At 73.6% G+C, this 230,686-nt stretch carries 201 protein-coding genes and 1 tRNA gene (1 of these 202 running past the window's edge); 118 read left to right on the top strand and 84 right to left on the bottom strand.

The window, feature by feature from the left end:
* Positions 1-137 carry the 3' end of a thiamine pyrophosphate-binding protein gene (locus OF117_RS08165; RefSeq protein ID WP_263552324.1) on the top strand. It extends 1,495 nt beyond the left edge of the window, so 137 of the gene's 1,632 nt are visible here — the last part of the coding sequence; its start codon lies beyond the left edge, outside the window; the stop codon is at positions 135-137.
* A gap of 46 nt (positions 138-183) precedes the next feature.
* On the opposite strand, the gene dhaM is transcribed toward OF117_RS08165, so the two are convergent.
* The 4 genes from dhaM to OF117_RS08145 form a co-directional block, all read right to left on the bottom strand.
* On the bottom strand, positions 184-597 hold the full coding sequence (dhaM, locus tag OF117_RS08160) for a dihydroxyacetone kinase phosphoryl donor subunit DhaM (RefSeq protein ID WP_263552323.1): 414 nt from the start codon (positions 595-597) through the stop codon (positions 184-186).
* Between the two features lie 3 nt (positions 598-600).
* Positions 601-1,236: a dihydroxyacetone kinase subunit DhaL gene (dhaL, locus tag OF117_RS08155; RefSeq protein ID WP_263552322.1), complete on the bottom strand. Its 636-nt coding sequence runs from the start codon at positions 1,234-1,236 to the stop codon at positions 601-603.
* A gap of 2 nt (positions 1,237-1,238) precedes the next feature.
* Positions 1,239-2,240: a dihydroxyacetone kinase subunit DhaK gene (gene dhaK / locus OF117_RS08150; RefSeq protein WP_263552321.1), complete on the bottom strand. Its 1,002-nt coding sequence runs from the start codon at positions 2,238-2,240 to the stop codon at positions 1,239-1,241.
* Positions 2,241-2,413: 173 nt separating this feature from the next.
* Complete coding sequence (locus OF117_RS08145; protein WP_263552320.1) at positions 2,414-2,557, bottom strand: hypothetical protein; 144 nt, start codon at positions 2,555-2,557, stop codon at positions 2,414-2,416.
* 299 nt (positions 2,558-2,856) lie between these two features.
* Here OF117_RS08145 and OF117_RS08140 point away from each other — a divergent pair, with 299 nt between their 5' ends.
* Complete coding sequence (locus OF117_RS08140) at positions 2,857-3,591, top strand: SIMPL domain-containing protein (protein WP_263552319.1); 735 nt, start codon at positions 2,857-2,859, stop codon at positions 3,589-3,591.
* A gap of 113 nt (positions 3,592-3,704) precedes the next feature.
* Complete coding sequence (locus tag OF117_RS08135; RefSeq protein ID WP_263552318.1) at positions 3,705-5,153, top strand: lipase maturation factor family protein; 1,449 nt, start codon at positions 3,705-3,707, stop codon at positions 5,151-5,153.
* A 43-nt stretch (positions 5,154-5,196) separates the two neighbouring features.
* Here OF117_RS08135 and pgi read toward each other — a convergent pair whose 3' ends face one another.
* A complete protein-coding gene (gene pgi / locus OF117_RS08130) occupies positions 5,197-6,843 on the bottom strand; it encodes a glucose-6-phosphate isomerase (RefSeq protein ID WP_263552317.1) in 1,647 nt (548 codons plus the stop codon).
* Between the two features lie 57 nt (positions 6,844-6,900).
* Positions 6,901-8,097 (bottom strand): GAF domain-containing protein, encoded by a 1,197-nt coding sequence (locus tag OF117_RS08125; protein WP_263552316.1) that lies wholly within the window; start codon positions 8,095-8,097, stop codon positions 6,901-6,903.
* Positions 8,098-8,240: 143 nt separating this feature from the next.
* Here OF117_RS08125 and OF117_RS08120 point away from each other — a divergent pair, with 143 nt between their 5' ends.
* From OF117_RS08120 to OF117_RS08110, 3 genes are all read left to right on the top strand, one after another.
* On the top strand, positions 8,241-10,064 hold the full coding sequence (locus tag OF117_RS08120; protein ID WP_263552315.1) for a flavin-containing monooxygenase: 1,824 nt from the start codon (positions 8,241-8,243) through the stop codon (positions 10,062-10,064).
* Positions 10,065-10,178: 114 nt separating this feature from the next.
* On the top strand, positions 10,179-11,234 hold the full coding sequence (locus tag OF117_RS08115; protein WP_263552314.1) for a 2,3-butanediol dehydrogenase: 1,056 nt from the start codon (positions 10,179-10,181) through the stop codon (positions 11,232-11,234).
* 25 nt (positions 11,235-11,259) lie between these two features.
* Positions 11,260-12,432, top strand: a complete 1,173-nt coding sequence (locus tag OF117_RS08110; protein WP_263552313.1) for an MFS transporter — start codon at positions 11,260-11,262, stop codon at positions 12,430-12,432.
* A gap of 20 nt (positions 12,433-12,452) precedes the next feature.
* Here OF117_RS08110 and OF117_RS08105 read toward each other — a convergent pair whose 3' ends face one another.
* From OF117_RS08105 to OF117_RS08085, 5 genes are read right to left on the bottom strand one after another with little or no spacing between them, the layout of a single operon-like run.
* Positions 12,453-13,700 (bottom strand): FAD-dependent oxidoreductase, encoded by a 1,248-nt coding sequence (locus OF117_RS08105; RefSeq protein ID WP_263552312.1) that lies wholly within the window; start codon positions 13,698-13,700, stop codon positions 12,453-12,455.
* 17 nt (positions 13,701-13,717) lie between these two features.
* Positions 13,718-14,422 (bottom strand): maleylpyruvate isomerase family mycothiol-dependent enzyme, encoded by a 705-nt coding sequence (locus OF117_RS08100; protein WP_263552311.1) that lies wholly within the window; start codon positions 14,420-14,422, stop codon positions 13,718-13,720.
* Positions 14,423-14,427: 5 nt separating this feature from the next.
* A complete protein-coding gene (locus tag OF117_RS08095; protein WP_263552310.1) occupies positions 14,428-15,270 on the bottom strand; it encodes a fumarylacetoacetate hydrolase family protein in 843 nt (280 codons plus the stop codon).
* A complete protein-coding gene (locus OF117_RS08090) occupies positions 15,267-16,412 on the bottom strand; it encodes a cupin domain-containing protein (protein ID WP_263552309.1) in 1,146 nt (381 codons plus the stop codon). Before OF117_RS08090 ends, OF117_RS08095 begins: the two co-directional genes overlap by 4 nt.
* A 34-nt stretch (positions 16,413-16,446) precedes the next feature.
* Positions 16,447-17,766 (bottom strand): MFS transporter, encoded by a 1,320-nt coding sequence (locus tag OF117_RS08085; protein ID WP_263552308.1) that lies wholly within the window; start codon positions 17,764-17,766, stop codon positions 16,447-16,449.
* Between the two features lie 49 nt (positions 17,767-17,815).
* Between OF117_RS08085 and OF117_RS08080 the strand changes: the two genes are divergently transcribed.
* The 3 genes from OF117_RS08080 to OF117_RS08070 all read left to right on the top strand — a co-directional run bounded on the left by OF117_RS08080 (position 17,816) and on the right by OF117_RS08070 (position 20,543).
* A complete protein-coding gene (locus OF117_RS08080; RefSeq protein ID WP_263552307.1) occupies positions 17,816-18,592 on the top strand; it encodes an IclR family transcriptional regulator in 777 nt (258 codons plus the stop codon).
* 295 nt (positions 18,593-18,887) lie between these two features.
* Entirely contained in the window at positions 18,888-19,799 is a 912-nt protein-coding gene (locus tag OF117_RS08075; protein WP_263552306.1) for a hypothetical protein, read from the top strand.
* Positions 19,800-19,907: 108 nt separating this feature from the next.
* Positions 19,908-20,543, top strand: a complete 636-nt coding sequence (locus tag OF117_RS08070; RefSeq protein ID WP_263552305.1) for a DNA-directed RNA polymerase subunit alpha C-terminal domain-containing protein — start codon at positions 19,908-19,910, stop codon at positions 20,541-20,543.
* 322 nt (positions 20,544-20,865) lie between these two features.
* On the opposite strand, the gene OF117_RS08065 is transcribed toward OF117_RS08070, so the two are convergent.
* Both OF117_RS08065 and OF117_RS08060 read right to left on the bottom strand, forming a co-directional pair.
* Positions 20,866-24,111, bottom strand: a complete 3,246-nt coding sequence (locus OF117_RS08065) for a bifunctional cytochrome P450/NADPH--P450 reductase (RefSeq protein ID WP_263552304.1) — start codon at positions 24,109-24,111, stop codon at positions 20,866-20,868.
* Positions 24,112-24,353: 242 nt separating this feature from the next.
* Positions 24,354-24,743: a YdhR family protein gene (locus OF117_RS08060; RefSeq protein ID WP_263552303.1), complete on the bottom strand. Its 390-nt coding sequence runs from the start codon at positions 24,741-24,743 to the stop codon at positions 24,354-24,356.
* Positions 24,744-24,908: 165 nt separating this feature from the next.
* Between OF117_RS08060 and OF117_RS08055 the strand changes: the two genes are divergently transcribed.
* The gene (locus OF117_RS08055; RefSeq protein WP_263552302.1) at positions 24,909-26,102 is read left to right on the top strand and encodes an acyl-CoA dehydrogenase family protein; all 1,194 of its coding nucleotides are present in this window, start codon (positions 24,909-24,911) and stop codon (positions 26,100-26,102) included.
* 3 nt (positions 26,103-26,105) lie between these two features.
* Here OF117_RS08055 and OF117_RS08050 read toward each other — a convergent pair whose 3' ends face one another.
* Entirely contained in the window at positions 26,106-28,040 is a 1,935-nt protein-coding gene (locus OF117_RS08050) for a helix-turn-helix domain-containing protein (protein WP_263552301.1), read from the bottom strand.
* A gap of 173 nt (positions 28,041-28,213) precedes the next feature.
* Here OF117_RS08050 and OF117_RS08045 point away from each other — a divergent pair, with 173 nt between their 5' ends.
* Both OF117_RS08045 and OF117_RS08040 read left to right on the top strand, forming a co-directional pair.
* Entirely contained in the window at positions 28,214-28,558 is a 345-nt protein-coding gene (locus OF117_RS08045; protein WP_263552300.1) for a YciI family protein, read from the top strand.
* Between the two features lie 20 nt (positions 28,559-28,578).
* Positions 28,579-29,850 carry an RNA polymerase sigma factor gene (locus OF117_RS08040; protein WP_263552299.1) on the top strand — a complete coding sequence of 424 codons (1,272 nt, stop codon included), beginning with the start codon at positions 28,579-28,581 and terminating at the stop codon, positions 29,848-29,850.
* A 62-nt stretch (positions 29,851-29,912) separates the two neighbouring features.
* Here the strand turns inward: OF117_RS08040 and OF117_RS08035 are convergent, their stop codons facing one another.
* The 5 genes from OF117_RS08035 to OF117_RS08015 form a co-directional block, all read right to left on the bottom strand.
* The gene (locus OF117_RS08035) at positions 29,913-30,857 is read right to left on the bottom strand and encodes an NAD-dependent epimerase/dehydratase family protein (RefSeq protein ID WP_263552298.1); all 945 of its coding nucleotides are present in this window, start codon (positions 30,855-30,857) and stop codon (positions 29,913-29,915) included.
* Positions 30,858-30,866: 9 nt separating this feature from the next.
* Positions 30,867-31,706, bottom strand: coding sequence for an alpha/beta hydrolase (locus OF117_RS08030; RefSeq protein WP_263552297.1), 840 nt, complete (start codon positions 31,704-31,706; stop codon positions 30,867-30,869).
* Positions 31,707-31,786: 80 nt separating this feature from the next.
* Positions 31,787-32,788 carry an NAD(P)H-dependent glycerol-3-phosphate dehydrogenase gene (locus OF117_RS08025; RefSeq protein WP_263552296.1) on the bottom strand — a complete coding sequence of 334 codons (1,002 nt, stop codon included), beginning with the start codon at positions 32,786-32,788 and terminating at the stop codon, positions 31,787-31,789.
* Positions 32,789-32,946: 158 nt separating this feature from the next.
* Complete coding sequence (locus tag OF117_RS08020) at positions 32,947-33,990, bottom strand: Hsp20/alpha crystallin family protein (RefSeq protein WP_263552295.1); 1,044 nt, start codon at positions 33,988-33,990, stop codon at positions 32,947-32,949.
* Between the two features lie 159 nt (positions 33,991-34,149).
* A complete protein-coding gene (locus tag OF117_RS08015; protein ID WP_263552294.1) occupies positions 34,150-35,034 on the bottom strand; it encodes an alpha/beta fold hydrolase in 885 nt (294 codons plus the stop codon).
* A gap of 1,228 nt (positions 35,035-36,262) precedes the next feature.
* On the opposite strand from OF117_RS08015, the gene OF117_RS08010 reads away from it, so the two are divergent.
* Complete coding sequence (locus OF117_RS08010) at positions 36,263-37,876, top strand: aldo/keto reductase (protein ID WP_263552293.1); 1,614 nt, start codon at positions 36,263-36,265, stop codon at positions 37,874-37,876.
* Positions 37,873-38,865 (top strand): Gfo/Idh/MocA family protein, encoded by a 993-nt coding sequence (locus tag OF117_RS08005; RefSeq protein ID WP_263552292.1) that lies wholly within the window; start codon positions 37,873-37,875, stop codon positions 38,863-38,865. Before OF117_RS08010 ends, OF117_RS08005 begins: the two co-directional genes overlap by 4 nt.
* Positions 38,866-38,899: 34 nt before the next feature.
* Here OF117_RS08005 and OF117_RS08000 read toward each other — a convergent pair whose 3' ends face one another.
* Together OF117_RS08000 and OF117_RS07995 are read right to left on the bottom strand one after the other, a co-directional pair.
* Positions 38,900-40,210 (bottom strand): hypothetical protein, encoded by a 1,311-nt coding sequence (locus OF117_RS08000; protein ID WP_263552291.1) that lies wholly within the window; start codon positions 40,208-40,210, stop codon positions 38,900-38,902.
* A gap of 81 nt (positions 40,211-40,291) precedes the next feature.
* The gene (locus OF117_RS07995; RefSeq protein ID WP_318014227.1) at positions 40,292-41,467 is read right to left on the bottom strand and encodes an enolase C-terminal domain-like protein; all 1,176 of its coding nucleotides are present in this window, start codon (positions 41,465-41,467) and stop codon (positions 40,292-40,294) included.
* A 281-nt stretch (positions 41,468-41,748) separates the two neighbouring features.
* Here OF117_RS07995 and OF117_RS07990 point away from each other — a divergent pair, with 281 nt between their 5' ends.
* The 18 genes from OF117_RS07990 (at position 41,749) to OF117_RS07905 (ending at position 61,185) form a co-directional block, all read left to right on the top strand.
* Entirely contained in the window at positions 41,749-43,215 is a 1,467-nt protein-coding gene (locus OF117_RS07990) for an FAD-dependent oxidoreductase (protein ID WP_263552290.1), read from the top strand.
* A gap of 92 nt (positions 43,216-43,307) precedes the next feature.
* Positions 43,308-44,417, top strand: coding sequence for a LacI family DNA-binding transcriptional regulator (locus OF117_RS07985; RefSeq protein ID WP_263552289.1), 1,110 nt, complete (start codon positions 43,308-43,310; stop codon positions 44,415-44,417).
* A 357-nt stretch (positions 44,418-44,774) separates the two neighbouring features.
* Positions 44,775-45,701: a dihydrodipicolinate synthase family protein gene (locus OF117_RS07980; protein WP_263552288.1), complete on the top strand. Its 927-nt coding sequence runs from the start codon at positions 44,775-44,777 to the stop codon at positions 45,699-45,701.
* Positions 45,702-45,708: 7 nt separating this feature from the next.
* Positions 45,709-46,215: a MaoC family dehydratase N-terminal domain-containing protein gene (locus tag OF117_RS07975; RefSeq protein WP_263552287.1), complete on the top strand. Its 507-nt coding sequence runs from the start codon at positions 45,709-45,711 to the stop codon at positions 46,213-46,215.
* Positions 46,212-47,153 (top strand): MaoC family dehydratase N-terminal domain-containing protein, encoded by a 942-nt coding sequence (locus OF117_RS07970; protein WP_263552286.1) that lies wholly within the window; start codon positions 46,212-46,214, stop codon positions 47,151-47,153. Before OF117_RS07975 ends, OF117_RS07970 begins: the two co-directional genes overlap by 4 nt.
* Positions 47,150-47,623: a MaoC/PaaZ C-terminal domain-containing protein gene (locus tag OF117_RS07965; RefSeq protein WP_263552285.1), complete on the top strand. Its 474-nt coding sequence runs from the start codon at positions 47,150-47,152 to the stop codon at positions 47,621-47,623. Before OF117_RS07970 ends, OF117_RS07965 begins: the two co-directional genes overlap by 4 nt.
* On the top strand, positions 47,620-48,732 hold the full coding sequence (locus tag OF117_RS07960; RefSeq protein ID WP_263552284.1) for a tartrate dehydrogenase: 1,113 nt from the start codon (positions 47,620-47,622) through the stop codon (positions 48,730-48,732). The genes OF117_RS07965 and OF117_RS07960 overlap by 4 nt, the downstream gene beginning before the upstream one ends.
* A gap of 76 nt (positions 48,733-48,808) precedes the next feature.
* Positions 48,809-49,594: an SDR family NAD(P)-dependent oxidoreductase gene (locus OF117_RS07955; protein WP_263552283.1), complete on the top strand. Its 786-nt coding sequence runs from the start codon at positions 48,809-48,811 to the stop codon at positions 49,592-49,594.
* A 28-nt stretch (positions 49,595-49,622) separates the two neighbouring features.
* Complete coding sequence (locus OF117_RS07950; RefSeq protein ID WP_263552282.1) at positions 49,623-50,534, top strand: ABC transporter permease; 912 nt, start codon at positions 49,623-49,625, stop codon at positions 50,532-50,534.
* A gap of 58 nt (positions 50,535-50,592) precedes the next feature.
* Entirely contained in the window at positions 50,593-52,032 is a 1,440-nt protein-coding gene (locus OF117_RS07945; protein ID WP_263552281.1) for an aldehyde dehydrogenase family protein, read from the top strand.
* 37 nt (positions 52,033-52,069) lie between these two features.
* A complete protein-coding gene (locus tag OF117_RS07940) occupies positions 52,070-53,278 on the top strand; it encodes a CaiB/BaiF CoA transferase family protein (protein ID WP_263552280.1) in 1,209 nt (402 codons plus the stop codon).
* Positions 53,279-53,334: 56 nt separating this feature from the next.
* Positions 53,335-54,342: an ABC transporter ATP-binding protein gene (locus OF117_RS07935; RefSeq protein WP_263552279.1), complete on the top strand. Its 1,008-nt coding sequence runs from the start codon at positions 53,335-53,337 to the stop codon at positions 54,340-54,342.
* Entirely contained in the window at positions 54,339-55,280 is a 942-nt protein-coding gene (locus OF117_RS07930; RefSeq protein WP_263552278.1) for an ATP-binding cassette domain-containing protein, read from the top strand. The genes OF117_RS07935 and OF117_RS07930 overlap by 4 nt, the downstream gene beginning before the upstream one ends.
* The gene (locus OF117_RS07925; RefSeq protein ID WP_263552277.1) at positions 55,280-56,089 is read left to right on the top strand and encodes an enoyl-CoA hydratase/isomerase family protein; all 810 of its coding nucleotides are present in this window, start codon (positions 55,280-55,282) and stop codon (positions 56,087-56,089) included. Before OF117_RS07930 ends, OF117_RS07925 begins: the two co-directional genes overlap by 1 nt.
* Before the next feature lie 128 nt (positions 56,090-56,217).
* Positions 56,218-57,813, top strand: coding sequence for an ABC transporter substrate-binding protein (locus OF117_RS07920; RefSeq protein WP_263552276.1), 1,596 nt, complete (start codon positions 56,218-56,220; stop codon positions 57,811-57,813).
* 116 nt (positions 57,814-57,929) lie between these two features.
* Entirely contained in the window at positions 57,930-58,733 is an 804-nt protein-coding gene (locus tag OF117_RS07915; RefSeq protein ID WP_263552275.1) for an HpcH/HpaI aldolase family protein, read from the top strand.
* Between the two features lie 58 nt (positions 58,734-58,791).
* Complete coding sequence (locus OF117_RS07910) at positions 58,792-59,757, top strand: ABC transporter permease (protein ID WP_263552274.1); 966 nt, start codon at positions 58,792-58,794, stop codon at positions 59,755-59,757.
* Between the two features lie 195 nt (positions 59,758-59,952).
* A complete protein-coding gene (locus OF117_RS07905; RefSeq protein ID WP_263552273.1) occupies positions 59,953-61,185 on the top strand; it encodes a CaiB/BaiF CoA transferase family protein in 1,233 nt (410 codons plus the stop codon).
* 55 nt (positions 61,186-61,240) lie between these two features.
* On the opposite strand, the gene OF117_RS07900 is transcribed toward OF117_RS07905, so the two are convergent.
* Both OF117_RS07900 and OF117_RS07895 read right to left on the bottom strand, forming a co-directional pair.
* Complete coding sequence (locus OF117_RS07900) at positions 61,241-61,567, bottom strand: GYD domain-containing protein (RefSeq protein ID WP_263552272.1); 327 nt, start codon at positions 61,565-61,567, stop codon at positions 61,241-61,243.
* 79 nt (positions 61,568-61,646) lie between these two features.
* Entirely contained in the window at positions 61,647-63,083 is a 1,437-nt protein-coding gene (locus OF117_RS07895) for a selenium-binding family protein (protein ID WP_263552271.1), read from the bottom strand.
* A 189-nt stretch (positions 63,084-63,272) separates the two neighbouring features.
* On the opposite strand from OF117_RS07895, the gene OF117_RS07890 reads away from it, so the two are divergent.
* Positions 63,273-65,498 carry a 6-phosphofructokinase gene (locus OF117_RS07890; protein WP_263552270.1) on the top strand — a complete coding sequence of 742 codons (2,226 nt, stop codon included), beginning with the start codon at positions 63,273-63,275 and terminating at the stop codon, positions 65,496-65,498.
* Between the two features lie 30 nt (positions 65,499-65,528).
* Here OF117_RS07890 and OF117_RS07885 read toward each other — a convergent pair whose 3' ends face one another.
* Genes OF117_RS07885 through OF117_RS07855 form a run of 7 tightly spaced genes read right to left on the bottom strand, consistent with a single transcriptional unit; the run spans position 65,529 to position 71,437 of the window.
* Positions 65,529-66,158 (bottom strand): GTP cyclohydrolase II, encoded by a 630-nt coding sequence (locus OF117_RS07885; protein ID WP_263552269.1) that lies wholly within the window; start codon positions 66,156-66,158, stop codon positions 65,529-65,531.
* Between the two features lie 26 nt (positions 66,159-66,184).
* Positions 66,185-66,895: a RibD family protein gene (locus OF117_RS07880; RefSeq protein WP_263552268.1), complete on the bottom strand. Its 711-nt coding sequence runs from the start codon at positions 66,893-66,895 to the stop codon at positions 66,185-66,187.
* Complete coding sequence (locus OF117_RS07875) at positions 66,888-68,084, bottom strand: glycosyltransferase family 4 protein (protein WP_263552267.1); 1,197 nt, start codon at positions 68,082-68,084, stop codon at positions 66,888-66,890. The genes OF117_RS07880 and OF117_RS07875 overlap by 8 nt, the downstream gene beginning before the upstream one ends.
* Complete coding sequence (locus OF117_RS07870; protein WP_263552266.1) at positions 68,081-68,479, bottom strand: 6-pyruvoyl trahydropterin synthase family protein; 399 nt, start codon at positions 68,477-68,479, stop codon at positions 68,081-68,083. The genes OF117_RS07875 and OF117_RS07870 overlap by 4 nt, the downstream gene beginning before the upstream one ends.
* Positions 68,467-69,465, bottom strand: a complete 999-nt coding sequence (locus OF117_RS07865) for a zinc-dependent alcohol dehydrogenase (protein ID WP_263552265.1) — start codon at positions 69,463-69,465, stop codon at positions 68,467-68,469. The genes OF117_RS07870 and OF117_RS07865 overlap by 13 nt, the downstream gene beginning before the upstream one ends.
* An 11-nt stretch (positions 69,466-69,476) precedes the next feature.
* Complete coding sequence (locus OF117_RS07860; RefSeq protein WP_263552264.1) at positions 69,477-70,436, bottom strand: FkbM family methyltransferase; 960 nt, start codon at positions 70,434-70,436, stop codon at positions 69,477-69,479.
* Positions 70,433-71,437: a YbhN family protein gene (locus OF117_RS07855; protein WP_263552263.1), complete on the bottom strand. Its 1,005-nt coding sequence runs from the start codon at positions 71,435-71,437 to the stop codon at positions 70,433-70,435. The genes OF117_RS07860 and OF117_RS07855 overlap by 4 nt, the downstream gene beginning before the upstream one ends.
* 277 nt (positions 71,438-71,714) lie before the next feature.
* On the opposite strand from OF117_RS07855, the gene OF117_RS07850 reads away from it, so the two are divergent.
* The 4 genes from OF117_RS07850 (at position 71,715) to OF117_RS07835 (ending at position 82,176) form a co-directional block, all read left to right on the top strand.
* Complete coding sequence (locus OF117_RS07850; RefSeq protein ID WP_263552262.1) at positions 71,715-73,409, top strand: hypothetical protein; 1,695 nt, start codon at positions 71,715-71,717, stop codon at positions 73,407-73,409.
* A gap of 354 nt (positions 73,410-73,763) precedes the next feature.
* On the top strand, positions 73,764-79,292 hold the full coding sequence (locus tag OF117_RS07845; RefSeq protein ID WP_263552261.1) for a carboxyl transferase domain-containing protein: 5,529 nt from the start codon (positions 73,764-73,766) through the stop codon (positions 79,290-79,292).
* Entirely contained in the window at positions 79,289-81,247 is a 1,959-nt protein-coding gene (locus OF117_RS07840) for a 3-oxoacyl-ACP synthase III family protein (protein WP_263552260.1), read from the top strand. Before OF117_RS07845 ends, OF117_RS07840 begins: the two co-directional genes overlap by 4 nt.
* 68 nt (positions 81,248-81,315) lie before the next feature.
* Positions 81,316-82,176, top strand: a complete 861-nt coding sequence (locus tag OF117_RS07835) for an alpha/beta fold hydrolase (protein ID WP_263552259.1) — start codon at positions 81,316-81,318, stop codon at positions 82,174-82,176.
* 8 nt (positions 82,177-82,184) lie between these two features.
* Here OF117_RS07835 and OF117_RS07830 read toward each other — a convergent pair whose 3' ends face one another.
* On the bottom strand, positions 82,185-83,966 hold the full coding sequence (locus OF117_RS07830; protein WP_263552258.1) for a PHA/PHB synthase family protein: 1,782 nt from the start codon (positions 83,964-83,966) through the stop codon (positions 82,185-82,187).
* A 193-nt stretch (positions 83,967-84,159) separates the two neighbouring features.
* Between OF117_RS07830 and OF117_RS07825 the strand changes: the two genes are divergently transcribed.
* Both OF117_RS07825 and OF117_RS07820 read left to right on the top strand, forming a co-directional pair.
* The gene (locus OF117_RS07825; protein ID WP_263552257.1) at positions 84,160-84,471 is read left to right on the top strand and encodes an antibiotic biosynthesis monooxygenase family protein; all 312 of its coding nucleotides are present in this window, start codon (positions 84,160-84,162) and stop codon (positions 84,469-84,471) included.
* A 98-nt stretch (positions 84,472-84,569) separates the two neighbouring features.
* On the top strand, positions 84,570-86,015 hold the full coding sequence (locus OF117_RS07820) for a carotenoid oxygenase family protein (protein ID WP_263552256.1): 1,446 nt from the start codon (positions 84,570-84,572) through the stop codon (positions 86,013-86,015).
* Between the two features lie 66 nt (positions 86,016-86,081).
* Here the strand turns inward: OF117_RS07820 and OF117_RS07815 are convergent, their stop codons facing one another.
* Together OF117_RS07815 and OF117_RS07810 are read right to left on the bottom strand one after the other, a co-directional pair.
* Positions 86,082-86,612, bottom strand: coding sequence for a hypothetical protein (locus OF117_RS07815; RefSeq protein WP_263552255.1), 531 nt, complete (start codon positions 86,610-86,612; stop codon positions 86,082-86,084).
* 140 nt (positions 86,613-86,752) lie between these two features.
* Positions 86,753-87,097 (bottom strand): WhiB family transcriptional regulator, encoded by a 345-nt coding sequence (locus OF117_RS07810; protein WP_263552254.1) that lies wholly within the window; start codon positions 87,095-87,097, stop codon positions 86,753-86,755.
* 336 nt (positions 87,098-87,433) lie between these two features.
* Between OF117_RS07810 and OF117_RS07805 the strand changes: the two genes are divergently transcribed.
* Positions 87,434-88,180 carry an HpcH/HpaI aldolase family protein gene (locus OF117_RS07805; protein ID WP_263552253.1) on the top strand — a complete coding sequence of 249 codons (747 nt, stop codon included), beginning with the start codon at positions 87,434-87,436 and terminating at the stop codon, positions 88,178-88,180.
* A 205-nt stretch (positions 88,181-88,385) separates the two neighbouring features.
* Positions 88,386-88,925 (top strand): SgcJ/EcaC family oxidoreductase, encoded by a 540-nt coding sequence (locus OF117_RS07800; protein ID WP_263552252.1) that lies wholly within the window; start codon positions 88,386-88,388, stop codon positions 88,923-88,925.
* Here OF117_RS07800 and OF117_RS07795 read toward each other — a convergent pair.
* Positions 88,903-89,550 carry a VOC family protein gene (locus tag OF117_RS07795; protein WP_263552251.1) on the bottom strand — a complete coding sequence of 216 codons (648 nt, stop codon included), beginning with the start codon at positions 89,548-89,550 and terminating at the stop codon, positions 88,903-88,905. The two genes, OF117_RS07800 and OF117_RS07795, sit on opposite strands and share 23 nt — an antisense overlap.
* A 1,361-nt stretch (positions 89,551-90,911) precedes the next feature.
* Here OF117_RS07795 and OF117_RS07790 point away from each other — a divergent pair.
* Positions 90,912-91,958: a GNAT family N-acetyltransferase gene (locus OF117_RS07790; protein ID WP_263552250.1), complete on the top strand. Its 1,047-nt coding sequence runs from the start codon at positions 90,912-90,914 to the stop codon at positions 91,956-91,958.
* A 45-nt stretch (positions 91,959-92,003) separates the two neighbouring features.
* Here OF117_RS07790 and OF117_RS07785 read toward each other — a convergent pair whose 3' ends face one another.
* The 6 genes from OF117_RS07785 to OF117_RS07760 all read right to left on the bottom strand — a co-directional run bounded on the left by OF117_RS07785 (position 92,004) and on the right by OF117_RS07760 (position 98,858).
* Positions 92,004-92,759: a succinate dehydrogenase/fumarate reductase iron-sulfur subunit gene (locus tag OF117_RS07785; RefSeq protein ID WP_263552249.1), complete on the bottom strand. Its 756-nt coding sequence runs from the start codon at positions 92,757-92,759 to the stop codon at positions 92,004-92,006.
* Complete coding sequence (locus tag OF117_RS07780; protein ID WP_263552248.1) at positions 92,756-94,582, bottom strand: fumarate reductase/succinate dehydrogenase flavoprotein subunit; 1,827 nt, start codon at positions 94,580-94,582, stop codon at positions 92,756-92,758. The genes OF117_RS07785 and OF117_RS07780 overlap by 4 nt, the downstream gene beginning before the upstream one ends.
* A complete protein-coding gene (locus OF117_RS07775; RefSeq protein ID WP_263552247.1) occupies positions 94,582-95,316 on the bottom strand; it encodes a hypothetical protein in 735 nt (244 codons plus the stop codon). Before OF117_RS07775 ends, OF117_RS07780 begins: the two co-directional genes overlap by 1 nt.
* An 89-nt stretch (positions 95,317-95,405) precedes the next feature.
* Complete coding sequence (locus OF117_RS07770) at positions 95,406-95,663, bottom strand: hypothetical protein (protein WP_263552246.1); 258 nt, start codon at positions 95,661-95,663, stop codon at positions 95,406-95,408.
* A 191-nt stretch (positions 95,664-95,854) separates the two neighbouring features.
* Positions 95,855-97,282 (bottom strand): DUF2252 domain-containing protein, encoded by a 1,428-nt coding sequence (locus OF117_RS07765; protein WP_263552245.1) that lies wholly within the window; start codon positions 97,280-97,282, stop codon positions 95,855-95,857.
* Positions 97,283-97,421: 139 nt separating this feature from the next.
* Positions 97,422-98,858 carry a DNA-binding protein gene (locus tag OF117_RS07760; protein ID WP_263552244.1) on the bottom strand — a complete coding sequence of 479 codons (1,437 nt, stop codon included), beginning with the start codon at positions 98,856-98,858 and terminating at the stop codon, positions 97,422-97,424.
* A 325-nt stretch (positions 98,859-99,183) separates the two neighbouring features.
* On the opposite strand from OF117_RS07760, the gene OF117_RS07755 reads away from it, so the two are divergent.
* The 9 genes from OF117_RS07755 to OF117_RS07715 all read left to right on the top strand — a co-directional run bounded on the left by OF117_RS07755 (position 99,184) and on the right by OF117_RS07715 (position 106,254).
* Entirely contained in the window at positions 99,184-99,648 is a 465-nt protein-coding gene (locus OF117_RS07755; protein ID WP_263552243.1) for an MSMEG_3727 family PQQ-associated protein, read from the top strand.
* Between the two features lie 13 nt (positions 99,649-99,661).
* Positions 99,662-101,377, top strand: a complete 1,716-nt coding sequence (locus OF117_RS07750) for a PQQ-dependent dehydrogenase, methanol/ethanol family (protein ID WP_263552242.1) — start codon at positions 99,662-99,664, stop codon at positions 101,375-101,377.
* A gap of 5 nt (positions 101,378-101,382) precedes the next feature.
* Positions 101,383-101,505 carry a pyrroloquinoline quinone precursor peptide PqqA gene (pqqA, locus tag OF117_RS07745; protein ID WP_263552241.1) on the top strand — a complete coding sequence of 41 codons (123 nt, stop codon included), beginning with the start codon at positions 101,383-101,385 and terminating at the stop codon, positions 101,503-101,505.
* Positions 101,506-101,615: 110 nt separating this feature from the next.
* A complete protein-coding gene (gene pqqB, locus OF117_RS07740) occupies positions 101,616-102,512 on the top strand; it encodes a pyrroloquinoline quinone biosynthesis protein PqqB (RefSeq protein ID WP_263552355.1) in 897 nt (298 codons plus the stop codon).
* Positions 102,513-102,516: 4 nt separating this feature from the next.
* A complete protein-coding gene (pqqC, locus tag OF117_RS07735) occupies positions 102,517-103,245 on the top strand; it encodes a pyrroloquinoline-quinone synthase PqqC (protein ID WP_263552240.1) in 729 nt (242 codons plus the stop codon).
* Positions 103,214-103,510: a pyrroloquinoline quinone biosynthesis peptide chaperone PqqD gene (pqqD, locus tag OF117_RS07730; RefSeq protein ID WP_263552239.1), complete on the top strand. Its 297-nt coding sequence runs from the start codon at positions 103,214-103,216 to the stop codon at positions 103,508-103,510. Before pqqC ends, pqqD begins: the two co-directional genes overlap by 32 nt.
* Positions 103,503-104,624, top strand: a complete 1,122-nt coding sequence (gene pqqE, locus OF117_RS07725; protein WP_263552238.1) for a pyrroloquinoline quinone biosynthesis protein PqqE — start codon at positions 103,503-103,505, stop codon at positions 104,622-104,624. Before pqqD ends, pqqE begins: the two co-directional genes overlap by 8 nt.
* A complete protein-coding gene (locus tag OF117_RS07720) occupies positions 104,621-105,703 on the top strand; it encodes a sodium:calcium antiporter (protein ID WP_263552237.1) in 1,083 nt (360 codons plus the stop codon). Before pqqE ends, OF117_RS07720 begins: the two co-directional genes overlap by 4 nt.
* A gap of 143 nt (positions 105,704-105,846) precedes the next feature.
* On the top strand, positions 105,847-106,254 hold the full coding sequence (locus OF117_RS07715) for a YkvA family protein (RefSeq protein ID WP_263552236.1): 408 nt from the start codon (positions 105,847-105,849) through the stop codon (positions 106,252-106,254).
* 102 nt (positions 106,255-106,356) lie between these two features.
* Here OF117_RS07715 and OF117_RS07710 read toward each other — a convergent pair whose 3' ends face one another.
* Entirely contained in the window at positions 106,357-106,626 is a 270-nt protein-coding gene (locus tag OF117_RS07710; RefSeq protein WP_263552235.1) for a DUF1876 domain-containing protein, read from the bottom strand.
* Positions 106,627-106,850: 224 nt separating this feature from the next.
* Between OF117_RS07710 and OF117_RS07705 the strand changes: the two genes are divergently transcribed.
* A complete protein-coding gene (locus OF117_RS07705) occupies positions 106,851-107,549 on the top strand; it encodes a M15 family metallopeptidase (protein WP_263552234.1) in 699 nt (232 codons plus the stop codon).
* Positions 107,550-107,656: 107 nt separating this feature from the next.
* Here the strand turns inward: OF117_RS07705 and OF117_RS07700 are convergent, their stop codons facing one another.
* A complete protein-coding gene (locus tag OF117_RS07700) occupies positions 107,657-108,886 on the bottom strand; it encodes a LacI family DNA-binding transcriptional regulator (RefSeq protein ID WP_263552233.1) in 1,230 nt (409 codons plus the stop codon).
* Between the two features lie 73 nt (positions 108,887-108,959).
* Between OF117_RS07700 and OF117_RS07695 the strand changes: the two genes are divergently transcribed.
* The 3 genes from OF117_RS07695 to OF117_RS07685 all read left to right on the top strand — a co-directional run bounded on the left by OF117_RS07695 (position 108,960) and on the right by OF117_RS07685 (position 116,322).
* Positions 108,960-109,880: a dihydrodipicolinate synthase family protein gene (locus OF117_RS07695; protein WP_263552232.1), complete on the top strand. Its 921-nt coding sequence runs from the start codon at positions 108,960-108,962 to the stop codon at positions 109,878-109,880.
* Positions 109,881-109,931: 51 nt separating this feature from the next.
* Complete coding sequence (locus tag OF117_RS07690) at positions 109,932-111,296, top strand: Nramp family divalent metal transporter (RefSeq protein WP_263552231.1); 1,365 nt, start codon at positions 109,932-109,934, stop codon at positions 111,294-111,296.
* 178 nt (positions 111,297-111,474) lie between these two features.
* The gene (locus tag OF117_RS07685; protein WP_263552230.1) at positions 111,475-116,322 is read left to right on the top strand and encodes an NAD-glutamate dehydrogenase; all 4,848 of its coding nucleotides are present in this window, start codon (positions 111,475-111,477) and stop codon (positions 116,320-116,322) included.
* 73 nt (positions 116,323-116,395) lie between these two features.
* Here OF117_RS07685 and OF117_RS07680 read toward each other — a convergent pair whose 3' ends face one another.
* Entirely contained in the window at positions 116,396-117,430 is a 1,035-nt protein-coding gene (locus OF117_RS07680; RefSeq protein WP_263552229.1) for an alpha/beta fold hydrolase, read from the bottom strand.
* A 245-nt stretch (positions 117,431-117,675) separates the two neighbouring features.
* Entirely contained in the window at positions 117,676-118,176 is a 501-nt protein-coding gene (locus tag OF117_RS07675) for a single-stranded DNA-binding protein (protein ID WP_263552228.1), read from the bottom strand.
* Positions 118,177-118,387: 211 nt separating this feature from the next.
* On the opposite strand from OF117_RS07675, the gene OF117_RS07670 reads away from it, so the two are divergent.
* Positions 118,388-120,673, top strand: coding sequence for an ATP-dependent RecD-like DNA helicase (locus OF117_RS07670; protein ID WP_263552227.1), 2,286 nt, complete (start codon positions 118,388-118,390; stop codon positions 120,671-120,673).
* A 42-nt stretch (positions 120,674-120,715) separates the two neighbouring features.
* Here OF117_RS07670 and OF117_RS07665 read toward each other — a convergent pair whose 3' ends face one another.
* Positions 120,716-122,275, bottom strand: a complete 1,560-nt coding sequence (locus OF117_RS07665) for an HNH endonuclease signature motif containing protein (RefSeq protein ID WP_263552226.1) — start codon at positions 122,273-122,275, stop codon at positions 120,716-120,718.
* 295 nt (positions 122,276-122,570) lie between these two features.
* Between OF117_RS07665 and OF117_RS07660 the strand changes: the two genes are divergently transcribed.
* The 3 genes from OF117_RS07660 to OF117_RS07650 all read left to right on the top strand — a co-directional run bounded on the left by OF117_RS07660 (position 122,571) and on the right by OF117_RS07650 (position 125,726).
* Complete coding sequence (locus OF117_RS07660; protein WP_263552225.1) at positions 122,571-124,007, top strand: ATP-binding protein; 1,437 nt, start codon at positions 122,571-122,573, stop codon at positions 124,005-124,007.
* Between the two features lie 67 nt (positions 124,008-124,074).
* Positions 124,075-125,124 (top strand): PD-(D/E)XK nuclease family protein, encoded by a 1,050-nt coding sequence (locus OF117_RS07655; protein ID WP_263552224.1) that lies wholly within the window; start codon positions 124,075-124,077, stop codon positions 125,122-125,124.
* Between the two features lie 182 nt (positions 125,125-125,306).
* On the top strand, positions 125,307-125,726 hold the full coding sequence (locus OF117_RS07650) for a hypothetical protein (protein WP_263552223.1): 420 nt from the start codon (positions 125,307-125,309) through the stop codon (positions 125,724-125,726).
* Positions 125,727-125,870: 144 nt separating this feature from the next.
* Here OF117_RS07650 and rox read toward each other — a convergent pair whose 3' ends face one another.
* Both rox and OF117_RS07640 read right to left on the bottom strand, forming a co-directional pair.
* Entirely contained in the window at positions 125,871-127,334 is a 1,464-nt protein-coding gene (rox, locus tag OF117_RS07645) for a rifampin monooxygenase (RefSeq protein ID WP_263552222.1), read from the bottom strand.
* 45 nt (positions 127,335-127,379) lie between these two features.
* Positions 127,380-127,856 carry a DoxX family protein gene (locus OF117_RS07640; protein ID WP_263552221.1) on the bottom strand — a complete coding sequence of 159 codons (477 nt, stop codon included), beginning with the start codon at positions 127,854-127,856 and terminating at the stop codon, positions 127,380-127,382.
* A 445-nt stretch (positions 127,857-128,301) separates the two neighbouring features.
* Here OF117_RS07640 and OF117_RS07635 point away from each other — a divergent pair, with 445 nt between their 5' ends.
* From OF117_RS07635 to OF117_RS07615, 5 genes are all read left to right on the top strand, one after another.
* Positions 128,302-128,529: a hypothetical protein gene (locus OF117_RS07635; protein WP_263552220.1), complete on the top strand. Its 228-nt coding sequence runs from the start codon at positions 128,302-128,304 to the stop codon at positions 128,527-128,529.
* Positions 128,522-130,276 carry a fumarate reductase (quinol) flavoprotein subunit gene (frdA, locus tag OF117_RS07630; protein WP_263552219.1) on the top strand — a complete coding sequence of 585 codons (1,755 nt, stop codon included), beginning with the start codon at positions 128,522-128,524 and terminating at the stop codon, positions 130,274-130,276. Before OF117_RS07635 ends, frdA begins: the two co-directional genes overlap by 8 nt.
* A 2-nt stretch (positions 130,277-130,278) precedes the next feature.
* Positions 130,279-131,028: a succinate dehydrogenase/fumarate reductase iron-sulfur subunit gene (locus OF117_RS07625; protein WP_263552218.1), complete on the top strand. Its 750-nt coding sequence runs from the start codon at positions 130,279-130,281 to the stop codon at positions 131,026-131,028.
* Positions 131,029-131,096: 68 nt separating this feature from the next.
* Positions 131,097-131,477: a hypothetical protein gene (locus OF117_RS07620; protein ID WP_263552217.1), complete on the top strand. Its 381-nt coding sequence runs from the start codon at positions 131,097-131,099 to the stop codon at positions 131,475-131,477.
* Positions 131,474-131,824, top strand: a complete 351-nt coding sequence (locus tag OF117_RS07615) for a fumarate reductase subunit D (protein ID WP_263552216.1) — start codon at positions 131,474-131,476, stop codon at positions 131,822-131,824. Before OF117_RS07620 ends, OF117_RS07615 begins: the two co-directional genes overlap by 4 nt.
* Here the strand turns inward: OF117_RS07615 and OF117_RS07610 are convergent.
* On the bottom strand, positions 131,733-132,533 hold the full coding sequence (locus tag OF117_RS07610) for a winged helix-turn-helix transcriptional regulator (RefSeq protein WP_263552215.1): 801 nt from the start codon (positions 132,531-132,533) through the stop codon (positions 131,733-131,735). The genes OF117_RS07615 and OF117_RS07610 overlap by 92 nt on opposite strands.
* A 100-nt stretch (positions 132,534-132,633) precedes the next feature.
* Between OF117_RS07610 and OF117_RS07605 the strand changes: the two genes are divergently transcribed.
* Positions 132,634-133,824 (top strand): FAD-binding oxidoreductase, encoded by a 1,191-nt coding sequence (locus tag OF117_RS07605; RefSeq protein WP_263552214.1) that lies wholly within the window; start codon positions 132,634-132,636, stop codon positions 133,822-133,824.
* Positions 133,825-133,954: 130 nt separating this feature from the next.
* Here OF117_RS07605 and OF117_RS07600 read toward each other — a convergent pair whose 3' ends face one another.
* Both OF117_RS07600 and OF117_RS07595 read right to left on the bottom strand, forming a co-directional pair.
* Entirely contained in the window at positions 133,955-134,674 is a 720-nt protein-coding gene (locus OF117_RS07600; RefSeq protein ID WP_263552213.1) for an alpha/beta fold hydrolase, read from the bottom strand.
* A gap of 137 nt (positions 134,675-134,811) precedes the next feature.
* Entirely contained in the window at positions 134,812-135,387 is a 576-nt protein-coding gene (locus tag OF117_RS07595; RefSeq protein ID WP_263552212.1) for a TetR/AcrR family transcriptional regulator, read from the bottom strand.
* Between the two features lie 75 nt (positions 135,388-135,462).
* Between OF117_RS07595 and OF117_RS07590 the strand changes: the two genes are divergently transcribed.
* From OF117_RS07590 to OF117_RS07570, 5 genes are all read left to right on the top strand, one after another.
* Positions 135,463-137,859: a PEP/pyruvate-binding domain-containing protein gene (locus OF117_RS07590; RefSeq protein WP_263552211.1), complete on the top strand. Its 2,397-nt coding sequence runs from the start codon at positions 135,463-135,465 to the stop codon at positions 137,857-137,859.
* 590 nt (positions 137,860-138,449) lie between these two features.
* Positions 138,450-139,751: a hypothetical protein gene (locus OF117_RS07585; protein WP_263552210.1), complete on the top strand. Its 1,302-nt coding sequence runs from the start codon at positions 138,450-138,452 to the stop codon at positions 139,749-139,751.
* On the top strand, positions 139,748-140,260 hold the full coding sequence (locus OF117_RS07580) for a hypothetical protein (protein ID WP_263552209.1): 513 nt from the start codon (positions 139,748-139,750) through the stop codon (positions 140,258-140,260). Before OF117_RS07585 ends, OF117_RS07580 begins: the two co-directional genes overlap by 4 nt.
* Positions 140,261-140,299: 39 nt before the next feature.
* Positions 140,300-142,615 (top strand): hypothetical protein, encoded by a 2,316-nt coding sequence (locus OF117_RS07575; RefSeq protein WP_263552208.1) that lies wholly within the window; start codon positions 140,300-140,302, stop codon positions 142,613-142,615.
* A gap of 185 nt (positions 142,616-142,800) precedes the next feature.
* Entirely contained in the window at positions 142,801-144,378 is a 1,578-nt protein-coding gene (locus OF117_RS07570; RefSeq protein ID WP_263552207.1) for a phospholipase D-like domain-containing protein, read from the top strand.
* A 33-nt stretch (positions 144,379-144,411) separates the two neighbouring features.
* On the opposite strand, the gene OF117_RS07565 is transcribed toward OF117_RS07570, so the two are convergent.
* From OF117_RS07565 to OF117_RS07555, 3 genes are all read right to left on the bottom strand, one after another.
* The gene (locus OF117_RS07565; protein ID WP_263552206.1) at positions 144,412-144,840 is read right to left on the bottom strand and encodes an ester cyclase; all 429 of its coding nucleotides are present in this window, start codon (positions 144,838-144,840) and stop codon (positions 144,412-144,414) included.
* A 53-nt stretch (positions 144,841-144,893) separates the two neighbouring features.
* Positions 144,894-145,325, bottom strand: coding sequence for an ester cyclase (locus OF117_RS07560; protein ID WP_263552205.1), 432 nt, complete (start codon positions 145,323-145,325; stop codon positions 144,894-144,896).
* Between the two features lie 74 nt (positions 145,326-145,399).
* The gene (locus OF117_RS07555; RefSeq protein ID WP_263552204.1) at positions 145,400-146,983 is read right to left on the bottom strand and encodes an HD domain-containing phosphohydrolase; all 1,584 of its coding nucleotides are present in this window, start codon (positions 146,981-146,983) and stop codon (positions 145,400-145,402) included.
* A gap of 463 nt (positions 146,984-147,446) precedes the next feature.
* Between OF117_RS07555 and OF117_RS07550 the strand changes: the two genes are divergently transcribed.
* On the top strand, positions 147,447-149,627 hold the full coding sequence (locus tag OF117_RS07550; RefSeq protein WP_263552203.1) for a DEAD/DEAH box helicase: 2,181 nt from the start codon (positions 147,447-147,449) through the stop codon (positions 149,625-149,627).
* Between the two features lie 105 nt (positions 149,628-149,732).
* Here OF117_RS07550 and OF117_RS07545 read toward each other — a convergent pair whose 3' ends face one another.
* Positions 149,733-150,128 (bottom strand): VOC family protein, encoded by a 396-nt coding sequence (locus tag OF117_RS07545; RefSeq protein WP_263552202.1) that lies wholly within the window; start codon positions 150,126-150,128, stop codon positions 149,733-149,735.
* Between the two features lie 549 nt (positions 150,129-150,677).
* Here OF117_RS07545 and OF117_RS07540 point away from each other — a divergent pair.
* Positions 150,678-151,325: a DUF5602 domain-containing protein gene (locus OF117_RS07540; protein ID WP_263552201.1), complete on the top strand. Its 648-nt coding sequence runs from the start codon at positions 150,678-150,680 to the stop codon at positions 151,323-151,325.
* 150 nt (positions 151,326-151,475) lie between these two features.
* Here the strand turns inward: OF117_RS07540 and OF117_RS07535 are convergent, their stop codons facing one another.
* Together OF117_RS07535 and OF117_RS07530 are read right to left on the bottom strand one after the other, a co-directional pair.
* Positions 151,476-152,486: a hypothetical protein gene (locus tag OF117_RS07535; protein WP_263552200.1), complete on the bottom strand. Its 1,011-nt coding sequence runs from the start codon at positions 152,484-152,486 to the stop codon at positions 151,476-151,478.
* A gap of 175 nt (positions 152,487-152,661) precedes the next feature.
* Entirely contained in the window at positions 152,662-153,342 is a 681-nt protein-coding gene (locus tag OF117_RS07530; RefSeq protein WP_263552199.1) for an SDR family NAD(P)-dependent oxidoreductase, read from the bottom strand.
* 106 nt (positions 153,343-153,448) lie between these two features.
* On the opposite strand from OF117_RS07530, the gene OF117_RS07525 reads away from it, so the two are divergent.
* From OF117_RS07525 to OF117_RS07495, 7 genes are all read left to right on the top strand, one after another.
* Entirely contained in the window at positions 153,449-154,345 is an 897-nt protein-coding gene (locus OF117_RS07525) for a LysR family transcriptional regulator (protein ID WP_318014226.1), read from the top strand.
* A gap of 150 nt (positions 154,346-154,495) precedes the next feature.
* Positions 154,496-155,821: an MFS transporter gene (locus OF117_RS07520; RefSeq protein ID WP_263552197.1), complete on the top strand. Its 1,326-nt coding sequence runs from the start codon at positions 154,496-154,498 to the stop codon at positions 155,819-155,821.
* 150 nt (positions 155,822-155,971) lie between these two features.
* Positions 155,972-157,921: an FAD-dependent oxidoreductase gene (locus OF117_RS07515; RefSeq protein ID WP_263552196.1), complete on the top strand. Its 1,950-nt coding sequence runs from the start codon at positions 155,972-155,974 to the stop codon at positions 157,919-157,921.
* Positions 157,918-158,115, top strand: coding sequence for a hypothetical protein (locus tag OF117_RS07510; RefSeq protein WP_263552195.1), 198 nt, complete (start codon positions 157,918-157,920; stop codon positions 158,113-158,115). Before OF117_RS07515 ends, OF117_RS07510 begins: the two co-directional genes overlap by 4 nt.
* Complete coding sequence (locus OF117_RS07505) at positions 158,115-159,194, top strand: Gfo/Idh/MocA family protein (RefSeq protein ID WP_263552194.1); 1,080 nt, start codon at positions 158,115-158,117, stop codon at positions 159,192-159,194. The genes OF117_RS07510 and OF117_RS07505 overlap by 1 nt, the downstream gene beginning before the upstream one ends.
* Positions 159,191-160,906 carry an FAD-dependent oxidoreductase gene (locus OF117_RS07500; RefSeq protein ID WP_263552193.1) on the top strand — a complete coding sequence of 572 codons (1,716 nt, stop codon included), beginning with the start codon at positions 159,191-159,193 and terminating at the stop codon, positions 160,904-160,906. The genes OF117_RS07505 and OF117_RS07500 overlap by 4 nt, the downstream gene beginning before the upstream one ends.
* Entirely contained in the window at positions 160,903-161,730 is an 828-nt protein-coding gene (locus tag OF117_RS07495) for a sugar phosphate isomerase/epimerase family protein (protein WP_263552192.1), read from the top strand. The genes OF117_RS07500 and OF117_RS07495 overlap by 4 nt, the downstream gene beginning before the upstream one ends.
* A gap of 72 nt (positions 161,731-161,802) precedes the next feature.
* Here the strand turns inward: OF117_RS07495 and OF117_RS07490 are convergent, their stop codons facing one another.
* The 3 genes from OF117_RS07490 to OF117_RS07480 all read right to left on the bottom strand — a co-directional run bounded on the left by OF117_RS07490 (position 161,803) and on the right by OF117_RS07480 (position 166,592).
* The gene (locus OF117_RS07490; RefSeq protein ID WP_263552191.1) at positions 161,803-162,993 is read right to left on the bottom strand and encodes a cation:proton antiporter; all 1,191 of its coding nucleotides are present in this window, start codon (positions 162,991-162,993) and stop codon (positions 161,803-161,805) included.
* Positions 162,994-163,281: 288 nt separating this feature from the next.
* Positions 163,282-164,781 carry a hypothetical protein gene (locus OF117_RS07485; protein WP_263552190.1) on the bottom strand — a complete coding sequence of 500 codons (1,500 nt, stop codon included), beginning with the start codon at positions 164,779-164,781 and terminating at the stop codon, positions 163,282-163,284.
* Positions 164,667-166,592, bottom strand: coding sequence for an AAA family ATPase (locus OF117_RS07480; protein WP_263552189.1), 1,926 nt, complete (start codon positions 166,590-166,592; stop codon positions 164,667-164,669). Before OF117_RS07480 ends, OF117_RS07485 begins: the two co-directional genes overlap by 115 nt.
* A 162-nt stretch (positions 166,593-166,754) precedes the next feature.
* On the opposite strand from OF117_RS07480, the gene OF117_RS07475 reads away from it, so the two are divergent.
* The 3 genes from OF117_RS07475 to sigJ all read left to right on the top strand — a co-directional run bounded on the left by OF117_RS07475 (position 166,755) and on the right by sigJ (position 170,300).
* Positions 166,755-168,038, top strand: coding sequence for a vanadium-dependent haloperoxidase (locus OF117_RS07475; RefSeq protein ID WP_263552188.1), 1,284 nt, complete (start codon positions 166,755-166,757; stop codon positions 168,036-168,038).
* 358 nt (positions 168,039-168,396) lie between these two features.
* Positions 168,397-169,332, top strand: a complete 936-nt coding sequence (locus OF117_RS07470; protein ID WP_263552187.1) for an NAD-dependent epimerase/dehydratase family protein — start codon at positions 168,397-168,399, stop codon at positions 169,330-169,332.
* Complete coding sequence (gene sigJ / locus OF117_RS07465; protein ID WP_263552186.1) at positions 169,329-170,300, top strand: RNA polymerase sigma factor SigJ; 972 nt, start codon at positions 169,329-169,331, stop codon at positions 170,298-170,300. The genes OF117_RS07470 and sigJ overlap by 4 nt, the downstream gene beginning before the upstream one ends.
* Before the next feature lie 268 nt (positions 170,301-170,568).
* Here the strand turns inward: sigJ and OF117_RS07460 are convergent, their stop codons facing one another.
* A complete protein-coding gene (locus OF117_RS07460; RefSeq protein WP_263552185.1) occupies positions 170,569-170,970 on the bottom strand; it encodes a type II toxin-antitoxin system VapC family toxin in 402 nt (133 codons plus the stop codon).
* 282 nt (positions 170,971-171,252) lie between these two features.
* Positions 171,253-172,140: a helix-turn-helix transcriptional regulator gene (locus tag OF117_RS07455; RefSeq protein WP_263552184.1), complete on the bottom strand. Its 888-nt coding sequence runs from the start codon at positions 172,138-172,140 to the stop codon at positions 171,253-171,255.
* Between the two features lie 209 nt (positions 172,141-172,349).
* Here OF117_RS07455 and OF117_RS07450 point away from each other — a divergent pair, with 209 nt between their 5' ends.
* The gene (locus OF117_RS07450) at positions 172,350-173,345 is read left to right on the top strand and encodes an SDR family oxidoreductase (RefSeq protein ID WP_263552183.1); all 996 of its coding nucleotides are present in this window, start codon (positions 172,350-172,352) and stop codon (positions 173,343-173,345) included.
* Positions 173,346-173,522: 177 nt separating this feature from the next.
* On the opposite strand, the gene OF117_RS07445 is transcribed toward OF117_RS07450, so the two are convergent.
* A complete protein-coding gene (locus OF117_RS07445) occupies positions 173,523-173,681 on the bottom strand; it encodes a type II toxin-antitoxin system RelE/ParE family toxin (protein WP_263552182.1) in 159 nt (52 codons plus the stop codon).
* 108 nt (positions 173,682-173,789) lie between these two features.
* Here OF117_RS07445 and OF117_RS07440 point away from each other — a divergent pair, with 108 nt between their 5' ends.
* Positions 173,790-173,942 (top strand): hypothetical protein, encoded by a 153-nt coding sequence (locus tag OF117_RS07440; protein ID WP_263552181.1) that lies wholly within the window; start codon positions 173,790-173,792, stop codon positions 173,940-173,942.
* 586 nt (positions 173,943-174,528) lie between these two features.
* Here the strand turns inward: OF117_RS07440 and OF117_RS07435 are convergent.
* Positions 174,529-175,470, bottom strand: coding sequence for a hypothetical protein (locus tag OF117_RS07435; RefSeq protein ID WP_263552180.1), 942 nt, complete (start codon positions 175,468-175,470; stop codon positions 174,529-174,531).
* 469 nt (positions 175,471-175,939) lie between these two features.
* Entirely contained in the window at positions 175,940-176,254 is a 315-nt protein-coding gene (locus OF117_RS07430) for a transposase (RefSeq protein WP_263552179.1), read from the bottom strand.
* A gap of 23 nt (positions 176,255-176,277) precedes the next feature.
* Here OF117_RS07430 and OF117_RS07425 point away from each other — a divergent pair, with 23 nt between their 5' ends.
* From OF117_RS07425 to OF117_RS07390, 8 genes are all read left to right on the top strand, one after another.
* The gene (locus OF117_RS07425) at positions 176,278-176,508 is read left to right on the top strand and encodes a tripartite tricarboxylate transporter permease (protein ID WP_263552178.1); all 231 of its coding nucleotides are present in this window, start codon (positions 176,278-176,280) and stop codon (positions 176,506-176,508) included.
* Entirely contained in the window at positions 176,505-176,951 is a 447-nt protein-coding gene (locus tag OF117_RS07420) for a hypothetical protein (RefSeq protein ID WP_263552177.1), read from the top strand. The genes OF117_RS07425 and OF117_RS07420 overlap by 4 nt, the downstream gene beginning before the upstream one ends.
* 74 nt (positions 176,952-177,025) lie before the next feature.
* The gene (locus OF117_RS07415; protein WP_263552176.1) at positions 177,026-177,682 is read left to right on the top strand and encodes a bacterial transcriptional activator domain-containing protein; all 657 of its coding nucleotides are present in this window, start codon (positions 177,026-177,028) and stop codon (positions 177,680-177,682) included.
* A 1,975-nt stretch (positions 177,683-179,657) separates the two neighbouring features.
* A complete protein-coding gene (locus tag OF117_RS07410; RefSeq protein ID WP_263552175.1) occupies positions 179,658-181,901 on the top strand; it encodes an alpha-amylase family glycosyl hydrolase in 2,244 nt (747 codons plus the stop codon).
* A gap of 658 nt (positions 181,902-182,559) precedes the next feature.
* The gene (locus tag OF117_RS07405) at positions 182,560-183,705 is read left to right on the top strand and encodes a M14 family metallopeptidase (RefSeq protein ID WP_263552174.1); all 1,146 of its coding nucleotides are present in this window, start codon (positions 182,560-182,562) and stop codon (positions 183,703-183,705) included.
* 70 nt (positions 183,706-183,775) lie between these two features.
* Positions 183,776-184,024 carry a hypothetical protein gene (locus OF117_RS07400; RefSeq protein WP_263552173.1) on the top strand — a complete coding sequence of 83 codons (249 nt, stop codon included), beginning with the start codon at positions 183,776-183,778 and terminating at the stop codon, positions 184,022-184,024.
* Between the two features lie 354 nt (positions 184,025-184,378).
* The gene (locus tag OF117_RS07395; protein WP_263552172.1) at positions 184,379-186,280 is read left to right on the top strand and encodes a M20/M25/M40 family metallo-hydrolase; all 1,902 of its coding nucleotides are present in this window, start codon (positions 184,379-184,381) and stop codon (positions 186,278-186,280) included.
* A gap of 448 nt (positions 186,281-186,728) precedes the next feature.
* Positions 186,729-188,414, top strand: coding sequence for an esterase/lipase family protein (locus OF117_RS07390; protein WP_263552171.1), 1,686 nt, complete (start codon positions 186,729-186,731; stop codon positions 188,412-188,414).
* 3 nt (positions 188,415-188,417) lie between these two features.
* Here the strand turns inward: OF117_RS07390 and OF117_RS07385 are convergent, their stop codons facing one another.
* Positions 188,418-188,744, bottom strand: a complete 327-nt coding sequence (locus tag OF117_RS07385) for a protealysin inhibitor emfourin (protein ID WP_263552170.1) — start codon at positions 188,742-188,744, stop codon at positions 188,418-188,420.
* Positions 188,728-189,822, bottom strand: a complete 1,095-nt coding sequence (locus tag OF117_RS07380; protein ID WP_263552169.1) for a M4 family metallopeptidase — start codon at positions 189,820-189,822, stop codon at positions 188,728-188,730. The genes OF117_RS07385 and OF117_RS07380 overlap by 17 nt, the downstream gene beginning before the upstream one ends.
* A gap of 384 nt (positions 189,823-190,206) precedes the next feature.
* Here OF117_RS07380 and OF117_RS07375 point away from each other — a divergent pair, with 384 nt between their 5' ends.
* Together OF117_RS07375 and OF117_RS07370 are read left to right on the top strand one after the other, a co-directional pair.
* Positions 190,207-190,545, top strand: a complete 339-nt coding sequence (locus OF117_RS07375) for a LysM peptidoglycan-binding domain-containing protein (protein WP_263552168.1) — start codon at positions 190,207-190,209, stop codon at positions 190,543-190,545.
* Positions 190,546-190,576: 31 nt separating this feature from the next.
* Positions 190,577-192,022, top strand: coding sequence for a S8 family peptidase (locus tag OF117_RS07370; RefSeq protein ID WP_263552167.1), 1,446 nt, complete (start codon positions 190,577-190,579; stop codon positions 192,020-192,022).
* An 18-nt stretch (positions 192,023-192,040) separates the two neighbouring features.
* On the opposite strand, the gene OF117_RS07365 is transcribed toward OF117_RS07370, so the two are convergent.
* Positions 192,041-192,409 carry a hypothetical protein gene (locus tag OF117_RS07365; protein WP_263552166.1) on the bottom strand — a complete coding sequence of 123 codons (369 nt, stop codon included), beginning with the start codon at positions 192,407-192,409 and terminating at the stop codon, positions 192,041-192,043.
* Between the two features lie 102 nt (positions 192,410-192,511).
* On the opposite strand from OF117_RS07365, the gene OF117_RS07360 reads away from it, so the two are divergent.
* The gene (locus OF117_RS07360; RefSeq protein WP_263552165.1) at positions 192,512-194,137 is read left to right on the top strand and encodes a ferritin-like protein; all 1,626 of its coding nucleotides are present in this window, start codon (positions 192,512-192,514) and stop codon (positions 194,135-194,137) included.
* Here OF117_RS07360 and OF117_RS07355 read toward each other — a convergent pair.
* The 3 genes from OF117_RS07355 to OF117_RS07345 all read right to left on the bottom strand — a co-directional run bounded on the left by OF117_RS07355 (position 194,052) and on the right by OF117_RS07345 (position 196,992).
* A complete protein-coding gene (locus OF117_RS07355; RefSeq protein ID WP_263552164.1) occupies positions 194,052-195,257 on the bottom strand; it encodes an NAD(P)/FAD-dependent oxidoreductase in 1,206 nt (401 codons plus the stop codon). The two genes, OF117_RS07360 and OF117_RS07355, sit on opposite strands and share 86 nt — an antisense overlap.
* Positions 195,254-196,714 (bottom strand): LodA/GoxA family CTQ-dependent oxidase, encoded by a 1,461-nt coding sequence (locus OF117_RS07350; RefSeq protein ID WP_263552163.1) that lies wholly within the window; start codon positions 196,712-196,714, stop codon positions 195,254-195,256. Before OF117_RS07350 ends, OF117_RS07355 begins: the two co-directional genes overlap by 4 nt.
* Positions 196,715-196,800: 86 nt before the next feature.
* Entirely contained in the window at positions 196,801-196,992 is a 192-nt protein-coding gene (locus tag OF117_RS07345; RefSeq protein WP_263552162.1) for a hypothetical protein, read from the bottom strand.
* A 488-nt stretch (positions 196,993-197,480) separates the two neighbouring features.
* On the opposite strand from OF117_RS07345, the gene OF117_RS07340 reads away from it, so the two are divergent.
* The 5 genes from OF117_RS07340 to OF117_RS07320 all read left to right on the top strand — a co-directional run bounded on the left by OF117_RS07340 (position 197,481) and on the right by OF117_RS07320 (position 201,398).
* Positions 197,481-197,699, top strand: coding sequence for a hypothetical protein (locus OF117_RS07340; RefSeq protein ID WP_263552161.1), 219 nt, complete (start codon positions 197,481-197,483; stop codon positions 197,697-197,699).
* Positions 197,677-197,949, top strand: coding sequence for a hypothetical protein (locus OF117_RS07335; RefSeq protein WP_263552160.1), 273 nt, complete (start codon positions 197,677-197,679; stop codon positions 197,947-197,949). Before OF117_RS07340 ends, OF117_RS07335 begins: the two co-directional genes overlap by 23 nt.
* A 318-nt stretch (positions 197,950-198,267) precedes the next feature.
* The gene (locus tag OF117_RS07330) at positions 198,268-199,182 is read left to right on the top strand and encodes an NAD-dependent epimerase/dehydratase family protein (RefSeq protein ID WP_263552159.1); all 915 of its coding nucleotides are present in this window, start codon (positions 198,268-198,270) and stop codon (positions 199,180-199,182) included.
* A 17-nt stretch (positions 199,183-199,199) separates the two neighbouring features.
* On the top strand, positions 199,200-200,117 hold the full coding sequence (locus OF117_RS07325) for an RNA polymerase sigma-70 factor (RefSeq protein ID WP_263552158.1): 918 nt from the start codon (positions 199,200-199,202) through the stop codon (positions 200,115-200,117).
* A 117-nt stretch (positions 200,118-200,234) separates the two neighbouring features.
* The gene (locus OF117_RS07320; protein ID WP_263552157.1) at positions 200,235-201,398 is read left to right on the top strand and encodes a glycosyltransferase; all 1,164 of its coding nucleotides are present in this window, start codon (positions 200,235-200,237) and stop codon (positions 201,396-201,398) included.
* Positions 201,399-201,457: 59 nt separating this feature from the next.
* Here OF117_RS07320 and OF117_RS07315 read toward each other — a convergent pair whose 3' ends face one another.
* On the bottom strand, positions 201,458-201,841 hold the full coding sequence (locus tag OF117_RS07315) for a DoxX family protein (protein WP_263552156.1): 384 nt from the start codon (positions 201,839-201,841) through the stop codon (positions 201,458-201,460).
* A 436-nt stretch (positions 201,842-202,277) separates the two neighbouring features.
* Here OF117_RS07315 and OF117_RS07310 point away from each other — a divergent pair, with 436 nt between their 5' ends.
* Both OF117_RS07310 and OF117_RS07305 read left to right on the top strand, forming a co-directional pair.
* A complete protein-coding gene (locus OF117_RS07310) occupies positions 202,278-203,099 on the top strand; it encodes an SDR family oxidoreductase (protein ID WP_263552155.1) in 822 nt (273 codons plus the stop codon).
* A gap of 106 nt (positions 203,100-203,205) precedes the next feature.
* Positions 203,206-203,742: a hypothetical protein gene (locus OF117_RS07305; protein WP_263552154.1), complete on the top strand. Its 537-nt coding sequence runs from the start codon at positions 203,206-203,208 to the stop codon at positions 203,740-203,742.
* Positions 203,743-204,035: 293 nt separating this feature from the next.
* On the opposite strand, the gene OF117_RS07300 is transcribed toward OF117_RS07305, so the two are convergent.
* Together OF117_RS07300 and OF117_RS07295 are read right to left on the bottom strand one after the other, a co-directional pair.
* Complete coding sequence (locus OF117_RS07300) at positions 204,036-205,001, bottom strand: sugar kinase (RefSeq protein ID WP_263552153.1); 966 nt, start codon at positions 204,999-205,001, stop codon at positions 204,036-204,038.
* Entirely contained in the window at positions 204,998-205,837 is an 840-nt protein-coding gene (locus tag OF117_RS07295) for an IclR family transcriptional regulator (protein WP_263552152.1), read from the bottom strand. Before OF117_RS07295 ends, OF117_RS07300 begins: the two co-directional genes overlap by 4 nt.
* 143 nt (positions 205,838-205,980) lie before the next feature.
* Between OF117_RS07295 and eda the strand changes: the two genes are divergently transcribed.
* The 6 genes from eda (at position 205,981) to OF117_RS07265 (ending at position 212,257) form a co-directional block, all read left to right on the top strand.
* Positions 205,981-206,625, top strand: a complete 645-nt coding sequence (eda, locus tag OF117_RS07290) for a bifunctional 4-hydroxy-2-oxoglutarate aldolase/2-dehydro-3-deoxy-phosphogluconate aldolase (RefSeq protein WP_263552151.1) — start codon at positions 205,981-205,983, stop codon at positions 206,623-206,625.
* 98 nt (positions 206,626-206,723) lie between these two features.
* On the top strand, positions 206,724-208,103 hold the full coding sequence (locus OF117_RS07285; RefSeq protein WP_263552150.1) for an MFS transporter: 1,380 nt from the start codon (positions 206,724-206,726) through the stop codon (positions 208,101-208,103).
* Between the two features lie 125 nt (positions 208,104-208,228).
* The gene (locus tag OF117_RS07280) at positions 208,229-209,389 is read left to right on the top strand and encodes a glycoside hydrolase family 105 protein (protein ID WP_263552149.1); all 1,161 of its coding nucleotides are present in this window, start codon (positions 208,229-208,231) and stop codon (positions 209,387-209,389) included.
* Positions 209,390-209,459: 70 nt separating this feature from the next.
* On the top strand, positions 209,460-210,224 hold the full coding sequence (kduD, locus tag OF117_RS07275; protein ID WP_263552148.1) for a 2-dehydro-3-deoxy-D-gluconate 5-dehydrogenase KduD: 765 nt from the start codon (positions 209,460-209,462) through the stop codon (positions 210,222-210,224).
* Positions 210,225-210,273: 49 nt separating this feature from the next.
* The gene (kduI, locus tag OF117_RS07270; protein ID WP_263552147.1) at positions 210,274-211,125 is read left to right on the top strand and encodes a 5-dehydro-4-deoxy-D-glucuronate isomerase; all 852 of its coding nucleotides are present in this window, start codon (positions 210,274-210,276) and stop codon (positions 211,123-211,125) included.
* Positions 211,126-211,633: 508 nt separating this feature from the next.
* A complete protein-coding gene (locus OF117_RS07265) occupies positions 211,634-212,257 on the top strand; it encodes a site-specific integrase (RefSeq protein WP_263552146.1) in 624 nt (207 codons plus the stop codon).
* Between the two features lie 99 nt (positions 212,258-212,356).
* On the opposite strand, the gene OF117_RS07260 is transcribed toward OF117_RS07265, so the two are convergent.
* A tRNA-Leu gene (locus OF117_RS07260) sits at positions 212,357-212,440 on the bottom strand.
* Between the two features lie 86 nt (positions 212,441-212,526).
* Here OF117_RS07260 and OF117_RS07255 point away from each other — a divergent pair.
* The 4 genes from OF117_RS07255 (at position 212,527) to OF117_RS07240 (ending at position 217,059) form a co-directional block, all read left to right on the top strand.
* On the top strand, positions 212,527-213,876 hold the full coding sequence (locus OF117_RS07255; RefSeq protein ID WP_263552145.1) for a M20/M25/M40 family metallo-hydrolase: 1,350 nt from the start codon (positions 212,527-212,529) through the stop codon (positions 213,874-213,876).
* Positions 213,877-213,940: 64 nt separating this feature from the next.
* On the top strand, positions 213,941-214,735 hold the full coding sequence (locus OF117_RS07250; RefSeq protein ID WP_263552144.1) for an SDR family oxidoreductase: 795 nt from the start codon (positions 213,941-213,943) through the stop codon (positions 214,733-214,735).
* A 76-nt stretch (positions 214,736-214,811) separates the two neighbouring features.
* On the top strand, positions 214,812-216,068 hold the full coding sequence (locus OF117_RS07245; RefSeq protein WP_263552143.1) for a low temperature requirement protein A: 1,257 nt from the start codon (positions 214,812-214,814) through the stop codon (positions 216,066-216,068).
* 34 nt (positions 216,069-216,102) lie between these two features.
* Positions 216,103-217,059, top strand: a complete 957-nt coding sequence (locus OF117_RS07240; protein WP_263552142.1) for an NADPH:quinone oxidoreductase family protein — start codon at positions 216,103-216,105, stop codon at positions 217,057-217,059.
* A gap of 45 nt (positions 217,060-217,104) precedes the next feature.
* Here OF117_RS07240 and OF117_RS07235 read toward each other — a convergent pair whose 3' ends face one another.
* Positions 217,105-218,376, bottom strand: coding sequence for a nucleotide disphospho-sugar-binding domain-containing protein (locus OF117_RS07235; protein WP_263552141.1), 1,272 nt, complete (start codon positions 218,374-218,376; stop codon positions 217,105-217,107).
* 11 nt (positions 218,377-218,387) lie between these two features.
* Complete coding sequence (locus OF117_RS07230; protein WP_263552140.1) at positions 218,388-218,981, bottom strand: TetR/AcrR family transcriptional regulator; 594 nt, start codon at positions 218,979-218,981, stop codon at positions 218,388-218,390.
* A gap of 227 nt (positions 218,982-219,208) precedes the next feature.
* Here OF117_RS07230 and OF117_RS07225 point away from each other — a divergent pair, with 227 nt between their 5' ends.
* Positions 219,209-219,775: a hypothetical protein gene (locus tag OF117_RS07225; RefSeq protein ID WP_263552139.1), complete on the top strand. Its 567-nt coding sequence runs from the start codon at positions 219,209-219,211 to the stop codon at positions 219,773-219,775.
* A 121-nt stretch (positions 219,776-219,896) separates the two neighbouring features.
* Positions 219,897-220,730 carry a pentapeptide repeat-containing protein gene (locus OF117_RS07220; protein WP_263552138.1) on the top strand — a complete coding sequence of 278 codons (834 nt, stop codon included), beginning with the start codon at positions 219,897-219,899 and terminating at the stop codon, positions 220,728-220,730.
* A 43-nt stretch (positions 220,731-220,773) separates the two neighbouring features.
* Here OF117_RS07220 and OF117_RS07215 read toward each other — a convergent pair whose 3' ends face one another.
* The 4 genes from OF117_RS07215 to OF117_RS07200 all read right to left on the bottom strand — a co-directional run bounded on the left by OF117_RS07215 (position 220,774) and on the right by OF117_RS07200 (position 223,228).
* Entirely contained in the window at positions 220,774-221,784 is a 1,011-nt protein-coding gene (locus OF117_RS07215; RefSeq protein ID WP_263552137.1) for an amidohydrolase family protein, read from the bottom strand.
* Positions 221,781-222,164 (bottom strand): metal-sulfur cluster assembly factor, encoded by a 384-nt coding sequence (locus OF117_RS07210; RefSeq protein ID WP_263552136.1) that lies wholly within the window; start codon positions 222,162-222,164, stop codon positions 221,781-221,783. The genes OF117_RS07215 and OF117_RS07210 overlap by 4 nt, the downstream gene beginning before the upstream one ends.
* Before the next feature lie 46 nt (positions 222,165-222,210).
* A complete protein-coding gene (locus OF117_RS07205; protein WP_263552135.1) occupies positions 222,211-222,963 on the bottom strand; it encodes an IclR family transcriptional regulator in 753 nt (250 codons plus the stop codon).
* Positions 222,964-223,024: 61 nt separating this feature from the next.
* Positions 223,025-223,228, bottom strand: coding sequence for a DUF5703 family protein (locus tag OF117_RS07200; protein ID WP_263552134.1), 204 nt, complete (start codon positions 223,226-223,228; stop codon positions 223,025-223,027).
* A 117-nt stretch (positions 223,229-223,345) separates the two neighbouring features.
* Here OF117_RS07200 and OF117_RS07195 point away from each other — a divergent pair, with 117 nt between their 5' ends.
* Together OF117_RS07195 and OF117_RS07190 are read left to right on the top strand one after the other, a co-directional pair.
* A complete protein-coding gene (locus tag OF117_RS07195) occupies positions 223,346-223,618 on the top strand; it encodes a hypothetical protein (RefSeq protein ID WP_263552133.1) in 273 nt (90 codons plus the stop codon).
* A gap of 34 nt (positions 223,619-223,652) precedes the next feature.
* The gene (locus OF117_RS07190) at positions 223,653-223,832 is read left to right on the top strand and encodes a hypothetical protein (RefSeq protein ID WP_263552132.1); all 180 of its coding nucleotides are present in this window, start codon (positions 223,653-223,655) and stop codon (positions 223,830-223,832) included.
* A gap of 61 nt (positions 223,833-223,893) precedes the next feature.
* Here OF117_RS07190 and surE read toward each other — a convergent pair whose 3' ends face one another.
* From surE to OF117_RS07170, 4 genes are all read right to left on the bottom strand, one after another.
* Entirely contained in the window at positions 223,894-224,652 is a 759-nt protein-coding gene (gene surE, locus OF117_RS07185) for a 5'/3'-nucleotidase SurE (RefSeq protein WP_263552131.1), read from the bottom strand.
* Positions 224,649-225,629: a PfkB family carbohydrate kinase gene (locus OF117_RS07180; RefSeq protein WP_263552130.1), complete on the bottom strand. Its 981-nt coding sequence runs from the start codon at positions 225,627-225,629 to the stop codon at positions 224,649-224,651. The genes surE and OF117_RS07180 overlap by 4 nt, the downstream gene beginning before the upstream one ends.
* Positions 225,630-225,801: 172 nt before the next feature.
* Positions 225,802-227,742 (bottom strand): AAA family ATPase, encoded by a 1,941-nt coding sequence (locus OF117_RS07175; protein ID WP_263552129.1) that lies wholly within the window; start codon positions 227,740-227,742, stop codon positions 225,802-225,804.
* A 52-nt stretch (positions 227,743-227,794) separates the two neighbouring features.
* The gene (locus OF117_RS07170; protein ID WP_263552128.1) at positions 227,795-228,775 is read right to left on the bottom strand and encodes an aldo/keto reductase; all 981 of its coding nucleotides are present in this window, start codon (positions 228,773-228,775) and stop codon (positions 227,795-227,797) included.
* A gap of 215 nt (positions 228,776-228,990) precedes the next feature.
* Here OF117_RS07170 and OF117_RS07165 point away from each other — a divergent pair, with 215 nt between their 5' ends.
* Together OF117_RS07165 and OF117_RS07160 are read left to right on the top strand one after the other, a co-directional pair.
* Positions 228,991-229,827 (top strand): undecaprenyl-diphosphate phosphatase, encoded by an 837-nt coding sequence (locus tag OF117_RS07165; protein WP_263552127.1) that lies wholly within the window; start codon positions 228,991-228,993, stop codon positions 229,825-229,827.
* Positions 229,828-229,939: 112 nt separating this feature from the next.
* Entirely contained in the window at positions 229,940-230,635 is a 696-nt protein-coding gene (locus OF117_RS07160) for a histidine phosphatase family protein (RefSeq protein WP_263552126.1), read from the top strand.
* Positions 230,636-230,686 lie beyond the last annotated feature (51 nt).

Below are 230,686 nucleotides of genomic sequence, written 5' to 3'. Positions count from 1 at the left end.
CCGTCCGCGACGGGCGCGACCTCGACGGGGTGGCCACGTGGCTGGCCGGTCCCCGCTCGGCGCCGCTGCTGGTCGACGCGAAGGTGGCCCGCGACGAGCCGTCGTGGTGGCTGGAGGAGGCCTTCCGGGGCCACTGACCGTGACGCCCGGTCCGCCGACCCCCGGCCCGCGCGGCCGACCGGGTCAGCCGCCGGTCAGGTGGGCCTGCTTGGGCGCCAGGCCGCGCAGCGCCTCGGCCGCCACCCGGTCCCGCCCGGCGCCGGCGGCCGCGGTGACCGCGGCGCCGACGAGCCCCTCCACCAGCGGCGCGGGGGAGAGGACCACCCGCTCGCGGACGGCGTCGTCGAGCAGCTCCAGCGCTGTCTCCGCCGACAGCACCGCGCTGCCGAGGTCCATGAGGACGACGACGCCGTCCCCGCTGTCGGCCGCCGTGATGGCGTCGGCGATCGCCGTGGCGTCGGTGCCCAGCCCGCCGTCGACGTCACCGGCGGCGACCTCGACGGCGAGTTCGCGGCCGGGCAGCATGCCCCGGGCGAGGTGGACGGCGGCGTCGGCGAGCGGGCGGCTGTGCGACACGACCACCAGCCCGACGGGCACGGCTCAGCCCCGGCCGGTCAGCGCGGTCGCGGCAGCTTGGAGCATCAGCGCCGCCGACGTGGCACCGGGGTCCTGGTGTCCGGCGCTGCGCTCGCCGAGGTAGCTGGCCCGGCCCTTGCGGGCGACCATCGGCACGGTCGCGTCCCGGCCGCCCGCGGCCGCCTCCGCGGCGGCCCGCAGCGCCTCGTCGAGCGGCCGGCCGTCGGCGAGCGCCTCGTCGAGCGCGTCGCAGGCCGGCGCCAGCGCGTCGAGCATCGTCTTGTCACCCGGTCCGGCCTTGCCGCGGGCCGCGACGCCGTCGAGCCCGGCCCGCAGCGCGGCGGCCAGGGCGGCGCCGTCACCGCCGCCGAGGGTCCCCGAGGCGCGCAGGAAGAAGGTCCCGTACAGCGGACCGCTCGCGCCGCCGACCGTGCGGATCAGCGTCGTGGCGACCGTCTTCAGGACGGCGGCGGGATCGGCCGCCGGGTCGGCGTCGAGCGCGGACACCACCGCGGTCAGGCCGCGGTCGAGGTTGGCGCCGTGGTCGGCGTCGCCGATCGCCGCGTCGAGCTCGGTGAGCACGTCGCGCTGCTCGCGCACGAGCCGGGCGAACTCCTGCACCCAGGCGGTCAGGCCGGCGGCGTCGACCGCGTCGGCCACGGTCAGGCGCCCCAGCGCAGGGCGGGGGTGCGCACCGGGGCGTCCCAGAGCCGCAGCAGCTCGTCGTCGGCCCGGACGAGGGTCACCGAGCAGCCGGCCATGTCGAGGCTGGTCATGTAGGAGCCGACGAGGTTGCGGGCGATGCCGATGCCGGCCTTGTCCAGGACGGCGGCCACTTCGGCGTACATGAGGTAGAGCTCGAGCAGCGGGGTGCCGCCCATGCCGTTGACGAAGGCGATGACCCCGTCGCCGCCGGTGAAGTCGAGGTCGGCGAGCACCGGTTCGACCAGCATCTCGGCGATCTCCCGGGCCGGGGCCAGCGGCACGCGGCGCCGGCCGGGCTCGCCGTGGATGCCGATGCCGACCTCCATCTCGTCGTCGGGCAGGTCGAACGTCGGCCGGCCGGCGGCGGGCACCGTGCAGGAGGTCAGCGCGAGGCCCATGCTGCGCCCGTTGCCGTTGACCCGGCGGGCGATCTCGGCGACCTCGGCCAGCGGCCTGCCCTCCTCGGCCGCGGCGCCGGCGAGCTTCTCCACGAGGACGGTGACGCCGACACCGCGCCGGCCGGCGGTGTACAGGCTGTCCTGGACGGCGACGTCGTCGTCGGTGACGACGGCGACCACCTCGGTGTCGGACTCCGCGGCCACCAGCTCGGCGGCCATCTCGAAGTTCATGACATCGCCGGTGTAGTTCTTCACGACGTGCAGCACCCCGGCGCCGCCGTCGACGCCCCGGGTCGCGGCCACCACCTGGTCGGGGACCGGCGAGGTGAACACCTCGCCCGCGCAGGCCGCGTCGAGCATGCCCCGCCCGACGAACCCCGCGTGCATCGGCTCGTGCCCGGAGCCGCCGCCGGAGACCAGGCCCACCTTGCCCCGCACCGGGGCCTCGGCGCGGAACACCACCCGGTCGGCGTGGGCGACGCGCAGCTCCCGGTGGGCCGCGGCCAGCCCGCGCAGCGCGTCGGCGACGACGTCGGCGGGATCGTTGACGAGCTTCTTCATCGCGAGCCTCAGGCGTTCCCGTGCGCGGGGCGGGGGGACGGCAGGAGGCTATGGGCGGCCACCGCGGCGCACAAGCGGCCCCCGGCTGCCAGGACGTGCGGGCGGGTGCGGTCGGGGCGCCGGCCGCGTCGCACCGGTGGGATGGGCGGGGCCGGTCGCGGGTGGCCGCCCGCTCAGGCGGTGGCCAGGATGAGCTGCAGCGCCTCCTCGAGGTACTGGTCGCTCAACTCCTCGACCCGGTCCATCCGGTCCTCGGCGACGGCCTCGTTGACGGCGTGCACGTAGTGCTCGTGGAGCTCGATCATCAGCGTGTCCATGGGTTCCTCCTTTCTCCCTCTCCAGTCTCCCGCCGACGCCGGCACCGGGTCGGCAACCCGAGTGGTGTCTTGGTCACAGGGCGGTGGTCCTGGTCACGGGGGCGTGCGGTCGCCCCCGGCGGAGGGTCGGCCGGGGCGATCGGGAGCGCGGCCCGATCTCGGCCGGGGCTCTACGTCCTCGACGGCCGCTGACCGCATCCCCGCTGCGCGAGGCGTCCGTGGCCGAGTCGTGACCCGGGACCGGAACCCGGCCCGCCGACCAGGCGTTTCCCAGCACACGCCGTCGGACGGAGGCCCCCGTGCCCGCTCGCCGCTCCCTTCCGCCGTTGCTGGCCGCGGTCACCGTCGTGGGTGCGGTCCTGGTCTACACGCTCGCCGACGCGCCGGGACCGGTGCGCGCGGCGCCCGCCGAGCCCGCGGCCGCCGCGAGCGTGCAGGTCGAGGGCGTCGGCACGGCCACGGGCACGCCGGACCTCCTCCGGGTCACCCTCGGCGTCGAGACGACGGCCGGCACCGTCGACGAGGCACTCGCGACGGCGGACGACGCCGCCCGCCGCCTGCTGGAGGCGCTGCGGACGGAGGACGTGCCCGACCGCGACGTCCGCACGGTGAACGTCTCCGTCCACCCCACCTACGGGGGCGACGGGCAGAGCGTCACCGGGTACACCGCGCGGCACGACCTCGACGTCACGCTGCGCGACCTGAGCGGGGCCGGCGGGACGATCACCGCGGTGGTGGAGGCCGGGGGCGACGCCGCCCGCGTGCACGGCCTCACCTACGCGCTCGAGGATTCCGCGGCTCTTCGGGAGCAGGCGCGGGCGGAGGCGTTCGCGGCCGCCCGGCGGACGGCCGAGCAGTACGCGGCCCTGGCCGGCCGGGAGCTCGGTGACGTCCTGGAGGTGCGCGAGCGGCGCTCGCCGTCCGGCCCCGAGCCCCTGCCCGCCGGGGACGCCGCCGGCGGCGAGGCGCTGCCGCTCGCCCCCGGGTCGGCGACGGTGACGGTGACCGCCGAGGTGCGCTGGTCGCTGCGCTGACCACGAGCAGGCCGGCCCGTCGGTACGCCTGGCGGTCGGCCGGGTAGTCCAGGGGGTCCGGCGGACGTCGCCGTGCCGGGGCCCGGTGCCCCGGACCGCCCCGGGAGGGGGACGTGGACTGGCTCTCCGACCCTGGCTACTGGGCGAGCCGGCTGGTGTTCACCCGCGGTCTGGCGCTGACCTACCTCATCGCGTTCGTGGTCGCGCTGCGCCAGTTCCGGCCGCTGGTCGGTACGGCCGGGATGCTGCCCGTGCCGGACCACCTGGCCCGGACGCCGTTCCGCAGGGCGCCGAGCCTGTTCCACCTGCACTGGTCGGACCGGTTCTTCGCCGGCGTCTGCTGGGTGGGCATCGCCGGTTCGGCGGCCGCTCTCGCCGGCCTGGTCGACCGGGCGCCGCTGGAGGCCTGGATCGCGGTCTGGGCCCTGTTGTGGGCGCTGTACCTGTCGATCGTGAACGTGGGGCAGACCTGGTACGGCTTCGGCTGGGAGTCGCTGCTGCTCGAGGCGGGCTTCCTGGCCATCTGGCTGGGGCCGGCCGACGTCGCCCCGCCCGTCCTGGTGCTGTGGCTGCTGCGCTGGTTGCTGTTCCGGCTGGAGTTCGGCGCCGGCCTGATCAAGCTGCGCGGCGACCGGTGCTGGCGCGACCTCACCTGCCTGCGCTACCACCACGAGACCCAGCCGATGCCCAACCCGGCCAGCTGGTGGTTCCACCACCTGCCGCCGCGGTGGCACACCGTGGAGACGCTGGGCAACCACGCCACCCAGCTGGTCGTGGTGTGGGGCCTGCTGCTGCCGCAGCCGGTGGCGACGGTCGCGGCGCTCGTCGTGATCGCGACGCAGGCCTACCTGGTGCTCAGCGGCAACTTCTCCTGGCTCAACTGGCTCGCCCTCGTCCTCGCGACGTCGGCCGTCGACGGCCGGGTGTGGGCCGCGGTGCTGCCGGTCGACCCGCCGGCGGATCTGGCGGCGCCGCCGACCTGGCACGCCGTGCTCGTGGTCGTGGTGACCGCCGGGCTGCTCGCGCTGAGCTGGCGGCCCGCGCGGAACCTCGTGTCGCGGAACCAGCTGATGAACGCCAGCTTCGACCCCTTGCACCTGGTGAACACCTACGGCGCCTTCGGCTCGGTGACCCGCACCCGATACGAGGTGGTCGTCGAGGGCACCGACGACCCGGCCGCCGGGCCGGAGGCCGTCTGGCAGGAGTACGAATTCCGCGGCAAGCCGGGCGACGTGCGCCGCCGGCCGCCCCAGGTCGCGCCGTACCACCTGCGTCTGGACTGGCTCATGTGGTTCGTCGCGATCGACCCCGGCTACGGCGGCCGCTGGCTGCCGGCCTTCCTCCGGCTGCTGCTGGAGGGCGACCCGGCGACGCTGCGGCTGCTGCGCCGCTCGCCGTTCCCGCCGGGGTCGCCGCCGGCGTTCGTGCGGCTGCGGCTGTTCCGCTACCGGTTCACGACGAGGCAGGAGCGCCGGGCGACGGGGGCGTGGTGGTCGCGCGCGCCGGTCGCCGTCCTGGTGGACCCGGTGTCGCTCGACCGGCTGCGCACCCCGTCCCGCTGAGCGACGGGGCGGCCGTCGATCGCGGACGGCCCGACCGCGGCGATCAGGCCGGACGGCCGCGTCCCTCGCGCAGGAGGCGGACCAACGCGTTGGTGGAGGGATCGGAGTCGTACGCGGGCGCCGAGTCGCTCTGCAGCTTCGGGGCGAGCTGGTTGGCCATGACCTTGCCGAGCTCGACGCCCCACTGGTCGAAGGAGTTGATGCCCCACACCACGCCCTGGGTGAAGACCCGGTGCTCGTAGGCGGCGACCAGCTGGCCCAGCACGGACGGCGTCAGCTTCGGGGCGACGATCGCGTTCGAGGGGCGGTTGCCCGGCATCACCTTGTGCGGGACGACGTCCCGCGGTGTGCCGTCCGCGGCGACCTCCTCGGCGGTCCGGCCGAAGGCCAGGGCGCGGGGCTGGGCCAGGAAGTTCGACAGGAACAGGTCGTGCATGCCGTCGAGGTCGTGGTTGGGCTGCGCGAAGGCGATGAAGTCGGCCGGCACGAGCACCCTGCCCTGGTGCAGCAGCTGGTAGAAGGCGTGCTGGCCGTTGGTGCCCGGCTCGCCCCAGACGATCTCGCCGGTGGCGACGTCGACCGGTGAGCCGTCGAGCCTGACCGACTTGCCGTTGGACTCCATGCACAGCTGCTGCAGATAGGCCGGGAAGCGGGCCAGGTACTGCGAGTAGGGCAGCACCGCCTGGCTCTGGGCGCCGAAGAAGTCGACGTACCAGACGGAGATCAGGCCGAGCAGCGCCGGGAGGTTCTGCTCGTACGGCGCGCTGCGGAAGTGCTCGTCGATCGTGTGGAACCCGTCGAGCAGCTCCCGGTAGTGCGCCGGCCCGATCGCCACCATCAGCGCCAGGCCGACCGCCGAGGTGAAGGAGTAGCGCCCGCCCACCCAGTCCCAGAAACCGAACATGTTGGCGGTGTCGATGCCGAACTCGGCCACCTTCTCGGCGTTCGTCGACACGGCGACGAAGTGCTTCGCCACGGCCTTCTCGTCGCCGCCCCGCCCGCCGGATGCCAGGCCCTCGACCAGCCAGCGGCGGGCCTGCGTCGCGTTGGTCAGCGTCTCCTGCGTGGTGAACGTCTTGGAGGCGACGACGAACAGGGTGGTTGCGGGGTCGAGGTCGCGGGTGGCCTCGGCAAGGTCGGTCGGGTCGATGTTGGAGACGAACCGGAAGGTCAGCGACCGGTCGGAGTAGTCCCGCAGGGCCAGGTAGGCCATCGCCGGGCCGAGGTCCGAGCCCCCGATGCCGATGTTCACCACCGCCCGGATCCGCTCGCCGGTGTGCCCGGTCCACTCCCCGCTGCGCACCCGCTCGGCGAAGTCGGCCATCCGGCGCAGGACCTCCTGGACGTCGCGCCGCACGTCCTGGCCGTCGACGTCCAGCCCGCCGGTGCCCGGGTCGCGCAGGGCGACGTGCAGGACGGCGCGGTCCTCGGTGGTGTTGATGTGCTGCCCGCGGAACATCGCCTCGGTCCGCTCGCGCAGGCCGGCCCGCTCGGCCAGCGCGGCGAGCAGCCGGACGGTCTGCCGGGTCAGCCGGTTCTTCGAGTAGTCCAGGTACAGGTCGCCGGCCCGGCAGGTCAGCTCCGCCGCGCGCGCCGGGTCCTCGGCGAACAGGTCGCGGAGGTGCCGGTCGCGCACCTGCCGGTGGTGCTCCGCCAGCGCCTCCCACTCCGCGCTCCCGCTGATGCCCACGGACCCTCCTCCTCGCCGGTGACGCGCTCGACCCTCGCGCGCAGCATCTCGCAGACGTCAGGGGCCGGCGGACCCGACCACGGTGAGCGTGACGCCGTCGGCGAGCCGGTAGGGGCTGGCGGTCAGCAGGGCGCCGACCAGCCGGCGCAGCCGGGAGATCTCCGCGCGCACCGTCACGCAGTGCTCCTCGTCGCCGAACAGGGCGGTGCTGAGCTGGGGAGCGCTCACGCCGGCCCGGCCGGCCCGCTGGAGCAGCTCCAGGATCTGCGCGTGCCGCCGGGTCAGCGTCGTCCGCCACGGTTCGGCGTCCGACCGCACGTGCAGCACCGGCACGTCGCCGACGTGCAGCTCCGCGGTGACGGTCGACCGGGCCGCGCGGGGGCGGACCAGCCACCCCTCGTCCAGCCGCTCGGGGATGCACAGGCCCAGGCCCGGGACGGACATGACCCGGTCGGCGCGCGGGGCCGCGACCCGGGTGCGCACGTCGACGCCGGATCGGTGGGCCACCCAGCCGTCGTCGTCGACGAGCAGCAGCGGCCCCCGGGCCGCGGCGAGCACGGGCCGGGCCCGGTCCCGGAGCCGCGCCAGGTGCCGCTCGTGCGCGCGCCGCAGCCGGTCCTCGGCCAGCCGGACCGCGGCCTCGACGAGTGTGCCGATGACCGGGTGGAGGGTCAGCGCCGGGCCGCTCACGTCGACGATGCCGAGCAGCTCGCCGGTGACCGGGTGGTGGACCGGGGCGGCCGTGCAGTACCAGGGGTGCTGGGCCTGCTCGAAGTGCTCGGCCGAGAACAGCTGCACCGGCGCGGCCTCGGCCAGCGCCGTCCCGATGGCGTTGGTGCCGACCGCGGCCTCGGTCCACAGCGCGCCCTCGGTGAAGCCCAGCCGGTCGGCCCGCAGCCGCACGGCCGCCGACCCCTCGCGCCAGAGGATGACCCCGTCGGCGTCGGTGACCACGACGAGGAACTGCGCGGCGTCGGCCGCGCTGACCAGCACCTGCCGCAGTTCGTCGACGACCAGCGACAGCGCCGACCGCTGCCGCCGCTGTTCCACCTCGACGAACGGCAGCGGGTCCCGGGGGCCGCGTCGCGAGGCGTCCAGCCCGAGCCCGAGCACGCGGGACCACGACCGCTGGACCACCCGCCGCGGGGGAACGGGGGGACGAGCTCCCCCCAGGACGGCGTCGTGCACCCGCAGGAGCACGCGCGCGTGCTGCGAGAGGTCGGTCCCGGGCGCGATCGCGGAGAAACCGGCCACGTCCACCCCTTCCGGCGACCCGGCGTGCAACACGCTGCAACGCTTCCGCGCCCGGCACCGCTGCGCTGTGCTCCCCATCACACCACGACATCCCGGCACTCCGACATCCCGCCGTGGCGACGCGGCGGGGCGGGAGGAACACCATGACGCAGACGCTGGACGCCCCCGCGACCACGCCCGCACAGCGGGCCGAGAACTGGCTGTCCGACTTCGAGGAGGCCCTGCGCGGCCGGGACGTCGAGCGGGCGGCCGGCATGTTCGCCGCGACGAGCTTCTGGCGCGACCTGATCGCCTTCAGCTGGAACATCTCCACGGTCGAGGACCGGCACGGCGTCACCGAGCTGCTGACCGCCACCCTCGACCGCACCGACCCCTCCGGGTTCGCCGTCGAGGAGCCGCCCGAGGAGGCCGACGGGGTCACCACCGTCTGGTTCACCTTCGAGACCGCCGTCGGCCGCGGCCGCGGCCTGGCCCGGCTGGTCGAGGAGGACGGCGACACGCGTGCCTGGACCTTCCTCACCACGCTCCACGAGCTGAAGGGCCACGAGGAGCCGCGCGGCCCCGCGCGACCGATGGGCGCCGAGCACGGCGCCAACCGGGACCGCCTGACCTGGCTGGAGCGGCGGGAGAAGGAGGAGGCCGAGCTGGGCACCGCGGTGCAGCCCTACGTGCTCGTCATCGGTGGGGGGCAGGGCGGCATCGCGCTCGGTGCGCGGCTGCGGCAGCTCGGCGTGCCCAGCCTCGTCATCGACAAGCACCCGCGGCCCGGCGACCAGTGGCGCGGCCGGTACAAGTCGCTGTGCCTGCACGACCCGGTCTGGTACGACCACCTGCCCTACCTCAAGTTCCCGGACAACTGGCCGGTGTTCTCGCCCAAGGACAAGATCGGCGACTGGCTCGAGTCGTACGTGAAGGTCATGGAGGTGCCCTACTGGGGCAGCACCGTGGCGACCAGCGCGTCCTACGACCCGGCGACCGCCGAGTGGACCGTGCAGCTCGAGCGCGAGGGGGCACCGCTCACCCTGCGCCCGAAGCACGTCGTCCTCGCCACCGGCATGTCGGGCAAGCCGAACGTGCCGGTCATCCCCGGGCAGGACGTCTTCCGCGGCGACCAGCACCACTCCTCGGCCCACCCGGGTCCGGACGCCTACGCCGGCAAGCGGGCCGTGGTGATCGGCAGCAACAACTCCGCCTTCGACATCTGCGGCGCGCTGTGGGAGAGCGGCGCCGACGTGACGATGGTGCAGCGGTCGTCGACGCACATCGTCAAGAGCGACAGCCTCATGGAGATCGGGCTCGGCGCCCTCTACAGCGAGCAGGCGCTGGCGGCGGGGGTGACCACGGAGAAGGCCGATCTGATCTTCGCGTCGCTGCCGTACCGGATCCTGCACGAGTTCCAGATCCCGCTCTACGAGCAGATGAAGCAGCGCGACGCCGACTTCTACGACCGCATGGAGAAGGCCGGCTTCTGGCTCGACTGGGGCGACGACGGCTCCGGGCTCTTCATGAAGTACCTGCGCCGCGGATCGGGCTACTACATCGACGTGGGCGCCGCTGACCTCGTGGCCGAGGGCGACGTGGGGCTCGCCCACGGCCGGGTCGACCACCTCACCGAGGACGCCGTCGTCCTGGAGGACGGCACCGTGCTGCCGGCCGACCTCGTCGTCTACGCCACGGGCTACGGGTCGATGAACGGCTGGGCCGCCGACCTGATCAGCCAGGAAGTCGCGGACAAGGTCGGCAAGTGCTGGGGCCTGGGGTCCGACACCACCAAGGACCCGGGTCCGTGGGAGGGCGAGCAGCGCAACATGTGGAAGCCGACCCAGCAGGAGGCGCTGTGGTTCCACGGCGGCAACCTGCACCAGTCGCGGCACTATTCGCTGTACCTCGCCCTGCAGCTCAAGGCCCGGCACGAGGGGATCCCGACCCCGGTCCACGGCCTGCAGGAGGTGCACCACCGCAGCTGAGCCCCGGGCGCGGGGGCCGGGCCGGTGAGCCGGTCCCCACGCCCGGCACCACACCCACCCGCCGGCAGCGCCGGCTCCCGCCCGCCAGGGCGGTCGGCACGAGGAGTTGACGTCGTGAAGGCAGCACGCTTCCACGGCCGCGGCGACGTCCGCGTCGAGGAGGTCCCCGAGCCGGCGGTGCGCCCGGGGACCGTGGCCGTCGAGGTCGAGTGGTGCGGCATCTGCGGCACCGACCTGCACGAGTACCTGGAGGGACCGATCTTCGCGCCGCCGGCGGGGACGCCGCACCCGTTGACCGGGGAGACCGTGCCGGTCGTCCTCGGCCACGAGTTCGCCGGCGTGGTCGCCGAGACCGGGAACGGGGTGGACGGCCTGTCGGTCGGCGACCGGGTGGCGGTGGAGCCCTACATCGTGTGCGGCCGCTGCGACGCCTGCAGCCAGGGCCGCTACAACGTCTGCGCCACCCTGGGCTTCGTCGGGTTGTCCGGCGGTGGCGGCGGCTTCTCCCGGTACGTCGTGGCCGAGCGCCGGTGGGTGCACCCGCTGGGCGATCTGGGCACCGACGTGGGGGCGCTGGTCGAGCCGCTCGCGGTGGCATACCACGCCGTCCGGCTGTCCGGTGCCCGGCCGGAGCACTCGGCGGTCGTCTTCGGTGCCGGCCCGATCGGGCTGGTCACGACCGCGGCGCTCAAGGCGGCCGGTGTGGAGCAGGTGCTCGTCGTCGAACCGGCCGGGGCGCGCAAGGCCAAGGCGGCCACCGCCGGCGCCGACGTCGTGCTCGACCCGCGGGAGACCGACGTCCTCCCCGCCGTCGCCGAGCTGACCAAGGGGCGGGGGGCCGACGTCACCTTCGAGTGCGCGGGCGTCGACGCCGTGCTGGGCACGGCCATCCGCGCCACCCGGGCGGGCGGTACCTGCGTGAACGTCGCCATCTGGGGGCACGACGCCTCGGTCAGCATGAACGACCTGGTCTTCCGCGAGGTGTCGGTGCTCGGCAGCCTGGCGTACGCGCACGACCACCCGGCGACGATCGCGATGGTGGCCGACGGGCGGGTCGACCCCTTCCAGTTCATCACCGGGCGCATCGGCCTCGACGACATCGTCGAGCGGGGCTTCCGCGAGCTGGTCGACAACAAGGAGGAGAACGTCAAGATCCTCGTCCGGCCGTGATGCCCCCGGTGACCGCGGCCCCGCCGTGACGCGGCCGCCCGCTGCCGCCGCGGGCCGCCCCGTCCTGGCCGGCGCCGTCGCCAACCTCGCGGTGGGCACGCTCTTCGCGTGGAGCCTGGTGGCCCGCGAGGCGGCGGCCGCGGTGGGGACGACGCCGCGCGTCGCCGGTGCGGTGTTCGCCACCGCGGTCGCCGTCTTCGCCGGCGTGCTGCTGTGGGTCGGCCGCGCGCTGCGGCGGTGGGGCACCCGGCCGCTGCTGCGGGCAGCCGCGGTCCTCGGCGGCGGGGGACTGCTGCTCGCGGCGACCGGCGGCGGGCCCCTGGCGCTGTGGGCCGGGGTCGCCCTGCTGTTCGGCACCGCCAACGGGCTGGCCTACGGCGTCGCCGCCGCGCTGGCCGCCCGGGTGCCCGCCCGCCGCCGGGGCGCCGCGACCGGCGCCGTGGTGGCCGCCTACGCCGCCGGACCGGTGGCGCTCGGCGCGGTCGCGCCACCGGCGCTGCGGACGGCGGGGTGGCAGGTGTGCCTCGCGGTGCTGGGCGCGGTCGTGGCCGGGCTGCTGCTGGTGGCGGCGCAGCTCGCGCCCCCGGACGGGGCCCCGGGCCGCCCCCGCGCGGGCCGGGGGGCCCTCCGCCGGGTGCGGCGGCCCGTCGTCCTGCTGTGGCTGGTCTTCGCCGGGGGGACAGCGCCCGCCCTGGCGGTGTTCGCGTACGCCGTGCCGCTGGCGGCCGGCCGGGGCCTCGACGCGGCGGCCGCGGGGCTGGCCCTGTCCGCGCTGGCCGCCGGCAACCTGGCCGGGCGGGTGGCCGGCGGGACGTGGTCGGACCGGACCGGCCGGCCGGTGGCGCTGGCCACCGCGCTGGGCGCCGGTGCCGCGTCGCTCGGCTGCCTGGCCGGCCCGGCCGCGCCCGGCCTGGTCGTGGCCGGCTTCCTCGGCACGGGGCTGGCCTACGGCGCCGTGTCGTCGCTGGTCCCGGCGGCCACGGCCGACGCGGTCGGCCCCGACGCCTTCCCCACGGCGTACGGCTGGGTGTTCACCGGCTGGGGCGCGGCCGGGCTGCTGGCCCCGGTCGCCGGCGGGTCCCTGCTCGGGGCCGGCCGGGACGCGACCTGGCTGCTGCTCCTCCTGGGTGTCGCGTTCGTCCCGGCGGCGTGCGCGCTGTGGGCACTGCGGGGCGGCGGGGACCGGGGCCGGCCCTGACGTGGGCGGCCCGGCGTCGGTCAGGCGCCCACCGGCAGCGCGAGCCGTTGCGGGGTGAACATCGCCGGCTCCTGACCGGGGGTGAGCGCGGTCGGCCCGTAGAGCCAGTCGACGAAGCCGTAGTCCCGCACGTCGCGCTGCCGCAGGAAGGCGTTGCGCGCCTCCCGCTCCGCGCCCGTGAGGTGCCAGAGCTCCCCCCACGAGCGCGCCGTCGTCACCACCCGCCGGCAGTGCTCCGGCCGCACGGCGTCGTACGCCGCGAGGGCTGCGTCCCAGTCGAGCCGGCCGGCGGCCAGTCCCGCCCGGACGTGCTCGGCCAGCACCCAGGCGTCCTCGAGGGCCATGACCGCCCCCTGCGCCAGGTACTGCAGCGGCGGGTGGGCGGCGTCCCCGGTCAGCGCGAGGCGGCCCTGCACCCAGCTGGGGATCGGGTCGCGGTCGTACATCCGCCACCAGCGGTCGCGCCACATCAGCGGCAGGCCGGCCCGGACCTGCTCGCTGCACCCGGCGAAGGCCGCGTCCAGCTCGTCGGGGGTGCCCCAGCCCTCCTCGCCGGCGAGCGCCCGGGGCGAGCGGAACACCGCCACCTGGTTGAACATCTCGCCCGAGCGCAGCGGGTACTGCACGAAGTGGCTGTGCGGCCCGACGTGCACCACGACGTCCGACATCGACACGTCCATGTTCGCGACCGTCGCGGCGGGGATCGCGCCGCGGTAGGCCACGTAGGCCGAGCTGACCGGCTCGTCGTCGCTGATCAGGCGGCGGGCGACCGAGTACAGGCCGTCGGCGGCCACGACGACGGGAGCCACCTCGGCGCCGCCGGCGTGGAGCACGGCAACGCCCTGCGGCAGGTGCTCGTACCCGGTCACCTGCACGCCGTTGACCAGGTCCACGCCGCCGCGGCGGCAGGCCCGCAGCAGGATGCCGTGCAGGTCGCTGCGGTGGATGACGACGTAGGGGGAGCCGTAGCGCCGCCGGACGTCGGCGAGGTCGAGGCGGGTGAGGACGGTGCCGTCGACGCCGTCCCGCATGACCAGGTTGCCCGGCTGCACGCCCAGGGAGAGGACCTCGGGCAGCAGCCCCCAGGCGTCCAGGATCCGGGTGGCGTTGGGGGCGATCTGCATGCCGGCGCCGACCTCGCCGAACTCGGGTGCGCGCTCGAGCAGGCGCACCCGCAGGCCCGTGCGGGTGAGGGCGAGCGCGGTGGCCAGCCCGCCGATGCCGCCGCCGACGACCAGGACGTCGGTGTCGCTGTGGATCGTGCTCACGGGAGTTCCTCCGGGTTCTACAGCCAGGGCGGGAGATCGGGAACCGCGCCGGACGGCGACGTCACGTCGCCTCCGGGACGGCCGGTGAGATAGGCGGCCACGCCGGCGAGGGAGCCGTGCACCGCGGTGGGGTCGCCGTGGCCGGTGACCTCCCAGGAGCGCCGGCCGTCGGCGGTCAGGACGAGCGCCGGTTGGTCGCCGCCCGAGCGCCGGGTGACGACGTCGTCGACCAGGGCGAGCAGGAAGGCCCCGGGCAGGCCGGCGAAGCCCAGCCGCGGGTCGAGGTCGACCGCGTGCACGAGGACCTCGCGCGCCCGCAGCCACGGGATGCCGGTCGCCGGCACCGGCCGGCCCTGCGCGGTGCGGACCGGCCGGCACCACTGTTCGCCGGTGAGCGCGTCCAGGGCGCCGGCGAGCCGGGCGGCCGACTCCGCCACCCACCGGCGCAGCTCGACCGGAGTCCGCCGGGCGCCGGCCTCGATGTCGGCCGCGCGCTGCGCGGGGGAGGAGTACATCGGCGTCTCCTGACCGGTGGCGGCCCAGCGCGCCAGGTTGAGCAGCGCCTCGGCGTTGCCCGCCACGTGGGCCACGAGGTGCGCGCCGGTCCAGCCCGGCAGGGCGGTCGGGCCGGCGAGGGCGTCGTCTCCGGTCCGGGCCAGGGCGGCGAGGAAGAGGGCGGTGCCCTCGTCGGCCCAGGTCCGGGCGGCGGCGAGCTCGTGCACCGCGGTCACGCTCCGGGCCCGGCGACGACCGGGTTCTCGCACCGGCCCAGGCCGCTGACCTCGGTGGTCAGGTGCTGCCCGACCTCCAGGTAGCGGGGCGGCCTGCGGGCGTGGCCGACGCCACCGGGTGTGCCGGTGGCGATCACGTCACCGGGCCGCAGGGTGCCCATCGTGGAGACGTACTCGACCAGCGCGACGGGGTCGAACAGCAGGTCGGCGGTGCTGTCCTCCTGCACGGTCTCGCCGTCGACCTTCGTGCTGATCTCCAGGGCCGGCCGGACGCCGCCGGGCAGCTCGTCGGGGGTGACCAGGTACGGGCCGAGGGGGGTGGTGGCCTCCCAGTTCTTGCCCTGCAGCCACTCGCGGGTGCGGAACTGCCAGTCGCGGCAGGTCACGTCGTTGAGCACGGCGAAGCCGGCGATGGCGCGCTCGGCGTCCGCGCCGCGGGCGCGGCGGACCGGGGCGCCGATGACCACGGCCAGCTCGCACTCCCAGTCGAGCGCGTCGGTCTCCGGCGGCTTGACGATGCCGTCGGCGGCGCCGACCAGGGTGTCGGCGTACTTGCTGAACAGCGTCGGGTGGGCGGGGAGGTCCCGGCCCATCTCGAGGATGTGGGTCCGGTAGTTGAGGCCGACGCAGACGATCTTGCCGGGGCGGGGGACGACGGGCGCGAACGCCGCGCTCCCGACCTCCGCCACCGGGCCGGTCGCGGCGGCGGCACGCTCGGCCCAGGCCGGGTCGGCGAGGAGGACGCCGAGGTCGTCGGCGCCGAGGTCGACCAGCAGGTCGTCCTCGACGCGGACGGCGCGCGTCCCGCCGTCCAGGGTGCGGATGGTCGCCAGCTTCACCGGGTCGCCTCCACGGCCGTGCGGTCGAGGCGCAGCGCCTCGAGGATCGGGGTGTCGCTGAACCGGAAGAGGTCCAGCGCGCCGGAGTCGGAGTCGGACGGGCCGGCCTCGGAGCGGACCGACAGCGGCTCCCAGGAGGGGACGACGAACAGGTCGCCGCGCTCCACCCGCCAGGAGGCGTCGCCGACGGTCACGGTGCCGCTCCCGTCGAACACCTGGAACACCGAGGAGCCGGCCTCGCGGCGCGGCGCGGTCTCGACGCCGCGGCGGACGCGGTGCATCTCGGCGCGGATGGTCGGCAGCACGTCGCCGCCGGTGGTCGGGTTGGTGTAGCGGACGGCGGCGTGGCCGGGCTCCACGGTGCCGGCGGACCCGTCGTCCTCCAGCTCCAGCTGGTCGGCCAGCGCGGCGTCGGTGTCGACCCAGCGGTAGTTCAGCAGCGGCGTGGCGGAGGTCGTGCCCGGCGCCGACACCGGCCGCAGCCCCGGGTGGCCCCACAGCCGCTGGGACCGGGAGCGCTCCGGCGTGGTCCGCTCCTCGTCGCTGATCGAGTCGCGGCCGAACTCGAAGAACTGCGACTCGGTGCCGTACTGGAACGGGATGTCCAGCCCGTCGAGCCAGGCCATCGGCCGGTCCGCGGCGTTGTGGTGGGCGTGCCAGTTCCACCCGGCCTGCGGGAGGAAGTCGCCGCGGTTCATCGGCACCGGGTCCCGCCCGACGACGGTCCACACGCCCTCGCCCTCGACGACGAAGCGGAAGGCGTGCTGGGTGTGCCGGTGCTCGGGCGCGTCCTCGCCCGGCATCAGGTACTGGATGGCCGCCCACAGCGTCGGCGTGGCGAACGGCCGGCCGCCCAGCGCCGGGTTGGCCAGCGCGATCGCGCGGCGCTCACCGCCGCGGCCGACGGGGACCAGCGAGCCGGCCCGGTCGGCCAGGCCCAGCAGGTTCTGCCAGCGCCACACGTGGGGCACGGCCCGCGACCGCGGGTGCGCCGGCATGAGGTCACCGATCTCGGTCCACAGCGGCACGAGCAGCTCCCGCTCGAAGCCCCGGTAGAGCTCCTCGAGCGCGGGCGTCGGTGAGGGTTGGTCGGGGGCGTCGACGGTGGTCAGCGAGATCGGTGAGGTCAGGTGCTGGGTCACTGCGGTGCTCCTTTCGGGGGGCAGGGCGGGGTGGTCAGTGGGCGAGGACCTCGACCCGGTCGCGGGGGACCGGCCGGGTGGTGGTCGTGGTGGCGAACAGCAGGACGGCGGCCGTCGCGGCGGCCAGCGAGAAGGCGAGGAAGTTGCTGCCGACCCCGAGCCGGGCGTCCAGCAGCCAGCCGCCGACCTGGGGGGCCAGCACGGCGCCGATCCGGCCGGTGCCGAGCGCGAAGCCCAGGGCGGTGCCGCGCAGCCGGGGCGGGTAGTGGCTCGCGACGGCGGCGATGACCAGGCACTGCGCGCCGTGGGTGCCGACGCCGGCGAGGACGAGCGCCGCGTAGATCGGCAGGGTGCTCGACGGGTAGGTGAGCAGGAAGGCCAGGCCGGCCGCGGCGGCGGCGGCCGCTCCGACCGCGCTGCGCAGGGGGCCGTAGCGCACGCCCGCCCAGGCGGTGACGAACGAGCCGAGGACGGCGCCCAGGTTGAGGGCGAGCAGGAACGACAGCGGGGCGCCCATGTCGAAGCGGGCGTCGGAGGCCATCAGCTTGGGCAGCCAGGTGCCCAGGCCGTACCAGGCGAAGAGGGTGAACACCGTGGCCAGCGCGAACAGCGCGGTCGCGAGGGCCCACCGCGGGGCGAACAGGGCGCGCAGCCCGGCCGCGGAGTCCGCGTCGTGCCCGTCCCCGGCCGGGTCGAGCCCGTAGGCGACCTCGATCCGCCGGGCCTCCGCCGCGCGGCCCCGGGAGCGCAGCCACACCGGTGACTCCGGCAGCACCGCCACGCACACCGGCAGCAGCACGACCACGGCCAGGAAGGCCACGGCGTACATGGCGCGCCAGCCGAAGGCGGGCAGCAGCCACAGGCCGAGCAGAGCGGCGGCCGAGCCGCCGATCGGCACCCCGGACATCATGAACGTGGCGACCGCGGACCGGGTGCGGACGCGGACGAACTCCGCGGTCAACGCGTTGGCCGACGGCACCAGCCCGCCCAGGCCCAGCCCGGCGAGCAGGCGGAACAGCCCGAAGACCTCCGGCCCGGGTGCGAACGCGCACAGGCCCGTGAACAGCGAGAACCAGAGCGTCGACCAGAGGATCGTGCGGCGCCGGCCCAGCCGGTCGGCCAGGTGCCCGGCCCCGAGGGCGCCCAGCAGCATCCCGGCGAAGGCGAGGCTGCCGACGAAGCCCGCAGCGGAGGCGCTGAGGTCCCAGCCGGGCTCCTCCTGCAGCAGCGGGATCGTCGTCCCGTAGACGATCAGGTCGTAGCCGTCGAAGACGACGATCAGCCAGCACAGCGCCGGCACCAGCCAGGCCCCGCGGGTGCCGACGGGCCGGGCGCGGGGGGCGGTGGACGTCATGCGTCACAGCGTGGGTTGTGTTCTGCAGATCGGTCCATAAGATTCTGCTGTGAAGAACCCACCGCCGTACGCGATTTCCAGCGTCGACCACGCGCTGCAGCTGGCCACCGCGCTCCAGGTCGAGGGGTCGCTCAGCGTCAGCGAGGCGGCCACCCGGCTCGGCGTGGCCCGGTCGACGGCGCACCGGCTGCTGGCGATGCTGGTCTACCGCGACTTCGCCGTCCGGGACGGCGACCGGCGGTACGCCGCCGGCCCCGTGCTCTCCCTCGGCGCCTCGTCCCAGTCGCGGACGGCGCTGCTGCGCACCGTCGCGATGCCCCACCTGCACGCGCTCGTCGAGCGGGTCGACGAGACGGTGAACCTGCAGATCCTCGCGGGCGACCACGTGCGTTTCATCGCGTCGGTGGAGTGCAACCGGGCGCTGCGGGTCAGCGACCGCGAGGGGATGGTCTTCCCGGCGCACCTGGTGTCCGGCGGCAAGACGATGCTCGCCGACCTGCCCGACACCCAGGTCGAGACCTTCTACGCCGAGGAGAAGTGGACCGACCGCCCCGGTCAGCGCCCCGACCTGGCGGCTCTGCGGAGGGAGCTGCGCACGGTCCGGGAACGGGGCTTCGCCATCAACGCCGGCCGTACCGAGGACGGGCTCACCGCGATCGGCCGGGCGGTGCGGCTCGACGGGAGGCGGGCCGAGGCGGCGGTCTCGGTGTCGATGCCGAGCGTCCGGTTCTCCGAGGAGGACCTCCCGCGGATCGTCGCCGCGCTGGCGCTGACCACGCGGGACATCGAGCAGGAGTTCGCCCGCGCGCTCGACCGGCCGGCCTGAGCGCGAGGGATCCCGGGCCGGCCGGGGCGGAGCACCATCCCGGCCCCGGGGCGGTGCCCCCGCGGCGCGTGCCACCGACGAAACTCCGCCTCCGGATTGTCACGACTGCATAACGGCGCGTACGGTGGCCCGGTCCGGTCGGTCGCCAGGCCCCCGTTCGGGAGGCCGAGCGGACGCCGCCGCGTCACCCTCCGGGTCACGGCCCGTCCCGACCGCCGCAGACCTCGTCGCCCGCACTCCCGTCGCAGCCTGCCCTGCCCGGCTGCGCCCGTCCTGCTCGGAGCCCTCCCTCCCCATGGATCCCCGCACCACCTCGTCCGGTCGCGCCGCCGACCGCCGCAGCCGGACGGGTCGTCCCCGCCGCCGTCCGCTCGCCGCCGTCCGCCGTCCCGGCCTGTACCTCGGGATGGTCACGGCCGGCGCGGTCGTCGCGAACGTGCTCCTCGGTGGCGACCCCGCGGCCCAGGCCGAGGCCGGGGTGCCGCAGTCGGTCAGCGTCGCCCGGCAGCTCGGGCTGACGGGCGAGGGCGCGCCCCCCGCCGCGCCGGTCGAGCCCGACGCGCAGCAGATCGTCGAGCCGCTGCACGACCTGGCGGCCAGCCGCGACACCCGGGAGGCCGAGCAGACCGCGGCCGCGCAGGCGCAGGCCGCCGCCGACCAGGCCGAGCTCGACCGGCAGACGGCCGAGGCCGAGGCGGCGCGCGCGGCCGAGGAGGCCGCGGCTGCGGCGGCGGCCGAGGAGGCCGCCGCCCGGGCCGCCGAGGAGGCCGCGGACGACGCCCCGGCCGGGGCGCCCGCCTCCCGGCAGGCCGCCGCACCCGCGCCGTCCGGTTCGGTGGCGGCCACCGCGGTCGCGCGCATCTCCAACAGCGCGGGGAAGGTCAAGGCCCCGGCGCAGGCCGCGGCCGACGCGGTGGTCAGCAACGTGCCCGGCGCCGACGGCATCACCATCGGGGGCACCCGCCCGAGCGCGGCCGACCCCGGCGGCCACCCGTCCGGGCTGGCGCTGGACTACATGGTCGCGCCCGCCCTGGGGGACGCGATCGCCGAGTACCACATCGCCCACTGGGACGAGCTCGGCGTGGAGTACGTCATCTGGCAGCAGCGGATGCTCAGCTCGCCGGGCGGCGCCTGGAAGCCGATGAGCGACCGCGGCAGCGCGACGGCCAACCACATGGACCACGTCCACGTGAACTACCGGGGCTGAGCCCGGCGCCGGGCCGCACGAGTCGCCGTAGGAGTCCGATCCCGCGCCGCGTCGTCCGGACCCGTGGGCACCCGATCCGTCCAGCGCGCGCGCCGATACGGTGGGGCCATGCCGACCAGGTCACCCGGGCCCGCCGGGAGCATCCGGGACCTGCAGCTGCCCGGGCGGGCGGTGACCGCGCTGACCCGCGCGGGGATCACCGACGTCGCGGGCCTCGCGACGCTCACCCGCGAGGACCTGGAGGCGATCGGCGGGCTGGGTCCGGCCATGATCACCGCGATCCGGCGCGTCGTGCCGGAGCCGGGCGCGTCCCGTGCCGGGTCGCCGCGGGCAGCCGGCGCCCGGGTGCGCACCGGCCCGGCCGGCCCCGGTGCCGACGAACCGGATGAGCCGCGCGAGTCGCCGGTGATCCCGTCGGTGGAGTCGCTGCGGGGTCCGCGGCGCCGCAGCGCCGTCGACCTGCTGGTGCCCGGGCCGCCGACCGGTCCCGCCGCTCCGGTGACCGAGCCCGCTCCGGCGACCGGGCCCGCCACCTCGGCGGCCGGGCCCCGCACCACCGGTCCCACCGCCGGCGGTCCTCGCCCCGCGGAGTGGTCGGATCTGGCGCACCTGGGCGCCCGCGGCGCTCGCGCCCTGCTGGGCGCTCCCGTGCGACTGGCGCTGTGGTCGGTCCGCGCGCCGGCGCGTTGCGTGCGGCGGCGCGGCGACCCGGCCGACGGTGCCGGGACCGACGGCGCGGCCTGAGCCTCGGCCGCCGGTCGCTGGCGGAGGCCCACGCCCCAGGGGAGACGTCCTGGACATCTGTTGCGGAGCCGTTCCGCGAGCCGCGGGCGGGGCCCTGGGGCGCTCCTCGGGTGCGCCCCCGCCCGCCAGCGTGCGCCGCTCGATGTTTGCCCTCGCCCGGTTGCGGGAAGCGCCGGGCGACCGGCCCCGGCGTGGTCGTCGAACCCGCGCCGGGGCCGTGACACGTCCTCCGCTCTCCACCGTCGACCCAGCGGGCCCTGGGACGGCGGCCGAGCGGGGGCCGACGCCGCGGACGGCGCAGCTCCGGCGGACGGTGCGGGCGTCAACCTCCCCAGATGTCCTCGACGAACCGGTCGGCCGCGCGCAGCCCCGCCAACCACGCCGCGGCGTCCGCCTCCGACGTCGCGGTGCGATCTCGGAAGATCCGCACGAGCGAGCTACGCACGCCCGGCGCGATCGTCGATGCGTTCCCGCACACCAGCACGACCGCGTCGCGCTGCAGGACCGACCAGACCTCGTCGGCGCAGTCCAGCATCGCGTCCTGGACGTACCGGCAGGGCCGGCCGGGCTCGCGGGAGAACGCGTTCTCGACCCGCACCAGGCCGTCCCGCTGGTAGCCGAGGAGCTCCTCGGCGTACAGCAGGTCGGCCTGCGGCTCACGGCAGCCGAAGAACAGCAGCGACGCGGCCACCTGCACCCCCTGCCCGCGCAACGCGGCACGCTCCTGCAGGAACCCGCGGAACGGTGCCAGACCCGTTCCGGCCCCGACCATGAGCATCGGCACGGTGGGGTCCTCCGGCGGCCGGAACGCGATGGTCGGCTCGCGGACGAAGACGAACGCGGTGCCGTTCTCCGGCAGCTCCTCCAGGTGGGTGGAGGCCACGCCGGAGAACGTGCCCGTGCCGGACCGGGCCGGTGCCCGCAGCACGCCCGCCGTGATGCTGCAGACGTCCGGGCTGACCAGCGGTGACGAGGAGATGGAGTAGTAGCGCGGACGCAGCGGCGGGAGCATGTCGAGGTAGACCTCGAAGGGCAGCCGGCACGCCGGGAACTGCTCGAGCAGGTCGAGCACCGACCGGTTCGGGGCGAACACCCGCTCCCGGTACCGGGCCTGCGCGTCCTCGTCCTCACCGGTCCACGAGCCGAGCTCGGCCTGCTGCCCCGGGTCGTCGGTGTGGTCGGCGAGCACCTCGACGTCGGCCCGGGTGGCGACGTCCTGCAGCTCCACGCAGCTGGCCAGGACGCCGACGAGCGGGGTCGGCTCGTCGATCGGCAGGTGGGTGTGCCCGTCGGGGGTGGTCGGGATGATGGTGATGTACTGCCCCGGGTCGAGCCCGAACCGGACCAGCACCCGCCGCAGCACGTCGATGCGGTTGCGGGGGAGCACCCCGAGGTGGTCGCCGGCCCGGTAGCGCGTCTCCGGCGGCAGGGTGATCTCGATGTGCCGGGTGGACCGTCCGGGCGTCCCGGCCGACGGGCTCACCCCGAGCAGCTCCCGGTTGGCCCGGACCCGGGCGGGCCGGGCGCGGTAGGACATGATCACCGGGTTGGTGAGCTGCCGGTTGGTCAGGGTGATCGACAGGCGAGGACCGGCCGGCGCGGGAGCGGCCACCTCCGGCGGCAGGTCGAGGGCGGTGGCGACGTCGGTCCACAGGCCGCCGTGCCAGGAGCGGTACTCGGCGTCGAAGTCCGCGGCCGCGTTCCCCTCGCCCCGGTCGCGCAGGCGCCGTCCTCCGTGCGCCGCGAGCTCGGTGTCGAGCAGCGTGGGCACGGCCTGGTAGGTGGCCCGCCACTCGGTGTTGCCGCAGCCGAACACCGAGTACGCCACGCCGGTGGCCGCATCGGCGTCGGCGCCGGCGATCCAGCGGCAGAACGCGGTCGCGTTGTCCGGGGGGATCCCGTTGTAGGAGGCGCAGACGACGAGCAGCGCGCCGCCCGCCGGCAGGTCGCCGACGTGGTCGTCCAGCGGCCCGAGCGTGACGTCGAAGCCGCGGTCGGTGCCCTCCCGGGCGAGGCGGGTGGCCAGGGCCTCCGCGGTGCCCAGGTTCGAGCCGAACAGCACCGACAACCGCGTCCCGTGCCGCGCGACCTGCGGGATCGCCGGCTCGGGCAGCGGAGCCGCGGGACCGGTCCGTGCCGCTGCGCGTGCCGCGGCCGGGCCGGTCGGCTCGATCACCACGTCGGTCCGCGGCCGCACCTGCAGGCGGAAGTCGGCGGGCTTGATGGTGAGCGTGCTCTTCACCTGCAGCTGGTAGTCGAGGTGGTCGACCAGCTCGAAGCGCTGGAGCAGCATGCCCAGGACGAGCGTGGCCTCCTGCAGCGCGAACTGCCGGCCGATGCAGGCCCGCAGGCCGGTCCCGAACGGCTTGTAGGCGTGCGGCGGGACGGCGGCGAGGCGCTCGGGTGCCATGTGGTCGGGATCGAAGTCCCGGGCGTCCTCGCCCCACACGGACGTGTCCCGGTGCAGCGCCGCCGCCATCACGCTCGTGGCCGTGCCCTTCGGGATGGCGTAGCGGCCGCCGATGACGGTGTCGGCGCGAGGGGCGCGGTTGAACCCCGGTGCGGTGGGCCACAGCCGCAGCGACTCGTCGAGCACCTGCCGCACGTAGCGCAGCCGCTGCAGCTGCTCGTACGTCGGCGCCGCGCTGCTGCCCAGCACCTCGTCGACCTCGGCCCGGGCCCGCTCCATGAACCGGGGGTTCTTCACGAGGAAGTAGGTGGCGAAGGACAACAGGCCGGAGGTCGTCTCGTGCCCGGCCACGAGGAAGGTGACGCACTGCGCCCGGATGTTGGCGTCCGGCAGCCGCTCACCGGCCGAGTCCACCCCGGTGAGCATCCGGCCGAGCAGGTCGGAGTTGTCGGCCGCGTCGCCCTGTGCCCGGCGCTCGACGACCAGCCGGCCGACCAGGTCGTCCATGAAGGCCTGGTCCTCGTCCAGCTGGCGCTGCGCGCGGACCCGGAGCCGGGTCTGGAGGGGCAGCTGGGTGGTCCGCGCCTGCGACTCGCCGAGCGTGCGGAACATCGCCTGGACGAACGGGTGGTCGGTCTCCCGGTAGAAGGAGTTGAACCGGTAGCCGAAGCCGCACAGCGCGATCGTGTCGAGGGTGAGCCGGGTCATGTCGGCCGGGACGTCGACGTCCTCGCCGGGGTTGAGCCTGCTCCACTTGTCCATCAGCTGGTCGGCGACGTCCAGCATCCGGGGCAGGTAGTCGCGCATCGCCTGCTGGCTGAACGGGGCCAGGAGGATGTCGTGCGCGCGGCGCCACAGCGGGTCGTCGGTGTCGGCGGTGAACAGGCCCGCGCCGATGGCGCCCTCGCGGAGCCGGTGGAGCGCGGCGCCGACGAGCTTGTCGAAGCGGGTGTCGTCGCAGACCTCCGCGACCAGGTCCGGCGAGGAGACCACGACGGTGACCCCGGCGGGCGTCACCAGCTTGTAGATGGGCCCGTGCTCCTCGGCCAGGTGGAGCAGGCTCAGGATCGGGCCGGCGGGGTCCAGGTCCAGGATGTTGCCCAGCAGCGGCACGCCGCGGGGACCGGGGATCTGGTCGAGGCCGATGGTGGCGGTCATGGCGGGGCTCCGGTGGCCGGCGGGCCGGCGCGCGTCGCCCCCGTCAGCACGCGGCCGGAACACGAGCGGGATGGTCGGACGGATCGATCGACCGCCGGGGGACGTCGCGAGGGCCGTGCCCCGTGGTCGTGCCGGTCCTCGCCGGCACGTCCCCGGCGGCCCGTGCCCGGGAGCCGGGTGCACGACCACGGGGTCCCGGGCGGCGCGAGCGGCCGTTGTTCTACACCCGGGCCCGGACCCGGTCAACGAACCCCGGCGTCCCTGCCCGCCCTGTCTGCCCGTCCCTCACGCCCCGAGGCGGCGCCGCTCCCCTGGGGCAGCCCTCCGACCGCCCGTGCCGGGGCGGTCACCGCGGTCGGCCCGTCGAGCACGTCGTACTCCCGGACGGTGACCTCCCGCAGCGCCGGGTCGGCGCACATGCCCCGGAACAGGTCGGTGTCCCGGGACCGGTCGGCGTCCTCCCGCGACGCGAACAGGTACACGCCCCCGTACGTCCCGGTGCCCGCGTCCCCGAGCCACCACTTGGCGAGCAGGCCGGGCCACGAGGTGAACGCCGGGGCCACCCCCGTGGCGAGGTCGAGGTAGTCCTCGGCGGGGACGTCGAGGCCGAAGGTGACGATGCGGATGCGCATGGCGGTTCCTCCCTGAGCGGATCGCCTGTGCGGAGCTGGCAACCGCCGACGCTAGGAGCACCGCTCGACGCCGCTCATCGGCCGAACGCTCCATCGCCGGATGGAGCGCGGGATGGAGCGTTCGACCGAGGAGCGGGCACCCCGGCCGTTCCTAGCGTCGCCGCCATGGACACCTCGACCCTCCCCAGGATCCTCCCCAGGACCCGCTCCCTGCCCGAGGAGTTGCTCCTCCGGTTCCGGGAGCGCGCCGCCGACCACGACGCCGCCGGCGTCGTCGCCGCCGACGACCTCGCCGAGCTCCGCGCCGCCGGCTGGTTCCGGGCGGCGCTGCCGGACGACCTCGGCGGCTCCGGCCTCGACCTGGCCGGGCTCGGCGCCGAGCAGCGCCGCATGGCGCGCTACTCGCCGGCCACGGCGCTGTCGACCTGCATGCACCACTACTGGGTCGGCCTGGCCGCCGACCTCCGCCGGATGGGCCGGCCCGAAGCCGACCTGGTCACCGGCTACGTCACCGACGGCGACGTCCTCGCGTCGGGGCACGCGGAGGTCGGCAACGACGTCCCGATCGCGCTGTCCACCACGTCGGCGACGCGGGTCGACGGCGGGTGGCGGATCACCGGCCGGAAGATGTTCGGCTCGCTCGGTGAGCACTGGGACCGGCTCGGGTTCCACGCCATGGACGCCGGCGACCCGGCCGCGCCCGTCGTCGTGCACGGTTTCGTGCCCCGCGGCGCGCCCGGGCTCACGACGGTCCGCAACTGGGACGCCCAGGGCATGCGGGCGACCGAGAGCCACGACACGGTGCTCGACGGGGTGGTCGTGCCGGATGCCGACGTGCTGTGCGTCGTCCCGGCCGGCCCGCCGAGCCACCCGGCGGTCGCGGTCATGCAGGTGTGGGCGCTGACCCTGATCGCCAACGTGTACGTCGGCATCGCCGAGCGGGCGCTGGAGATCGCCGTCGCGCAGGCGAACCGGCGCACGTCCATCGCCGTTCCGCGGAGCACGTTCGCGCACCACCCGCTGGTGCAGCACCAGGTCGCGGACATGTACCTGGCCCTCGACGCTGCCCGCGCCTGCGTCGACGCCGTCGCCCGGGACTGGGGAGCCGGGGTCGACCACGGGCCGATGTGGGGACCGAAGGTGCTGGCCGCCAAGTGGCAGGCCACGATGGCCGCGAACCGGGTGGGGGACCTGGCCTTCGAGGTCGTCGGCGGGTCGGCCTACCGCCGCGGGACCGAGCTCGAGCGGCTGTCGCGGGACGTGCGCGCCGCGCGCTTCCACCCGGGCACCGACGCGTTCACCCACGAGACGGTCGGCAAGGCGCTGCTCGGCGTGGATCGGACCGGACCACGCTGGTGAGGCTCAGCCGGACAGGCCCGCGGCCACCGCGACCCGGGCCGCCTGGGTCCGGTTGTGCACACCGAGCTTCGTGAAGATGTTGCTGACGTGCCGGTTGGCGGTGCGCTCGCTGATGAACAGGGTCCCGGCCAGCTCGGCGTTGGTCATCCCCTCGGCGAGCAGCGCCAGCACCTCCTGCTCCCGGGCGGTCAGCGTCAGCAGGGCGGGCCGTCGGCCTCCCGGTGCCGCGGCTCCGGGCACCGGGGTGCCGGCGGTCCCGCCGTCCCGGCCGCCCGTGGCGGGGGAGGGGGTCGCCTGTTCGGACAGGACGTGCCGACCGATCCACGCGTCCACGCCGCCCGGGCCGAAGTCCAGGCACACCAGGACGTACCGCCGCTCGCCGACGACGACCTCCTCGAGCGCGTCGAAGCCCATCACCCGCAACACCGGAGCCGCTGCGCGCCAGTCGGCGACCGCGGTGTACACCCGGCGCAGCGTCGCCCGCAGCTCCAGGTACGTGCGCTTGAGGTCGACGACCAGGGTGGCCACCTCCGGCGTGGTCCGCTCGCCGAACCGGCAGCCCAGCGCCCAGCGGAACAGCAGCGCCTGCGCGCCGGGCGGTAGCGGATCGGTGCGCAGCCGGGCCGCGACGCCCCGGACCACGGGGTCCTCGCCCAGCCCGTCGCAGCCGTCGACCGCCGTGGTGGCCGAGAACGCGACGACGTCGCCGTCGCCCCCGCGCACCACGGAGAAGGCGTCCCGCCGGGCCCGCCACCAGCGCTCGGCGAGCCGGGCGGACCCCGGTCCGGCGAAGCGCCGGGTGATGGCGAGGATCCGGTCGCGGTCCTCGGCGCGGACCCGTTCGGCCGGGTGCTGCAGCCTTCCCGGCGGCGCGTACGCGTTGCGGATCAGCGGGTTCTGCACGAGGTGCAGCAGGTCGGCGGTGGTCTCCCAGTCCGGGCCGTGCGGAGCGTGCCCGAGGACGGCGCGCGCGGCGCGGGCGCGCAGCTCCCGCACCCGGGACGGGTCGCGCAGCTCCAGGGCCTCGAGCAGGACCGGCGCCGCCACCCCGGACAGCTCCACCCCGGCCGAGGTGGTGGTCGTGAAGGGCAGCGCCCGCAGGGTCCGCCAGGCCTGCTCGGTGTCCGGCTCGTCGACGACGGCGGTCAGCAGCGGCAGGGTCACCCGGCGGAGCACCGACGCGGCCTCCACGGTGGCCCGCTCCCGTGGCGCGAGGTCGTCGAGCATCACCGCGAACAACTCCTCGACCACGTCGGCCGGCGCGCCGGACCCGAGCGGCCGCCCGGGACGGCGGGCCAGCGCCTCGGCGGCGACCACCGCGGCCAGCGGGTGGCCCCGGGCGAAAGCCACCATCCGCTCGGCGTCGGGGCCCCCGACGCCGAGGGCGGCGAGCAGCTCGTCGACGTCCTCGGCGGTCATCGGGCCGACGACCAGCTCGGCCAGCAGGGCGCGCCAGCCGGGTGCGGTGCGCCAGGCGACGTTCGGTCCGCGCCGGCCGACCAGCAGCGTGGTGACGGAGGCGGGGAGCGCGCTGGTCAGCTCGTTCCGGATCCAGCCGTCGAGCAGGTTGAGCCGCTCGAAAGCGTCGACGACCAGGACGTCGGTCCGGGCGTCGGCGATCCTGTCGGCCGCCGCGGCGGCCGACGGGGGGGCCGGCACGCCGAGCGCGGCGCCCAGCGCGGCGAGCGCTCCGGGGACGGTCGGCTCGGTGCGGCGCCCGTCGAGCCAGGTCGTGCGGAGGGGGAGCGATGCCAGCGTCCCGGTGACCAGGCTGGTCTTGCCGATCCCGCCGGGGCCGTGCACGAACACGGCGGCAGGCCCGTCCGGTGCCAGCAGCGCGGTGAGCCGCGCGCGCTCCTCCGCCCGGCCGACCAGCGCGCCGGCCGCCGCGGCCGCGAGCCGGTCGGATACGGAACCCCGTGGTCGGGGCTGGCCCATGCCCGCATGCTAGGGAGCGGATGCGCCGGTGGGAACGCCGTCGCCCGCCCGGCGGAACCTGCCGGACCGGTCGCCGTGGGCCACTCCTCCCGGGTGGACCTGTCGATCCCGGCCGGGTGCGCGTGTCGAACAGGTGGAGGCCCGATCGGCGGGCCTCGAACCAGGAGGACGAGATGGCCCAGTACGTGATCCTGATCTACGAGGACGAGGCCGCGTACGCGAACGCGTCGCCCGAGGTGCTCGGCGAGGTCATGAAGGCGCACGACGACTTCACCGCCCAGGTGCCTCAGCACGGCGCGAAGCTGCTCGGTGGCGAGGCGCTGGAGCCGACGGGCACGGCGACGAGCGTGCGCAGCGGCTCGGAGGTGACCGACGGTCCGTTCGTGGAGACGAAGAAGGCGCTGGGCGGCTACTACCTCATCGAGGCTCCCGACCTCGACACGGCACTGCGGATCGGCCGGCTGTGCCCTGCCCGGTTCGGCGGGGTCGAGGTCCGCCCGGTCATGACCTTCGACTGAGCGGCGCCGGGCCGAGGCCGATGACCGCCGCCGACACGGCCGCCGTCGCCGCCGCGGTCGCTGACGCGCACCGTCGCGAGTGGGCATTCGTGCTCGCCGCGACGGTGCGCGTCACGCGGGACCTCGACGTCGCCGAGGAGTGCGTGCAGGACGCGTTCGCGGCGGCGCTCACCGACTGGCACGCCCGCGGCGTGCCGGCCCGGCCCGGGGCCTGGCTGACCACGACGGCGAAGCGCCGGGCGCTCAACGTCCTGCGCCACCGGGGCGTCGAGCACCAGTACCTGCCGCTGCTGGTCGAGGACGCGACCGTGCCCGGCCCAGGCGACCTGCTCGACGACCGGTCCGGCGGGGCGGAGCTGCCCGACGACCGGCTGCGGCTGGTCGTCACCTGCTGCCACCCCGCGTTGGACCGGTCGGCCCAGGTCGCGCTGACGTTGCGGCTGGTGTGCGGGCTGTCCACCGCCGAGGTGGCCCGTGCCTTCCTGGTGAGCGAGCCCACCATGGCCGCCCGCATCACCCGGGCGAAGAAGAAGATCGCGGTGGCCCGCATCCCGTACCGGGTGCCGTCCGCGGCGGAGCTGCCCGAGCGGGTGGACGCCGTCCTCTCGGTCGTGCACCTGCTGTTCACCACCGGGCACACGACGCCGGCGGGGGAGGAGCTGGTGCGCCGCGACCTGGTCGAGCGGTCGGTGCAGCTGTGCCGGATGCTGCGCGGCCTGCTGCCGCAGGACCCCGCCGTGGCCGGCCTGCTGGCACTGCTGCTGCTCACCGATGCCCGGCGCGCGACCCGCACGGACGCCGACGGCCGGCTCCTCCTGCTCGAGGACCAGGACCGGGCGCGGTGGGACCACCGCGCCATCGCCGAAGGCGCGGCCCTGGTCCGGGAGGCCCTGCGGGCCCGTCCGCCGAACCGCTACGCGTTGCAGGCCGCCATCGCCGCCGTCCACGCCGAGTCCCCGACGTGGGACGACACCGACTGGCACGAGATCGTGGCGCTGTACGACGTCCTCGTCGACGTGTGGCCGTCGCCGGTCGTGGCGCTCAACCGCGCCGTCGCGGCCGGCTTCGCGCACGGAGCCGCCACCGGGCTCGCCGCCCTCGACGCGCTCGCCGCCGAACCGCAGCTGGCCGGCTACGGTTACCTGCCGGCGGCGCGGGCGGACTTCCTCCGGCGGTTGGGCCGGGTGGACGAGGCCCGGCTGGCCTACCGAGAGGCACTGCTGCTCACCGAGAACTCCGTGGAGCGGGACTTCCTCGCGGGGCGGTTGCGCGAGCTCGGGCGGCCGGACTGACGCCGCGTCCGGGCCGTAGGCCCTCGGCGCACCGACTCGGCGCACCGACTCGGCCCGCCGGCTCAGCACAGCGGTGACGACGGGTCGGCCCGGCGGGTCAGCCGTCGCAACCCGTCCCTGGCCGATGGCACCCGTGGCCCCCAGCCGGTGGCCTCCCGGAACGACCGGTTCGAGACGCGCTGGCTGCGCAGGAAGAAGTCCAGCCGGCGGCCCAGCACCAGCCGCGCCAGCGCGGTCGGCGGACGGCGGACCGCGCGCCGACCCACGGCGTCCGCCAAGGCACGCGCCAGCTGGGCCCGGGTGAGCGGTTCGTCGTCGGCCACGTCGTACGTCCCGTGCAGGTCCGGGGACTCGGCGGCGGCGACCACCGCGGCCGCGGCGTCCTCGTCCCACACCAGCGGCTGGTACGCATCGGCGGGGCCGACGAAGCCAGAGACGCCCCGGCGCGCCAGGGCGAGCAGGTCGCGCGTCGCCGCCGAGTGCGGGCCGTAGATGCCTGCCATCCGCAGGGTCACGCCGCGACCGCCCGTGGCCGCGTAGCGCTCGACCTGGTCCTCGGCGACGATCGTGGACTCGAGGATGTCCGTGGGTGCGATCGGCGAGCCGTAGGACAGCCAGGTCGCCCCGCCGTCGGCGTAAACGGGGGCGAAGCTCGGGTAGACCACCGCCCCGATCCCTGCCCCGGCGGCGAGCGCCGCGTCGATGAGCAGTCTGGTGCCCTCGGCCCGGAGGCGGTCGTTGTCCGTCCACGCCGAACGGCGCCGCGCCGACGACAGCGGGGCGATCCGGGTGGCCAGGTGGAGGACGACGTCGACGTCGGCGAGGGCGGACCGGACGAGGTCCGGGTCGAACAGCGAGCCCTGCACCGGAGTTGCCCCCGCGGCGCGGAGCCTCTCCGCCGATGCCGGTCCGGTCGCCAGGGCCCGCACCTCGTGCCCCCGGGTCCGCAGCAGCGCGACGGTCGGGCTGCCCAGCGCGCCGGTTCCTCCGGTCACGAAGGCGAGCACGCCGCCACGCTAGCGGCGCGCCCGGCCGCCCGGGGCGGCACGGCCCACCCGGTCGCGCACGAACGCGGTGACCTCCGCGATGACCTCCTCGGCGTTCAGTTCGTTGAACAGCTCGTGCCGGGCCTGGGGGTAGGTCCGTTCGACGTGGTCGGGTCCGCGCAGGTGCGCGATACCGACGCGGGTGCCCTCGATCGGCACCAGCTGGTCGTCCTCGCCGTGGATCCACAACAGCGGCAGGTCGCCGAGGGCGGGACCGGAGGCGACCGCCTGCAGGCCGCGCTGCACCGCCTCCAGGGTCGGTCGCTTGAAGGGGCCGTGCCAGACGAGCGGGTCGGCGGCGTACACCTCGCCGACGGCCGGGTCGCGTGACAGCGTGGTGACGTCGAGCGGCACGTCCGGGATCTCCTCCAGGGCCAGCAGCTGCCCGGCCGCCGTCCACGTCCCCACCAGCGGGCTGGAGAGCACGAGCGCGGTCAGCTCCGCGCCGTGGCGCTGGGCGTAGCGGGCCGCGATCAGGCCGCCCATCGAGTGGCCGAGCAGCGCCACCGGCAGCCCGGGGTGCTCGCCGCGGGCGGTCCGCACGAGGGCGTGCAGGTCGGTGACGACATCCTCGAAGTCCGCTACGAGGACCCGCTCGCCCTCGCTCTTGCCGTGGCCGACGTGGTCGACGGCGTGCACGACCGCGCCGTCGGCCACGAAGGCGTCGGCGACGTGCTCGTAGCGGCCGACGTGCTCGCCGTAGCCGTGGGCGATGACGACGACGTGCGTCGGCTCGCCGGTCCCGCTCCAGGTCCGGGCCACGAGCCGGCCGTGCACCCCGTCGTACTGCCACTCCCGGGACCGCGCCACGACGCCTCCACCTGATCCGTCCGACCATCCGGCGGGGCCGCTACCCGCCCCGCCGGGGTTCGATGCGGCAACCCGACGGCTCACCCGGGCTGGGACTCGTGCCCCGCGGGAACCGCCCGGCTCAGGCCCCGGTAGGCGTCGGCGGCGCGGATCCGGCCGGTGACGACGTCGTGGATGGTGCGCGCGATCGGCATGTGCAGCCCGTGCCGGTCGGCCAGCTCCACCACCGTGGACACCGTCTTCACGCCCTCGGCGACCATGCGCATCTCGCCCAGCACCTCGTCGAGCGACCGGCCCAGGCCGAGCTGCTCGCCGACGTGCCGGTTGCGGCTCTGCGGGCTCATGCAGGTGGCGACGAGGTCGCCCATGCCGGCCAGCCCGGCGAGGGTGGCCGGCTCGCCGCCCATCGCCACGGCGAGCGTGGTGAGCTCGGCCAACCCGCGGGACATCACCGCGGCCCGCGTGTTGTCACCCACGCCCAGGCCCTGTGCCATGCCCGTGGCGATGGCGATGACGTTCTTGAGCGCGCCGCCGACCTCGCAGCCGACGACGTCGTGGTGGGTGTAGACCCGGAACACCCCGCGGCGCACCTCGCGCTGCAGCGCCGCCGCGACGCTCAGGTCCTCCGTGGCGATCACGCTGGCCGCCGCCTGGCCGGTCATGATCTCCCGGGCCAGGTTGGGCCCGGTGAGCGCCGCCGCCGGCCGCCCGGGCAGCACCTCCTTGATCACCTCGGTCATGCGCAGGTGGGTGCCGCGCTCGAGGCCCTTGCTCAGGCTGACCACCGGGATCCACGGCGCCAGGTGCGGCCGGACGCGCTCGAGGGTCTCCCGGAAGGCGCCGGTCGGCACGCCCACCACCAGCAGCTCGGCGTGCCTGGCGGCCCGCTCGAGGTCGGCGGTCGCGCGCAGCCGGGCGGGCAGCCGGGCGCCGGGCAGGTAGGCGGCGTTGCTCCGCTGCTCGTCGACCTCGGCGGCAACCTCCGGCTTGCGGGCCCACAGCAGCACCTCGTGGTCGCGGCGGCACAGCAGCGCGGCGACCGTCGTCCCCCACGAGCCGGCCCCGAGCACGGTCACCCTCATCCACGCACCTCCCGACGACCGCGCCCGCGGGCGACGGCAGGGCCGGCACCCGGTCACCGGCCCGGGCACGATCATGTCCGACGAGCGGGGGCGGCCGCTGCGCGCCGGCGGGTCGCGACGGACGCCGGCCATGCTTCCCGGACGCGATCGGGGGATGCCTAGCCGGTCGCGCCGGAGCCGACGGCGGTCTCGTGCCTCCCGTGCGAGGCGGTGTCACGGCGATGGCCGACGCGGCCCTCCACGATGCAGGTCCCGCCGGCGGCCCGGGTCCACGCCTCCCGCACGTGCCGGCGCGCGTGCGCGAGCAGTTCACCGTCGTGTCGAGGCACGCAGACGACGACCGGGCGGTGCTCCCGGACCGCCGGGAGGGAGAAGGCCCGGTCGACCAGGTCGGCACACAGGTCGCCCGGCCAGTTCCGGCCATCGGTCCAGAACTCCACGACCACCGTCTCGTCGTGTTGCGACACGAGGGCCTCGGCGACGGTCCCGGCCGCCGCGGCGGCGGTGACGCCGGTCGGCTGTGTGACCAGTTCCCAGAGCCGCCCGTCCGCGCTGCGGACGCGGGTCCGGTGCGGTGGGCCGTCCTGGACGTGAGGTGCGGGGACCGGCGCCGGGGACGCCGGGGGGGCCGGGGACGCCGGGTGCCCCGGGTGTGCGGTCCTCGTCGCGCCGGTCACGCCCGGGTCGGACGCGGCGCGGGGGGCGGGGATGCGCCAGGACCGGTGGGGCGGACGTCGCCGTGCGGGCGCGGAGGCTGCGACCTCCGCGGGTCCGGCCGCGGCCGAGGGGCGGGACACCGGGACCCGGATCTCGAGGACGCCGTCCGCGTAGGTGGTCGTCATGCCCTCCCCGGTCGCTCCCGGTGGGAGCGGCAGCGTGCGGGTGCGGCTGCCGTAGCGCGTCTCACGGCGGACGAGGCGTTCGTGCTCGCCGGGCTCGACGCGGCGCCGGGCATCGATCCGGAGTGCACCGCTCCGGACGGTGAGGTCGACGTCCTCGTCCGGATGCAGCCCCGGGAGGTCGGCGCGGATCACCTCGGCGTCGTCGTCGCGGTACTCGTCCACGCGGATGGGCGGCCGGCCGGGCGTCCCGCCGCCGAGCAGGCGGCGCACCGGGGATCGCCGGAGTTCGCCGAGGAGGCGGTCGAACCGGGTCCACGGGAGCCCGTGAGCACGCGCGGCAGGAACCTGCTGGTCGGGCATCGGTGCTGTCCTCGATGCGAGGAGTAGTGGTGCGCCTCCCACGGTCCTCGGGACGGCCGGGCCGAGGCAGGGTCCTTCGTCCTCGTCCGGGGCGCGCCTTCGCCCGTGTCCGGGGCGTGCCTGCGCCGCCGGACCGGACGAGAGGCCTCGCCCTCCCGGCTACACCCGGGCGGTGAGGACCTCCCCCAGGCGGGCCGCGAACGCCTCCGGAGCGCCCGTCTGGCCGTACTCGCCGCCGAGGAAACCGCCGTGGCCGCCCGGGAAGGTCACCGGCTCGGTGCCGAGCCGCTCGGCGACGGCGCACGCGCCGCGATGGGCCAGCTCTCCCTCGGACTCCACGCCCGCCGCCAGGACGATGCGGGTCGGCGCCGCCCGCAGCGCCTCGACGTCGGGTTCGAAGTGCGTGCAGGTCACGATGTTCTGGCCGACCAGCGGGTCGTCCCGGGAGCCGTCGTCCTGGGTCGGCAGCCCGAACACCGCCGGGTCCGGGACCGGTCGCCGGAGGTGGTCGGCGGGGACCGGTCCCTTGTGGGTGACGAGCACGAGGAACTCGGCCATCGCCGGGCCGAGCCCGTCGCGCCGGTAGGTCTCGTGGATGTCCCGCGCGACGGCCAGCGCGGCCTCCCGGTCCGGCAGCAGCGCCGCCGCCGGCGGTTCGTGGGCGACCAGCGTCCGCACCTGCTCGGGATGACGCGCGACCAGGGCGAGGGCGTTGATCGCGCCCCCGCTGCTCGCGAACAGGTCGACCGGCCCGCCACCCAGGGCGGTGATGAGCCGGTGCAGGTCGTCGGCGTGCTCCTCGGGCGTCGTCGTCGCTGCGCCGTCGGTGCGCCGGCTGCGTTCCACACCGCGCGGGTCGTAGGTCGCGACGGTGCGGTCGGCGAAGTGCCGGGCGAGCGTGCCGAAGCCGGCGGCGCCCATCGGCGATCCGATCAGCAGCAGGACCGGCGCACCGGCGGTCCCGCCGGTGCGGACGTCGTAGGTCAGCACCGCCCCCGGGACCTCCAGCGTGCGCGTCGTCGGTTCGATCAGGGTCCGGTCCATTCCGCCTCTTCTCGTCGGGTTCCAGCGGGGGCGCTGCTCACGGATGGGACTCCGTGCTCGCGCCGAACTCGTCGGTACGGCGCGAGGTGCACGGTCGCGTCCGCTGCGCAGCGCGAACAGGCACCGCGGTCTGCACCGGCCACCGGCGACGGAGGACGGCGCAGCGCCACGATCACGCACCCGCGGTGCCATGCTGGCGCGACCCCCCCCGCGTCGGGCTTCGGCGACCCGGCCCCTCCGGTGACGCACGCGACCCGGCTCCACCCGGGGATGGTGATGTCCGCCCCGCTGCTGGCGAGCCAGCTCCACGCCCCCCGGCGGTCCCGCGGCCTGGTCGCGCGTCCGAGGCTGGCCGAGCGCCTCGACCGTGCGGCGGACGCGGCCGTGATCCTGGTGTCGGTGCCGGCCGGGTTCGGCAGAACGACGCTGCTGGCGGAGTGGTTGGTCGCCGCCCCGGCCGGCGCGCCGTCCGTTGCGTGGCTCTCGCTCGACCAGCGGGACGACGACCCGACGACGTTCTGGCGGTGCGTCATCGCCGCGCTGCAGGTGGCCCGGCGGGGACGGCGGCACGGCCGTGCTGGCGGCGGACCTCGTCGAGCGGGCGCTCCCGGCACTGCACCGGGACCGGCAGGAGGCGACGCTGCGCCGCTGGCTCGACGCGCTCCCGGACGAGCTGCTCCGGGTCCGGCTGGTGCTCGGCGTCGGGTACGTCGGAGCGCTCATGGCCCGGGGCGAGCTCGAGGGCGTCGAGCAACGCCTGCGGGACGCCGAGCGGTGGCTGGACCCCGCCCGGCGAACGCAGGGGAGCGGGTCCGGCGGCGGGGGTGGTCGTCGTGGACGACGAGACGTTCCGTCGTCTCCCCGGTGCGGTCGCCATGTACCGCGCCGGGCAGACCCTGGTCCTCGGCGACGTCTCCGGCACCACGACGCTCGCCCGGCGCCCTCGACCTCGCCGAGCAGGACGACCACCTCGGCCGCGGAGCACCGGTCGCGCTCCGGGGACTCGCGTCGTGGACGTCCGGCGACCTCGCCGCAGGGCACCGCTGGTACGCCGAAGCCATGGCAGACCTGGAGCCGGCCGGGCACCTCTCCGACGCGTTCCTGGTCCCCGTCCTGAGCGACCCTCGGGACGTCGTCGGCCCGGGCGCGGACACCCAGGTCCTCGTCGGCGGTCTCCTGACGTGGTCGACGCCTTCGCCTGCATCGGTACCGCCGTCGTGCTGTCCCCGTGGCCAAGCGACAGGACGAGTCGCTGGCGCTCGGCTTCGTCACCTCCCGCGTCCTCGAGGCGGCGATCATCCTCATCGGCGTCCTGAGCCTCTTCGCGGTCGTGACCCTGCGGCAGGAGCTGGCCGGGGCGCCCGGCACGGACGACGCCTCGCTCGTCCCCGTCGGGGCGGTGCTCGTCGCCGTCCGGGACTGGACCTTCCTGCTCGGGCCCGGCGTCATGCCGGCCGTGAACGCGCTGCTGCTGGGCACCCTCGTGTACCGCTCCGGCCTCGTCCCCCGGGTTCTCCCGCTCATGGGACTCGTCGGAGCCCCCCTGCTGCTCGCCGCCCAGGTCGTGACGGTGTTCGGCGTCATCGACGACACCAGCCCGTGGTCCACGCTCGCCGTCGCACCGATCTTTTCTGGGAGCTGTCGCTCGGCGTCTGGCTGGTCGCCAAGGGCTTCCGGCCCTCGCCCATCACCCCCGGCAGCGCGCCCTCGACCGGACGGGACGCCGCACCGTCCCGCGCGTGAGGGATGCCCCCGCGGACCCGGTGCGGTGCACATGCGCTTGCCGAACCGCCGCTCGGCGGGATCGACCAGCCGGACGGGCATGATGTGGCCGTTCCTCCTGGTCGAGGAGAGAGGAGAGCGCAGCGTGGAGTCCTCGCCGACGCGAACGCTCGGCAGCAGTGGGATCCGGGTCGGTGCCGTCGGCCTGGGGTGCTGGGCCATCGGCGGCCCGGCGTACCGCGACGGCAGGCCGATCGGATGGGGGAAGGTCGACGACCGGGAGTCCATCGCCGCGATCCACGCCGCGGTCGACGCGGGCGTGACCTTGTTCGACACCGCGAGCATCTACGGTGCCGGGCACAGCGAGCGGATCCTCGGTCACGCGCTGCGGGGTGTGCCGGACACGGTCGTCGTGGCCACCAAGTTCGGGCATCTCTTCGACGAGGAGACGCGCACGGCCACCGGCCGGGACGCATCGCCCGCGTCGGTCCGCGAGCAGTGCGAGGCGAGTCTGCGCCGGTTGGGACGTGAGGTCATCGACGTCTACCAGCTCCACCTCGGCGACTACGACCCGGACGGCGCCGAGCACGTGGTCGCCGTGCTCGAGGAGCTTGTCGCGGAGGGCAAGGTTCGGTCGTACGGATGGAGCACCGATGACCCCGCGCGGGCCGCGGTCTTCGCCAGGGGCGGGCACTGCTCGGCCATCCAGTTCGCCTTCAACGTGCTGCACGGCGACTCGCCCGTCCTCGACGTGTGCGAGACGCGCCGGGTAGCAGGGCTCGCCCGGAGTCCGCTCGCCATGGGGGCGCTGAGCGGCAAGTTCTCGCGCGAGAGCACGTTCGGCGGCGACGACGTCCGGAGCACGAGATTCGACTTCACAGGCGCGGATGCCGAGATCATCAGCGCCGTCGACCGGGTGCGCGATGTCCTCTGCTCAGGCGGGCGGACCATGGCCCAAGGTGCCCTGTGCTGGCTCCTGGCCCGCAGCGACGTCCTCGTGCCCATCCCGGGATTCCGGACCATCGCCCAGGCACGCGAGAACGCCGGCGCGCTGGCCCACGGGCCGCTCGACGACGACGAGCTGCAGCAGATCGACGCGGCGCTGGAGCGGGCCCGATGACCGTCCGCTGGGGCATGATCGGCTGCGGCGACGTGGCCGAGGTCAAGAGCGGGCCCGCCCTCTACCGGGCCAGAGGGTCGACCCTCGTGGCGGTCATGCGGCGCAACGGTGCGCTGGCAGAGGAGTACGCGCGCCGCCACGGGATCGCCCGGTGGCACGACGACGCGGACGAGGTCATCCAGGCCGACGACATCGACGCCGTGTACGTCGCCACACCGACGAGCACACACCGCGAGTACGTGCTGCGTTGCGCCGCTGCGGGCAAGGCCGTGTACGTCGAGAAGCCGATGGGGATGTCGCACGACGAGTGCGTGGACATGGTGCGGACGTGCCGGGCGGCCGGCGTCCCCCTGTGGGTCGCCTACTACCGCCGGGCGTTGCCGCGCTTCCTGGCCGTGAAGGAGCTCATCGAGGGTGGAGCGATCGGCGACGTGCGGGTGGTCCGGTCCGAGCGCTTGGAACGTGCGACCACGACGTCCGGGGAAGGGACTCTGCCCTGGCGCCTCGACGGGCGGCACGCGAGCGGTGGCCTGTTCTTCGACGGTGCCTGCCACACGCTGGACTTCCTCGACCTGCTGTTCGGCCCTGTCGAGGAGGTGTACGGGGTGGCGAGCAATCTCGCTGGCCTGTACGGGGTCGAGGACACGGTCACCGCGAGCTACCGCTTCCGGAGCGGTGTCCTGGGCAGCGGTTCGTGGTGCTACGCCGCCGACAGGGATGTCGACAGGACGGTCGTCTCGGGTACGTCCGGGCGGCTCGGCTTCTCGACCTCGCGTCGGGAGCCGATCTGGCTCGTCGACGCGAGCGGGGAGCGGCAGATCGACGTCGAGGACCCGCCGCACGTGCACCAACCGCTGGTGCAGACGATCGTGGACGAACTGAACGGCATCGGCAGGTGCCCGAGCACAGGGGACAGCGCGGCGAGGACGGCGTGGGTGACAGACCGCGTCCTCGCCGGTTTCCGGTCGACCCGACGCACTCCGGGCTGAGGCCCCCCGCCGCGTAGGGACGATCACCGCCGGTTCAGCGGGCCAGTCGCTGGCAGAGCGCGAGCGCACCGCCGGCCAGCAGCAGCATGGCCCCGACGTACTTCAGGTTCCACCTGGCCATGGTGAAGCTGTCGATGCCGTACCTGCCCTGCAGCACCACGTTGAGACCGGACAGGGGACCGCCCGCCCCCTGCAGACCCCAGGCGATCAGTCCGGCCATCGCGAACAGCGTGGGGTCGGGCTGCAGAGGACTCAGCACGCTCGCACTGATCGCGATGCTGATCACCGGGTGCAGGCCCAGTCCCGACACCGCCGCCATGATCCCGACGAGGCCCCAAGCCTCCCATGCCGAGAAGGTCGCGATGGGCAGCCAGCCGGCTGCGCCGCCGGCGACAGGGCTGACCCCCGCGACGAGAAGCCCGGCGGACAGGAACAGGAACAGTTCGCCGCTCATGGCCGGGAGCTGGCGCAGCGCATGGCCCGCGACCCGCTGCGGCATGGCGCGCGGCGCGGCGAGCGTGACCAGCAGCAGGGCCAGGAGGGGGGCGGCGATCGTGATGATCGCGACGATGGGGATCTCGGGCAGCACGAGGTGCACCGAGAGCACCAGCACCACGAGGGTCACCGGCGCGGCCAGCGACCGCACGGTCAGCGGATAGCCCCGGAACTCGCCCAGCCGGGGACCGAACGCTCTCGTCACCGTGACGCCACTGATGACGAGGGCGCTGGCCGCGAGGCAGGCGCCGACCGCCATCAGGACTTCCACGCGCGCAGCCGGGGCGTACGTCAGGGCCGCCGCGGCGGCTCCCCAGAACGGTGACCAGAAGGCAGCGCTGGAGTAGGCGCGGGACAGGAGGAGGAAGTGCCCCTGCTCCAGCCGACGGTTCGTGGCCGTGAACCGGTCGCCCACCATGTCCACCGCGGGGATGTTGATGACCGAGCCGAACAGGTGGAGTCCGAGCATCGTCTGCCAGACCCCGCCTCGACCAGTCGGGACCATGGCGGCCGGAGACCGTGCGGGGGCGACCAGACGCAGGAACGACACCGCGGCCAGCATCCCGATCAGCGGCTGATTGGCCGCCAGCATCGCCCGCCAGTCAGGTGGATGTCCCGCTGCGGCGGTCCACACGATCGCGATCAGCCCCAGGGTGCACAGCGCCGCCGTTGCGACCCTCTGCCGTACGGAGAGGCGGTGCACCAGGAGGGCGGCGGCGGTCCACGCCAGTGCCCCGGCCGCGAGTCGGGCCGTGTCGACGACCACGCAGAGGCCCGTGACGACGATCATCGCGCCGAGCAGCAGCGCGGCCAGGAGCTCATGCCGCGGCGGGCGTCGGGGGTCGGCCACGCCTTGCGGGACTCCCTTCAACCGATCGGCCCGTGCACGCCGCCTGGCGGCCGATCCGGCGCCTTGCGGGCGGCGGCCGGGTCAGGCCAGGACGTCCTTCAGCACGGGCGCGAGGGACTTCTTCTGCTCCAGCCCGATCCCCGGGGCATCCGGCAGTCGCACGTGACCGTCCTCGATGGGGTAGCCGTCAGCGAAGCCGCCGAAGGGCTCGAAGATCCCGGGGTAGGACTCGCACCCGTGGAGGTGGAAGGCCGAGGCGATCGACAGGTTGAACTGGTGGCCGCCGTGAGGGACGCACCGGTTCGGGTTCCAGCCGGCATCGAAGAGCATCGCGACGGTGCGCCTGAACTCCGTGAGCCCGTAGCTCAGCGCCGGGTCCATCTGGAGGATGTCGCGGTCCGGGCGCAGGCCCCCGTACCGGATGAGATTGCGTGCTTCGTGGAAGGAGAGGAGGTTCTCGCCGGTCGCCAGCGGCCCCTCGTAGCGCTCGGCCAACCGACGGAGCGCGTCGTAGTCCAGCGGGTCCCCGGCTTCCTCGTACCAGTGGAGGGGATACGCGCTGAGGGCATCGCCGTACTCGAGGGCCCGGTCGAGCTCGAACCGCCCGTTCGCGTCGACCGCCAGGTCGCAGCCGTCGGGGAGGATGTCGAGGACGGCTTCGATGCGGCGCAGGTCCTCGTCGAGCGGGGCGCCACCGATCTTCATCTTGACGGTGCGGTATCCCATGTCGACGTAGGACCGCATCTCCGCCTGCAGGGCCTCGAGGCCCCGGTCGGGGTAGTAGTAGCCCCCCGCCGCGTAGACCCAGACCTTCTCCAGCGGGGCTCCGGGCGTCCGCGGGTCCCGGGCGCGATCGCTGAGCAGCTGGTAGAGCGGGACGTCGGCCAGCTTCGCGGCCAGGTCCCACGCCGCCATGTCGAGGATGCCCATCGCTACGGCCCGGTCCCCGTGGCCTCCGGGTTTCTCGTCGCGCATGGCGGCGCGCCAGATCAGTTCGGGATCCAGGTCTCCGTGCACACCGATCAGGCTGTCCCCGGGGGCCTCCAGCACGCGGGGGATGATGCGTTCGCGCAGCAGGCCGCCCTGCGCGTACCGGCCGTTGGAGTTGAAGCCGTAGCCGATGACCGGCTCCCCGTCCCGGATCTCGTCGGTGACGATCGCGAGGACGCTCACGTTCATCCTCGAGAAGTTGATGAACGCATTGGACATGTCGGCTTCGATCGGAACGGTCTTCTCGCGGATGTCGACGATGCGCACGGCTCGGGCCTTTCTGCGAGGGCGGTGCTCGGAGCTCCGGGTCCGGACCGTCTCCAGCCGGACACGGCGAGGGGATATCGATTCCAGGGATGGGGTCGGACGCCGGGGGGCGAGGGCCTCGAGCGGTGGATCCGCCCCTTCCGGTCCTGCCAACCGGGGCGAGCTAGCGGTTGCATCCTTGTGAGCCCTGCCCTGGTGTGTCAACATCGCTGCAATCCCTCCGCCGAAATCAGGCGCGTCACCACGCTCATCGGTGGAAACGATTCCAAAGGAGCATCGCCGTGACATCTGCTGCCGGCATCCCCGCGGAGGAAGTCGACATCCTCGTCATCGGGGGAGGCGGCTCGGGGCTGGCGACCGCCGTCCGCGCCGCCCAGCGCGGCGCGCGCGTGCTGGTCGTGGAGAAGCGGGACCGGGTCGGCGGTTCGACGGCCCTGTCGGTGGGCTCCATCACGGCCGCGGGGACGCGACTGCAGCGACGCGCCGGGGTCCAGGACTCCCCGCAGGCCTTCCTCGAAGACATGTACGCCTTCCGGCCGGAGCTGCTCGAGGGCGACGCTCCCGACCTGCGGCGCCTTCTGGCCGACGAGGCGGCGGCCACGGTGTCCTGGCTGGAGGAGCTGGGCGTGGCATTCGTCGGCCCCTATCCCGAACCACCGCACCGCGTGCCGCGGATGCACAACGTCATCCCGAACTCGAGGTCCTACATCGCCCGCCTGTCGGCTGCCGCCGAGCGGCTGGGCGTCGCCGTCCGACTCGGCACGACCGTTGGGGAGCTCGTGGTGGAGGGCGGTCGGGTCACCGGTGCCGTGGTGCATGGTGCGGACGGTGATCGTCGCGTTCGGGCCGGCAGGGGCGTGGTGCTGGCCAGCGGTGACTTCAGCGGCAACCGGTCGATGCGTGAGGCGTTCCTACCGCCGGCCGCGGCCGCGGCCCGGCCCATCAACCCGCACGCGAACGGCGACGGTCACCGGCTGGCGCAGCAGATCGGCGCCGAACTGCGTGCCATGGACGTGACCTTCGGTCCTCAGTTGCGTTTCCCCCCACCTCCCCGGACAGGTCTCATCGACCGTCTGCCGACGTGGTCGTGGCTGTGCCGCGTCGAGGCGTTCCTCGTCCAGCGGCTCCCCGCCGCCGCGCTCCGGCCCTTCGTGAAATCACTGCTCATCACCCACATGTCACCCGCCTCGACGATGTTCGAGGCGGGTGCCGTGCTGGTCAACAAGCACGGGGAACGGTTCGGCTCACCGGAGACCGCGGTCACCGATCTGGCCTTCCAGGAGGACGGGCTCGGCTACATCGTGTTCGACGGAGCCATCGCACAGCGCTTCAACACGCCTCCGCATTCCATCTCCACCGCACCTGGCATCGCGTTCGCCTACTTCGACGACTACCGGCGCGGTCGGCCCGATCTCGTGGAGGAAGCGACCGACATCAGCGGGTTGGCGGTCCGCATCGGAGTGGACTCGACGAGCCTCGAGAAGTCACTCGCGGACAGCGGGTTCACCGCTCCGTACTTCGCGATGGGCCCGGTCCTCAGCATGCTCACCGTCACGGAGGGCGGGCTGCGGGTCGACGGGCGGCTGCGCGTCCTGACCGAGGACGGGACGCCCGTGGAAGGCCTGCACGCGGTCGGTGGCGTCGGGCAAGGGGGCATGTTGCTCCTCGGCCATGGCCACCACATCGGCTGGGCGATGACCTCGGGACGGCTCGTCGCGGAGGCGCTCACCGCCCCCGAGGCGGATTGAATGCAGCGAGCAGTCCTGGCGGGCAGCACGATGTCCGGTGCGGGAGGCGCACACGGGAGTGCGCGTCCTCATCGGCCGCCCGGGGGGGCCACATGACGACGATCAAAGAGGTCGCCCGGCGCGCCGGTGTCGCCCCGGCCTCGGTCACCCGGGCCCTGAGCGGGCACCCCAACGTCAGCGACGAGCTGCGGCAGAAGGTGCTCGCTGCGGTCGCCGAGACCGGCTACAAGCCGGACCTGCTCGCCGCGGGACTGCGGTCGAGGTCGAGCCGGTGCGTCGGCATCATCGTCAGCGACCTCATCAACCCTCTCCTCGCCGAAGTCGTGCACTACATGGAGATGGCGATCAGCCAGGCCGGGTACACAGTGCTGCTCGCCAACTCCCATGGTGATCCGGCGAGGGACACCGACAGCGTCCACACGCTGCACCAGCGACGCGTGGACGCCATCGCCGTCATGTGCGTGGACGAGCGGAATGCCGAGCTCCAGCAGGCGCTGGCCGGCTTCCCCGGACCGGTCGTGCTCCTCGACCGCGAGATCCCGTCCTGCGAGACCGCGAGCGCCGTCGTCAGCGACCACTACCGCGGCACCTACCGGCTGACCGAGCACCTGCTCGAGGCGGGCCACCGGGAGATCCTCTACCTCGGCGGCCTGCTGGACACGACGCACGTCGGGAGGGAGCGGCTCCGCGGCTTCCAGGCGGCGCTGGCGGACCACGGGCTCGAGATGCGCCCGGACCTGCTCCGGGCCTCGCGAGCCGTGGCCCAGGCCGGGCGTGACGTCATAGCCGAACTGCTCGACCGGGACGCGCTGCCGTCGGCGATCGTCGTCGGCCCCAACCCGTTCGTCCCCGGCGTCCTCACGGAACTACACGCCCGCGGCGTCCGCGTGGGCCAGGACGTGGCCCTCGCCAGCCTCGACGACACCCCGCTCGCCGTGCTCCACCAGCCGCCCGTGACGGCGCTGAGCCGGAGCATGGACGAGCTGGCGAGGGTCGCCGCCCGTCTGCTGCTCGACCAGCTCGCGGGCTCCCGCATCCAGCCGCGCACCGTCGTGCTCCCCGTCGAGGTGCAGTTGCGTCCCTCCACCGCCGTGACGGCGGAGGCCGTCGCCCAGAACAGGTCCCGCCGGCGATCCGGCCGGCGGCGGGCATCCGGGGACGGCGCGCCGGGTCTGCGGCGCGGCGCCGGGGCAGCCGTCTGACCTGCGCGCCGAGCCGCACCGCGTCGCCGTCCCCCGACGCCGCACGCGTGGCAGGCGCTGCTGCCGGCCGCCGGTCGTGCCGGACCGAGATCCGAGCCGGAGACCCGAGTGCCCCGCCACGGCTGGGCGCTGCTGACCGCGGCCTCGGGTGGACGTCGGTGCGCGCGTCCGCGGGAGCGACGGGCGCCGCGCCCGAGGGGTCCGGTCCGCGTCCGACTGTTCGGTGACGATCGCAGGAATCGGTTTCAGGACCCTTGCGATATCGATTCCAGGTGCCCTACGTTGGCCGCACTGCGGTGAAGATCACAATGGTCCGCCTCTCGGACCCCGGAGCCAGCGACCTCGGAGGAGCCTCCCATGCCGGACCTCGACTTCCAGGGCGTCCTGCCCGCTACGATCACGCCTTTCACCGCCGACGGCGAGCTCGACGTCGAGGGTCTGCGTTCGTACATGCGGTGGATGAAATCGGTACCAGGCGTCACCGGGGTCGTCGTGAACGGCCACGCCGGTGAGGGCACTTCGCTCACCCAGGCGGAGCGCCTGGAGGTCATCCGGCGCACGAAGGAGGTCCTCGGTGACGGCCTGCCGGTGATCGCCGGCGTGGGCGGCGACGGGACCCGCGTCGTGGCCGAGGAGGCCGCCGCGGCGGCCGATGCGGGCGCCGACGCGCTGCTGGTCTTCCCGGCGCCGAGCTGGCTGCGGTTCGGCTACCAGGAGGGCGCACCGCACGAGCGCTACCGCAGCGTGCACCAGGCGTCCGGCCTCCCCACGATCCTCTTCCAGTTCCCGATCGAGACCCACGCGTCCTATCCGCTGCAAATCGTGCTGGAGCTGTGCGACGTGGAGGGCGTCGTGGCCATCAAGGAGGGTGGCCGCAACATGATCCGTTGGGACACCGACGTCCCCGTGATCCGCCGGCACTTCCCGCACATCCCGATCCTCACCTGCCAGGACGAGTTCCTCCTGCACTCGATGTGGGAGTCCGACGGCGCCCTCGTCGGCTACGGGGCCCTGGTCCCCGAGCTCATGGTCGAGCTCCTGGCCAGGGCGAAGGCGCACGACTACGACGCGGCGAAGGCCGTCTACGACCGCATGGCGCCGCTCACCAAGGTGGTCTACCACCGGGCCTCGCACATCGAGTCGACGCCGGCCATGAAGATCGGCCTCGTCCTCCGGGGCCTGATCGAGTCCGCCACCGTCCGGGCGCCGCTCATGCCGCTGGACGACCTGGCGGTGCAGGAGATCGGGGCGGCGCTGAAGCACGCCGGCATCGAGACCGCCTGAGCGGCGCGTGCTGGACGAGGACGAGACCGTCGTGGCGGGCAGCGCCGGCGAGCCGCTCGCCGCTCCGGGCCGGCTGTCCGCGCTGGCCGGCACCGTGGGCACGCCCGCTGTCCGGGAGATCCGCGCCGACGAGGTGCGCCGGTTCCTGCTCGCCACCGATCCCGGCGGGGGCTCCCGCCAGGAGCGGCAGGCGCCGGCGGTCCGGGCGGGCGACGTCGTCCCGCCCACGTTCTTCTGCCCCGACCCCATCGTCGCGGCCGAGTCCATGGACCTGGCGAGGCCGCGGCCCTATGCGCGCAACATCGACGGAGGGTCCGAGTGGGAGGTCGGCCGCCCGGTCCGGGTGGGGGACGTCCTCACGCTCGTCCCCAGGATCGCCGAGGTCGTCGAGCGCGTGACCGGCGACGGGCGCCGGATGGCGACCACGGTGCTCGAGGTGACCGCCTGGAACCAAGCGGGCGAGCAGGTCGGCGTCGCCCGTGGCCGGTGCCTGTCCTACGAGGACCGGGCGTGACCGCGACCACGAGCCCCCGCGTCGGTGACGAGATCGGTCCGCTCGAGGTCCGGGCGACCACACTGGAGGACCTGGTCCGCTGGGCCGGGGCGATCGACGACTACTCGCCGATCCACTTCGACCCGGCCGCTGCCCGCGACCGGGGGCTTCCGGGAGTCGTGGTCAACGGACCGTGGAAGGCGGCCCTGCTCTCCCGTCTGCTGACCGACTGGCTCGGCGAGAGCGGCACGGTCACCGGGCTCCGCTGCGAGTACCGCAGGCCCGACGTCGTCGGAGGAACCGTGCGGGCCCGAGGCGTGGTGTCGGCGGTGACCCGGGACGGCGCCTACGAGTGCGTGGCGTGCGAGGTCTGGATCGAGGACGGCGCGGGAGAGCGGACGGTGGTCGGCACCGCCACCCTGCGGACGCGCCGGCCCGAGACGGGAGGCGCCCCGCCGGCTGACGGGCACGGGCGTGCGGCGTTGATCGGCGACAGGCTCCGCGACGCCCTCCGCGTCGGGGCCGAGGCGGGGCGTTTCACCTACCGGGTGGAGGCCGGCGACCTCGCCCGGTTCGTGCACGCGGTCGGTGGCCGTCCGCCGGCCGAGACGGTCGGCACCCACGTGCCGCCCGAGGCCCCGCCCACGTACTACGCGGTCCTCGACCCCGTGGAGCGCCGGGAGCTCCAGCTCGAGGAACTCCTCGACGAGCTGCCGTTCGCCAAGACCGGCGGTGGGAACGCGTTCAACGAGGTCGAGTACGAGCGGCCGATCCGGGTGGGCGACGTGCTCACGGTCGTGACGACGTACGAGGAGCCCTACGAGCGGGACGGCCGGGCCGGACGCCTGCTGTTCCGCGTGCGGCGGAACGACGTCTTCGACGCCGACGGTCACCTCGTGGCCCGGTCCCGCATGGGACACGTGCTCGCCTACGACCTCGACCGGGTGGCGGGCCGATGACGACTCGCCTCCGCTTCGAGGGCATCCGCGTCGGCGACCAGCTGCCGGCACTGGTGCGCACGCCGACCACCGAGCAGCTCGTGCGGTACGCCGGGGCGGCCAGCGACCCGGCCCGCATCCACTTCGACGAGGCCGAGGCCCGGCGGCGGGGGTTCGACGGCGTCATCGTGCACGGCCTGCTGAAGGCCGCCTTCCTCGGCGAGCTCGTCACCGACTGGTGCGGTGGGAGCGCCTGGGTCAAGCGGTTCGCCACGCAGTACCGCGGCGTCGACTACCCGGGACGGCCGCTGGTCTGCCGGGGCGCCGTGACGGCAACCCGGGTCGAGCACGGGGTGCCCCTGGTCGACCTCGACCTGTGGGTGCACAACGTCGAGGGCGCGACCACGACGCGCGGCCGGGCGACGCTCGCGTTCCACGTAGACGACCGCTCCCTCACCGCGAGGACCACGAGCGAGCAGGAGGACCGGTGACGGCGGGGACGACGGGGCTCACCGGAGGCACGACGGCGCACGTGACGCACCGCCTGGCCGTGCTCCCCGGGGACGGCATCGGCCGGGAGGTCGTGCCCGCCGCGCAGCGCGTCCTCGAAGCGGTCGGGGCCGGACACGGTGTCGCGTTCGACTGGACCGGGTTCGACTGGGGTTGCGAGTACTACACGCGCACCGGCCGGATGATGCCGGTCGACGGCCTGGACCAGCTGCGCCCCTTCGACGCGATCTTCCTCGGCGCCGTCGGATACCCCGGTGTTCCCGACCACGTCTCGCTGTGGGGTCTGCTCATCCCGATCCGGCGGACCTTCCAGCAGTACGTCAACCTGCGGCCGATCCGCCTGCTGCCCGGCATCGAGAGCCCGCTGCGCGGCGTCGAACCGGGCGACGTCGACTTCCTCGTGGTCCGCGAGAACAACGAGGGCGAGTACTCGGAGGTCGGGGGGCGGCACTACCGCGGGACGCCGCAGGAGACGGCCGTGCAGGAGGCGGTGTTCACCAGGTTCGGCGTCGAGCGCGTCATGCGGTACTCCTTCGAGCTCGCCCGGTCCCGGGGCGGACGCCTGGACTCGGCGACCAAGTCCAACGGCATCGTCCACACGATGCCCTTCTGGGACGAGGTGTTCCGGGAACTGGGCAGCCAGCACCCAGACGTGCCCACGCGCGAGTACCATATCGACGCCCTCGCCGCGATGTTCGTCCTGGACCCGCGGCGGTTCGACGTCGTCGTGGCCTCGAATCTCTTCGGTGACGTCCTGACCGACCTGGGCGCGGCCATCGTGGGCAGCATCGGCATCGCTCCGTCCGCGAACCTCAACCCGTCGGGGGAGTACCCCTCGATGTTCGAGCCGGTGCACGGTTCGGCACCGGACATCGCGGGCCGGGGGATCGCCAACCCCCTCGGTCAGATCTGGTCCGGCGCGATGATGCTCGACCACCTCGGCCACACCGCCGCGGCCGCCGACGTCCTGGCCGCGATGGAGCAGGTCCTGGGCGACGGATCGGTCCGCACGGCCGACCTCGGCGGCACGGCCACCACCGAAGCGGTGGCCGACGCCGTCATCGACGCCCTACCGGATCGGCACCCATGACCCGCCCCAGCGGACCGCGCCGCTCGAGCGCGGCGGCCCGACTCCCCTCGGACGACCAGCGCAGAGGAGCAACCCGATGACGATGTCGCAGCAGGTCGTGGCCATCACCGGCGGAGCCGGCGGCATCGGGCTGGCGACCGCCCGGCGCCTCCTGCAGGACGGCGCGCGCGTCGCCGTCCTCGACCTGTCCGAAGCGGCGGTCAAGGAAGCCGCCACGCAGCTCGCCCCGGACTCCGGCGAGGCGGTCGGCATCCCCTGCGACACCACCGACGAGCTGTCCACGAGCGAGGCCATCGAGTCCGTCGTCGGACAGTTCGGCAGGATCGACGGCCTGGTCACGGCCGCCGGCGTCCGCCAGACCGCCGCCGCCGCCCTGGACGTCGACCTCGGGGTCTGGGACCGCACGTTCGACGTCAACGTCAAGGGCACCTTCGTGGCGGCGCGCACCGCAGCCCGGGCGATGATGGCCGCAGGTACGGCCGGTTCGATCGTGACGGTCTCCTCGGTCACGGCCCTCTCCGCCCGCATGGGTCAGTCCGTGTACTGCGCGAGCAAGGCGGCGGTGCTGCACCTGACGCGCGTGCTGGCGCTCGAGCTCGCGGAGCACGGGATCCGCGTCAACGCCGTGTGTCCCGGCGTGACCGAGACGCCGATGATCGCCAAGGCGGTCCGTGACGAGGGGCCGCAGGTCCTGCGCGACAAGCTGGAGGGCTCGCTCGCCGCCTTCCGGCCCGGTATCCCTCTCCGTCGTCTCGCCCAGCCCGAGGAGCAGGCCGAGGCGATCACCTTCCTGCTGTCTCCGGCGGCGTCCTTCGTCACCGGCGCGACGCTGTCGGTCGACGGCGGCGCGGGAATCGTCTGAGCAGCGGATCGGTCGAGAGGAGACCCCCGTGCGGTGGATCACCAGGGGTGCCCGATTCGTCTGGCACCACAAGTTGGTGTCGTGCTCCATGGCTTTCCTGGTCGTGCTGGCCTTCGCCGCGGTCTTCCGGGACGCCGTGACGCCGTACGACCCCTACAGCACCGACGTGAGCCTGCGGAACCTCCCGCCGCTGTCCGACGGCACCGGCTGGCTGCCGCACGTCCTCGGCACCGACCCGCTGGGCCGCGACCTGCTGTCCGTGCTGGTCGAGGGCGCCCGCGTCTCGCTGGTCGTCGGGCTCCTGAGCGTCCTGGTCTCGGGCACCTTCGGAGTCGTCCTCGGGCTCGCCGCCGGCTACTTCCGCGGCCGCACCGACGACGTGGTGATGCGGTTGGTCGACCTCCAGATGAGCGTGCCGTCGCTGCTCATCGCGCTGCTCGTCCTCTACGTCCTCGGTCCCAGCCTGACGAACGTCGTGTTCGTCCTCGCGATCACGCGGTGGATGGTCTACGCACGGGTCACGCGCGGCCTGATGCTGTCGATGCGCGAGGAGTTGTTCGTCGAGGCGGCGCGCTCACTGGGGGCCTCGCACCTGCGCATCATCGTCCGCCACATGATCCCCAACATCATGGCGCCGATCATGGTCCTGGCCACGCTGGAGATGGCGGTGATGCTCCTGACCGAGGCATCGCTCAGCTTCCTCGGCCTGGGCATCCAGCCGCCGCAGTCGTCCTGGGGGCTCATGCTCGCCCAGGGGCGGGAGTACCTGACGACGGCCTGGTGGCTGGTCACCTTCCCGGGCCTGGCGATCCTGCTGACCACCTTGAGCATCAACATCATCGCCACGTGGATGCGAGCCCGCTCCACCGAGAGCCCACGTGAGTCGGGCGCCGTCGTCGAACCCCCGGCTCGGGCGCCGCTCGTCGCGCAGCAGGCATAGCACCCCCACTCCGATGCGGCCCGGGGTTCCGGGCCGTCGACCAGACGAGGAGCACGAGATGTCGACGACCGAGGCGTTCCGCGTTGTCGAGCAGGCCGCGGAGGTCGTGCCGGTGGCGAACCCGTACACGGGCGAGGTGCTCGCGCACGTGCCGTTGTGCGGGCCCGAGGAGGTGGACCGCGCCTGCACGCGAGCTGCGGCGGCACTGGCGCGCGACGACTTCCCGCCGCACGCCCGCGCGCGGGTCCTGGACGCCGCCGCCCGACGGCTCGGTGAGCGCCAGGAGGAGTTGGCGCAGCTCATCACCGCGGAGTCCGGGAAGGTCATCCGGGACGCCCGTGCCGAGGTCGGCCGCGCAGCCGAGACCCTGCGCTTCTCAGCCGCCGAGGCGCGCACGCTGACCGGTGAGGTCGTGCCGATGGAGGCGACCGCCGCGGGCGTGGGCAAGCTGGGGTTAGCGATCCGTCTGCCCATCGGCGTGGTCGGGGCCATCACGCCGTTCAACTTCCCGATCAACACCGTGGCCCACAAGATCGCCCCGGCCGTGGCCGCCGGCTGTCCCGTCGTCCTCAAGCCTGCTCCGCAGACGCCGCTCACGGCGATCCGCCTCGTCGAGCTCCTCGTCGAGTGCGGGCTGCCCGAGGACTGGATCACGGTGGTCACGGACGAGGAGAAGCGCGCCGGTGAGGCCCTCGTCGAGCACCCCGTCCCGCGTCTGCTGACCTTCACCGGCAGCTCCGTGGTCGGCTGGGGCATCGCCGCCAAGGCGCCGCGCAAGAAGGTCCTCCTGGAACTCGGCTCCAACGCCCCGGTCATCGTCGAACCCGGCGTCGCACTGCCCGAGTGCGCCCAGCGGATCGCCAGGGCGGCTTTCGGCACGGCCGGTCAGAGCTGCATCTCCGTGCAGCGCGTGCTCGTGCACCGGTCGGTGCACGCCGAGCTGCGCGACCTGCTGGCAGAGGCCGCCGCGGGCCTGGTCGTGGGAGACCCGACGGCTGAGGGCAGCGACGTCGGCCCGCTGATCACCCGGGACGAGACGGCACGCGTGCACACCTGGATCCGCGAGGCCGCCGCCGAGGGCGGCGAGGTGGTCAGCGGGGGCGTGCTCGAGGACGGATGCCTGCGGCCCACCGTGCTGGACCGAGCTCCGGACGGCTCCAAGGTCCGCACCCGGGAGCTCTTCGGCCCGGTCCTGGTGCTCATCGCCTACGACGACTTCGACGAGGCGTTGCGCATCGCGAACGAGACCCCCTACGGCCTCCAGGCCGGCGTCTTCACGACCGACCTCGGCAAGGCGCTGCGCGCCGCGAGAGAACTCGACTTCGGCGGGGTCCTGGTGAACGACGTGCCGACGTACCGCGCGGACCAGCAGCCGTACGGCGGCGTGGGGGAGTCCGGCAACACGCGGGAGGGACCGCACTTCGCCGTCCGCGAGATGACCGAGATCAGGTTCGTCTCCCTCCAGGCCCCTCCGCTCGACGGCAGCGCCAGGTCCTGAGCCCGTTCCGAACCGACAGACCTGAGGAGGTGTCGCGATGACCGGAGTGCTGGAGGGGATTCGCGTCCTCGACTTCACCGAACGGATCCAGGGGCCGTACGGGACGCAGATGCTCGCCGACCTCGGCGCTGAGGTCGTCAAGGTGGAGCGGGTCGGCGCGTTGACGCCGGACGGGCGCCCCGATGACCGCTACCCGCCGGACGGGGAGCGCACGCTCTACACCTCGATGTTCCTGTCGGCCAACCGGAACAAGAAGTCGCTCGCGCTGGACCTGAAGTCCCCGCGCGGGCTCGAGGTCGCCAGCCGGCTCGTCGAGCGCAGCGACGTCGTCTACGAGAACTTCCGTCCGGGGGTCATGGACCGGCTGGGCCTGGGCTACGACCGCTGCCGCGAGCTCAACCCGTCCATCGTGTACGCCTCGGCCACCGGCTACGGCCCCGACGGCCCCTACGCGCACAAGCCCGGTCAGGACGTCCTGGCCCAGGCCCTCGGCGGGATCGGGGCGATCAACGTCTCCGCCGAGGGGCGGCCCACCCCCGTGGGCATGTCCATCACCGACGTCATGGGCGGGATGAACGGCGCCTTCGCGGTCGTCGCCGCGCTGCTGCACCGGGAGCGGACCGGGGAGGGGCAGCACGTGCGGGTGTCGCTCCTGGCGTCGGCCATCGCCGCCCAGTCCGAGCAGGCCGTGCACTTCCTCAACACGTCGGTGGGCGAGCCGGTCCGGGGCTCGGTGATGCACGCACACCCGTACATCCCGCCGCCGTACGGCTTCTACGCGACCAAGGACGGCTACCTCGCGCTGTCCTCCGGACGGCAGGTCAGCACACTGTGCCGGGTCCTCGGCATCGACGACCTGACGTTGGATCCGCGGTTCGACTCCTACTGGAAGCGGGACGCCAACCGTCTGGAGTTCGAGCAGATCGTCGAGGACTCGCTGCGGACCCGCACGACCGACGAGTGGCTGGAACTCATGGAGGGCGCGGACATGTACGCCGCCCGGGTCAACTCCTTCGCCGAGACGTTCTCCGACGCCCAGGTCGAGCACGCGGGCCTCGTCGTCGAGATCGACTCGCCGATCGGCCCGCTGAAGCTGGTCGCTCCGCCGTTCACCTTCAGCCGCACCCCCGCCACGGTGCGCACGGCGCCGCCGCGCCACGGCGAGCACACCGACGAGGTCCTCGCATCGGCCGGATACGACGCCGATGCGATCGCCGTGCTCCGTGCGGACGGAGCGGTCTCGTGACAGGGCTCCGATCGGAAAGGGCCGCCATGTCCACCGTCATGCGTTCCCCTGCGCCGGTGCGCGGACAGGAGTCCGAAGAGCCCTTGCTCGACGTCCAGGACCTCACCCTGCAGTTCCACGCCCGGCACGGGCTGGTCCGAGCGCTCAACGGTGTGAACCTGACCGTCCGCGCCGGCGAGCGCGTCGGGATCGTGGGCGAATCGGGATCCGGCAAATCGGTCACCGCGCTGTCGATCCTCCGCCTCGTCCGCGCAGGGCGCATCGCGGGGGAGATCCGCTTCGCCGGGGAGAACCTGCTCACGGTGCCCGAGGCCCGGATGCGGCAGATCCGCGGCAAGGAAATCGGCTACATCTTCCAGGACCCGCTGTCGGCGCTGAATCCTGTCCGGTCCGTCGGCGACCAGATCAGCGAGGTCCTCCGCCTGCGCGGCGTGAGGAAGGCCGAGGCGCGCCGGCGCACCCTCGACATGCTGCAACGGGTCGGGATCAAGGATGCCGGGCGGCGGATCGACGACTACCCGCACCAGTTCTCCGGTGGCATGCGCCAGCGCGTCATGATCGCGATGGCGCTGATCGGGGAGCCGAGACTGGTCCTCGCGGACGAGCCGACGACGGCCCTCGACGTGCGTGTCCAGGCCCAGGTGCTGGACCTCCTCTGGGACCTCGCCGACGAGCGTGACCTCGCCGTCGTGCTCATCACGCACGACCTGGGCATCGTCGCGGGCTTCGCCGAGCGGGTGGTCGTGATGTACGCCGGTAAGGCGATGGAGGAGTGCTCGACCGACGAGCTCTTCCGTGCGTCGATCCACCCGTACACCCTCGGGCTCCTCCACTCGCTGCCGCGCGTGGACGGCGAGGTCCCCGAAAAGCTCATGACGATCGGCGGTTCGCCACCGTCACCCAGCGCCCTGCCGTCCGGCTGCCCGTTCCACCCGCGCTGCCGGTACGCCTTGGACCGGTGCAGGGAACAGGTCCCCGCGTTCGTCACGCCGCCTAACGGCAGCCACCCGTCCGCCTGCCACCGCGCCGAGGTGCTCGCCCAGAGCCCCGGGGTGTTGCAGTGAACGGGCCGATCCTCGAGGTCGAGCACCTGGTCAAAGAATTTCCCGGCGGACGCCGTGGCGAGGTGGTCCGCGCCGTCGACGACGTCTCCTTCGCGGTTGCCGAGGGTGAGGTGCTGGGCCTCGTCGGGGAGTCGGGATCGGGGAAGTCGACAACTGCGCGCTGCGTCATGCGCCTCATCGAGCCGACGAGCGGCCGGATCACCTTCGAGGGCAACGACCTGATGGACGCGTCCCGGTCGCGTCTCAAGCGGCTTCGGCGCGGCATGCAGATGGTGTTCCAGGATCCCTACTCGTCGCTGGACCCCCGCATGCGCATCGAGGACGTCATCGCCGAGGGCATGGTGGTGCACGGCACCGTCCGCGGTGCCGAGGCGCGGCGGGCCCGGGTCGCCGAGTTGCTCGAGCTCGTCGGCCTGCGCCAGGACCACCTGCGGCGCCGACCGTCGGACTTCTCGGGCGGGGAGCGCCAGCGCATCGGCATCGCCCGCGCCCTCGCGGTGGATCCACGGCTGCTCGTCTGCGACGAGCCGGTGGCGTCGCTCGACGTCTCCATCCAGGCGCAGATCCTCAACCTCTTCAAGCGGCTCCAGCGCGACCTGGGACTCACGATCATCTTCATCGCGCACGATCTCGCGACCGTGCGGCACCTCTGCGACCGCGTGGCCGTGATGAGCAACGGCGCGATCCATGAGATCGGCACGCGCGAGCAGATCTACTCCGCACCGACGAGCGACTACACCCGGAGCCTGCTCGCGGCCATGCCCGTCCCGGACCCGGAGGTCGAGCGGCGCAAGGCGGCAGCCCGGAGGGCACGCCTCGAGCCGGCCGGATCGGCCGGCGAGGCCGGCGGCGGGGACGCCCCGACCGACGGAGGCGGACCCACCGCCGCGGACCCGAGGCCCTCCCTGCCGGTGTCGGCGTCGGGGGGTGCCGGCTGATGGCCGTCGAGCGGAGGACCCGGATCTCGGTCGAGGTGGCCGACCGGGTCGCCACGCTCACCATGGACGGGGCGCACGTCCTCAACGCCCTGCACTCGGAGACCCACCGCGAGATGCAGCGCGCGTTCGACGAGCTCGATCTCCGCGACGACGTGGGTGCCGTGCTCGTCCGCGGCGCCGGGCGCGCCTTCTGCTCCGGATCCGACCTCCGGGAGATCGGGAACATCGACGGTCCCACCGCCCGGCGGTACGTCCAGCTGGACTGGATCACCAAGAACCGGATCGCCGGCAGTCCCAAGCCGGTGGTCGCCGCAATCCAGGGCTACTGCGTCGGCGGGGGCGTGGAACTGGCCGTCGCGTGCGACATACGCATCGCGGCCAGCGACGCGGTGTTCTCGATGCGGGAGGTGCCCCTGGGCAGCGTGCCCGGCTCCGGAGGCCTGCAACGGTTGCCATCCATCGTGGGGCGCGGAGTGGCGAAGGACTGGGTGCTCACCGGCCGCGACGTCCCCGCCGAGGAGGCGCTCCTCCGGGGCCTGGTGAGCCGGCTCGTGGCCCCCGTCGAGCTGGAGCACGAGGCGCGGGTGCTCGCCTCGTCGCTGGCCGGCCGCAACGCCACCGCGATGCACCTGGCGAAGGTGGCCCTCGACCCACAGCCGGAACCCGACCGCGGCTTGGTGGCCACCTTCCAGATGCTCGCCGGGGCCGCCTGTCACACCGACCCCCGCTACCACGAGACCACCAGCAGGTTCACCGGCAAGCAGGTCGCCGGTGAGTCCGGGACCGCAGGTGTCCCGCATGCCCGCTGAACGGCCCGCGCTCCCGGCGGGACGGGACGACCAGCGCGCCCCGCCGGACGGCTCCGTCCCCGGGGACTCGCCCCACGACGCACGGACCGCACCTCGAGCACATCCCCTCTAGCCAGGAAGGGTCACACATGCGGCACTCGGGTTCCACTCCTCGACCTCGGCGGATCACCCGCCGGGGCGCTACGTTCACCACCTCGCTCGTCGCCCTCTCGCTCGTCCTGACCGCCTGCGGCGGCGGATCGCAGTCCGCCGATGCCACGAGCACCGGCGAGATAACCATCGGGCTCCCCGAGGAGCCACGCTCCCTGGCGAGCTGGAACGCCTACTCCAACGACGGTCACCCGATCCTCCGCAACGTGGAGGAGGCCCTGCTCAACCGGGACCCGGAGAGCAACGAACTCGTCGGCGAGCTGGCCACGTCCTGGGAGCAGGTCGACGACCTGACCTGGCGTTTCCAGCTCCGTGAGGGGGTGACGTTCCACGACGGCTCACCGTTCGACGCCGAAGCGGCCGCCTTCGGGCTCAACCACGTCCTCAGCGAGGAGAACGCCTTCCCGATGAGGACCTTCCTGGGGCCCGAGCTGGAAGCGAGGGCCGTGGACGAATACACGCTCGAGGTGGTCACCGAGGCGCCCGACCCGATCCTGGACAGCCGCCTCTACTTCGTGACCATCCCGTCCATGACCGCGCTGCAGGAGAACCCGGACACGTGGGAGACCAACCCCGTCGGCACCGGGCCCTACCGGTTCGCCGAGTGGAACCGTGGCCAGAACATCGTGCTCGAGGCCAACGAGGACTGGTGGGGCCGGGACAGCGCCGACGAGGCGCTCGGGGACAACGAGGACATCACGAGGGTGACGTACGTCTTCCGTCCGGAGACGGAGGTCCGTGCATCCCTCGTCCAGACCGGGGAGGCGCAGTTCGTCCGCTGGCTGAACGAGGCGCAGTGCAACGAGGCGCCCAAGTGCGAGTCCGGGCCCGGTGTCGAGACGGTGGTCCTCCGGCTGGACACCCCCAACCCGGCCCTGGCCGACCCGCGCATCCGCGAGGCCATCGCGCTGTCGTTCGACAAGAGCGCGATCATCGACGACATCATGGGCGGCGGTGAGCTCGCGGCGCAGATCGTCGGTCCGTCGGCCCTGGGCTTCAACGAGTCCCTGGAGCCCTTCCCCTTCGATCCGGACCGGGCGAAGGAGCTGGTCGCCGAGGCGGTCGCGGACGGTGTCCCGGTCGACCTGCCGTTGGTCGTCTCCGCCCGTGAGGGCTTCATCCTGCGGGCGAGCGAGAGCATCCAGCTCATCGCCGATGCCCTCCGCGAGATCGGCCTGACCAACGTCACGAGCGAGATGCGCGAAACGGCCAAGTTCGAGGAGGCGTGGACGGCCGGCTACGACGCCATCACGCCCGACCGCGGGCTGATCGGCCTCCAGCAGCACGGCAACGAGCTGATGGACTACTCCGGCAGCATCGAGGGCTACTACTCCTGCGACGGGGCCACCTCGGCGTACTGCGATCCCGAGCTGGAGCGGATGTACGACCGGGCCAACTCGCTGGCCGGTGACGAGCGCGAGGCCGCGCTGCAGGAGATCGCCCAGTACGTCTACGACCGGATCCCCGTGGTTCCCATCGGTCAGCCGAACTTCTACTTCGGCATGGCCGAGGAGCTGACCTGGTCACCGCGTCTGGACGGGTTCGTCCTCATCAAGGAGATGGAGCTGGGCTGAGCCCGTCCGCTCCGCCACGGGCCGGGGCGGCCCGGAGGGGCCGCCCCGGCACCGCAATCCCCTGCGCGCCGCTCGCGCCGGAACACCGACACACCGTCCGAGATGGAGAAGACGACATGGCGTCGAACAACCCGTTGATCGCTGCCTGGGCCGCGGGGCGCAAGACCTACGGCCTCTGGTTGACCACTCCCGGGTCCGTGCAGGCGGAGATCGTCGCTCGACAGGGCCTGGACTACGTCTGCGTCGACTACCAGCACGGCCTCGTCGACCACAGCACGGGCGTCCCGATGATGCAGGGGATCACCGCCGGTGGCGGCATCCCGATCGCGAGGGTCGGCTGGAACGAGCCGGCACGCATCATGCAGGTTCTCGACGCCGGGGCCCTGGGCGTCGTCGTCCCCATGGTCAACAACGCGGAGGAGGCCGCGGCCGCGGTCGCGGCCTGCAAGTACCCGCCGGCCGGGATGCGTTCCTTCGGACCGGTGCGCGCGCGCGACACGATCGGGACCACCGACCCCGCGGCGCTGGCCGATGTGGCGTGCATCGTGATGGTCGAGACCGCCGACGGGATCCGGAACACGGCGGACATCGCGGCCACTCCCGGGGTCGACGCCATCTACATCGGGCCCAGCGACCTCGCCCTGGGGATGGGCTACGAGCCGAACCACACGCCTCCCCGGGAGGACTTCCTGCAGGTCATCGAGGACATCCTGAAGGCCTGCCGGGACAACGGGATCGCGGCCGGCATCCAGGCGGCCAACGGCCGGATCGCGCAGGGCTACTCGGAGCAGGGCTTCGACATGATCACCGTCGCGTCGGACGCGGCGCTCTACGGCGCGGCCGTGCGCGAGCAGCTCGCCATCGCGAAGGCCGGCCCGGCAGGGACGACGCCCGCCTCGGCCCCGGCCGGTCAGTACTGATCGACGCGACGCCGACCCTCACCCGCGAGACGCGAGCGCCCGAGAACAGGAGACGACGATGGCCACATACGCGTTGAAGCGGCTGGCGCACTCGCTGATCGTGCTGGTCGGGGTGCTGATCCTGGTCTTCGTCGTCGTGGACCGGATTGGTGATCCGGCGCGCCTGATGCTGCCGGCCGACGCGCCGCGGCAGGTCTACCTGGACCTGCGGGCATCCCTCGGGTTGGACGACCCGTTCTGGGAGCGGTTCGGGCGCACCATCGCAGGCTGGGCGGTCGGCGACTTCGGGGAGTCGCTGTGGCAGGGAGTGCCTTCGCTCCCGCTCGCGCTGGAACGGGTCCCGGCGACCTTGTTCCTCACAGCGGTGTCCCTGGCGATCGCCGTGCCGCTGGCCCTGCTGCTCGGCACCCGGTCGGCCATCAAGCCGGGATCCGTCAGCGACCGGATCCTCACCACGATCTCGCTGGCCGGGGTGTCGATCGCCGACTTCTGGCTGGGCCTGATGCTCATCCTGGTCGTGGGCGTCCAGTGGGGGTTGCTGCCGACCTCGGGGTTCGGTGGGCTCGAATACGTCCTGCTGCCGGCCTTGACGCTCGCCGTCCGGCCCATCGGACGGATCGCCCAGGTGGCCCGCTCCGCCCTCGTGGAGGAGATGGACAAGCCGTACATCAACACGCTGCGGGCCAAGGGCGTACCGGAAGGCCGGATCGTGCGCCGGGACGCCCTCCGGAACTCCGCGATCCCGATCATCACCGTGACCGGCGACGAGATCGCCACCTTCCTGAACGGGGCGATCGTCATCGAGACGATCTTCGCCTGGCCGGGGATCGGATCGCTCTTCATCCAGGCCATCGAGCGTCGCGACCTGCCCCTCATCGAGGCCTGCGTCTTCGTCGTGGCGATCATGGTCATCACCGTGAACCTCCTGGTGGACCTGACCTACGCGCGCCTGGACCCCCGGACGGCGCAGCCCACCACGCGCCGGCAGCGACGCCGTCTGGCCATCCTCTCCCCGAGGAGCTAGGAGGACGGGCTGCGTGTGCACGTCGACCTCTGGGCCGAGAACGAGGCCGGGGTGATGACCACCCGTGGACGGGCTCAGGTCCCGCTCGTGGACGGCCCAGCCGCAGACCATCCCTAGCCGAACCCCCGACACCCAGGGGCGTCCCGGGCCGCACCGGCTCGCTGCACGTTCCACGGACAAGGAGACAGACCCGACATGACCAACGGCCCGCTGCACGGCATCCGCATCCTCGACTTCACCGAGCGCATGCAGGGGCCGTACGCCACCCAGATGCTCGCGGACATGGGCGCCGACGTCATCAAGGTGGAACGGCGGGAGGCGCTGACGCCCGACGGTCGTGCCGACGAACGCTACGGCGAACGCGGGCGCTACGGGGTCGATCCCGAGGACTCCCGCATCTACTCGTCCGGCTTCCTGGCCAACAACCGCAACAAGCGGAGCATGACGCTCGACCTCAAGTCGCCGCGTGGCATCGAGGTCGTGCACAGGATGCTTCCCGACATCGACGTCGTCTACGAGAACTTCCGGCCAGGGGTGATGGAGCGGCTCGGCATCGGCTACGAGCAGTGCGCGGCCATCAACCCCTCGATCATCTACGCGTCCGCGAGCGGCTACGGCCCGGACGGCCCGTACGGCTCCAAGCCCGGTCAGGACGTCCTCGTCGAAGCACTGACGGGATGGGGCGCCGTGAACTCCGACGCGCACGGGCGACCGCAACCGGTCGGCGTGGCCATCGCCGACCTGCTCGGCGGGATGAACGGTGGTTTCGCCGTCGCCGCGGCGCTCGTGCACCGACAGCGGACCGGTGAAGGGCAGCACGTCCGGGTGTGCCTGTACGACAGCGCGCTCGCGGGCCTGGCCGAATGGGGCCTCCACTTCATGAACACGTCGGCCGGCGAGCCGCGTCGCCGGCCGACGATGCACGCCAGCCCGTACACGCCACCGCCGTACGGGTTCTATGCGACCAAGGATGGGCACATCGCGCTGTCCAGCGGGCGGCAGATCTCGACGTTGTGCCGAATCATCGGCATCGACGACCTCACCCAGGAGGAGCGTTTCCGGGACTACTGGGCGCGCGACCGCAACCGGGAAGAGATGGCGGCGCGGCTGGAGGCCGCTCTCGCGCAGCGCACGACCGCCGAGTGGCTGGAACTCATGGAGCCCGAGGACATGTTCGTCGCGCCGGTCAAGACGTTCGAGGAGGCGTTCTCGGACCCGCAGGCCCTGCACAACGAGATGATCGTGACCCTCGACACCCCGGTCGGACGACCGATGAAGTTCTTCGGCGTGCCGTACAAGCTGTCCAGGACGCCGGCCAGCGTGCGCACCGCCCCACCGCTTCACGGGCAGCACACCGACGACATCCTCCGGGAGTTCGGGTACGACGACGCCGGCATCGCGGAGCTGCGCGAGGCGGGCGCCGTCTGAGCGCGGTACGGGCGCACCCGGGCGGGCAGGCCGGGGTCGCTCGGGATCCGAAGCGTTACGCGCCCGGCGGTCGGTACCGGACCTGCTGGGCCTTGCGCATCGCGTCCATCGTCTCCTCGACGGTCATCAGCACCGTCGTCTCGACCGGGCGCAGCGCGCCTCCGGCGCCGAGCGCGAGGGCCACCGCGGCCATGGAGACGTTGTCGGGGGCCTCCCACAGCGTGTAGCCGTCATGCGGGCCGAACGCGTACCAGAACCCGTGCAGCGTCCCGCCGACGGACTCGATGTAGGACCGAGCCGCCTCCCGGCGGTCCTCCGGGTTCCCGATCAGCCGGGCCCAGGTCTCCGGCGTGTAGCTGAACCTGGTCAGGTAGAGCGGCATCGGATCTCCTTCCCGTGCGTCGCGGAAGCACGGAGGACGAGGACGGATCAGCGGTGGCGGGGATCAGCGGTAGCGGGGATCAGCGGTAGCAGTAGGAGTCGGAGGAGGCGTCGCCGCCCTGCAGGCGGACCTGGTGCGGACGCAGGCCGCGCCAGTCGTCCCCGTGCGGGAAGAAGCGCTCGTCGACCGACAGCCCGCCGCGCTCGGGGTCGGCGTCCAGCTTGGCCATCCACGCCCCGACCCCCGCGGGGAAGAACTGGTCGTCCCAGGCGCCGTAGAGCGAGTTGGTGACGTAGATGCGCCGCCCGTCCCTGCTCACCTCGACCATCTGCGGACCCCCCGCCAGGGGCTCGTCCGGTGCGGCCGGGTGCGCGGCCCTGCGGACGATGCCGCCGAGCCGCACCGACCCGGCCTCGCGCGGCTGCGCCGGGTCGGAGACGTCGTACTGCTTGAGCTCGCCGATGCCCCAGCAGGAGACGTACAGCATCCGGTCGTCGACCGACAGGTCGATGTCGGTGACGAGCGGCGGCACCGCGCCGAACGGCTGCAGGGCCGGCGGCAGGTCGGCGGGGTCGGCCGGTTCCGCCGGGATGGTGATCACCTTGTCGACCCGCCACTCGTCGCCGTCGCGGTGCCAGCGCCACACCGAGGCGGACAGGTCGGCGGTCGAGACGACGACGCCGACGAAACCCCAGGTGGCCTCGGGGTCGTGCGACGGCCGCAGCTCCAGGACCATCTGGTGCTCGGCGCCGAGGTCGACCGTCTGCCGGTGCCGGCCCTCGGCGAGGTCCCAGAAGTGCAGCTGGTGGCCGTACTTCCCGCCGAGCAGGAGGTCCGGCACCAGGCCGTCCTCGACCATCGACGGCGTGCCCCACTCGCTGGAGACCAGGGTGTTCTGGTTGAGGTGCCACCACGCGTCGTAGGCGAGGTACTGCGGCCCCCGGTCGGTCTCCCAGGCGCGCAGGACGTCGAAGGTGGCGTGGTCGAGGAGGGCGATCCCGCCGGGCCCGTCGCCGCCGTCGGCCGACACGTCCGCGCTGCCGAGGCAGGTGAGGAAGACGCCGTCCGGACCGCAGTGCAGGGTGTGCGGGCGCGAGTAGCCCGCTCTGTTCGCCAGCTCCTCGGCCTCGACCGTCTTGTGCAGCCGGGGCGACCGGGGATCGGGCCGGGTGTCGTAGACGTGGATGCGCGAGCTGCGCAGGCCGGGCAGCAGCAGGTAGCGACGCTGCAGGCCGTCGGCACCCATGTGGTGGCCCTCGTGCTTCAGGGCGCTGGAGCAGGCGTTCCAGCCGAAGTGGTGCAGCTCGTCGCCCGTCGTCGGCAGGTCCGCCCAGCCGACGATGCGGCCGTACTGGTCGGAGCCGGCGTCGACGTCGACCACCGTCAGCGCATCAGGACGCCGGCCGGCGCGGTCGAAGGCCACCACGTAGGCCAGCTCCTCGGTCGGCGCGGCGATCGCCTCGGACGGGCTGCGGTAGAACGTCGGGTCCATGGTGCCGGCCGCTGTGTCGCTCATCGTGCGCACTCCTCCACGACGGAGATCGTCCTGGCGACGCGTCCGGCATCCGGCGTCCGCTCCCGCCGGGACCGGGCCGGTCGAGCATGCCGCGCGAACGCCGGGGTGGGAAGGACAACGGGACCGCCGCGCACACGCGGACCGGCGCAGCCGGCGGCGCGGGAACCGGCCAGGCACTAGCTTCGGCGCATGGACTCGCAGGCGGCCGCGCCGTCCAGCATCGCGGTGCTCACCAGCGGCGGCGACGCCGGTGGGATGAACTCGGCCGTGCGCGCCGTGGTGAGGTCGGCGCGGTACCACGGCATCGACGTGCACGCGGTCTTCGAGGGCTACCAGGGCCTGGTCGAGGGCGGCGACCTCATCCGGCGGTTCGAGTCGGCGGACGTCGGGGGCATCCTGCAGCGCGGCGGCACGGTGATCGGCACCGCGCGGTCGGAGGTCTTCCGGAAGCGCGAGGGCCGCCGGAAGGCGGCGCGCAACCTGGTCGACCGGGGCATCGACGCGCTGGTCGTCATCGGCGGTGACGGCAGCCTGACCGGGGCCAACCTGTTCCGCGAGGAGTGGCCCGAGCTGCTCGCCGAGCTGGTCGACGCCGGGGAGGTCCATCCCCGCACGGCCGAGGAGCACCGGTTCCTCCGGCTCGTCGGCCTGGTCGGCTCGATCGACAACGACATGTTCGGCACCGACATGACCATCGGGGCCGACACGGCCCTGCACCGCATCGTCGAGGCGCTCGACGCCCTGGACAGCACCGCATCCAGCCACCAGCGCACCTTCGTCGTCGAGGTCATGGGCCGGCACTGCGGCTACCTGGCCCTCATGTCCTCGCTGGCCGCCGGGGCGAACTGGGTGCTCATCCCCGAGCGTCCGCCGGCCGACGACGACTGGCCGAGCCTGATGTGCTCGGTGCTGCGCGCCGGCCGGGAGAGCGGCCGGCGCCGCAACCTCGTCGTCGTCGCCGAGGGCGCGCAGGACCGCCACGGCCGGCGCATCACCGGGGAGGACGTCCGGCAGATCCTCATGCGGGAGCTGGGGGAGGACGCCCGGGTCACGATCCTCGGCCACGTCCAGCGCGGCGGCGCGCCGAGCGCGTTCGACCGCCGGCTGGGCACGGAGCTGGGCCACGCCGCCGTCCGGCAACTGCTCGCCGCCTCGCCGGACACCCCGCCGCAGCTGGTCGGCATCCGCGGCAACCAGCTGGTCAGCTCACCGCTGATGGACTGCGTCGCGAAGACCCACACCGTCGCGGGCCGGATCGAGGCGCAGGACATCGACGGCGCGATGAAGCTGCGCGGGGGGAGCTTCCACGAGTCGTTCCAGATCCTCACCACCATGCAGCAGGCCGCGCCACGGCCGACCCTGTCGGGGCGCACGCGCTTCCGCGTGGCCGTCGTCCACGGCGGCGGCCCGGCGCCGGGGATGAACACCGCGGTGCGGGCGGCGGTCCGGCTGACCCTCGACCGCGGCTACTCGACGCTCGCGGTGCGCAACGGCTTCCGCGGGCTGCGCGACGGCGACGTCCACGAGGTCGGCTGGATGGACGTCAGCGGGTGGGTCTCCTCCGGCGGGGCCGAGCTCGGCACCAACCGGTACGTGCCCGACGACGCCGCCGTCGAGCGGATCGCCGAGGAGGTCGCCGCGCACCGGATCGACGGGCTGCTCATGGCGGGCGGCTGGGCCGGCTACGCCGCGGCGTACGCGCTGCACGCCGCCCGACGGCGGCACGCGTCGCTCGACATCCCGATCGTCTGCCTGCCGATGACGATCAACAACGACCTGCCCGCGACCGAGCTGACGATCGGCAGCGACACGGCGCTGAACAGCATCGTCTCGGACATCGACAAGATCAAGCAGTCGGCGGTGGCGTCGCGCCGCTGCTTCGTCGTGGAGGTGATGGGGCACGACTGCGGCTACCTGGCCCTGATGAGCGGGCTGGCCAGCGGTGCCGAGCGGGTGTACCTGCCCGAGGAGGGGATCACGCTCGACGACCTGACCGCCGACGTGCGCGCGCTCGCCGAGGGGTTCCGCGGCGGCAAGCGCCTCGGCCTGGTGATCCGCAGCGAGCACGCCGACGCCGTCTACAGCACCGGCTTCATCCGGGCGCTCTTCGAGAAGGAGGGCGGGGAGCTGTGGGACTCGCGGGAGGCGATCCTCGGGCACATCCAGGAAGGCGGCGACCCGTCCCCGTTCGACCGGATCCAGGCCACGCGGCTCACCGCCCGCTGCATCGAGTACCTCGCCGAGCAGCTCGAGACCGGCACCCGGGCCAGCGCGATGATCGGCTTCCAGTCCGGCCGGCTGCAGTTCACCGATCTCACCTCCTATCCCACGCTGGTGCAGCGCGGCGTCCAGCGCCCGCTCGAGCAGCGGTGGCTGGCGCTGCGACCGCTCACCCAGGTCATGGACTCGAGCTGAGCGACCCACCGGTCGACCGGTGGGAGCGGCTCACCAGCGGTCGACCGGTGGGCGCGGGTGCGCGCCGTTCGGGCGCAGGCCGGCCAGCCGGTGCCCGCCCCGGTGGGCCTTGGTGGCGAGGTAGTCGGCGTTGGCCGGTGACAGGTGGACCCCGGTGGGCAGTTGCTCGCCCACCGCCACGCCGAGGCGGGACAGCTGCGCCGCCTTGTCCGGGTTGTTGCTGAGCAGCGCGACGGTCCGGGCCCCGAGGGCGTGCAGCATCTGGGCGGCGACGGTGTAGTCCCGCTCGTCCGCGGCATGGCCCAGCGCGAGGTTGGCCTCGTAGGTGTCCAGGCCGCCGTCCTGCAGGGCGTAGGCGTCCACCTTCTCGTACAGCCCGATGCCCCGGCCCTCCTGGCGCAGGTAGAGCAGGTAGCCGCCGGCCTCGGCGATGCGCTCGACGGCTTCCCGCAGTTGGGCGCCGCAGTCGCACCGCTGGCTGCCGAACACGTCGCCGGTCACGCACTCGCTGTGCGGCCGGACGAGCGGGACCGCGGGCGGGACGCCGAGGGACAGCGCCAGGTGTTCACGGCCGTCGACCAGCCCGGTGAACGTGAACATCCGCGCGACCGTGGCGTAGCCGTCGGGGAACCGCAGCGGCACGTCGATCCCGGTCCGCACCCGCGCCTCCGGCGGGCCGGCCGGCATCACCGGCCGCTCCCGTCGTGCTCCGCGCAGAACCGCGGGGAGAACGCGTAGCGCAGCAGCACCACGTCACCGATCTGCCGGACCTCGGCGAGCGTCGCCCGCCGGTCCGGGTTCCAGGGGAAACGGCCGTCGCCGACGAACCGGCGGGAACGGGAGTCCCCGACGAACAGGGGTGCCACGACCAGCTGCAGCTCGTCGGCCAGATCCGCGGTGAGGAACTGGGTGTGCATCGTGCTGCCGCCCTCGACCATCAGCCGGGCGACCCCCCGCGCGGACAGGTCCTCGCTGACGTCGCGCATGTCCACCTGCCACCCGGCGTCGACGACGGTCGCCAGGGACCCCAGCCGCGCCCGGAGGGCCGGAGCCGTCGCGCTGGGGCAGTAGACGAGCTTCTCGCCGGTGCCCGTGCGGAAGAACGCGGCGTCCGCGTCGAGGTCGCCCCGCCGGGTCACCGTGACCTTGGCGGGGGACTCCGGGAGGCCGCGGGCCGCGCGCTCGGCGCGCCGCGCGGCCGAGCGCACCAGCAGGCGCGGGTTGTCGGCGCGCACCGTCGCGGCCCCGACCAGGATGGCGTCGCAGCCGGCGCGGACGGCGTCCACCCGCTCGAAGTCGGCCGCGTTGGACAGGGCGAGGCGGGCGACGTCGGCGCTGTCGAGGTAGCCGTCGATCGACATCCCGCAGCTGAGCAAGGTGTAGGGCCGGTCAGCCATGCATCCTCCTCGCCCCGGCTCCCGCCGGGTCGCCGCGGGTCGCCCCGCCGGTGCCGTCCCCCCGGGCGCGCCGGTCGCCCGCGGCGGACGGTGCCGCGACGACCGAGGTGAGCACCGCCGTGAGGCACGCGGCCGTCGCGTCCCAGCCCGGCAGGGTCGGCCGCCGGTCGAGGGCACGCCGGCGCAGCCGCCGTCGCAGGTCCTCGTCACCCAGCCAGGCCGTGAGCGCCTCGCGGAGCGCGCCGGCGTCCCCGGGCGGCACCAGCAGCCCGGGCGCGCCGTCGGTCGTCCGGCCCAGCGCCTCGGGCAGCCCCCCGACCGCGGCGGCCACGACCGGGAGGCCGACGGCCAGCGCCTCGGCGACGACCATGCCGTACGCCTCCAGCCGCGACGGGTGGACGAGCAGGTCGGCCCACCGGTACTGCCGGCGGAGGTGTGCACCGGTCTGCGGCCCGCACAGGCGGACCCGGCCGGCGACGTCCGCCCCGGCGATATGCCGCCGGAGCCGTGCGACGAAGGCCGGGTCCCGGTCGAGCGGCCCCACCAGCCGGCACTCCCACGGGCCGGCGACCCGGGCGAGCGCCTCGACGAGCAGGTCCTGCCCCTTGTGCGGGGCGACGGCGCCGACGCAGAGCAGGTGCCCGCCGCCGGGTGTCCCGGGTGCCGGGTCGCCGGGCTCGGCACCGGGGTGGGCGACGTGCACCCGGTCGCCGTCCAGCCGGTGCCGGTCCACCAGGACGCCGCGGGTCCAGGCGCTGGTCGTGACGACGGCCCGCGCGCCGGACAGCACGGCGCGTTCCGCCTCCTCGGTTCCCGCGCCCCCCGGCAGCGGCATGTGCACGAGGACGACGAGCCGCACCCGCGCGGCCTCCCGCACGAGCACGGCGTCCGCGGCCGAGCCGATCAGCCCGTCCACGAGCACGACGCCGTCGTCGGGCACCCGCCCGACCGCGCGGGCGAGCGCGGCGAGCGCGACCGGGTCGGGCTCCGGCCACGGCCCGGGGACCGCGTGCTCGCGGACGTCCCACCCGGCGCCGGCCAGCCCGGAGCAGATCCGCCGGTCGTAGGCGTTGCCGCCGCTGGGCCGGGCCGGGTCGTCGACGCCGTCCGGGACGACGACGTGCACGGTGCTCACCGCGGGCACGGTGCTCACCGCGGGCACGGTGTCGGCGGCCGGCTCGGTGCTCACAGCGCCCTCTCGTACGAGGCCCAGGCCACGTGCGACTCGTGCAGCGTGACGGTGAGCCCGTCCAGGCGGGAGCCGCCCTCGCCCAGCGCGCCGGCGGCGATCCGGTCGGCCAGCCGGTCCGCGACCGCCTGCGCGAGCACCTCGGTCGTCGTGTTCCGCCCGGCGAACGCCGGCTCGTCGTCCAGGTTCCGGTAGGTGAGCTCGCCGAGGACGTCGGACAGCGCCGCGGCCGCCCGGGCGATGTCGACCACCACGCCGTCGGCGTCGAGGTCGGCCCGCCGGAAGCTGGCGTCGACGACGAAGGTCGCCCCGTGCAGCCGCTGCGCCGGTCCGAAGGTCGCACCGCGGAAGCTGTGCGCGATCATCATCGAGTCGCGCACGGTCACGCTGAACACGGGCCCTCCCCGTCCGGGTACGCGATCGTGTGGCACAGGGCCGGCAGCCGCCCGTCCGCGAGCCGCGGCAGGACGTCGGGCAGGTCGTCGAAGCGGGACGACCCGGTCAGCAGCGCGTCGAACGCCGGGTCGCGCAACAGATCCAGCGCCAGCGCCAGCCGGTCCCGGGTGGTCCGCGACGCCCGCCGCGCGGGGGAGACCGAGCCCACCTGGCTGGCCCGGATGGCGAGGCGCCGGGAGTGGAACGTCTCGCCGAGCGAGAGGGTCACGGGGGTGTCGCCGTACCAGCTGAGCTCCAGGACCGTCCCCTCGGGGCGGACCAGGTCGAGGGCGAGCTGCAGCCCCGCCGCCGTCGCGCTGGCGTGCACCACGAGGTCACGGCCGTCGGGCGCGCCGGGCGGTTGCGCGAAGTCGGCCCCGAGCTGCTCGGCGACCCGGCCGCGGCCGGCGTCGACGTCGACCAGCGTCACGTGCACGCCGGGGATGCCGGCCAGCAGCCGGGCCACGCAGCAGCCCACCATGCCACCGCCCACGACGGCGACCCGGTCGCCGATCAGCGGTGCACCGTCCCAGAGCGCGTTGACCGCGGTCTCCACGGTGCCCGCGAGCACGGCGCGCGCCGGTGGCACCCCGTCGGGCACGGGGACCACCGCCGCGCCGGGGACCACGTACGCGGTCTGGTGGGGGAACAGCGAGAAGACCGTCCGCCCCCGCAGCCCGGGCGGGCCGACCTCGACCAGGCCGACGTTGAGGTAGCCGTACTTCACCGGGCCGGGGAAGTCGCCCTCCTGGAAGGGTGCCCGCATCGCGGCGTGCTGGCTCGGCGGGACCCTGCCCCCGAACACCAGGGTCTCCGTGCCGCGGCTGACGCCGGAGCAGACGGTCCGCACCAGCACGTCGGAGGCGCCGGGCTCCGGGAGGGCGACGGGCCGGATCTCGCCGATCCCCGGCTCCCGCACCCAGAACGCCCGTGCCTCGCGTCGCACGCCCCGCATCTTCAGGCATGCAGGTCGGTGGGGGAGAGGATCACGTCCTGGCAGCCGTACACGTCCATCAGCCGCACCGTGGCCAACCGGTCCGGGGTGAGCTGCACGGGGCCGCGTCGGCTCAGGGCGTAGCAGCGGTACCCGTCGGTCGTGCACAGGTCGGCGATGAGGGCCCGCAACCGCGCCGTCCCGGGCAGCACCTCGACGAAGACGGTCACCCGCTGCTCCCGGAGGTGCTCGCGGGCGGCCCCGAGCAGCGCGTGCTCCTGGCCCTCGACGTCCAGTTTGACCACGTCGACGCCGTCGAGCAGCCGCCGGACGTCGACCGCCGTCACGTCGAGCGCGGCCCCGACGTCGCGGGCCATCTCGGCGGGGAGCTCGGTGTCCCCGGCCAGGAACGCGACCGTCGGGGTGGACTGCTGGTCGGCCGGGACCTGCAGCCGCACGGAGGAGACGGCGGGATCGGCGACGGCCGCCGCCTCGACGACCTCGACCGAGCCGACGTCGTTGAGGGCCAGGTGCTCCCGGCAGACCGCCGCGGACAGCGGGTGCGGTTCGACGGCGACGTAGCGCACGTCCGGCGCCGCCAGGCCGCCCTGGACGGAGAAGTAGCCGACGTTCGCACCGAGTTCGAGCACGGACCGTGCGTTCCGGCAGGAGCGGCGCCACCACGGCAGCAGTTCGGGCTCCCAGCCCTGCTCGCCGGACCAGTACAGCTGCCCGAGGACCTGCGAGTCGACGGCGCGGAAGCGGAGCCCGGGGTTGTCGGTCAGCCGGAAGGTCGAGACCGCCCGGGGGATGCCGCCGGCGCGGAGGGCGTGCAGCACCGTCCGGTGCGCCCGGCCCGGGTCTCCCGCCGCGCCCGCCCGCGACAGCGCCCGGCGGAGGGGGTCGGCGAGGGCCACGGGCAGCGGGCCCACCGTGGCACGGGCGAGGGCCCGACCGGCGTCCCGCGCGGCGTCGCCGATCACGGCTCGACCGCTCCGACCGGGGACGGCACGGGTCCGCTCCCCGGCGGGCCGTCCGGCGGGCCGAAGGCGGCGCGGACCCGGCCGACCGCTGAACGGCGCCCGAGCCACTCGCCGGCCAGCACGAGCGCCCCGGGCAGCGTCGCGGCGAAGGCGATGACGCCGTAGGCGGTGGCCGCGGCGACCCCCGCGGCGGCCCCGAGCCCGGCCGCGCCGAACACCCATGCGGCCGCGCCCTCGCGCGGTCCCCACCCGCCGATGCTGAGGGGGAGGGCCATCGCGAGCATCACCAGCACGGCCAGCGGCACCAGGCGGGCGGGGGGTGCGGCCGCGCCGGTCGTCCGGGCCGCGACGAGGAACGTGGTCGCGTGGCCGGCGGCCACCACCACCGAGGTGGCGACGACGACCGGCCAGGCCCGGCGGGCGAGCAGGCCCTCCCGCACGTCGGCGCGGACGGCGCGGACGAGCCGGGCCCACCGCGGCCGACGGGCGCGCGGCAGGGCCCGCGCCGCCAGGGCCGCGCCGGCGAGCGCGGCGAGGGCGGCGGCGACCGCCCAGCCCAGCCAGGAGCGCACGGGTGAGTCCAGGACGAGCAGCACGCCCAGGGCGAGCAGCACGAACACCACCTGCCCGGCCGCCCGCTCCCAGAACACCGCCCGGAGACCCCGGCCCACGTCGCCCTCGTCCCGGCCGTGCCGCACGCCGCGATGCACGTCACCGACCACGCCGCCGGGCAGCGCGCTGTTGAGGAACTGCGAGCGGTAGCACGCCGCGACGGCCGTCCGCAGCGGCAGGTCGACGCCGAGCCCGGCGACCACGGTCCGCCACCGCCAGGCCGCGCACACGGTGGTCACCGTCGTGATGCCCCCGGCCGCCAGCAGCGAGGCGGCGTCGATCCGCCGGATCCCCTCGACGAACGGGCCGGTGCCCACCCGCCAGACGACGACGGCGATGATCACGACGCCTGCCAGGCGCCGTGCCCAGCCCCACACCGCTGTGCCCATGGGCCGGAACTCCCTCGGACGACTCCTACCGACAGGTACGGGCCGGTCGCGGATCCGGTTCCCGCAGTCGCGTGTCGCGTCCCGGAACGCATCCGCGCAGCTCCGACCGCTCCTGTGGCGCGTTCCATGTACCAGGGTGGCCCGGTCGTGACAAGGCCCAGTCGTGACGAGGCCCAGACGGAGGCCACCGTGCGGACGGTCGGGAGTGCGTCGCTGGTCGGGCCGGCCGCGCGGACCCGGGTGGTCACCGCCGTGGTCGGCACGGTAGGCGTGAGCCGTGGCTGAGGTGGTGCACGAGCGCCGCGCGGGGCGCCGGCGGGCGTGGTGGGGATGGTCGGCGACCGTCCTGGCCGGCGTCCTCGTCTGGTCGGTCCTGCTGGCACCGGACCGGCTCTTCCGGTTCACCCCCGCCGTGCTGCTGCGCATCCCGCTGGAGGCGCTGGCCGTGGTCGCGCTGGCCCTCGTGCTGCCCTCGCGCCGGCTCCGCGTCGTCGCCCCCGTCGTCGGAGCGCTGCTGGGCCTGCTCACGCTCGTGCGGATCCTCGACCTGGGGTTCCGCGCGGTGCTGCACCGGTCGTTCAACCCGGTGACCGACTGGCGGCTCCTGGGGCCGGCGGCCGTTGCGGTCCGGGACTCCGCCGGCTCGGGGTGGGCCGATGCGGCCCTGGCCGGCGCGGCGCTCGTCCTCCTCGTCCTCGTCGTCGGGGTGACCCGGTCGGTGACGCGGCTGTGCCTCGTCGCCCGGCGGCACCGTCGCGCGACGGCCGGCACGCTCGGGGGGCTGGGCGTGCTGTGGCTGGTCGCCGCGCTGCTCGGCGCGCAGCTGGTGCCGGGCGCGCCGGTCGCATCCCACGGCGCGGCCGACCTGGCGGTCACGCAGGTGCGCGCTGCGGCGGAGAACCTGCGCGACCTGCCGGTGTTCCGGGAGCAGCTGGCGGCCCACGACCCCTACGCGTCGGTGCCGGCGGACCGGCTCCTCGCCGGGCTGCGCGGCAAGGACGTGGTGGTGGTCTTCGTGGAGAGCTACGGCCGCGTCGCGGTCGAGGACCCCGCGGTCGCTCCCGGGGTGCGGGCGGTGCTCGCCGCCGGCACGCGGTCGCTGGAGGACGCCGGCTTCTCCGCCCGGAGCGCGTTCCTCACCTCACCCACGTTCGGAGGGGTGAGCTGGCTGGCGCACGCCACCCTCCAGTCCGGCCTGTGGATCGACCGGCAGCAACGCCACGACCAGTTGCTCGCCAGCGACCGCCTGACGCTGAGCGCCGCCTTCGCGGCGGCCGGCTGGCGGACCGTCATCGACGTGCCGTCGAACCGGGGCCCCTGGCCGGAGGGCGAGCGCTTCTACCGCCTGGACCGCACCTACAACCGGTACGACGTCGGGTACGCCGGCCCCAAGTTCGGCTTCGCGGCGATGCCCGACCAGTACACGCTCGCCGCGTTCGAACGGCTCGAGCTCCGTCCCGGCCACCCGCCGGTGATGGCCGAGATCGACCTGGTCTCGGCCCACGAGCCGTGGACGCCGCTGCCCCGGCTGCTCGACTGGGCAGCCCTCGGGGACGGCTCGGTGTTCGACGGCATGCCCGCGGAGGGGCCGTCGGCGGCGGAGGTCCTCGGTGACGCCGAGCGGCTGCGCGCACTGTACGGGCGGTCGATCGAGTACTCGCTGGACGTCCTCTTCTCGTGGGTGACGACGTTCCACCGGGACGACGACGACCTGGTGCTCGTGCTCGTCGGCGACCACCAGCCCGCGGAGATCATAAGCGGTCCGGACGCGACGCCCGACGTCCCGGTCACGGTGCTGGCCCGCGACCCGGCGGTGGTGGACCGGCTCGCGCCGTGGAACTGGGACACCGGCATGCTGCCGGGCCCGCGCGCTCCGGTGTGGCCGATGGACGCCTTCCGTGACCGCTTCTTCGCCGCCTTCGGATCCGCGCCGGTCCCCCCCGGACCGTCCGCCGCCGAGCGGCCGCGCTGACCGCCCGTTCCGTGACCGACCTGCGCGGGCGCCGCGGTCCCGCTTGCCATGCCGTTCGCGCCACAGGATGCTGCCCCCGTACCGATGCCGGGGTGGGCGCCGTCGCGCCCGACCCGGTGGCGGTCCCCAACCGAGGCGGGCACGGCTTCCCCGAGGAGGATCCGGTGGCGGCGACCGGCGCGCGGGCGACCAGGACCGGCGACGCGCGGTCCGGCACCGCGGCCGTCGGGGTCGGCGCACCGGGCAGCGACGCCTCGTCCACCACCGGACGGGGGGTCGACGGAGGGCCCGGCACGTAGCCGCCGACCCGTTCGCCGCCGGATACGAAGGTCCACCGACAGGGGAGGCGCTCGGGTGTTCCACCGCATCGCCGTCATCAACCGGGGCGAGCCTGCCGTGCGGCTCATCCGTGCCGTGCGCGAGCTCGACGCGGAGCGCGGCACCCGGACGCGGGTCATCGCCCTGCACACCGAGGACGAGCGCCGGGCCACGTTCGTGCGCGCCGCCGACGAGGGCGTCGTGCTCCGCCGGACCGGGGCGGGCAGCCCGTACCTCGACCACGGGGAACTGCGTCGGGCGCTGCGCACCAGCCGCGCCGACGCGGCGTGGGTGGGGTGGGGGTTCGTCGCCGAGGACCCCGCCTTCGCCGAGCTGTGCGCCGACCTGGGCGTGACGTTCGTCGGCCCGCCGCCGGAGGCCATGCGGCTGCTCGGCGCGAAGATCGAGGCCAAGGTCCTCGCCGAGAAGACCGGCGTCCCGGTGGCCCCGTGGAGCTCCGGACCGGTCGAGGGCCTCGAGGACGGCCGCCGGCACGCGACCACCATCGGCTACCCGCTCATCGTCAAGGCGCGCAGCGGTGGCGGGGGTCGCGGCATCCGCGTCGTCCGCTCGGAGGCCGAGCTCGACGAGGCGCTGACCCGCACCCGGATCGAGGCCGAGCGGACCTTCGGCGACCCGGTCGTCTTCATGGAGCGGCTGGTCGAGGGCGGGCGGCACGTCGAGGTGCAGATCATCGCCGACCAGCACGGCACGGTGTGGGCCCCCGGCGTGCGGGACTGCTCGGTGCAGCGGCGCAACCAGAAGATCATCGAGGAGTCCAGCTCGCCGGCGTTGAGCCCCGAGCAGGACGCCGCCCTGCGGGAGGCCTCCGTCGCGCTCGTGCGGGCGGCCGGCTACGTCGGCGCCGGCACCGTGGAGTTCCTCTACCAGCCGGAGGAGCAGCTGACCACCTTCCTGGAGGTCAACACCCGGCTGCAGGTCGAGCACCCGGTGACCGAGGTGACCACCGGCCTGGACCTGGTCAAGCTGCAGCTGCACGTGGCCGCCGGCGGCCGGCTCGAGGGCGATCCGCCCGCGGCCTCCGGGCACGCGGTCGAGGCGCGGCTCACCGCCGAGGACGCCGAGCAGGGTTTCGCCCCCGCGCCCGGCCGGGTCGAGCTGCTGCGCCTGCCCACCGGCCCCGGCGTCCGGGTGGACACCGGCATGGGCGTGGGCGACGTCATCCCGCCGGAGTACGACTCGATGATCGCCAAGGTGATCGCCTGGGGCCGCGACCGCCCCGAGGCGCTCGCCCGGCTGCGCTGCGCGCTGCGGGAGACCACCGTCGTGCTGCGGGGCGGCACCACGACGAAGTCCTTCCTGCTCGACCTGCTCGACCGCCCCGAGGTGGTGGCCGGGACGGCTGACACCGGCTGGCTGGACCGCAGCGGAGCCGTCAGCGGCGCGCGGCCGCTGGGCCGGGCCTGGGTGGCGCTGGTGCACGTGGCCATCGACGTCGCCGACGCCGAGGAGGCCCGGGAGCGGACCGCCTTCCTCGCTTCGGCCCGGGGCGGCCGGCCGCGCGCCTCCCACGACGTGGGCCGCACCCTGGAGCTGGGCTACCGCGGGCAGAGCTACCGGCTCACCGTCTCGACGCTGGCCCGGGACTGCTACCGCGTGGAGCTCGACGGGCGGTACGTCGACGTCGACGTCGACCGGTCCGGCCCGCTGGAGAGCCGGCTGTCCGCCGCCGGCGAGCGCTTCTCCGTCGTGGCGGTCCAGGCTCCCGGTTCCCACCTCGTGGAGGTCGACGGCGAGACCCACCGCGTGTCCCGCGACGTCGGGGGAGTCGTGCGCGCGCCGGCGCCCGCCGTGGTGGTGGCGGTCCCCGCCGCCGTCGGCCAGGAGGTCGAGGCCGGCCAGACCATCGCCGTGGTCGAGAGCATGAAGATGGAGACGGCGGTGCGGGCGCCGTTCGCCGGCCGCGTCCGCGACGTGCTGGCCGCGGTCAACGCCCAGGTCGACGCGGGTGCGCCGCTGCTGACGCTGGAGCGGGCCGGTGGTGAGGTCGAGGAGGTGTCCGGCGAGCGCGTCGCCCTGCCGCCCGCGGACGACGCGGCGGCCGGGGAGCCGCGGGAGCGGGCGCTCTCGCTCCTGGCGGCGCTGCAGGCGCTGATCACCGGCTACGACGTCAGCCCCGGCCACTCCCGGCAGCTGATCGCCGGGTACGGCCCCGCCCGTGCCGAGGTCGCGGTCGACGACACGGAGCTGCTGCACGGCGAGCTGGCGGTGCTGACCACCTTCGCCGACCTGTGCGAGCTGTCGCGCAACCGCCCGGCGAGCGCCGAGGAGGAGGCCGACCAGCAGGTCCACAGCCCCCGCGAGTACTTCCACGCGTACCTGCACTCGCTGGACGTCGACCGCGAGGCGCTCCCGGAGAGCTTCCGGGCCCGGCTGCGCCGGGCGCTGTTGCACTACGACGTCCACGACCTGGAGCCCGGGCCGGTGCTCGAGGAGGCGGTGCACCGGATCTTCCTCGCCCAGCAGCGCGTCCGCGAGCAGCTGCCCGCCGTGCAGGCGCTGCTGGACCGCTGGCTCACCGCCTCCCGGCTGCCGGACGGCGCCTCGCGGGCCGAGGTCGCCGAGGTGCTCGACCGCCTCGTCGTCGCCACCCAGCTGCGCTATCCCGCGGTCGGCGACCTGGCCCGCGCCGTCCGGTACCGCCACTTCGAGGAACCGGTGCTGCAGCAGGCGCGGCAGGAGGTCCTGGCCGAGGCCGAGCGGCTGCTCGCCGAGCTCGACGAGGCCGGTGCGCGCGGTGACGCGGCGGAGAGCATCCGGCGGATGGAGGCGCTGGTCGCCAGCCCCGAGCCGCTGGTCCGGCTGCTGGCGCAGCGGCTGGCCCGCGAGACCACGGTCCCCGACCCCGTGCTCGAGGTGCTCACCCGCCGCTACTACCGGAGCCGCAGCCTGGAGGACGTGCGGTCGACCCTGCTCGACGGGGACACCTGCGTCACGGCCGAGTACGACCTGAACGGCACCCGGCTGCACCTGGTCGCGCTGATGACCGGCATGGCGCGGCTGCCGCAGGCCCTGGCGTCGCTGGCCGGCGTGCTGGCCGAGGTCGCGGACCCGCCCCAGGTGGTCGTCGACCTGTACGTGAACTGGCCGGACCGCCCGGCCGATGCCGACCAGCTGTCGGAGCACCTGCGCGGCCTGCTCGCCGGCGTCCCGGCGATGCGCACCGGCCGGCGGGTGACCGTGACCGTGTGCACCCCCGACGGGGACGTGGAGACGGTGACCTTCCGCCCGGCGGCGGGCGGCGACCCGGCCGAGGAACGGGTCATCCGCGGCCTGCACCCGCTCACCGCCCAGCGGCTGGACCTCTGGCGGCTGAAGGAGTTCGACGGCGAACGCGTGCCGTCGGCCGAGGACACCTACCTGCTCCACGTCACGGCCAAGGAGAACCCGAACGACGAGCGGTTCATCGCCATGGCCGAGGTGCGCGACCTGACCCCGGTGCGGGACGAGACGGGCGAGGTCGTCGGCTTCCCCACGGTCGAGCGCCAGCTCACCTCCTGCCTGGACGGCCTCCGCCGGGCGCAGTCCCTGCGGCGGTCCCGGCGCCCGCTGGAGCACAACCGGATCCACCTGTACGCCTGGCCGTCGATCGAGGTGCCGCTGGCGGAGGTCGCCGAGTTCGCGCGCACCGCGGCCCCGCTGACCCTGGGCGCCGGTCTGGACCAGATCGTGCTCCTGGCCCGGCTGCAGGAGGAGGGCGGCCCGCCGCGCAACGTGGCGCTGCGCTTCTCCTACCGGCCGGGCACCGGCGTCCGCATGCAGGTCACCGACCGCCCGACCGAGCCGCTGCGCCCGCTGGACGAGTACACGGAGAAGGTGCTCAGCTCCCGGGCCCGGGGTGCGCCCTACCCCTACGAGCTGGCGCCGTTGCTGGCCGGCCCGGACGGCTCGTTCGTGGAGCACGACCTGGACGCCGACGGCCGGCTGGTCCCGGTCGAGCGCCCGCCGGGGAAGAACCGGGCGGGGATCGTCGTGGGACTGGTCACCACGCCGACGCCCCGCTACCCGGAGGGGATGACCCGGGTCGCCCTCTTCGGTGACCCGACCAAGGCACTGGGCACCGTCGCCGAGCCCGAGTGCGCGCGGGTCGTCGCGGCGCTGGACCTGGCCGAGGAGCGGGGCATCCCGGTCGAGTGGTTCGCGCTCAGCTCCGGCGCCCGCATCTCGATGGACAGCGGCACCGAGAACATGGACTGGGTCTCGCGGGCGCTGCGCCGGATCATCGAGTTCACCCAGGCCGGCGGCGAGATCAACGTCGTCGTGACCGGCATCAACGTCGGCGCCCAGCCGTACTGGAACGCCGAGGCCACGATGCTCATGCACACCAAGGGCATCCTGGTCATGACGCCGGACAGCGCGATGGTGCTCACCGGCAAGCACTCGCTCGACTACTCCGGCGGCGTCTCGGCGGAGGACAACTTCGGCATCGGTGGCTACGACCGCGTCATGGGTCCGAACGGGCAGGCGCAGTACTGGGCGCCGAACCTCACCGCGGCGCTGGAGCTGCTGTTCCGGCACTACGAGCACAGCTACCGGGCGCCGGGGGAGCGCTGGGCGCGGCCCGCCCCGACCACCGACCCGGTCGACCGGGACGTGCGCGAGTTCCCGCACGACCACCCCTCCAGCGAGTTCACGCGCGTGGGCGACGTCTTCTCGGCCGAGAAGAACCCCGAGCGCAAGAAGGCGTTCGACATCCGCACGGTCATGCGCTCGGTCACCGACCAGGACCACCCGGTGCTGGAGCGGTGGGCCGGCATGGCCGACGCCGACACCTCCGTCGTCCTCGACGCCCACCTCGGCGGGCACCCGGTGACCGTCCTGGGCGTGGAGTCCCGGCCGATCCCGCGCCGGGGCAGCTACCCGGCCGACGGGCCGGACCAGTGGACGGCGGGGACGCTGTTCCCCCGCTCGTCGAAGAAGACCGCCCGGGCGATCAACGCGGCCAGCGGCAACCGGCCGCTGGTGGTGCTGGCCAACCTGTCCGGCTTCGACGGCTCGCCGGAGTCGCTGCGCAACATGCAGCTGGAGTACGGGGCGGAGATCGGCCGGGCCATCACCAACTTCGACGGCCCGATCGTCTTCTGCGTGGTCTCCCGCTACCACGGGGGCGCGTTCGTCGTCTTCTCCGGCGTCCTCAACGACAACATGGAGGTCCTCGCCGTCGAGGGCTCCTACGCCTCGGTGATCGGCGGGGCACCGGCCGCCGCCGTGGTGTTCTCGCGCGAGGTCGACAAGCGCACCGCCGCCGATCCGCGGGTGCGGGAGCTGGAGGCGGCGATCAGCTCGGCCGACGCCGTGGAGCAGGCCCACCTGCGCTCCGAGCTCGCGACGTTGCGCACCACCGTCCGCTCGGAGAAGCTCGGCGAGGTCGCCGCCGAGTTCGAGGCGGTCCACGACATCGAGCGCGCGCGCCGCACGGGCTCGGTGCACGCCATCATCCCCGCCGCCGAGCTGCGGCCCCGCCTCGTCGCCGCGGTCGAACGCGGGATGGAGCGCGCCGGCTCGGACCGATCGCGTCCCGTCGAACTGGGAGGACTCCCGTGAACGCCTTCGTCCTGAACCGGCACGGTCGCATGGTGTTCCCGTCGAACGTCATGCCCGAGCTCGACCTCTCCACCGTGGAGACCCTCGACCAGCTCGACAGCGTCATCCGCCGGGACTTCGAGACGAAGGCACCGAGCGGGACGGACATCTACGAGCGGGTCCAGACCGGCGCCTACGACAGCCGCTACGGCCTGTTGCGCGACGTGGCGCTCAACCTGTTCTGGGCCAACCGGTTCTCCATCACGATGTACGCGAAGCGGCCGACCCGCTGGGCCGACGTCCCCCGGCGGCGCAACGACGTCTTCCTGCCGGTGCTGGAGCCGTGGGAGGACGGTGAGAAGAAGGTGGCCGCCGTCCAGGGGGCCTACCCGTCGCTGCCCGCCCGGTGGGACGCCGAGGTGGAGGACCGGATCTCCGGCATCCTCCTCGACGTCTTCGCCAACCGCCGGCACCACGCGACGACGCTGCCGGCCGTGAAGCCGACGGTCGCCGAGTTCCTCGAGAAGCCCGGCAACCTGACCTTCCGGCTGCGCGGCTACGACCCGGACTTCCCGGTCTACACCTACGACGACATCCTCGACTGCGACGAGGCGGTGCCCGAGCTCGAGGCGCTGCACCGCTGGGCGATGGTGCTGCACAACCAGTACCCGTGGGACCGCTCGCAGGTGGAGCTGGTGGCAGCCGACCAGCTGGCCGACGACGACTACGTGGTGGCGTTCCACCCGCGGGACAAGGAGGTCCGGGACTTCCTGCGCCGTCTCGCCGCGGGCGCCGTGCCGCGCACCACCGCCGCACCGGCCGAGGCGCGCCCGCCGGTCCGGCCCTACCCGGAGATCGACGTCCGCCGGCGCTTCACGGTGATGCCCCGGCTGGAGGCGCTGGCCGCGGTGCACGGCGACCAGGTCTGCGACAACGACGACCTGATCCGCAACACCGCCTACAACTGGTCGCCCATGAGCGCCGACGAGATCTCGGCCAAGACCGGCATCGAGCAGCGCCGCTACAGCTCGCTGCCGCTCGAGGAGCTGGCCCTGCAGGCCGCGGAGGCGGCGCTGGCCAAGGCCGGCCGCGAGCCGCAGGAGATCGGCGCCGTCCTGGTGTGCACCTGCACCAGCTCCCGGCTGATCCCGTCGCTGGCCACCTACCTGTGCGGCCAGCTCGGGATGCACCAGGTGTACGCCGCCTACGACCTCATCGCGGCCTGCGCCGGCATGCCCTACGGCGTGGCCGACGCCGTCCGCCTCCTGCAGGAGGTCGAGCGGCCGGTGCTCGTCGTCTGCGTGGAGAAGTTCTCGGACAAGATCGGCAACGTCCGGACGTCCCGGATGATCTTCGGGGACGGCGCGGCCGCGCTGGTCGTCGGCCCGGCGCCCGAGGGCGCGGACACCGACTTCGACTACATGAAGACCTACGCCAGCGGCCCGGCCAGCGAGGTCAACTCGATCCTCTGGCCCAACCCCGAGTTCGACAACAACATCACGGTGTTCGGCCCGCAGGTGAAGGCGCTGGCCGGCCGCTACCTGTCGCAGATGATCGAGGAGCTGGGCGGGCTCCCGCACCCGGACGGCGGGACCGGCTCGCTGCTGGACGGCATCGACCTGATCGTGCCGCACCAGGCGAACAAGACCATGGTGATCCAGCTGGCCGAACGGGCCGGGCTGACCGCCGACCAGCTCTACTTCAACATCGAGCGGGTCGGCAACACCTCGTCGGCGAGCATCCCGCTGGCCATCCACGACGCCGTCCGCGACGGCGTGATCACCGAACCGGTGCGGATCTTCGCGCCGGGCTTCGGCGCGGGCGCCGTGGCCGGGTACGCGGTGATGCGGGTGGATCCCGCCGTCGTCGCCGTCCAGGGGCCGCCGGCGCGGCACGAGGCCGCCGCGGAGAGGCCGGCCCCGGCGCCGGGTGAGCCGGGACCGGCGTCCGAGGGGATGCGGGAGGCCTTCGGCTGATGGAGGACCCCCCTGCCGCCCGCCACTCGCGAGCTCGCGGCGGGACCCCGCAGGGAGGCCACACGACAGTGCGCAGCGCGGACGGGACCCGGCTCCGCGCCTGGTGCAACGACGGCACCGGCACCCCCGTCCTGCTGTGCAACGGGCTCGGCGCACCGCCGGCGGCCTGGCCCCAGGTCGTCGGCCGGGGCAGCGGCTTCCGGGTCGTGACCTGGGACCACCGCGGCCTGGGCGGCTCCGCGCGGCCGGCCGACCGCGACCGGGTCCGCGTCGAGGACCACGTGGACGACGCCCGCGCGGTCCTCGACGCCTTCGACCTGCCCTCGGCCGTGGTCGTCGGCTGGTCGCTCGGGGTCAACGTGGCCTTCGAGCTGGCCCTCGAGGAGCCGGCCCGGGTCCGGGCGGTGCTCGCCGTGGCCGGCGTCCCGGGCGGCAGTTTCTCGTCGATGTTCGCCCCCTACGGCGTCCCGCGTCGGCTGCGGCCGCGGGTGGGCCGGCTGAGCAGCCGGCTGCTGCCCGTCGTCGGCCCGCTGCTGCCGGTGGTCGTGGCGAGCTTGCCGCCGTGGCACGAGCTGCTGTCGCCGGATGCCGTGCGCGGGCCGGCGCGGGAGGCCCTGACATCGGTGCGGCACCCCGGCGCGCTGTACGCGGTGCTGCACGAGTTCTCCCGGCACGACTGGGGCTGGTACCGGCACCTCGCGCTCGCCGTCGCCGCGCACGCTCCGCTGGACGTCTCGCCGGTGCGCTGCCCGGTCACGTTCCTCGCGGGCCGCTACGACGCCCTGGTCGACGTCCGCGACGTCCGGGCGGCGGCGCGGGCGGTCCCGGGTGCCCGGCTCCGGACGGTGCCGAGCACCCACTTCCTGCCGCTGCAGTACCCCGGCGTGGTGCGCGAGGAGCTGGCCCGGCTCGCGCCGTCGACCGGCTGACCGCGGGCTCAGCCGGGACCGGGGCGGCGGTCCCGGACGTAGGAGCCGGGCGCCGGCTCCAGTGGCGGGTGCCCGGCGCTGCCGAGCGGCCCCGGCGCGGATGTCTCCCCGCCGGAGCGTGCCAGCACCCACTCCGCCCAGGCCTCCCACCAGCTGCCGGTGTGCCTCTCGGCGCCCGCGCGCCAGGCGTCCGGGTCCGGGCCGGGCTCGCCGCCGGTCCAGGAGTGCGCCTTCGGGTTGCCCGGCGGGTTGACCAGGCTCTGGATGTGGCCGCTGTAGCTCAGCACGAACGTGCTCGGCCCGGAGAGCAGCTGCGTCGTCCGGTAGCAGCCGCGCCAGGGCGTGAGGTGGTCGGTGAGGGCGCCGGTGACGAAGGTGGGGACGGTGATCCGCCCGACGTGCACGGGGGTGCCGAGCACCCGCAGCACGCCGGGCCGGACGAGCGCGTTCGTGCCGAAGATCTCCAGGAACTCCTCGTGGAGCCGGGCCGGGAGGTTCGTGCCGTCGGCGTTCCACGCGAGGATGTCGAACGCGGGCGGGTCCTCACCCATGAGCCACTGGTTCACCAGGTAGTTGAAGATCAGGTCGTCGGGGCGCATCCAGCTGAACACCGAACCCATGTCGCGGGCGCTGATGACGCCGCGGCGGCGGGACCCCCGGCGCGCGCGGTCGATCAGCCGGGGACCCGAGAACGCGCCGAGCGGCGCCCGGCTGGAGAAGTCGAGCAGGGTCACCGCGTAGCCGGCGGCGTGCACCCGGTCGTCGCCGGTCGCGGCGAGGTGGTTGAGCGCGGTCGTCATGATCTGCCCGCCCGCGCACAGCCCGAGGGTGGTGACGTCGGGGGAGCCGGTCACCTCCCGGGCGACGTCGACGGCGGTGACCACTCCGCCGGCGTAGGCCTCCAGGCCCCAGTCGGCCTGTTCCCTGGTCGGGTTGCGCCAGCTGACCATGAAAACCTGCAGGCCCCGGCCGACCAGGTACTCGACCAGGCTGCGCCCGGGCCGCAGGTCGAGGAAGTAGAAGCGCCCGATCGGTGGCGGGACGATCACCAGCGGGCGCTGCCGGACCCGGGCCGTGGACGGCCGGTACTGGAGGACCTCGACGACCGGGTCGCGGTGGACGACGGCCCCCGGGGTCACGCCGAGGTCCTCGCCCACGGTGAAGGCGGCGGTGTCCACCTGGGTGGGCATCCCGCCGTTGTGCAGGACGTCGTGGACCAGGTGACCGAGCCCGCGGACCAGGCTCCGGCCACCCGTGTCGAAGGCCCGCTTGAGCGCCGCCGGGTTGCCCAGCAGGGTGTTCGTGGGCGCCAGGGCGCTGGTGAGGGCGGTGAGGACGAAGCGCGCTTGCTCCACCTGGCGCCAGTCGGCGCCGCTCGCCTCGTAGTCGTCGACCAGCCGGGAGATCGATCCCGTCATCGCCAGGTAGCCCTGGGCGAGGCGCCGGTAGCCGGGGTTGCCGGACCAGGCCGGGTCGGCGAAGCGCTTGTCCCTGGGGGAGGGGGCGGTCCCATCGGTGCCGCGCAGGATGCGGACGGCGTCCCGACCCAGGGTGGCCACTTCGCGGGCCACCGGCCGGGGCTGGGTCAGCACCGAGACGAGGCTGCCGGCCATACCGCGCGGTGAGGGGAGGGCGACGTCCTCCGCGCTCTCCACCGAGGCGAGTGCCTCGGACTCGCGCCGGGGGACGGGCGCCTCCCGGTAGGCGGGTCCTTCGCCGCGGAACGCCTCCCGGTCGACGGGCCCTTCCGCGCGGAAGGCGCGGTCCGGTGTCCGGGATGTCGTGGTCACCGTTCCTCCTGCGGGGCAGGTCGCATGGTGCACTGACGCTAGCGCCGGGCGTGGGGACGCGGCATCCCCGGCGGGTGCCGGCCGGGCGCTCCGGCCGACCCCGACGACCGGCCGCGACGGCCCGGCACCCGGGTGGGGCGCCGTGCCCCGCCCGCCCTCCGTCGTCCTCCGTCGTCCGAGGAGAGGAGCCGCCGTGATCGCTCGGACCTGGCGCGGTTGGGTGCGCACCGCGGACCGCGACGCCTACGTCACCTACGTCGACGACACCGGCATCGCCCACTACCGACGCACGCCCGGCAACCGCGGCGCCTGGCTGCTGACGCGGGACCTCGACGACGGTCGGACGGAGATCGTCACGCTCAGCTTCTGGGAGTCCCTCGACGCGATCCGCGGCTTCGCCGGGGACGACGTCGGCCGCGCCGTCTTCTACCCGGAGGACGACCGCTACCTCCTCGACCGTGAGACGACGGTGACGCACTACGAGGTCCCGGTGGCGGACGCCTGAGCGGCTCGTGCCCTTCCCGCCGGGGAGCGGGGGGAGGACGATCCCGGGGAGCAGCACCCAGAGGGAGACCCAGGCCGACGATCCGCCGGGAGACCGTGATGCCTGCCGAGCCGGTGCCCGCCGCGCACACGCCCACCGCGCCCATGCCCGCCGCGCCCATCCCCGCCGAGCCGCTGCTCGACAGCGGTCGGTTCGCCCGGGGACCGTTCGCGCCGGTCACCGAGGAGGTCACGGCGTTCGACCTGCCGGTGACGGGAAGGCTGCCCGCCGGGCTGGACGGACGCTACCTGCGCAACGGACCCAACCCGCTCGGCCTGGACGAGCCCGTCCAGCACTGGTTCCTCGGCCCGGGCATGGTGCACGGCGTGCGGCTGCGGGACGGCCGGGCCGAGTGGTACCGCAACCGCTGGGTCCGGTCGCGGCAGGTGGCCGGAGCGCTGGGGGAGCAGTGGCCGGGAGGGCCCGTCCACGCCGGCATGGACTTCGCCGCCAACACCCACGTCGTGGCGCACGCCGGGCGCATCCTCGCCACCGTGGAGGCCGGCCCGCTGCCGTACGAGCTGACCGACGAGCTGGACACGGTCGGCCCGTGCGACTTCGGCGGCACGCTGCCGGGCGGCTACGCCGCGCACACCAAGCTCGACCGGCGGACCGGGGACCTGCACGCCGTGGCCTACTTCTGGGGTTGGGACCACGTGCAGCACGTCGTGATCGGCCCCGACGGCCGGGTGGGCGGCACGACCGACGTCCCCGTCCCGGACGGGCCGATGATGCACGACTTCGCCCTCACCGAGCGGTACGTGGTCCTCCTCGACCTGCCGGTCACGTTCAGCATGCCCGCCGCGGTGTCCGGCTCCCCGCTGCCGTACGCCTGGAACGCCGGGCACCAGGCCCGGCTCGGGCTGCTGCCCCGGGAGGGTGCCGTCCGCGAGGTCCGCTGGTTCGAGGTGGACCCCTGCTGGGTCTTCCACACGCTCAACGCCTACGACGACGGCGACCGCGTCGTCGTCGACGTGTGCCGGTACGAGGGCTCCTACGACCTGTCCGCCCTGACCGGGCGGGGCCCGCTGACGCTGGACCGCTGGACCGTCGATCCCGCCGCCGGCACGGTGGCCCTGCAGCGCCTCGACGACCGCCCGCAGGAGTTCCCGCGCGTCGACGAGCGGGTCGTCTCCCGGCCGCACCGCTACGGCTACGGCGCCGTCATCGGTGAGGTCAACCCCTCGACCGTGCGGATGAGCGGAACGTTCCAGGACGGCGCGTTCGCCTCCGCGCTGCTCAAGCACGACCTGGCCGCGGGAGCGGTCGAGGCGCACCGGTTCCCGCGCGACGCGACCGTCGGCGAGGCCGTGTTCGTGCCGTCTGCGCCCGACGCGGCCGAGGACGACGGCTACGTCCTGGCCTTCGTGCACGACCCCGACCGGGGAGCCACCGACCTGGTGGTCCTCGCGGCGCAGGACTTCGCCGGTGAACCCGTGGCCCGCGTGCACCTGCCGGCGCGCGTTCCGCTCGGCTTCCACGGCAGCTGGGCGGCCGACCGCTGACCGGGGCGGCCGGCCGGGGGCGGGCCGGGGGCGGGCCGGACCGTGCCCCGGCCCGCCGATCATCGGTCAGGCCGACGGGGTCAGGTCCCGAACGCTCGAGCTGACGCCGAGCGCCAGGCGGCGGCCCACCCGCAGACCGTGGTCGGCCACCGTCCAGGCCGCCTCGACGAGGTCCTCGGGCCGCACGAGCGAAGCCGGGATCAGCGCGCGGACGACCGTCGTGACGCTGCGGACGACGCCGTCCACGGCGTCCGCGCCGCTCCGCGTCGCCCGGTCCAGCTGATGCCGGGCCTGCTCCTGCTCGCGCAGCGCGAGCAGGTCGGCCCGGGCCACGGTGACCATCGGGCCGGCGCGCTCACCGTCGTCGCCGTCGGCGGCGCGGTCGACGGCCTGGCGCGCGACCAGTTGACGGATCTCGTGGGTCAGCTCGCCGTGAGCCCGGACGAGCTCGTCGAGCCTGGCCGCGGCGTTCCGGGCCGCGGCGTCGGCTCCCGCGTCGGGGCGCGCGGCGTCGGCTCCCCGGTCGGGGCGCGCGACGTCGTCCTGCCGATCCCGGGACGCCGCGGTCGAGGAGTTGGTCTTCGTGGACGCGGTCATGGGTCCTCCTGGGGGTGAACCGTCTGGACCGCCTCAGCCTGTGCCCGGCACGTGAACCGCATCCGGGCACGGTGTGCCCGGGAGGAGGCGCGCCGGGGAACTCCCCGGCCCGCGTCCGGACCGCGGGGCTCCCGGCCGCGTCAGGCGCTGAGCCGGAGGCGCCGCTGCTGGCGCAGCTGCCGCCGCTCGCGCTCGGACAGGCCACCCCAGATGCCGAAGCGCTCGTCGTTGGACAGCGCGTACTCCAGGCACTCGAGGCGCACCGCGCAGCCGCTGCACACGCGCTTGGCCTCGCGGGTGGAACCACCCTTCTCCGGGAAGAACGCCTCCGGGTCGGTCTCCGCGCACAACGCCTCCAGACGCCACGACTCGTCCCCGGCCGGGGTCGCCGACGGCCACGCGCCGGCCTCGGGCGCCGCCGCGGCGGGCTGGCTGGTCGCGGCCTCGCTGAGCACGGACAGGTGGGGGCGGGAGAAGGAAGGCACGGGAAGCTCCTCGGACGTGGGGGGGGCGCGGTCGGTGTGACGGACCGGTACGACAGCATCGCTGTCCGTCACGTTACGGAAACCCGGCCGCCCGCGCACTGGCACAAGGTGAACTCATCCGTGGTGTCCCCTTGGCGAACTCTGGTGGTGCCGGGCCGGGCCCTCGGCGTGTCCGCCGCTCCGGTGACCGTGGACGCCGGGGCTCCGACCCCGCCGCTGGCCCGACCAGCGCGTCGCGCGATCCGCCCGGTCCGGCAGGATCGTGCCGGCGAGGTCCGGGGCAGGGCGTCGGACGACGGCGCGGTCGCCGGGAGCGGCGGGAGGGCGGGACCTGGGATGGCGACGAGCGAGGTCGACCTGCGGCGGCGGTGGTCGGACGGGCGGCCGTGCCACGGCCTGTGGAGCGTGCTGCCGGGCGCGGTCACGGGCGAGGTCCTGGCGCGGACCGGAGCCGACTTCGTCGTCGTCGACCTGCAGCACGGCGGTGTGGCCGAGGCCGAGCTGCCGGGTATCACGGCGGCGATCACCGCGGCGGGCTCGGTGCCGCTCGTCCGGACCCGCAGCCCGCTGTTCGCCGACGTCGGCCGCCCGCTCGACCTGGGCGCCCGCGGCGTCATCGTGCCCAACGTGCGCGACGCCGACCACGCCCGGGAGGTCGTCTCCGCCGGCCGCTACGCCCCCGCCGGTGGACGATCGATCGGCCGGCTCTCCGGCGGGGCCGACCAGCCGCTGGTGATCGCCATGGTCGAGACCGCGACCGCGCTCGACGACCTCGACGCCGTCCTCGCCGTCGAGGGCCTGGACGGCGTGTACGTCGGTCCGGGTGACCTCTCGCTGTCCCTCGGGCTGAACGGCGCGGACCGCCGGGGGGAGCTCCGCGCCGTCCTGTCCTCGATCGTCGCCCGGGCCGGCGCCGCCGGGGTGCCCGTCGGCGTCCACGCCTACAGCGGCGAGGAGGCCGCCGGCTACGCCGCCGAGGGCGCGACGATCGTGACGGTCGCCAACGACTCCCTGTCGCTGGGCGAGGTCATGGCGCACCACCTCGGCGTCGCCCGCGAGCGGTCCGGCCCGGCCGGGGCCTGAACGGGCCGGCAGCCGAGAGCGCCGCCGTCCCCTCCCGCGGCGGAGATGGCCATGTCCGCCGCTCCGTCGTCGCCGCCGCGGGGGCGCGGACGTCCCGACGGGTGCCGGGGGCGAGCTCGCAGGAGTACGAACTCGCAGGAGTGCGAAGGAGCCACGAGCGGATCCGGTTCGTCCCAGCATCCACCGACCATCCGGGGGAGTGGCGATGTCCCGCGCGATCACGGCGGCCGACGCCGACCTCGTCGACCTGTTCGAGCGCATGTGCGCCGCCTGGACGGCGGGGGACGCCGACGGGTACGGCGCCTGTTCCACCGAGGACGGCGACTACGTCTCGTACGACGGGGCGCGCGCCCGGGGGCGGCGCGTGATGGTCGAGAACCACGACCGGCTCTTCCGAGGCGTCCTGACCGGCTCCGCGCTCGTCGGGCAGGTCGAATCCGTCCGCCACCTGCGGGACGACGTGGCCGTCGTGCACGCGACCGGCTCGGTCCTGATGCCGTGGCGGGCGAGCGTGCCCGGACGGCGTCTCTCCCGGCAGACGATCGTGGCGGTGAGGACCGATCACGGCTGGAGGATCGCGGCCCTGCACAACGGGCGGGTGCGGCCGGTGAGGATCCCCGCGCCCGACTCGCTGCCGTCGCGGGCCTCCCGGGCGATGACGCGCCGCGCGGGCCCTGCGCATCGGCTGGGCCGCCGACGGCGGATGACCTGGGGCGGCCGGGTCACCCGCCGTACGGACGCGTGATGATCTCCAGGACGTGCCCGTCCGGGTCCTTCCAGTACACCCCCCGGCCTCCGTCGTTGGTGTTGATCCGCTCGGGCTGGCGCTCGAAGGGGTCGGCCCAGAAGTCCAGCCCGCGGGCGCGGATCCGACCGAAGATCGCGTCGAACTCGTCCTCGGTCACCAGGAACGCGTAGTGCCGCGGGTGGACGGGGTCGTCGTCCATGAAGTCGAGGGAGACGTCGTTGTCGAGCTGGACCACCGCGAAGGGGCCGAACGAGCTGGGGGCTGCGAGCCCGAGCAGGTCGGCGAGGAAGGTCGCCGACCGCTGCTTGTCCCGGGCGGAGACGATGGTGTGGTTGAGCTGGACGGGCACGAGAACTCCCTCCGACGACGCGTGCTCGGCGAGGGCCGGTACTCCCAGCCAAGCACCGGGGCCGCCGTTGGCGTACGTCTCGATCGCGGGCGAGCCGGCGGGGCGACCGGCCGACCACCGATCCGGGTGAGCCGGGCCCTCGGCCGGGGTCGACGACGCGGGCCGGTAGGAGAGCGTCACCGCCCCCGACCGGATCGGCTGCACGCCGATCAGCTCGAGGTCCGGACGGGCCGGCCGGGGCGCGGAGCGCGGCGTGCCCTCGCCGAGGTCCATCGGTTCGCCACGAGGCGGTACCCGCCGACCAGACGCAGTACCGCGGACGCCGGCCTGCGCCCTGCTCGTGCAGCGCGCGCAGCGGGCTGCATGTCCCTGAGCGGCCCACCACGGGACACGGGAGCAGCGTCTCCGCGGGAACGGGGTCAAGGCGAACGGCTCGACGGCGTTCCCGCGGGAACGTCCGCGGACTGCGGCGGTGCGTGTCCCCGAGCGGCCCGCTACGGGACAGGCTCGGCGTCGACCCCCTCGAGGTGTGCTGCGAAGCCGACGACGGCGATCACCTCCTGCGCCAACCCCCTCCCGACGGCCAGGGCCGTCTCCACTGGCCTCCGGGCGGTCGGCGGAACCTCCCCCAGCCGTCCTCCGGACTCGCCGTGGTCGCCCGGCAGCCGCCACCGTCGAGCGCGCGCCGAGGTGATGTCCCGCGCGTCCATAACGAGTTGGTAGCCGGGGGCGACCTCCTTGTCGATCGGCCCTCCCGGCGGGATCGTGAGCGCACCGCGGCGGACGCCCGGGAACCGGAACCTCCGCGGCCGGACCGGGGATGGACCGTCATGCTGTGGGCGACCGTGAGCCTTGTCGGATTCCTGCTGGTGACGGCCCTGGTGATCGTCCTCGCGCGGAGTTCCACCGCTCGCTGGGAGCGGCAGAGGAGGGCGGCGCGAGCGCCCTGGATCCAGCGGGTCCCGCCGTCGGCTCCGCCCGCCCACGGCATCGCCCGGGTGCGCGGCGGACTCGCGCGCGGGGTGGCAGCGGTGCGGCACGCCGTCCGGACCCGTCCGGTGCCTCAGGCGCTGACCCGGGCACTCGGGGCGGCCCGGGTCCGGGCCGTCTCCGGCGTTCGCGCCGGCCGCCGGTTCGTCCTGCGGCGCGCGCGGGCCGAAGGCGTCGCCTCGCCGGTGACGGGGACCAGCGGACCGCCGGCCGTCCAGGGAGCGGGGAGCGGCGCCGTCCCGGACGGACCGCCGCTGCCCCCCGGGGCGGGCACCGCACGCCCGGGATGCGAGCCGCGGCCCCGCCGGCGGCCGCGCCGGCGCTCCCCGCGTCGGCACACGCTCCGGCTCGCGCTCCGGCTCGTGCACCGGCACGACCGGGGTCGGAACCACGGCCGGACGTCGACGACGGCCGGACCGCAGCCCGACGAACCCCCTGCCGACGGCGCCGGAGGAGCCCGGCGTACGCAACGGTCGGACGGGCGATCCGCCGGGACGTCGATCACACCCGGGACCTGACAGACCTGACCCCTCGCGGCGGGCGGACCCGGGCCACGCTGTCCCCGTGGCGGGTGTGCCCTCCGACTACGACGCGGCCCCGGAGGGCTACCGGCTGGGCATGGCGGTCGGCCGCGCGTTCCCTCGGTGAGCCTCTACGGCGAGGTCGCCTCCCGGCTGGCGGCCCTGGGAGCGCGCCGGGTCCTCGACGTGGGCTGCGCCGACGGCGTGCTGCGCTCGGCGATGCCGCCCGGCCCGGTCGTCGTCGGCCTGGACGTCGCGGCGGCCATGGTGCGCGCGCACCCGCCTCCGGTGGTCCGGGGGGAAGCGGCGCGCCTGCCGTTCGCCGATGCCGCCTTCGACGCGGTCACCGCGATCGACGTGCTGTACCAGCTGGCCGACCCGCGCCACGCGCTGCGCGAGGCCCGCAGGGTGCTGCGTCGCGGCGGGACGCTGCTCGCCAGGTCGATCGCTGCGGACGACTGTCGGCTACGCCGATGCGCACGTCACGGGGACAACACCCGGGCAACAGGCGGTCCCGACAGGGTGCGTGCACACCGCCGATCCACCGCTGGAGCGATCATGACCATCCTGCACGCACTGGGCACCGACGTCCGCCGGGCCGGGCCCGGGGACACCGCCGCGGTCGGTTCCGTCCTCGCCGCCGCCTTCACCGACGACCCGGTGTTCCGCTGGCTCGTCCCCGACGCCGGGGTCCGCGCCGCGACGAACCGCGAGTTCTTCCACGTCCTGGTCGACCTCCTGGCCTCCCACGACGACACCTGGACCACCGCGGTCGGGGTCCACGGTGCGGCGCTGTGGGTCCCGTACGGGCACGAGGCGATGTCCGAGGAGGCAGGGGCCGGCTTCGCGGCCCGGCTCTCCGAGCTGTTCCACCCGCACGCCGACCGCGTCGAGCAGGTGATCGCCGCGATGGAGCGGGTCCACCCCACCGAGCCGCACGAGTACCTGTGGTTCCTCGGCGTCGCCCCCGACGTCCAGGGGCGCGGGATCGGCAGCAGCCTGCTGGCCCCGGTGCTCGAGCGGGCCGACCGCTGCGGGCACCCTGCCTACCTGGAGGCGACCAGCCCGCGCAGCCGCGCCCTCTACGAACGGCACGGCTTCGTGGCCGCGACGCCGATCGCGGCTCCCGGCGGGCCGCCGCTCTGGCCGATGTGGCGCCCGGCCGCCTGAGCGCGGCCGAGGGAGCATCGCAGCGGGGAGCGGACCGAGGCGTCCTCAGCTCCTGGGCCGCCGCCCGATCCGGGAGCCGAGCCAGGTCAGCGGGTCGAACCTGCGGTCCGCCACCCGTTCCTTCAGCGGGATGATCCCGTTGTCGGTGAGGTGGATGCCTTCCGGGCAGACCTCGCTGCAGCACTTCGTGATGTTGCAGTAGCCGAGACCGAACTGGTCCTGCGCGTCCTCGCGCCGGTCGAGCACGTCGAGCGGGTGCATGTCGAGCTCGGCGAGGCGGATGAGGAAGCGCGGTCCGGCGAAGGCCGCCTTGTTCTCCTCGTGGTCACGGATGACGTGGCAGGTGTCCTGGCAGAGCCAGCACTCGATGCACTTGCGGAACTCCTGCGAGCGCTCGACGTCGACCTGCTGCATCCGGTGCGCGCCGTCCGCGTCCCGGGGGCCCGGCGTGAACGCGGGGATCTGCGCGGCCTTGACGTAGTTGTAGGACACGTCGGTGACCAGGTCGCGGATCACGGGGAAGGCGCGCAGCGGGGTGATGGTGACCGTCTCGGTCTCCGCGAACGTGCTCATCCGGGTCATGCACAGCAGTCGCGGCCGCCCGTTGACCTCCGCGCTGCACGAGCCGCACTTGCCGGCCTTGCAGTTCCACCGGACGGCGAGGTCGCCGGCCTGGGAGGCCTGCAGCCGGTGGATCACGTCGAGGACGACCTCGCCCTCGTTGACCTCCACGGTGAACGTCTGCAGGTCGCCGCCGGTGGCGTCGCCGCGCCAGACCCGGAAGGTCGCGTCGTAGCTCATCCCGGGACCTCCTCGAAGATCTCGGCGAGCTCCGGCGGCATCTGCGGGAGCGGCTGCCGGGTGAGGGACACCCCGCCGTCCGGGGCGAGGACGCAGACGAGGTTGGTCGTCGCCCACTCGGCGTCGGTGGCCGGGAAGTCGTCGCGGGTGTGACCGCCGCGGCTCTCCTGGCGTTCGAGAGCCGCTCGGGCGATGCACTCGCTGACGAGCAGCATGTGCGGCAGGTCCAGGGCGAGGTGCCATCCCGGGTTGTACTGCCGGTGTCCCTCGACGGAGAGGTCGGCGACCCGCCTCCGGAGTTCCGCGATGCGCTCGAGCGCCCGCTCGATCTCCGACGCCGTCCGGATGATGCCGACCAGGTCGTGCATCGTCTGCTGCAGGTCCTGCTGGACCGTGTAGGGGTTCTCGCCGCCCTCCCGGTCGAAGGGCTCCAGGGCGGCGCGGGCGGCGTCGGCCAGCGCGGCCTCGGGAAGTGCGACCCCGCCGGTGTGCTTCAGGGCGTGCTCGGCCGCGGCCAGGCCCGCCCGCCGGCCGAACACCAGCAGGTCCGACAGGGAGTTGCCACCGAGCCGGTTCGACCCGTGCATGCCGCCGGCGACCTCGCCCGCCGCGAAGAGCCCCGGAACGCGTGCCGCCGCGGTGTCGGGCTCGACCTCCACCCCGCCCATCACGTAGTGGCAGGTCGGACCCACCTCCATCGGCTCGGCGGTGATGTCGACCTCGGCCAGCTCCTTGAACTGGTGGTACATCGAGGGCAGGCGCTTGCGGATGTACTCCGCGGACCGGCGCGACGCGATGTCGAGGAACACCCCGCCGTGCGGCGTGCCGCGGCCGGCCTTGACCTCGCTGTTGATGGCACGGGCCACCTCGTCGCGCGGGAGGAGCTCCGGCGGTCGGCGGTTGTTCTTCTTGTCCTCGTACCAGCGGTCCGCCTCGTCCTCGGTCTCGGCGGTCTCCTTGCGGAAGAAGTCGGGGATGTAGTCGAACATGAACCGGTTGCCGGCGGAGTTGCGCAGGACGCCGCCGTCCCCGCGCACGCTCTCGGTGACGAGGATGCCGCGCACCGACGGCGGCCAGATCATCCCGGTGGGGTGGAACTGGACGAACTCCATGTTCACGAGCGTGGCGCCGGCCTGCAGGGCCAGGGAGTGCCCGTCGCCGGTGTACTCCCAGGAGTTCGAGGTGACCTTGTAGGACTTGCCGATCCCGCCGGTGGCCAGCACCACCGACGGGGCCTGCCAGGCGACGAAGCGGCCGGACTCCCGCCAGTAGCCGAACGCGCCGGTGATGCCCTGCTCCTCGCCGGCACCCCCGCCCGCGACCGGTCCGGTCAGCAGGCGGGTGACCGTGCACTCCATGTAGACGTCGATGCCGAGCGCCACGGTGCGTTGCTGGAGGGTGCGGATCAGCTCCAGCCCGGTGCGGTCACCGACGTGCGCCAGCCGGGCGTAGCGGTGTCCGCCGAAGTCGCGCTGGCTGATCAGCCCGTCGGGGGTGCGGTCGAACAGCGCGCCCCAGTCCTCGAGCTCCCGGACCCGGTCCGGCGCCTCCTGGGCGTGCAGCTGCGCCATCCGCCAGTGGTTGAGCATCTTTCCGCCGCGCATCGTGTCGCGGAAGTGCACCCGCCAGTCGTCCTCGGGCCAGAGGTTGCCCATCGCCGCGGCGATGCCGCCCTCGGCCATCACCGTGTGCGCCTTGCCGAGCAGCGACTTGCAGACCACCGCCGTCCGCGCGCCGTTCTCGTGGGCCTCGATCGCGGCCCGCAGGCCCGCGCCGCCGGCCCCGACGACCACCACGTCGTACTCGTGCCTCTCCAGCTCCATCAGAAGAACCTCAGGTCCGTAATCGTGCCGGTGGCGAGGAGGAAGACGTAGAAGTCGGCGAAGGCGACGCTGAACAGCGACGCCCACGCGTACTGCATGTGCCGGGCGTTGAGGCGGGACACGGCGGTCCAGAACCGGTAGCGCAGCGGATGCCGCGAGAAGTGGTTCAGCCGGCCGCCGACGATGTGCCGGCAGGAGTGGCAGGAGAGCGAGTACAGCGCCAGGAGGACGGCGTTGACGAGCAGGACGAGCGTGCCGAGCCCCATGTGCCCCCACTCGCCGGTCTCGTCGCGGAAGGCGAGGACCGCGTCGTACAGGAGGATCACGTTGATGACGAGCGCCGCGTACAGGAAGTACCGGTGCACGTTCTGACCGACGAGCGGGAAGCGGGTCTCACCGGTGTAGCGGCGGTGCGGCTCGGCGACCGCGCAGGCCGGCGGCGACAGCCAGAACGACCGGTAGTAGGCCTTGCGGTAGTAGTAGCAGGTCAGCCGGATGCCCAGCGGGAAGACCAGGATGTAGAGCGCCGGCGAGATCCACGTCGGTCCGGTGAACAGCTCCGGGAACGTGTCGCCCTCGCACGCGGTCGTGAGGCAGGGCGAGTAGAACGGCGAGATGTAGGGCTCGGCGAAGTAGTGCGCGTTCTGGAACGCCCGGATGGTGGCGTAGACGATGAACGCGACGAGCACCAGGACCGTGACCAGCGGCTGGACCCACCACCGGTCGGTGCGCAAGGTCCGCGCCTCGATCTCGGCCCGGCGCGGGGGCGCCGATCCGTTCCCACCTCCGGCGGCGACCGCCCCGTTGCGTGGAGCGGCCCTGGTCAACGAGTCGCCCCGCCCGGGAGGCCGATGCCGTCGTCCATGCCGTCGTCCCAGCTGACCGACCCGAACTGCGGGGTCTGCGCCGCCGCGGGCTGCGCGCCGCAGAGCAGGTCGAGGTCGTCGCGCAACCGGGAGACGTCGAGGCGCAGGCGGCGCACGTCGACGGTGTCCCGGAAGTGACCCGTGACCCGGGCGCACGCCCGCTCCACCTCGTCGACGGCGCTGCGCGCCGCCGCCACGTCCTGTTCCAGCGACATCCCGGCCCCCAGATGCGTGCGGCCACCAGCCAGCGACGAGCGCAGTCGACCACGGACGGCGCTGCGAGGAAAGGGCCTCCGCGGCGGGCGGCACGACCGACGGCGCGTCCGGCGTGGAGCCGACGTCCCGGGCCGACGCCCGACCGGCCGCCCGGTGCCCGGAACGGCCGGCGGGCCGACCCGCCGTGCGTTCAGATGCCCGTCTCGGCCGGCAGGACGCCCCGCCGGACGGCGCCGACCAGGTCGGCGTGGTCCCGTTCGGTCTGGTCGGCGTAGGCCCGGGCGAACCGGCAGAGGGCCTCCCGGACCTTGCGCCCGCCCCCGAGGTAGCCGGCGATCATCGACGCACCGCTGGTCCGGGCGTGCCCCTTGGCCAGCAGGTAGCCGCAGATGCCGGCGTAGTCGGTCAGCGCGGTGGCGTCGATGCCGTCGACCGCGATCGCGCCCTTCATGTCGCGGAACTGGCGGACGTAGTACTGGACGTCGCCGACGCTGGTCCACCCGAGGAGCGGGTCGCTGACCGTCTGCACCGCCTGCTGGTACTCGACGACGCGCTGGCCCTGGTGGGCGTGCCAGGCCGAGTCGCCGTGCACGAACGGGGCGACCACCGAGCGCCTGGCCTGCTTGAGCTGCAGGAACAGCACGTCGTCGGTGCTGCTGCCCTCGCACAGGGCGACCCAGGCGCGCAGCCCCACGGATCCGACGCCGACCACCTTGTGCGCCAGGTCGACGAGGCGGTAGCCGCCCACCACCCGGGCCCAGTGCGTCGGCAGGGTGCGCAGGTAGTCGTCCAGCGCCGCGGCCAGACGGTCCGCCTCGGCCGCTTCCGGCCGGGTGATCAGCGGCGGCTCGGTGACGATGTGCCGGACACCGTCGCGCTGCTCGGTGATCCGGGGCAGCGCACGGTCGCTGGTACGCCTGCGCGCTCGTCGGGCGGAGGTCTCGATCTCGGCGCGCAGGGCCGTGCGCGGCGCCGTCTCCAGCATCCGGTCGACGTCGAGCCGCTCGTAGGACCGGGCGAGCAGCGGCTGCTCGGCCAGGGCGGCGATCTGCATCCGGTACTCCTCGACGCACCGCGCCACCGCGGTCCCGCACGCGTCCTCCGGAGCGCCGTTCTGCCGCCCGGCCACCCAGACGCTCGCCGTGAGGCGCCGCAGGTCCCACTCCCAGGCACCCGGGTGCGCCTCGTCGAAGTCGTTCAGGTCGAACACGAGGTCGCGCTCCGGGGAGGCGTAGAACCCGAAGTTGCCCAGGTGGGCGTCACCGCAGATGACCGGCGTGATCCCGGTGACCGGCAGTGCGGCGAAGTCGGCGGCGTGCACGTTGGCCGCGCCACGGAGGAAGGCGTACGGCGAGGCGATCATCCGCCCGATGCGCACCGGGACCAGCCAGTCCAGGCGGCCCTCGTGCGACCGGCTCACCTGCTCGACGACGTCCGGCCGCCCGGGTTCCGGCGCCCAGTCCCCGAGACCGGCACGCGGCGCCCGGTCCCGCAGCCGACGACCGAGCGCGTAGCGCTCCGCCCGGGGCGAGGCGCTGTGGCGCAGGGACCGGAAGCCCCGGCTGTCGGCCGCGGTCAGCACGGTGTGCCGCCCCCACCGCTCCTGCTGTTCGGTCACCTCACGGAGCTTGGCAGCCTCCTCTCGGCCTCGGACCCCTTCCGGACGCCGGCGCCGGCCTTCGCGCGTCCGACGGGAGCTCCGGTCAGCCCCGGTGCAGGTCCTCGATCCTCGTCGTCGACGGAGTGCTCACCCCGGCCTACAGACCGAGCGCCTGGCGGACCCGCGCCACGTGCCGGCGGGCGACCGGCACGGTCTCGTGGCTGCGCGTGTCGGTGGCGAGGAAGAGCGCGCCCTTGAACCCCGGCTCGATCTCCCGCACCCGGCCGAGGTTGACGAGGAAGCGACGGTGGACGCGCAGGAACCCCCGGCCGCCGAGTTCCTGCTCGAGGCGGTCCAGACCCCGGACGGCGGCCAGCAGTCGTCCCTGGTCGGTCGTCAGCCAGACGTTGTCGTGGTCGGTCTCCGCGTACCGGATCTCGCGGGGGTCGAGGAGGACCCAGCGGTCGTCCCGCAGGGCGACGACCCGGTGCGGGAACGGGTGCGGGTCAGGGGCGCCGAGGACCGGCTCGTCGAGGAGGTCCGGGGCACCGGCGTCGCCGGTCGCCCGGAAGGCCAGCAGCGCGCCGATCACCTGCGATGCGTCGAACACGGGCCGGACGGAGACCGGGAGGGGCTGGTCGAGGAAGGGGACGAAGAGCAGCGTCGACCCGCTCCACGCGTGGTCCTGCCGGGCGCGGGCGGTCGCCCGCCGGGTGAGCTGCAGCAGGGCGGGGACCTGCGGCATCCACCGGTCCGACGGTGCGTACGCCGGGGCGTCCGCCGGCGTGCCCAGCAGGACGGCGGCCTCGGTGTTCGCCAGCACGACCTTCCCGACCGTGTCCACGACGGCCAGCGGCGTCCCCGGCGCCTCGCGGGCATCGGCCAGGGCGGCCGCGAGCAGCGTGCCGGTGTGCCGCGCCCGCCGGCGCAGCTTGGCCTCGGTGGCGGCGGCGGCCGCGCGCAGCCACGGCAGGACGGCGTCGGGCAGCGGCGTCTTCCAGCACGAGATGTCGAGGGTCGCCAGCGGGTCGCGGGTGACGACGTCGCGCACGGCGACGCCGGCACACATCCACAGGTGGAATCCCCGGCACCAGTGCTCCGGGCCCCGGACCAGGACGGGGTGCTGGTTCTCCAGGGCCGTGCCCATGCCGTTGGTGCCGCTCGCCCGCTCCGACCAGGCCGACCAGGCGGCGAGATTGCTGTCCGCGGCCAGGGACTGGATGCGCCGGCTACCCCAGGTCGCCAGGACGTGTCCGTCGCAGTCGGTCACGGTGGCCAGGCCGTCGACGCCGTCGATGTCCCGTGCCGCCCCGCTGGCCAGGCCGCCGAGCTCGGCGGAGACCACGTCGTGCTCGATGGAGTGCGCGGTCCCCCCCGCCGCGGCGGGCGCCCGTTCCAGGTGCGGGCTGACCTCGTACTCCTCGCGGCACCGGTACCAGGACACGAGGATGTCGGGACGGACCCCGTGGACGCTGTCCGCGCCGGCGGCGAACCGTTCCCGGGCGGCGGCGATCCGTCGGAGGCTCTCGTCGGAGAGCGCGACCCCGTTCGTCGCGCAGAAGGCGCCTGTCGTCGGGTGTTTCGCGCCGTTCATCCAGTTCGCCTTGGGCTCGGGGGAGCGAGCGTCCCACGATCGGTCGAGCGGTCGCCTGACCCGAGGCTAGCCACCGGCGGACGGTGTTCCAACGACGTCGGGCGCGGCAGCCGGGAGGGGACGCAGGCGCTGCCGCCGGGGAGGAGGCGCCACTGGCACCACGGGCCGATCGCGCGAAGGACGCCGTCCCACCTCTCGCCCGGGCACGACCGTCGCGGGCCACGGGAAGGGACCGCGTCGGTCCCCGCGTCACGGAGACCGACGAGCACGAAGACCGAGCAGCACGAAGACCGAGCAGCACGAAGACCACGAGAAGGTGAGGTCCTTGACCACCCTCACACCGGACCGATCCGAGCAGCTGCACCGGTTCGGGTTGGACAAGCAGAACGAGGGGACGCTGGGCCGGTTGCTGGCGACCGGCAACGTCGCGCAGGCCGAGGAGGGGCCCGACGGACGGATGTCCGCCACGATCCGGATCGTCCCCGACCAGCTCGTCTGGGACCCCTCGGTCCTCGTCCTGCCCCACGGCGGCGAACTCGACATCGAGTTCCTCAACGACGACCAGAACACCCACTGCGCGCTCGTGCCGAGCAACGGTGACAGCCAGTGGGTCTGGCTGCCGAACTACACCCGGGGAACCGTCCACGTCGTCCTCGACGGCCCTGGCTACTACTGGTTCAGCTCCAACGTCGGCAACGACGAGGGCCGGGGTCTGATCGGCGCGATCGTCGTGATGGGCGACGTCCCGGCGTCGGCTCGGCTCGACCGCCCGCCGCAGCCACGACCGTAGACAGGAGCAGTCGATGACCACCATCGAGTACCGGCCGGCCCCACCGGCCGTGAACTTCGGCTCCCTGACGACCGCGACGGGAAACGCGCCTCCGGTGGCCCAGGACGTCACGTACGAGCGCATCCTCGACGCCCGCTCGGAGCCGCAGAACTGGCTCACCTACTACGGGACCTACGACGGACAGCGGTACAGCCCGCTGGACGAGATCAACAGGGAGAACGTCGCACGCCTCCTCCCCGCGTGGGTGTTCAGCTTCGCGCCGCACGGACTGCACGCAGGCCAGTCGACCTATGCGTTCGAGAACTGCCCGATCGTCGTCGACGGCGTCATGTACGTGTCCGGGTGGGACGGCTGGGTCTGGGCCCTGGACGCCAAGACGGGGCAGTTGCTGTGGCAGTACAAGCACGCGATCCCGTTCGACACGTCGCTGTGCTGCGGCAACGTCAACCGCGGGGTCGCCGTGGCCGACGGCAAGGTCTTCGTCTGCACCCTGAACGCCCACGTTCTGGCGCTCGACGCCACCACAGGCTCGCTCGTCTGGGACGTGACCAGCGGGGACGTGCGCGCCGGGGAGAGCCTCACGGTCGCTCCGCTGGTCGTCAAGGACCGGGTGGTCGTCGGGAGCTCCGGTGGGGAGTTCGGCGTGCGCGGCCACCTCGACGCCTACGACGTGGGGACCGGGGAACGGGTCTGGCGCTGCTACACGATCCCCAAGCCCGGCGAGCCGGGGTCGGAGACCTGGCCCGCCGAGGGTGAGGCCTGGGCGCGGGGCGGTGGCAACTGCTGGATCACGGGCACCTTCGACCAGGAGACCAACCTCCTGTACTGGGGCACCGGCAACCCGGCACCCGACTTCGACGGGGAGATCCGTCCGGGCGCCAACCTCCACACCGACAGCGTGATCGCCGTGGACGCCGACACCGGCGAGATCCGCTGGCACTACCAGTGCACGCCGCACGACCTGTGGGACTACGACTCGAACATGGAGTGCATCCTGTTCGAGCAGGACGGCCGGAAGCTGCTGGCCCACTTCGACAAGAACGGGTACTGCTTCGTCCTGGACCGCACCAACGGCGAGCGCGTGCGGATCTTCCCGTTCGTCGACCGGATCACGTGGGGCGAGATCAGCCCCGACGGCGCGGTGACGCCGAGGATCTACCCGGACAAGGAGGGGGAGGAGGTCCACTTCTACCCCGGGCCGGCCGGCGCCAAGGAGTGGACGCACGCCGCGTACAGCCCGGAGACGGGCCTGTTCTACGTGCCGGTGCAGGACACCGGTGCGAGGGTCGCCCGCCGTCGCCGGGAGTTCAAGGAGAGCATCCCGTACTGGGGCGCGGCGGTCATCGTCGACGCCGAGGACATGGCGGGGTCCGTGTCGGCGTTCGACCCGGCCACCGGCCAGGAGGTGTGGCGCTGGCGCAACGACCTGCCGATGTGCGCCTCCGTGCTGGCCACGGGGGGCGGCCTGGTGTTCGCCGGCACGCCGGCCGGCCAGTTCGTCGCGCTCGACGCCCGCAGCGGCGAGATGCTGTGGCAGTTCAACTGCGGCAGCGGCCACCACAGCAGCCCGAGCACCTACAGCATCGACGGCAAGCAGTACATCGCCGTGCCGGTCGGCTGGGGGGCCTGGGTCGAGGGATTCCTGCCCGGGATGATGGGCGGCCCCCACGGACAGGCGATGTTCGTCTTCTCCCTGCCCGAAGGCGTCGAGTCCGCCGGGGGGAGGTGACGAGCATGGAGCACGAGAGCTCTGTCCCGCAGGCCCAGCGACCGGAGTGGGAGCCTCCGGCGTTCGAGGAGATCCCGGTGTCCGCCGAGGTGACGGCCTACATGGGGATCGCGGACGACCGGGAGTAGACGGACGGGGTTCGGCCCCGGACCGACGGGGCGTCGGGCGACACCGCTCGGCGCCCCGTCCCGACTCCGGGGGCCGACGCGGACGACCGGACGTCGAGGGACCGGTGAGCATGTGGGTGCGGGTGCTGGGGTCGGCAGCGGGCGGCGGGTTCCCGCAGTGGAACTGCGCGTGCCCCTGCTGCCGTGCGGTGCGGGACGGATCCCGGCCCGCCCGGCCCCGCACGCAGTCGTCGATCGCGGTGAGCCCCGACCGGCGGAGCTGGTTCCTGGTCAACGCCTCGCCCGACGTCCACGCCCAGCTGGCGGCCTTCCCCGCCCTGCACCCCACCGCCGCGAGCCGGGCGGTCCCGGTGGAGGCGGTGCTGCTCACGGACGCGGAGCTCGACCACACGCTCGGTCTGCTGCTGCTGCGCGAGGCGGGTGGTCTCGTCGTCCACTCGACCGAGGCGACCCACGACGTGCTGCACCACGGGACCGGGCTGCTGCGCACGCTCGAGGCCTACTGCCCGGTGACGTGGCGACCGGTCGTGCCCGGGGTGGACGTGCCGCTGGGCGGCGGACTGTCGTACCGCGCCTTCGACGTCCCCACGACGAAGAGGGCTCGCTTCGGCACCGGGGACGAGAAGGGACGCGTCGTCGGTTATCGCCTGACCGACGGGCGCAGCGGGAGGGTGCTGGTCCACCTGCCGGCGGTGCAGGACCTGACGACCGGCGTGCGCGAGCAGCTCGACGGGTGCGCGTGCCTGCTCGTCGACGGCACGTGCTGGTCCGACGACGAGCTGGTCCGGTTGGGCGTGGGGAGCCGGACGGCGCGGGAGATGGGCCACCTGCCGATCGCCGGCCCGGACGGGAGCCTCGAGCGTCTCTCACGGCTCCCGATCGCGCGGAAGGTCTACACGCACGTCAACAACACCAACCCGATCCTGCTCGAGGACGCGCCGGAGCGTCGCACCGTCGAGCAGCACGGCATGGAGGTGGCCGTGGACGGGCTCGAGATCCAGGTGTGAGGCCGTGGTGACTCCACCCGACACGGCGACCGACGGCTTCGTGGCCGCGCTGCGGGCGCAGGCACGGCGCTACCACGACCAGCACCCCTTCTCCCGGAGGATGGTCGCGGGCGAGCTCGGGCCGCCGCAGATCCGGGGCTGGGTGGCGAACCGGTTCCACTACCAGGCCAGCATCCCGCGCAAGGACGCCGCGATCCTCGCCAACTGCCCCGACCGGGACGTCCGGCGGCGCTGGATCCGGCGCATCCACGACCACGACGGCACGGCCGACGGCCACGGCGGCACCGCGGCAGGTGGCACCGAGGCAGGTGGCATCGAGGCATGGCTGCGGCTGGGCGAGGCGGTGGGGCTGACCCGGGAGGAGGTGGAGGACGAGCGGCACGTCGTCCCCGGGGTGCGGTTCGCCGTCGACGCCTACGTCACCTTCGCGCGAACGCGGCCGTGGGTCGAGGCGGTGGCCTCCTCGCTCACCGAGCTGTTCGCGCCCGATCTCATGGCCGACCGGTTGGCCGCCTTCGAGCGCCACTACACCTGGATCGACCCGGCCGGGCTCGCCTACTTCCGGGCCCGGCTGACGCAGGCCCCGCGCGACTCCGAGCACGCCCTGCAGGTGGTGACGGAGCACTGCCGGACCCCCGACCAGCAGGCCGCTGCCGTGGCGGCGCTGTCCTTCAAGTGCGACGTCCTGTGGAGCATGCTGGATGCCATCGACCGGGCCTACCCAGACGAGTAGCAGGGCCGACCGGCCGCGCCTGGCTCCCCACGTGCGGCTCACCTTCGACCCGGCGCGGGAGCGGCACGTGCTGCTGACGCCGGAGTCGGTCACCGTCCTGAACGGGACGGCCGCCGCCGTCCTCGAGCTGTGCGACGGGGAGCGCACGGTGGCCGACATCGTGACCGTCCTGCTCGGGCGCTACGACCGGGTGGACGGCGAGGACGTGCGGTGCCTCCTCGACCGCCTCACGGCACGGCGCTGGGTGGAGCTGCGCCGTGGCTAGCTCAGGCGTGGACAGGCCGTTCGGGCTGCTGGCCGAGCTCACCTACGGCTGCCCGCTGCACTGCCCGTACTGCTCCAACCCGGTCGAGCTCGCGTCCTACCGCGACGAGCTGACCACGGTGGAGTGGCAGCGGGTGCTGGCCCAGGCCCGGGAGCTGGGCGTGCTGCAGCTGCACCTGTCCGGCGGTGAACCGCTGCTGCGTCGCGACCTCGCCGAGATCATCCGCACCGCCGTTGAGCTGGGCCTGTACACCAACCTGATCACCAGCGCGTCGGGGCTGACGCCCCGACGCGCCGAAGAACTGCGCGCCGCCGGCCTCGACCACGTGCAGATCAGCATCCAGGCCGACGAGCCCGCCCTGAACGACCGCATCGCCGGGACGCCGTCGTTCGAGCGCAAGGTGGCGGCGGCGCGGCTGGTGAAGGAGCTGGGCTGGCCGCTCACGCTCAACGTCGTGCTCCACCGGCACAACCTCGACCGGATCGCCGGCATCCTCGCCCTCGCCGAGGACCTGGGAGCCGACCGGATCGAGCTGGCCAACACCCAGTACTACGGCTGGGCCCTGCGCAACCGGGGCGCCCTCCTGCCGAGCCGGGCCCAGGTGGAACGCGCCGAGGTCGTGGTGCGCGCTGCCCGCGAACGGCTGGCCGGACGCATGGAGATCATCTACGTGCTGCCCGACTACCACGGCCGCTATCCCAAGCCCTGCATGGGCGGCTGGGGCCGCCGGCAGCTCACCGTCATCCCGAGCGGCGACGTCCTGCCCTGCCCGGCGGCGCACACCCTTCCCCTGCCCCGGGCGAACGTGCGGGACCACCCCCTGGCGTGGATCTGGGAGCGGTCACCGGCGTTCCAGCGGTTCCGCGGCACCGACTGGATGCCCGAACCGTGCCGGAGCTGCGAACGCCGTGAGCTGGACTTCGGCGGCTGCCGGTGCCAGGCGTTCCTGCTCACCGGCGACGCCGCCCGCACGGACCCGGTCTGCCACCTCTCGCCGGACCACGGGATCGTGGCCGACGCGGTGCGCGCGGCCGACGACGGTCCCGGTCCGCGGGACGCGCCGATGAGCCCCCGGCGGCCGCACGCTACCGGGCGGGTGGGCGCACGGGCATGACCTCGATCTTCGTCTTCGTCTCGGGGGCGACGCTGCTGATCGTCAGCGCCGAGGGACTGATCGCCCACCTCGTCGGGGCGGCGCGCGGCCTCCGGGTCCCGTTGTTCCTGCTCGCCGTCGTCTTCACCGGGATCGAGTTCGACGACGTCACCCTCGGCGTCGCGTTGAACCTGGAGGACCTCAGCGGGGTGGCGCTCGGCGTCGCCGTCGGGACGGCGCTGTCGTTCACCGGGATCGTCCTCGCGCTCGCCGCGCTCCTGGCGCCGTGCAGGGTCGCCGTCCCGCGTGACTACCTCGTCCTGCTCGCCGCCGCGCCCCTGGTGATGGTCGGGTTCACGCTGACCGGGCCGCTCGCCGTCTCCGACGGCCTGGTGCTCCTCGGCCTGTTCGTCCTGTTCGTCGCCTACGTCGTCGTCCGGGAGTGCCGCAGGAGCGTCCCGGTGTTCCGCGACGAGGAGGTGTTCGAAGCGGCCGCTGTCGGCGGGTCGGCGCCGGGCGTGCCGCCCGGGCAGCCGCGGACCTACCGACCCGACGGGGGAGGGGCCTGGGCCGACCCCGGCCCGGAGCGGCGGATCGTCGACGACATGCGGTTCGCCCCCCGGGCGCTGCCCGGGTGGGCCCATCTCGGGCTGGCCGTGCTCGCCCTCGCCGGGCTCGTCGTCGGCGCGGCGACCACGAGCCTGGGGACCGAGGGGATCCTGGAGACCTACGGGCTCGAGGGCACGGTCTTCGGCGCGACGATCGTCACCGCCGTGCTGACCCTCGAGGACCTCTTCCTCACGGTCGAGCCGTTCCGGAAGGGTGTGCCGGAGATCGGGGTCGGCAATGTCATCGGCAGCGTCGTCTTCTCGGTCACCGGGAAGCTGGGCATCACCCTCCTGGCCGGCGGCATCGTCGTGGGCCCGGACGTGCTCGCCTGGCACCTGCCCGCGCTCGTGGCCCTCACCGTCCTCGCGGCCTACCTGCTCTCCACCGGCCGGCTCCAGCGCCGGCACGGCGTCGTCCTGCTGACGCTCTACGCCGCGTACTGGGTCGTCAGCCTGGTCGCGTTCGGCGGGGCACCGGTCGAGCTGGACTGACGTCGTCGCCACCGGCACGGCACCCGTCCCGCCCGTGCCGGCCGGTGTCATGCTCACCGGGCGGCGCCGGTAAAGGTGGCGGCCGACGACCGCCGCGGGCTCGAGGTGAGCTCGCCGACCGGGACGATGGGAGGGACGGCGGCATGCCGGGCTGGGCGCAGACGCTGGTCGGGGTGGGGGGCGGCCTGCTGCTGTGCTGGTCGGTGCTGATGGTGGTGCTGTGGACCCACCGCCCGGACGCGATGCGCGCGCGCGAGCTGCTGCGGCTGCTGCCCGACGTGCTCCGGTTGGTGCGCCGGCTGGCCGCCGACGGCACCCTGCCGCGCGGCGTGCGGGTGCGGCTGTGGCTGCTGCTGGCCTACCTGGTGGTACCGATCGACCTGGTGCCCGACTTCGTGCCGGTGCTGGGCCACGCCGACGACGCGATCGTGGCCGCTCTGGTGCTGCGCTCGGTGGTCCGCCGCGCCGGCGCGTCGGCGGTGGAGCGGCACTGGCCGGGCACTGCCGACGGGTTGGCCGCGCTGCGCCGGGCGAGCCGGCTGCCGGTGTAGCGCCGGCCGGCCCGCCTCGTCGCGGGCGGCCCGGGACCGCCCGACGGAGCATGGGCGTCGGCGGTGGAGGTCAGGGCCGGTCCCGGCCGGCGCCCCACGACGTCACAGCACGGGATGGGCCGGCACACCGCTGCTCTGCTCGATGTCCCGGGCGGCGACGTCGAGCAGGAGGTGCCCCAGCTCCGACAGCGCGCGCGCCACGGCCAGCTCGTCCCCGATCTTCGGGACATCGCGGTCGGCGGGGTTGAGCCGCGCGAGCCCGGTAGCGGTGAGCGACTGGTCTCCGCCCGTGCTCAGCCGGGCGACCGCACGGGTGCGGCCCTCGTCCTCGTCGATGTCGACCTGAACGTTCCACGTCTTCACGGCGGTCATGACGATCCCATCGGTCGGGGTGTGCTGGTCCATTCTGCTGCCGGAGAGCGGTCGCGGGGCCGTCTCGTCCCGGCCCGGGCCGGGAGCCGGTGCGGCCCGGGAGCCGGTCCCCGGACGTCCCGTCGTCCGGGCAGGGCGCGGTGGGCTGTCGGTGCTGCACCGTGAGGAGGACGATGCCTGCACGCCCGGTCCGACCACGGAACCCGCGGCGAGGGGGAGACCGCATGTCCGGCGACCAGTGGATCAAGCTCGTGGCCGTCCTCGGTGCGGCGGCCACGGCCGTCGGCATCGGCGAGCCGCGGTTCCCCGACGCGTCGGCAGCCGCGCCGAGCCAGGTCTCGGGCTCGTCCGCGTCGTCCTTCCGCTACGAGATCGAGGAGGTCTCCGCCGGCGATCTGCCCTACTCCTACCGTCCCGGTTGTCCGGTGCCGCCGGAGGACCTGCGGCTGCTGGTCCTGACCCACCGCACGTTCGACGGGCAGGACGCGCAGGGCGAGATGGTCGTCCACGAGGACTGGGCCGCTCCCGTGGTCTCGGTGTTCTCCGAGCTGTACGACCAGGGCTTCCCGATCGCCCGCATGCAGCTGGTCGACGACTACCAGGGCAGTGATGACCGGTCGATGGAGGCCAACAACACGTCGGCCTTCAACTGCCGGTCGGTGACCGGACGCCCCGGGGTGTGGTCGCGGCACTCCTACGGTGCGGCGATCGACGTCAACCCCGTGCAGAACCCCTACGTCTCCTCCGGCGGCACGGTGCTCCCCCCTGCCGGAGCCGACCACGTCGACCGGACGGGCACCGCGCCCGGGACGATCCACGCGGGCGATCCCACGGTGCAGGCCTTCGCCGGCATCGGCTGGTACTGGGGCGGTGCCTGGACGACCACCAAGGACTACCAGCACTTCTCCTCCGACGGCAGATGACCTCCCACCGTGCCGATCGCACGTGCCCCTCGCCGTCGTGACCACCAGCAGCACCCACCCCGATCGGGGGGCGGACCCGGTCGTCGGGCCCGCGGGTACCGGTCGGGTCAGAGGGGCGGTGCGGACGCGGTGGACCGGCGCGGGATCAGCGTCGGCTGGGCGACCCGGACCCGGTCGTGCTCGTCCGTCGGCCCTGACACGAGCAACTCGAGCGCGGCGCCGGCGATCTGGTCGAAGGGCACGCGGACCGACGTCAGCGGGGTAGGGAGGCGGCCGACGATGGGGATGTCGTTGTACCCGACCAGCGAGACGTCCTTGGGAACGGACAACCCGAGGTTCTCGACGACGGACAGCGCACCGATGGCCGTGTTGTCGTTGACGGCGAACACCGCGGTCGGCCGCGGGTCCAGGCCCATCAGGGAGCGAGCAGCGTCCCCGCCGGACTCGATGCCGAACGTCGACTCGGCGACCCAGGCAGGATCGACGTCCACGCCGGCCTCGGCCATCGCCTGGCGGTAGCCCTCGACCCGGCCTCGGGCGCTCGAGGCGTACCCGGGGCCCGCGATCAGGCCGATGCGGCGGTGCCCGAGGTCGAGCAGGTGCCGGGTCGCCAGGTAGCCGCCGAGCCGGTCGTCCCCGACCGAGGCCAGGCTGTGCCCGTCGGTCCGGAGCGCCAGCACGTAGGGCACGCCGCGTGCGGCCAGCCGACCGGGGAAGTCGTCGCCCAGGCGGGCCGTGGAGAGCACGAGCCCGTCGACCCGGCGCTGGAGCAGGGCCTCCACCGCGGTTCGGTCGGCGTCGGGCTGGTCGTCGGTGGTTGCCACGATGGCGAAGTGGCCCGATCGCCGGCAGGCATGCGCGAGCGACTCGTACAGCATCGCCATCACGGTGTCGGTCAGCCGGGGCACCACCACCCCGATCGACATCGTCGTCCCGCGCCGCAGGCTGGCCGCGGAGGGGTCGCGGACGTAGCCGAGCTCGGCCGCCACGCGCCGGACGCGCTCGGCCGTGCCGCTGTCGGACCGGGGCAGCCGTTCGTCGAGGATGCGGGACACGGTCGACTTGGACACGCCCGCCGCTGCGGCGACATCCCGGAGCGTCACCGGTGCGTGACGGGGACGGATCTGCTGCTCCTCGGCCACGAGTCCTCCCTGAGCTCCCACCCTAGTCCGGAGCAGGCGGCGCCGGTCCCGCCTCCGGAGAAGGCCGGCGCGGGGCGCCGCTCCGGCGTCACGGTCGGACGAGGCCCGGCGCAGGCGTCCGCGCGGCGCCGGCGACGAAGAGTAGCCGTGCACCCGCACCTGTGATCCGGACGACGTCGAGGGGTTGACCTGCATCACATCGGATGGTGTGATGGGAACGTTCCCGCAAACGTTCCGGGACGTCCCCCGAACCCCCAAGGAGCACGACATGTCCGCTCTGGACCTTCGCGGCCTCACCCCCGCCCCCGTCACCGCCTTCACCCGCGACGGCGACGTCGACCACGCCGCCAACGCCGAGCTGGCCCGGTGGCTCATCTCCTTCGAGGGCGTCAAGGGCCTCGTCCTCCTGGGCCACGCCGGCGAGGGCACCTACCTCACCCCCGACGAGCAGGTGGCCCTCATCCGCACCGTGGTCGAGGCCGTCGACGGCAAGGTGCCGGTGATCGCCGGCATCACCACCGAGGGCGACAAGACCGCCGCCGAGGAGGCGAAGCGGGCCGCCGACGCCGGAGCCACCGGTGCCCTGGTCTACCCGTCCCACGGTTGGCTGCGGTTCGGCTTCCAGCCCGGCGCCCCGCAGGGCAGGTACAAGGCCATCCACGAGGCCTCCGGTCTGCAGTGCATCCTCTTCCAGTACCCCGACGCGACGAAGGCGTCCTACGACCTGGACACCCAGCTCGAGATCGCCGCGCAGCCCGGCGTCGTCGCCACCAAGAACGGCGTGCGGAACATGCGCCGGTGGGACACCGAGATCCCGGTCCTCCGCGAGGCGTTCCCGGACCTGCAGATCCTGTCCTGCCACGACGAGTACCTGCTGCCGACCATGTTCGACGTCGACGGCCTGCTCGTCGGCTACGGGAACATGGCGCCCGAGCTGCTGATCGAGCTGATCGCCGCAGGCAAGGCCAAGGACTACGCCACGGCCCGCGCGATCCACGACAAGCTGCTGCCGCTGACCAAGGCCGTCTACCACCGCGGCTCGCACATGGAGGGCACCGTCGCCCTCAAGCTCGCCCTGGTCGCGCGGGGGATCCTCGACCACGCCACGGTCCGCCCGCCGCTGCTGCCGCTCGCGCCCTCGGCCGCGGAGGAGATCACGCTGGCCCTCAAGCACGCCGAGCTGGTCTGATCCCGGCCGGCCCGCCGTCCCGCCCCTCCGACGGTCGCGAGGAATGACGCCATGAGCATCATCAGCAAGGCGAGCAGCACCAGGAAGCCACCCGCCACCGCGCCGCCGGCCTCCCGGCCGGCTGCCGAGCTGGTCGGGCCGCCGCCGGCGGACTCGGCCGGGGCCGACAGCGGGCCGCCGGCCGGCACGGGTGGCACGGGCTCGCGGGCCCGCCGGTGGCTCCGGGTCCTGTCGGTCATGGGCCCGGCCTTCATCGTCGGCGCCTGGCAGTTCGGCCCCGGGAACCTGCTGTCGGCGGTGCAGGCCGGCAACGGGTACGGCTACTCCCTGATCTGGGTGATCGCCGTGTCGACCCTCCTCATGCTCGGCTTCACCGACATGAGCGTGCGCATCGCCCTCTCCGCGAGCGGGTCGCTGATCGGCACGGTCAAGGAGACCCTCGGGCGCTGGGTCGGCACCGTCGCCGGGGTGGGGGTCTTCGGCATCACCCTGATGTTCTCCGTCGGCAACGCCGTCGGCTCCGGCATCGGCCTGTCCCTGCTCTTCGGTGGGTCGCCGGCGGTGTGGACCCTCGCGTGCACGGCCGTGGTGGCCGGGGTGGTGTTCGCCCGCCGCTACTACTCCGTCTTCGAGCGGGCCATGATCGGCATCATCGCGCTCATGGCGGCCGGCTTCATCGCCTCCGCCGTCCTCACCGGCCCCGACTGGTCGGCGGCGGGCGCGGGGTTCGCCCCCACCATCCCCAGCGGCGTCGGCCTGCTGCTCGTGGCCCTGGTCGGCACCAACTTCTCCATCAACGCCGCCTTCTACACCGGCTACGCCACCCGCGAGCGCGGGCTGCGGCGGGACCAGTACCGCGCGATCACCATCGCGGACACCGTTCCCGGCATCGTGGCTCCCGGCGTGATGACCATCCTGGTCATCGTCGTCGCCGCCACCGCGGCCACCCGCACCGGTGTGGAGTCGAGTTCGCTGGGGCAGCTGGCCGGAGTTCTCGAGCCGTTGGCCGGTGACGTCGGCTCGAAGATCTTCGCGCTGGGCTTCTTCGCCGCAGCCTTCTCCTCGATGGTGGCGAACGCGACCGCCGGCGGAACGCTGCTCTCCGACGGGCTCGGCTGGGGCAACTCGCTGGCCCGCCCGCGGGTGAAGGCGCTCATCCTGGTCGTCCTCGCCTTCGGGCTGACCGTCACCCTGGCCGCCGGCGGCCAGTCGCCGGTGCAGCTGCTGATCCTCGCCCAGGCGCTCACCGTGGTGTTCGCGCCGGTGCTCGGGGTGCTGCTGCTCGTGCTGGCCAATCACAAGGGCCTGATGGGGGACCTGCGCAACAAGCCCTGGCAGAACGTCATCGGGGTCCTCGGACTGGTCGCCATCCTGGCCACCTGCTACCGGCTCGTCGTGGGCATCCTGGGCGGCTGACCGTCCCGCCGGCGACCGCCCCGTCCGCGACCCGGACGGGGCGGTCGCTCGTGCGGGACGCGCCGTCCGCGGAGCCGCCAGATCGGGGGTCGGTACGGATGCGCCGAGGCCGGGGGCTCGACGGTCCTTGGCGGGCGCCGCCGCGGGGAGCAGGCTGGAGGAGCCGAAGGGGGTCGCCATGCCCACCGTCCCGTCCCGCGACCGGAGCGACATCGTCGACGAGATCCGGAGGTACGCCGGGGACCGGCTGCCCCCGGAGCAGCAGCGGCTGTTCCTGGCGTTCATCGGCCAGTACTACCGGCGCATCGCCCGCGACGACCTCGCGGCCCGGCCGGTGCACGACCTGTACGGCGCCGCGATGTCGCACCTGACCCTGGCGCTCGACCGGCCGCCGGGCACACCTGCGGTGCGGGTGTACTCCCCGGACTTCGAGGAGCACGGCTTCGGCTCCCCGCACACCGTCGTCGACGTCGTGACCGACGACATGCCGTTCCTCGTCGACTCGGTGACGACGGAGGTCATCCGGCACGGCCTGGGACTGCACCTCACCGTGCACCCGGTCGTCCCGGTACGACGCGACGCCGGACGGCTCGTCGACGTCCTCGACCGGCACGACGCCACGACGGGCACGCTGGCCGAGTCCTTCGTGCACCTGGAGGTCGACCGGCAGACCGACGCCGCGGTGCTGGACGAACTGGGCTCCGACGTCCTCCGCGTCCTCGGCGACGTGCGCGCCGCGGTCGAGGACTGGCCGGCGATGCGGGAGCGCGCGCTCGCCGTCGCCGACACGTTGGACGTCGACGCGGCGGTCCTCGACGAGGCGGACCGGGACGAGGCGGCAGCCCTGCTGCGGTGGCTCACCGACGACCACTTCACGTTCCTCGGCTACCGCGAGTACGAGCTGGGCACGGAGGACGGCGAGGACGCGCTGCGCGCCGTTCCGGGGACGGGCCTGGGGTTGCTGCGCGACAGCCGGAGCCGCCCGGTCTCGCACAGCTTCGCCAAGCTGCCGCCGGAGGTGCGGCAGCGGGCGCGCGAGCCGGGGCTGCTCAACCTCACGAAGGCGAACTCGCGGTCGACCGTCCACCGGCCGAACTACCTGGACTACGTGGGCGTCAAGCGGCTGAGCCCCGAGGGCGACGCGGTGGGCGAACGGCGGTTCCTCGGCCTCGTCGCGAGCGCCGTCTACCGGCAGTCGCCGCAGGACATCCCGGTCCTCCGCCGCAAGGTGCGGGCGGTGCTCGACCGGGCGGGTCACCCGTCCGACAGCTACGACGGGCGGATGCTGCGGAACATCCTCGAGGGCTACCCCCGCGAGGAGCTGTTCCAGATCGACGCCGACGAGCTGTACGAGGCCGCCACCACGATCCTCGACATCCAGGACCGCCAGCGGCTGCGTCTGCTCGTGCGGCGCGACGTCTTCGGCCGCTTCATGTCCTGCCTGGTGTACCTGCCGCGCGACCGGCTCACCACGGCTCTGCGCACCCGCATCGAGGGGATCCTCAAGGCGGCGTTCCACGGTGTGAGCACCCAGTACGCGACCCAGGTGAGCGAATCGGTCCTGGCCCGGCTGCTCATCACCGTCCACACCGAACCCGGCGCCGTCCCGGAGTACGACGTCGCCGAGATCGAGGCCCGGCTCGTCGCGGCGATGCGCTCCTGGACCGACGACCTGTACGACGCGCTGGTCGACCAGCTCGGCGAGGAACTCGGGGTCGACCTGCACCACCGGTACGCCGATGCGTTCCCCGGGGCCTACCAGCAGGACACCTCCGCGGCCGCGGCCGTGGTCGACATCAAGCGGATGGAGGGGCTCGGCGACGGCGACGACCTCGCGATGCACCTGTACCGGCCGCTGGAGGCGGCGCCGGGCACCCTGCGGTTCAAGCTGTTCCGGCACGGCGGGTCCGTCACCCTCTCCGACGTCCTGCCGCTGCTGGAGAACATGGGTGTCCACGTCGTCGACGAACGTCCCTACGTGATCCGACCGTCCGGCGCCGAGCCGGTGTGGATCTACGACTTCGGGCTCCGCCACGAGCAGCTCACCGGTCTGGACACCGACGGGATGCGCGAGCGGTTCCAGGAAGCGTTCGCCATGGTCTGGCGCGGCGAGCTCGAGGACGACGGGCTCAACCGGCTGGTCCTCCGCTCCGGGCTGCGCGGGCGGGAGGTGGCCGTCGTGCGGGCGTACGCGAAGTACCTCCGGCAGGTCGGCGCCACCTTCGCGCTGGACTACACGGTGGCGACCCTGGCCGGCAATCCCGGGCTGGCCCGCCAGCTCTTCGACCTCTTCCAGGCCCGGCTGGATCCCGACCAGGGGGCGGATCGGGACCTGGTGGTCAAGCACCTCGTCCACGACTTCGAGGGCGGACTCGACGACGTCACCAGCCTCAACGAGGACCGCGTCCTGCGCGCGCTGCTCCGGATCGTGGAGGCGACGTCGCGGACCAACTACTTCCAGGTCGGGGCGGACGGCGCGCCCAAGCCGTGGTTCGCGATCAAACTGGCCCCCACGCAGATCCCGGACCTGCCCCTCCCGCGGCCCATGTTCGAGATCTTCGTCTACTCGCCCCGGGTCGAGGGCGTCCACCTGCGCGGCGGGCCGGTCGCCCGTGGCGGACTGCGCTGGTCCGACCGGCCGGAGGACTTCCGGACCGAGGTGCTCGGGCTCATGAAGGCGCAGACGGTGAAGAACGCCGTCATCGTGCCGGTCGGTGCGAAGGGTGGCTTCGTCGTCAAGAACCCGCCCGCGGACCGGGACGCGCTGCGCGCCGAGGTCGTCGCCTGCTACTCGGCGTTCATCCGCGGACTGCTCGACGTGACCGACAACCTCGTGGCCGGTGAGATCGTCCCGGCCCCGCGCGTGGTGCGCTACGACGGGGACGACGCATACCTGGTCGTGGCGGCCGACAAGGGCACCGCGACCTTCTCCGACATCGCCAACGCCATCTCGCGGGAGTACGGGTTCTGGCTGGGTGACGCCTTCGCGTCGGGCGGCTCCTCCGGCTACGACCACAAGGCGATGGGCATCACGGCGCGCGGAGCCTGGATCTCCGTCCAGCGCCACTTCGCCGACCTCGGCGTCGACGTGCAGCACGACGACGTCACGGTCGTCGGCATCGGTGACATGTCGGGGGACGTCTTCGGCAACGGGATGCTGTCGTCGCGGCACGTCCGCCTGGTGGCGGCCTTCGACCACCGGCACGTCTTCCTCGACCCCGATCCCGATCCGTCGGTCGCCTTCGCGGAGCGCGCCCGGCTGTTCGACCTCCCCGGTTCCACCTGGGCCGACTACGACGCCTCGCTGATCTCGGCCGGGGGCGGGGTCTTCCCACGGACGGCGAAGACGGTCCTGCTCTCCCCGGAGGTCCGGTCCCGCCTGGACGTGGCCGAGGAGGTCCTCACGCCGGACGAGCTGATCCGCGCCGTCCTCGGAGCGCCGGTCGACCTGCTGTGGAACGGCGGCATCGGCACCTACGTCAAGGCCTCGACGGAGACCCATGCCGAGGTCGGGGACAAGCGCAACGACCAGGTGCGTGTCGACGCCGCCGGGCTGCGCTGCCGCGTCGTCGGCGAGGGCGGCAACCTCGGGTTCACGCAGCGCGGCCGGGTCGAGTACGCCCTGGGGGGCGGGCGGATCAACACCGACGCGATCGACAACTCCGCCGGCGTCGACTGCTCCGACCACGAGGTCAACATCAAGATCCTGCTCGACCGCGTGGTCGCCGACGGCGACCTCACGGGCAAGCAGCGGGACGCCCTCCTGGGGGAGATGACCGACGAGGTGGCGGAGCTGGTGCTCCGGGACAACCTCGCCCAGACCCGGGCGTTGTACAACGCGCACGCGCAGGCGCGCGCCATGCTGGACGTGCACGTGCGCTTCCTGAGGTCCCTCGAGCGGTCGGGGCGGCTCAACCGGGCACTCGAGTGCCTGCCCACGGACGACGAGCTGGCCGAGCGCGCCGCGACCGGGCGCGGTCTGGTCATGCCCGAGTTCGCCGTCCTGCTGGCCTACTCGAAGATCTGGACCTACGACGAGGTGCTCGCCTCCGGGCTGCCGGACGACGCGTTCCTGTCCGCCGCGCTCGCCGGCTACTTCCCGACGGCCGTCCGGCAGCGGTTCGCCGACCGGCTGCCGGAGCACCCGCTCCGCCGCGAGATAGTCGCGACCTGCGTGACGAACGCGATGGTCAACCGCGCCGGCAGCACGTTCGCCTTCCGCCTGGCCGAGGAGACCGGGCTGCCCGTCCCGCACATCGCCCGTGCGCACATCGCCAGCTGGGAGATCTTCGGGCTGGCGGACCTGCAGGCCGAGATCGAGTCGCTCGCCGACGTCTCGACGGAGGTGCGGATCCGGCTCCTGCTCGAGGTGCGGACGCTGGCCGAACGCGCGAGCCGCTGGCTGCTGCGGAACCGGCGTCAGCCACTGGACATCCGCAGCACCGTTGCGCACTTCGCACCGGCCGTCCCCGCCCTGGCCGACGAGATCCCGCGCCTGCTCGCCGGCTCGGAGGAGGCGGACGAGGCATTCGGCGCCGCGGTCGCACGCTGCACCGGTGACGCGGTCCCGGAACCGCTCGCCCGGCGGGTCGCCACGCTGCCGGCGCTCTTCTCCGCGTTGGACGTCATCGACGTGGCCGGCCAGACCGGTCGCGGTCGGGAGCAGGTGGCCGCCGTCTACTTCGCGCTCGGTCAGGACCTGCAGTTGAACTGGCTGCGCGAGCGCATCCTGCGGCTGCCGAGGGACGACCGGTGGCAAGCCCTGGCGCGGGCCGCGCTCCGCGACGACCTCTACGCCGTCCGGGCCTCGCTGACCGCCGAGGTGCTCGCGGTCGGCGGTGCGCTGCAGGACAGCGCCGCGCTGGTCCGACGGTGGGTCGACCACAACCAGCCGGCGGTCGACCGGTGTCTCGCCGTCCTCCGAGACATCGCCGCCGACGACCGCGCGGACCTGGCGACGCTGTCCGTGGCGCTGCGCGAGGTGCGCGGACTGGTGTCGGGGCGAGCCGGGACGGCCGACCGCTGAGCCGCTCTCGCCGCCCCCGGATGCCGCGGCCCCGGGCTCGGGCCCGGGTCCGGGCTCGGACCCGAGCCCGGGCTCAGGCCGGACGACCCAGCAGCTCGCGCAGTGCCTCGTCGATGACCGCGTTGTCCGGTTCGTGGACGCCGAGACCGGCGAAGTGGCCGTAGACGGTGTCGAGCACGCGCACCTCACCGTGCGGGATGAACTCCGACCACGCCTGCTCGTCCTCCGGCGGGAAGTAGAGGTCGGTGCGGGCGGGCATCGACACGACCGGGCACCGGATCGACCGCAGCGCCGCCTCGGTGTCCCCGTCGAAGCCGGGCGTCTTGCCGACGTCCCCGTTCTCCCAGGTCCACAGCATGGCGAGCAGGTTGTTGGGGTCACGGCCGTCCAGCCAGAAGCCCTCCCAGTACCCGACGAGGAAGTCCTCGAGCGTGGGATAGCCCATCTGCCGGTACGCGCGCTCCCAATAGAACCGTTGCGAGAGCCCCCAGCCGGCGTAGATGCGGGCGAAGGCGCGCAGCCCTCTCATCGGCGGGGCGTCCGGGGGATACAGGCCGTCGTGGAAGGCGGGGTCCAAGGTCAACGTCGCCCGCAGGCTCTTCAGGAACACCTGGTTGTGCTCGCTGGTCCGCGGCGAGCCGACGATCGGCGCGGCCCGTTTCACCATCTCGGGGTGGCTCACCGCCCACTGGTAGGTCTGGGCCGCTCCCATGGAGGAACCCAGGACGAGCTCCAGGGATTCGATGCCCCACTTCTGCGTGAGCAGCCGGTGCTGGGCCTCCACCTGGTCGTGGAAGGTGACCGGCGGGAAGTACGGCCCGTTGAACGGCGGCGGGGTGTTGCTGGGCGAACTCGACAGCCCGTTGTTGATCTGGTTCGGGACGACCACGAAGTACCGGCCCGGATCGCAGGCGGAGCCGGGCTTGATCGTCCACTCGTTCGCGTCGTGCCAGGCGCTGAACCAGGTCGGGTGCAGGATCACGTTGGACCTGTCCGGGGCGAGCGTCCCGTACGTCTTGTAGGCGAGCGTCGCTCCCCGGAGGATCTCGCCGTGCTGGAGCGGGAGGTCCCCCAGCTCGAACAGCTCGTGGTCGGTCGGTGCCGGCATGGCGCGCCTCCGTCCCTCCCGTGGCCTAGCGGCAGCCTGCAACCCGCGAGCGGTCCTGGCAACGGTCCGGCGCCCCGCCGGACGATCGCTCCGGGAGCCCTGCCCTACGGCGGGTCCGGCTCGGGCGCTCACGCCGGTCCGGCTCGACGTGGCGCCCGGTCGTGGACGTCGCGGTGGTGCAGCGCGGCAGCACCGAATGATCCGGCGGACCGTCCTCATGGTGCTGCAGTGCGCCGGTGCGGAGCTCAGAAGGGCGGCTCCTCGCCGGTGCCGCCGACCGGCGCCGCCCAGGGATCGGGTGGGCCGCCCTGCCCGGCCGCAGCGCGACCGTCACCGGCACCGTTCCCGCCGCCGGACCTCGCGCCAGGACCGTCGCCGGAGCGGGCGGCCTTGGCGACCGTCGCCGTCGCGTAGCGGAGCGACGGGCCGATCTCGTCGACCTCGAGTTCGATGACGGTGCGCTTCTCGCCCTCCTTGGTCTCGAAGGAGCGCTGCTTGAGGCGGCCCTGTGCCATCACCCGCGACCCGCGGGTCAGCGACTCGGCGACGTTCTCCGCTGCCTGCCGCCACACGCTGCAGCGCAGGAAGAGCGCATCGCCGTCCTTCCACTCCTGGGTCTCGCGGTCCAGGGTGCGCGGCGTCGACGCGATGGTGAAGTTGGCGACCGCCGCGCCCGAGGGCGTCCAGCGGAGCTCGGGGTCGCTGGTCAGGTTGCCGATGACGGTGATGACAGTATCGCCGGCCATGATCCGGTCCTCCGTGTTGTCGGTGCATCGCTCGGGTGAGCGTCTGCACGCTAAGGAGAACCGCTGACATTTCCGTGCCCGCCGCCGACCGGAGGCCGCCGGCGCCCGCCCCGGCTCCTCGTGGTCCGGTCCCGGGCGCGAGGACCGCGGAGTTGTCCCCGGCACGTGTGACCATCGGTCGTCGGACGGCGCGTCGGCGAGGGGACGGCAGGTGGGAGAGGCGCGGGCCGGGTCGGTCCTGGAGGCCACGCTGGAGCGGATCACGTTCGCCAACGTCCAGACCGGCTACACGGTGGCCCGGGTGGACACGGGGCGAGGCGGTGACCTGGTCACCGTGGTGGGGGCGCTGCTGGGTGCGCAGCCGGGGGAGACGCTGCGGCTGCGGGGGCGGTGGGGAGCGCATCCGCAGTACGGCCGGCAGTTCCAGGTCGAGGACTACACCACCCTGCTGCCGGCCACCGTCCAGGGCATCCGCCGGTACCTGGGCTCGGGCCTGGTCAAGGGGATCGGCCCGCGGCTGGCCGAGCGGATCGTCGACCACTTCGGAGCCGACGCGCTCCGGGTCATCGAGGACGAGCCGGAACGGCTGGCCGAGGTGCCGAACCTGGGCCCGAAGCGGACCCGGCTGATCACCGCGGCCTGGGAGGAGCAGAAGGCCATCAAGGAGGTGATGGTCTTCCTGCAGGGGGTGGGCGTGTCCACCTCGCTGGCCGTGCGCATCTACCGGCAGTACGGCGGTGCCTCCATCGGCGTGGTCCGCGCCGAGCCCTACCGCCTGGCCGGCGAGGTGTGGGGCATCGGGTTCAAGACCGCCGACACGATCGCTGCCGCGGTGGGGATCCCGCACGACAGCACGCAGCGGGTCGAGGCGGGGCTGCAGTTCGTGCTGTCCGAGGCCACCGGGCAGGGGCACTGCTTCCTGCCCGAGACCGAGCTGGTCGCCCGGGCGGTCGACATCCTGCAGGTCCCGGCCGCCCTGGTGGGTCACTGCCTGGCCCTGCTCGTGGCCGAGCAGGGCGTGATCCGCGAGGAGGTCCCCGGTGCGGACGGGGAGCCTCCGACGGTCGCGTTCTACCTCGTCCCCTTCCACCGGGCGGAGGTCTCCCTGTCCGCGGGGCTGCGGAGGCTGGCGGGCGCCGACGTCGACCGGATGCCGGCCTTCGCCGGGGTGGACTGGGACGCCGCGCTGGCCTGGCTGCACCGGCGCACCGGCGTGGAGCTCGCGGCCGCCCAGCAGGAGGCGGTGCGCCTGGCGCTCACCGAGAAGGTCGCCGTGCTCACCGGCGGCCCCGGCTGCGGCAAGAGCTTCACGGTGCGCTCGATCGTCACCCTGGCGGCGGCGAAGCGCGCGAAGGTCGTGCTGGCCGCCCCCACCGGCCGGGCGGCCAAACGGCTGACCGAGCTGACCGGGGTGGAGGCGGTGACCGTGCACCGGCTCCTGGAGCTGCGGCCGGGCGGGGACGCCGCCTTCGACCGGGAACGGCCGCTGCACGCCGACCTGGTCGTGGTCGACGAGTCCTCCATGCTCGACCTGCTGCTGGCCAACAAGCTGGTCCGAGCCGTTCCGCCGGGCGCGCACCTGCTGCTGGTCGGCGACGTCGACCAGCTGCCCTCGGTCGGCGCCGGCGAGGTGCTGCGCGACCTGCTCGCCGACGGCACCCCCATCCCGCACGTGCGGCTGACCCAGGTCTTCCGGCAGGCCAGCCGGTCCGGGGTGGTGACCAACGCACACCGGATCAACGCCGGCAGCCATCCCCAGGTCCGCGGCCTCGACGACTTCTTCCTCTTCGGCACCGACGACGCCGAGGAGGCCGCCCGGCTCACCGTGGACGTGGTGGTGCGCCGGATCCCCGCCCGGTTCGGCCTCGACCCCCGCCGCGACGTGCAGGTGCTCACCCCGGTGCACCGCGGACCGGCGGGCGCCGCCGCGCTGAACGAGCTATTGCAGGAGGCGCTCACCCCGGCCCGGCCCGACCGGGCAGAGAAGCGCTTCGGCGGGCGGGTCTTCCGCGTGGGGGACAAGGTCAGCCAGGTCCGCAACGACTACGACAAGGGCGCGAACGGCGTGTTCAACGGCACCCAGGGTGTCGTCACCGCCATCGACCCGGTCGAGCAGACCCTCACCGTCGTCACCGACGAGGACGAGGCCATCGACTACGACTTCGGTGAGCTCGACGAGCTGGTGCACGCCTACGCCGTCACCGTCCACCGCTCCCAGGGCAGCGAATACCCCTGCGTCGTCATCCCGCTGACCACCAGCGCCTGGATGATGCTGCAGCGCAACCTGCTCTACACCGCCGTCACCCGCGCCAAGCAGCTCGTCGTCCTCGTCGGCTCGCCCCGAGCGCTCGGCCAGGCCGTGCGCGCCACCGGTTCCGGACGCCGGCACACCGCGCTCGCCCACCGCCTCCGCGGCAGGCCGCTCCTCACCGGCTCCGCGCCGGTCGCGCTCGCCGTCGGATCGGGCGGCGACGGCGAGCTCATCGTGGCCAGGTAGCCGGTCGGGGCGAGATGCGCCTCACCCTCAGGGCTCAGGAGATCAGAAGGGTGGCGGGTCGTCCAGCAGGGACGACTCGGTCGCCGACGGTGACCCGGGTGACTCGGGCACCGGCGCCTCGGGCACCGGTGGCTCGGGCACCGGTGTCCCGGTCGCGGGCGGTGTTCCGGGTGGTTCGGGCGCCGGTGGCCGCAGGCCGGGTGGGCGGGTGGTGCGGGTGATGCCCGAGGGGGTGGTCACGTGCAGGGTGCCGTCGTCGTCCATGACGAACCGCCAACCGCGGGCCAGCGTCTTGAGCCGGTGGTGGCTGCGGCACAGGCAGCAGAGATTGGTGCAGTCGGTCTCCCCGCCGCAGGCGTGGGGGACGACGTGGTCGTGGTCGGCCCAGCCCACACGCCGGCCGCAGTTCGGGAACCGGCAGGTGCGGTCGCGCACGTCGATGAACTCGCACTGGGCGGCGGTGGGCCGATAGGCCTCGGTCGCCGTCGGGCGAGCCAGCACCGCGCACCCGAAGTCGCCGTCGGGGTGCTGGGGGCAGCCGCGCCGGGCCAGCTTCTCCAGCTGCTGCGGGGTGGCAGTGGCCAGCAGGCGCCCATCGTCGTCGGTGATCGCCAGGGTCAGCGACCCGCCCGCGGGTGCCTGCAGGCCGAGGGCGCCGAGGCGCTGCAGGAGCTCGCGGACGTGGGCGGCGGTGATCGGGTGGCCGTCGACGTCGCCCGGCGTGGTCGTGGAGCCCTCCAGCCCCGCCAGCGCGGCGGTGACGGAGAGGTGCGCCGTGATCCCGGGCAGGCCGGAGTCGGCCGGGCGGCGGATCAGCAGCGAGAAGACCTCCGCCCGCAACTGCCCGATCGGGCGCGGGTCGCCGTCTTCCTTGAGCATGGCCGCCAGCTGGTCGATCAGGGCGTACCCGGCGGCGGCCTCGTCGGCGGGCAGGTCTGCCGCGAGGGTGGACATCCCCTCCAGGTGCGACGGATAGCTGCGCACGTCGGCCTGCCGCCGCGCGTCCTCGCGGCGGGCGTCGACGGCCGCGGCGTCCAGTTCGAGCAGCAGGGCCAGCGCCCGCCGCCGCAGCCGTCCGGTCGACAGCCGGCCGGCCTCGGGCAGCAACCGGGCCTCGATGGACCGGGCGATCGCGGGGGTGGTGGCGGCCAGCACGTCGGCGAGGACCTTGGCCCGCGGCTCGTCCAGGGTGCCGGCGGCCAGCGCGGCCCAGGTGGCCGGCAGGTTCTCCCGGTAGGTCCGGGCCCGGTGCGCGAGGTGGGCGGCGGTGCCCCGACCGCAGCCGAGCACCACCGCCAGCTCGGGCACGAAGAACTCCGAGACCCCGGGCAGCTCGGCGTCGGGAGCCCACGACCCCTTCCGCGCGCCGGGGTGGTCCGGAGGCGGGTCGAAGTCGTCGGGGGTGTCGTCGGCCAGGCCCAGCACCAGCTCGGCCTCGTAGGCGGCGTCCATCGCCCGGCGGGCCTGCACCCGCTGCAGCTCGGCGGCCTTCTGCTCACGGCTGAGCAGACCGACCGGCAGCCGGCGATCGGGCGGCGGCTGGGCGATCGCCCAGTCGAGCAGCAGGCCCTCGACCGACCGCCGGCCCCGGATCCGCTCCACGGGCCGAACATACGTACGAGGTCCGACAGTTACGGGTCTCATCAGGCGATACGCGATGACCTGGGCCGGAGGTGACCTCGCGGGGGGCTCGAAGGCTCCCTCCGGGGCCCTTTCCGCCGCGATCCCGCGCCCGGTCACGCCCACGGCCGACACGCCCATCGGGCGGACTTCGCCCCGGCTGACCTGCGACTTCGCCAGGAGCAGCCTGATGTGCTTGCGCGAAGCGGATGGAAGTGTCAGTACCCGCTCGTAGCGTCCGGGTCGACATCTTCCCCATGTCGGCAAGGAGCTCACCATGGCCGTCTCCGGCCTCAAGACCCGTCAGCCCACCGGCCGTGTGCCGTGGCCGTGCATCCTCCTCGAGGGCGACGAGAAGGCGGGAAAGAGTTGGTCCCTGGCCCAGTTCAGTGCCAGCGACCGGATCGGCGCGCTGTACTGGATCGACCTCAACGAGGGGGCCGGCGACGAGTACGGCGCCATCCCCGGCGCGAACTATCAGATCATCGAGCACGACGGCTCCTACGCCCAGGTGCTGGCCGCCGTCCAGATGGTGAAGGCCGAGGCCCGTCGTGCCGCTGACGCCGGTGAACCGCCGGTGGTGCTCGGCATCGACACCGGCTCGGCCATCTGGGACGGCCTGAAGGACTGGGCCAGCGGCCGCGCGGCCAAGTCGGCACGCAACCGCGAGCTGCTCAAGCGCGACCCCAACGCCGAGATCACCATCAGCCAGAACCTGTGGAACGACGCCGGCGCCCGCTGGCGCAAGTTGCAAACCGAGCTGCTCACCTTTCCGGGCATCGTCGTCGTGACCGCCCGGGGCAAGGAGGTCACCGAGGTCGACGCCAACGGACGCCCGATCGAGGGGCAGAAGACCTGGTCGGTGCAGACGCACCGGGAGTTCCCGTACGCGGCGACGGTGTGGATGCGGTTGCGCCGCGGACGACGGCCGCTGATCGTCGGCGCGCGCAGCGTCCACGTCGGGATCAAGCCCAACGACGACCCCGCCAAGGAGGTCACCGACCCGGCCGCGACCGGCCGGCTGCTCGAGTGGTTGGTGTTCGACGCGCTCAAGTGCGACCCGGGCACCGCGCACGTCCGCGACCTCGTCTCCTTCCACGGCGGCGGGCTGCTCGACCACGAGCGGACCGAAGAGGCCCGGACGGGCCGCTCGGACCGGCGGGACGAGCCGGACGTCGCCGACCTGGTCGCGCGGATCGGCGACGCCGGGAACGACGACGAGCTGCGCGAGGTGTGGGCCGAGGCCAACCGCGGCGCCGTGCTCCAGGTCGAGGTGCCGACCCCCGGCGGCTCGTACACGGTCGCGGAGCTGATCGCGGCCCGGCACGAGGAGTTCGTCGAGGCGTCGATGGCGGCTCACCCAGCCGGACGCCGCAGGGCTCCGGCCGCTGCGCAGGCGCCCGCCGCGGTCGGGGAGTCCGACCGCCCCGCCGTCGCGGCCGGCCCTCCGGCCACCAGCGGGGAGGCAGCGCCTGCGAACCCGCTGCTGGAGGCATCGCCGACCCCGGACGACCCGCGGGAGCGACGGCTCACCGCCGCCCGCCGGGGCGTGCTCGCCAGCCTGCAGAACCTGGGGGTGACGGGGGAGGAGATCGGTGCCCGCTTCGGCCGGCCCGTCGAACACGTCGCGACCAAGCGCCTGACGGCACTGGTGCGCGAGGTGATCGCCACGCAGCGGGCCGGCCTCGCGGGGCAGCAGGAGATCGTCGCGTGAGCTACGTCGCGGGAGCGGGGCCGGTCCGCCGGCCCCGCTCCACCCCTCCAGGACCGAGGACGACGCCATGACCGCCGTCCTGCCCGACCGCCCCACTGCCGCCGAGCGGCGGACCGCGCCGAGCCTTGCCGCCGCGGTCCGGGACCTCGACAGCCGCCGGGCCCGCTCCCGCCAGCGCATGATCGGCGCCTCCGAGCTCGGCGAGTGCCGGCGCCGGGCGGCCTACCGGATCGCCCGCCGTCGTCCGACCAACACCCGCGCCGGGCTGCAGGCCTTCATCGGCTCCGAGCTGCACCGCGGCGTGCTGCGTGCGCTGCGCCGCCAGTACGGCGGCCTGACCGAGGTCGGGCTGAAGGGGGAGCAGGTCCGGGGCCGCTGCGACTGGTGGCATGCCCCGGTGGTGGAGGACCTCAAGACCACGTCCCGGTTCGGGTTCGAGCGGGTGCTGACCCGTGGGGTCCCGGTCCGGCACTGGTTCCAGGTCGCCGTCTACGCCTGGCTGCTGAGGACCGGGCGGACCGCCGACCGGCGGCTCTCCGTCGGCACGGCGCAGGGCGTCGACGGGCTGCGCATCCGCTACCTGTCCCGCGACTCGGGCGAGGACGTCGTCTTCGAGGCCGACCACGACCCGGCGCTGACCGCCGAGGCGCTCCTGTGGCTCACCGACGTATACGCCACCGTGGAGGACGAGGGGGTCGACGCCGTCCCCCGCGACGGGTTCGGCCCCGGGGTGGACACCATGTGCGACTGGTGCCCCTTCCTCGACCTCTGCTGGGGCCCGCCCGTGGACCCGGAGACGGAGGGTGCGGTCTCACGCCAGTCCCGTCTCACGGTCACGGACTCCGACTACGTCGCCGCCGTCCACGACTACGACACCTGGCGGGCCGCCGAGAACGAGGCCAAGCGGCACAAGGAGTTTGCGCGGGAGCGGCTGCGCGGACGCTCCGGGCCGGCGGACGACCTGCACTGCGAGTGGTCCGGAGGCGGCCTGCGCAGGCAGGTGGACAAGGACGCCGCGGTCGAGCGGCTGGTCGAGCTGGGCGAGGTCCTGCCGACCCGGACGACTCGCAGCCCGCAGACGATCCGCGTCACGCGGAACGGCAGCCGGAGGGACTGAGCGCCTGGCGCGTCCGGACGCCGGACGGCCCGGCTCGCCTCGTCGGCAAGTCAGGCGCGGCATCTTGCCAGACGACCGAACACGTGTTCGAATCAATGGGTCGACAGGCGGCCGCACCGGTGCCCGGCAGTGGTCATCCGGGGCCGGTCACCCAGGTCGGCCCCGACTCCCGGGAGGCTCTGATGACGACCGTTCCCACGCCCACCCATCCGTTCGCCCGAGCCGTCGGCGATGTCGCCTGGCGCTGCGAGTGCGGGAAGACCCGGAAGGCCGCCGTGCACCGCGGCGCGGCGAGCCTGAGGCGGCCGGCCGGGTCGGCACCGGGGACCACGGTCACCGTGCCGACGTCCAAGCTCACCGCCGGCGAACCGGTGTTGACCACCGACGTCGTCGGCACCGACTTCGGCCTCCCGCTGGTCCGCCCCACCAAGAGCAGGCGAGAGAGCCGGGTCCGGGTCGTGCGCTCGCACTGCAGGGCGCACGGGGGAGTGGTCGTGTGGTTCACCGACGGCACCAAGACCCCGCCGATCCACGGGCGCACGGCGTGGATCGTCGCCGAGCCCGACCCGACGGCGCAGATGCCGGTGTCCGTGCCGGCCTGACCCGGGCCGCGAGTCCGAGGGTCCCGGTGGATGCCGGTCCGGACGGCCGCGTCGTCCTGCCCGGACGCCTACGTGACGCACGACGGCCGTCGCGACATCGGCGCTCCTACCCGACCCGGGGCACCACGATGTCGTTCATCCCCGTCACCCGGGCCCGGCGTTCCGGCCGGACCACCGGCGCGTCGGCCGCGCCGCGCCGAACCACCGAGGGAGCTGGTCGAGCAGGTCGGTCTGGTCTGCCCCGATCCACGCCACGTGGCCGTCCGGCCGCAGCAGCACGGCGGGCACGTCCAGCTCCTCGCTGACGTCCACGACGTGGTCGACCCGATCGGACCACCCCGCCACCGAGAGCCGGCCGGTCTGGTCGAGCAGCAGTCCGCGACCGCCGTGCATCAGCTCGTAGAGGCGCCCCTGCCTCAGCCCCACGTCCCGCAGACGGCGGCCGAGCAGTTCGTGCCCGTCGCCGAGGTCGTAGCGGACCCCGATCGCGGTGATCTTCTCGATCAGGTACCGGTTGACCTCCTCGAGGTCCATCAGGTCCGACACCAACCGGCGCACCGCCTGCGGCCCCGGCTCGGTGGACATGAGTTCCATCTGCGCCCGGGAGTTGTTCAGGACGTCGGCGGCCACCGGGTGCCGTTCGGCGTGGTAGGTGTCCAGCAGCCCCTCCGGGGCCCAGCCGACTACCTCGGCGGCCAGTTTCCAGCCGAGGTTGAACGCGTCCTGGAGGCCGAGGTTGAGGCCTTGGCCGCCGGCCGGCGGATGGACGTGCGCCGCGTCACCGGCCAGCAGCACCCGCCCGACCCGGTAGCGCTCGGCCTGCCGGGTGGCGTCACCGAAGCGGGAGAGCCACCGCGGCGAGTGCACGCCGAAGTCGGTCCCGGCGGTCACCTGCAGTTGCTGCCGGAAGTCGTCGAGGGTCGGCGGGGCCGAGCGATCCTCGGCCACCCCCGCGGCCGGCACGACGACGCGGTACACCCCGTCCCCGAGGGGCGTGGCACCGAACCGCTTTTCGGTCGTGCGGACATCGGCAACCACCGCGGCCACCGTCGCCGGCGGCACGGCCACCTCCATCTCGCCCAGCAACGTCTCGACCCGGGCGGGTTCACCGGGGAAGCCGACGCCGAGCAACCTGCGCACCGTGCTGCGGCCGCCGTCGCACCCGACGAGGTAGCGCGAGCGCAGCCGTGTGCCGTCGGCCAGCTCGACGGTCACCCCGGAGTCGTCCTGGCCGAGCCCGACCAGTTCGCTGCCGCGCCGGATCTCGGCGCCGAGCTCGCCCGCGCGCTCGGTCAGCAGGCGATCGGTAGTGGTCTGGGGGATGCCGAGGACGTACGGGTGCGCGGTGTCCAGCCGGTCGGGTGCGGGCTTGTCGATGCCGGCGAAGAAGCCGCCGAGCGGATACCGCCGGCCGAGTGCGAGGAACCGGTCCAGCAGGCCGCGCTGGTCCATCACCTCGATGCTGCGCACGTGCAGGCCGAGCGCGCGGACGGACCTGGTCGGCTCCGCGTCCTTCTCCAGCACGAGCACGTGAGCGCGGTGCAGCCGCAGTTCGCCTGCCAGCATCAGCCCGGTCGGCCCGCCGCCCGCGATGATCACGTCGATCATGGATCCCCTTCGACATGGACATCGGCGGCTCGATCTCGAGGGTCGTCAGGCCGGCGTCCGTGACCGGAGGCGCAAGCGCCGGACGATCAGGTGGTCGACCCCGAACCGACCTGAGCCGGTCACCGCCAGGACGAGGCCGAGCAGCCCGACCGCGATGACCAGCTCGGGGCCGTTGCGGTCCATGGCGTACAGGCCGCTCGTGTGCACGAAGAACCAGGCGCCGGCCATGTTCAGCGCCATCAGCACGCCGATGATCGGCACCACGGCGCCGACGATCATCGCGATCCCGCCGACGAACTCGAAGAGCACGTTCGCCGGCCCGGTGACCGAGGCCAGTGGGATGTCCATCTGCGCGAAGAGCCGCCCGATACCGGCGAGGCTGCCGCCGACGTCGTACATGAGCTTGGCGTGCCCGATCATCAGCACGCCGAGGCCGATCCGGCCGACGAGCAGGACGACGTCGCGGATGGCCCGGATCCCGGCGGGGTTCCGGAGCACGTTGGTGCGGTCGGTGGTGGTCATCGTCATGTCCTCCGAACTGGTGCGCTGCCCGGTACGACTCCGTCGTGGGCCCCGCCTCATCGGCGTCGGCCCGTCAGGTCGGGTTCGCGCCGTGCGGATGCGACGCTAGGACTTCGAGCGGACTCGAGGTCAAGGCCCGCCCGGGCCCGTCGGGTCACGGAGGATTGCTAGGGCCGCGGTCGATCAGGGCGGCGAGACCGTCCAGGGTGCGGGCGAGGCCGAACCGGGAGGCGCGGACGGCTGACGAGGCGCAGCAGCCCTCCTGAACCCCGCGCCGGGCACGACCACGGCCGGCCCGGGTCGGCGCGCGCCGGTCCGCTCATGTGCAGGTCCGGCTCCGCAGGGGGTCGCACCCGGGCGGAGGCCCTTCACAACCTCGGTGGTGCGGAGCACGCTGATCTGCGCAGTCGGAGGTCTCTGTCCCTGCACCAAGGGGTGATGGGCCGTGAGTGCAGTCGCCGCCACGTTCGAGCCGAGGCTGGCCCCGTGCGGACTCACGCGCGGAGGTGAGCGGTACCTGACCGAGGACCACCAGGGGCTGATCACCGAGGAGCTCCGCTTCTCCTGCGGCTGCTGCAGCACCCGGGAGGAGTTCCACGACGGGAGCTTCCACCACATGGTCGTCCACCACCGGGGCAGGGTGCTGGCCGACGAGGAGTGGCGCGGTGAGTGACGGCGTCATACGCGCCGCGCACGACGTCCTGATCGTCGGGGGAGGCGGTGCGGGACTGCGCGCCGCCATCGCCATCGCAGAGGTCGACCCCCGGCTCGACGTGGCCGTGGTGTCGAAGGTCTATCCGATGCGCAGCCACACGGTCTCGGCCGAGGGCGGTGCCGCCGGTGTCATCGCCGCCGACGACAGCCTCGACGAGCACTGCTACGACACGGTCTCCGGCAGCGACTGGCTCGGCGACCAGGACGCCGTAGAGGCCTTCGTCCGGGAGGCTCCCGAGGAGCTCCTGCGGCTCGAGCACTGGGGTTGCCCGTGGAGCCGGCGGCCGGACGGCCGCGTCGCGGTCCGCGCGTTCGGCGGGATGAAGAAGAAGCGCACGTGGTTCGCCGCCGACAAGACCGGCTTCCACATGCTGCACACGCTCTTCCAGACGTCGCTGAAGCACGGCGAGGTCACGCGCTACGACGAAGAGTTCGTGACCCGGCTGCTGGTCGACGACGGCCGGGTGCACGGCGTCGTGGCGATCGGCCTGCTGACCGGACGGATCCAGGCGCTCACGGCGAAGGCCGTCGTCCTGGGCACCGGAGGCTGCGGCAAGGTCTTCCCGTTCACCACGAATGCCAACATCAACACCGGCGACGGCATGGCCCTGGCCTATCGCGCGGGTGCGCCGCTCAAGGACATGGAGTTCGTCCAGTACCACCCGACGGGGCTGCCGTTCACCGGCATCCTCATCACCGAGGCCGCCCGGGCCGAGGGCGGGTGGCTGATCAACAAGGACGGCTACCGCTACCTGCAGGACTACGACCTCGGCAGACCGACGCCGACGCCCGAGCTCCGCAGCATGGAGCTCGGCCCCCGCGACCGCCTGTCGCAGGCCTTCGTGCACGAGGTCGAGAAGGGCCGCACGGTGGACTCGCCCTACGGCCCGATCGTCCACCTCGACCTGCGCCACCTCGGCGCGAAGCTCATCGACACGAAGCTCCCGTTCGTCCGCGAGCTGTGCCTGAAGTACGAGCGGATCGACCCCGTGCACGAGCTGATCCCGGTACGCCCGGTCGTGCACTACATGATGGGCGGGGTCTCCACCGACATCGACGGAGCGACCCCCCTCGCGGGGCTGTACGCCGCGGGGGAGACCGCGTGCGTGAGCATCAACGGGGCCAACCGGCTGGGCTCCAACTCGCTGCCCGAGTGCCTCGTGTTCGGCGCGAGGGCCGGGAGAGCGGCGGCGGAGTACGCCTCCGCTGCGGGCAGGACCCCTGCCGTCGTCGAGGCCCAGGCCGGCGACGAGGTGCGCCGTCTGGAGCAGGACCTGCTGGGCAGGGGGCCGGGCGGTGAGAGCATCGCCGCGCTCCGGGACCAGATGCAGGCCGCCATGGAGGAGGCCGCCGGCATCTTCCGGACCGGGCCCACCATGGCCAAGGGCGCGGACACCCTCGCCGAGCTGCAGGAGCGCGTCGGCAACGTCGGACTTGCGGACACCAGCCGTTCGTTCAACACCGAGCTCCTGGCCGCCCTGGAGCTGGCCAACATGCTCGATATCAGCGAGTGCATCCTCCAGTCCGGTCTGCAGCGCGAGGAGTCCCGGGGGGCGCACCAGCGCACCGACTTCCCGGCGCGCGACGACGAGCGCTTCCTGACCCACCTGCTCGTCCACCGCGAGTCCGACGGGACGGCGCGGGTCGACCGCTCCCCGGTGACCATCACCCGCTGGCCCCCGGGCGAGCGGGTCTACGGCAGGTAGCCATGGCGGACAGCATCCGGCTGAGGGTGTCCCGGTACCGGCCCGACACGGACCCGGAGCCGCACTGGCAGGAGTACGACGTCCCCCTGCGGAAGGAGTGGACGGTCCTCGACGGCCTCAACCACGTCAAGAACGAGGTCGACACCACCCTGTCGTTCCGCTGGTCGTGCCGGATGGGGATCTGCGGCAGCTGCGGCATGAACGTCGACGGCGAGCCCCGGTTGACCTGCGCGACGTTCCTCTCCGACCACGCGCCTGGCCCGGTCACGGTCGAGCCCCTCGCCAACTTCCCCGTCGTGCGTGACCTCGTGGTCGATCTGTCCGACTTCATGGCGAAGCTGCCGCGGGTCAAGCCCTGGATCATCCACCCCGACGACCACCGGACGGTGGAGCCCGACGTGGAGTACCTCCAGACGCCGGAGCAGCTGGACGCCTACAAGCAGTTCAGCATGTGCATCAACTGCATGCTCTGCTACGCCGCCTGCCCGGTCTACGGCCTCGACCCCGAGTTCATCGGGCCGGCCGCCATCGCGCTCGCCGAGCGGTACGACCTCGACTCCCGCGATCGCGGCGAGCGGGAGCGTCTCGACGTCCTCGTCGAGCACGACGGCGTCTACGGCTGCACCTTCGTCGGCGAGTGCACCCGGGTGTGTCCCAAGCACGTGGACCCCGCGGCCGCCATCCAGCGCTACAAGCTGAAGGCGGCGATGGAGACGGTGAAGGCCTTCCTGCTGCCACGGGGGGCACGATGACCCGCTCCGGAGGCGCGACGACTCCCTCCCGCGGCACGCCGACTCCCTCCGGGGGCACGCCGACCGGCTTGCGCCTCTACCGCCCGCGCGTCTCGACCTGGTGGTGGACGCGCAAGCGGTCCTACCTCGTCTTCGTCATGCGCGAGCTGAGCAGTGTCTTCGTCGCCTGGTTCGTGGTGTACCTGCTGTTCCTCGTCCACGCCGTCGGCCGGGGCGAGGCGGCCTACCTGCGCTTCCTCGACTGGGCCGCCTCGCCGTGGGTGACCCTGCTCAACGTCGTCGCGCTGGCCTTCGTGCTGCTGCACGCGGTGACCTGGTTCGCCCTCACCCCGCAGGCGATGGCGGTGCGGGTCGCGGGCCGGACGGTGCCGCCCGTCCACATCATCGCGGGGCAGTACACCGGCCTGGTGGTCGTCTCCGGTTTCGTCCTGTGGCTGGTGACCCGGTGAGCAGGCGGCGGGTCCAGCCGCTCGTGTGGCTCGCGTTCAGCGCGGGCGGGGTGGCGGCGGCGGTGCTCCTCCCCAGCCTGGCCCTCCTGTTCGGCCTGGCCTTCCCGCTGGGCTGGCTCGACCCGCCCGACCACCAGCACCTGCTCGCCGTCGTCGGGCACCCGGTGACCTTCGTGGTCCTGCTGGGCACCTTCGTGCTGCTGCTGGTGCACAGCGCCCACCGCTTCCGCTACACGCTGTACGACGGTCTGCAGATCAAGAAGAAGCGGACCGTCGCGGTGCTCTGCTACGGCGCGGCCGTCGTCGGCTCGGGTGCGACGCTCGCCGTGCTCTGGGCGGCCGCCTGACGGGCGGCCACGGCAGCGGGGCGGGCTGCGCCGTCCGGACGACCGGTTCGATGTGGGCGAACGCGCTCCGGGCGTTCCAGGTGGGAAAGGCCCGCACGAGCTGCGCGGGACCGGCGAGACGGATCCGGCGATCGCACGTGGCCTCGGCCCAGCTGAGCCGGCCGGCGTGCCACTTCACGAAGGCCTCGGACTCGGCGGTCACGTACAGGTCCTCGTCGAGGCCGGGGTACTCCTTGCAGATCTCGGTGTCGCCGCGCTCGATGATGAGCCAGTACCGCTCGTGCCGGGCGCGACCGGTGAAGTCGAAGCGGATGACGACGCGTCCCGCCGGGAGCCGGTCCCGGCGGAGCGCGTTGCACATCGACCACAGTGCCACGAAGGGATCGAGGTGCTCGGGAGCGATCTCGAGCCAGTGGGCGCCCCACTCGCCGAGCGACCTGCAGACGGTGAACAGGTCGCGACCCGCGGGGGTGAGCTCGTACCGGCGCCCGCGCCCGTCGGCCTTGGCGGTCGACTCGACGATGCCGAGCCGTTCGAGGTGCTTGAGGCGCTGCGACAGCAGGGTGCGGGAGAGCCCGGGCGCGCCCTCTAGGATCTCGCCGAAGGTTCCGCAGCCCACGTGCAGGTTGCGGATGATCAGTGGCGTCCAGCGCTCGGCGAAGATCTCGGCCCCGCGGGCGATGGGGCAGTACTGGCCGTACGTCCGCACGACACCACTGTCGCGCCGTCGGCCCCGCCTGAGAAGTCCAGATTCGTGACTGCACAGCCGCCGTCCCCGGTAGTGCGATGACCCCGTCGAGCACCTCGCCGTGCGGGGCGGCGGTCACAACGTGGCGGGCATCGCGCTCTGCGACGACGGGCTCGTCGTCGACCTCTCGCCGATGCGAGCCGTGCTGGTGGATCCCGTCACCCGGACGGCCCGGGTGCAGGGTGGCGCCCTGTGGGGCGATGTCGACCACGAGACGCAGGCCCACGGGCTGGCCACGACGGGGGGCATCGTGAGCCACACCGGTGTCGGCGGGCTCACCCCGGGCGGTGGCATCGGCTGGCTCATGCGCAGGCACGGGCTGGCCGTCGACAACCTGCTCGCCGCCGACGTCGTCACGGCCGAGGGCAGCATCGTCCGGGCGTCGACCTACGAGCACCCCGACCTGTTCTGGGCGCTCCGAGGCGGCGGTGGCAACTTCGGCGTCGTCACGTCCTTCCAGTTCGCGCTGCACCCCGTCGGCCCGACGGTGACGGCCGGGCCGGTGTTCTGGGCGGCCGACGACACCGCCGACGTGCTGCGCTTCTACCGGGACTTCGTCGCCGACGCTGCCGACGAGCTCGGCACGGTCGTCAAGTTCGGGACCGTCCCGCCGCTTCCGGTCATCCCCGAGGAGCTGCACTGGCGGCCCGCGATCGCCGTCGGCTGCTGCTACGCGGGCGGGGTCGAGGCAGGCGAGCGCGCCCTGCGGGACCTGCGCGCGTTCGGGTCACCGCTCATCGACCTGATCTCCCCGATGCCGTACGCCGACCACCAGCGGAGCATCGACGACACGGTTCCCCACGGGTGGCACTACTACTGGAAGGCCACGAACCTCGACGGCCTCTCCGACGAGGTGATCGACGCCGTCGCCGGTCACGGCTACGCCGCCCGCTCGCCGCGCTCGTACGCGGGGATGTTCCACTTCGGGGGCGCCGTCGCCCGAGTCCCGCGTGGTGCCACCGCCTTCGGAGGTCGCGAAGCCCCCCACGCCGTCGTCATCGATGGCGTGTGGCTCCCCGATGAGTCCGACGAGCTCGGCGCGGCCGAGACCGCCTGGGTGCGGGCATTCCTCGACGCGCTCGAGCCGCACCCCGCCGCCGGCGTCTACGTCAACTTCCTCGACGCCGACGAGGGCACCGTCCGCGTCCGCGAGGCGTACGGCGACCAGAACCATCGACGGCTCGCGGAGGTGAAGGCGAAGTGCGACCCCGACAACGCCTTCCACGTCAACCAGAACATCCCGCCCGCCTGAAAGGGGGAGGGTGCCCGTCCGGTTCGCCGAACCGAGGACCGGTCGCGCCCTCCTCGACGGACGACCCGAGGCCGGGACGGGGCGATGCCGCGGGACACCTGTGGACAGGGTCCCGCGGCAGCGGGTGGGATCAGGACGTCGCGATCTCGACGAGGGTGCCGACGAGGGCCTCCGGAGCGGTCACGTGCGCCGCGTGACCCGCCTCCACTTCGATCACCCGCCACTGCGGGTCGGCGGAGATCCGCTGCACGTACGCCGGTACGGGTTGGCCGTGCTTGCCCTCGCTGCACAGGACGTAGGTCCGCGGCGGCTCCACGGCCGCGTCGTCGACCAGGTGCAGCGGTTGCGTCAGGGTCCGCAGCGGGTGGGGCACCATCCGTGCGACCGTCCAGGCCACGGCGGCAGGCAGCCCCGGGGGTAGGGGGTCCGGGAAGGGAGGCGGGATCCGCCAACCGTCACCGCGTGACCGGGCCGCTGCCGCGTACTCCGCCGCCTCCTCCGGCTCCAGGAGGTCGAACTCCGACTGACCGTCCAGCGGGACGTCGGCGTCCAGGTAGACGAGTTGTGCCAGCCGGTCGCGTTCCCGGTCCGCGACCCCGGAGATGACCATGCCGCCGTAGCTGTGCCCGACGAGGACCACGTCCCGGAGGTCCTCGTAGCGGAGCACGGCCACGACGTCCTCGACGTGCGTGTCGAGATCGATCCCGGGGTGGGCCAGGTGCGCCCGCTCACCCAGTCCGGTCAGGGACGGGGTGAAGACCTCGTGTCCCGCGTCGCGCAGCAGCGGGCGCACCCACCGCCAGGCGTGCGCCCCCGACCAGGCTCCGTGGACGATGACGAAGGTAGCCATCACTGCGCTCCCGACCGTGGGCGACCGGCGCGTGGGGATCGACCCATCGTTCAGCGGTGGACGGAGCGGGGCAAGGAGCGCGCGGAGCGCACTCCACCGCCCGCCGACCGCGTCCGCCCGACCCCTGCGGGCGGTGCCTAGGCCGGGCCGAGCAGCAGCGCGAGCTGCGCGTCGAGCGCGGCGACCGCCTCCTCCTCGGCGAGCTGCCGCGACAGCAGCTGCAGCCCGAGGCCGTCGACGAGCGCGAGGAGCCCGGCCGCCGCACGTTCCGGGTCGACGCCGTCCCTCCCGGCCGCTCGCACCTGGTCGGCGAGGAACGCGCGCATCTGTGCGGCGGACTCGCGCAGCCCGGACGCGAGCGACGGCTTCACCGCGGCGTAGGCGAGGAAGGCGAGCACGACGTGGTTCTCGAGCCGGCGCGTCTCGTCGAGGGGCAGCACCTCGAGCAGCAGGTCGCGGACGAGTCGGTACGGCGACGTCGGCACGGCCGCCGCCTGTGATCGTTCGCGGATCCGGTCCACGACCATGCCGAGGGCGAACGTCATCATCTCGTCCTTGGTGCGGAAGTAGTGCTGCACCATCCCGGTCGAGACGCCTGCCTCGGCCGCCACGTGCCGCAGGCTCACCGCTTCCAGGCCACGCGTGGCCGCGAGCCGCATCACCGCGTCGGCGAGCAGTTCCCGGCGCTCGCGGTGGTCGACCGTACGGGACATGCCGCAGACCATACATTGCGACTGTATTGTGACTCGATTGCGTTGCAGCTGTATTGCCTACGGAGGGGTGTGCCCATGCCCGTGCTCGAGTTGACCGCGATCGACCCGGGACGGCGGGACCTGGTCGGCGGGAAGGCCGCCGGCCTCGCCGAGCTGATCCGGCTCGGCGAGCGCGTGCCGGACGGTTTCTGCGTCACGACCGAGGCGCATCGCCGTGGCGACGTGCCGCGGGCCGAGGTGCTCGCGGCGTACGACCGGCTCGGCGGCGGGCCGGTGGCGGTCCGGTCCAGTGCCACCGACGAGGACCTGCCGGACGCGAGCTTCGCCGGCCAGCACGAGACGTACCTGGCGGTGACCAGCGCCGAGGAGCTGCTCGAGGCGATCCGCGCCTGCTGGGACTCCCTGCACGCCGGACGAGCGATGGCCTACCGTGCAGCCGCCGGGGTCCGGCACGACACCGCACGCATGGCGGTCGTCGTCCAGAAGATGGTCGACGCCGAGGTCGCGGGCGTGCTGTTCACCGCCAACCCGCTCACCGGGTCACGGAGCGAGGCCGTCGTCGACGCCGCCCCGGGACTCGGCGAGGCGGTCGTCGAGGGGACGACGAGGGCCGACCACTACGTGCTGGACGGCGCTGCCCCGGAGGAACGGGGCTGTCTCACCCCGGCCCGGCTGGCGGAACTGCGCGACGTCGGACGGCGGCTGCAGCACCGGCTCGGCGGGCCGCAGGACGTCGAGTGGGCCTATGACCGGAACGGCAGGTTGTGGCTGCTGCAGTCGCGGCCGATCACCACGCTGTTCCCGGCGCCTCCGGAGAGCATGAACCCGGGACCGCGGATGTACGTCGAGTTCGGTCACGTCCAGGGCATGCTCCGGCCGGTCACGCCGATGGGCATGGCGACGCTGAAGTCGATGCTGGCGGGCATGCTCGCGTCGTTCGGCCTCACGGTCGAGATCGTGGACGTCGGCGGGCGGCTGTACGGGGACCTGACCGACGCGATGCGCGACCCGTCGACCCGGCGGCGGCTGGTGAAGCTCATGGCCGTCGACTTCGGCCCGCGCGCGCAGGCGGTGACCGAGCACATGCTCGACGATCCGCGGTTCGCCCCGGGGCGGGCCTCCCGCCGGCGCGGCACCGGCGCGCTGAGGACGGGGCCGCGGGCGGTGGTCGGGATCCTGCGCGCGCTGACCCGGCCCGCGGCGGCTCGGGCACGCGTGTTCGGCGAGATCGAGCGCCTCCGGCGGCAACCGGTGGCCGACCCGTCCACGGCCGCGGAGCTGCTGGACCTGGTCGAGGAGCGATCGGCTGGGAGCGCACGGCTCGACGGGGTCATCTGGCCCGTCGTCAGCGGACTCCTGGTCTCGGCCGCGCTGCCCCCGCTGCTCGAGGGGATCGCGAGCGCCGACGAGGTGCGCACCGTGCTCGGTGGCATGCCGCACAACGTCACGATCGAGATGGACCTCGCGCTCTGGCAGGTGGCCCGGCGGGCCGCGCCCTACCGCGAGATGCTGCTGGGCACGCCGCCGGACGAGCTCGCCGCTGCCTACCTGGACGGGGAGCTGCCGGACTGCGGCCTGGGCGCGTTCCTCGACATCTACGGCATCAGGTCCGTCGGGGAGGTCGACGTCGGCGTGCCGCGCTGGTCGGAGGATCCGACGCCGGTGTTCGCGATGCTCGCCAACTACCTGCGCGTCACCGATCCCGAGCAGGCCCCCGACCGGAGGTTCGAACACGCCGCCGCCCGGGCCGAGGCGATGCTCGACGAGCTCGTCCAGCGGACACGACGCAGCCGCCGGGTGCGCGGTCGGCTCGCGGCCCTCTTCCTGCGCCGGGCGCGGGAGCTGGGCGGGCTGCGCGAGGCGGGGAAGTTCGCCGGGTTGTACCCGCTGCGCGACCGGCGTCGGCGCCTCCTCCTCCTCGGTGCCCGGCTCCGGGCGGAGGGGCTCCTCGAGCGCGCGGACGACGTCATGTTCCTCACGCTGCCCGAGCTGCGCACGGCGGTGGAGCGCGGTGACGACCTGCGCGAGGTGGTCGCCGGGCGGCGGTCGGAGCACGCGCGGGAGCTGCGGCGGCGGACCGTGCCGGTCGCCCTGCTCTCCGACGGCACCGACGTGGAGGCGCTGCTACCGGCTCGCGCATCGGACGAGCGCACGCTCACCGGCACCGGGGCGGCCCCCGGGCGGGTCCGCGGCCGCGCCCGCGTGGTCCACGAGCCGGCCAGCGCGTCCATCGAGCCGGGCGAGATCCTGGTCGCGCCGACGACCGACCCGGGCTGGACGCCGCTGTTCCTCACCGCGGGCGGGCTCGTCACCGAGACCGGCGCGGTCATGGCGCACGGGCCGACCGTCGCCCGGGAGTACGGCATCCCCGTGGTGATCTGCGTCCCGGGCGCCACCGAGCGCCTGAGGACCGGGCAGGTGATCACCGTCGACGGCGCCGCGGGGACGGTCACGATCGAGCAGCCGGCGTGAACGATGCCTGCGCACACGGCTGGCATGAACGACCGACCCGGAATCCAGGGTGGGCCGGTCCGAGATGCAACTCGCTGGAAGCGCTCGATTTCGTCCGATCTGCGACACTGCCGTCGAGGACCAGGCACGGACGGCCGGGCGAGCGGTCCGGGCACAGCGGGCCGTCAGCCGCGATAGCCCGGCCCTCGGCGATCGAGTGGTCGGCAGCGAGCTCAGGTGCCCGGCGACCATGGGGCCGGACGGCGGAGACCTGCACCCCGGTGAACACATCCCGACATCGGTCACTCATCCGCAGCAGGTCACCCTCACGAGGCCCGCGCCAGCATCCGTCGGGTCGCAGCACCCCCGTCGAGGTCGACGTCGTCCCCGTGCAGCGCCAGCGCCACCTCACGGGGCAGCCCGGGTGGCCAACGTCAGGCGGAACCGGTGCCTCCAGTCGCTCGCTGGCCATGCCTGGCTGGTCCTACGCTCCTGATGGAGACGAAGGCAAAGCCGTCGTTGAGGACCCAGCAGACCTCGTCCCGCACGTCGCGTCCTCCGGGCTATGACGTGTCGGCGAACCAGGAGGTCGGGCGAGGAGGCAGGAGGGCATGGTCCTGCACCACCGGATCCTGCGAGGCACAGCGTCGGCCCTGGGCCGGTGGATCGCCGGCCCGCTGCACCGGCTCATCGGTCGGTTGGTCGTGCCGCCGATACCCCCGACTTGCCGGGTGCACGTCGATGCGATCATGTTCAACCACGACCCTTCGGCATTCACGAACGACGCGATCAACATTCGCTATGACCGCTCGCTACCGGTCCAGTTGCCCGAGTGGAGAAGCGGACAGTCTCCCGGGACGACGGTCAGCCCGGCCGCATACTGCATCGAGGAGACAGCGGGGGAGAACGTCTTCGTAGCGGTGCGCTTCACGGCCGGTCCCGGGACATCGGTCGCCTGGGTTTCCGCGAGCGGTGGCGGCGTCCTCGGGGCGATCAACCCGATACGAGTGAACTTCGCGAACGGGGTTTCCGTACCCGAGTTCGTGCAGATGCCGCTCGACAACCACACGCTCGGCTCGAATCCCGGTGTTCATGACATCGAATGGCAGTGGCAGTTCCGCTGCCTCGTCGGCAACACGTTCTGGGACACGAACCGGAGCGCACACCGGATCTACGTCCTCCGTCGCGCTCCGCGGGGTCCGTGGAGCCAGACTCCTGGCAGTAACCAGAACCCGTGGGCAACGGCACTTGCCTACGCGTGTGGCGTTCCCCCAGCCCCCGGGGTGCAGGATCCGTTCGATGCGGTGGCGAACGGGCTCGCTCAGGCCCTCAACTGGGGTGGGACGAATGCAAACGCGGCCCGCGTGGTCTACGACGTCGCCGCGACGATGCCGCACTACGCCATCGGCAACACATTCGAACTGACGAAGTTTCTCGAACGACTCGCCGGCGGCTTCGGCAATGGCGAGAAGGTGAACTGCAGCGATTGCGCCTGCGCCATCACCACACTGGCCAACCTCGTTGGATGCGATCTCTGGGAGGGCGAGATCCTGACGGGCGCAGTGAATCCCTTGATCCCGATCGGGTTCGGGCAGTGGTGGGATCCCGGGATCGGCTTCCTCCCGTCATCGACTGCACCCTCCCCCGGCAGCACGTTGCTGTACCACGAGGTCGCGTGGAAGACCGACACCGTCGCGGACAGCCGGATCTGGGACCTCTGCTACCTGGTCAACGGTTTCGAGGATCCCAGCAACCCGCAGACGCCTCATCCGACGATGCGTTCCGTCTTCCTTCCCTACGGCGTCCAGTTCGCCGATCCGGCCGCCTTCGACTACCGCGAACAACTCGCCCAGCCGGGGAGTGTCAGCAACACTCGTCCGGCGGCGTCCAGAACGCAGAGGCAGGTGACATGACAGACGGCCTCGCCGATCGACGCCGGCGCCAGGAACGTGCGTATGAATTCGAGCGGTGGGCGCGACCAGTGGAGTCCCGGACCGCCGCGACCGTCCTTGTCGCCTTCCAGCCATGCGTTCCGGCCGGATTCTCGCTGGCCGGGGCGAACGACTACCCGGATCGCCTGCACGCAGAGCGGGTCCGGCGGTATTTCATTGCTCAGAAGGGGCGCCGCACGACCGGCGGCCTCGTGGTCGAAATCGTCGCGGCAGAGTGCGACTCGTCCGTGGATGCGCGGGCCTCGGTGATGGACCTCCTCGCGACGCAGATGGTGAACATGCTCCAGCCCGCGGAGCCGCCTGACTTCGGTGACGTCTGCTTCACCTCTTCCCGGAACGACCCTGCGTGCGTGCTGTTCGCCCGCGGAACCGTCGCCGTTCTCGTCCGGAGCGTGGGCAGCATCGCCGTCGGGGTGGAGGAATTCGCCCGGTGTTGTGATGAGCAACTGCGCGGCCGGACGAACCGATGACCGGCTTCAACATGGTGCTGACGGCAGAAGGGCGAGTTCATGGCCATTCTCGCCGGTGAGGTGCACATAAACACCCCCGTCTCCGGGAGCCGAGCCGTCGTCGGGGCGGCGATCCAGGTCAGTGGGACCGCCGAGCCTGGGGAGAACACCGTCAACGGCGCACTCCTTCCGCCGAGTGCTGTCGTGGTCAGCGTGAACGGCGGTTCGCTGATGCAGGCGACGATGACTGCCCCAGACTGGCTTGGTTGGACGGCGATAGTCCGGGCGAGCTCGCCCGGCTTTCATGTGATTCGGGTGACCGCACGTCGAATGGGCTCCTCCGGCTACCCGGTCTGGCAGAACAGCAAGACCGTGACCGTGGAAGCCACTCTTGATCGACTGTCCATAGTCGGCGTCGAGCTGACGCAGGGGATCCAGTTCTGCAACATCAACGGGCAGGGCAGCGGTTTCGCGCCGGACAACTCGCTGCCGCTCGTGGCGCGCAAATCAACGATCGTGCGGGCCTACATCGAACGCATGGGCCCTGCCGCGCCTCCTACCCGTGCATCCGGGGAACTCGTCGTAGGCTCCGGGCCGGTGAAACTCCTGCCGCTCAACGGGCCGATCCCGGCCATCCCCCAGACGAGCATCAACCGACATGACGTGAACGGCACGCTCAACTTCGTGCTGTCGCCGAGCCAGTGCCAGGGTTCGACATCTCTCACGATCCGAGCGTTCGACCCTGACGCAGCTGACCCGCGGCACTACGAGCACGAGCGCACCTTCGGCCTCTCATTCCGCCAGATTCCGCACCTGAAAGTGCATCTCGTGGGTGTCCATCTGACCGGTCCGGGAACGCTGAACCTGGCCGCGCCCAGCGATGTCGCCATGGAGGAGTCATTGGGTGACGTCAGTCGATTCGCGCCGATCAGTGGGATCGACTACTCGGGGTACACGGTGATCACGTTCGACCAGGCGCTGACCGGAGGGGCCCCCGCGGCGGGTGGCTGCAGCTCGGGATGGGACGGCTTGCTGGACAGGCTGAGAGTCTTGCGGAACGCCAGCATGACCCTGGACACCTATGTGGGAATGGTGAGCGACACGGTGGCCGTCGGCCCCGTTGTCGGCTGTGGCGCCACCGGCCTGGCCACGGCTCGTCACAGGGACATCAGCACCATCTACCACGAACTCGGCCATGCACTGGATCGCAAGCACGCACCCTGCGGGGCCTCCGGGGAAGGATTGATCGACAGCAGTTTCCCGACATACGACGCGTTTCCCCAGGGAAGCATCGGTGAAGTCGGGTTCAGTGCCCGATTCACGACCACCCTCGCCCCGTCGGCCACGTTCGATGTCATGTCGTACTGCAGTCCTCAGTGGCCCTCCCCCTACACGTGGGCGGGAATGATGAGCAAGATCGGCGCTGTCGCGGGATCGGGCGGGGGTGGAGGGCTAGGGGAGGCGCGGGCAGAACTGGCCGACGTTCCCGGCGAGTACTTGTGCCTGAACTTCCGCATGCACCGGAACGGTGCGATCGAGGTGCTTCCCAGCTTCCACCTGTACGGACCCGGCCCACCGGTCGAGCCTGGAACGCTCGCAGCGGTCGGGTGCGACCTGCTCGGGCCGGATGGGCGGATCCTGGCATCCCGTCGATGCCGACTGGAATGGAATCAGTCCGCCGACGACCCGGACATTGACTTCCACACCTGGCTGCCCTGGGATCCGGCTGCGGAGGCCATCGCCTTCAGGCGCGAGGGGCAGACCATGCACACTCATCACCTGGAACAGGCGCCACCGCGGGTCGACATCGAGGCGCCCAGGTTCGTGGGCCGGGATCCGCGGCTGGCCGAAGTCCAGTGGGTCGTCGACGAACCCCCGGGTGACGCGCTGTCCATCCTGCGGTTCAGCCACGACGACGGTGCGACCTGGCGCGCGGTGGCAGCAAACCTCACCGAGCGTCGGCATGTTGTCAATGCCGATCTCCTACCGGGCGGGGAACGATGCCGCTTCCAGATCGTCGCATCTTCGGGAGTGCGGACTGCTGTTGCTGAGACAGCTGCGTTCCCGCTTCCGGTCAAACCAGTGCGTGCATACATCCACGAGCCGGCGGATGGCGCGTCGATCACGGAAGGCGAGCCGCTGACACTCAGGGGCATCGGGCTCTCGCCGAACTTCGGGACAACAGCCTTCGAGGACATGGCCTGGAGCTCGGAGGAGGACGGTCCGTTGGACGTCGGCTACGACATCGTCCTGGTCGGACTGCCGGCTGGGTCACATAGATTCACATTGACCGTTCCCGACGGCGTAGACGGCGAGGCGGTGGCCGCTGTCTCGGTGACGGTTCGACGCGTGGTCGGCGGACAGCCGGACGTCTGACCCGAGACTGAGAGCCGCCCTGGACCAGGGAGGGGGCAGAGGGGACACGGTACTGCCGGACGCGCCCCGGCAACCCATGCTGAGCTCAGCGGCCCCGGGGGCGACCGGACGCGCCGGCGCCATCGCCCGGTCCCGGCGAGTCGGGCGTTGGCCGCATCCGTGACGACGGGCACACTCCGCATGTGATGGACGGCGGCGAGGCGACCACCGAGCCCGATACCGATCCCGGTGTCGGGAATCCCGCGTCGCGCGGTGCCCGCGACGACGGCCGGCCGGAGCAGGGTGCGCCGCTGCTGATCCCCGGCGAGACCTGCTGGCGGATCGAGCGGGCCACCCGCTTCGCGATCTTCGTCGACGCGGCGGGCTACTTCGCCACCCTGAAGCGGGCCGTGCTGTGCGCCGAGCGGCGGGTGCTGTTCATCGGCTGGGACTTCGATCCGCGGATCCGGCTCGACCCGCTCGCCGGCGGCCGGGCGAGGGACGACCGGCTCGGCGCCGTGCTCGAGCGGGCGGTGAAGAGCAACGCGCGGCTGGAGATCGGCGTCCTGCAGTGGGACCTCGGCATGCTGCGCGCCCTCGGCCGCGGGCTGAAGCCGATCGTGCTGCTCGACCGGCGCACTCCCGACCGGCTCACCTTCACCGTCGACACCCACCACCCCGTCGGCGGCGCGCACCACCAGAAGATCGTGGTCATCGACGACTGCCTGGCCTTCGCCGGCGGTATCGACGTCACCACCGACCGCTGGGACACCTCCGACCACGCCGACGGCAATCCGCACCGACGTCGTCCGGGAGCCGGACGCGGCCGAGGTCGGCCGACCGGGCCGTGGCACGACGCGACCAGCATCATGACCGGGCCCGCCGCTCGTGCGGTCGCCGAGCTCGCGCGTGAGCGGTGGGAGAGCGGCACCGGGGAGAGGCTCGAGCCGCTCCTCGAGGAGCGGCAGTGCTGGCCCGAGGACGTCGAGCCCCTGCTCACCGACGTCGACGTCGCCATCTCCCGCACCCGCCCCGAGCACGGCGGCGCGACCCTCGTGCACGAGGTCGAGCTGCTGTGGCTGGCCGCGATCGCCGCGGCCCGCCGCTCGCTCTACGTGGAGAGCCAGTACTTCGCCAGCCGCCGGATCGCCGAGGCGATCGCCGAGCGGCTGCGCGAGCCCGACGGCCCCGACGTCGTCGTGCTCAACCCGTGGACCGCCGACGGCTGGCTGTCGGAGAAGGCGATGGGCACCGCGCGCGCCCGGGTGCTCGAGATCGTCCGCGAGGCCGACGTGCACGACCGGTTCCGGCTCTACACGCCGGTCACGGAGCGGCGCGGGCACATCTACGTGCACGCCAAGCTGACCGTGGTCGACGACCGCCTGCTGCGTCTCGGTTCGAGCAACCTGAACAACCGATCGATGGGCCTGGACACCGAGTGCGACCTGGCGATCGAGGCGGTCGAGGGACGGCCGGGAGCCGACCGGCTCGCCGCGACCATCGTCGGCTTCCGTGACGGGCTGCTCGCCGAGCACCTCGGCTGCACGCCGGACGACGTCGCCGCCGCGATCGCCGACACCGGTTCGCTCGTGCGGGGCATCGAGCGGCTGCGCCGGCCCAGCGGCCGCTCGCTGGTCCCGTTCGAGCCGTCCGAGGTCGGCCCGGTCGACCGGGCGCTGGTCGAGTCCGAGGTGATGGACCCGGAGAAGACACCGAATCGGTGGCGCCGGGTCGAGCGGTTCTTCGCCCGGCGTCGGCGACCGCGCAACCTGGTGCGTCCCTGACTCCCGACCGCCCTGTCCGCGCCCGCGCGGGGATCACGGCGACGCCGGCGCGGGCGCCAGACCGAGCTGGGTCAGCAGGTCGAGGCTGTCGTAGTAGACGCGGTGCTCGGCGATCTTGCCCTCGACGACGCGGAAGACGTCGGCGAACGGCAGGGTCATCGCCCGGCCGGTGGGCGCCAGCTCGCCGGCCGGTGTGCGGAGCGGCCCGGTGTTGGTGCCGGTGAAGCGCCCTTCGACGACGACGCGGTCGCCGGACTCGAGGTAGTGGTCGCGGTGGATCCGGCCGTCCGGGAACGCCCGGAGGAACGCCCGGCCGTACTCGACGAACGGCTCGATACCGGTGAACGGACCGGCGTCGGGAAGCCATGTCACGACGTCGAGGCTGAACAGCTCCTCGGCGTCGGAGAAGTCGGCGGTGTCGATCTCGGTGTAGTGGCGGTCGACGAGCTGCTGGTGCGTCATCGGGAACTCCTGGTCGCAGGCGGTGCGCGGTCGGGTCGCAGGACGGTGCGCGGTCAACGCGCCGTGGCCGGTTCGGCGACGAGGCCGAGCTGGGTGAGCATCGCCGTCTGGTCGAGGTAGACGGTCACCGACGCGATCCGCTGGTCGCGGCGGGCCGCGACGCCGCAGAACGGGAGCACCACCGACCGGCCGGTGGGCGCGATGCTCCCGGCCGGACCCGTCATCGGCCCGGTGTGGGTGCCCGTCCACATCCCTTCGACGGCGAAGCGGTCGCCGGCGTCGACGACGTCCGTGATGGTGTGGTGGCCGTCGGGGCAGGCGACCGCGAAGGACCGGTTGACCTCCAGCCAGGCCGGCACCGTGAGCCGGTGCCCGAACGGGGAGCTCAGCACGGCGTCGCCGTGCAGCACGGTGTCGACGTCGGCCCAGCGGTGGCCGTCGATGATCTCGAAGAGTCGCTCGGCGAGGGCGCGGGCGTCGGTCATGAGGTCCTCCTCGGTGCGGTCCGGGACGGCACGAGCCTGGGGTGACCGGGAGGAAGGCACATGGGGTGGTTTCCCTATGTTCCCGGGGCCGCCGCCTGGAGGAGCCCGTGCTGCATGGCCCGCAGCGTCGCGGCCGACCGGGAGTGGACGTCGAGCTTGGCGTAGACGGCCTCGACGTGGTGCTCCACCGTCTTGCGCGAGACGACGAGCACGGCGGCGATCTCCGCGTTGGAGGCACCCCCGGCCAGCAGGCGCAGCACCTCGACCTCCCGTGCCGTGAGCCCGCCGACGAGGGCGGGTCGACGTCGGGCGGGATGGCCGGCCGCCGCCAGCACCGCGTCGACGGCGTCGGCGTCCAGACGCCCTGCCCGGGCCTCGGCCCGCAGGGTCCTCGCCGCCGTGGCGGCGTCCAGGGCGGGGCGGTGCGCGCGGTCGCGGACGAGCGCGGCGTACACGTCGGCCGCAGCGAGGATCCGCGCGGGCAGGCTGAGGTCCGCGCCGCGCTGCGCCCGGAAGTAGCCGCTGCCGTCGACCCGTTCGTGGTGCTGGGCGGCGAGCGTCGCCAGCGGCCGGAGCGGCGCCGAGCGCGCGAAGATGCGCTCGGTGAGGTAGGGGTGCAGCCGGATCTGCTCTCGCTCGTCGTGGTCCAGCGGGCCGGGCTTGTGCCAGACCGGGATCGACACCGAGAGGCGCCCGACGTCGTGGATCCACCCGGCTCTCCGCAGCGCAGTGGCATCGTCGCCGGGCAGCCGGCAACACGTCGCGGCGTCCCCGGCCAGGGCCGCCACGGCACGCGAGTGTCCGGCCGTGTACGGCGACTTCAGATCGGTGAAGTCGGCGACGGCCGTGAGGACGGCGTCGATGCCCTCCGGCCCCAGGACGGGTGTGCCGCCGGGCTCCATGGCCAGCACCTCGTCCCATGGATCGTCCGCGTCGGTCGTCAGCCGCCCGGCATCGCACAGGAAGGCGTCGGCCACCTCGGGCAGGAAGGCCCGGCCCCGCCGAGCACGGACCATCGCCCGGGCGCCTTCGACGCCGACCAGCCGCAGATGCATCGAGGCCGCCTCCGCCAACTGGACCAGCTGCGCCGGCAGCGAGAGCTCCCCGGCGCCGAGCCCCCTCGGGAAGCCTCTCCCGTCGGGGCGCTCGTACACCCTGATCACGTCCTCGCGCAGCTGTCCGCGGAGCTCGTCGTCGAGGCCGAGCCGGTCGAGCAGCATCCGTGCGACCTCGCACACCGCGGCCCCGGCCCGCTGCATCACGCCCAGGTGGGCGAGCAGCCGGACGAGTGCGCCCGGCCGCCGTGCCAGTGGACGCGAGCCGACGGTGAGCTGGACGACGTAGGGCAACAGGGCCCGGCCGTCGGAGATGTCCCGGGTGCCGATGCCGGCCCGGAAGGCCCGTTCGTCACCGAGGAGCTCGGCCAGGGCTGAGTTCTCCGCCGTGCAGCCGATGTGGCGCAGCAGCGCCAGGTAGTAGACGCGACGCTGCTGGGCGACGTCGAGGTCCATCTGCTGTGCCAGGCGCACCGCCCGGGAGCAGACGCGCAGACCGGAGTCCATCGGCATGACCATGCCGACGTCGATGGCCACCGACCACGCGGCCATGAGCTCGGACAACCGGATGCTGTGGGGCGCGGCGGAGCGGGCGTCCGCCATGGCGGCCCACGCTAGTGCCCGCACGCGTGCGGTGGCCGGTGTCCCGCGCTCACCCCTCCGAGCGGCCGGGCGGTCGGGTCCGCGTGCTCCGCGCGCGTGACCCAGGCCGCATCCTGCGTGCCGACCGGTGTCGGTGGGGATCGGGTCCACGTCCACGGCTACCATCACCGAGCCCGGGATCGGGGGGCCGGGAATCCTGAGCCGACGCACTCGGTTGACGTGACCAGACGCCGACCGCGAGAGGCAACCGGTCGTCCGGCGACGACGGCGCCCGTGTGGTGCCCGGCCAGCGCCCGGCATCCGGAGGGGACTCGGTGAGGCCCGCGGTCGGGTCCGGCCGATCTGCACGGCGGCGGCTGCGTCCCGCGGCACCAGGTTCGTCCCGGGACGCTTCTCGTCCCGACCGCCGGCCCGTGCCGCATGCTGCCGCGGCCCCGTGCCCGGCATCCCAGAGGAGGAGTACGTGGTTCGACCAGGCCAGCGCCAGATGCGCGCTCGCCGTACCGCCCCGCGGACGCAGCGACGGGCGCGCCACCGCGACGACGTCGTCTCGGTGCTCGCTCGGACCGTCCGCGAGGTCGAGGCGGCCGTCCAGCGCGGCCCCGTGACGCCTGCCGTGCGCACGAAGTTCCAGGCCGTCGCCCTGCTGCTGCGCGACGAGCGCGCCCGCATCCAGGCCGCGGGCGCGAGCGATGCTCGCCGGGCCGAGCAGCTCAAGCGCCTGGACGGCATCGCGGTCGTCCTCGGGACCACCGCCGTCCGGGACGCCGGGCTGATGGCGTTGCTCGCCGAGGACGCCGACGTCTCCGCCGCGGCGCGGACGCTCAAGCGGGACATGCTGCTGAGCGTCGGCATCGAGCCGGCGCCGGAGGAGACCGCGCCGGCCGAGACGGCGACCGCACCGGTGAGCACGAAGCGGCAGGTGGTGCCCCAGTCGGTGGTCTCCCGGCAGCTGGCCAACCCCTTCCTCGCCCCCGACTTCTCCGCCGTCGCGCCGCGCACCGCCCGTCCGCGCCGCCTGGCCGGCTGGGAACTGCTGGGTCCGCTGTTCGGCTCGTTCGAGCGCGCCGGCGGGGGAGCCCCGGCGTGCATGGCGCTCCCCGTGCCGACGGCTCGGTTCACCCCAGCGGGCCGGGAGCTCATGCCGCACCAGGGGCAGGTGGTCGCCGCGGCCGCCGGCGGTCACCGGACCTTCCTGCTCGCCGACGAGCCGGGCCTGGGCAAGACCGCCCAGGCCCTGCTCGCCGCGGAGGCTGCGGACGCCTATCCGCTGCTCGTCGTCGTGCCGAACGTCGTCAAGACGAACTGGGCCCGTGAGGCGGCCCGCTGGACCCCCCACCGCTCGGCCACCGTGGTGCAGGGGGACGGCGAGACGGTCGACGGCTTCGCCGACGTCGTCGTCCTCAACTACGAGGTGCTCGACCGCCACGTGGGCTGGCTCGGCGACTTCGGCTTCCGCGGCATGGTGGTCGACGAGGCGCACTTCATCAAGAACCGGGCGTCCCAGCGCTCCCAGCACGTGCTGGAGCTCTCCGACCGCCTGCGGTCCCGCATCGGGCGGCCGCTCCTGATGGCGCTCACCGGCACCCCGCTCATCAACGACATCGAGGACTTCCGGGCGATCTGGCGGTTCCTCGGCTGGATCGACGACAGCGCACCGCTCGACGAGCTGATGGACGCGCTCGAGGGAACCGGCCTGACGCCCGCCGACCGGGGCTTCCCTGCCGCGGCGCGCCAGAGCGTGGTCGACCTCGGCATCGTCCGCCGTCGCAAGGTCGACGTGGCCGCCGACATCCCCGCCCGCCGCATCGCCGACCTACCCGTCGAACTGGACGGACCGGTCGGCCGGTCGATCCGAGCGGCCGAGCGGGACCTGGCCGACCGGATGGTCGCGCGGTACGAGACCGGGCTCGCCAGCCGCTCCGCCACCACCGAGGGCATCGACGGCCGCAGCGACCGCGGCCTCGACAGCGGCATCGACATGGAGCTCGTCCGCCGGGTGGCCCGATCGGAGCTGAAGGACGCGATGAGCCGGGAGTCCGGCGAGAACGTGTTCACCATGATGAGACGCCTCGGCCGGGCGAAGGCCGGGCTGGCCGCGGACTACGCGGCGCAGCTGGCCCGCAGCGCCGGCAAGGTGGTCTTCTTCGCCAAGCACGTCGACGTCATGGACGCCGCCGAGGACACCTTCGCCCGGCAGGGGGTGCGCTTCTCGTCGATCCGCGGCGACCAGACGCCCGCGGCGCGGCAGGCGAACATCGACGCCTTCGTGACCGACCCCGGCGTCTCGGTCGCGGTCTGCTCCCTGACCGCGGCCGGCGTGGGCCTGAACCTGCAGGTCGCCTCGAACATCGTCCTCGCCGAGCTCTCCTGGACCGACGCGGAGCAGACCCAGGCGATCGACCGCAGCCACCGCATCGGTCAGACCGAGCCGGTCACCGCGTGGCGCATCATCGCCGCCCAGACCATCGACGCCCGGATCGCCGAGCTGATCGACAGCAAGGCGGGGCTCGCCGCCCGGGCGCTGGACGGGTCGGAGGGCGAGGCCCGGTCATCGGCCGACGTGCAGTTCGAGACGCTCGTCGGGGTGCTGACCGATGCGCTGCGGGCGTCGCCCGGGCGCGGGGACGCTCCGGCCTCCTGACCGTCGGAGGGACCGCTCGACGCGTGCACGGGGAGTTCTCGGAGCCCGTACGCGGCGGCGGTGACCGGCCGACGAGCGGGCGCGACTCGGGACGCCCGGTCGCGGCTACGGGAGGTTGAGCTGCCAGGAGACGCCGAAGCGGTCGTTCACCCAGCCGAAGCGGCGGCTGAAGCCGTAGTCGTCCAGCGGCATCAGGACGGCGCCGCCGTCGGACAGGCCCGCGAAGAGCCGGTCGAGCTCCTCGGCCGAGGCGACGTCGACGAAGATCGAGAACGACGGCGTGAAGGTGAAGGCGTGGACCGGAGGGCTGTCGAAGCAGCGGAACACCTGACCGGAGATGGAGAAGGAGGCCTTCTCCACCGTCCCCTCCACCCCCTGCCCCTCCGCTCCCCAACGGGTGACGCTCAGGATGCGCGCGTCGTCGAACAGCGACGTGTACAGCTCCATGGCGCGCTCCGCGTCACCCGTGAACATCAGGAAGGGGGTCACCCGCTCCGGCATGGGCCGCAGGCTAGCCGGAACCGAGCCACGGGCCCGCCGGCAGAGCGCCGAGGTGCCCACACCCGTCCAGGACCTGCGACCGCCCCGGACCGAACGGCACCCGGTGCGGCACACGCCCACGGATCCCGCCAGGACAGCGTCCGCGTCGGTGTCGAGGACGTCCAGGCACCTCAGGAGCAGAAGGTCCCTGGACGGTATCGGGCGGCTCCGACACCCTGGGGTCCCCGATGCGACGGCGCCCCCGTCGTGTCGGCGCAGTGTCCTGCTCACCCCGTTGACCGACAGCTGCCGGTGCCAGCCCGAAGTGCCGGCGGCACGGGGACCGGTCGGCGCTCCACGCTGGTCCGACCACCACCCAGAGAGGTGAGGGCAATGGCCGCTCGCCGCGCCCTCCGCGGCGCTGTTCTCGCCGTGGCCGCCTGTGCCGGCGCGACTGCTCTCACCGGCTGCAGCACCGGATCCGCCCAGTCCAGCAGCACGGCGCCATCCGACGCCGGCACGTTCTCCAGCCCGTCGCAAGAGCTCGGCAACGGGACCGTCACGACTTTCGTGACGCTCGACGGCGGACGCCCGACGGAGGTCGGCCTCCGGCTGACGCCCACCGCCCTGGACGGGCTGCCCGCGTCGGGGACCACGTTGATGCTCGACTTCCCCGATCAGGCCGCGGATACCGCGTTCGACCACGTCATGCTCAACTGGAACCCCCAGGGGCACGAGCCGCCCGAGCTGTTCGGCCGGCCCCACTTCGACTTCCACTTCGACATGGTGGACATGGCGACGATCGACGCCATCACCCCGGACGACCCGGCGTACGCAGCCAAGGCTGAGAAGCTCCCCGAGGCGAGATACGTGCCCGAGGACTACGCGGTTCCCCCGGGTCCGCCCGTCGCCGCGCAGGCCGTACCCGCCATGGGTGTGCACCTGGTGGACTCGAGCGACACCAGCCTCGTCCCCGGCGAGTACGACTTCACCCAGATCATCATCAACGGCGTGTGGGACGGCCGGTACATCTTCGTCGAGCCGATGATCACCCGGGACTGGCTGTTGACCGGACCCAGCCTGGAGCAGCCGCTCAAGCTGCCCGAGTCGTACCAGGAGACCGCCTACTACCCGACCACGTACGCCGTCCGCGTCGACCAGGAGACGGAGGAGTACGTCGTCTCGCTCGGGGGCCTGACGATGCGTGAGGCGTCGTAGCGGCTCGGTCGGTCGCGGTGCGATGCCGCCGGGCGCGACACCGTCGTCGGACGACCGGCGGTGACGGCGTCGCCAGGTGGTGCGGCGCGCAGGGAGGGAGCGTGATGTCCGTCGCCGGCGTCCGGGGCGGGGAGGAGACGCCGGCGTGCCTCACGCGGCCGTGGGGTCGGCCTCGGCGGTGACGTTCACCTCGGGCCCCGACGGGCGGTACCGATCCTCGAGCGGGGGGATGCCGTACTCGTGCCGCAGGTCGGCCAGCGGACGGCGGGCTTCGTGCCGGAAGTCCCACCCCGGGTCGAGGACGTCGACCCGCGTCCTCGTCCCGCGCGCCAGGGCCACGACGAACTTCCAGGGGTCGAGGGCATCGTGCTGGGCGCCGATGCCGTTGACCTCCATCCCGACGTGCCACTCGAAGATGACCGGCAGGATGTGCGCCCCGAGGGCGTCGGTGCGGTGCATCTCTCCGGTGAAGGTGCTGACCATCAGCTCGCCCTGGATGGAGGTGTCGTATCCGGAGAGCACGTGCAGACCGTCGTGGGGGACGGCGAAGGCGCCGTTGAAAGCGCCTTCCTGCCCGGGAAATCGGAAGCCGTGCCGGCGGAAGTGCACCCAGAACGCGTGCCCGAACGTCTCGGCCGGGTACGCCTCGAGCTCCTGGAAGGAATCGGCCAGCCGCTTGTCGGCGTCGGTGCGGCCGGTGTAGGGCTGCATGTGCGGTTGTCCCTCGGCATCGCCGAGGCCGGGGAACGTCGCGGTGTTGCGGCGGATCATGTCGGCCAGGGCGCGCTCGAAGCGCCCACCTGCGATGTCCCGGAGCTGCTCGACCCAGCCGGCCTGCACTCCCAGGGCATCGGCGTAGGTGACCGCGGCGAGCAGGCGATCCGGGTCGGCGCGCCCGTCTGCCAGGGCGGTGACCGCCAGGAGCTCCGCCGTCTCGGTCGCCAGCACCCCGCCGGCAGGCACGGCGCGGGCCAGGGCGTCGGGTGGGACCCCGCGGCAACCGCGTCCCCCGTCACCGGCCGGGTGGTGGAACAACAGTGCGGACGCGGCGTCGATGAGCGCCTCGCCGCGGCCGAGGTCTCCGCGCGATCGCCGGTCGACGAGCGTGGACATGGCGCCGCAGACCAGCTCGGCCTGTCCTGGCGTGATGCTGTCGAACATCGCGGGGCCCCTCCGCCGCCGGACGCTGCGCCGCCACCGGCGCGTCTCAGTGAAGTGCTTCCCCACCGGACGGTCAAGGCGCGCTGACCCGGGGGGACCGCTGCCGGCCGGCCGCCGGCCCCGTCCGCCTGCAGCGGGCGCGAGCCGGTCACCGCCTACCGACCAGCACACCGCATCAGTACGTCGCGCGCCCGCCGGAGGCGTCGTACACCGCGCCGGTCGAGAAGCTGACCGCGTCGGAGGAGAGCCAGGCGATGAGCTCGGCGATCTCCTCGGCCGTCCCGAACCGGCCCATGGGTGTCAGGGACTGGGATCGGGCCAGGACTGCCGGATCGGTGGTCGCGTTCATCGGCGTGACCACCGCGGCCGGTGCGACGACGTTCACCAGCACTCCCGTCGTGGCCAGCTCCTTGCCGAGCGACTTGGTCAGCGCGATCACCGCCGCCTTCGACCCGGAATAGGCGCTCTGCGCCGGATTGCCGTCCTTCGCGGCGATGCTGGCGACGTTGACGATGCGTCCCCAGCCGTGCCTCACCATCGCGGGCGCGAACGCTCGGCACATCAGGAAGGTGCCGTCCGTGTTGACGGCGAACGTCCGCCGCCACGAGGTCAGGTCGAGGTCCACGAGCGGGGCCGAGGGGCCGACGATGCCTGCGCTGTTGACCAGCACGTCGACCGCTCCCACCCGATCGCGCAGCGCGACGACGGACTGCTCGTCGCTGACGTCCACCCGCTCGTCCGCTCCCGCGGCTTGGTCGGCGGTCACCACGTCGATCCCGTCGGCGGCCAACCGGGTGGCGCAGGCCGCGCCGATCCCGCTCGCCGCGCCGGTGACGAGTGCTCGTCTGCGGGCCACTCGGTGCCTCCCGGTCCGGGTTCATGTACTCGACGCGGATAATGTCGACGCAAGTGATCGCGATCGTCACTATATGGCCGTCCTCGGACGAGTGAGGGAGTCTCGTGTGGAGATCCGGTGGATCCAGGCCTTCATCGCCGTCGCGGAGGAGCTGCACTTCGGCCGCGCCGCGGCCCGACTGCAGATGGCCCAGTCACCGCTGAGCCAGACCATCCGCAAGCTCGAGAGGGACCTGGGGACACCGCTGTTCGAGCGGAGCACGCGGTCGGTGTCCCTGACGGCCGCCGGGCAGGCGTTGCTGCCCCACGCCCGGGTGGTGATGGAGGAGGTCGAGACGGCGCGCAGGGCCACGCTCGCGTCGGTGGGCGGCGTCTACGGGCGGGTCGGGATCGGCTTCAGCGGGGTCCTCAACCACCTCTCGCTCCCGCCGCTCACCCGCGCGGTCCGCGAGCGCTTCCCCGACATCGCCCTGGACCTGGTCGGGCGGGTCATGACCCGCGACGCCGTCGAGCAGCTCGACTCCGGCCGCCTCGATGTGGCCTTCATCGGCCTGCCGGTGGACTCGGCCCTCATCTCCACGCGTCTGATCGCGCTCGAGACCTTCGGGGTGGTGCTGCCCACCGACCACCCGCTCGCGGAGCGGCCCAGCGTCGACATCGTCGAGCTGGCCGACCAGGACTTCATCACGACGCCGCTCACCGCGGGGTCGGCGCTGCAGGAGTCGGCGATGCGAGCCTGCGTCGACGCCGGCTTCCGCCCCCACGTCGTCCAGGAGATCACCGACCCCTACATGATCCTGATGCTGGTGGCCGCCGGGGTCGGCATCGCGCTGATGACCGAGGGCATCGCTCACGTCCTGCCACCCGGGTCCCGCTACGTGCCCCTCACGGGGACCGACGTGACGATGAACCACGGGATCGGGTGGTCGCCGCGCCGCGGCTCGGCCGCCCGCGACGCCGTGCTGGCCGTCGCGGAGGAGGTCCTGCCCACTCCTGCCCACTGAGCTCGAATCGCTCTTGGTGCCAGTGCAATTCGGTGTTGGACACACTCAAGTGTGTGGGGTCACAGTCGACGCAGCGCACGGCGGCACGAACTGCCCGCCGCTGCGACCGCCAACCCCGTCGGCGGCGCGCCGCCCGCGAAAGGACCCCGCATGAGCACCACGACCATGGCTCCCGAGCCCGTCGCGAGCAGGGACACCGGCAACGCGCGCCGCGCCGCGCTGTCGGGCTTCCTCGGCAGCACGCTCGAGTACTACGACTTCTTCATCTACGGCTCGGCCGCCGCGTTGATCTTCGGCCAGGTCTTCTTCCCGAGCGGGGGGACGGCCACCCTGCTGTCGATCAGCACGCTCGGCGTCGCCTACGTCGCCCGGCCCCTCGGCGCCGTCCTCTGGGGTCACCTGGGGGACAAGCTCGGCCGGCGCAACACCCTCATCGCCTGCCTGCTCCTGATGGGCCTGGCGACCTTCGCGATCGGCTGCCTCCCGACGTACGGCCAGATCGGCATGGCCGCGCCGGTTCTGCTGGTGCTGCTCCGCCTGCTGCAGGGCCTCTCCGCCGGCGGTGAGTCGCCCGGCTCCGCGTCGCTGTCGATGGAGCACGCCCCCGAGCACCGCCGCTCGTTCTTCGCCAGCTTCACCATGAGCGGGATCATGTTCGGCATCGTCCTGTCCAGCCTCGTCTTCATCCCGGTCGCCTCGCTGCCCGACGACCAGCTCTACTCCTGGGGCTGGCGGGTGCCGTTCTGGATCAGCATCCTGCTGACCGTCATGGCCTTCTGGCTACGCCGCCAGCTGGAGGAGCCCGAGGTCTTCGAGCAGGCGAAGCGGGACGACGAGGTCGCCGACCTCCCGATCGTGGAGCTCTTCCGCGGCCACTGGGCCGCCGTCCTGCGGGTCATGCTCAGCTCGACCTTCGCCATGATGAACACGATCGTCAACGTCTTCGCGCTGGCCTATGCCGTGGAGCACAACGGCATCGAGCGCTCGACCATGCTGTACGCCATCGCCGCGGCCAACATGGCGGCCGTCCTCACCCAGCCCTGTTACGGATGGCTGGCCGACACGATCGGCCGCAAGCCGGTCTTCATCGGCGGGGTCCTCGGCGCCGGCGTGATGATGTTCGTGTACTTCAACGCCATCGGTACCGGCAACGTCCCGGTCGTCTTCCTCAGCGGCATCGTGCTGATCGGCATCTTCTACGCCGCGCCGAACGGCAGCTACATGGCGGCCTTCCCCGAGCAGTTCCCGGCCAGGGTCCGCTACAGCGGCATGGCCATCGGTCTGATGCTCGGTCTGCTGGCCGCCGGCTTCACCCCGGCGATCGCCCAGGCGATGACCGACGGGGACGTCGCGAACTGGCAGCCCGTCGCGTGGATGTGCCTCGGGTTCGCCATCCTCGCCGCCGCCGCCTTCGCCACCGGCCCGGAGACCTACCGGACCCCTACCGGCGAGCTCGGCCTCCACCGCCGCCGCTGACGCGGTGTCCGGCGCCGCCCACCCGCGGCGCCGAACCCGGGCGCCCCTCTCCCACCACGGGAGGACCAGCCGTGTCCCCGCACCGCATCCGGCACCTGACCGACGTTCTGGCCGCCCGCGCCGCGGTCGCGTCCTGAACAAGGAGATCCCATGCCCGTGGCTCCCTTCGCCGTTCCCCTCCCGATGGGCCGGCTGACGCTGCACAACCGGTTCGTCTCCGCCCCCATGGAGCGCAACTACTGCGAGATCGACGGCACGATGACCGACCGCTACGTCGACTACCTGGCCCGTCGCGCGCAGGGCGGAGCGGCGCTCGTTTTCACGGAGGCGAGCTACGTGCGCGCCGACGGCAAGGGCCGCATCCGCCAGATGGGGGTTCACGTCGACGAGCGCGTCCCCGGCATCGCCCGCGCCGCCGCGGCCGTGCACGCCGCCGGAGCGCTGTTCGGTGTCGAGCTCAACCACGGCGGGCGCACCTCCCAAGGGGCGGTCAGCGGCTTCACCCCGGTCGCGCCCTCCCCGGTCCCGTGCGAGGTCGTGGGCGGCGAGAGGCCCGCACAGCTCGACGCCGAGGAGATCGAGCACCTCATCGCGTGCTACGGCGAGGCCGCGGCCCGCTGCCAGGCGGCCGGCGTCGACGTCATCAGCCTGCACGGCGGCCACGGCTACCTGATCCACCAATTCCTCTCGCCGGCCTACAACCGGCGCGACGACGAGTGGGGCGACCCGACACTCTTCGTGAACCGGGTCATCGAGAGCGTCCGCAGCTCCGCTCCGGGCATCGTGCTGGGACTGCGGTTCTCGGCGTTCGAGGGCGTGGAGGGCGGCCTCACGCCCGAGCTGACCCGCCGGCGGATGGCCGCGGTCGACACCGACCGGCTCGACTTCCTCGACGTCTCGGCCGGGAACTACGAGGCCGGCCAGTGGATCATCCAGCCGGGGGAATGGGAGCGCGGGCTGTTGCGCGAGCACGCCGCGCCCTACGTCCGGGGGTACGCCATCCCGGTCGGCGTGGCCGGCCGGATCAGCACGCCGGAGACGGCGGCGGAGATCATCGCCGCCGGCCAGGCCGACTTCGTGAGCCTGGCCCGGACGCTGCACGCCGATCCGGACTTCTGCAACCGGGCGCTGGACGGCGGCCGCTACCGGCCCTGCATCGCCTGCAACCACTGCATCGACAGCCTCGCGGCCGGGCCGGTGCCCTGCACCGTCAACCCGTGGGTCGGGCGGGAGGCCGACCAGCCCGGGAAGCCGGCCGCGCAGGTGGCCCGGGTCGCCGTGGTCGGCGCCGGGCCGGCCGGCATGGGGGTCGCGCGCGAGCTCGCGATCGCCGGGCACGCGGTCGACCTCTACGACGAACGGCCGGAGACCGGCGGCGACTTCGCGCTCGCCGCGCGGTTGCACGCGTACCCTGAGTACGCCCGCATCGTCGAGTGGTACCGCGCCGAGCTGGCCGACCTCGGGGTAGCCGTCCACACCCGGGTCCGCGTCGGGCCGGGGACCTTCGCGGGCCGGGTGCCCGATGCGGTCGTGCTCGCCACCGGGGGAGCAGGGTCCGCGCCGGACCTCCCGGGCGCCGGCACCCGCCCCACCCGCGACGTCCGCGACTTCCTGCTCGCCGGCGACCCGGCCCCCGAGGCGGTCACCGTCTACGGCGGCGATCGGGAGGCGGCTGCCGTCGCCGACGACCTGCTCCGGCGGGGGAGCCGGGTCGTGCTCGTCTGCCCGCAGCCGCAGCTCGCCCCGGACGTCGGCCGGCGAGCCGGGATCCTCCTCCTCCCGCGGCTCGCGGCGGCCGCGCGCCTGACCACCCACCTCGGCGCGACGGTCGTGCGCGTCGAGGCGGCGCGGCTGCTGCTCCGCAACGGGACGGGGGAGCACTGGGTGGACGCCCCCGGCGAGCTGCTGGTCTCACACGGCGTCTCGCCACGCTCGGCGCTGCTCGACCGGCTGCGCGCGCTGGCTCCGCGGCTGGGCGTCCACCCCGTCGGGGACGCGAGCGGCGACGGCGGCTCCGTGCACGCCGCGCTGACCGGTGCCGTCGCCGTCGCCGCCGAGATCACCCGCCGGGCCGAGCTGCCGGTGGGGGCTTCCCGATGACCCCGACCATGCGCGACCGGATGCCGCCGAGCCTGGGTACCGGACCCCTCGTCCGGTCCGCCGACCCCACCCGTCAGGCCGAGAACCTCGCCGCCCTCGACGTCGAGCTCGACGCCGCGGACGTCGCGAGGCTGGGCGTCCTCGACCAGGGCGTGTCGGCCGCCCGCGACGTCGATGCCGCGGAGCACTTCTGATGACGCTGCGAGTAGGCATCGTGGGCTGCGGTCGGATCGCCGGCAACCACGCGCGCGCCCTGCACCAGGTGGACGACGTCGAGGTCGTGGGCTGCTGCGACCCGGCGGCGGACCGGGTCGCGGCCTTCGCCGCCGAGCACGGCGTCCCGTACGCCACGCCCGGTCTCGACGGATTGGTCGAGCTGGGCCTCGACGCGGTCACCGTGTGCACGCCGCACCCGGTGCACGAGGCGGTCGTGGTGCGGGCCGCCGAGGCCGGCCTGCACGTGCTCTGCGAGAAGCCGATCGCGGTCGACCTGGCCGCGGCCGACCGGATGATCGCGGCCACCGACCGGGCCGGCGTGACCCTCGGGGTGCTCTTCCAGCGGCGGTTCTGGCCGGCGGCCCAGCGGATCCGGGCCGCGGTCGACGACGGCTGCCTCGGACGTCCGGTGCTGGGCGAGGTCTCGGTGCTGCTGCACCGCCCCGCGGAGTACTACGCGTCCGACGCCTGGCGCGGCCGCTGGGACACCGACGGTGGAGGGGTGCTCATGACCCAGGCCGTCCACCAGATCGACCTGCTGTGCTGGTTCCTCGGGCGGCCCACCCAGGTGAGCGGGTTCATCCGCACCCACGCCCACGGCGCCCACATCGAGACCGAGGACTCCGCCTCGGCGGTGGTCGCGTTCGAGTCCGGCGCGACGGCCACGATCACGGCCACCACGGCGGCCAACCACAACCTCGGCAACCGGGTCACGGTCGTCGGGGAGACCGGTGCGATCGCCAGCGTGCTGGAGTTCCCCGAGGGCCAGGAGGGCGTCAACGAGCTCTGGACCGTGCCGGGGGAGACCCACCTGTCCACGCCCTTCGACGCCGCACGCGAGGCCCGGCCGGACATCGGGTCGATCAACGCGCGGCTGGGGGACTTCCACACCCGGCAGGTGCAGGACTTCGCCCAGGCGGTCCTCCTGGGTCGCGAGCCCGCCGTCACCGGGCGCGACGCCCGCACGTCCCTGGCGGTGGTGACCGCCGTCTACGAGTCGTCGCGGACCGGCCGCGTCGTCCCGATCGCCCCGCCCGGGGAGGGAGCAGCCCGATGAGCGAGCAGTACGACGTCGTGGTCGTCGGATCCGGCGCCGGGGGACTGGCCACCGCCGTGGCGGCCGCCCATCGCGGCGCCCGGGTCCTCGTCGCGGAGAAGTCCGGCACCTGCGGCGGGGCCACCGCGTGGTCGGGCGGCTGGATGTGGGCGCCCCGGCACCGGTTCGCCCGCGCGGCGGGGGTCCACGAGGACATCGAGGCGCCGCTGACCTACCTGCGCCACCGGCTGGGGGACCGGTTCGACGAGGCCCGGGTGCGGACCTATCTGGACACCGCCCCGGAGATGGTCGACTTCTTCCACGAGCGGACGGCGCTGCAGTTCGTGCCCGGGCCGCAGGTCGCCGACATCCACGGCGGCACCCCCGGCGCCGCGACCGGCCACCGGCAGGTCGCCCCCCAGCCGGTCCGGCTGGGAGCGTTGGGGGACGGCGTGGCCCGGCTGCTGCGCCGGCAGATGTACGAGACGTCGTTCCTCGGCATGGGCATCATGGCCGGGCCCGACCTGCAGGCCTTCCTGCACGCGACCCGGTCGCCGACGGCTTTCCGGCACTGCGCCGTGCGGGTCGCCCGCCACCTGCGCGACCTGCTGCTCCACCGGCGGGGCCAGAGCCTGGTCAACGGCACCGCGCTCGTCGGCCGGCTGCTGCGCTCCGCGCTCGACGCGGGCGTCGAGATCCGGGTCGACACCGCGGCCGTCGCCCTGGAGACCGACGAGGCGGGCCGCGTCGTCGGCGTGGCCCTCCAGGGCCCCGAGGGCCGCGCGGTCGTCGCCGCCCGGCAGGGCGTGGTGCTGGCCACCGGCGGCTTCGGCCACGACGTCGCGCGCCGCCGCGAGGTCTTCCCGCGCACGCCGACGGGTCGCGAGCACCGGTCCCTGCCGCCGGAGGGCGCCGGCTCCGGCGACGGTCTGCGGCTGGCCGAGGCCGTCGGGGGGCGACTCGACCGGTCCCAGGCCTCCCCGGTGGCCTACTGCCCCGTCTCGGAGGTGCGCTACCCGGGGGGGCGCACCGGGGTGTTCCCGCACATCCTCGACCGCGGCAAGCCCGGGGTGATCGGCGTCCTCGCCAACGGCGCCCGGTTCGTCAACGAGGCCGACGGTTACCACGACTACGTCCTCGGGATGATCGAGTCGGTTCCGGAGGGGGAGGAGGTCTGCTCCTGGCTGGTCGCGGACGCCAGGTACATGAGGTACTACCCGCTCGGCATGGCGAAGCCCTTCCCGGTGCCGACCTGGCCCTACCTGCGGTCCGGGTACCTGCGCCGCGGCCGCACCCTCGCCGACCTGGCAGTGTCGTGCGGCATCGACCCGCAGGGGCTGGAGAGGACCGTCGCAGTCTTCAACGAGCACGCCCGCCGCGGGCACGATCCGGAGTTCGGGCGCGGCGGCACGCCTTTCAACCGCGGCTCCGGGGACGCCGACAACCCGTACCCGAACCCGAGCCTGGCGCCGCTGGAGAAGGGGCCGTTCTACGCGGTCAAGGTGCTGCCGGGCAGCTTCGGCACGTTCGCGGGCCTGGTCACCGATGCCGCCGCGCGCGTCCTGGCCGCGGACGACACCCCGATCCCCGGCCTGCACGCCGTCGGCGTCGACCAGTCCAGCGTCCTGGGCGGGCACTACCCGTCCGGTGGCATCAACCTCGGCCCCGCGATGACCTTCGGCTACCTCGTCGGCACCGCGCTCGGCCGGCAGTGTGCGGGGAGCTCGCGATGAGGGCGCCCCTGGGACTGGCGGCCCTCACCGTCCTGGACACCGCGCCGGTGGAGCACATCGCGCTGGCCGAGCGGCACGGCTTCGACACCGTCGGCTTCCGGCTCCTCCCGGCCGCCCCGGGCACGACGGCCTACCCGCTGCACGAGGACCCGGCCGCGCGGCGGGAGGTGCGGGCCCGGCTCGCCGACTCGCCGGTCGAGCTCTTCGACGTCGAGATCGTCCGGCTGGGGGAGACCTTCGACGTCGAGCAGCACGGCCGCTTCCTGGACGCCGCGGCCGAGCTGGGCGCCCGGGCGGTGCTGGTGGGAGGGGACGACCGCGACCGCGGCCGGCTCACCGCGTCGTACGCCGCCCTCGCCGCCGCGTGCGCGGAGCGCGGCCTGGTCGCGAGCCTGGAGTTCATGCCCTGGACGGCGGTGCCCGACGCCCGGACCGCGGTCTCGATCGTCTCCCAGGCCGACGGACCGGGCCGGTCCGTGCTCGTGGACGCCCTGCACGCCGGCCGTTCCACCACGACCCTCGACGACCTGCGCGCCATCCCGGGCGGGTGGATCCACTACGCGCAGCTGTGCGACGGCTCGGTGCCGGTGCCGCTCACCGACGAGGAGCTGGTCCGCCAGGCCCGCGAGGAGCGGTTGGTGCCGGGGGAGGGCGGCATCGACCTCCGCGGCATCTGGTCGACCCTCCCGGCCGGCACGCCGATCAGCATCGAGCTGCCCAACGAGCCGCTGCGCCGGGCCGTCGGCACGGACGCGTGGCTCGCGCGGCTCGTGGCCGGTGCCCGGCGCACCGTCGCCCCGCTGGTCCCCACTGCGGCGTCGTGACGAGACCATGTCGCTCCGCCGCCCGGCACAGTCCCGGAGACGAGGGGGTCGACGTCACGGCCGTGGCACGGGTCATCGCAGCTCCACCGGGTCCTCGGTCGCTGGCTCACCCGGTCGCCGCTCCAGCGCGACGGCCACCGCCGGAAGCACCAGCACGGTGACCACTCCGGCACCGACCAGCGCCGCGGCGTTCTCGCTCGACATCGTGCCGCTGCGCAGACCGATCTCGGTGAGCGCCACCAGCACGGGCAGCGCGGTCGCGCTCACCAGCGCGGTCTGCCCGCGCTCCCGCCAGGAGAGCACGCCGCGGTAGACCAGCAGCGCCGGTCCGCCGCGGACCGCCAGCATCAGGACGAAGAACAGCACCAGCCGCAGCGGCGCATCGGCGATCGCGTGCAGGTCCAGGGCCATCCCCGAGTACACGAAGAAGAGGGGGACGAAGAACCCGTAACCGACCGCGTCCAGCTTCGACTCGAGTGGCGGCGCGGCGCGGCCCACCCATCGCCGCAGCACGATGCCGGCGAGGAAGGCGCCGAGGACGGCGTCGAGGTGGAACCGGTCGGTGACGGCGACCAGCGTGAGGAGCAGGAGGATCGTGCCGCGTAGCGTGATCTGGGCCGTCTCGTGCTGGCCCACCGTGATCACGACGGCCAGCCGGCTGCCCTCACGCACCCCACGGCGCAGCACGCCGAGGAGGGCGGCCAGGACCGCGACGGCGCCGAGCGAGGCCACGGCGGTGACGCGGCCCTGGCTGCCGAGGAACACCGCGATCGTCAGCACCGGCAACAGCTCGCCGACCGCTCCCGCGGCGAGCAGGTACCTGCCCAGACGCCCGCGCAGCAGCCCCTCCTCCCGCAGGACCGGGAGCAGCGTCCCCAGCGCGGTGGTGGTCAGGCCCAGGGCGATCGGCAGGAGGGCCTCGATCAGCCCGACGGCGGCCATGACGCCCACCGCGGGCGTGGCCAGCCCCAGCGAGATCGCCCAGGCCACCAGCGCTCGGCGGCCGGCGTCCTCGCGGAACAACCGCAGGTCGATCTCGTAACCGGCGAGCAGGAAGACGAACCCCAGCCCGACATCGGCGAGCACGCGCACGTCCGCCGGTGACCCGACCCCCAGCACATCCGGGCCGATCACGATGCCGCCGGCCAGCAGCAGCACCACCTGGGGCACCGGCATCCGGGGGAGGAGGCCGACCAGGAGCGCCGCCAGCAGGGCGACGGCGGCCGCGGCGGCGAGCGTGTCGATCGACACGACGTCGTCCACCTGGTCCTCCCTCGAGGAGTCGGCGACCGCGGGGCCGGGCCCGCCGGATTCTCACGTGTGGCCTCGCTCGGGCGGAAGGGGCCGCGCGGCGATCGCGCAGCACCCCGGGTGAGTGCACGCGGGCCGTGCGGGCAAGCGGCCTGCCGGCCGCTCGGGACCACCAGCCACGCCGTCGACCACGTCGCTCGCATCTGCGGGTCCGGGGCCCGGAGACGATGACCGCGCGTTCCGTCGCCGGTCCAGCGACGCCCGCGCCGACGACCCGGGCCGCCCCGGTAGCCGCCCGTGCTAGAGCCGCCACTCCACGCCGGCCGTCGGTTCGTACCGGCACGTGGTACCCGTGATCACGGAGCGGTCCAGGTGGGTCCCCAGCTCGGGGATCACCGTGTCGATCCGGTGGATCGCCTCCCGCAGCCGGGAGGTCACCGTCTTCCGCGCTCGCTCGGCGGTGCCGGAACCCAGCGACCGCGCGCGCCCCGCCAGGCCGGTCGCCCTGCGCAGCTCGACGAGGAGCGCAGCCCGCTCGTGGTCGAGCCGCTGGAGCCGGCCGAGGTCGCCGTCGTCGCGCGCGGCGGCCAGATCGGAGTCGAGCTCCTCCAGGCGGTGGCGGTAGGCAGCGCGTGCGGCGCCGTCGAGCAGCGTCCCGGTGTCCCGTTCGACGTGCCCGGCGCCCACCAGTTCGAGCACGTGGACGTCCCGTCCGGGACGGGTGAGCAACGTGTGCAGGTCGGCCAGCCCCTTGGCGTCGCGAAGGTGGGCCGACGCCGAGCCGAAGCGGACCCGCCACATCTCGCCGTCCCGGCACAGCTCTGCAACCGGTCGCGCTGCCACGGTCACCCGCTCGCCGTCGGCCACGGCCGACAGCCGGCCGACGACCCCGTGCAGGCCCAGCTCGCCGGCCAGCCGAGCGGCGGCCTCGGCGTGCTCGCCAGGAGCACCGAGCGCGGCGAGCCGGAGATGGCTCTCGGCCTCCCAGGCAGCAGCGCCGACCCGGCGGTGGACGGCCAGAGATCCCTCCAGCCACCGGCGGGCTTCCTCGGTCCGGCCCAGTGCGTCGGCGAGCATGCCGGCCCACAGCGCGTTGCTGCCCATGTAGCAGACCAGCGATCCGCCGATGCCGGCGGTGGCGGTGAACGGTCGCAGGTCGTCGAGCAGTTGCCCGCACAGTGCCGCATCACCCAGGCGGACGGCGGCGGTCGCCATCCCACCCATGAACAACGACCACAGGTAGGACCGGTCCTCCCGCCAGCTGTCCGTCGCGAGGACCGTGTCCAGGGCCCGCCGAGCGGCCTCGATGTCGTCGTGCTCGCCAGCCAGCGCCAGCAACCCGGCAGCGACGGCGTGCGCGTGCAGGGGAACCCCGACCCAGCAGCGGACCGCCTCCTCGGCCACGGCCCGGAGGAGCTTCGGCTCGCCGCGCGCCCATGCGAGCGCCAGACGCTGCCCGGTCCGCACGTTGACGGTGTCGGGCTCGGAGATCTGCTCCCCGAGTTCGCTCGAGCGGTCGATCAGGTCCTCCGCCTCGTCGAGGCGACCGTCGATGAGCGCGAGCGCCGCGCGTCGGGTCAGCGCCATGTAGTCGTGGCGTGGCTGGCCGAAGCCCTCGGCGAGCGCGAGGTACTGCGTCACGGTCGCCCGGTACGCCGGGGACCCGTCCTCGAGCTGAGCCGTGGTCAGCAGGAGCAGGCCCTCGGCCTCCCGTTCCCTGTTCGCCGTGCGCCGCGCCAGCGCGACGATCTCGGCGGCGACCTCGATCCGCTCGTGAGCGCGGCCCGGAGTCCACAGCACGTCGTGGCGGGCGAGGAGGCAGGCGGCGAGCGTGGCGTCGTCTTCGTGCCCCCGGGCCAACACCAGGGCTCGCTCCGACAGCGGCCGCGCCCGGGCCCGGTCCCGGGGGAGGGAGTGGGTGAGCTCTCGGGCCAGGCCGGCGGTGACCTGCGCCTCCATGAGGGTGCCGGTGCCGTCCAGCGCCGTCCGGGCGGTTTCGAGCGGGCCCGGTCCCGGGGGAGGGAGTGGGTGAGCTCTCGGGCCAGGCCGGCGGTGACCTGCGCCTCCATGAGGGTGCCGGTGCCGTCCAGCGCCGTCCGGGCGGTTTCGAGCAGCTCGGCGACGACGTCGTGCGGCATGGAGAACCGGCTGCCGAGCTGCTGCACCCCGAGGGCGACCCGCCCCGAACGCTGGGCGTCGCCGAGGTTCGTGGCCCGACGGGCGGCGTCGTCGAGCAGAGCGCGCGCTGCGGTGGGATCACCACCCCGGGCACGGGCATCGGCTTCCTCGACCAGCAGATCGATCAGCGCACCGCCGGCGTCGACCACCGCGGAGTCCTCGACCGCGCGGCGGGCCCGGGCGAGGTGCGCCGCAGCCTCGGCGAACGCGAGCCGGGTCCGCTCCGCGGCCGCGGCGGACCTGGCCCAGCGGATCGCCCGGTCGGCACCGTCGAGCGGCACCGCCGCGGCGCAGTGCAGGGCCAGGTCCGCGGGCTCGACGGCGCTGCCGCGTTCGTGACGGTGCTCGAGCGCGCGGGCGATGGCCTGGTGCAGCGCCAACCGTCGGTGGACGGGCAGGCGCAGGTAGAGCGCCTCGCGGACGAGGTCGTGCGCCAGCAGCGTCCGCCCGCCGTCCGGGCTCGTCACCAGGACGCCGGCACGAACCCCTTCCGCGATCAGCTCCACCGCACGGGGTGGACCGACGGCGCACACCTCGGCGAGCACGTCGGGCCTGAGCTCGTTGCCCGCCACGGCGGCGGCGTGCACGAGCTCACGGCAGGCGGGGGTGAGCCGCTCCACGCGACGGGCGGCGAGGTCGTGCGCCGCGGCTGGCGCCGAACTCGTGGCCCCGGCGGGGTCGGCCAGGAGTTCGGCGAGGTAGCGGGTCAGGAACGGATGGCCGTCGGTGCGTCGGTGCACCTCGACCGCCCACCGCGCGGCCGCGTCCTGGCCCACGGTGCCGGCCATCAGGGCGAACACCTCGTCGGACGACAGACCGTGCAGGTGCACCAGCTCGCCGCGGACGGCGACGTCGGCCAGTGCGCGCTCGGTGTCAGCGGTCAGCTCGTCGTGCCGGTAGGCACCCACGACCACCAGCGACACCGGCCGCGGGCAGCGTGTGACGTACTCGAGCAGCCGGAGCGACGACTCGTCGGCCCACTGCAGGTCGTCGAGGACGAGCATCAGCGGACGCCGCCGGGCCAGCCGTTCCACGAACCGCGCGACGCAGTCGAACAGCCGCAGCCGCGCGGCGTCGGTGTCCAGCAGACCGTCGACGTCGGTGACCGCGTCCTCCACGGCGAGTTCGGGGAGCATCCGGGCCAGCTCGGGGGCGACGGTCCGCGTCAGCTCGGTGGCCTCGGCGGCGTCCACGGTGCCGAGCACCCCGCGCAGCGCGGAGCTCCACGGCCAGAACGCCGGCGTCCGTCCCGCCTCGACGCCGGTGCCCCAGCCGACGGCCAGCCCGCTGCGCGCGGCTGCGACTCCCACCAGCGCGGTCTTGCCCATCCCGGCCTCGCCGCTGACGAGGACGAGCTGCGCCCACCCCGCCGCAGCGTCCTCGGCGGCCGCGAGCAGCCGCGACAGGGCGCGAGCCCGGCCGACGAACACCACCTCCGGATTCTGCCGGGAAGCGGGAGGGCCGGACAGGACCTGCCTCGCGGGGGCCAGCGCACGTGCTGCCCCGTTCCCAGCGATCGCTGGGCCGATCCCAGCGCCTACGTCACGCAGACCGCACACGCACGCAGGGAGCGCCGGACAGACAGGAGAGACACCATGGCCCGAGCACCCACGTCCGTCCGCCGGGGCAGCGTCGTCGCTGCACTCGCCGTGCTGCTCAGCACCGTTTCGGTGACGGCGGCCCAGCCCGCGTCGTCCCGGGCCGGCAGCGCAGCCGGCATCGTCACGTCCTGGAACGCCATCGCCTTCCGCACCATCAGCGCCGAGGGGAAGAAGCCGCCACCGGTCGCGCAGCTCTACCTGGCCCTGGTGTCCACGGCTGTCTACAACGCGGTCGTGACGGTCGAGGGAGGGGGGAGGCCGACGCTCCGCCAGCCGGCTGCGCACGGCCCCGCGTCGTCCGACGTCGCCGCGGCGACCGCCGCGCACGACGTCCTGGTGCGGTACTTCCCCGCGTCCGAGGCGGCGCTCGACGCCGATTACGACGCCTGGCTGGCCGGCATCCCCGACGATGACGGGCGGGTCCGGGGGCAGCGCGTCGGGCACGACGCGGCGGAGGCCCTCCTCGTGTCGCGTGTCGATGACGGCCGGGACGCACCGGTCACGCCGCCGCGGCCTCTCGATCCGCCGCCGGGCATGTGGGCGCCGACGGCCAGCGGCGAGTTCCTGGCCCCGTGGCTGGCGTTCACCCGACCGGTGCTCATCCGGTCGCCCAGGCAGTTCGACCGGAACGGCCCGGATTCCCTGAGGAGCGACCAGTACGCCGCGGACGTCGAGGAGGTCCGGACGATGGGCGCGGCGACGGGCTCCCGCCGGTCGCCCGAGCAGACGGATCTGGCGCTGTTCTTCAGCGACAACCCGGTGCGTCAGTATCAGGACGCGATGCGCGACCTCGCCCTGCGGCGGGACCTCGACATCGTGGACGCGGCGCGCATGTTCGCGGCGGTCAACGGCGCCGGCGCCGACGCGCTGATCACCTGCTGGCGCGAGAAGTACGTCCACTACTACTGGCGTCCGGAGACGGCGATCCACCAGGCCGACGCCGACGGCAACCCTGCCACCGTCGTCGATGCCGCCTGGACGCCCTTCGGCCCGACTCCTCCGTATCCGGAGTACCCGAGTGGTCATGCCTGCCTCACCGGGAGCACTGCTCACGTGCTGGAGGAGCTGTTCGGACGAGTGGAGGTGACTCTGGAGTCCACTGCGCCCGGGGTGGTCGTCACGACCCGCACGTACTCCTCGGAGCGGGCGTGGCTGGACGACGTCACGGACGCCCGCATCTGGCTCGGGTTCCATTTCCGGGATGCGATGGACGACGGGCTGCGCATCGGCCGCCAGGTGGCCGATGCGGTCCACGACCGGTTCGGCCGGGCTGACTGAGGCTCTCCGCTGCGGTCGGCCCGACAACCCCACGGTTGGGCCCTCCACCGCAGGTGGGGGGCCCACCCGAGGGCCATGGAGCCGTCGGTGGGGTAGCGGTGGTCGGTGGCCCGCCCGTCGTCCTGGGCCTCGACCAGGACCGCGCCCGCCAGCCACAGCAGCTGGGGTCAGCCCGGCGGTTGGACGCACGCGGAACCGGCACACCGGCACGCGGACGTGCGCGTCGCGGACCGCGTGCCAACGGGTCGCAGCACCGCCACCCTGCGCCCGTCGTCCGTGCAGGGGCACCGGAGGTGTCACAGCGGGGTCTGCTCTCTTGTCTTGTCTGGTGTCAGCAGTCCTCGACCGAGGAGTGATCATGAGGGTGTTCGTCGCCGGGGCGACGGGAGCGATCGGACGGCAGCTGGTGCCGCGTCTGGTCGAGGCGGGTCACGAGGTCCACGCCATGACGCGCCGGGAGTCCAAGCAGACGATGCTCCGCGAGTGGGGTGCGGTGCCGGTGGTCGCGGACGCGCTCGAGCCCGAGCAGGTCGCGGAGGCCGTCGGGCGGGCGCGGCCGGACGTGATCGTGCACCAGCTGACCGCGATCGGAGCGTTGGACATGCGTCACTTCGACCGCGACTTCGCGCGGACCAACCGCCTGCGGACCGAGGGCACCGACCACCTGCTCTCCGCCGGGCAGGCGGTCGGGGTGCGGCGGTTCGTGGCGCAGGGGGTGGCGTCCTACGGCGCGTACGCGCGCACCGGTCCGCCGGTCAAGACCGAGGAGGACCCGCTGGAGACCGCGCCGGCGCGGGAGATGCGCGAGACGCTGGCCGCGATCCGTCATCTCGAGCGGGCGGTCCTCGGCGCCCGGTGGACGGAGGGGATCGTGTTGCGCTACGGCGCCTTCTACGGGCCGGGCACGGCGATGGCGCCGGGCGGGGAACAGCCCGAGCTGATCCGCAGACGCAGGTTCCCGCTGGTCGGCGACGGCGCCGGCGTGTGGTCGTTCGTCCACGTCGCCGACGCTGCGGAGGCGACGGTGGCGGCGGTGGAGCACGGCAGGCGGGGTGCCTACAACGTCGTCGACGACGACCCTGCCCCGGTCGCCGAGTGGTTGCCGGCCCTGGCGCAGGAGCTCGGCGCCAGGCAGCCGATGCACGTGCCGCGATTCGTCGGGCGGCTGTTCGCCGGGGAGGCCGGCGTGGTGATGATGACCGAGCTGCGCGGAGCCTCCAACGCCAAGGCCAAGCGCGAGCTGGGATGGCGCCCGGCGCATCCCAGCTGGCGGCACGGGCTCGCCGCGGCATGACCGACCGCGAGCGGCTGCTCGACGAGCTGCGGCCGGGCGCGTTCGCGCTCGCCTACCGGATGCTCGGCAGCGTGTCCGAGGCCGAGGACGTGGTGCAGGAGGCGCTGCTGCGGGTGCACCGAGCGCTCGAGGCGGGCGAGCGGATCGCCTCGCCGCGCGCGTTCGTGGCCACCGTGACCACCCGGCTGGCGATCAACGAGCTGCGCTCGGCGCGTGCCCGCCGCGAGCGCTACGTCGGCGAGTGGCTGCCGGAGCCGGTCATCACCGACGGCCGCGACGATCCGGCCCGGCACGCCGAGATCGCCGACTCCTTGTCGCTGGCGATGCTGGTGCTGCTGGAGAGCCTCTCGCCCGAGCAGCGCGCCGTGCTGCTGCTGCACGACGTGTTCGACTACGGGTATCCCGAGGTCGCGGGGATCCTCGGCACGAGCGAGGGCAACGTGCGTCAACTCGCCTCCCGCGCCCGACGCCACGTCCAGCAGCGCCGGCCCCGCTTCCGGGCGACGCGCGAGCAGCGCGACGAGCTGGCCGCCCGGTTCTTCGCGGCCGCCGAGCGCGGCGATCTCGCCGGGCTGGAGGCGCTGCTGGCGCACGACGTGGCGCTGACCGGCGACGGCGGCGGCAAGGTCCCGGCGATCGCGCGGGCGGTGCGCGGGCGCGCCCGTGTCGCGCGCACGGTCCTCAGCTGGGTCCGGCGGGTGCTGGCCCTCCCGGGCGTGTCGTTGCGTCCCGTCGAGCTCAACGGCGGTCCGGGAGCCCTCCTCCTCGATGCACAGCAGCGGCTGATCGGCGTGTGCGCGCTCGACATCGCCGGCGGCGAGATCACCGGCATCCGCGGGCTCGTCAACCCCGACAAGCTGAGGCACCTCGGGCCGGTCGGCGACCTCGCATCGCTCCTGAGGTCGGGGCGACCGGCTCCGGTCGTGCCACGGGTCGAGGCCACCGGGTCCCCGGAGGGCCGCCCGTAGCGGGAGAGCCGGCACGAGGACGTCGTCGCCGGCCCGGCTGGACCGTCGGCCCGTGTCGACGAGGCAGCGGTGTGGTCTGCGACGGCGTCCGAGTCCCCGGTGATGCCGCCGCCGGCGCCGAGGACGGCGGTACCGGTGATCCGGTCGGCGACGACGGTGCGGACAGCGCGATCACGGCACCCGCGGTCCGGCGAGCTCGGTCATCGCGTCGAGCAGCCACCGGTCCACGTCGTCGGTGAGCGAGGACCGGAGAGCAACCGGCACGTGCTCACGCCGGGCCCGGACAGGTCCTCGGCCCGGTCGACGGGCGGCCGCTCCACGGCGTCCGCGTGCTCGCGGGGCTGAGCAAGGGAGTGACGATGGTGAGGCACGACGCCGACCAGGGTGCGGTGCGCGCGCGCAGCCGGGCGAGGTGAACAGCGGCGTCCGCCGGGAACTGGCGTTCTCCGATCTCGAGATCACGCAGCGCCGCGCGCGCGTCGTCGAGACGGCCAGCCCTGGCGGGGCCGACCAGCACCTCTGCCAGAGTCAGCGGACTGGCCGCGAAGTCGTCGTCGATCTCCCGGGCGAGCAGGGACTCAACCGCTTCGTGCTGGCTGTCCTCGGCGTCCAGGTAGCCGATGAGCACGCTGGCGTCGAGCACGCGAATGCCCGACTGCTGTGTGCTCATGGCAGCCCATGAAGCCGGAGCCCGCGTCGCCACCTTCGACCGCCGCCTCGCGCGTGCAGCTCAGGAGCTGGGCCTGGTCGCCCTGCCTGCGTAGGCCAGCACCCCGGACCGCGGTCACGGCCCAACTCGGTGCCCGAGGGGGACTCGCCATCTCCGCACGCGCCTACCGCCCTCCGCGTACGCGGACCCGCTGTTCCTCACGAGTGACGGACCACGCGGAGCCGCCCGTCCGTTGCGCTACGGCGGGCGGGCGTGGCTGGCCGAGGTGCTCGAGCGGGCGAGTCATCGTCGATGGCCGGGAGCCGAGCCGCTGATGCCTCGGTGGGCGGGGGAGAGGGACTGGGCGCCGATCACGGCGAGCACCTGGAGCTTGTCGTAGCTCTCGGTGCCGGGTGCGGCGGTCCAGACCATCAACCGGTGGGCCTGGTGCGGGTCGAGGAGTGTCTGGCAGTTCAGCTCGAGCAGACCGACCTCGGGGTGCTGGTAGCGCTTGACCTCGTGAGGGTGCACGCCGACCTCGTGCGCCTCCCACAGGAGGCGGAACTCCTCGCTCCGCTCCAGAAGGAGGTCGGCCAGGTGCGCCGCCCGCGACCCGGGGCCCCGCATCGCGAGCACGCCGCGCAACCCCGCGGCGTACATCCGCGAGAGAAGCGCGTGGTCCTCGGGGAGGTGCAGCTCGCGGGACGACGGGTCGGTGAACCAGCGGTACCCACTGCTGCGGGCCGGCCCGGTGAACCGACTCGCGTCGCCGGTGAGGGCGATCGCGGGCGGCGTCTGCCGCAGGGTCTCGCCGAGCTCGGTGACGATCTCGGCGGGGGTGTCGCCGAGGCGGTCGAAGATCCGCAGCAGGCCGGGGCTGACGTGCTCGGTGCTCGCTCCGCGCGGCGGCGGCTGGTGCCCGGCCAGGCGGAGCAGGTGGTCGCGCTCGTCGAGGGACAGGTGCAGTCCCTGCGCGATCGAGGCGATCATCTGCTCCGACGGCTGCGGACCGCGCTCCCGTTCCAGACGCGCGTAGTAGTCGGTCGACATGTGGCAGAGGGCGGCGACCTCCTCGCGCCGCAGCCCGCCGGTCCGGCGGCGCGGCCCGCGGATCAGGCCGACGTCCTCGGGCTGCAGCGACTCCCGGCGGTGTCGGAGGAACTCCGCCAACCCCGTTCGATCGATCCTCACGTGACCCCTTCCGGGCGTCCTGAGCGCCGGCCCGTCAGGGCCCCCGGGTCGTTTCTACCGGCGCTCCCGCGCTGCATCCACGGACCGTCGATCCCCCTCTCGCCGGGCCCGGAGGGGCGGATCGACAGGCCCTGCCTCGCGCCACAAGCGGCGGGGGACGGTGGTGCCACGGCGCGAGCAGCGCAACCTCGAGGAAAGGAGCACGAGCGATGGTCCGCACGACGATCGACATCCACGTCCCCGACCTGTCGGGGAAGCGAGCGGTGCTCACCGGAGGAACCGACGGCATCGGCCGAGTCCTCGCCCGCCGCCTGGCGGCGGCCGGGGCCGACCTGGTCCTCCCGGTCCGCAACCGCGGCAAGGCCGAGGCGGTGGCCGCCGAGATCAGGGCGCGCGTCCCCGGGGCGGGCGTCACCCTCCACCCGCTCGACCTGTCCTCCCTCGGGTCGGTCGCCGACTTCGCCGGCGTCCTGCTCGCCGAGGACCGGCCGATCGAGATGCTGGTCAACAATGCCGGTGTCATGACACCGCCGGAGCGGCGGACGACGGCCGACGGGCACGAGCTGCAGCTCGGGACTAACCACCTCGGCCACTTCGCGCTCGTGGCACACCTGATGCCGCTGCTGCTCGCCGGCCGGGCGCGCGTGACGTCGCAGGTGAGCGTGGCCGCGAACCGGAACGCGATCAACTGGGACGACCTGGAGTGGGAGCGCTCGTACGACGCGTTCCGCGCCTACAGCCAGTCGAAGATCGCCGTCGGCCTCTTCGCCCTCGAGCTCGACCGGCGCAGCAGGGCCCGCGGCTGGGACATCACGAGCAACATCGCGCACCCCGGCGTGGCCCCGACGAGCCTGCTGGCAGCCCGGCCCGAGATCGGCCGGCCCGAGGAGTCGCGCGGGATCCGCCTCATCAGGCGGTTGTCGGCGATGGGCGTCGCGGGGACGCCGGAGACCGCAAGCCTCCCCGCCCTGCTCGCCGCAACGTCGCCGGACGCCGGCGGTGGCCGGTTCTACGGTCCCCGCCGGTTCTGGCACATGAGCGGGCCACCGGCCGAGCAGAGCCTCTACCGGCGGTTGCGGAGCCTCGAGGACGCACGACGCATCTGGCGGCTGTCGGAGCAGCTGACCGGGGTGTCTTTCCCCGAGGGCCGTGAGGTCGACCGGACCGAGGGACAGGCCCTCGGCCTGGTCCGGGAAGGCCGTTGACGCCTGACCGGCGCTCCGGGGTCCGTCCAGGGCCACCGATCACGGCCGGACAACAGAGGTCGCGGCCATCGGGGAACCGATGTGCCGCGACCTCGCAAGAGCGCCCGAGGGGCGACTCGATACCTGCGCACACGGCGCACGCCTGCGAGCTGATCTTCGGGCGTCTCCAGACGGGGATCAGCCATGGAGGTCGGCGCGGTGAGAGATCCGGACGACGCGGACGACCACCTCGTCGTCACGGACCGAGTAGATGACGCGGTACGGACCGCTGAGCCGACCAGTAGCCCTCGCGGTGGAACCGCAGACCACCGAGCCGACCACCGCCCAGCAGGGCATTCTCCGCGCCTACGGGCTCACCCCACCGCCCCGGATCGCTGCCCTACACCCGGCCTGACCAGTGCGAGCGTCACCACCGGGGCCAAGCTGGTCTGGCTGTGGACCTCGGTGGTCGGCGTCGACGCCGCCGCGGTCACCGTCTGCTGGCAGGCCCATCTGCGCCGCTTCGACCTAGAACACACCATCCGCTTCACCCAGCAGGTCTGGGGCTGGACCCGCCCGAGGCTGCGCTTGCCGGCCGCGGCCGACCGCTGGACCTAGCTGGTCATGGCTGGTCCTGGCCGCGCACACCCAGCTGCGGCTGGCCCGCCCGCTCGCGACCGATCTGCGCCTGCCCTGGGAGAAGCCGCTGCCGACCGAGCGGCTGACCCCGGCGCGGGTCCGCCGCGGGTTTCGCTGCCTACGCGCGAAGACCCCCTCGCCGGCCAGCGCGCCGAAACCCGCCCACCCCGGCCCCGGACGCCCACCCGGAGTCAAGAACCGGCACCGCGCTCCCCGTCACGCCGTCGGCAAGGCCGGCACCCGAGCCGCACCCACCAGCGGTGAGCCGGTCAAGGGTTGAACGACAAGCTGAGGTAGCGCTCTCGAGCTCGAAGAGGATGGGCTCCCTGACGGTGGGCCCGTCCTCGACCTTCGGCTGGCTGGTCCGCCACACCTCCGTGACCGTCGCGTCGACCGCCCGCTCCAACTCCACTTCGTGCGTGTCGCTGCTCGGGAGCCGGACGGGCTGCATGCTTCGTCCCATCGTGTCCTCCACTGTTGGCCGGGGTGACGCAGGGGAGAGGCTCCCGAATGCCGGGTGGTAGCGGCGCCGGCCGCTCGTTCCCACGAACTTGCGTGCGCGAGTTCACGCCAGGGCTTCCTGACGCGTCGTCACCGACAACTGCGGCCTGTCCTGCGCGGCGTCCTTGCTGGGCACCGCGTTCAGAAGCCCCTGGGCCTGCCGGTCGATGAGACCCGTCAGGAGCTGCTGCGCGTACCCGAACACCAGCGCGTAGGCGAGGATCTGCTCCTGGGAGTCCAGAGCGCTCAGGCCGGGGATGAACTCCCCGCGGATCGCGATCAGCGCGCCCAGCGCCATCAATGCCCCTGCGGGCACTTTCAGCAGCGCGAGGGCGATCGGGACGTCGTACGGCGTCGCAGTCCCTTTGAGGTTCCGGATCGACACGGCGGCCGACAGGGCTCCGCCGAGCAGGCCGAGCAGGCCTACCACGACCACGTCCAGCGGAGCGGGCAGCTGACCGTCGTCGTCCCCGGTGGGGCACGCCACTGCGATGCCGTCGGCGCCGGGTGCCAAGCCCGGTTCGAAGCAGAACGGGACAGCCCCGGGGTTGACGATGACGACCGCGGAGAACGCGAGAACGAGGACGGCGATGCACCACGACGCGGTGAGGAGGACGTTGCGGAAGTTCCGGAGCCGTGCGTGGGATCCGTCGACGGCCTCGTGCCCGACCTGGATGAGCTTGCTGAGCAGCGCCCGCTTCTGCGCTCCCGGAGGCATGCTCAGCAGACGGCGGGCCTCGGCGCGGACGGGGTCGTCGCGGTTGAGAGCCACGTCGATGCGTGCCACCGTGGGCAACTCTTCGGCCGCCACCTCATGTGGGTCGTACAGACGCGCGAGTTCCGCTTCGGCCTGATGGGACTTGCGGAAGGCCGCCTCGATGCTGGTTCCTCGCCACCAACTCCGCAGCGTCCGGTACTCAGGGTCCTCTCCACGCGCAGCATCGAGCGCCGCGCCAACAAGTATCTTGACGCCATCGAGGATCGCAGTCCTCTCAGCCTCGGACACCTCAGCTGGGAGTGGCCGTGCCCGGATCACTTCCATCCTCGTGCAGAGTGCGGCTGCCGTCGTCTCGATCTCCTGCGACCAGCTGCGGCCACCGTGACGCCGGAACCGGCTCTCCTGGCCGGGTCGTGGACTCATGACGCCCTCCCGTGATCGTGTTGGACTCCTCCATCCCTGACCAACGGATCTCGTCGGTGTCCGCCAACCGCGACCGCCGGCGCGCGGCCTCCAGTTCGGTCGGGATGTCCTCTGTCCCGAGGGCGGCAGGGGAGTGGAAGCCCGTGCGTGCCTCCATCTCGGGGTTCGAAAGGAGGCATGGCGGCCCTTTCTCGGCAAGTTGCCGCTCGTGGGTTGAGCGCCGGCCCGGCCCGTCGCCTTGCCAGACGCTGGACGCCGTGCCGACCTGCACGAAGAAGACGCACCCGGTCGCCGGCTGATACGGCGTGACACGGATCGGATTGCTGGCTCTTCTTCACCTGAGGTGGGAGCTGGTCAGGCCGCCGGCGATGAGCAGCATGCGTAGCCGGTAGTTGTCGCGGTTGCGGAAGCCGCGGGCGATGCGGCGGTGGAGCTCGATGAGGCCGTTGACGGCTTCGGTGCCGCCGTTGCTGGCGCGGCCGGTGTCGAAGTAGGCCAGGAACGCCTCGCGCCGCTGCTGCAGCGTCCGCCCCAGGTGGGCGATCTCGTGGACCGGGCAGGTCGGGAAGGAGTCGATGACCTTCTCGGCGATCGTGCGGCCCTCGGCGGTGCGCTCGTGCCGGTAGGCCGACCGCAGCTGCTGGGGCACGACCAGGCCAGCCAGACGGCCAGGTGTCGTTCGTCGGCGGCGGCCAGCAGCGCTACACCTTCGGCTCCACCGAGCTGATCAACGGCATCGACGTCATCCCGGTCGCCATCGGGCTGTTCGGTGTCGGCCATCGACGCTCTGGAGCGGCCGCATCCGGGGATCCGTCAGCCGTCCGGGAGCTGATCGTCGTCGGATTGTTGCCGATCCAGGTGGCGTCGCTTCCGCAGACCTGCCTGACGTGCTGGATCGCATGATCGAGATCCGATTCACCAGCCAGTTCACGCTCGAGGAGGCCCTCTTCGACCGGATCGACCGGTTCGTCGACCTCATGACGAGGATCGACCAGCAGCTTCCGGCCGACAGCGACCTCCGTGGCGAGCCGACCTACCAGGCTCTGCTCGCCCAGCGACAGATCCATCACTTCAGCCTGATGACGTCGGCCCTTCCGGAGGACCTGTCCTCCCCGACGGGCTTCTCCGACGCCACCATCCGGGCGCGCATCGAGGCCGGGTACGAGGACGCCGTCCACGAGGGAATCAGTCGTCCGGGCGATCCCGCTCTCCGCCCCGGGGATCACACGCCTGGAACTTCCGCGGAGCGACGGCTGAGGTCGTCCGGTGCGACTCCTCTCGGGCGTGCGCTCTGTCCGGGTGTGCCGGTGTATCAGGGCCGGGCGGGGGCTCTCTGGCGGGCGTGAATCCTACGTCGGTCTATCGGATCGAGCTCCTCGACGGCTTCACCCTGCGGTCGACGTGCCCTTCGCCGCAGCCGGTGGGCGATCTCCCGCGGGGGGTGCAGCGGCTGGTGGCCTTCTTGTGCCTGTTCGATCGACCTACCCGGACGGCGGTCGCGGGCCAGCTGTGGCCCGAGGCCCCCGAGGGGCAAGCCCACGCCAGCCTGCGATCGGCGCTGTGGCGGCTCCGCAAGGCCGCACCGGGACTCGTCGACGGGCCCGGTGACGCGCTCGCCCTCGCTGCCGACGTCCGTGTCGACGTCCGGGAGCTGCACGGCTGGGCCGAGCGGGCGCTGGACCCCCAGGCCCGGGTCGACCGCGTGTCCCTCCCGCCTCCGGCACTGCGGGGCGATCTCCTGCCCGGCTGGTACGACGACTGGGTGCTGCTCGAGCGTGAGCGCGTGCGGCAGCACCGCATGCACGCACTCGAGGCCGTAGCTGCCCGGCTCGCCGCCGCTGACCACCACGGTATGGCAGTGCAGGCCGCGCACCTGGCCGTGCAGGCCGAGCCGCTGCGGGAAAGTGCTCATCGGACCCTCGTGCGGGTCCACCTCGCCGAGGGGAACGTCGTCGAGGCGGTGCGGGCCTTCCAGCTGTTCCGGCAGATGCTCCACGACGAGCTAGGGGTCGCCCCGACCGAGCAGATGACCCGCCTGGTCCGGGGCCTCGGAGCAGGGCGTCGTGCGGCGTCCTGAGTACGGGCCCGCGCCGGGGGAGCACGAACCGCCGGTGGGCTTGACCGGGTTCCAGCTCGGGAACCCTGGGGCGGTGCCGGCCAGCAAGGGGGGCCTCCGGGCGGCCGGCGCAAGGTCGATGCGTATCCCCAGGTGACGTGCGGTTGGCATGGTGCAGCTACGGACCACCAGGCCCTGGACGTCGATGTCCAGCACCGTCCGGCCGGGCTGGGCGCTGTAATACGGCGGCACGCAGCGCAGGTCGTGCCGGCGGACGTAGTCGAGAAATTTCGTCGCGGTGATTTCGGACCGGCAGCGGCGGCGGGTCGGCCATGTGCTCGAGGACCGTGTCGAAGACCAGGCGGATGTAGTCGACGAGGTCCATCATGTAGCGCTCGAAGGACCCGTCGTACGTGGTGGTCACGGCCAGCCGCGTGTCGTCGAGAAGATACGAACCGGGCGAAGTGCACGGCGGCGATCTCGCCCAGTGCGGTCATGACCGGGTTGTCCCTTCGGGGGAGGGCCTGCAGTTGCTCGAGCTTCGTGCGCAGCGCGTCCTGCGGCCCGGGCTCGACCGGGATCACCAGCGTCAGGACGGCTCCATCGGTGCCTCAGCCGCGGGCATCTTGGACATCCCACCCCCTCGTCTTCCGCTCAGCGGGAGCGCGCCCGTTCCCACGACGATCCAGGGTCCGCGGCACCGCCCCGTCACTGCCGTCCCACCGCGCCGCGCCCGGTCGGGGCGCACACCGCCTGCCTGTTCACCCGGACCGAGCCACCACGCACGCGGTCCGGTCCACGGCCTGCCTCGTGGCCCCAACGGTCGGCGGCTACCCCGACCCACCGTCCTGGGGAGGACCCACGGGTTCGACGGCAACCCCACGTCGTTCCGCCCCACGACCGTGTGCAACGGCCGGCGCCTCTGCTGACCGGCCTTCCCATCCCGCTCTACCGAGCGCCGGAGGGGGTGACGCGCCGGTGACGACTGCGTGACGGCGGCGTCCCTAGCGTGCGGCTGCCTCGATCACTGCTCGCACGGCCTGTGGGTGACCCACCATGACGAGTTCTGTCCTTCCAGCCCGTATCCTCCCCGCTTCGTCTTCGCGGATCAGGGGACGGTGGCCGGGATGAACCGGCCCATCGCCAGCCGGTGCGAGGTCATCTCGATGTCCCTCGGCTCGCAGTCGCCGGTGCAGGCCGACTACACCGTGGCCGGCCGAGCCGCGCGGACCGACGGGCTGCTCATCGGGGCCGCCGGCAACGCATCGGCGGCCACCGGTGCTCGGCGAACTCGCCGACGATCATGTCGGTCGCGTCCGTGGACCGGACCCTGGCGCCGTTGTCCATCTCCAACTTCGGCAAGGTCGAGATCGCCGGGGCGGGACGCGGGTCTTCTCGTCGGTGCCCTGGCCCACCTGCCACGGGACGAAGAACGGGACGGGCATGGCCACTCCGCACGTCGCCGGCTGTGCGGCACTGTGGGCGCGAACGTCCTCCTCGCTTCGCGGCATGAGCCGCGGAGAAAGCTGCAGGCGGCGGCGAAGCGACTGCCTCACCCGGCCTCGCGGGTGGGAGCGGGGCTGGTGCAGGCTCCGTGACGACGGTCGAGGACCACCGGTTGTCCGGGTGGTCCGCGCCCGCGGGTGCCGAACGAGGGGAAGGTGCCGTGGCGAGCAGCAAGCGATGGGTCGTCACCAGCGACGGGCATCGTGATCTCGCGCAGGTCGCCGCGGATCTGGCCGCCCATGGCTTCACGACCGACCAGCTGCTCGACCAGATCGGCGTCATCATCGGACCGCTCCCGACGACGCGCTCGGCCGGCTGCGCGGTGTGCCTGGCGTCGCCGACGTCCCGCCCCAGACGCAGGTCGACCTGGGTCCGCCGGGTGTGCCGATCAACTGGTAGCCGGTCCCGAGGCACCACGCCCGGCACAGGCAAGTGGCCGGCGGAGCGGCGAGCGCAGGCGCCTGGCAACTGTCCACGCGAGGCCGGAGGGATGACCATGCCGCTGACCGTCACCGTGCACGTCGACAACGCCAGGGGGTTCGCCGACCCCCGGCTGCACGTCTGGTACGCCGGGTCGACCCGGACGGAGGACCACCACCCGACCGGCAAGGACGGGTTCGGGCCGGTCTTCGAGGTCCGGCCGGTCCGCCCGACCTTCGGCTTCACGTTGCGCGACGGGGAGCGCCCGGAGGGGCCGTGGGAGGGCGTCGACCATGTCTTCCACCCGGAGGGCCCGACCGACGGCGAACGGGCCTCGGTCTGGGCCTGCGCGCGGTCGCCGTTCACCTACCGCCTGGAGCCGTCGACGCCGGCCGGTGAGAGCGCGGAGGCCTACCTGCGCCGGTTGCAGGGCGCCGGGGCCTTCCGGCCGGGCGGGTACCTGCCCGACGGCGGGGGACTCTCCGGCCTGGGGGCCACCCCGCTCACCGACGGCCGGGTGCTCGTGGGCCTCCACCACCCCACAGCCGCGACGGTCCACCTGACCGGGGACTTCAACGGCTGGCAGCACCCCTGGGCCGCCCACCCTGATCCCGACCGGTTCGTGCCGCTGACGCCCTACTCCGCCTACGGCGGTGAGTCGTGGGTCTGGCTGGGCATCACCGACCGGCTCCCGGTCGGCGGTGAGTACCGATTCGTGGTCGCGGGCGGCGTGGCGCAGAACGTCCGCGTCTCAGTGGACCCCTACGCCCGGCAGCTGGGTCCGGACTTCACGAGGAACAACTCGGTCGTGGTCGACGCCGCTACCTACCTCTGGCACGACGCCGGGTGGCGGAGGCCACGGATCGACGAGCTCGTCCTCTACGAGCTGTCGGTCGCCGGCTTCACCGAGGCCGACCCCGACATCACCCCGGGCGAGAGGGGCCGGTTCGCCGGTGTGACCGCGCGGATCGAGACCGGCTACTTCGAGCGGTTGGGGATCAACGCGCTCAGCATCATGCCCCTGGCCGAGGTGCCCAGCCCGCAGGGGCCCAGCAGCATCGGTTACGACCCGTCGCTGTTCATGACGGTGGAGCGCGACTTCGGGACGCCGGACGACCTGCGCGCGCTGGTCGACGCGGCGCACGCCCACGGGATCGCCGTCCTCGTCGACGTGGTCTTCAACCACACCAGCAACGACGACAACCCGCTGTGGGGGCTGGTGCTCCGATGGCAGAACGACTTCGCGGGCGGGCTGTACTTCAGCCCCCGTGCCACGCGGTGGGGCAACCGGGTGGCGACCGAGCGTCCCCTGGTCCAGCACCTACTGGTGGACGCCTGCAAGCTCCTGCTGGTGGAGTACCACGTCGACGGCTTCCGTCTCGACGCCACCCACTGGACGGTCATGGACCACGGCTTCCTCCACCGGCTCGCCCGGGAGCTCCACGACCTCGTGCCGGACGTGGTCCTGGTGGCCGAGAACCTGCCGAACGAGACGGACCTCAACCGGTCCGGCTACGACGGCTATGCCCAGTGGGCCGAGCTGTTCCACGACAAGGTCAAGGCCCTGCTGCTGGAGACCCCGTGGGAGGGGCAGGATGCGACGCCGGACCGGCTGGCCGATTCCCTGTACTTCAGCCGCTCGTGGTTCGCCGCCCACACCAACAACGTCGTGAACTACTGCCAGAGTCACGACGAGGACAGCGTCGCCCAGGCCGTCGGCGCGATCCCCGGGCTCGACCGACCCGAGACCAGGGACCGCAAGGGTCGGCTCGGTCTGCTGGCCACCGTGGTGGCCCTCGGCCAGCCGATGATCTACATGGGGCAGGAGTTCAACCTCTCGCAACCGCGCAACGTCGTGACGGTGGACTGGCCGGCGCGGCTGGACGACCACGCGTTCTTCGGCTGGGCGAGCCGGCTGATCCACCTCCGCCGCCGGTACCCCGGCCTCCGGCTGGCCGGATACGACCCAGCGGGGGAGGGGCGGCACGCCTGGATCCTCGGCCCGTGGATGGACGCCCGGCACGGCGGGGGGCGGGCGGTCGTCGGATGGCGGGCCCGACCGAACGACGACCCGTGGGACACCCTCGTCGTGCTGCTCAACTTCAGCCCGTACGACGTCGAGGTCGACCTGGAGCTCGGTCGACCCGGCACCTGGGTCAAGCTCGCCGACATCGACACGGTCGAGGACGTCCCCCCGGCCGGGCGGAACTCGGCAGGCGCGCCGACCGCGCTGCACAGCCGGGACAGCCGGTTCGTGCCGTTCGTCCTGCCCTCGTCCAGCGGGTTCGTCTACAAGTGGGAGGCCGCCCTGTAGGCCGCCGGCGGGATCGGAGTGACGTGCGGGTGACGGCTCGGCGACGGCCCGGCCGTATGGTCGCGCACCCGGCCGGACGAAGCCTCGGCCGAGGAAGGGTCATGCGCGAGCGCCTGATGCTGTGCTGCGACGGACAACCAGCGCGTCGAGCAGACGTGGTTCCGGGCGTCCGCCGACGGCGGGGAAGCTGGCCGCCTGCCTCCGAGAGGAACCGCGGATCACCGAGGTACCCGTCACGCGGCCGTCCGAAGGGACCGGCGGGCGCCCGGTGCCCGACCCGCCGGCTGTCGCCGCGTTCGGGAGCCGCCGCTGTGGGGACACGGTCGCGCCGACTCCTTGACCGACGCTCGCTCGCGGCGCCTACGACCGGGCCCCTGCGGTGATCCGCCGGTGACGCGGAAGTGACGGGCTTCCCGGACCCTGGACGGATCGTTCGTGCGGAGGTTCGGTTCATGACCATGGTCTTCGACCCGTCTGGCGCTGACGACCTTCCGGCGGCCACGGAGGACGTTCGTGGGGACGGCGCTCCTCGGGTCCCGGATGGCATGGGTGACCGGTTCACGGCCGTCGCGGCCGCGGGTGGCCCTGCGGCCGTCCATGTGGTCGAGAACCCGGTGGCACGAGCCGTTGATCCACGCTGACGCCGACGGAGGACGCGGTGGCCGCTCTCATCGCCAGAGTCACGTCCACGAGTACGGAGGCGCCGCTCGCCTGGCTGCTCTCCGCGCCGCTCGGCCTCGACGTGTGGGAGGTCACGCCCGACCAGGTGGTCCTGCAGGTCGAGGAGGCGCAGGCCGGCCGCCTGGAGGCAATGGGCTACGACGTCGAGCAGCTGCGGATGACCGAGGGGTACCTGTCGACCTTCGCCACCGAGGCGGCGGCGACCGGCTACCACACGGCGGCGACTCTCGAGCAGGATCTGCGGCGCCTGGCCGAGGTACATCCTGAGATCGCCGACCTGCACGAGATCGGGCGCAGCGTCGAGGGGCGGCCGCAGTGGGCGTTGCGGATCGGGGAGCGCCGGGGCAGTGACCGCAAGGTTGCGTTCCTTGGCTGCCACCATGCCAGGGAGTGGATCTCCGTCGAGGTGCCCTTCCGGTTGGCCGAGCACCTGCTCGAGCACTCCTCGGCCGACCCGGTGCAGCGGTGGCTGCAGCGGGGCGAGGTCTGGGTGGTCCCGATGGTGAACCCGGACGGCCACGAGTACACGCACACCCACGACCGACTCTGGCGCAAGAACCGACGGCGGAACCGGGGCGGCAGCTTCGGAGTGGACCCCAATAGGAACTACGGCTACATGTGGGGGACGCTGAACATCAACACCTCCAGCCACGTGCCCTCGGACCAGACCTACGTGGGCCCGAGGGCCTTCTCCGAACCCGAGACGCGTGCGGTGCGTGATCTGGTAGCGCGCCAGTTGTTCGGTGGTGTCCTCACCTACCACAGCTACTCGCAGCTGATCCTGTACCCGTGGGGCTACACCTCCCGCCCCGTCAAGGACGAGGCCGACCTGCGCGGCATGCGTGACCTGGCCGAGGAGATGGCACGGTTGGTCAAGGGCGTGCACGGGACCGCGTACACCCCGCAGCAGTCGTCTCGGCTGTACCCCACCGCGGGGGACACCACCGACTGGACCTACGGCGAATACGACGTCCCGTCGATCACGGTCGAACTGCGACCCGCGTCCGCCCTGGAGGGCGGGTTCATCCTGCCTGCGGAGCAGATCGAGCCCTGCTGGGAGGAGAACCGGCCCGCGGCGTTCGAGTTCATCCGGCATGTCCTGGAGAAGCCGGGGGAGGGGTGACGGGCGCGTTCCGGCCCGACCGGTCCGCGAGGATCATCGGGAGGACGCCGTCGCAGCCCGAGGAGCTCGGATGGCCGGGGCCGAACGAACCTGGATCGCTCGCCTGAGCCCGCCCTCGGATGGGAGCGTCGCGGCGCTGCTCGACCTGCCGCTGGGCCTGGACGTGTGGGAGCGCCATCCCGGCTCGCTCGTCGTAGCAGCCCCTGAGGGCGTCCTCGTCGACCTGGAGCGGCGGGGGCTGGCGCGGGTCGACCGCTGGGCCACCCGCGAGGAGTACGAGGCGCAGATGCACGACCGGCCGACGGACGATGACCCGTGACCGCCCCCGCCAGGCAGCTGTGCCGACGGAGGTGAACCGACCGGACCATCCATGTTCGTCGCCACCGTCGTGCATCGGCGCCGCGAAGATCGCGGGACACGCCCTGGATGAGTGCGCCCGACGTTGACAACTGGTCGTAGGCGTGTCCCACGACGCCCACAGCACCGACGACGAACATCACTCCCAGTCCCCGGCCGGAAGCCTGACTACGCGCTCCGTGGACGACGCCGACTCGTACGAGGCCTTCGCCATCCGAATCGGACGCCGACGGCGCCGTCCCCGCGTGGTGACAGCCCGGTGACGGGGCTCTCCCTATGGTGCTCGCGGCTCATTGGCGGGCACGAGGGGGCGATCATGGCCGACCTGACCGGGACGGCGGTCTTCTTCGACATCGGCGACACGCTCGCGTCGGTGGCCCTTTCGGGTGCCGGCGACCGGATCGAGCTGACGGTGTACCCGTACGTCCCCGGCGTGCTCGCGGAGCTCCGGGACCGCGGCGCGCGGCTGGGCGTCCTGTCCGACCCCGGTCCGCTGCCGACCCAGGAGGTGGACCGGGCGCTGGCGTCCGCCGGCCTCGGGGACCGGTTCGACCCCGCTCTGGTGCGCTACGGGCCGAAGGACGGGCCGGGGGCATTCGAGCAGGCGGCGGCCGCGGCCGCGGGCGCGCAGCGGGTGCTCTTCGTCGGTGAGGACCCCGGCGAGCGCGCGTCCGCGCTCCGGGCGGGACTCGCCGTCGCGCCGCACCCGCTGCTCGCCCTGCCGCTGCTCGAGGAGGAGTCGCCCGTCCGCTACGTCCGGGTCACCGTGCCCCCGACGGCCGCGGGCGGTGACTGGCGGCGGGCCCTTGGGGACCTCCGTCTGCTGCCCCTGCATGTAACCGGGGAGGGCGGCACCACCGTGTACGCGGTGGTGACGGCGTCCGCGGCCGCGCGCCTCGACGACCTCGGCTTCTGGGTGGACCGGCTCAGCGCCGAGGACGAGCCCCTCACGAACGACCTTTACCTGCTGCGCGACGACCGGCAGGTCCGCAGCGGGTTCCTCTCTCCCGAGGGCAACTCGGCGGCGCTCCTCACCGCGGGCACGTGGGCGCGCAGTGTGCTCGCCTCCACCGACGAGGGCTTGTTCGTGGCGGTGCCGGCCGGCGCATCGGTGGAGGACCTGCACTTCTCCGACGCCCGGCACGGCCACAATCTCAAGCTCGTGCCGATGCGCACGTTGCTGACCACGGGTGCGGTGGCGGAGGACGCCGTGGCTCGGTCCCTCGTGGTGGAGAGGGCCGAAGCAGTCCGGCTCTCGCCGGCAGAGCAGCAGGTCCTCGGGCCGCGGGTGCAGCGGGAGCAGCTCGCCGGCTCCGTCGAGCGGTACGCGGGGTCGGCGCCGGACGCCTCGGACGGCGCTGTGATCCGGAGCCGGCACATCCACCACCCGGACAACGCCGCCGCCGTGGCCACGCTGGTCGCCGATCTCGAGGGCATCGGCGGCGGGCGGCTGAGCGTGCGCCGGCACCAGTTCCGCCACGAGGGCCGCGTCCTCGAGAACGTCGAAGCCGAGCTGCCCGGCCGCGAGCTGGACGGCGTCGTCCTCGTCACGGCGCACCTGGACTCCACCGCAGCCCGCAGGCCCGGGTACCGGGCCCGCGTGGACCCGGCCCCGGGAGCGGACGACGACGCGAGCGGGATCGCCGGGGTCCTGGCCGCCGTCGAGGCCATCGGGGCGCTGGACGCCGCGCTGGCGCCGCCCCGCCGCACCGTGCGCTTCGTCCTGTTCAACGCCGAGGAGCACGGGCTCGTGGGCAGCCGCGCCTACGCGTCGGACGTGGCGGCCCTGGGGACGGCGGTCGTCGCCGTCTTCCAGATGGACATGATCGGCTACGACCGGTTGCCCGGCCGGACCTTCGAGGTGCACGCCGGCTTCACCCCCGCGCCGGAGGTGGAGGCCAGCTCGCTGGGCCTGGCGCGCCTGGTCACCGAGCTGCAGCCCACCGTGTCCCCGGCGCTGCGCCCGGCGCAGGTGTACCCGGCGGGAGGGGAGTGGGACGAGGCCGAGCGCCGCAGCGACCATTCCAGCTTCCACGAGCAGGGTTACCCGGCGGTGCTGGCGTCGGAGGATCTCTTCGCCGGCCCGGGACCGGGGGCGCCTCCGGCGGAGATGAACCCCGAGTACCACCTGCCCACGGATGCGACGATCGACGCCGGGTACGCCGCGGACATCGCGCGGGTGGTCACCGCCGCCGCATGGGTCGCCGCCACCCGCTGAGCGGCCACGTCGGCGGCCTGCCCTGCTGTCGAGGCATGGCCTCGCGGCGGTTGGGCGGAACGCTTCGTCACCCGCGACGTCCGCCCGGAGATGTCTCGCCGGCCTGGCCCGGGTGCGGGACAACGACGTGAGGACGGAGCCGCTAGGCCACCTCCCGCAGCTGCGACCGGTTCTGCGGGGCTCGACAGCGCTTCCTCCCTGGCGCGGACCAGCGGCCGGCCCCTCGGCCAGCCCGGCGTCGCCGCCAGGACGTTGACGCTCCGGTGACGCGTCCGAAGTAGGTGTTCGGCCGTGAGCACGAGCGCCGATGTCCTCCAGCTCGCCGGGCTGGCGACGGTCGACGTGCAAGCCGCACTGGCCGAGCTGGTCTGGGCCGGGAGCCGCGTCTACGACGACGCGGAGCTCGACTCCGCGGCCGCCGACGCCTACTACCGAACCGAGGTGACCCATGGAAGACCCGCAGGACGACGTCCACGCGGCACGCCCGCTCGTCCTCATCCGCGGCTTCGGCGGCCTCGGCATTGCCGACGAACGGCGCGTGGCCTACCAGGGCTTCAATGACGGCACGGTGTACCCGCACAAGCGCGGCGAGAACTACATCTACGAGGGTCTGGTCCTCCGACTGCTCAAGTCGGACTGGAAGTACCAGGACGCCACCAACATCGTCAGCTACCACTCCCACCTGCAGGCGGCTCCCGAGGACCTGCCGGACGAGCTGGCCGGCCTGCGCTCCTTCTTCGAGGGCCGGCTCGTGGCCGATCCCGCGATGGCTCTCGACGTGGTCCGGTCCACCCGGTCGGTGGCGAACACCATCTGGGTGTTCCGGTACTACGACTTCGAGGACCGATCCTTTTCCACCTACGGCTCCGAGCTCGTGCAGCTGATCGACTTCATCCGGGCGCTGGCCGCGGAACGCCGGCAGCCGGTGCCCAAGGTCGACGTCGTCGCCCACTCGATGGGCGGGCTGATCGTCCGCCACGCGGTCCAGGTGGACTATCCGCGCCTCAAAGACGGCAACCTCCGGGCCGCGGAGGACCACATCAACAAGATCGTGACCCTGGGGACCCCGCACCAGGGCATCAGCTTCCAGGTCCTGGACCAGCTCGGCGGTCTCGGCGCGGCCGAGGAGCTGGAGGCCTTCGACCCCGACGGGCCGGCCGCCGGCTCCCGGAACGGGAAGGCCTGGTCCTACCGGACCTTCGGCGAGCACTTCGACCTGCGCCGCCTGCTCACCGTCGTGGGGACGAACTACCGCTCCTACGGCAACGGGGCGGCCAGCCTGCTCAACCGCCTGGCCTCCGTGCCGGGGGAGTACGGCCCGCGCTACAACCGCAGCGACGGGCTGGTGAAGCAGGCATACGCGCAGGTCCCAGGCGCGCCCCGCACGTTCGTGCACAAGTGCCACGGGGGCGAGGACTCCCTGGTCACCAGTCGGGAGTCGTTCGAGGTCGCCATGCGGTTCTTCCACGGTGACGTGCGCGCCCGCCTGCGGCTCGTGGAGGGACGGGTGACGCGCGGAAAGGACGCGTTCGGCCGCAGCGAGTTCTTCCTCGGCGTTTGCATCAAGCCGCGGATGGTGGACTTCGAGCTGTTCCACCAGAGCGCCGAGGCGGAGAACTGCTACGGCCCCTTCCACAGCGAGCAGCTGGACGACGACCTGCGCGAGGGCGGCTTCGACTGGCTCGATCCCGCGGAGTGGCTCATATGGGAGGGGTGGCTCGACACGCGGGTCCGCCGAGCCGGCCGGAGCGCCAGCGACCTCGTCGTCCGGCTCGACGTCTACGTCGGTGAGCGGGACAGCTGGGGCATGGGCTTCTCCGACAACCGGGTCTTCCAGAAGCAGTACTACGTGCAGGCCTTCTCCGAGCCGGAGGTGCGGCTCTTCCTGCACACGGGCGAGCGCTACCTGTCCGATCAGCGGCCCACGGACACCGCGGAGCTGCTGCGGCTCGTGGAGGCGGCGAGCGAGGAGGACGGCGAGGCCGTCGTGGCCTGTCCGCAGGTGGACGGCGAATGGCGGATCCCGGTGCACGGCACCGGCTTCACCGCCACCTTCGGGCTGCGCCTGGCCCGCGAGGTGACCGCCGACGACCGCCGCGACCAGGCTGTCACGTTGGAGGGCGCCGGTACCTGACGCTCACTCCGGCCGCTCGAGCGCCCGCTGCTCGAGCGCGTCGACGAGCGGCAGCAGGTCGGGCGGGAGCATGCTTGCGTCGAAACGGAGGGAGACGACCTCGTCGCCGCGGCGGATCGTGAGGTCGTACCGGTACTCGTCGGCGCCTCCGCTCTCGCCCGGCAGCCCGGCGAAGCGCGACGGCCCCGGGCCCTGCAGCACGCGTGCAAGCGCCTCCGCGCCGGCCGGGCCGAGCTCGTCCTGGCGCAGGGTGAGCTCGACCCGGTTCCCGGCGAAGAAGCCGCCGGTGCGCCGGAACTCGACGACGGTCGGATCAGAGCTCGACGCCAACGCCGCTCCAGGCCTCCTCGACGGCCGACACCTGGCGACTGTCGGTGCCGAACAGCGTCGAGGCGACGTAGCGCGTTATGCGCGCGAACTGGCGGAACATGGCGCTCGGCAGCAAGCGCTCATGGCCCAGCGACGCGTACCAGATACGCCCGGCGTCCTCCCACGCGTTGCCGCCGAGCCGCGTGGCCACGAGCGTGAACGCCCGATTGGGGATGCCGGAGTTGATGTGCACGCCGCCGTTGTCCTCGTCGGTGTCCACGTACTGGTCCATGTGTCCGGGCTGCGGGTCCTTGCCTAGGACATCATCGTCGTAGGCGGTGCCGGGCTCGGCAAGCGAGCGCAGCGCTCTGCCGCTCACGCCCGGAGCGAGGATCTCCCGGCCGACGAGCCAGTCGGCCTGCTCGACGGTCTGCCCGAGGGACCATTGCTCGACAAGCACGCCGAGGACGTCGGCCATCGACTCGTTGAGCGCGCCCGACTGGCCCTGGTAGACCAGCGGGCCGTCGTACTGCACCACCCCGTGGCTGAGCTCGTGCGCGCACACCGTCAGCGAATGGGCCAGCCGCGTGAAGAGGCGCCCGCTGCCGTCCCCGAAGACCATCTGCGTGCCGTTCCAGAAGGCGTTGTCGAAGTTCCGGCGGTAGTGGACGACGCCCTCGATCGGCATGCCTGCCTTGTCGATCGAGTTGCGTGCGAACACCTGGAAGAAGAAGTCCCACGTGGTTCCCAGCCGCTCGAAGGCCGCCTCGGCCGTCTTGTCCTCGCTCGGCGTGCCGGCCTCGGCCCGGACGATCGGGCCGCGCAGGTCCATCGTGTTCTTCGCGTCCCGGACGAGCCGCTCCTTGGTCGGTGGGGCCAGGGCGATGGTCAGCTCGGGCATGGCCGACCTCGGCAGGACCGACCGGCGTGCCTCCGCCTGGACGCGCAGCGAGCGCATCGTCCCCGAGGTCGCCAGTGCCTGGAGCGCCGCGCGGCGCTCCTCGTCGCCACCTCGCTCGGCGATGTTGCGGAGGACGTAGTCCGGGATGAACGAGCAGACGGCCGCCGGAGGCGACAGCACCGCGGGCGTGGTGGTCATGGGGATCGAACCTCCGGCGTGAGGGGGTAGGAGCGGTCCGCTCCGGGTCACGGTCCAGCGTCGGCGGGCACCGTCACCGCGGCGTCACCCGCACGTCATGCCTCCCGGTCCGCAGACCCGGGCGGTCCCCGGCGGGGGCTGTGACGGTTCCGTGACGGCCGGGTGACGCCTCCGCCGGACGCTCGTCCCGTCGCGACTGTCCGGCACGGCCGGCTCCCGGGAGGTGGCAGGTGGTCCGTCTCATCGAGGTGCGGCCGCCGCGCGGGCACGATCTCATCGCCGCCACATTCTCGATCGCCGGGTTCGGCACCGGGTTCGAGGCGACCGTCCGGTGGCGACTGGTGCAGGACGGCACCGTCCTGGGCGAGGGCCCCGGTCCGGGGCGTGGGCGCCAACGGCGTCCTCGACGACTTCGGCCACGCCGTCTCGCTGGACCGGTTCGTGCAGGCCCGCGGCGTGCACGTCGTCCTCGAGGTCTTCGGCGACGACGCCTCCGGGGAGCACCCGCCCGGCACCGACCTGACCGAGGTGCCGGTCACACTCTTCACCGGCCTGCGGGGCTGGCGGCTGTACGAGGTCGTCCGCGGCGACACGCTCTCGGCCATCGCCCGCGACCAGGGACAGGGCACCCGGGTGGGCGACGTGTTCGAGGCCAACTGGGACCTGCTCGCCGACCCCGACCGGATCCTCCCGGGTCAGGTCCTCCGGGTCCCGCTCTTCTGACCACGAGACCGTCCGCAGCGAGGAGGACGTCATGTCGGCTCCCCGGATCGACCCCGAGGAGGTGCGCGCGGCCCGGGCCGACCTGCGCGACGCCCTGGGCAGCCGCATCGCCGAGAAGGCCAGTGACGAGTACTGCCTGGCGGTCGCCCGGCGGGTGCGGACGGGAGGCACCGAGTCCCTGGGGCTGACCCGCACGCCCGGGACTGCCGCCGCGGCGACCGTCGTCGAGTTCCAGGAGGCGCCCGTCCCGGTGCTCCCCCGGCTGACCGAACTCCCGGGCTGGTCCGGCCAGCGGGCCGCCGTGGAGACGCTGGTGCCGGGTGATCCGACCGGCGCGCCGGTCCGGCTGCGGACCGCCGTGCGGCAGAAGCTCGTGGAGGACGCCCGGACCGCCGGCTACCGCAGCATGGGGGAGGTGTACCAGGAGATCGAGCGGCTCTCCGGGGGGATGCTGCGCCCGCAGCCCGAGGTGCTGGGCGACCCGCAGATCCCTACCGCGGTCAACCAGGTCTGCTGGCTTAACCGCACGGTGCGGACGTTCGCCCCTCCCGAGGCGCTCGCCGAGGTGGCCGCCGCGGACGCCGTGACGGCCCTCGACCTGCCCCGCCGGCTGCGCGCGGACGCCGACGTCCCCAACCACCGGTGCATCGGCCTGCCCGCGTATCAGCAGCAGCACCCCGGCCTGACCGGCCGCGGCGTGACGGTGGCGGTGATCGACGGCGAGGTCGCGCTCGCCCACCCGGCGCTGGCCCGGCGGGTCGTGCAGCGGCGCAACTACACCACCGAGGCGTGGGGCAACCCGTCGCCGCACGGGACGGCGGTGGCCGGCATCGTCGGCGCGGCCGACCCGGCGGACGCCGGGATCGCGCCCGAAGTACTCGTCACCAGCTACAAGGTCCTGGCCACCGCCCCGGCCGGCAACGCTGACGACTTCGGCGGCGCCGTCGCCATCCAGCAGGCGCTGGAGGACGGCGCGGACGTCGCGAACTGCTCGTGGGGCGCCGGGCCCGCTGGGAACGGCACGAGCCGCGAGGCGCGCGCCGCCGACAATGCGTGGCGGCTGGGCCTCGTCGTGGTCAAGAGCGCCGGCAACCGCGGCCCGGGCGCCGGCACCATGACCACCCCGGCCGACGCGGCCGGCATCCTGGTCGTCGGCGCCACGGCCCTCGACGGCGAGCGGGTGGAGGACTACAGCAGCCGGGGTCCCGCGGGCGGCAAGCCCGGCCCGGACGTGGTCGCTCCTGGCGGCGGCGACCTCGCCCGCATCCGCTGCTGCCTCGTCGGCGGCGGCTTCGGGGACGCCGGCGTGGGGACGAGCTACGCGGCGCCGCACGTCGCCAGCATCGCCGCCCTCTTCCTGCAGCAGGACCCCGACCTGGTCCCCGACCAGATCCGCGACCGGCTGCGGGCGACCGCGCGGCCGCTGCCGGGGATGGCGCCGGCCGCCCAGGGGGCGGGGCTGGTGTGCCTGACCTGACGCCCCGGGGCGGGCTGCTCAGTTCGGGGTGCCGGAGTCCGGCTCCAGCGGCCGGGGGAGGTCGATGGCGGTGACCGCGTCGTCCTCCGCCACCCGGACGAGCTCCGCCGCGGGGATGGTGCCGCGCAGCGTCTGGTTGACCCACGCCGTCTCGAGCACCTCGCCCCCGACGGCGGCGATGCGCTCGGCCACCCCGCGCAGCTCCTCCTCGAAGCCGGCCTTCACCGCCTCGATCCGGCTGGCCCGAGATCCCGTGTCGGGCACCGCCACCGGCTGCATCTCGACGACGACCTCGAGGGGGCTGCGCTGATCCACGGCGGCGAGGCGCTCGGTCACCCGGGGGCTCAGCTTGGCGGCCGGGTCGCTGCCCGCGAGTTGTTCGTCCACAGGGTCTCCGTCCACGACGCTCCACCCCCACTCCCGGCCCGGCCGGCGCTCCGCTGCCGCCCGGTCCGGACGGTACGCCCGACCTGGCGGAGGTGAGGACCCGTGCCCGCGCCCGAGTTCACCTGGTCCGAGCACCCCGTTCCCGCACTTGCCGTCGATGGGGTGTCGGGCGCGGCGGTCCCGGTCAGCGTCCCGCTGCCGGACCTGCGGGCGTGGGCGTCGCCGCTGGACAAGGCGGAGATCCTGCTCGAGTCCGCCGCCGAGGTCGAGCACGCGCTGATGGTCCAGTACCTCTACGCCGCCTGGTCGCTCAAGGGGCCGGAGGAGGACCCCGGCCACGCCCGCGTCCTCGACGACGGACGGGCCGGCTCCTGGCCCCGGGTCCTGCTCGGGCTGGCCTGCGAGGAGATGGGCCACCTCATGACCGTGCAGGACCTGCTGGTGCTCCTGGGCCTGCCGGTCAACCTGGAGCGGGAGGACTTCCCGCCCCGCAAGGACCTTTACCCGTTCGCCCTGCACCTGCAGCCGCTGCAGCGCACGTCCCTGGCCCGGTACGTGGTGGCCGAGGCCCCGGCCGACGCGCCCGGCATCGAAGACGTCGTCGCCGTCGCCCAGGGGTCGGGCGGCCCGCGGGTCAACCGCGTGGGCGTCCTGTACGCCCTGCTCGGCGTGGTGTTCGCGACGCCGGAGCAGGTGCAGGCCGGTGCCGGGAGCGGCGACCCCTGGGATGCGACGGTGGCCCGAATCGCCGAGGCGGCCTACACGCAGGCACCCCCCGAGGCGTGGCACCTGCTCGACGAGGCCTTCCTGGCCGGTGCGGAGGAGCAGCAGGCGACGCCGTCGGACTGGGAGGTCGGCGGGGTGCGCGTGCACCGCGTCGCCGACCGCGACGCCGCCCGCGAGGCGGTCCGGGACATCGGCGAGCAGGGCGAGGGGCCGACGTCCTCGGGGGAGCGGTCGCACTTCGAGCGCCTCCTGCAGGTCTACCGGGGGAGGGGCCGTGACCCCGCGTTCCCCGACGGGGAGTGGACGCCGACGCGCGACGTCCCCACCGACCCGCGGCCGGCGGACCTAGCCGACCCGCGGACCCGCCGCTGGGCCGAGCTCACGGACCTGCGCTACGGCCTGTTGCTCGGCCTGGTGGAGCACTGCCTGGTCGCCTCCGGCGACGACCGCCTGCTGCTCGTCGGGTGGGCTTTCGCCGAGATGCGCTCCCGGCTGGCCGTTCTCGGCCGACGGCTCACCACGATGCGGTCGGGCGGCCCCCGCGGTGGCGTGGCCGCCGCGCCGTTCAGCCTGCCCGTCCCGGTCCACCTGCCGGGTGCCGAGCCGGCCCGCTGGCAGCTGCACGGACGGCGTCTGCAGTCCGCCGTCGACATGGTCGAGGCGCTGCAGGCCGACGGCGCCGACGACCCCTGGCTGCAGGCGCTGGCGGACTCGGACCGTCAGCGGCTGGTCCTCATCGCCGCCCGGACGACGCCGCCGGCCGCGACCACCAGCTTCGCCCGCGACATCGGCCCGCTTTTCCGGCCGGTGGACGTCGAGCACATGAGGCCCTCCGGCGTCGACCTGGGCAGCTACGAGGGTGTCCGGGACGCGGCCGAGGTGGTCCTGCAGCGGCTGAGGGGGGACGACGGCGCGGTCATGCCGCCCCCTCCGCACCGGCCGTGGACGACCGCGCAGATGGACCTGTTCGCCCGGTGGATCGAGGAGGGGCACCCAGCCTGAGCACACCGGCGCGCCGCTGCCAGAAGGGGCTGTGGACCCATCGGCGCTCCCGCCCGTACTGCACCGCGCGCTCGCGGAGATAGGCACCGAAGACGTCCCGTACCTGCCGCGCGTAGCAGTCGAGCGCGACGGTGTCCGGGTGCCGTGCGACCAGCACCTCCGCCGCCGCCGGCGCCGACGCCATCGCGGTGGCGATCCCCCGGCCCGACAGCGGGTCCCACGTCTGCGCGGCGTCCCCGACGGCCACCCAGCGCCGGCCGCAGGGCGGCGCGAGCACGCCGCTGTCCGCGGGCGCGGCCCGCAGCGGCGACAGATCGGACGCCCCGCCGAGACGGTCGCGCGCCAGCCGGGTGGTGGCGAGCAGGTCCGTCCAGCAGCGGGTGCGCCCACCCGGGTCGCGGGGCAGCAGGTCGGCGTCGGTGAACAGGACGGCGACCGCCCGCCCGCCCGGGAGCGGCGCCACGTACCACCAGCCGGCCTCGGTCGCCTCGACGACGGTGCGGGTGTCGGTGTCCTCCCCGCCGTCCGGCGTCCGGGCGAAGCGGGCCAGCCCCACCAGGCGGTCGCACCGGAGCCGCCCGGCGCCCCGGGTCCGGGCGACGCGCGCCGCCCGGCCGGAGGCGTCGGCGACCCACCCGGCACGCACCGTCGCCGGCAGGGGGCCGGTCACCCGCACCGTCCAGCCGTCGCCGTCGGGCGTGCAGTCGCGGACGGTACCGGCCCGCACGTCCACCCCGGCGTCCTCCGCGGTGGCGAGCAGCGTCGCCTCGAAGCGCGCCCGGTCCAGGTGCCAGCCGCACCCGTACGGGTCGAACAACGCGTCCCTCTCGAAGGGCGTGAGACCTCCCCAGCACGCCACCGTGCCGGCCGAGGGCAGGTGACCGTCGGCGAGGAACGCCCTCCACAGGCCCAGCCGGGCCAGCGTGGTCACGATCCCGGCGGGCACCGTCTCGCCCAGGCGGGGCCCCCGGCCCGGCGGTCGGGCGACGAGCGTCACCGACCTCCCACGGCGGGCCAGGGCAACCGAGGTGGCGGCTCCGGCCGGCCCGCCGCCGATGACCAGGACGTCGACCCGCGGCGCGGCCGCGGCATCCCGGTGCGCGCTGTCCCGCCCGCTCACTGGCGCGGGAAGGCGGGGTCTCGCTCGACCTCGACATGCACCTGCTGGCCCTGGTGGGCGCGCGGCACGACGAAGCCGAGGCGCTGCACGTCGTCGACCATCTCCCGGTAGAGCTGGATGGGGTTCTCCCACTCCGCCTCGCTGCCGGGGATGTCGTCCGGGTCGGTCATCACCAGGTCCGGTCGCTGCGAGGGCCACCACACCCCGCCGTCGCAGTCGCGGAAGTCGGCCTGCCACGGCAGCGCCATCACCTCGGTGAGGCAGCCTGGGTACACCAGCGCGGTGTGGGCGGCGTCCAGCCGGTAGGGGCCGCCGTACATCGCCGGGTCCTGCAGCGTCTGCCCGGCCTCGATGCCCGGGAAGAAGTTGTTGCCCGAGCCTTGTTCGAGCGCGGCCCGGTCGAGCTGCTCGGGCAGCGGCGGGTCGGCCAGGTGCGTGCCGTGGTCGTCGACGAAGTCGCCGGCGACCCACTGGTCGAGGTAGGTCCGCAGGAACGGGGGCAGCCGGAAGCGCGCCAGGCCCGGCTGCCGCACCCGGCCCGCGACCCGCTGCCGCAGCGGCCGCGCCGCGGGGGAGGGGTCGGCGAGGCGGGTCAGGTCCAGCGGCTGCAAGTCCTCCCACTCCGCGTAGTCGTCGACCCAGCGCATGTCCGCGGTCCGCTCGACCAACGGCCGGATGTGCCGGGTGAACGAGGGACGCTGCTCCGGCGTCAGCCAGCCCCGGTCGATCGCGGCCTGGGTCGCGATGTCGTGCAGGGTCACGATGGAGGTGATGCCCGGCGCGAAGTCGGGCGGGGCTACGACCACCCACGCCGTGCCCTGCACGGGGACGGGGCTGCCGCCCGGCGACGTCACGGTTGCCGTCACGGGGCCGTCGGCGACGTCGTCGTACCAGCGGTCGTTGTTGGCGAAGTTGGTGAGCGGCACGCCCGGGGGCACGGACGCGCTGGTCCCGTGCCCGCCCAGGACCAGGAGGCGGCCCCGGGGGTCGGTGCGCAGCTCCCCGATGTGGACCTGGGTGCCGAGGAAGCGCCCGCGCAGGCGGACGGCGGGCTGGGACGGGCCGCAGATGCCGACCGGCTGCGGGTTGCGGATCACCAGGGTGCGCCGGTCGGCGACGCCGGTGTTGCGCGGCCGCGCCGGTCCGACCGTGCGGTCGAGGGCCGCCTTGCGGTTGACCAGGTCGACGGTCCAGTCGACCTCCGCGTCCGGTCCGACCTCGCCGCGCAGCTCCACCGCGCCGTCGGCCGTCTCCTCGTACTCGAAGACCCGGAAACGGGCCGCCTGGCGCTTGATCCGGCCCGCGGCCTTGTAGGCGGTGAGGGGTGTCTCGGTCCCGTCGGCGCCCATCTCGACGCCCGGGGACCCGGGCGACTCCGGGCCGACGAAGGAGGCCGTCGCATGGTTGCCCACGCGCGCGATGCCGATGGTCGGGTGGATCCGGTAGATGGTGCCCATGCTGGTGCTCCCGCTCTCGAGGGTGGGCCGACGACGGGTGGGCGTGGGCCCCCGGGCGATCACGCCCGAGGGGCCCACGCGTGGGCTCAGAGGAAGTACCAGGTGTCGACGCGCCCGTCGTCCCTCCGGCAGACCATCGCCTGGCCGGCCGTCTGTGCCGGCGGCTGGTTGAGGAAGGCGGCGGCGTCCTCGGGGCTGGTCGACAGCCGGTAGCGCCAGATCGCGACCTCCTGGCGGGCCTGGGCCTTGTCGGCGGCGGACGTCATGGTGTCGGTCATCGCTCGCTCCTGTGTGGGCATTAGGGACGGTGCCGAGGGCGGCCGCCGGCGGCTCGACTCCGGCGGTCGCTGACCCGACGCCGGGCACCGTGGCACGGATTCCGTCACCCGGTCGTCACGCTCCTGTCACCGGACCAGTGGTCCTCGTGACGGCGTGGCGACGGGCCGGCCGGACAGTGGCGACCGGCGCTGCGGTGCCGACCGGGCCCGCGCGCGTGACCACGCGTCGACGAGTCGAGGAGCCCATGACGAGCCGGTGTCGTCCCCGACGTGCCCGCTGAGCCGACGACGGCCACAAGGACGCGGGACACCGGTCCCTACGTGCTCGTGAGCGTCATCCGCGGAAGGGTCGAAGGCGGGCCGAGCCGCTCTTGGGCGCCCGACGGGCGTCGACCCCACGCACTGGGACGGACCGCCCGAATGGCGAACCCGGACGCTCGAGTCGGTACGCGGGTGCGCTCGACATCGCGCCGGCGTGGACGGTGGAGGTGACGGCCGATGCACGGCTCGTCGAACCCTCGCCGTACCCGACGTCTCGGGTTGGCGCGACCGGCTTCATCGGTTGTTCGCCGTCCGCCGGCAAGGTGATCGTCGTCATCGCCTATCGCGACCTCGACGGCGAACTCCACGGCATGAACGCCTGGCCGGGCAGCGGCCGCGATCTCGCGACCTACCTGAAGGAGGGTGACGATGGGGAAGAACCTTGATCCTCACGAGGCCCGCGCCGCGCGCGAGGACGCCCGGCGACTGGAAGCGGAGGCCGACACCGGCGAGCCGTACCCGGACGGCACGGTCATCCGCCGCCCGAACCGAGCGAGTCGGATGTTCAATGTCCGCCTCTCCGAGGAGCAGTTCGCTGCAATCCAAGAGATCGCCGAGCGCCAGCACCTGCCGATGTCCACGATGGCCCGAGCCTGGCTCCTGGACCGACTCGACGAGGAACGCCGCGCGTCCTGACGAGCGTGGCTGGCCACCTGGGAAGACGCCGGTACGCATCACGTGGTGTCCGAGGGGCGACACGGTACATACGCACACGCCGGACTGACACCTGACCGCAGCTGCACGAGCGATCGTCCGGTGGGGCCGCCACGCGAAGCCGGTCCGGTCGTCCTCCGCCGCACGAATCCGTGACCATCTCGACCCGGTGGCGAATGCTCTCAGCGCCACCGTTCGGGACCGCGGCGGACTCTGCGGCTGCACGGACACAAGGTCGTCACAGGAGGCCGCGCTGTCTCGTCTACTCCATACCGACGACGAGACACGACGGAGCGGACGATGCGAGTGTTGTTGGCAGGGGGAAGCGGGGTCATCGGGCGCGGTGTGGTGTCCGCACTCGTCGCGCGAGGGCATCAGGTGAGCGCGACGACCACGGACTCCGCCAAGCTGGAACTCCTGCAGCGGCTGGGCGCCGAGGGGCACGTCATGGACGGACTCGACCCGCTGTCGGTCGGCGAGGTGGTCGCGGCAGCCAAGCCGGACGTCATCGTCAACCAGATGACCGGTCTCTCCGGACGACACGCAGGCAAGCCCAACCCGCGACGGCCCGACCGGTTCTTCGCGGTCACGAACCGGCTCCGCGCCGAGGGGATCGAGCACCTCCTGGCCGCCGCCGACGCAGCCGGCGGCTCACGGATCGTCACCCAGAGCCACGCCAGCTTCAACGGTGCCCGTGAGGGCGGGTGGGTCAAGACGGAGGACGATCCGCTCGAGGTGACAGCGGGGACCACGGCGATCGTCCACATGGAGCAGGTTGTCACCGAAGCCGGCGGGGTCGTCCTGCGATATGGCGCCTTCTACGGATCGGGAGCCAACGACGAGCAGATCGCATGGGTGCGCAGGCGCATGCTCCCGATCGTGGGAGGGGGCGCCGGTTACACCTCGTGGGTCCACGTGGACGACGCGGCCAGTGCGACGGTCCTGGCGGTGGAGCAGGACCGCGCGGGCGTCTACAACATCGTCGACGACGAGCCGGCGCCGGTCTCGGAGTGGCTGCCCTTCCTCGCCGAGTGCGCGGGAGCCAAGCCGCCGCTGCGGATCCCGGCGTGGCTCGCTCGCGTGGTAGCGGGCGACATGGCGGTCGGCATGATGACGCAGGGGCGGGGCTTCTCCAACGCCAAGGCGAAGCGCGAGCTGGGCTGGGTGTTGCGCCACCCCTCGTGGCGTCAGGGATTCAAGGAAGGACTGGCGTGACGGCGGAGGGGGATGTCGTGAGCCGCACCGAGGAGTTCCAGGAGTTCAGGCCCCTGCTCTTCTCCCTCTCCTACCGCCTGCTCGGCAGCGTGGCAGAGGCGGAGGACGCGGTCCAGGAGGCCTGGTTGCGTTACGAGGCCACTCCGACACGGCCCAGATCACCCAGGGCCTTCCTCTCCGCGGTGGTCACCAGGATCTCGATCGACGTGCTCCGCTCGGCGCGCGTCCGGCGCGAGCAGTACGTGGGGGAGTGGTTGCCCGAGCCCTTGCTCGCCGATCCGTACGAGGATCCGGCCCGGTCGGCGGAGCTGGCGGACTCCCTGTCCATGGCGGCACTGTTGCTGCTCGAACGCCTCTCGCCCCTCGAGCGCGCGGTGTTCGTGCTGCGTGAGGTCTTCGCCTACGACTTCGCCGACGTGGCCGCTGCGGTGGGTCGATCGGAGGCCGCCTGTCGCCAGCTGCTGGTGAGAGCTCGGAACCACATCCACAGCGGAAGACCACGGTTCCAGGCGGACCGCCGGGCACGAGACGTGCTGGCAGCCCGGTTCTTCGACGCGTTCCGCGACGGCGATGTCGAGGGACTGAGGGCAGTGCTCGCCGCGGACGTCCAGCTGGTGGGCGACGCCGGAGGCAAGGCCCCCGCACTGAGCCGCGCCGTGGTGGGCGCGGACAAGGTCGCGCGCCTGCTTGCGGCGATCTTCGCCGGGCTCGCCCGGGTCGGCGCGACGGTCGAACAGCGCGAGGTGAACGGTCAGCCCGGCGCGATCCTCCGGGACCGTGAGGGCAGGGTGGCCTTCACGTTCGCACTGGACCTGCTGGGAGGGCAGGTCCAAGCCATCCACTCGGTGGGCAACCCCGACAAGCTCCGACATCTGGGCCCGGTAGCCGACGCCTGGGCCCTCCACCGGGAGGTCAAGGAAGCTCGCGGTCGCTGAGTGCCGGCAGCGATGGACCGACGTAGGACTCGCAGCGCCCGGGGTGCGGCTCGGGCAGGGTCGCGTCCCCGGCGTCGGTGGCCGGCCGGCGAGACCGACGGATGGAGGAGTCCCGGCATGCGCGTGTTGTTGTCGACGTACGGGTCACGAGGCGACGTCGAACCGTTCGTGGCTCTCGCGGTGCAGCTGCGGGCGCGCGGCGCGGAGGTGCGGATGTGCGCACCTCCGGACGAGGAGTTCACGGAGCTGTCGAGTCGTGCAGGCGTGCCGAGGGTGCCGTTCGACAGACCATGGCGCTCGTGGGAGCGGCCGCCGACCGCGGAGGAACGCCACCAGCGCGTGGCCGACTTCATCGCCGCGCAGTACGGCACGGTGGCCGCGGCGGCCGCGGACTGCGACGTGGTCGTGGCGACCGCCATGTCGCAGTTCGTCGGGCCGTCCGTGGCCGAGGAGCTGGGGCTCCCGTACCGGTCCGCGCTCTTCTGCCCGGACGTGCTGGACGGCCTGGACGGCCGGGGTTTCGACGAGTTGTTCGGGAGGCCTGTCAACGCCCACCGCGCCTCGATCGGTCTGCCACCGGTCGGTGACGTCGGCGAGTTCCTGTTCACGTCCCGGCCCTTGCTGGCCGCCGACCCGGCACTGGCTCCGTGGCGCGGGGCGGAGCGCTTCGACGTCGTGCAGACCGGTGCCTGGATCCTGCCCGACGAACGGCCGCTCCCGGCCGAGCTGCTGACGTTCCTGGCGGCCGGCGAGCCGCCGGTCTACCTGGGGTTCGGCAGCATGCGAACGGTGGGGGCGGACAGCGCCCGGGCGGCCGTGGAGGCGATCCGTGCACAGGACCGCCGGGTGATCATGGGACGTGGTTGGGCGGGGCTGGCCTCGATCGGAGACCGGGATGACTGCCTCGTCATCGGGGAGGTCAACCAGCAGGAGCTGTTCGGCCGGGTGGCTGCCGTCGTGCACCACGGCGGCGCGGGCACGACGACCACAGCGGCCCGGGCCGGCGTGCCGCAGGTGGTGGTGCCCCAAGGGGGTGACCAGACCTACTGGGCTCGCCGCGTCGCTGACCTCGGCATCGGCGCTGCTCACGACGGTCCGACGCCGACCGTGCCGTCCCTGTCGGTCGCGCTGAGGACGGCTCTGACGCAGAGGACCCGGGCGCGAGCCAGGGCGGTGGCCGGTGATGTCGGCGTCGACGGGGCGGTAACGGCCGCGGAGCTGCTGGTCGCCGGCGACGACGGTGTCGAACGGCCGGTCCGGGGCCCGCGTCGCCGTGCGTGACGGGACCGTGCTCGCACGACGGCACGGACCCGGACGTTCGTGGCCGGACGTGCGCCTGGTCAGGCCACGAAGGACTCGGGGCCGAAGCGACCCCAGGCGATGAAGGCCGCCAGCGCCAGGTAGGCCAGGTTCAGCACCACGAGCCTGTGTTGGCCGAGACGGGCATGGGTGATCATGGCGCCGACCATGAGGAGCACCCAGCAGACGGCAGTGATCGGCACCATGACCGGCGCGATGTTCACCACGGCCGGCAGGATCAGCCCGATCGCGGCCAGGAGCTCGAGCGCTCCCAGAGTCTTGACGAAGCCGACGCTGGCACCAGCGGTCCACTCCCCGCCGGGGGCCGCGGCGAGCCTCGCCTTGGGCACGAACAGCTTGGTGATGCCGCCGGCCAGGGCGACTGCGGCCAGGAGTCCGGTCGCGATCCACAGGCCGAGGTTCATGGGTTCTCTCCTGGCGTTGAGTCGCGGTTCGGGCCGCCTCGGTAGGTGAGGGGTCCGGGCCGGGGCTCTGCGCCCCGGCTCCATCCCGAGACGAGGCGACCCGGTCCGGCTGTGACATCGGGACTCGGAGGTGGGTTCGCGGGTGGCTCGTCCCTCGCCCGAGCGGCCATCACGTCGCACTGCGACCCGTCCCGGCGGGCGGACGTCCGGCCAGGCGTCCCTCCCGATGTCACAGCCGGGGGAGCTGCCTCGTCCCCCGTGTGGAGGTGATCGGGTTCGACCCGGTCACCGGCCGGTGACCCGCGGACCCTCGCCGCGGGTGTCAACGGCGGGCTCTGCGCATCCCGGCGCGCGTCGTGAACCTGCCACCGCCCGGAGCTCCGGAATCGCTTGAGCTGCGCGTCGTCACCCCGCTCTCTGAAGCCGCTCGGAAGGGATGAGTGCCATGCGGATAGCCGTGGTCGGAGCCACGGGCCTGGTCGGCGAGCCGACGGTCGGCGCCCTCGAGCACCGGGGCCATGCCGTCGTCCCGGTGTCCCGCTCGACGGGCGTGGACCTCCTTACCGGAGCAGGCCTCGAGAATGCACTGGACGGCGTCGATGCCGTGGTCGACGTGACCAACACCGTGGCGGTCCACCCGGCGGAGGCCGAGCGCTTCTTCGAGAGCGCCACCTGCAACCTGCTCGCGGCGGAGGAGCGCGCCGGCGTCGGCCACCACGTGGTGCTCTCGATCGTGGGGCTCGACCGGATCCGGGGCAACGGCCATTACCACGGCAAGCGGCGCCAGGAGACCCTGGTACAGGGCGGACCCGTGCCGTGGACGATCCAGCGCACCACCCAGTTCTTCGAGCTTCCCGCCATGGTCGTGAGCTGGACGAGGAGCCATGGAGCCGCCACCATCCCGCCGCTGCTGATCCAGCCAGTGGCCGTCCAGGACGTCGCCGCCGTGCTGGCCGAGCTGGTCACCGGGCCGCCCCGCGGCTGGGCTCCGGATCTGGCGGGGCCGGAGCTGCAGGACTTCGTCGACATGGCGCGGCGCATCCTCGCCACGGGGCAGGACCACACCCGCTTGGTGCCGAGCTGGCGCGATGGTCCCTTCGGCGTGGAAGCGGCCGGAGAGGTGCTCCTGCCGGGACCGTGCGCACGGTTGGGGACCACGACGTTCGACTCCTGGCTTGCCCGGTCGCCAGGCACGGTGGATGTCGACGACCTGCTCGACCCGAGGCGATCGGACGCCCTCCATCCCCACGCACACTGAGCGCCCCATGACTGAGATCCCTGCGACCACGCGGATCCCCGAGATCACGGACACGACGGGGACCAGGCCGACCGTCGAGCCACACCCGCTTACCCCGGCCGGCCCGGTGGTGGTCGTTGTCGGGCTCCTCGTCGCCGTGTGGTGCGCCGGGTTCGCCGCGATCAGCGTCTGGTTCGAACTCACGGACCACTTCGGGGTTGGTCAGTACGCCGACGACGCGACGGCCATCTCGGTCGTGAACTGGTTCGTGGCAGTGCTCAAGGTGGTGGGGGCGGCGGTGGCCCTCCTGGCGGTCAGCCGCTCATCCCGATTCCTGGCACCCAGGATCGTCGGCACCTTGCTGTGGGCTGCCCTCGCCACCCTCGCGGTGTACGTCGTCGGCAGCATCGCCCAGGCGGTGGTCATGCTGACCGGCGTCGTCGGCGATGCCGAGCAGGTCGACGCCTCAGCCGTCGGCTACCTGCTCGCGTTCCTGCTGGCGGCCACCGGGTTCGGCATCCTCGCGGCCTCGTACGCGCGCCGGGCCGGGCTGGGCGCGCGCCTGATGCTGATCGGGTTCTGCGGCGGGCCCGCCGTGCTGGGCAGCATCCTCGTCGTCCTGCCGGCGATTCTCCAGGCCGTGGGGCTGCTGTCCGCGCCTTGATCCGGTCCGTGGACGTGCCGGACCTGATGACGACGCACCGGACCAGGTCGTGCGGTCGGCATCGTCGACCTCGTGACGGCCGTACTGGCAGCTGAGCACGGAGTGACGATCCTGCACTACGACGCTGGTTTCGAGATCGCCGCCGAGGCGCTCGAGTTCGAGCACCGATGGGTGCTCACACGGGGAACTGTGTAGCGCGGAACGAGCGGTGTCCATCGACTGGTGTCCGAGGGGTGACACGCTACTCACGCACACGCCTTGGACCGCCACAGCCGGCTCACCGTTCATGGGCGTCAGCGCCGGACGGGTTCCCGGTCGGTCAGCAGCGATAGCTCCTCGCGCCGGGGGAGGCCCTCCCAGTCGCCGGCGGTCAGGCACGCGAATGCCCCGGTCGTGACCGCCAGCGCCAGCCGCTCGGCCGGCGAACCGCCCGCGACGCGCTCGGCGAGGTACCCGGCCACGAAGGCGTCCCCGGCCCCGACGGTGTCGACCACCGCGACGGGGACGGCCGGTGCGGTGTGGACCGCGCCGTCGACCAGCGACAGGGCACCCTGGGCGCCGCGCTTGACCACGACCTCCGAGGGCCCGAGGCCGGCCAGCTCGGCAGCGGCGTCCTCGGCACGCCGGTGCGGTCCGACGACGAGCGCGGCCTCGTCCTCACCCGCGAAGACGACGTCCACCCGCTCCAGCAGGTCGCGCGCGAAGGCGCCGGACTCCTCGTCCGACCACAGGCTCGACCGGTGGTTGACGTCGAAGGACACGGCCACCGCGGCGGACCGGGCCCGGTCGACCGCGTCGAGCAGGGTCGCCCGCGCCGAGGGGGAGAGGGCCGCAGTGATGCCGCTGACGTGCAGCAGCGTCGCATCCTCGACGAGATCTGCCGGGACGTCGTCGGGCGCCAGCCGGCTGCCGGCGCTGCCGGCGCGGTAGTAGGCCACCTTCTGCGTCGCGGGGGTACGCCGCTCCTTGATCATCAGCCCGGTCGGCGCGTCGGCATCTACCCGCACGTGGGTCCGCACCCCCTCGGCCCGGATCTCCCGCCGCACCAGGACGCCGAGCGCGTCGTCCCCGACCCGGCCGCACCAGGCGACGTCGGTGCCCAGGCGAGCCAGCCCGATCGCGACGTTCGACTCGGCACCCCCGATGCCCAGGCCGAGCGCCGGAGCGTGCGCCAGGGGACCCGGCTGATCGGCCCGGATCAGCGCCATCGTCTCGCCCAGCGTCACGACGTAGGGCCGCTGCACCCTTCCCCCGGTCACCGGCTCACGGCCGCGTCGAGCGGGTGCCCGTCGATGCGGCCGGCGTCCCCGGCGTCCCCGTCGAAAGCGCCAGCCGGCCCGGCGAGGACGAGTCCCTCGGGGAGGAGCGGGCCCACGACGCCGCGGATCACCGCCGCCAGTTCCCTCTGACGGCCCGGCGTCATGCGGTCGGCCAGCGAGGTGATCGACAGGGCGCCGACCGTCCGGTTCCCGCGGAGGATCGCCATGCCGATGCAGGCGACGCCGGGCTCGTTCTCCTCGATCTCGGTGGCGTACCCGCGCGAGCGCGCCTCGTGGACGACGTCCTGGAGGTGCTCCCAGGTCACCGCGCGGTCCGCGGGGACGGCGCGCAGGTAGATCCCGAGATGGTCGTCCGGGACGTTGCCGGCCGCGAGCAGCGCCCGGCCCATGGACGTGGTCGCGGCGGGCGCCCGCTGGCCCACGGACGACCAGACCCGGATTGCCCGTTCGGGCTCGACCTTGTCCACGTAGAGCACCTGGTCGTCGGCCATCACGCCGAGGTGCACCAGCTCGCCGACCTCGCGGGAGAGCGCGACCAGCGCGGGGTGCACGGCGACGGGCAGGTTGTCCGAGCCCCAGAAGACATCCCCCAGCGCGATCGCCGACGGCCCTAGCCGGTAGCGGCCGGTGCTCTCGGACTGCATCGCGAAGGCGTGCCCGCGCAGCGTCGTCAGCGCGCGGTACGCCGTGGACTTGTTGACGCCCACCGTGTCGGCGAGATCGCCCAGGGCGGCTCCGTCGGGACCGGCCTCGGCGAGGGCGACGAGGAGCCGGACCGCACGGTCCACGGCCTCGATGCGAGGGGGTTCAGCCATGGGCAGAGTCTCGCATCCCGTTTCAGTCAACGCAACGAAGCGTTCTGCTCAGTGACACAAGGTCTTGCGGATGTGACGGTCGTCATGCCACCCTCGTCTCGCACATCGCATTGGAACGTTTCAGCGATCGAAATGAGGCTGCCGTGGCCGATCTCGCCGACTACCTCTGCGCACGCCTCGTCCCCGTCGTCGTCCTGTCCGACGCGGGCCGCGCCGAGGGTCTGGCCGAGGCGCTGGTGGCCGGCGGGCTGCGCGTCGCGGAGGTCACCTTCCGCACCCCCGCGGCGTCCGAGGCCATCCGGCGGATGGCCGAGCACCCCGAGCTGGTGGTCGGCGCCGGCACGGTGGTCCGGGGCGAGCAGGTCGACCGGGCGGCCGACGCCGGCGCCCGGTTCGTCGTCAGCCCCGGCCTCAGCGCGACCGTCGTGGCACGGGCCCGCGAGCGGGGCGTCGACGTGCTGCCGGGCGTCGTGACGCCGACCGAGGTCATCGCGGCGCTCGATCTCGGCATCGACACGATGAAGTTCTTCCCGGCCGCCCAGTACGGCGGCGTCGCGACGCTCAAGGCGCTCGCCGCCCCGTTCCCGGGGGTGCGGTTCGTCCCGACCGGCGGCATCTCGCCGGTGGACCTCCCCGACTACCTGTCGCTGCCCACGGTGCCCGCCGTCGGCGGGTCCTGGATGGTCCGGCCCGATCTCGTGGAGGCCGGCGACTTTCCCACCGTCACCGAGCTCACCGCCCAGGCCGTCCGGGCCGCGGCGGCCGTGCCCCGAGGGGAGCAACGGTGACCGGGTCCGCCACCCGCTGAACGGCGATCGAGACCCCCAGCACCATCCCGAGGGACCGGCCCCGGCCCTCGTCACCCCCGGACGAGAGAGATGGACGGATGACCACCACCACACCACCCGGCGGCCTCGCCGCCGAGGGCACCTTCGGCAAGCGCGACCCGAAGAAGGCCGCGATGAGCGGCTGGATCGGGAGTGCGCTGGAGTACTACGACTTCGCGCTGTACTCGCAGGCCGCGGCGCTCGTGTTCCCCGTCGTCTTCTTCCCGAGCGGGAACTCCACCGTCGCCCTCATCGCCTCGCTCGCGACCTACGCCGTGGGCTACGTCGCCCGTCCGGTCGGCGCGATCGTCCTGGGCGCGTACGGGGACCGGCACGGCCGGAAGAACGTCCTCGTCCTCGCCATGCTGATGATGGGCGTGGCGACCCTTGCGGTGGGCCTGCTGCCCACGTACGCGCAGGTCGGTGTCCTCGCACCCGCGCTCCTGGTGCTGCTGCGCCTCGTTCAGGGCTTTGCGGTCGCGGGCGAGCTCGGCGGTGCCGGCGCGATGATCGTCGAGCACTCCCCGGATGCCCGGCGCGGCTTCTTCGCGAGCTTCAGCCTCCAGGGCACGCAGTTCGGCTCGATCCTCGCCACGGGCGCCATGCTGCCGCTCGCCGCTGCGCTCGACGACGACCAGTTCCAGACCTGGGGATGGCGCATCCCGTTCCTGCTGAGCGCCTTCGTGATCCTGGCGGGCTACATCATCCGTCGCCGCGTGCAGGAGCCCCCGGCCTACCTCGCCAAGTCCGACGAGGTGATGGCGAAGCGCCAGCTCCCCTTCCTCGAGCTCCTGCGCACCCACCCCTGGGTCATGCTGCGCTGCGTCCTCATGACCTTCACGAACGTGATCGGCATGGCGACCCTGGTCTTCGGCGTGGCCTACGCGACGCAGGAGGGCTACGGCATCGGCTTCGACACCAGCACCGCTCTCTGGCTGACCCTCGTCGCCAACGTGACGGCCGTGCTCACCATCCCGTTCTTCGGCGCCCTGTCCGACCGGATCGGCCGGCGGACGCTCATGGTCGTCGGCGGGATCGGCGGCGGCCTGCTGTCCTGGGCCTACCTGTGGGCCATCGAGCAGGGGAACCTGTTCCTGGTCTTCGTGGGCGTCGTCGTCGTCCAGGGCCTGCTGTTCCAGATGTGGAACGCCACCTTCGCCACCTTCTTCCAGGAGCAGTTCCCGATGCGCATCCGGGTGACCGGGTTCGCGGTGTCCCAGAACGTCGGCCTGATGCTCGCCTCGTTCTTCCCGAGCATCTTCGCCGCGATCGCTCCCCCCGGGTCGACCGACGTCCCGATGGTCATCGGCCTGACCACCCTCGGCATCTGCACCGTCGCCGCCCTCGCCGCCCTCCTCACCAAGGAGACGACGGGCATGTCGCTCGCCGAGCTCGAGACGCCGGCGGAGGCTGGACACCGGGCCCGCGTGGCTGCGTGATCGCGTAGGCGGGCAGGCAGCGGGCCCTGGCATCCGGCAGCCGATCGATCCGGTCGGCTGCCGGATGCCACGCCCAGCCCACGTACCTCCCCCAGCAGCGCTACCACCTTCGACGGAGACAGGTCATGACGGACACGACCCCGATGACCCAGCCGGTGTGGCCGGTGAAGCACAGTCCGCTGCTGCGGGCGCCCGAGCGCTTCGTCCCGCGCGGCGAGCTCCAGCAGCTGGTCCGCCGAATGACGGACAACCTGGTCGGCATCACGGACGAGACGGGTGAGTTCCTCCTCCGGCTCGACGACGGCCGGGTCATCGACACCAAGGGCTGGGCGGGCTGGGAGTGGACCCACGGGGTCGGCCTCTACGGGATGTGGCAGTACTACGACCAGACCGGCGATCCGGAGGTCCGCGACATCATCGACGCCTGGTTCACCGCGCGGCTGGCCGAGGGGACCACGAAGAACGTCAACACGATGGCGCCGTTCCTGACGCTGGCCCACCGGTACGAGGAAACGGGCGACCGGACCCTCCTGCCGTGGCTGGACTCGTGGGCCGAGTGGGCGATGCGGGCGATGCCGCGCACCCCGCACGGCGGCATGCAGCACATCACGCTTGCCGAGGAGAACCACCACCAGATGTGGGACGACACGCTCATGATGACCGTCCTGCCGCTGACCAAGATCGGTCTGCTGCTCGACCGGCCGCACTACGTCCGCGAGGCCACGTTCCAGTTCCTCACCCACGTCGCCTACCTCATGGACCGGAGGACGGGCCTGTGGTTCCACGGCTGGACGTTCGACGGCAACCACAACTTCGCCGAGGCCCGGTGGGCGCGCGGCAACTCGTGGCTCACCATGGTGATCCCCGACTTCCTCGAGCTGGTGGACCTGCCGGAGTCCGACCCGGTCCGCCGGTTCCTGATCGAGGTGCTCGACGCCCAGGTGGCGGCCCTGGCCGGGCTGCAGGACGACTCGGGGCTGTGGCACACGCTGCTCGACGACCCGTCGTCCTACGTGGAGGCATCGGCGACGGCCGGTTTCGCCTACGGGATCCTCAAAGCGGTCCGCAAGGGGTATCTGGCGGACCGGTACACCGAGGTGGCCGAGAAGGCGGTCCGCGGGGTCACCGCCAACATCTCGGACGACGGCGAGCTGCACCAGGTCTCGTTCGGTACCGGCATGGGGTCGGACCTGGACTTCTATCGGGAGATCCCGCTCACCTCGATGCCCTACGGGCAGGCCATGGCGATCCTGTGCCTGGCCGAGTACCTGCGCACGTACATCTGAGCCGTGACCGCTGCCCGGGCCCACGGCCCCGGGTCCGCACGACGACGTCCGTCCCGATGGAGGAGAGCTGATGAGTGCCGACCTGTTCCGACTGGACGGGAAGGTCGCCCTGGTGACGGGTTCGTCGCGCGGGCTGGGTCAGGGGGCCGCGCTGGCGCTGGCCGAGGCGGGGGCCGACGTCGCGCTGCTCAACCGGGCCCCGGCGCACGAGACCGCCGACAAGGTGAAGGCGCTCGGCCGGCGGGCCCACCACGTCGAGCAGGACCTGGGCGCGGCTACCCCGGAGGAGCTGGACGAGTCGGTCCAGTCGGTGGTGGACGCGCTCGGGCGGATCGACGTCCTGGTCAACAACGCCGGGATCATCCGGCGGGCACCGGTGCTGGAGCACTCGGCGTCGGACTGGCGCGACGTGCTGACGGTCAACCTGGACGCCGTCTTCCACCTGTCGCAGGCCGCGGCCCGGCGGTTCGTGGCCCAGGGCGAAGGCAAGATCATCAACATCGCGTCGATGCTGTCGTTCCAGGGCGGCATCCTGGTGCCGGGCTACACGGCCAGCAAGCACGCGGTCGCGGGGATCACGAAGTCCTTCGCGAACGAGCTGGCCGCCCACGGCGTGAACGTGAACGCGATCGCCCCGGGCTACATGGCCACCGACAACACCGCGCCGATCCGGGCCGACGAGGCCCGGGAGAAGTCGATCCTGGACCGGATCCCCGCCGGCCGCTGGGGCACTCCCGACGACATGCGCGGCCCGCTCGTCTTCCTGGCGTCGCCGGCGTCGGACTACCTGAACGGCGCCGTCATCCCGGTCGACGGCGGCTGGCTGGTCCGCTGACCGGCCCCACCCACTCACCGCGCCCCTCGAGACATCGGAGAAGAGCACCGTGGAACAGCGATACGCGACGACCCCTGACCAGCTCCCGCAGTTCGACACCGACGACCTGCGGGCGCGGTACCTGGTGGAACGAGTGTTCGTGCCTGGCGAGGTGACCGCCGTGTACACCCACCACGACCGGATCGTGCTCGGCGGCGCCGTCCCCGCGGGCAAGCAGCTGCCGTTGCTGACGTTCGACGAGCTGCGGGCGGAGTACTCTCTGGCCAACCGGGAGCTCGGGATCGTCAACGTCGGCGGCACGGGAACCGTGACCGCCGACGGGCAGACGTACACGCTGCCCAAGGGGGCGTGCCTGTACATCGGCCGGGGCACCAGGGACGTCGTGTTCGCCGACGCACCCCCCGCGGACGGCTTCGCCGAGAGCGAGGCGGGTGCGCAGTTCTACCTGTTCAGCGCCCCGGCGCACACCACCTGCCCGACGCAACTCGTGCTCAAGGGAGAGGGCACGGTGCGCGAGCTCGGCGACCAGCTGACCAGCAACCGGCGGTCGCTGAACCAGTACATCCACGAACACGGCATCCGGTCCTGCCAGATCATGATGGGCGTGACCGAGCTGCACCCGGGGTCGATGTGGAACACGATGCCCGCCCACACGCACGACCGGCGCACCGAGTGCTACCTGTACTTCGACGTGCCAGAGGACGCTCGGGTGATCCACCTGCTCGGGGAGCCGACCGAGACGCGGCATCTGGTCACCGCCGACCGGCAGGCGGTCATCTCGCCGTCCTGGTCGGTGCACTCCGGAGTCGGCACTGCGGCCTACTCGTTCGTGTGGGCGATGGCGGGGGAGAACCAGTCGTTCGACGACATGGACCCCGCGCCGGTCACCGTGCTGCGCTGACCCCGGCGGCCCCTGGATGAATGATGTCCCGAGGCACCGGAAACGGTGTCTCGGGACATCGCCGCCGTGTCCGAGGGGCGACTCGCTACAGACGCACACGGTTGCGGACCTGATCGACACGGTGCTTCACACCGGGGACGACCGGACACCCCGGCCTTGCGGCTGGAGGCACACGGGTTGTCGGCGGACACTCTGAAGCCCACTGTCGATCTCTCAGCCCGACAGCACAGGGACCGGTCGCGATGAGCGAGTGCCAGTACTACGAGTTCGCGGCCATCGACCGGCCGCTGTCCATCGACGAGCAGGCCGGCCTGCGAGCCATCTCGACGCGGGCCCAGATCACGCCGACCAGTTTCGTGAACCACTACGAGTGGGGTGATCTGAAGGCCGATCCTCGCCGGCTGGTTGATCGCCTCGCTGAGCCGGCTGCTCGACCCGGCCGCCGCGCTGCGCGCCACCGCAACCGCGGCGGCACCGGAGCTGGCGTTCGTCTCCGCCCGGCCGCTGGGTGCCACGTGGGCGCTGGACGGGATGTGGCGCGCCCTCGGCCTGGACGCGCTGCTGGCCCGGCTGCTGGCCAGCCACCGGGATGCGCCGCGGCGAGGCGCTGGCTCTGCGCTGGCGCGACGTCGACCTGGACGCCGGCCGCCTCGCGGTCCGACGCAGCATCGGCGTGGGGAAGACCAAGGGCGCCGGCGAACGCCTGGTCGAGGGCCCGACCAAGACGGGCCGGTCACGTGTCGTCGACTTGGACGCGGGCACTGTGGCCGCGCACCGCGCCTACCGGGCAGCTCGTGGCCTGCTCGGGCTCGACCTCGTGCGTGACTCGGCGCTCGTGCTCAGCAACGTGGACGGCACCCATCGGCACCCCGAGCGGTTCTCCCGCCGATTCTCCGGTCAGGTCGTCCGGGCGCGGACGGCCCTGGGGGAGGAGCGGCTGCCGGTGATCCGGCTGCACGACCTCCGGCACACGCACGCCACCTTGCTGCTGGCCGACGGCATGCCGGTGAAGGTCGTCTCGGAGCGCCTCGGCCACGCGAGCGCGACCATCGCGCTTACCGTCCACCAGCACGTGCACCCCGGCATGGGGCGCGAGGCGGCTGACCGCTTCGCCGCGCTTCTCGAGGGCTGAACCGGCGCGCGAAGTATCACGGCGGGAATCACGAGGCCCTTCGAGGCCGTTACGGAGCACCCCGGGTTCCTGACCTGCAGGGACACCGGGGCGGAGGAGTGTCCGAGGGGGGACTTGAACCCCCACGCCCTATACGGGCACTAGCACCTCAAGCTAGCGCGTCTGCCATTCCGCCACCCGGACGAGGTGACCGCCCCGAGGGGCGTCGGGAGCCAGCATAACCGAGGCGTCGGCGGGGTCGGGACAGGCTGGGTGGCACGATCGGCGGCATGGTGGACCCGACCTCCGGCCCGATCGCAGCGACGGAGCAGCCGCTGGCCCGCGCGCAGGCGGAGGTCGCCGAGCTGCTCTCCGACCTCATCCGCATCGACACGACCAACACCGGCGACACGGCCACCGGCAGGGGGGAGCGGGCAGCCGCCGAGTGGGTCGCCGGCAAGCTGGGCGAGGTCGGGATCGACGGCGAGATCCACGAGTCGGAACGGGGGAGGGCCAGCCTGGTCGCCCGCGTCGAGGGTGCCGACCCCAGCCGGCCGGCCCTCCTGATCCACGGGCACCTCGACGTCGTCCCCGCCGACCCTGCCGAGTGGAGCGTCCACCCCTTCTCCGGGGAGGAGCGCGACGGCTACATCTGGGGCCGCGGCGCCGTCGACATGAAGGACATGGACGCCATGACGCTGGCGCTGGTCCGCGACTGGGCCCGCACCGGCATCAAGCCGCCGCGCGACGTCGTGCTGGCCTTCCTCGCCGACGAGGAGGCCGGCGGGAAGCTCGGTGCCCGCTGGCTGGTCGACGAGCACCCCGACCTGGTCGGCGACTGCAGCGAGGCGATCAGCGAGGTCGGCGGTTTCAGCATCACCGTCCGCGACGACCTGCGCCTCTACCTCGTGCAGACCGCCGAGAAGGGCCTGGCCTGGATGCGGCTGACCGCCGGCGGCAAGCCCGGCCACGGCTCCTTCGTGCACGACGACAACGCCGTCACCCGGCTGTGCCAGGCCGTCGCCCGCATCGGCAACCACCGCTTCCCCACCGTGCTCACCCCGCCGATGCGCGCCTTCCTCGACGCGGTCAGCGACGCGTACGGCATCGAGATCGACGCCGACGACCCCGAGCACGCGCTGGCCCGGCTCGGCAGCATCAGCCGGATGATCGGCGCGGCGCTGCGCAACACCGCCAACCCGACCATGCTCACCGCCGGCTACAAGGCCAACGTCGTCCCCGGCACCGCGACGGCCACCGTCGACGGCCGCTTCCTGCACGGCCAGCAGGAGGTGTTCGAGCGCGAACTCGCCGCGCTGATCGGCGAGGGCGTGCAGCGCGACTGGATCGTCCACGACCAGGCCGTCGAGACGACCTTCGACGGACCGCTCGTCGAGCAGATGGTCTCCGCCCTGAAGGCCGAGGACGGCGGCGCGCGTCCGGTGCCCTTCACGATGAGCGGCGGCACCGACGCCAAGAGCTTCGAGCGCCTGAGCATCCGCTGCTTCGGCTTCTCGCCGCTGCGCCTGCCGCCGGACCTCGACTTCGCCGCGCTCTTCCACGGCATCGACGAGCGCGTGCCGGTCGAGTCGCTGCGCTTCGGCGTCCGGGTGCTCGACCGGTTCCTGCGCGCCTGCTGACCCGAGCGCGGGGCGAGGTCCGGCCGCAGCACGCCGCCCGGCCGCCTCGTGGTCTGATGCGGGGGTGCCCGCGCCCACCGCAGGATCCGTCGCCCTGGTCACCGGAGGCACCGGCGGCTTCGGCCGCGCCCTCGCCGCCACGCTGCGCGAGCGCGAGGTGACCGTCGTCCTCGCCGACCTCGACACCGAGCAGGCCCGTCGGATCGCCACCGACCTCGGAGCGGACTTCGTCGTCCTCGACGTCACCGACCGCGCCGCCAACGCCGCCGCCGTCGCCCAGGTCGAGGCGACCCACGGCCGGCTGGACGCCGTCTTCCTCAACGCCGGCATCGCCGGCCGCTCCGGCCCCACCCTGGACGTCGACGACTTCCTCCGCGTCCTCGACGTCGACCTGCTCGGCGTCGTCTACGGCACCGAGGCCGCGCTGCCGGCGCTGCGCCGCGCCGGGGGAGGGGCCGTCGTCGTGACGGCGTCGCTGGCCGGCCTCTCGCCGATGACCACCGACCCGGGTTACAGCGTCGCCAAGGCGGGTGCGGTCGCCTTCGTGCGCGCGCTGGCGCCGGGGCTCGCCGACGAGGGCATCACCCTCACGGCGATCTGCCCCGGCTACGCCGACACCGCGATCATCGACCCGATCCGCGCCGAGTTCGAGGCCGCCGGCTTCCCGGTGCTCACCGCCGACGAGGTGGCCGACGCGATGCTCGCCGCGTGGGCGTCCGGTGAGCCGGGCGGCGCCTACGTCGTCCAGCCCGGCGTCGGCGCGGTGCCCTACCGGTTCAAGGGCGTGCCGAGCGCCAAGACCGCCGCGGGGGACACCGCCGTCCTGCCCGAGGCGCTGCGCCCGCCGTCGGTCTCCTGACCGCCGCGAACGGCGTGGACGCTCCGCGTCGCGATGGGCGTGGACGCTCCGCGTCGCGCCGTCCCTAGACTCCGCCATGGCCCTCTTCCAGGCCCACCGCCGGGCCCGCATGGGCGGGCGTGACCCGCACGAGGCGCACCGCGCGGCCACGCCGCTGGAGCTCTTCTTCGACCTGGTCTTCGTGGTGGCGTTCGGCACCGCCGCCAACGAGCTGGCGCACTACCTGGCCGAAGGGCACATCGCCTCGGGGCTGCTGGGCTTCGCGTTCGCCACCTTCGCCGTCGCCTGGGCGTGGATCAACTTCACCTGGTTCGCGTCGGCGTTCGACACCGACGACTGGATCTTCCGGCTGACCACGATGGTGCAGATGCTCGGCGTGCTGATCCTGGCGCTGGGCCTGCCGCCGATGTTCGCCTCGATCGACGAGGGCGAGTTCGTCGACAACGGGGTCATGGTCGCCGGCTACGTCGTCATGCGCGGAGCCATGGTCTTCCAGTGGCTGCGCGCGGCGCGCCAGGACCCGGTCCGGCGCCGCGCCTGCCTGACCTACGCGACGGCGATCTCGATCGCCCAGGTGGGGTGGATCGCGCTGCTGATCGCGCGGACGTCGATCCTGGTCACCTTCCTCTGGGCCGCCGCCCTGGTCCTGGCCGAGCTCGCCGGCCCGGTGCTCGCCGAGACCCGCAAGGGCGGCACCCCCTGGCACGCGCACCACATCGCCGAGCGGCACGGCCTGCTGGTGATCGTCACCCTCGGCGAGGGCCTGCTCGGCACGACGATCGCGCTGTCGGCGATCGTCGGCCCGGAAGGCCCGGGCTGGTCGGCCGACGTCGTCGTCCTCGGGCTGGCCGGGACGGCGCTGGCGTTCGGCATGTGGTGGATCTACTTCATCCTGCCGTGCGGGGAACTGCTGCACCGGTTCCGGTCGCGCAGCTTCGGCTGGGGGTACGGCCACATCGTCGTCTTCGGCGCGGCGGTCGCGGTGGGGGCGGGTATGCACGCGGCCGCGTACCACCTCGAGCACCACAGCGTCCTCGACGTGGCCGGCACCGTGCTCACCGTGGCGCTCCCGGTCGCTGTGTACGTGCTGTCGATCTACGTCCTGTTCACGCAGCTGACCCGCGTGTTCGACCCGTTCCACCTGCTGCTGCTGGCCGGGTCGGCGGTGCTCGTGGTGGCGTCCGTCGTCCTCGCGGTGGCGGGGGCGCCGATGGTCTGGTGCCTCGCCGTCCTGGCGCTCACCCCGTGGGTGACCGTGGTCGGCTACGAGACGGTCGGCCACCGGCACGGGGATCGCCTGCTCCTCGGCGACGGACGGACGTCCACCGGGTGACGGCGGTCACCGCGCGTCTGGCAGGGTCGCGGGCATGCGCGCATGGCGGGTCCACGAGCTGGGCGAACCCTCGAAGGTGCTGAGCCTCGACGACGTCGAGCGGCCGCAGCCGGGCGAGGGGCAGGTGCTGGTGAAGGTGCGGGCCGCGGCGCTCAACTTCCCCGACCTGCTCATGGCCATGGGCACCTACCAGGAGCGGCCACCGTTGCCGTACACGCCCGGCATCGAGCTGTGCGGCGAGATCGAGGGCACCGGGCAGCGGGTGATCGGCACGCCGTCCGGCGGCTGGGGCGCCTTCGCCGAGTACGCGCTCATGGACGCCGACTACGCCTTCCCGGTGCCCGACGGCATGAGCGACGAAAAGGCCGCCGCGCTCCACCTGACCTACCAAACCGGCTACGTCGGCCTGCACCGCCGCGCGAACCTGCAGGCGGGGGAGTGGCTGCTGGTGCACGCCGGCGCCGGTGGGGTCGGGACGGCGGCCATCCAGCTCGGCAAGGCCGCCGGCGCGCACGTGATCGCCACCGCCGGAGGGCCCCGCAAGGTCGATGTCTGCCGCGCGCTCGGCGCCGACCACGTGATCGACTACACCACCGACGACTTCGTCCCGGTCGTCAAGGAGGTCACCGGCGGGCACGGCGCCGACGTCGTCTACGACCCGGTCGGCGGCGACGTGTTCGACAAGAGCCGCCGCTGCATCGCCTTCGAGGGGCGGCTGGTCGTCGTCGGCTTCACCAGCGGCCGCATCCCCGAGGCGCCGGCCAACCACGTGCTCGTCAAGAACTACAGCGTCGTCGGCCTGCACTGGGGCCTCTACCGGAAGATGGACCCGGCCCGCTTCGGCATGGTGCACGAGGAGCTCAGCCGCCTCGTCGTCGACGGGCACATCGACCCGGTGATCGGCGAGGCCCGCCCGCTGGCGGAGGCACCGCAGGCGCTGCAGTCGCTGGCCGACCGCGGCACCGTCGGCAAGGTCGTCCTCACGCCCTGATGCGGAGGCCGGGAGCGCAGGACAGCTGCGCTCCCGCGCTCCGCATCAGGCCGGCCGGGGCACGACGCGCCGACGGGCCACGGCCTCCAGCTCGTCGACCAGCGCGGTGCCGGCCGCATCGGCGCGCAGTCGCGCGCCGAGGGCCCGCGCGCCCCGGCGGTAGGCCGGGTCGGTGAGCACCTGCCGGACGGCGGCCGCGATCCGCCCGGACGACGCCCGCGCGGGCAGGCCGACGACGGCGCCGTGCCGGGCCGCCCGGACGACGTTGTCGCGCTGGTCGCGACCCATCGGCAGGCACACCGCCGGGACGCCGGCCGCCAGCGCCCGCACCAGCGTCCCGTGCCCGGCGTGCGTGACCACCGCGTCGGCGCGCTCGAACAGCTGCGCGTGGGACGCGGACCGGACGACGGCGATCCGCCCGCTGCCGGGCACCTCGGCCGGGTCGACCGCCGGCCCGGTGGTCACCACGGCGCGGACGTCGAGCGACGCCAGCGCGGCGACGATGCGGCGCAGCACGTCCTCCTGCCGCATCCAGGTCGACGACAGGCCGACCGCGACCAGCGGCCCGTCGCCCGCCGGCGGCTCCACCGGCTCGGCCCAGGCCGGGTCGTCGAGCACCGGGCCGACGTAGCGCACGCCGTCCGGCAGCTCGGCCGGCAGGTCGAAGACGGCCGAGGTGAGCACGAGGACGCGCGCGGCGCGGTCCCACTGCGCCCAGACCGACGGCAGCGGCCCCAGGCCGACGCCCGCGCGGGCGGCGTCCAGATCGGGCAGGCCCCGGTTCCACAGCCGGTCGACCAGGCCGGTGAGCGCCCGGTCGCGGAGCCGGCCCGCCGGGCCGCGCGCGGGGCGCAGCCCGGAGCCGAACGGCGGCAGGCCCGGCGCCGGGCGGCTGTAGACGTTCGGCGAGAGGACGGCGAACGGCACCCCGAGCGACTCGGCGCCGACCATCGCACCGAGCAGCGCAGCGTTGGCGACCACGGCGTCCGCGGGCCGGGTGGCCAGCGCCTCGCGCACGTCGGCAGCCTGCGCGGCGGCCGGCCCGGTGACCAGGCGGTCGCGCAGCCGGCCCAGCAGCGCGGGCGGGTTCCGGAGGACCTCCCAGTCCTTGAAGACGTCGTCCTCGCGGGCGGTCGAGACCCGGTGCGGCGCACGCACCCAGGAGCGGAACTCCGCCCCGGTGCCGGCGAGGTCCGGCGCGATCGTCGGGTCGCCCAGCACCGTGACCGTGTGCCCGCGGGCCAGCAGCCGGCGGACGACACCCACCTCCACCGGGACGGTGCCCCCGCCGTCCCACATCGCGGCCAGGTAGTGCATCGCGGACCTCCTCACGGCGGGGGGGCCAGGGCGGCCCGGACCAGCGACTCCAGGACGGCGGTGGTCTCGGCGCGGCTGTGCCCCAGGTCGCGGCGCAGCAGCTTCCAGGTGCCGACGTCGGTGGCGGCGTACAGCGCGGCGAGCACGCGGCGCCGGGCCCGGGAGTCGTCCGGCAGCTGCCCGGCGAAGACCTCCTCGAGCCAGGCGCGGTGGGTGGCGCGGGCGGCGGCCACGACCTGCCCGACGAGCGGGATGCGCTCGGCCACGGCCTCGACGCGGACGTTGGCGTCACCCAGCCGCTCGTACTGGCGCACCAGGCCGCGGACGGCGGCCCGCACGTCCCCGGGCCGGACCGGCCCGCGCAGCCGCTCGACCTCACCCCGGAGGTGGCTCTCCGTCGTGGCGAGCAGCAGCCCCTCCTTGGAGGAGAAGTGGTTGAGCAGGGTCTGCTGGGTCACGCCCGCCTCCGCCGCGATCCCGGCCAGCGTGACCTCGTCGTAGGGACGGTCGACGAAGGCGTCCCGGGCGGCGGCGAGGATCCGCTCGCGCGTACGGCTGACGCCCTCGGCGCGGGCAGCCATCCGGTACGAGCGCGGCTGCGTCACGGGCGGGAGCGTCGACTCCGCTTGTGTAATGGTCAAGGCAAACCTTGGCCGTGACCCAAGCGAAAGTACCGCCCGACGGTCGGTCGGTACGCCGTGCACCCACTCAGTGCCTCGCCGTGATGAGCAGAGGAGTTCTTCTCACCGCGCATCCAGGACGCGACCGGGCGCGGAAGTGGTCGGTGTACGTCCCCACCGCCCGTACGCGGGCCACACCCCCGAGGAACGCCATGCGACCCACCCGAGCACTCGTCACCACCGCCCTGTCCGCCGGCACGCTGGCCCTCGGCGTGATGGTCGCGCCGCCCGCCGGCGCGTCCACCGACGACGACTCGTCCGCCGGCGGCACCACCACCGTCGTCCTCGATCCCGACCTGGTGCCGGTCCTCGTCGAGGACCTCGGGGTCGAGACCCTCGGGGATGCGGAACTCAGCGCTCCCGACGGCGCGGCCCAGGTGTCGTTCCCCATCACCGAGATCGAGGGCGACGGGGAGATCGAGCACAGCGGCGGCCTGGCGTTCACCACGCTCGACGGGGGCTCGCTGGAGATCCGCGAGTTCGAGATCTCCGTCGACGAGGCGATCCTCGAGGCCGAGGCGACGCTGGACGGAGAGGAGCTGGACGGCGAGGTCGACGTCTTCAACCTCGTCGAGGCGGAGGCGATCGACGGCGCGGTGCCGTCCTGCGACGGCGTCCAGGCCGGGTTGACCCTGACCGCCGCGGCCGCCGAGGCGCTGGGCGCGCCCGACTTCGCCGACGTGTTCGTCGGGGACGCCTGCGTGGTGCCGGAGAGCTGAGCGGCGGTCCTGCCGCGAGCGTGTGCGCTGACGCCCCCTTCCGGGTCCGGACCGGGCGTCAGCGCACACGCTCGCCGGGGCGTCCCGGCAACCGCACCGGGGCTCGTACCGTGGGGTGGCCATGGTCACCCCCTCCGGCGTCCGGCGCCGCGAGCTCACCGCCGACTGCGACCGGTGCGCGGCGCTCTGCTGCGTCGTCCCCGCCTTCGCCCGGTCGGCCGACTTCGCCGTCAACAAGCCGGCCGGCACCCCGTGCCGCAACCTGACGCCCGAGCTGCGCTGTGGCATCCACGCCGAGCTGCGCGGGCGGGGCTTCGCCGGGTGCGCCGTCTTCGACTGCTTCGGCGCCGGCCAGCACGTCACCCAGGTCACCTACGGCGGCCACGACTGGCGGGCGTCGCCGGACGCGGCGGCGATGCCGGAGGTCTTCCGCGTCGTCCGGCAGCTGCACGAGCTGCTCCGCCACGTCGGCGAGGCGCTGGCCCGCCCCGAGGCGGCGGCGGTGCACCCGGAGCTGCGGCGCGTGCAGCGCGAGGTGGAGCGGCGCGCCGACGGCGCACCGGCCGAGCTCGCCGCGCTCGACGTCGACCCGCTGCGCGCCGAGGGAGGCGAGCTGCTGGCGCGGGCGAGCGAGCTGGTCCGCGAGCGGCTGCCGCGGCGGGCGGACGACCGGCGCGGCGCCGACCTGGTCGGTGCGGACCTGCGCGGTGAGGATCTGCGCGGCGCAAGCCTGCGCGGCGCGTTGCTCCTCGGCGCCGACCTGCGCGGCGCCGCCCTGGACCGGGCCGACCTGCTGGGCGCCGACCTGCGGGCCGCCGACGTCCGCGGCACCGACCTGTCGACCTGCCTGTTCCTCACCCAACCCCAGGTCGGCGCCGCCCGCGGCGACGCGCGGACGGGGATCCCCGCCGTCCTCGCCCGCCCGCCGCACTGGACCCCGCCGCACTGGACGTAGCGGCGTGAGAATGTGCGGGTGACCTGCACGTTCTCACGCCGCCTCAGTGGGCCTGCGCGCGGCCGAGCCGGGCCGTGGTCGCCTCGACGTCCATCCCGTGCAGGCGCAGCAGGTTCTCGCCGAGGATCTTGCGCTTGGCCTGGTCGGTGAGCTGCGGATAGCCGTAGCCGTCGCACAGGTCCTGCGGGATGGAGAAGTCCATGAACGCCCGCAGCGCCCACTGCGGGTGGAAGATCGGCGCCTCCGAGCCGTAGACGATCTTGTCCTCGCCGCACCAGAACAGCAGCTTGCCGAGGATCTCGGCGAACAGCCGCGGCGCCCGGACGACGAAGTTGATCGTCGCGGCCAGCGACGCGTACAGGTTGGGGAAGCGGATCAGCTGCCAGCAGGTCTCGTCGAGGAACGGCATCCCCACGTGGAAGATCACGAAGTTGATGTCGGGGAAGTTGGCGGCCGCGCCGTCCATGTCCCAGGTCTGGGTGGCCTCCACCGGCTGCGGGCCCAGCGGGATGCCCTTGTGCACGCCGATGAGGTTCACGCCGAGCTCCTGCGCCTTCTCGAACACCGGGAAGGCGACCTGCGGATCGTCCATCCGCCAGGGGAAGGGCGCCCCGTAGTCGTAGCGGACGTTGTAGAACTTGAACGCCTTGGCGCCGAACTCGCCGACCTGGCGCTCCATCAGGTCGATCGCGCGTCGGCCCTCCAGCGGGTTGACCGAACCCCAGAAGACGGTCCGGTCGGGGTCGCGGGCGGCCAGCTCGGTGCAGGTCTCCCACGGGGACAGCCCGTCGCGGAACAGATCGGTCAGCGGCAGCGGCATCGCCACCAGCATGTCGGTGTCGGACTCGTCGTAGACCATCTGCCGGACGTCGGCCGGCGTCCACTCCCGCAGGAAGTCGTCGGCCGGCATCACCCGCTCGCCCTCGGGCGTCAGGGTGGCGTGGAAGGCGTACAGGTGCTGGGCGAACATCTGCCCGGGCTGCCCGTAGGCGTTCTTCTGCGTGAAGTTGAACGGGTGGGCGACCCCGTCGAACACGAATGCGTCGCCGATCATGAACGGCCTCCCCGGGTGTGTGCGGCGATGTAGGCGTCGCGGTCGGGCACCGCGACCGGTTCGGGCAGGAAGCGCAGCAGCCGGCGCGCGGACTCGGAGAGCCGGTCGGTGGACCAGACCTCGTCCCACACGATCTCCACGGCGCAGGACTCGATCCCCGGCTGCGCGCGGACGGCGTCCTCGACGTCGTCGAGCACGCGGGAGGCGAAGGGGCACCACCCGGAGGTGAGCAGGAGCTCCACGCGCGCGTGCCCGTCCTCGACGGTCACCGACCGCAGCAGGCCCATGTCCACGACGGAGATGCCCTTCTCGCGGCAGCAGGGGTCGTAGACGTCCGCCAGCGCGCGGACCGCCCACTCGGGCGCCGGGGGTCGCGACATGGGGCCATCGTGCGAGCCCGGGCGCGCCGCGGGCAGGGGCCGGTTTTCAGATGCTGGCGACGCCGACGGCCAGCGCGCGGGCCACCCGCGCGGCGCCGGTGCGCAGCGTGCGGTGCACCGCCTCGCGCCGGAGCGCGGACGGCGAGGTCACCACGGCCACCGTGGCGACGTCCCTGCCGGTGAGCACGGGTGCGGCGAGGCAGGTGACGCCGACGGCGTACTCACCCGCGTCGACGGCGAGCTCGCCGGGCGCCGGCAGCCGCAGCCGGCGGCGGTCGACGACCGTCCGCGGCGTCAGGTCGTGCAGCGGGTGGCCCGCCAGGTAGTCCTCCCGCGCGGCGGCGGGCAGGTGGCCGAGGAGGCACTTGCCCAGCGCGGTGGCGTGCGCGGCGTCGTGGATGCCGACCCACAGGTCGACGCGCGGCGCCCGCGGGCTGTCCACGATCTCGGCCACGACGACCTCGCCGTCGGTGAAGCGGGCCAGGTAGACCGCGCCGCCCAGCTCGTCGCGCAGCCATTCCAGGGCCGGGCGGGTCTGGGCGACGACCCGCGCCGCGGTGCCCCGCTGGCGGACGGCGTCCAGCCGGTGCCCGAGCACGTAGGAGCCGTCGTCGAGCCGCTGCAACCAGCCTTCGTGGGCGCAGGTGCGCAGCAGGTGGTAGGTCGTGGCAAGCGGCAGCCCCGCCGCACGGGCGATCTCCTTGGCGCGCGACCGCCGGCCGTCGTGCTCGGCGACGATCTCGACCACGCGCAGGGCACGCTGCACCGACTGGATGAGGGTGGGTCCCGATGCCGCCACGTGCGCCCCTCCGCGCGGTGCTGCCGACACGATGGCAGACCGCGGGCGCGCGGGGGAGGGGCTAGGTGACCGGGCCGGGGAGGTACGAGAGCCGGGATCGCCGGCGCAGGATGACCCTGCGGGTGCCGTCGGGGTGCAGCTGGAGCCTGGCCAGCTCCCACCCCCCGGTGTCGGCCTGCAGGCTCAACATGGTGGCCGCTGCGGACCGGGACGTGCCCGGTGGGATCCGCAGCGGCGCGAACTCGTAATCCGCACCGGCCTCCATGCCCGCCGATTGTGCACGCCGGTCGGCCGGCGGTCGACGGACCCGGGGCTGCCGTACACCCGGCCGGGCGGCATGATCGTGCCCGGCCAGCACCCCGCACGACCGAGGGAGGACCACGTGACCGAGCCCGGTACCGCGCGCGACGTGCCCGATGCCGACCGCGTCGAGCAGGACGAGTTCGTCGACCCGCCGGAGGTCGCCTTCGCCGGCGACGCCGCCGCACCGGGGGAGGACGTGCCCGAGGCCGACGCGCTCGACCAGCAGCTGGTGGCCCGGCCCCGCGGCACCGGCGGGCAACTGCACCCGATCGGCGACCGCGAGGCCGACGACGCCGACGTCCTGGAGCAGGACGCCGTCGTGCCCGTCGCGGAGGACGACCCCGAGCTCTGACCCCCGGCGGTCGGGGGTGGGCAGGATCCGGGTCGTGGCCGGCGTCCTGGTGATCCTGGTGATCCTGGTCGGCCTGCCGCTGCTGGCCTGGTGGCTCGGCGGCCGGAGCTTCTGGAGCCGGCTGGAGCCCGGCGCGGAAGCGGACCTCCACCGCACGCTCGTCCGGCGCCACCGGTTGCGTCCCGGCGAGGTCGTGCAGGTGGCCGCCGGGTGAGAGCGTGACCGCTGCAGGTCGACGGGCGGCGGTGGCGCCGTCCGGCTGGCGGGTTCCCGCGTCAGGCGCCGTCCAGACCGGGCAGGTCGCCGTCGGCCTCGCACGGCGCGTTGAGCAGGGTGACCGTCGCCCACCCGTCGCGCAGCAGCGCGACGTCCGTGCCCGGCTCGGGGTCGTCGGGCACCTCGCTGAAGGTCAGCGTCACGAAGCCCTCGCCGGCCTCGCCGACGTCGGCCTGCACCGCACCGAACGCGGCGAGTCGCGCGGCGTGCAGGCCGCGCAGCTCACCGGGCGGCACGTTCGGCACGTTGACGTTGACCACGGTGGGACCCTGCGGGTTCGCCAGCAGCCAGGCCAGCGCGCGGCGGGCCACCTCCTCGGCGGTGTCCCACTCGGTCGGGTCGGGCGCGGCCAGCGACACCGCGAGCCCGGGGATGCCGTGGGTCGCGCCGGTCAGCGTGGCGCCCACCGTGCCCGAGTGCAGGACGGCGCTGCCGGTGTTCGGCCCGCGGTTGATGCCCGACAGCACCAGGTCGGGCCGGCCACCGAACGCGCCGCGGGCCCCGGTGAAGGCGATGAACCCGGGGGTGGCCTCGACGGCCAGCGCCCGCTCGACCGGGACGCCGTCCAGCGTGCGCTCGTGCACGAGCAGCTTGCCGCCGTCGGCGAGCGCGGTCAGCGAGGCGCTGCTGCCGCTGTACTCCTGGTCGGGCGCGGCGACGACCACCTCCAGCCCCGCCTCGGCCGCCACCTTCGCCAGCCGGTGCAGGCCGACGCTGTCGATGCCGTCGTCGTTGGTCACCAGGGCACGCACGCTCATCCCTCCTCGGCGCGGCGGACGTCGACCCGCTTCGCCAGCCGCTCGATCACGTCCCGCTGGCCGGTCGCCAGCCCCCGGCGCGTCACGTTCAGCGCCCCCGCCGCCGCGCCCAGCCGCAGCGCGTCGACCAGATCGGCGCCGCGGGCCAGCGCGGCGGCGATGCCCGCGGTCATCGAGTCGCCGGCGCCCCGGTGGTCGGCCAGCTGCAGCGGCGGCGGTTCGATCTCCAGCACGTCACCGTCGACGAGGGCGAGCGTGGGATCGCCGGCGCGGGAGATGACCACCGCCTCGGCGCCCTGCTCGGCCATCGCCCGCATGGCCTTCACCAGGGCCGCGGGCTCCTCGCTGTCGGCGCGACCGTCGTCGACGAGGTCCTCGTGGCTGGCCTTGAGCACGGTCACGTGGCCCTCGAGCGCGGCGTCCAGCGGCGGTCCCGACAGGTCGGCCACGACCGGCACCTCGACCGCGCGCAGGTCGGCGGCCAGCCGGCGGTAGGTGTCCGGCGGCACCGACTCCGGCGCGGTCACGCCCAGGGTGTCGGGCCCTCCGAGCGCCGCCACGTCCGCGTCGAGCCCGACCGCCAGGGCGCCGGTGTAGAGCTCGTCGACCTCGTGCCGGGTGAGGGTCGGCGGCGGCACGTTCACCAGCGGCTCGCGATCGCCGCTGCGCCGGTCGTGGATGTAGGAGCCGTTGGGCCGGGCGCACGGCGAGGACCGCACCCGGACCTTCTCCGCGGCGATCAGCCGGTCGAGCGTGAAGCCCGTCTCGCCGCCGAACGCCCCCGCCATCGTGGTGTCGATGCCGAGGATGGTCAGCATCCGGGCCAGCCAGAAGCCCTGGCCGCCGGCGTGCAGGTGGATCTCCGGGTTCTCGTCGACGCCGTTCTCGATGGTGATCGTGAGCAGCGGCGAGGGCGCGAAGACGAAGGCGGTCTCCGGGCCGGGGGGCTCGGCCGGTCCGGTCGGGGGATGGGTCACCGTCACTCCTGTCCCGTGGGGGCGTGCCGGCGGCTGCGTGCCCCGCCGGGGCCGCGCTCACACCCGGCCGCACCTCGGTGCCCGCGGCGATGGCATAGGAAGCTTTGCCCCCGTGTGAGGCCACCATCCCGCAGGCAAAGCTTCCTATGCCATCGGCGGGCCGGCGGGTGGATCAGCCGCCGTTCTCGGCGAGCAGCCGGGCCAGCCGGGTGCGCCGCGGCCGGACGTCGACCTCGCGCACCGCCCGCGCCAGCGCCGCCCCCGACGCGTGCACGATCGACAGGTGCCGCTGCGCGCGGGTGAGCGCGGTGTAGACCAGGGGCCGCGACAGCATCCCACCGGCCTCGGGCGGCAGGACGACGACCACGCCCGGCCACTCCGAGCCCTGCGCCCGGTGCACGGTGATCGCCCAGCCGTGCCGCAGGTCACCCAGTGCCTGCCCGGTCACGGTCACCGGCCCGGAGGCGAAAGCGACGTCGAGCGACCCGTCGCCGGCCTTGGTGACGACGCCGACCTCCCCGTTGGCGAAGCCGACCGGCTCGAGGTCGAGGTGGTTGGCCGTGGCCACGACGCGATCCCCGGCGTCGAAGCCGAGCACCGTGCCCTCGCCCGGGTTGAGCCGCCCCTTGAGCGCGCGGTTGAGCTCGATGGTGCCGGCCGGGCCGCGGTGCACCGGCGTGACCACCTGCACCGCGCCCGGCTCGATGCCCAGCGCCCGCGGGATCGAGTCGGTGACCAGCTGCACCACCCGCCGCGCGGCCTCGGTGCTGCCGCCGGCGGGCACGACGACCACCTCGCGGTCGGGGGAGTCCACCGGCGGCAGTTCCCCGCCGCGCACGGCGGTGGCCAGCCGGGCGATCGCGCCGCCCTCGGCCTGCCGGTACAGCGTGGTCAGCTCCGTCACCGGGACGACGGCGGAGTCGATGAGGTCGCCCAGCACGTGCCCGGGGCCGATCGAGGGCAGCTGGGCCGGGTCGCCGACCAGCAGCAGGTGCGTGCCGTCGGAGCAGGCCTCCAGCAGCGCGGCGGTCAGCTCGACGTCGAGCATCGAGGCCTCGTCGACCACGACGACGTCGGCGTCGAGCGGCCACTCCTCGTTGCGGGCGAAGCCTCCGGAGGTGCCCTGGGCGCCGAGCAGCCGGTGCACCGTCGTCGCCGGGTGGTCGGTGAGCTCCTCCAGCCGCTTGGCCGCCCGGCCGGTCGGCGCGGCCAGCGCCATCTCGCTGCCCTTGGCGCGCAGCAGCTGCACGACCGCCGCGACGGTGCGGCTCTTGCCGGTGCCCGGCCCGCCGGTGAGCAGGCTGACCCCGTGCTCGAGCACCTGCGCGACGGCCGCCTGCTGCGCCTTGTCCAACCCCTTGGCGACGGTGCGCACCGACGCCGGGTCGGCGATCCGCTCCGCCGTCGCGGACAGCCGCTGCACCGCCTCGGCCACCGCCTCCTCGGCCATGCCGTAGCGGGCCAGCGACAGCGCCCGCAGCGCCGGGTCGGGCTCGGCGTCCGGATCCTCCGCTTCGGGTGGCTCGTGCTCCAGCACCTCCCCGGACTCCACCGCGGCGACCACCGCGGCCGCCGGGTCGCCGATGCCCTCGGCACGCAGCGCCGCGACCACCAGGTCGGCCGGCAGGACGGTGTGCCCGTCGCGGCTCGCCGTCCGCAGGGTGAGGGAGACGATGGCGCGGCCGCGGCGGCCGTCCTGCCGGTCGACGCCGGGCAGCAGGGCGATGGCCAGCCGGTCGGCGTCGGTCAGCGTCACGCCGGGCAGACCGAGCAGCGCCCAGGGGTCGTCGCGGAGCCGGCGGGCGGCGTCCGGGCCGAGCGCGTCGGCCACGCCGGTGGCCAGCCGCGCCTCGAGGCCCGCTCCGACCAGCAGCGCCACCACGTCGTACACCGGCTGGGCGGCGAGCCAGGAGGAGAACAGCCGCTCGGCCCGCTGCTTGCCGACCCGCGGGAGCGCCAGCAGCCGGGCTGCAGTGACGTCGTCGGCCGACCGGATGCCGGCGGCCGGCAGCTCGGCGGCGGTGCGCCGGCCCAGGCCCGGCCACAGGCCGGCCGCGCAGAAGGCCGCGAAGACCGGGTCGCCGGCCGGCGCGGGGGCCGCCGGCGCGCTCACGGCCGCTCCCCGGCGCCGTCCGGTCGTGCCCGCGGCGCGTTTCGGGGGTCGGTCACCCCGCCGACCGCCGCTCGGGGTAGCCGAACGGGGGGGCGGAGACGTCCTCCAGCGCCGTCCGGATCGCCGCGGGCAGGCGCACGCCGTCGGCGTCGAGCGAGGCCTGCAGCTGCTGGGCCGTCCGCGCACCGACGACGGGGGCGACCACGCCCGGCCGGTCGCGCACCCAGGCCAGCGCCACGGCCAGCGTGCTGGTGCCCAGCCCCTCGGCGGCGGTGATCACCGCCTCGACGATGCGGTCGGACGTGGCCGAGCGCAGCCCGTCGATGAACGCCTGCCACTGCGGGGACGCCCCGCGGGACTCCGACGGCGTGCTGTGCCGGTACTTGCCGGTCAGCAGCCCGCGGCCGAGCGGCGACCAGGCCAGGACGCCGAGGCCGAGCGCCTCGGCGGCCGGCACGACCTCCCGCTCGACGCCGCGCTGCAGCAGCGAGTACTCGACCTGGGTGGCCACCAGGGGGGTGCGCCCGGGCCAGGCCCGCTGCCAGGTCGCCGCCTGGGCGGTCTGCCAGCCGGTGAAGTTGCTGACGCCGACGTACCGCACCCGGCCCGACGAGACGGCCAGGTCGCAGGCGGCGAGGGTCTCCTCGAGCGGGGTGCTGTCGTCCCAGGCGTGCAGCTGCCACAGGTCGACGTGGTCCAGCCCGAGCCGCTCCAGCGAGGCGTCGAGCGCGGCCAGCAGATGCCCGCGCGACCCGCCGCGGCCCATCGGGCCGGGCATGGTGCGGCCGGCGGCCTTGGTGGCGACCAGCACGTCGGAGCGGGGGACGACGTCGGCGAGCAGCCGACCGAGGGTGCGCTCGCTGTCGCCGTCGCAGTACACGTCGGCGGTGTCGACCAGGGTGCCGCCGGCGTCGACGAACGCCGTGAGCTGCATGGCCGCCTCGTCCTCGTCGGTGTCGCGGCCCCAGGTCATGGTGCCCAGTGCGAGCCGCGACACGACCAGTCCGCTGCGGCCCAGCGCCCGTTGCTCCACGACCGGCCAACCTACCGGCGTGCGCGACGTCGCACCGGCGCGTGCCGGGACGTCCGGGGCGGCGCGGCGGTTCTCGCCGTCCGCCCGCCTAGGGTGACCCCTCGTGCCCGCACGACCCCGCCGCCGTACCACTCCTGCCGCGCCGCCGGAGCGCGGAGACCGCACCCGGAACGCTGCCCGGCCGTCCGGCCCGACCCGTCCCGGCGGGTGCTGACGTGGGCTGGGTCGAGGCGGTCGTGCTGGGGCTGGTGCAGGGCCTGACGGAGTTCCTGCCCATCTCCTCCAGCGCGCACCTGCGGGTCTTCGGCTCGCTGTTCGGGTGGGACGACCCGGGCGCGGCGTTCACCGCGATCACGCAGATCGGCACCGAGGCCGCGGTGCTGCTGTACTTCCGGCGCGACATCGGGCGGATCGTCGTCGCCTGGCTGCACTCGCTGCGCGGCGGCCGGCACGGCCCGACCGACCCCGACGCCCGCATGGGGTGGCTGATCATCATCGGCAGCGTGCCGATCGTCGTCCTCGGCCTGCTCTTCCAGGACCGGATCGAGACGACGCTGCGCGACCTGCGCATCGTCGCCACCGCGCTGGTGCTGTTCTCGCTCGTGCTCTTCTGGGCCGACCGGGTCGGCCGCAAGAAGCGGGAGCTGACCGAGCTGACCGTGGGGCACGGCCTGGTGTACGGCTGCGCCCAGGCGATGGCGCTGATCCCCGGCGTCTCGCGGTCGGGGGGCACGATCACCGCGGGGTTGTTCCTCGGGTACTCGCGGTCGGCGGCCGCGCGCTACTCGTTCCTGCTGGCCGTGCCGGCGGTGCTGGGGTCGGGCTTCTTCCAGGCCTACGAGGCGCTGACCGGCGACGTCGCCGGGGCCGAGGTCGCGTGGGGGCCGACGGTCCTGGCCACCGTGCTGGCCTTCGGCGTCGGCCTCACGGTGATCGCCTGGCTGCTGCGCTACCTCGACCGCGGCAGTTTCGTCCCGTTCGTCGTCTACCGGGTCGTCGTCGGGCTGCTGGTGCTCGGGCTGGTCTTCGGCGGGGTGCTCGCGCCGGTGTGAGCACGGGCGGGACCTCGACGCCTGCCGTCCTGCCCCGTCAGCACGCTCGCGGCAGGGTCCGGGACGCGGCCGATGGGCGGGGACCGGCGCCGACCTGCCTACTCTCGGGACCGTGGCGACCGTCATCCTCCTGCGGCACGGCCGGACGACGGCGAACTCCGGTGGTGTGCTCGCCGGCTGGTCGCCGGGCGTCGAGCTGGACGACACCGGCCGCGCCCAGGTGGCCGCGGTCGCCGAGCGCCTGGCGGCGGTGCCGCTGGTGTGCGTGGTGAGCAGCCCGCTGGAGCGGTGCCGGCAGAGCGCCGCCGCGATCGTCGCGGGCCGCGACCTGGAGGTGCAGGCCGACGAGCGACTGGGCGAGGCGCGCTACGGCGACTGGACCGGCCGCCCGCTCAAGGAGCTGGCCAAGGACCCGCTGTGGAAGGTGGTGCAGCAGCACCCGTCCGCGGCGGTGTTCCCCGGGCCGGAGGGAGAGGGCCTGGCGCAGACCCAGGCGCGCGCGGTGGCCGCCGTCCGGGACTGGAACGCCCGGCTCGGGCCGGACGCGGTGTGGCTGGCCTGCAGCCACGGCGACGTGATCAAGGCGGTGCTGGCCGACGCGCTGGGTCTGCACCTGGACTCCTTCCAGCGCATCGTGGTCGACCCGGCGTCGATCTCGGTGGTGACGTACACCGAGACCCGCCCGTTCGTGTCCCGCGTCAACGACACGGGGGGTGACGTCGGTGCGCTCGTGCCGCCGAAGCGGCGCCGGCGGAGGAAGGCGTCGTCGGACGCGGTGGTGGGTGGGGGCGCAGGACCCGGCGCGTGAGGGCACGGCGCAGGACCCGGCGCGTGAGGGCACGGCGCAGGACCCGGCGCG

The sequence above is a fragment of the Geodermatophilus sp. YIM 151500 genome (assembly GCF_025716945.1).
Taxonomy (GTDB): Bacteria; Actinomycetota; Actinomycetes; order Mycobacteriales; family Geodermatophilaceae; genus YIM-151500.
The sequence above is the reverse complement of the archived record's forward strand: the minus strand, read 5'-3'. Positions and strand labels throughout refer to the sequence as shown.

What these genes read in the sequence shown, in the direction of transcription:
- dhaK (WP_263552321.1), bottom strand. Translation starts at nt 2,240, where the DNA reads ATGAAGAAGCTCGTCAACGATCCCGCCGACGTCGTCGCCGACGCGCTG.
- OF117_RS08145 (WP_263552320.1), bottom strand. Translation starts at nt 2,557, where the DNA reads ATGGACACGCTGATGATCGAGCTCCACGAGCACTACGTGCACGCCGTC.
- OF117_RS08120 (WP_263552315.1), top strand. Translation starts at nt 8,241, where the DNA reads ATGACGCAGACGCTGGACGCCCCCGCGACCACGCCCGCACAGCGGGCC.
- OF117_RS08085 (WP_263552308.1), bottom strand. Translation starts at nt 17,766, where the DNA reads ATGACGTCCACCGCCCCCCGCGCCCGGCCCGTCGGCACCCGCGGGGCC.
- OF117_RS08075 (WP_263552306.1), top strand. Translation starts at nt 18,888, where the DNA reads ATGGATCCCCGCACCACCTCGTCCGGTCGCGCCGCCGACCGCCGCAGC.
- OF117_RS08070 (WP_263552305.1), top strand. Translation starts at nt 19,908, where the DNA reads ATGCCGACCAGGTCACCCGGGCCCGCCGGGAGCATCCGGGACCTGCAG.
- OF117_RS08065 (WP_263552304.1), bottom strand. Translation starts at nt 24,111, where the DNA reads ATGACCGCCACCATCGGCCTCGACCAGATCCCCGGTCCCCGCGGCGTG.
- OF117_RS08060 (WP_263552303.1), bottom strand. Translation starts at nt 24,743, where the DNA reads ATGCGCATCCGCATCGTCACCTTCGGCCTCGACGTCCCCGCCGAGGAC.
- OF117_RS08055 (WP_263552302.1), top strand. Translation starts at nt 24,909, where the DNA reads ATGGACACCTCGACCCTCCCCAGGATCCTCCCCAGGACCCGCTCCCTG.
- OF117_RS08050 (WP_263552301.1), bottom strand. Translation starts at nt 28,040, where the DNA reads ATGGGCCAGCCCCGACCACGGGGTTCCGTATCCGACCGGCTCGCGGCC.
- OF117_RS08045 (WP_263552300.1), top strand. Translation starts at nt 28,214, where the DNA reads ATGGCCCAGTACGTGATCCTGATCTACGAGGACGAGGCCGCGTACGCG.
- OF117_RS08040 (WP_263552299.1), top strand. Translation starts at nt 28,579, where the DNA reads ATGACCGCCGCCGACACGGCCGCCGTCGCCGCCGCGGTCGCTGACGCG.
- OF117_RS08025 (WP_263552296.1), bottom strand. Translation starts at nt 32,788, where the DNA reads ATGAGGGTGACCGTGCTCGGGGCCGGCTCGTGGGGGACGACGGTCGCC.
- OF117_RS08020 (WP_263552295.1), bottom strand. Translation starts at nt 33,990, where the DNA reads ATGCCCGACCAGCAGGTTCCTGCCGCGCGTGCTCACGGGCTCCCGTGG.
- OF117_RS08015 (WP_263552294.1), bottom strand. Translation starts at nt 35,034, where the DNA reads ATGGACCGGACCCTGATCGAACCGACGACGCGCACGCTGGAGGTCCCG.
- OF117_RS08005 (WP_263552292.1), top strand. Translation starts at nt 37,873, where the DNA reads ATGACCGTCCGCTGGGGCATGATCGGCTGCGGCGACGTGGCCGAGGTC.
- OF117_RS07985 (WP_263552289.1), top strand. Translation starts at nt 43,308, where the DNA reads ATGACGACGATCAAAGAGGTCGCCCGGCGCGCCGGTGTCGCCCCGGCC.
- OF117_RS07980 (WP_263552288.1), top strand. Translation starts at nt 44,775, where the DNA reads ATGCCGGACCTCGACTTCCAGGGCGTCCTGCCCGCTACGATCACGCCT.
- OF117_RS07965 (WP_263552285.1), top strand. Translation starts at nt 47,150, where the DNA reads ATGACGACTCGCCTCCGCTTCGAGGGCATCCGCGTCGGCGACCAGCTG.
- OF117_RS07955 (WP_263552283.1), top strand. Translation starts at nt 48,809, where the DNA reads ATGACGATGTCGCAGCAGGTCGTGGCCATCACCGGCGGAGCCGGCGGC.
- OF117_RS07945 (WP_263552281.1), top strand. Translation starts at nt 50,593, where the DNA reads ATGTCGACGACCGAGGCGTTCCGCGTTGTCGAGCAGGCCGCGGAGGTC.
- OF117_RS07940 (WP_263552280.1), top strand. Translation starts at nt 52,070, where the DNA reads ATGACCGGAGTGCTGGAGGGGATTCGCGTCCTCGACTTCACCGAACGG.
- OF117_RS07925 (WP_263552277.1), top strand. Translation starts at nt 55,280, where the DNA reads ATGGCCGTCGAGCGGAGGACCCGGATCTCGGTCGAGGTGGCCGACCGG.
- OF117_RS07920 (WP_263552276.1), top strand. Translation starts at nt 56,218, where the DNA reads ATGCGGCACTCGGGTTCCACTCCTCGACCTCGGCGGATCACCCGCCGG.
- OF117_RS07915 (WP_263552275.1), top strand. Translation starts at nt 57,930, where the DNA reads ATGGCGTCGAACAACCCGTTGATCGCTGCCTGGGCCGCGGGGCGCAAG.
- OF117_RS07910 (WP_263552274.1), top strand. Translation starts at nt 58,792, where the DNA reads ATGGCCACATACGCGTTGAAGCGGCTGGCGCACTCGCTGATCGTGCTG.
- OF117_RS07905 (WP_263552273.1), top strand. Translation starts at nt 59,953, where the DNA reads ATGACCAACGGCCCGCTGCACGGCATCCGCATCCTCGACTTCACCGAG.
- OF117_RS07900 (WP_263552272.1), bottom strand. Translation starts at nt 61,567, where the DNA reads ATGCCGCTCTACCTGACCAGGTTCAGCTACACGCCGGAGACCTGGGCC.
- OF117_RS07895 (WP_263552271.1), bottom strand. Translation starts at nt 63,083, where the DNA reads ATGAGCGACACAGCGGCCGGCACCATGGACCCGACGTTCTACCGCAGC.
- OF117_RS07890 (WP_263552270.1), top strand. Translation starts at nt 63,273, where the DNA reads ATGGACTCGCAGGCGGCCGCGCCGTCCAGCATCGCGGTGCTCACCAGC.
- OF117_RS07880 (WP_263552268.1), bottom strand. Translation starts at nt 66,895, where the DNA reads ATGGCTGACCGGCCCTACACCTTGCTCAGCTGCGGGATGTCGATCGAC.
- OF117_RS07855 (WP_263552263.1), bottom strand. Translation starts at nt 71,437, where the DNA reads ATGGGCACAGCGGTGTGGGGCTGGGCACGGCGCCTGGCAGGCGTCGTG.
- OF117_RS07820 (WP_263552256.1), top strand. Translation starts at nt 84,570, where the DNA reads ATGCCTGCCGAGCCGGTGCCCGCCGCGCACACGCCCACCGCGCCCATG.
- OF117_RS07815 (WP_263552255.1), bottom strand. Translation starts at nt 86,612, where the DNA reads ATGACCGCGTCCACGAAGACCAACTCCTCGACCGCGGCGTCCCGGGAT.
- OF117_RS07805 (WP_263552253.1), top strand. Translation starts at nt 87,434, where the DNA reads ATGGCGACGAGCGAGGTCGACCTGCGGCGGCGGTGGTCGGACGGGCGG.
- OF117_RS07800 (WP_263552252.1), top strand. Translation starts at nt 88,386, where the DNA reads ATGTCCCGCGCGATCACGGCGGCCGACGCCGACCTCGTCGACCTGTTC.
- OF117_RS07795 (WP_263552251.1), bottom strand. Translation starts at nt 89,550, where the DNA reads ATGGACCTCGGCGAGGGCACGCCGCGCTCCGCGCCCCGGCCGGCCCGT.
- OF117_RS07785 (WP_263552249.1), bottom strand. Translation starts at nt 92,759, where the DNA reads ATGAGCTACGACGCGACCTTCCGGGTCTGGCGCGGCGACGCCACCGGC.
- OF117_RS07780 (WP_263552248.1), bottom strand. Translation starts at nt 94,582, where the DNA reads ATGGAGCTGGAGAGGCACGAGTACGACGTGGTGGTCGTCGGGGCCGGC.
- OF117_RS07770 (WP_263552246.1), bottom strand. Translation starts at nt 95,663, where the DNA reads ATGTCGCTGGAACAGGACGTGGCGGCGGCGCGCAGCGCCGTCGACGAG.
- OF117_RS07760 (WP_263552244.1), bottom strand. Translation starts at nt 98,858, where the DNA reads ATGAACGGCGCGAAACACCCGACGACAGGCGCCTTCTGCGCGACGAAC.
- OF117_RS07750 (WP_263552242.1), top strand. Translation starts at nt 99,662, where the DNA reads ATGACCACCATCGAGTACCGGCCGGCCCCACCGGCCGTGAACTTCGGC.
- pqqA (WP_263552241.1), top strand. Translation starts at nt 101,383, where the DNA reads ATGGAGCACGAGAGCTCTGTCCCGCAGGCCCAGCGACCGGAGTGGGAG.
- pqqB (WP_263552355.1), top strand. Translation starts at nt 101,616, where the DNA reads ATGTGGGTGCGGGTGCTGGGGTCGGCAGCGGGCGGCGGGTTCCCGCAG.
- pqqD (WP_263552239.1), top strand. Translation starts at nt 103,214, where the DNA reads ATGCCATCGACCGGGCCTACCCAGACGAGTAGCAGGGCCGACCGGCCG.
- OF117_RS07720 (WP_263552237.1), top strand. Translation starts at nt 104,621, where the DNA reads ATGACCTCGATCTTCGTCTTCGTCTCGGGGGCGACGCTGCTGATCGTC.
- OF117_RS07715 (WP_263552236.1), top strand. Translation starts at nt 105,847, where the DNA reads ATGCCGGGCTGGGCGCAGACGCTGGTCGGGGTGGGGGGCGGCCTGCTG.
- OF117_RS07710 (WP_263552235.1), bottom strand. Translation starts at nt 106,626, where the DNA reads ATGACCGCCGTGAAGACGTGGAACGTTCAGGTCGACATCGACGAGGAC.
- OF117_RS07705 (WP_263552234.1), top strand. Translation starts at nt 106,851, where the DNA reads ATGTCCGGCGACCAGTGGATCAAGCTCGTGGCCGTCCTCGGTGCGGCG.
- OF117_RS07700 (WP_263552233.1), bottom strand. Translation starts at nt 108,886, where the DNA reads ATGCAGGTCAACCCCTCGACGTCGTCCGGATCACAGGTGCGGGTGCAC.
- OF117_RS07695 (WP_263552232.1), top strand. Translation starts at nt 108,960, where the DNA reads ATGTCCGCTCTGGACCTTCGCGGCCTCACCCCCGCCCCCGTCACCGCC.
- OF117_RS07690 (WP_263552231.1), top strand. Translation starts at nt 109,932, where the DNA reads ATGAGCATCATCAGCAAGGCGAGCAGCACCAGGAAGCCACCCGCCACC.
- OF117_RS07685 (WP_263552230.1), top strand. Translation starts at nt 111,475, where the DNA reads ATGCCCACCGTCCCGTCCCGCGACCGGAGCGACATCGTCGACGAGATC.
- OF117_RS07680 (WP_263552229.1), bottom strand. Translation starts at nt 117,430, where the DNA reads ATGCCGGCACCGACCGACCACGAGCTGTTCGAGCTGGGGGACCTCCCG.
- OF117_RS07675 (WP_263552228.1), bottom strand. Translation starts at nt 118,176, where the DNA reads ATGGCCGGCGATACTGTCATCACCGTCATCGGCAACCTGACCAGCGAC.
- OF117_RS07660 (WP_263552225.1), top strand. Translation starts at nt 122,571, where the DNA reads ATGGCCGTCTCCGGCCTCAAGACCCGTCAGCCCACCGGCCGTGTGCCG.
- OF117_RS07655 (WP_263552224.1), top strand. Translation starts at nt 124,075, where the DNA reads ATGACCGCCGTCCTGCCCGACCGCCCCACTGCCGCCGAGCGGCGGACC.
- OF117_RS07650 (WP_263552223.1), top strand. Translation starts at nt 125,307, where the DNA reads ATGACGACCGTTCCCACGCCCACCCATCCGTTCGCCCGAGCCGTCGGC.
- rox (WP_263552222.1), bottom strand. Translation starts at nt 127,334, where the DNA reads ATGATCGACGTGATCATCGCGGGCGGCGGGCCGACCGGGCTGATGCTG.
- OF117_RS07640 (WP_263552221.1), bottom strand. Translation starts at nt 127,856, where the DNA reads ATGACCACCACCGACCGCACCAACGTGCTCCGGAACCCCGCCGGGATC.
- OF117_RS07625 (WP_263552218.1), top strand. Translation starts at nt 130,279, where the DNA reads ATGGCGGACAGCATCCGGCTGAGGGTGTCCCGGTACCGGCCCGACACG.
- OF117_RS07600 (WP_263552213.1), bottom strand. Translation starts at nt 134,674, where the DNA reads ATGGCTACCTTCGTCATCGTCCACGGAGCCTGGTCGGGGGCGCACGCC.
- OF117_RS07595 (WP_263552212.1), bottom strand. Translation starts at nt 135,387, where the DNA reads ATGTCCCGTACGGTCGACCACCGCGAGCGCCGGGAACTGCTCGCCGAC.
- OF117_RS07590 (WP_263552211.1), top strand. Translation starts at nt 135,463, where the DNA reads ATGCCCGTGCTCGAGTTGACCGCGATCGACCCGGGACGGCGGGACCTG.
- OF117_RS07585 (WP_263552210.1), top strand. Translation starts at nt 138,450, where the DNA reads ATGGTCCTGCACCACCGGATCCTGCGAGGCACAGCGTCGGCCCTGGGC.
- OF117_RS07580 (WP_263552209.1), top strand. Translation starts at nt 139,748, where the DNA reads ATGACAGACGGCCTCGCCGATCGACGCCGGCGCCAGGAACGTGCGTAT.
- OF117_RS07575 (WP_263552208.1), top strand. Translation starts at nt 140,300, where the DNA reads ATGGCCATTCTCGCCGGTGAGGTGCACATAAACACCCCCGTCTCCGGG.
- OF117_RS07570 (WP_263552207.1), top strand. Translation starts at nt 142,801, where the DNA reads ATGGACGGCGGCGAGGCGACCACCGAGCCCGATACCGATCCCGGTGTC.
- OF117_RS07565 (WP_263552206.1), bottom strand. Translation starts at nt 144,840, where the DNA reads ATGACGCACCAGCAGCTCGTCGACCGCCACTACACCGAGATCGACACC.
- OF117_RS07560 (WP_263552205.1), bottom strand. Translation starts at nt 145,325, where the DNA reads ATGACCGACGCCCGCGCCCTCGCCGAGCGACTCTTCGAGATCATCGAC.
- OF117_RS07555 (WP_263552204.1), bottom strand. Translation starts at nt 146,983, where the DNA reads ATGGCGGACGCCCGCTCCGCCGCGCCCCACAGCATCCGGTTGTCCGAG.
- OF117_RS07545 (WP_263552202.1), bottom strand. Translation starts at nt 150,128, where the DNA reads ATGCCGGAGCGGGTGACCCCCTTCCTGATGTTCACGGGTGACGCGGAG.
- OF117_RS07535 (WP_263552200.1), bottom strand. Translation starts at nt 152,486, where the DNA reads ATGTTCGACAGCATCACGCCAGGACAGGCCGAGCTGGTCTGCGGCGCC.
- OF117_RS07520 (WP_263552197.1), top strand. Translation starts at nt 154,496, where the DNA reads ATGAGCACCACGACCATGGCTCCCGAGCCCGTCGCGAGCAGGGACACC.
- OF117_RS07515 (WP_263552196.1), top strand. Translation starts at nt 155,972, where the DNA reads ATGCCCGTGGCTCCCTTCGCCGTTCCCCTCCCGATGGGCCGGCTGACG.
- OF117_RS07510 (WP_263552195.1), top strand. Translation starts at nt 157,918, where the DNA reads ATGACCCCGACCATGCGCGACCGGATGCCGCCGAGCCTGGGTACCGGA.
- OF117_RS07505 (WP_263552194.1), top strand. Translation starts at nt 158,115, where the DNA reads ATGACGCTGCGAGTAGGCATCGTGGGCTGCGGTCGGATCGCCGGCAAC.
- OF117_RS07500 (WP_263552193.1), top strand. Translation starts at nt 159,191, where the DNA reads ATGAGCGAGCAGTACGACGTCGTGGTCGTCGGATCCGGCGCCGGGGGA.
- OF117_RS07495 (WP_263552192.1), top strand. Translation starts at nt 160,903, where the DNA reads ATGAGGGCGCCCCTGGGACTGGCGGCCCTCACCGTCCTGGACACCGCG.
- OF117_RS07475 (WP_263552188.1), top strand. Translation starts at nt 166,755, where the DNA reads ATGGCCCGAGCACCCACGTCCGTCCGCCGGGGCAGCGTCGTCGCTGCA.
- OF117_RS07470 (WP_263552187.1), top strand. Translation starts at nt 168,397, where the DNA reads ATGAGGGTGTTCGTCGCCGGGGCGACGGGAGCGATCGGACGGCAGCTG.
- sigJ (WP_263552186.1), top strand. Translation starts at nt 169,329, where the DNA reads ATGACCGACCGCGAGCGGCTGCTCGACGAGCTGCGGCCGGGCGCGTTC.
- OF117_RS07460 (WP_263552185.1), bottom strand. Translation starts at nt 170,970, where the DNA reads ATGAGCACACAGCAGTCGGGCATTCGCGTGCTCGACGCCAGCGTGCTC.
- OF117_RS07450 (WP_263552183.1), top strand. Translation starts at nt 172,350, where the DNA reads ATGGTCCGCACGACGATCGACATCCACGTCCCCGACCTGTCGGGGAAG.
- OF117_RS07445 (WP_263552182.1), bottom strand. Translation starts at nt 173,681, where the DNA reads ATGCCCTGCTGGGCGGTGGTCGGCTCGGTGGTCTGCGGTTCCACCGCG.
- OF117_RS07420 (WP_263552177.1), top strand. Translation starts at nt 176,505, where the DNA reads ATGATCGAGATCCGATTCACCAGCCAGTTCACGCTCGAGGAGGCCCTC.
- OF117_RS07410 (WP_263552175.1), top strand. Translation starts at nt 179,658, where the DNA reads ATGACCATGCCGCTGACCGTCACCGTGCACGTCGACAACGCCAGGGGG.
- OF117_RS07400 (WP_263552173.1), top strand. Translation starts at nt 183,776, where the DNA reads ATGGCCGGGGCCGAACGAACCTGGATCGCTCGCCTGAGCCCGCCCTCG.
- OF117_RS07395 (WP_263552172.1), top strand. Translation starts at nt 184,379, where the DNA reads ATGGCCGACCTGACCGGGACGGCGGTCTTCTTCGACATCGGCGACACG.
- OF117_RS07390 (WP_263552171.1), top strand. Translation starts at nt 186,729, where the DNA reads ATGGAAGACCCGCAGGACGACGTCCACGCGGCACGCCCGCTCGTCCTC.
- OF117_RS07380 (WP_263552169.1), bottom strand. Translation starts at nt 189,822, where the DNA reads ATGACCACCACGCCCGCGGTGCTGTCGCCTCCGGCGGCCGTCTGCTCG.
- OF117_RS07370 (WP_263552167.1), top strand. Translation starts at nt 190,577, where the DNA reads ATGTCGGCTCCCCGGATCGACCCCGAGGAGGTGCGCGCGGCCCGGGCC.
- OF117_RS07350 (WP_263552163.1), bottom strand. Translation starts at nt 196,714, where the DNA reads ATGGGCACCATCTACCGGATCCACCCGACCATCGGCATCGCGCGCGTG.
- OF117_RS07345 (WP_263552162.1), bottom strand. Translation starts at nt 196,992, where the DNA reads ATGACCGACACCATGACGTCCGCCGCCGACAAGGCCCAGGCCCGCCAG.
- OF117_RS07330 (WP_263552159.1), top strand. Translation starts at nt 198,268, where the DNA reads ATGCGAGTGTTGTTGGCAGGGGGAAGCGGGGTCATCGGGCGCGGTGTG.
- OF117_RS07320 (WP_263552157.1), top strand. Translation starts at nt 200,235, where the DNA reads ATGCGCGTGTTGTTGTCGACGTACGGGTCACGAGGCGACGTCGAACCG.
- OF117_RS07315 (WP_263552156.1), bottom strand. Translation starts at nt 201,841, where the DNA reads ATGAACCTCGGCCTGTGGATCGCGACCGGACTCCTGGCCGCAGTCGCC.
- OF117_RS07310 (WP_263552155.1), top strand. Translation starts at nt 202,278, where the DNA reads ATGAGTGCCATGCGGATAGCCGTGGTCGGAGCCACGGGCCTGGTCGGC.
- OF117_RS07295 (WP_263552152.1), bottom strand. Translation starts at nt 205,837, where the DNA reads ATGGCTGAACCCCCTCGCATCGAGGCCGTGGACCGTGCGGTCCGGCTC.
- OF117_RS07285 (WP_263552150.1), top strand. Translation starts at nt 206,724, where the DNA reads ATGACCACCACCACACCACCCGGCGGCCTCGCCGCCGAGGGCACCTTC.
- OF117_RS07280 (WP_263552149.1), top strand. Translation starts at nt 208,229, where the DNA reads ATGACGGACACGACCCCGATGACCCAGCCGGTGTGGCCGGTGAAGCAC.
- kduD (WP_263552148.1), top strand. Translation starts at nt 209,460, where the DNA reads ATGAGTGCCGACCTGTTCCGACTGGACGGGAAGGTCGCCCTGGTGACG.
- OF117_RS07255 (WP_263552145.1), top strand. Translation starts at nt 212,527, where the DNA reads ATGGTGGACCCGACCTCCGGCCCGATCGCAGCGACGGAGCAGCCGCTG.
- OF117_RS07245 (WP_263552143.1), top strand. Translation starts at nt 214,812, where the DNA reads ATGGCCCTCTTCCAGGCCCACCGCCGGGCCCGCATGGGCGGGCGTGAC.
- OF117_RS07240 (WP_263552142.1), top strand. Translation starts at nt 216,103, where the DNA reads ATGCGCGCATGGCGGGTCCACGAGCTGGGCGAACCCTCGAAGGTGCTG.
- OF117_RS07235 (WP_263552141.1), bottom strand. Translation starts at nt 218,376, where the DNA reads ATGCACTACCTGGCCGCGATGTGGGACGGCGGGGGCACCGTCCCGGTG.
- OF117_RS07225 (WP_263552139.1), top strand. Translation starts at nt 219,209, where the DNA reads ATGCGACCCACCCGAGCACTCGTCACCACCGCCCTGTCCGCCGGCACG.
- OF117_RS07220 (WP_263552138.1), top strand. Translation starts at nt 219,897, where the DNA reads ATGGTCACCCCCTCCGGCGTCCGGCGCCGCGAGCTCACCGCCGACTGC.
- OF117_RS07215 (WP_263552137.1), bottom strand. Translation starts at nt 221,784, where the DNA reads ATGATCGGCGACGCATTCGTGTTCGACGGGGTCGCCCACCCGTTCAAC.
- OF117_RS07210 (WP_263552136.1), bottom strand. Translation starts at nt 222,164, where the DNA reads ATGTCGCGACCCCCGGCGCCCGAGTGGGCGGTCCGCGCGCTGGCGGAC.
- OF117_RS07200 (WP_263552134.1), bottom strand. Translation starts at nt 223,228, where the DNA reads ATGGAGGCCGGTGCGGATTACGAGTTCGCGCCGCTGCGGATCCCACCG.
- surE (WP_263552131.1), bottom strand. Translation starts at nt 224,652, where the DNA reads ATGAGCGTGCGTGCCCTGGTGACCAACGACGACGGCATCGACAGCGTC.